The organism is Microbispora sp. H10885, assembly GCF_014161415.1.
Taxonomy (GTDB): Bacteria; Actinomycetota; Actinomycetes; order Streptosporangiales; family Streptosporangiaceae; genus Microbispora; species Microbispora triticiradicis.
The window spans coordinates 1-229,572 of sequence record NZ_JABBWY010000001.1 but is presented as its reverse complement, the minus strand read 5'-3'; the positions used below and the strand labels follow the sequence as shown (position 1 = coordinate 229,572).

Genomic DNA, 229,572 nt, shown 5'->3' with positions numbered 1-229,572 from the left:
GCGCTCCCGGTCGTCGAGATGGAGCGGTACGAAACGCGTCGTGTCTACCCCGTTGGGCACCACGGTGACGTCGTCCTCCGGAACGCCGAGCAGGCGGTTGACCTCGGCGCGATCGCTCGTCGAGACCACGACGAGCCGACCCGCCTGCCGCACGTAGCGCTTCATCTGGAGGCACCACAGGTCGGCGTACCGCCACAGCCGCCAGTCGATCGCCCTTGCTCGTTGGCGAGCTTCGTCGTCGAGCGGCAGCCCCTGCAAGAGGTGGTCGAGTGCGGCTGGCCTGTTCTCCGGGTCCTCGGAAGCGTCGGCCAGCGTGGTGAGCGGAATCCCGAGGGCGGCGGCGAAGCGGCTGATCTGCCGAGCCTGGTCGAGAAGCTTGAGATCCGTACCGTGGAAGGTCGTGACCACGGGGACGCCGGGGTAGGCGCGACGAACCGCGGCCTGCAGGTGGCTCAGGTGGTGGGCGTGAACGACACTCGGGCGATCGCTCCGGTGGCGCTGTAGGAACGACTGCCAGGCTTCGATGAGGTGCTCGATGGTGTTCGGGGCCACGGCGGTGAACATGCGATCCGGTGCGTCGTGCCCTCTGTCCTCGTATGAGGGGTGGAAGGGCGCGGCTTGCCCGTCCATGCTGCTCGCGCCGACGGCGTACGCCGCGGCGGCCGGGTTGTAGTCCATGGCGGCGACCGGAAGGCCGGAGTAGAAGGAGGGCGCGTGGCTGAAGTCGCCGCTGGAACCCAGCGAGCCGCAGAGGATGCGGATGGGGTGGCCCCGCCCGGTGAGCTGCTGCCCAAGGTAGCGAATCACCTGGGCTGAGCCCCCACGCGGGAAGAACTGGACGACGGTGTCCACAGTGAGCATTCGATGTCCCGAAGAAGGAGGAAGTTACCTGCGTGTGAGGAGGTGGTCGGTCGGCGTCACGCATGCACCCGTGTGGGCCGCGCTGAGAATCGCCTCGGTTGCCGCGACAGCGGCAGCGCCCTCTCGCAACGTCACGATGTCGTTGGGAAGGCCGAGCAGCGCGTCGCGGAACGCTTCGTGTTGGCTCTGATAGGGCTCGGCGCCCGGCACCTCGTAGCTCGTCACCTTCCCCGGCGCGGAGACCGTCGGCTCGCCATGTGCGTAGTGAGTGAGGGTGCGCGTCAGAGCGTCGGCCGTCACCCAGCCCTGAGCGGTGTGCACGGCGACCATCCGCTCCTTGTACGGCGAGATGCGGCTGACCTGGAGGTTGGCGATCTCACCCCCACTGAGGCGCATGGCGGCTATGGCCAGATCTTCGTGGGCACGTCCCTCGAGACAGCGGACGTTGCCGGCGACGGAGGTGATCTGGCTTCCGGTGAGCCACATCGTCAGGTCCACGTCGTGAATGGCGATGTCGGTGACGACGCCGACATCACGAACCCTGCCGGGGAAGGGACTGTGGCGGCGAGTCACGACCTGGTAGACCGCGCCGAACTCTCCCGCGCGTAGGCGTAGGCCCAGCTCTCTGACCGCCGGATTGCGCCGTTCGGTGTGCCCGACGGCAGCGATCAGGCCTGCGTCTTCGAAGGCTTTGACCAGCCGCATCGCCGCCGGCAAAGATGCGCCCAGAGGCTTCTCGATGAGCGCAGGGACCCCGGCCTCCGCAAGGGCCAGTCCCATCGGCTCGTGCTCCGCCGTCGGCGTCGCGACGACGCAGTAGTCGAGCTCCAGCTCAAGCAGTTCCTCAAGGCTGGACACCGCGGGTACGCCGTCGAACGCCGCCCGGCGCGCCGGATCGATGTCGGCGACCGCGACGAGAGTGACGCCCTCCAGCGAGCGAAGCACTCTCGTGTGCACGCTGCCGGCCCATCCGAGGCCGACTACCGCTACCCGCAGGGGTCTCGTCATCTGTCTTCCGCCGCTGAGCGTGGAACGGGGGCACCGTTCCAACTCGCGATTCGGTCGCGCTCGCTGCGGAGCCAGTCGGGGATGGCTGCCGGTACGGCTCGGAGCCACTCGACATAGCGGGCGATGCCGTTCTCCACCGTGATCTGCGGTTCCCAACCCAGAACCTCGGTCATGCAGGCGATGTCCGCACAACCACCGAGCGGGTCCTGAGCGGGCCGGGGAGCGTCCTGGAACTGCGCATCCGGAAAGTGGGCACGGACCAGCTCGGCGACCCGCCGTACGGGGGTGACGCGGCCGGTGCCGAGATTGATGGTCTTTCCACTGGCGGTGTCCGCGGTCAGGGCCCGGCAGATGGCAGTCGCGACGTCCTCCACGTGAAGGAAGTCGCGCACCTGGCGCCCGCCGTTGTTCAGCGGCAGGCGCTGGCCGATCGTGGCGTACATCGCGAACTGGGCGATCACCCACGAGTAGGCGCCGGGCTTGGGGATCTGGCCCTCGCCGTAGACGCTGAAGGGGCGCAGTACGACATGGTCGACCTGGGCGGACCCCAGGAGGAAGCGCGTCTGCCACTCCCCCCAGGCCTTCGCGGCGGCGTACAGGTTGAGCGGACTGTACGGCTGGTCCTCGCTGAAAACCTGGACAGCGTCGCTTCCCGCGGTCCCGTGGCCATAGACCTGGGCAGAGGAGATGAACGCGAAGCGACGCACGTGCCGAGAGCGGGCCACGGCGCGCAGCACCGTCTCGGTGCCCGCGATGTTGGAGTGGAAGGCGGTCGCGGGATCGCGGGTGCAGCCGGCGACCGTCGAGTACGCGGCTGCATGGATGACGTAGTCGCTCTCGTCCACCAGGACTCGGACGAGGTCTTCGTCGCAGATGTCGCCGACCTTTAGTGAGGGGTCGTGGTCGTCGACGCCGAGCAGAGCGAGGGTCGCCCTGTCGTAGCCGCTCAGGTTGTCCAGGACGGTGACACTCGCCGCAGCGGTCTCCAGCGTGCGGCGCAGTGCCGAACCGATCAGGCCGGCACCGCCGGTGACCAGCACGCGTGACCCTTTGAGGGCAGTGAGCCAGTGATCCATGTGATCTCGTTTTCTCCGAACAGGTCAGGAGCAGACGAAGGAACCGGTGAACTTGGTGAGCGCGAAGTAGCCGTTGCTGTCGATGACGGCCTGGACTCTCGCCCGCGCCCGCTCTCGCAGCTCCTCGAAGAAGTCCTCGCCGAGATCTCCCGGCTCCGACGCCGCACAGCAGTAGTTGTGGGCGGAGTAGAACGCCATGAACGCTTCGGCTCTGGCGAAGCGCAGCTGGTCCTGCCAGACGCGCAGTTCCACGTGCGGGAAGTGCGGGCGCAGGTACTCCTCGCCGTTGGTCAGGGAGATCCGGGCCTTCGGCGTGGCCTTGAAGAGCCGCTTCGGCGCGTCCATCTCCCGCAGGACGGCGAAGTGCAGCTCGTACATCTCGACCATGGAGTCCGTGCGGTCGGTGGTGAGCACGAACTTGCCGCCTTGGCGCAGGACGCGTCTCACCTCGCCGAGGCAGCGGTCGATGTCGGGGACGTAGTGCATCATGTACGTCGCGATGACCCGGTCGAACGAGTCGTCGTCGAAGCACGACAGGTCGTCAGCGCTCCTCTCCACCCATTCACATGGAGTGGCGACACCGGCCAGCCGCGCTTCGGCGGCCCGCAGGACGCCAGGTGCGATATCGAGTCCCGCGATGCGGCCGTCGGCCAGGCGGGGGCGTAGCTGCTCCAGGACGAACCCGTTACCGCACCCGATGTCGAGCAGAGCCTCGGAGCCGGAGAGCTCCAGCTGCTCAGCGAGGTGGTCGATCAGTGACAGGGGATTGGTGCGGTAGCGGTTGTGCGCGAGCTGCTTGCCGTCCAGCATCCGGGTGTCCGCGAAGAACACGTCCCGAGCGTCCTTGGCGGAGAGCTCGAAGAACTCCTCAGGGATGACCTCGGCGGCGAGCTTGTCGACCTCCGGCGTACGGAAATCCATGGCGCTCCCTTTCAGGGACGGTGGGTTGGGATGTGCCGGCCACTTCGTGCCGACGTATTTGTGGGGCAGCAGGCCGGCCAGCGGGATGCACCTGCCGGCACCTGCGACGGGGACCACTGCCTTCAGGTCGGGCGCGTGGTCGAGCAGGAGTTCCCGACACAACCCGCAGGGAGGGACGATGCGAGCCGGCCCTTCCTCGGTGGGCTTCGGGAAGCGGACCGCGGCGACCGCCACCAGAGCTGCTCGGGTGGCCATGCGCGCGGTCCCGAGGGCGACGGCTTCTGCGCAGACGGCTGCCCGGCCGACCATGGCGTCGAGGTGCAGGCCGAGGTGTACGCCGCCGTCGGCGTCCAGGATCGCGGCGGCGATTTGATGGCGGGCGAGGACGTAGCGCGTCGCGATCAGTTCGTACGCGGCGCTCACCAGGCGGCGGCCGGTCTCGTCCTGGCAGGTGCCGCTCGGGTCGGCGCTCACCACGGCCGTCACGCCGCCGCTCCGGAAGCCAGGAAGTCCTGATGGATCCGTGACTCCTGCGGGCCTCTCGTCCCCTGGTACTTGCCGTTGTAGAGGATGACCTCGCCCTGGGTCGTCCAGAAGGTGACCTGGCCGATCAGAAGGCCAGCGTAGATGCGGACGGGCTGCACGGCGTGTAGCTGCAGTGTCCACTGGTTGACCGAGCCGATGTCGATCAGGTCGGCCGTGACGTGGACGAACAGGCCGAGGCGGGCGATCCCCGAGCGTGCTCGGATGATGGGGACGTAGCTGTCGCTGCCCATCACCTCGACCGTGCTGCCGAGGTAGATCCGGTCAGGCCTGAGAACCAACCCCGTCTCCGGGATGGTCAGCTCCTGCGCAGGGTTGGGACGGCGGACGTCCAGCATCTCGTCCGCGTACACCTTCAGCACGGGCCCGAGCCGGAAGTTGTAGCTGTTCGGATTGACCTGGTCGGGGGAGAAGGGCTCGATCGTGATGCGCCCGGCGTCACGCTGGCGGGCGATCTCCGGCCCGGTCAAGATCATGATTATGGCTCCTTTGATCACTTCATCAACCTGAGACCAGCAAGCGGGGATAGGGAGTGACCGCCTCGGAGAATCGGCCGAAGTGGCCGTCATAGGGACGCTTCTCGCCGGAGGCAGCCCAGAAGGAGACCTGGCCGACGACCATGCCCGCGTAGACCCGAATCGGCTGGCAGGCGACGATCTCCAGCGTCCAGTGGTGAACCGCGCCGAGATTCCCCAGGTCGGCGGAGACCTGCAGATAGACACCGAGCCTGCCCAGGGAGGACCGGCCGATCAGCGACGGCACGTAATCAGGGCTGCCGATGCGCTCGGCTGTGGTGCCGAGGTACACGCTCCCGGGCCGGAGCAGGAACCCATCGTCAGGTATGGGCAACTCGCGCAGCGAGTGCTCACCCAGGGCGTCGATGACCGGGCTCTCGTGAATCCGCAGAGCCGGCCCGAGACGGTAGTTGTAGCTGTTGGGGTTGACCTGGTCGGGTGAGAAGGGCTCGATCGTGATGCGCCCGGCCTCGCGCTGCTTCACGATCTCGGAGCCGGTGAGGATCAACGCAGCACCTCGCGTGCCAGTTCAGCAGCACGACGGCGCAGCAGGTGCACGTCGCCGTCATTGATCACCCGATGGTGTGGCTCGCAGGTCGGTACAGCCTCGGTCGGATGGTCGTCGTTGCCCGGCGACAGGTCGTTGCGGGCGGCCTTGCGGGTGCGGCGCAGCTCCTCCGGTGCCGAGACTTCGACGAGAGTGAAGTGCAGAGCACGCAGCGCCTCGACGTCCGCTGCCCGCATGTCATCGCACAGCGCCACCCCGTCCGGATGCAGGGCGGCGGCCTGGGCCAGGCGCCGGGCGAACGGTTCGGTCAGCGCCGCGGGGTTGATCCGGCGCAGGTGAGCCGCCAGGTCGTTGAGCAGCAGCCCATCCTGTTGGCTCCCGTCCGTCATCGGCCGCCCAGCGAAGGTGTGGATGACGGCCTGAAGCGTGTACAGCGGGGCGGCGAGCTTGAGGGTCACCACCGGCCTGCCCATGGCCGAGAACTCCCTGTTGAGGAGTTCGGCGAGCGTCGACTTCCCGGCGCCGGGCTTTCCGTACAGAGCAACCTTGATCACAGCAGGGTCCTGAGCAGCGAAGGGATTGGTAGGGCGCGACGGCGGAGGGCCAGGCGGGGGCCCTGGCCCCACGCCGTCGCACCGGTTCATCGGCCGGCCTCGGCGAGCACACGCTCGACGCGGTCGACTGCCACAGCGAGATCGCGTACGGGGGCGATGCGCTCCGGCCAGGGGAAGTAGAAGCACCACTCACCATCACCGTCGGCGGCGACCATCACGCTCTCGCTCATCACGGGTGCCGCGACGTTGATGACGCGCAGGGAGGGTGCCCGGTCCGTGCCGCTGAGCAATCGGGCGGAGAAGCCCCGGCTCTCCAGTTCGGCGCCCAGCTTCTCCAGCCAGGAGACGGCCTCTTGGGGATCGATCGTCATGACGAGTCTCCCGAGAAGCAGGGGACCGCGATCTGACCGCGCCTGGGAATGGCGAACCAGACGGACTTGCCGTACACGCCATCCCTCGTCGGGAACGGAACGTCATGTCGGCAGCCGCAGCGGGCTCCCGACACCTCACACACGATGGCGAGCCCGCGGCCGTGTTCCTCTTCGGGGCCGGCCACGCGCATGACCGGGTTGATGGTGCCGCCGTCGAGCACTTCGACATGAAGCTCGTCCTGCTCGGGCCGCAGCACCAGCTCAAAGGGCGCATCTCCGTACAGCACCGCGTTGCCTACAAGCTCGCTCACCATGAGAACGGCGTCGTCCACCAGGTCCGACTGGAGGCCCAGGGCGGTGAGCGCACCTCGGATCAGCTGACGCGCCTGAGCCGCTGCCCGGGCGTCCTCTCGCAGCGGCCAGGCGGCAATGATGGCCGACCATTCCCGGACTAGAGTCACCAAATCCGCCTCCCTCTGCTGAGCGTGTGGTGCCCCAAAGGTGTCGCGACACGGTCACTCGCGGTAGCGAGAGGCGACCGCGCCGAAGGGTGGTGAGTCCGCATCAGAGGTGCGGCGGATTCACACATGGATGGAGCCACTACGGCTAGGATTTCTGATTTACCTTCGGCATATGCCTGGTCACGACCTGGAATGCGCCAGGAGGATCCGGACGGGGAACGCGCACAAACCCCCAAATGGGATCGCGCAGGACATACGCGCCTGCTGCGGCCATTCAGCCCTGAAAGCACATCGACTGGCCAGGGGCTGGACGATTGAGAAGGCGGTCGAGTCCTTCCACGAGATGTGCGCGCGTGAAGGGCTCGGTGCTCGAGGTCTCACGGTCCGTTCCTGGATCGAGTGGGAGGGCGAGCATCTGCCGAGCGCCGACTATCAGGATCTGCTCTGCCGGCTGTTCCTCACCAATCCCGTGCAGCTGGGGTTCGTGCGGTCGTACGCCCCATCGGACGAGTCGGCGCGACCACCGTTGAGCCGGCGGGCCCTCATCACAGAGGTGGCGCGCGAGTCACTCACGCACGCCAGTGAGGCGCAGCTCAGCGACATCAGCGCGATCACCCTAGAGCACCTCGAAGACGAGATCCGCCGGCTCGCGAGCGAGTACGTCTACGGCGACCCGCTACCGCTCTTCCACCGGATGCTTCACCTGCGCGGCGAGGTCTTCCGGCTCCTCGATGCGCGGGTCCGCCCTGGTCAGGCCGCCCAGCTCATGCTGCTGGCCGGTCAGGTGTGCGGGTTGCTCGCCAACGCGAGCCTCGACCTCGGGGACCAAGCGGCCGCGACGTCTCAGGCGAAGGCCGCATGGACCTATGCCGCGGTCATCGATCACCAGGCGCTGCGGGCGTGGGTTCGCGGGCTGCAAGCGATGATCGCTTACTGGAGCGGCTCCGCCGACGTGGCCGTACGCCTCGCTCAGGATGGCCAGCGTTACGCCCCCAGCCGTTCGGCCTTCGCGCGCCTGGCCAGTATCGAGGCCTTGGCGTCCGCGGCAATGGGCGCGGAGGCGGAGGCTGTCCGCGCGATCGGAGGTGCGTGGGATCACAAGGGCGACTACGACGAGATCCACGACGGCGTCGGCGGAGAGTTCCGCTTCGACCTGGCCAAGCACTCCTACCTCGCTGCGGGCGCCCACGTGCACCTGCGCCACGCCGACGCAGCCATCACCTACGCGGACCAGGCCGTCTCCCTCTACCAAACGGGGCCACCCCATCTTCGGGCGTACGGGAACGAGGCGATCGCCTACTCGGACCTCACATTGGGGCATCTTCTGAAGGGGGATCTGGAGGCGGCGACGGCTGTCGTGACCAACGTCCTGGCCCTGCCAGAGCACCAGCACATCGACGGCCTCGCCCAGCGCCTGCAGGGAGTACGCCGCTGGGTGAGCACCGAGCCGCAGTTCCGCGGGTGTTCGTACGCGCGCGCATTGGCCGAGCGCATCGAGGACTTCCATGCTTTTGGGTCGAGAGGAGAGCTGGCACGATGACGGCCGTGCTCACGGAGACCGGCATCGTGTCCGCGCTCTGCCACGCGGCCGGAGTCGACCCTCGCGGGGCGAGCCTCGTACGAATCTGCGCGAATGTCGTCTACTACCTGCCCCGGGTGAACGCCGTCGTCCGCATCGCCTCGGTGGACATGGCGGCCAAGGCCCGACGGGCGATCCGCATGGCGCACTGGCTCGAAGACATCGGGTTTCCGGCGGTGCGTGTCCATGGGGATGTCCCCGAGGCCGTCGTCGTGGATGGTGCCGTCGCCACCTTCTGGCAGTACCTTCCGCAACCCCGCCAGGCTCCGTCCGTCGTACGGCTCGCACCGCTACTGCGCCGACTGCACAAGGAGCTGCCTCCCTTCCGGCTGGCATCGTGGGATCCGGTATCGGATGCGCGGGCCAATCTTCAGCTGGCTGTCGGCACGCTCGCTGATCGCGATCGCGACTTCCTCCTGCGGTGGTGCGACCGCCTGGATGTGGAGTTGCCCTCCAACCCCTACCGGCTGCCGAACGGCCTGATTCACGGCGACGCATGGGCGGGCAACCTGCTGTGGGATGGTGAGGAGGTCGTGCTGTGCGATCTCGACCAGATGTGCCATGGGCCGCTCGAATGGGACCTGGTGCCCACGGTGGTGAACGGCCTGCGTTTCGGCCATCCCGGCGCTGAGGAGTTCCTGGGTTCGTACGGGTTCGACGTCATGGCCTCGGAGTCCTTCTCGCTGCTCCGGCAGGCCAGGGAGCTGACCATGCTGACGGGGGCGCTGCCAGCTCTGTCGAGCCGGCCGTCCATCGCACACGAGATCAGCAGAAGGATCGCCAATCTGCGCGATGCCGGCCCGCGCCGATGGACCCCGTACGAGTAGCTGCGCGCTCTCGAACGGTGACGTACCGTTGAAGCCGACCCTGCTTGGGAGGGCCCCGAGATGGCCAGGCATGGACACGACGTCGAGTGCGCCCAGCGCATCCGCATGCTCCGGCTTCTTCAGGCGCCTGATCCTCCGCCGCTCGCATTGCTGAACGCGATCGCCGCCGAGATCGGCCAGTGCTGCGGACATCACCCGCTCAAATGCTTTCGATTGGCACATGGATGGAGCAGCGCGGAGAAGGCCGTCCAGGCGCTGCACCGGATGTGCGAAGGACAGGGGCTTGGCACGCGGGGCCTGACCAAGCGATCCTGGCTTGACTGGGAGAGCGGGCACCGGCCGGGCGCGGACTACCTCGACCTGCTATGTCGGCTCTTCCGGACCGGCCCGGTGGAGCTCGGCTTCGCCACCGACTACACACCGGGTGTGAAGATGTCGGTGCCCGCGACGGAACGAGACGTGTTTATGAGCGCCGCCAGCGAATCCAGCGACCACGCAGCGGAGATCGAGGCCGCGGCCGTCGGACCGAACGCCTTGGAGCAACTCGGCGACGACACCCTCCGCCTGGCCCGGGCGTACGTGTACGAACCACTGCTTCCGCTCTTCGGTGAGCTGACCCGGGTCCGCAACCGCGCGTATCGGCTGCTGGATCGTACGCGGAACCCCAGGCAGCAACAGGACCTGTACCTCGCGGCCGGGCAGCTCTGCGGGCTGCTGGGCAGCGCGAGCTTCGATCTCGGCTACCCGTACGCCGCGGCGGAGCAGGCCAGGGCCGCCCGTGTCTACGGAGAGGTCATCGGCCACAACGAACTGTCGGCGTGGGCCGACGGACTGCTGGCCTGCGTGGAGTTCTGGGCTGGCCGCCCGACTCAGGCGCTCCGGTTGGTGGAGCGAGGACTGGCTATCGCTCCCCCCGGTACGACTCGCGTGAGACTGCTCAGCATCGCCGCGCGAGCGTCCGCCCTTCTTGGCGACGCTTCCGGCACTCGTGAGGCAATCCTTGCCGCCCAGGACGCCCGTGGGCCGCGGGGAGAACTCCACGACGAAGTGGGTGGAGAGTTCGGCTTCGACGAGGCGCGGCAAGCCTTCTGCGCGGGCTCCGCATACCTGAGCGCGGGGTTGGCGCCAGAGGCAGAGGCCGAGTGCCAGCGAGCGCTTAACCTTTACCGGTCGGCTCCGGAAGAGCAGCGCTGGTATGCCGCCGAGGCGAGCGCATCCGTCGACCTAGCCGCCGCCCGCCTCCTCGCCGGCGACATCGACGGAGTCGCCGACGCTCTGGCCCCTGTCTTCGCCTTGCAGCCAGACAAACGGGTTGAGGGCCTGGTCAAGCGCATGGGGCAGGTCCGTGCCTCTCTCGCTTCCATCGCGTCTCGCGAGGCAGGTGCCTTGGCGGAGAGGATCGAGGTCTTCTCGGCGGAGACCGCCATCCTGGCCCTACCGGCGATTTGATGCATGCACGTTTCCCGAAGGGTGACAGTCGCAATCCCTGCTCACCATGGCACGGCAACCGATCCATGCGTTTCCAACCCAAACCGCAGCAGGTCTGCCTCCGGCCACCGCCTTCCTCCTCCATTCACCGCTTGGCTATGTCCAGCAGCCCAAAGGTGTCACCAACATAAGCGGCGGCCTGGTACAAGCGTTCGACTCCGAGACGGTCGCCATCCTCCTCCCATATCGTGGCCAGGATCTGCAGGGCGAAGGTGTCGCCGGCCTCGGCGGCGGCTCTGCAATCCGGCTCCGTCTCCTGCTCCCAGATCCTGATGACTAGCCAGGCGCGACGCCAGCGAGTAACTCTTGGCGCCGCTGCGGTCGGACGTTCGGCGCTCATGCGTCCTGACGAGTGGAAATCCGCCGTTCCGCCTTCGGCTGCCCGTTCTTGCGCCCCTGCCGCTGCTCTGGGTCGGGTTCTGGCCCCGGTTCCTGTGCGATTTTCACAACGCTGAGGCTGGCGGCGCGGGCCCGCATGGACTGGCTCGTGTCGTAGGTAATGAGCATCACCCGGCGTCCGGCCAGGGACTCGATGCGCAGCGCCGCGTCCACAATTTCGTCGTCAGGGACGGGTAGCCGGGTGTGGCCGGGCGGGTCGAAGACGATCTCCACGGTCACCCGGCCGCGCGGTATCCCGCCGTTGTTCAGCGGCGTGTAGTCCTCCGGGCGAAGTTCGCCGGGCTCGCTGGGGTTGCGGAGCCGGGCGTCGAGCACCTGAAGGGTGTGCCGGGCCCGCCATCGTTCATGCTCATTCTTGGACTTCTTCAGGCTGTCGAGTTCGTCGATCACGATGATCGGTAGCAGCAGATGGATCGGCTCCTCGCGGATGCCAAGCTGACCCCGCAAGTCCATATCGGCGATCTTGTCTGGGTGCTGGATGAACATCGAGGTGTCAGGCACGACGAACACGCCGTCGCGGGACCAGCGGATGATCTGGTGTTTCAGGGCTTTGACAGCCGCTTCGAGGTCAGACACCCGCTCGCTGAGTTCGGTGTTGATCACCCGCTGCATGGTGCCCTGAACGAGATGAGGCGTGGTCAAGGGCTGAAGCATCCAATAGCGGCGGGTGAGGACCATCTGGTCGAGGTCAGCGGAACTGATCCTCTCCCGCAGGGTATAGACGGCGTCATCAACCCACCTCAGATAAGCGTCATGCTGCAGGATCACGTCGCCGCCTGCGCCCCTCGCGTTGATCGCCCCTGTGAGGACGCTGGTGAGGGCTTCGACAAGGGTGTCCCGATCCACTCCAGGACGTGGCGTGATCAGCATTCCCGAATCGTCCCAGAATATGGCTGAGCTATCAGCTGATTTGGGTGGCCTGGGTCGGGCGTCGGCGGCACTCGTGCCGAGCAAGCCAGCATGCCATCCCAACCGCCACTGATCTTGGCCTAGGAAATCCGGAATTTGTCACCCCAGGGCGGGGCGCCTCTGGGAGAATTCCCCCGAGTCGGTCGAAGTGCTGGAGGCCGGTTCTTCGATGTCTGGCATTCGCCCTTCCTGATGGGGCGTTATGCCCCCCTTTGGGTGTGATGGGGGCCGTGTCAGTCGGACATCACCGCAAGTAGTACCCATAACCGAATACGCAGGGCACGCTTTGTGAGGCGTTCAGGCACGTGACCTTGCCCGTGTTGATCAGGACAACCGGGAGTCTAGGTCGTTGTGTTTGAGCGCTTCTTCTGTGTTCGGGGGAGAAAGGAAGAAATGATCGTCAATGCTCAACGGGCAAGACCAACCGGAGGCAGCTGAACCGGAACTGGCTGAGCAGGCCGGGCGGACGGTCCGGGCAGCGTTGGGAAGCTGGCCCGCGACCATCCGCCTGGGCGTTCTGGGCCTGTTCGCCGCAGGCTCGTTCGCCGTGTACTACCTGGTGGCTCATGCGTCCTCGCAAGAGCCGCCGCAGTGTCAGGTTGACGTCGTCGTCCACGAACCCGCCAAGGTTGGAGGCCAACAACGTGCGTAACTGACCTACGAACTGTACGCGGATGAAATTGCGTCGGCCCCGGCTTTCCCTGAGGAAGCCGGGGCTTTCGCTATCACGGGAAGTGCACCTGTTCGCCCGCGGGTGGGACGAGTACGGCGCGGACGCGCGGGATGAGACGTCGGTGACGTTGGCCAGCCTGCTGCCCTGGCAGGGAGGGAGGTGAACACCGGCCTCGCATCTGGCCATGCGTGGGCGATCGCGCCGACGGCCAGGCGCACGTCGCGGCGGACCCGGGCGCGATCGAGGCCTCTCCGGAGGACTTCCACTCCCGGAAAGGAGCGTCCCGAAAACGGTGGTTTCCGGGACGGCTCTGCAGGGTCGCACGTCCTGTCCTGGGTAACGGGTTCGTGACGGTGTGGTGGGGTATCGCGCGTAGGCGGCAATCTTGGGAGCGTGTCCTCCTCCCCCTCCTCATCGCCGCCGCCAAACTTGTCCCCTCGTGGTGGGACTGGTCGCCGTGGGCCGGGTTGGTGGCTGGCGGGACTGATCGTCTCGGTGCTGTTGGTGGCGGCCGGGGTGGTGGAACTGGTCGCCGACCCCTTGCACATCGACGCGGGCGTGTTGGACGTGCTGGACAAGCGGGCCAGTTTCCTCGGCATGCTGCTGGGTGCGGCCGGGCTGGTGGTCAGCGTCTGGGGGCTGCGTCCCGGCGGGGATCCGGCCCCGCCGTCGGCGGGCGGCCCGTCGTCGACGGGGGCGGGTTCGCCTGTGGTGGGCGGGGCGATGTCGGGCGGGATGATCGTGGGGCAGGTCACGGGCGGCCAGGTGATCGGCCCCGGCGGGGTGTCCGGGAGTGGGGACCGCGCGGTCGTGGTCGGCGGTGACGCCAGAGGGCCGGTGCTGACGGGCGACATCGCCTCGTTGACCATGACCACGGTCTCCCCGCCTGCACCGGCGCCGGCGCTGCCGAGTGTGTCCGCGGTAGGGGTGCCTTCCGGTGGGCTGATGGGCATGCCCAGGGTGCCGTCGCGGGTGTTCATCGGCCGTGATGACCAGCTCGCTGAGCTGGGCGAGGCGTTGCGGTCGGGGCCGGGGGTGATCGCGCAGGCGGTGGTCGGCCTGGGCGGGGTCGGCAAAAGCGAGCTGGCGCTGCATTACGCCCACACCCGCCGGGCGGACTACGAGCTGGTGTGGTGGGTGAGCGCCGACACCGTGGAGGGAATCCAGGCCGGGCTGGCCGAGCTGTGCCGCGCCCTGTGCGTCGCGGTGGGCGGTCAGGCGGGCCAGGCGGCGCGTCAGGCGCCGGAGCAGGAGGCCGCCGCCTGGGCGCTGGCCTGGCTGACCGGCATGTCGGCCCGGTGGCTGATGATTTTCGACAACGTTGAGGACATCGATCACCTGCAGCCCCTGCTCGGACGGCTGACCCGCGGGCATGTGCTGGTCACCACCCGGCGCGACGTGGGCTGGGAGGACCTGGCGACGGTGATCCGCCTGGACGTGCTGCCCCGGCCGGCCGCGGTCGACCTGCTGGCCGAACTCATGGGCCCCGCCGTTGCTGGCGACCGTGAGGCATTGGAGGAGCTGGCCGGCGAGCTGGATGGGTTGCCGCTGGCGCTCAAGCAGGCCGGCGCCTACATCGCCCACACCCCCGGCATCACGGTCGCGGCCTACCTGGAGTTGCTGCGTACCGCCCCGGCCCGGGCGCTGACCGCGCACGTGCGCCCACGGTCAGGGCCCGGCTCTGACGCCCAGGAGGTCGTCGCGCGGGTGTGGGCGGTCACGGGACAGCGCATCGGCCAACAAAGCCCGCTTGCGGCGCGGGTGTTGCGGGTGCTGGCCTGCTACGCCCCCGACGAGCTGCCCTGGACCGTCCTTCACGGACTGGATGGCGCGGGCCCGGCCGAGGTGGCCGAGGCACTGGGGGTGCTGGCCTCTTACAGCATGATCACCCGCTCCCCGGACGGGCAGTTGGTCAGCGTGCACCGCCTGGTTCAGGTCGTCACCCTCGCCGGCCTGTCCAGCCACGAGGGCGCCGAGGCCCGAAGCACCTCGGCCAACCTACTGCAGGCCGCCCTCCCCGAGGACCCGGAGCGCACCTCCTCCTGGCCCGTCTACGCGAGGTTGTTGCCACACGCCCGCGTCGCCCTACCGGCCGAATCTCCTGGCATGCGCACTGTCGTCAACTACCTGCTCACCAGCGGTGACTACCGCAACGCCAAAACCCTCCAACACCGCCACGCAAGCGCTTTGCAAGACGCCCTCGGCTCTGACCATCCGTCCACGTTGATCGCCCGGGCGGACCTGGCCTATCTGACGGGTGAGGCAGGGGAAGCGGCGGCCGCGCGGGATCTGTTGGCGGAACTGGTGCCGGTGATGGAGCGGGTGCTGGGTGCCGAGCACCCGGACACGTTGACCGCCCAGGCGAACCTGGCCGCGTGGACGGGGGCGGCGGGGGATACGGCGGCCGCGCGGGATCTGTTGGCGGAACTGGTGCCGGTGATGGAGCGGGTGCTGGGTGCCGAGCACCCGTCCACGTTGATCGCCCGGGGCAACCTGGCCCGGTGGACGGGTGAGGCGGGGGATGCGGCGGCCGCGCGGGATCTGTTGGCGGAACTGGTGCCGGTGATGGAGCGGGTGCTGGGTGCCGAGCACCCGTCCATGTTGATCGCCCGGGGCAACGTGGCCTACGTGACGGGGACGGCGGGGGAAGCGGCGGCCGCGCGGGATCTGTTGGCGGAACTGGTGCCGGTGATGGAGCGGGTGCTGGGTGCCGAGCACCCGTCCACGTTGATCGCCCAGGCGAACCTGGCCCGGTGGACGGGTGAGGCGGGGGATGCGGCGGCCGCGCGGGACCTGTTCGCGGAACTGGTGCCGGTGCAGGAGCGGGCATCAGGACCGGAGCACCCGGACACGTTGACCGCCCAGGCGAACCTCGCCACATGGACGGGGATGGCGGGGGATGCGGCGGCCGCGCGGGACCTGTTCGCGGAACTGGTGCCGGTGCAGGAGCGGGCATCAGGGCCGGAGCACCCGTCCACGTTGACCGCCCAGGCGAACCTGGCTACATGGACGGGGGTGGCGGGGGATGCGGCGGCCGCGCGGGGCCTGTTCGCGGCGCTGGTGCCGGTGCGGGAGCGGGTGCTGGGTGCCGAGCACCCGTCCACGTTGACCGCCCGGGGCAACCTGGCCTGGTGGACGGGGATGGCGGGGGATGCGGCGGCCGCGCGGGACCTGTTCGCGGAACTGGTGCCGGTGCGCGAGCGAGTGTCAGGACCGGAGCACCCGGACACGTTGACCGCCCAGGCGAACCTCGCCACATGGACGGGGATGGCGGGGGATGCGGCGGCCGCGCGGGACCTGTTCGCGGAACTGGTGCCGGTGCGCGAGCGAGTGTCAGGACCGGAGCACCCGGACACGTTGACCGCCCGGACCAACTTGGACTACTTGAGGAAACAGGCGAGAGGGTACCGGTGGCTGCGTCGCTATCGCTAAGCGGGCGTGTTCGTGGGCTGGTGGCCGGCCCGTAGCTCGCGCAGGTCGGGGATGTGGTTGTACAGCGTCCCCGGGCTCACCCCCAGCAGCTTGGCGATCGACGTAAACGAGTGCTCGGGGTTGGGCAGCAGGTCGCGGGCGGCGCGGATGAGGTCCGGGGTGACGACCGGAACCGACAGACCTGCCCGTACCTCAGACCTTCTTCTGGGGACACGAGCCGCGCGCATCCGGGCGGACAGACCCCGAGTTCAATACCGCGTACATGTACAACACCATTGCCGAGCCGGGAGTGCAGTGGCGAGTTCCCGACGTGCCGTACATCGTCGAGACGTTCTGCACGGCCGACCACGCCATCGTGTCTGGCTACCGGAGTACAGCGTCAGGTCAGATCGAGGCGATGCTGGAGAGCATCAACCCCCCGGTCTCCGCGTGGGGATTCGATGTCTACCGCGCCGCGATCTATGCCTTCTGCTCCGCGCTTTCCCTGACTCACGCGGGTGACGACATCCGTCCGGTGCTCTCGTCCTTGCTGTACGACTTCTGGATCACTCCAACTGAGGAGGAAGCCGCAGCGTGGGGGGCATACCCCTACGACTCCGACCCCCTCGGCAGGGCGACGCTGCCACTGGCCCGCGCTTTCACCGAACAAGAACTAGAACCCCTGCTCGGCGGTAGTGGCACCTTCGACCAAGGGGACCGGGCGTGGCTGCAGGGGTCCCTCGCGCTGAGCGGTCCGGCTGGCAGACAGGCGGCAACCGTACTGTTTCCTCACTACAGCACGCTCGGCAGCCCCGCGACCGACTGACTTACTCAGCAGCGGTCCCATGCCTCCAGAAGTTCGTGTTCCCGTTGGAGGGACAGTCCGTGATGCGCTTGGCGGCCGTAGGCCAGCGGCCCGTTGGTCTCGGTGAGCCACAGGTACGTGTCACGAACGGTAGCCGCGATCGGTCGGCACGTCAGGCCGGCGGCTGCGGCTGCCGCAGCGCCCACCTCCCACGTTCCCCGAGGAGTACGCCACAGGGGAATCTCGGTCCACTGCCTCACGCCGTGCTCGACGAGGAACGCGTCGTCCACCCACGCAAACTCCGCCTGCGAACCCGTCACCGTACGGCACGCCTCGAGCATCTCGCCGAAGGTGGCGTGCCCCCGGGGTGCGGTGACGTTGAACACCCCCGTCGTTCCGCGCTGCAGGCACCTGAGCGTGAAGGCCGTCAGGTCCCGGATGTCGACAGGCTGGATCTGCTTGGCCGGCTGGCCCGGGGCCAAGACCCGGCCGTCCTGAGCTATCCGTCGCAGCCACCAGGTCAACCGGCCGACGTTCTCCTGCGGCCCCAGGATCACCCCCGGCCGCAGGACGGTAACAGGGCCCTCGAACGCCTCCTGGACGGCGCGTTCACAGCCGGCCTTGAAGGCGCCGTACTGGGCGGCGGACCAGTTCGCCTCATCCTCAGCGGTGCCGGCGGCATCCGGTGGACAATCGTAGACAGCGCTGTCCTCGTCGACGGGCTCGGCCGGCCAGCCCGGATACACCGAGATGGTGGAGAGGAAAACGTACGCGCCCGCCCTGTCAGATAGGAGACGCGCGGCGTTTCCCACAACCTGTGGAACATAGCCGCTGGTGTCGACTACCCAGTCCCATTCCCGTCCCTGGACCAGGGACAGCAGGTCGGACCCGTTCTCCCTGTCTCCGCGAACGACCTCGGCTCCGGGTACGGCCTTCCCCGTCCGGCCCCGGTTGAAGGTGGTCACCCGATGCCCCTGGGCGAGGGCCTCCTCGACGAACACCCTGCCCACAAAGCGCGTACCGCCGAGCACCAGAACCCTCATGCCCCCGATCATCACGCAGGTAGGCAGTGGCGTCGACAGGATCACCACTCCCAGAGACGGCCAGCAGCCTTCCGAGCACCCCTCCTGATAGCCCACCGGTTGGCCATCCTGCTTAACCCGGCGCCTCTAGGGGCGTATTTCCCCTGGTAGAGCTGCTGGCGCCAAGGCCGGACCTCACCCCGACTCAAGAGCTGCCAAGGCACTTACAGATGTTCTCGGGGGGAGCCCGCGAGACCCCAAGCGACTACTTGAAATGGGATTCAGAATGCCTATTGCGAACCCACTTATAAAATACCCATCGCCATTCAAGCGCAGCAATCGGCCCCACTCTCCTTGCATTCTTCCCATATGCGCCTACCAGCTCCGACCAGGTAAAACATAGTAAGAATGGCCGCAGCCTCATTGATTCGATCTCCGTTTCGCGGTTCAATTGGATTGACCAAGAAAACGGTGACACACGCAATCGTGTGTCGCGGACCAATCGGAGATCGATCATGGCGAACGGAGTTCCCGGGAAATGCGTTCCCGCTAACGTCCCCGGTGCCAGCCTCAACCCTGAGGATATGGCGCGCGTAGCGGCGGACGACTGGGCAGAGATTCAAAGGCTCGCGCGCGGCTACTGCCGCACCGTCGATGCCACTCGTTCGCGTAAGCGAATGGACGGAAGCGCAACCATCGTCAAGGGCGGGCACGCGCCGTACGGAACCGACGATGTATCGGACGACGTCACACAGGACGCCGTTCTTCTCTTCGCTCAGCGCCTGCGTGACGTGCTCGCGTCCTGCGCCCCTACCCCGGACAGCGGCTCTACCCGGGAGGCTCAGGCATGGGTCTACGTGCGCCGGGACGGCGCGGAAATTACGATCACGCGGACGACTCTGCAGCGGTGGGCAGTGCGCGATGCCGCTGCGCGGAACGGCTATCGGGTCGACGTTCCGGCTGATGAAATCGACACGACGCCGGGGGCTCAGCTCATGCGCGGCGTTCCGCGCACGGAGACGGTTACGGGGGCAGCTGTCGCGTTCTGCGTGTCTCAGCACAGCGCAGAGATGTTCCGCACCGCGTTCGGGGACGGCACAGACTTCCCCGTCCTGCGTCGGGCTCTCAGTATCGCGGCTCAGGCTGATGACCTGGGACGTGCGGGCGTTCTCGCCAAAACTGCGCAGTCCCAGCACGGCGGAGCGTACGGGTCCCGTCGTGCCGTGATCCGGGTACGGGACGCCGGACGGGCCGAGTGGCGAGAGCTGTCGTCCCGTTTGGACGACGCCAGAGGCGCCATGGTGCTCGGAGGCACCGAACCCACAGAGAACTAGCCACAAAGCTGCTAAAGGGCTCCAGAGGACCGCTCTGGAGCCCTTTAGTTATCGGCGCGATGTGACGGTGCCCCGGTAGGGCTGGAATCGAGAATCTTGGGAACGGCGGACGGTCGGGACTTCACAGGAACCGTATTTAAGTGAGAGCGGAAATCGTCGGTGCGCGTCTAACGCGCCCCCGGCGTGATGTTCGCCCTCGCGCCCATTCTACGGTTCACGTAGCTATTACCGCAGGACGGGCGACGGCCGGAACGATCGGGCTGTCGGTGCGGCGCGCGCGGCAATGCTGCGCAATTGTTGCCACGCGCGGACGGTCGGGTCGTTCCGGCCACCGTATTTAAGTGAGAGCGAAACGCGCCGCGAGAGCACCGGGAAAGTCCGGACCGCGATACGCGGAGATTCGCCGTCCTGAAAGTGCCGTCTACCTGGTTCACGAGCGTGACCACCAGCAGCGCAAACGGGGTGATCGTGTGGAGGTGGATTCTGCCGCCCGGGCCAGCTGGTCCGTGGGAGACCTGACGGTGTGCGGCGGGGGCCGCGTGATGCGGGTGGCCGCGTTGGGTGAGGTTCGTCCGGATACCGCGACGTTGGTGTCTGCCGCCGATTCTGGCGGCGTGTGTGAGTACGTGGTGACGGTGGCGCTCACGCGAATGCCCACGGCCGCCGAGGTCATCACTTGTCTCGGTTGCCTGGCCAAGACCCATCTGTGGATCGACGCCACGCACACCAACCGGGCGTCGGGGGCGCGTGTGCGGTTGATCCGCTGCTCGCGCTGCTTCGCCGATGCCCTTGAGGTCCGGGACTGCGAGATCCACGCGGTCAGCGCGACTGTACGGCCGCATCACCTGGCCCGCCGTCGCCGGTGCTGACGGCCGCCATTCCACGTTTCTGAAGCCTTTGGAGTCGCCATGGCGATGACGCATGCCCTGACCCTGCCACTCGGGTGGGTCATCAGCTCCCGGCTGGTGCCCGCCTGGCAGATCGACACCGATCACCTGCTGGAGCTGGAGGCGGCCGGGCGGACCGATGACGGCCGGATCCGCTGGCGGTACCGGCTGTCGCGTCGCCGCCGCACGATCTTCTCCGCGTCCGACGTCTGCTCGGGTGTCGGCGCGGTGCTGACGCCCGGTGAGCTGATCAGCGCGGCCCGGACGGTCCTGCACTACCTCACGCTGCGGCCGGGCGACACCGACACCGACTACTTCGACACCTACACCCGGCCGCAGCTGGAGTGGCGCGACCGGTACGCCGAAGAGCTGTCGATCTACGCCATGGACGAATGGTGCGGCTACTGCGGCGGCGACCACGCCTCGCCCGGCTGCCCCTCCCGTTGCGGGGGCTGAGCATGGGCCGGTGGTACGGGCTCTGGCACGGCGGCAACGGATACAGCCCACCACAGCCCGATGACCTGGAGGAGTTCACCAGCCTGGCCGAGGCCCGAAGCAAGCTGACCGACCGGCACCGGTACGGCTACTGGCAACCCTCGCACTTCGCCTTCACCCATCGGGAGGCGGCCGACGTGCTCACCCCGTGCGTGGGGGAGGACTGCGAAATCACCTTGTACGGCTCCGCCGACGGGCTCGACTACCCCGATCGGCGGATCTTCCTTGGCCCGCGCGGCGGCGTCCGCGTCGAGCGCTGCTGACCCTGCCGTTTCTCGTTCCGACTGCCCTCGGCTGACCGCGCCGGGGGTTTCTTCATGTTCAGGAGGACAACCGATGACCTCTGGTCTGGATCACACCGTTCGGCTGAGCCGCCCGGTCGACTTCATCGCGATCGTGCCCTACATGCTGGGGTTCCACCCGCAGCGCAGCATCGTCGCGATGGCGTTCGAACCCGGCGCCGACCCCGACAGCACCACGCGGGGGCTGCGGTTCAGCGTGCGGTTCGACCTGCCCGGCAACTCCGAGGACACCCCGGAACTGGCCCGGCACCTGGCCGAACTGCTCACCCGCAACGGCACCGAGCGGGCGATGCTGATCGGGTACGGCCCCGGCTGGCACGTCACCCCCGTGATCGACGCGGTACGCGGCACCCTGGCGGAGGCGGGCATCGACACGATCGACGCCCTGCGGGTCGACGACGGCCGCTACTGGTCCTACACCTGCCCCGACCCCACCTGCTGCCCACCCGACGGCGTCCCCTACGACACGGGCACCAACCCGGCCGCCGCGGCGGCGGTGTTCGCCGGGTACGTCGCCCGGCCCGACCGGGCAGCCCTCACCGCCATGCTCGCCCCCACCGGCGGCCACGACAGGCAACAGGTACGGGCTGCCACCCGGCAGGCCTGCGCCCGGGCGCGCACCCTGCTCACCTCGGGGGACGGTCACGACTGGTATCACGAGGGCCTCGACCACATCACCGCTGCGCTGGACCGCACCCAGGCCGGGCAGGAGTTGTCCCCCGGTGAGGTCGCCGAGCTGAGCGTGCGGCTCACCGCGATCCTGGTCCGCGACGCCGCCATGACCGTGATCGGCCGCTACGACGACGGCACCCACACCCGGTTGTGGACCCAGCTCACCCGTAGGGCCGAACCGGACTTCGCCGCCCCGCCTGCCGCGCTGCTGGCGTTCCTCGCCCTGCGCATCGGAGACGGGCCGTTGGCGCGCGTCGCGGTGGAACGGGCGCTTGAGGCCGACCCGCGCTACAGCCTGGCGGGCCTGATCCGCACCGCGCTGGACTGCGGGCTGTCACCGGAAACCATCTGCGGCCTGGACTTCGCGGGCATGGCCGACGAGATCGCCGACAAGGCCGCCCAGTGCCCGGACGGGACCCGCCCGGTGCTGCCGGAGGGCTGGTGACCGGCATGGGCAACGCCTCCACCCGGTCGGTCACCCTGACCGGTCTGTCCGCGCACCTCATCGACATCGACGCCGACAACCACGCCGGTGCCGGTGCTGCGCCCGGTGATGCGGGGTTGCATGTGGTCGGCCTGCCCGAGCTGTCGGTCTGGCCCGCCCGCGCTAGGATCCGCGCGGCGATCCTGAACAGTGGGACGTCTTGGCCGGACGTGAGGATCACGGTGAGCGTGACACCGGCGCTCCCGGTCTATAACGCGGCGGCCGATCTCGCCCTGGCCGTCGCGGCGCTGGCCGCCGCAGGCTTCATCCCACCCGAACGGATCGCCGGGCGGGTGTTCCTCGGTGAGCTGGCGCTGGACGGCCAGATACGCCCCATCAGGGGCGTCCTGTCCATGGTGGCCGCCGCGGTCCGGGCCGGAATCAGCACAGTCGTCGTCCCCGCCGCATGCGCGCGGGAGGCGGCACAGGTGCCCGGCGCCGTGGTGATCCCCGCAACCCGCCTGACCGACGTCGTCGATGACCTCCGCCACGGAACCCTACGCAACCCCCCTGACCACGGGTCGGAGGTCGCACCATCGTCGCCGTTCACCGTCGACCTGGCCGACGTGCCTGGCAACCCGACAGCCCGCCGCGCGCTGGAGGTCTGCGCGGCAGGCGGGCACCACCTGTTCCTGTCCGGCGACGGCCCGTCCACGATGCTCGCCGAACGCCTCCCGGGCATCCTGCCGCCCCTGACGGATGAGACCGCCCGGGAGGTCGCCGAAATCTACTCGCTGGCCGGACACGCCCACAGGGCGCCGGGGATCACGCCGCCGCTGTCGGCGCCGCATCACACGTCCACGGCGGCGGCGATCTTCGGCAGCGTGGCGGGCAACCGCCCCGGCGCGGTCTCACTCGCCCACCGCGGCGTACTGCATCTGGCCGACGCGCCGGAGTTCGCCCGCCCGGTGCTGGAGGGCCTGTGCCGGCCACTGGACAGCGGACAGGTCCACCTCGCCGGGCTGGGCTGCAGCGTCCGCTACCCGGCGCGCTTCACCCTGATTCTCGATGCTCGTCACTGCCCATGCCCGGAAGGGCAGGACTGTGCCTGCATCCCGGAGGTCAAGCGCCGCTACTGGGCACGTCTCGCTCTGCTCATGTCGCGCGTCGCCGTACGCGCACCCGTCGAGCAGGGGGACACCAGCGCGCGGAGAGGTGAGCCGAGCGCGACGGTGGCCGCGCGGGTGCTCGCCGCCAGAATACGGGCGGCCCACCGGCTGGCCGACACACCATGGCAGACCAACGCCGAGATACCCGCACCAGACCTGCGCACCCGCTTTCCCGTCACGCCGAAGGCCGCCGAGCTCCTGCGAGCCGCGGTCAATGCCGGGCTCGTGACCGCTGACGGGCTATCAAGGCTGCTGCGCGTGGCCTGGACATTGGCCGACCTGCGCGGCGCTGACCGCCCTCACGCCGACGACGCGGCGGGAGCCCTCGACCTGTGGAAGGGGGCAGACAGCGATGCAGCCCGGTGACCGCGTCCTGGTCCGCCCCTCCTTCCACATCCCGGTACGCCCGTGGTGGACGGAGTCGTACCAATCGCCGTTCTACTACCCGGGCACCGTGACCCAGGTCAACCCACAGCGCGGACGCGCCCACGTCGAACTGGACGAGTCGCTCTACCCCACACCTTGGCGAGACCACATCCAGCTCTTCCACCTCAACGAGATCCACAGGCACGTATGCCGCTGCCAGGAATGCGCGAAACCCGGCCGAGACATCTACCGATACCGCGCCGAGCAAGAAGACCTACGCAAAAAAGACCAGCCGTGAGCATTCCGGCTCGACGGGCGATGCCCTGAATCAAATCAGCCACTAAACCCGTTACACCTGCGCCGTAGACGCAGATCAACACGGGTAGCGGCCTTGACGGCGGACGTTCGGACCTCGCCGCCGCCCGCATTTATTTGTAAGCCGGAACGGGCTAGCGGCGGTATCCCCGCCCGTCGATACTCCACGCCCTTTTCCCGGGCGAGACATCCACCTTGAACTAATCCAACGCCTTGAAAGGAGCGTGCCCATGAACGCTTGGGAGATCGAGGAATTGGTGATCGAAGTCGCGGAACATCTCGACGGCTTCACACCGCTCGTGCGGTCGGGACACCCCGCTTACCTGGTAGGTCCCGCCGGTGCCCGGCTCGTCGTCCACCCGCTGTGGAACCGACAGGGCCGCATCCGCGTACTCGGCGTCTACCCCGACGGAAGCAGGAGCGTGCTGCCCGACCAGAAGCGACACGAGATCACCGTGACCGCGGCCCGAGGTGCCGTATTTATCGCCAAGAAGATCGAGCGGCGCCTCCTGCCCGGCTACCGGACCGACCTGGCCGCTTGCCGCGAACGCCTGGCCGCCAGAGCCACGCAGGACGGCACCCGAGCCCAACTCGCCGGAACCCTCATTACGTTGCTGCCGGGCGCGAGGTTGATCGACAACGAGCGCGCGACCGTCATTTCGTGGCGGCTGGGCACTGCCTCCGGCACCTTCACCATCCACGGCGATGTCACCGCCACGATCCAGATCGCCGCCGCCGACCGCGAGCTCACTGAACGCATCGCTGACGCCGTACGCCACCGCGCGAGCTAACCGGCGCACCACTGCTGCCGCCCTTCTCATACACACCGAACGGAGATCGAGCATGTCCAAGGAGACGCTGGAGTGGCTGAACGCCAACACCCTGATCGGGTACACCGCCGCACGCGGGACCGCCTGGCACTACCGCGCCAGCATGCAGGGCGAGGAAGCCAACCACTACCCCGGGCCGGTTCCCGTCGACGACGTCAGACGCCGCCTGTTCAGCTGGGAGGCCCTGTCCCGACCGATCTACGTCGAAGACCCCGTCACCGGCGGCTTGGCCACCGTCCCCGAACGTCAGGCCATCGTCCGCAGCGACACCGGCCACGTCATGGGCATCTTCTCCGACGCCTACGAGCCGCACCCGTACGTCGAATGGCTGGTCAACACCATCTCCCGGCTTCTGGACGACGACCTGTCCATCGGCTCGGCCGGGCTTCTCAAGGGGGGAGCGGTCGCCTGGGTCTCGGTGGAGGTACCCGAGAACATCACCACCCCTGAAGGCGTCGAGTTCCGGCCACACCTCATCGGGGCGACCTCATTCGACGGCTCTTTGGCGACCACCTTCAAGAGAGTCGTCACAAACGTGGTGTGCGACAACACGATGGCCGCCGGCCTCGCCGAGCACGGCCAGCAGGTGAAGATCAAGCATTCGAAACACTCCAAGCTGCGCCTCAACCAGGCCCGGGACGCGCTCAACATCGTCTACCAGGCCGCCGACGACTTCGCCGAGCAGGTCAAGCGGCTGTGCGAGATGAGCGTGAGCGATCGCCAGTGGGCCGCCTTCCTGGACGAGTTCGCGCCCATGCCCGACGAGCGGGGACGTTCCCGGAGCCTCGCCGAGAACAAGCGCCAGGTCCTCAACCGGATGTGGCACCACGACGACCGGGTCTCACCCTGGGCCGGCTCGGGCTGGGGTGTCATGCAGGCCGTCAACACCTACGTGCACCACGAGCAGACCGTCCGCGGCGCCTGCCGCGCGGAGCGCAATGCGCTTCGAACGGTCACCGGCGGCGTCGACGACCTCGACCGCGAGACCACCCGGATGCTGGAGAAGGTGCTCGGGCGCCCCGTCCTGTCCCCCTCCGCCTGACCGCCCACCTCGTGCGGCCCGCCAACTCGCGTGCGGGCCGTACGAGACATTGCGCATCCGAGCGAGACCTCATCGGGCAGGATCAGAGATGGCGACTGCCCGGGGGTGGAGATGAACGACAAGACAGCGGCTCTGCTCGACGACGTTGTCTCTCGGTTGGAGAAGAGCATCGTCGCTCGCGACTGCCCCGCCATCGTCGTCCTGGACGGGGATCGCCGGCTTGTGCTCAGCGACTATGACTACCTGCGCGACGAGACGACGGCCGCAGCCTTCGAGACGCGATCCGCCGCCAAGGCCCACGAGATCGGCGCAACGCGGTGGGTGCTCGCCGTACCGCAAGTGTGGATGTTCATCCCCCCGAGCACGGTGGCCATGCGCGCGGTGTCGAACCATCCCCTGCGTGAAGGGGAGCAAGAAGCCATCACGTGGATGAGCTGCGACAAGGACGATGGCGTCGACTACGGCCGCGTCCCGTACGCCCGACGCCCCAGCGGGGAACCCGTCTTCGACGACCCAGAAGTGTTCACTGTAGGCGTCCGCCCACATGACACTATGCCGGGCTTCAACTTGCTACAGGCTTACCTGCATGATGAGGCGGGTCATCCTGACTCGTCAGCGTAACGACTCGCCATACCAGTATCACCCGCATAGATAAGTCAGGCTTCGAATCTGCCGACGCCTTCGCTGACGGCATCTCGCATGCAAGGGCCTGCTTATTTCGGGCGTAAGCAGTTGCTGTAGCAGAGGTGGCACGAAGCGGTGCATCATCCCCGGTCGGCCACTGAGTTCATGAGCAGGCGTGATCCCCTCAACCACAGGGTCGCATGTCTGGGGGTAAGTCACTGTCACTGCCGATGCCCTCAGGCCACCGCAGGCCGTACCTATCTCCTTCCATCCTAATGACGCGTTGAGCCCGGCGGAAGAGCAGCGGATCGGTCCGTTTGATCATCAGAAGGTGTTCCACCGTCGGCTGTGACAGCGGATGGAAATCCCCGAGACCGAGTTCAAGGAGTCCAACGGTCCATCGCACCTTCGACACGCTTGCTCCCGCTAAAAGCAGGGAGGACAGATAGCTCACGGTTTCCGGATGACGGGCGACGACTTCGAGCATGCAGCAGATGAAGAGATCGTCCTCATCGGGCTGAGACGTGAGCCGCCTCAAGGAGCTGAGCAGCAACGTCGCCGAGTCGGGCGGCATCCTGACGATGTCAGTCCTGAGTAGTTGAAGCGTCCTAGAAAGGTGACGCGACTTGTCAGGGAGATGGGCTGTGGCCTTGCCTGCCAGATCATAACTGTAGGCGTCGACATTCCTACCTGTCCATAATCCGCTGACCAAGCTCATTACCGAACTATCCGCTTCAATGAAGACCGCTGGTTCCAGCCCTTGAGCACCGTGCATAAGGATGTCAAGCGCTACCATGCACAGGAAGTTCGCCTCCACGCCCAGGTTGACCGTTGATACCTCCTCGATCGCGGGCGGGGCCAGTGGCTCACTGGCGTTCGTTATCCAGGTCTCCGGACCGGCCAGATACAAGGTCATGTCACGATGCCTGTAGCCCTGGCTGCGCTTTACCACCAGGTTCCTGGTCAGGTCTCGCCATTCCTCAATCAGCAGCGATGATTTCCAGAGCAAGGCCAACGCCCGCCAGTCTGGCAATGGGTCCGAGCCGTTCTCCAAGCCGAAGAGCTCGCGTCCAGCGACGCTCTCAGAGACGGCAGCGCACAACAGAACCAGATTGACCCCATAGTAGGCGTCCCGGCGGACCGGCGTCTGAGTCTGGGGCTCATAACGTTCGTGGTTCTCATCGGTGCGATGATCTCTCCCACGGAAGAGTCTAAGCAGCAGCTCGCGATACCCATCCTTACCAGAGGTCAACTCGCGCACGAAGTCCAGCACTGGGCGGCGAGCGCTGAGGACGGTGAATGACGTCAGCGCATAAAGCAGCCCATCTTGAAGCCGACCGCCCCCCAACGGCCCCGCAGCTGTTCCTGCCTGCGTCCGGAGCTGCTCGAGTACACGGTGGAGAAGGAAGGCAACGAGATACTCCCCGAAAGTAGCGTGAAGGAATTCATAAGTTTTCAGGACCTTGTTGTCCTGCTCGGCCTGTGCCTGATGAACAAAGAAAAAGCGTCCGATCACCTCCTCCGCGTGAGTAAGACTTGCGGCAAACCCAGTATCCATTCTTGAGCGTTCCAGAAACAGGGCCGCCAAGTCTCGGTCCAATTCCTCGGCTGTCACCCACTGCCGCCCTCGATTGAGCATCGCAAACGCCACAATGGCCAGGCGGAGAAGCTCCTGATCGACTGCCTCGCCGAATGCTCGATTCGAGTGGCTGGACCAACGCTTCGCCACCTCCCGGGATGCAAAGCGGGTCAGCAGTCTCTGGTAAAGCTCTGCGCGAGCCAGTATTCCGCCGTCTTTCTGAAGGGCGTTCGCATCGGCATCGTATAGCGCCAACATAAACAGCAGTAGCGGCTGTACCGCGAGTTCATGCTGGGCGATGGCGCTTTCGGTTGTCATCGGCCGAAGTCCTCGGCGGGCGAAGTACGTCTCGTTAACGGCGTTCCATTCATCAAGCCACCGTCCGATCTGCTCACCGCTGAACGGCTCCAGGCGAAGGGCAAGCACGCCCTCCGGCAGACGGCAGCGATCCGCGACAGCTGTGCGAGTGGTGATCACAACCGCCAAGGCGCGGTTCTGGGCTAACTCCTCTCGCTGAAAGCGAGCAACCTGGTAAAGGTAGTCTGCTCGATGGGTTCCCGTGGCCTGCAGCAATTCGTCCAAGCCGTCGAGAAGCACCACCGGAAGCACGCCGTCGTCACTGGCGGAGCGCGCGAGATCCGCCCAGTAAACGCGCTCATGGGTCCTCGCGTGAATTGCGTGCTCTATCTGCTCCTGCACGGATGCATCCGCTGGGACGTGGCGAAGCGGTACCCGAATCGGCAGGAACTGCCCGGCCGGAAGCCTGGCAGCCAGGATCTTCGTCAGAACGGACTTTCCCGCGCCAGGCTGACCCAAGACGACCAGTGGCGCATAAGTCGCCTGCGGCGAGGTCAAGTGACTTGCCAGGAAGGCTGGCAGATCCGCCCACAGGCGCGCGTTCTTCCACCAGGACTCGGCGCTGAGGTCCGATGCCGTAGCCGGCACCGCCACTCGACAGAGCGGGTCCACATAAGCGGCGGCGAGTCTCGGAAGTCTGAGCCCATCCGGAAGGTCAGCGCCTTCATAAATCGGCTCGTCGAGGGGCGCCTGATTCGCCCTCACGATGCTCTCAACCTGATGAGCCGCCGCACGACCCGGAAGTAGGGCGAGAAGCTTGCCCTCCAGATCTGCCAGGCCACGCTTCACCAGCACGCGCGTAGCCTCCTGCTGCCCTAGATCCACCCAAAGGGCGAATTCGGGAAAATCCAATGCCAATCTGCGGTACAGCTCGCGATAGTGCATAGTCGCAGCCCTCGGCAGGTCGGTCATCGCCCGCATGGCGCGGTCCTGCCGGGTCCTGTCCAAGCGCTCCCAAATCGCGAGCCCATCTACAAAATTAATCAGCGCCTTCGTGATCTGCGAGTAAACCTTCTGCTCAAGAACGTTACAGGTCGACTCGAAAGTTCGATGGACCTCGGGTACGTAAACCTCCGATCTGAGGACAGCATTGGTCATGGCGCCCCTTCGATCGGACATCTCACTGATGGAGATAACCTCATGCCTGGCCAGTTCCAGGTCCTCGACAGCGAACGGCAGGTCCAGTTCTTCGAGGGCTTCGAAGAAGGCAACGATGACAATGACCGAGTGAGCGGCTTCAAGCCGCTGCGTCCTGCTGTGTCGACCGAGTCCGTTGAGTTGGTCTCGTGCTGTCCCTAGGAGTTCACGACTCAACCGGATGATCTCGAGTTTCGCGTCTATCAGGCCCAGCGCGAGATCAGATCCTCCCGCTGTGGCAACACCCACTGTCCCCAGGAAGACCGCCTCAAGCGCCTTGGCGATCGGACCGTCGCCACCGAGCAGCTTGACCGCGTCCCGGTAGCTGATCACCTTCCGCACGGCCCCATAATGGCGCAACTTTTCCTGTTTGCCAGAAGAATGATGAGATCATCGCTCGCAGTGTGTGCTGGCGGAGGAGATGTCTTCCCGGTGCGAGTGGCAGCGAAGAGGGCCGGCCCCAAAGGGACCGGCCCCGACCTGTCCCACTGCAATCGACCAAGAAAACGGTGAGAGCGGTCGCTCACGAGCCTACGTCGGACTGCGGCGAGCGGCAGCCCAAACCTGGCGCTCGTCCACTCTCTCTGGCGTGGGAGGGCGCTTCGTCGCCACCCGGGCGGCGAGCATCGCGGACAACGCCTCGCAGTCGTCGAGAGTGAGCGGCGCGTGCGGGATCAGGTAGAGCAGGCCGGTGAGGCCATCGATGAGCTCGATGGGCAAAGGACGTGCGGAGTCCTTCGGTGGGGTGCACACGATGAGAGTCGTTCTTCCGAGACATGGTGGATAGATCGCGGACGTACGATGACTGGCGAGGACTCCTCTGAGGGTTTTCAACCACCGGACCGGCGAGGTTGCCATTCAGAGCCGCTCTCTGGAGCAGCTCCCCTCGCCGGTCCATCTCTTCCTCACCCGCTGTCAACAGATCAGCTAGCAGGACCGACCTGTAGCGGCTGCCTCAGCTACCGCTTGATCCAGACGGAGTTCTTGCAGTGGCGGCTGACGTGGTTGGTCTGGAAGCAGATCTTGAAGACGGTGATCGTCCCGAAGAAGACGCTGTCCTCGCCGCACTTGCGGTCCCCGCCCTTCTCGTCCTTCATGGTGTGCTTGAGCAGGTACGTGGTGGCGTACTCGGCGTAGACGGACGTGCTGTCGGCGTAGCTGTCGCAGACGGTGATGTGTTTGCGGTCGGCGCTCACCTCGACGTAGCCGTACCGGTTGTCGCCGTCGCTCCAGCCGGGGTTGTCGGCAACGGCAGGGGACGCGACCGTGACGACGGCGAGCAGGGCGGCCACGAGCGTGCTGATTTTGGACATGAGTAACCTCCGAACTGGTGTTGCAGGGAATGGGCGACCGCTGCTGGGCCGTGGTGGGGACGGCTCAGCAGTGGCGTAGTGGTGATGCGGGCTGATCACCGATGCCGCGAGTGGCACCTGCGAAGGGCTGTCAGCCCAGGTCGAGATAGGTATAGGCGTCAGCGAGGGCGGACCGCTCCGGCGAACTCCCGTTCCCGGTACGGGTCTCCCGCCCAGGTATCCACCCGGACGGTGCTGCCGGTGGACGGCGCGTGGACCATCCGCATGCCGCCAACGCGATCCCCACGTGGTGGATAGTCGATGGATCCGCCGGATTCGTCGCGAAGAAGAGCAGGTCACCAGGCGCGATCTGGGACCGCGGTACGCGAACGCCCGAGGTCCACTGGACCGAGGTATGACCGCCGATTCGAACGCCCGCCTTGCTCCAGGCGTACTCGGCGAGCCCCGAGCAGTCGAACCCCGAGGTGCCGGCGCCGCGACCGATGCCGTAGCTCGGCCCGTTCGGGCCGCCTCCGCCCCAGGAGTACGGAACTCCGCGCATGCCGAGTGCGGCTTGTACGGCTATTGCCCCTTCGCCGACTCCGAGGTCGATGCCGGCAGAGAGGTCACCCAGCTGGCCGCACAGCTCCAACTGAACCGCACTGATGATCTCCTCAGCCCTCCTCTCCGATTCCGTGCGGTCTCGGACGCCTTGCCCGAGATGAGATGCAAGATCGGCCACGATTGCCTCACGCGGAGCCCCGAGCGAAGCGGCAGCTTGCACGCTGATCCGGATGTCCTGTAGTTCGCGCGGTGACAGGCCAAGCTGCTGGGTGCTGCTGGTCGAGACCTCCCGCTGCTCCGACTGGGCCACGATCTTCTCGGCGAAGGGCTCCTGCTTTGCGTACTCGCCGCGCAGATCCTCCCGAGGCCGTTGGACGATCGCGGCCGCCTCGGTAAGCGGCAGCGACGACCAGTTGGGCACCTTGACCAGCCGTGAGAAGAACGCCCGTGCCGCGTAGCGGGGGTCGGTCACCTGGCCCTTGGTCCCCCACCCGCTGACAGGGCGCTGCTGGAAGAGGCCGAAGGACGTCCCGTGGTCCCCAACCACGTCGTTCTTCAGGCCCGACTCCTGCAGAGCCGTCGCAATCCCGATAACCGCGGCGCGGCGGGGGAGCTTCATGGAGTTCGCCGTGTCCAGGATGGTGCGCGCGTTCGTCGCCTGCTCCCTGGTCAGGTCGGCCTCTACCGTCGTGGTGCTCGGCTGGACCTGCGAGCAGAACGCTGTGGTGACGCCGGAGGTAGCCGCGACCTTGGCGCCGCCGGCCATTCCGGCCATCAACGCGATACCCGACACGATGCCTCCTCCAGCGATCACAGCTTTGGCCCCCAGCCCGGTCTCGACGATCACGCGTCGTCCTCCTGCGGCGGGTTGTCCGGCGGCGGGGCGGTCTTGTGCGGTCCCAAGCCGGGCCAGTGCAGTGCCAGGCCCGCCAGACGGAGCCGAGGCCCCTCGACGTCCGAGGGCAGCCACTTCTCTCCCGCCGGACCGTCGTTCACGGGCCCGACGAGCACGGACGGGTTACCGGTTGCGATCGGCACGTAGGTGTTCGCCGGGTGCTGCGCGAGCTTGCGCCGGAGATTCACCTCGCGCCGCTCCCCCTGGACCCAGACGAGGACGGGGGTGATGACACGAGTGGCCTTGCTCAGGGCCGCATATCCGTCGAGCTTGCGTACGACACGGTCCAGCGGTTCGCTGCCGGTGTCGTACTCGAGGAAGAAGTCGACGGTGTGCTCACCATGACGCCATCGGCCGTACGCGTCGGGCCGGACGGTGTCGCCCCAGAGGGAGGTGCAGCGGTCCTCCGGCCACCAGTCGAGCAGTTCGGCGTCCTCGTACCGCCGTGCGAAGGCCCGCAGTTCGGCCCCGAAGCCGTTGGTCCCGACGGTGTGCGCGAGACGCTGGCTGTAGGCGATGGACAGCACGCGCTCTCGGCGGTAGCCCGAGCTGCTCGGGTCCACGCCGTCCTCCGAAGCGAGCACGGCCGCTCCGGCAGGGCCGATGACGTAGTGGTACGGCGCCGTGCCCATGCCCGGCGGCAGGTTGGGCCGGAAGCGGTCGAGCACGCCCATGTGGGTCAGGGCGAGCAGGCGCTTCCGTGCGGCGTCGTCCGTGTCGAAGGCGATCTGGGCGATCTGCGTCGAAGTCAGGACGCGCTGGCTCCTGACCATCCGCAGCAACTCGCGGTCGCGCGACGTGAGCCGGGCAGCGAGCTGGGCCAGAACCGCCGGGGTGAATCGGGTGACGGACATCTGCTTCTCCTTCAGTGCTGGAGCCGGGGGTCGTCCCGGCGGACCGTGGGCGGTGTGGTCGAGGTGCGCCCGTGGGCCTTGGCAGCCGCGGCCCTGATGACGCGCTCGACCTCGCGTGAGGGTTCGGGCAGCGGCCGGGTGCGCAGCGTGAAAGGAGGCGCCTCCGAAGACCGCGACATCAGGCGGGCGGCGGCCTGATAGGCCCCGAGGTTGGCGAGGTCGTGTGCACGCAGGTAGGGAGTGAAGTGGTGCTCGACCTCCCGGGCGTCCTCCGGTGACAGCGAGAAGTAGATCTTGTTGCGCGCGTCGGAGGAGATGGCCTGGCGGAGCTCCCGCGGAAGCTGGGCCAGGTGCTGATGGGCGATCACCAGCGAGAGCCGGTATGCCCGGGCCTCTGCGAGCATGTCGCTGAGCGCGTGCGGCAGCGTGAGGAAGTTGTGCGCCTCGTCGACGTAGAGCGCGGCCGGCGAACGCTGCTTGCCGAGCTTGGCGCGGTGCGACGCGGCCTGCCAGATCTGCGCCAGCACCATGGAGCCGAGGAGCCGGGCGCTGTCGTCGCCGAGCACTCCCTTGGGAAGCCGCACGAGCAGGATCCCGCCGTCCAGCACGTCGCCGACGTCGAAGGTCGATCGGGCGGAGCCGAGGACATCGCGGACGAACGGCCGGAGCAGGAAGGCCCGCAGCTTGTTCATGATCGGGCTGGTGACGTGAGCCCGGGCGGAGTCGGACAGGCTCTCGTACCACTGCCAGAAGCCGAGAAGGAGCGGGTCACGCACGCCGGCCACGAGACGGCGCCGGAATTCGGCGTCGATGAGCAGTGTGGGAACGTCGGCGAGGGTGCCACCGTGCGCGGCCAGGGTCAGAGAGCAACCCCGCAGGATGTCGTCGGTGCGAGGCCCCCAGTAGTCGGCGTAGATCTTGTGGAAGATGCCGACGAGGTTGTCCACGCCCCGGTCCAGCTCGGCGCCGCCGAGGACGTTGAGCGACGGGCGGGCGTGCCGGTCATCGGGGTCGATCAGGACGACCTTGTCGGCGGCGGACTCGGGGATCAGTCCCAGCAGATCATTGATCAGGTCGCCCTTCGCCTCGATCACCGCGGTCCCACGTCCGGCCTCGATGTCGGAGAGGATCATCTGGGCGAGCAGCGTCGACTTCCCGGTGCCGTTCGGGCCGAGGACGTGCACGTGGTGGAAGGAATCGGCGACGCGCAGGGCGACCGGCCGTTCGTGCCCGGTGTTGGAGCGGCCGAGCACCTTCGCGTGCTCCCCGCCGTATGCGATCTGCGGTGAGGGCGGAACGCTGTTGGCGCCGGCCCGTTGGAGCCCCGGCACCGCGACGTCGAGCGGAAGGTGGGCGAGTCCCGCGAGCTCGGGCAGGGAGAGCAGGAATCCCCTGCCGAGGCGCCGTCCCGCGAGCTGCGCGGCCGCCAGGGGCAGGTGTTGCCGTTCGAGTCGGTTGTGCCCGGAGAACAGGGCGAACGCTGAAGCGATCGCGTGCGCTCGTCCTCGGATGGCGTTTCGTCTGGCTGCCCGCGCCGCTTTCCGCGCCGGCTCGTCGCCACTGGTCGGCAGATCGGCTTGTACGGCGTAGCGGACCGCGACGACGTAACGCGGCTGGAGCGCCTTGTCCCTGATGGCGCGATCCTCAGCTGACTCCTCCAGCTGGGCTGCCCGATCCTTCAGGTACTGGCGAAGATGCTGGGGGTGCAGCTGCTGGTGCGCCGGTCCGGGAGTCAGCAGGTCGAGAACGGCCCGCACCAGCCCGGCCGGTCCGCTGTTGATCGTGCTGGTGAGGCGACGGCCGGTCGCCGGCCGGGCGAGGATCTGCACCGCGGCGCGCTGCCATGTGGGCATGCCGACGGCCGCGCCGACGAGTGCCCGGATCGGGTCGGTGTTGTGGTCGTGCCGGATGGGGAGCCGCTCGGTGCGGGCGATCTTGAGCTGTCCGCCGTACGACAGGTCGGTGAGGGGCACCGGCGGCGTCGCTTCCCGCACTTCGGTACGCGCGGACGGCCAGGCGGCCTCGATGGCGTGCTCCACCAGGTGCTGGGGGATGACCCCCGGCACCCAGAGCCTGATGGTCACGCCGCCGACTCCGAAGACGTACTCGAAGGCCAGGTGCGGCTGCCCGAACAGCACACGCTTCCAGGCCGGGCGGAGCAGGCCGATGAGGTTGCCCCACAGGGCCTCGGCGCCCGGCATGTCGGCGACGGGCGGCGCGAGGATCTCGACGCAGCGGGAGCCGCGGGACCAGGGCCGGTGGCGGAGACGCACCAGGGCCTGTCCGACCAGGAGCTGCCCGACGTCCAGGCCGACCAGGAAGGCGATCACGTGCCAGATGTGCGTCTCCAGCCAGGCGTACGCCGTGCTCAGGAGGGCGGACGGGTCGGTGATGAGGTCTTCGATCACAGGTAGTTCTCCTCGTCGTAGTCGGTGCGGGACAGTTCCTGGGGTGATGAGGTCACGAGGTCGTGCTCGCGCTGGCTGGCGATCACCTGCAGGGGCACGCGCTGAGCACCGGCACCAGCGGTGAGCAGGCCGGTCCCGCGTTCAGCGGAAAGCAGGAGCTGCCGCTCTCCCTCGGAGAGCTGGAAGGCGGCGACGACCTTGTCGATCGCCTGGGGTGCCTGCTTGAGCAGTATCTGGGTGGTGGAGTTGGCGATGATCGCCTGGCCGATCTCCGAACTGAGGAGGTCGCCGGCGTCCTGGGTGACCACAGAAAGCCCGGCCCAGTGCTTGCGGGCGGCCTTGGCCATGCGCAGGAGGAACCGGGCCCCTTCGGGGTCGCGCATCAGCAGCCAGGCCTCGTCGACCACGACGAGGCGAGGCCGTCGGTCGTGGGGATCGGAGACGCGACGCCAGATGGCGTCCAGCGTCAGCAGGGTCCCTACCGCCTTCAGCTCCTCTGGGAGGTCGCGGAGGGAGAAGACGATCAGGTGGGAGTCGGGCCGGGTGCTGGTCGGGCCGTCGAAAAGCTGGCGGTGGCTTCCGGTGACGTACGGCGCCAGCCCTGCCGCCAACTCCTTCGCCTTGGGATCGGCATCATCGGTAAGCGCAGTTACCAGATCCCGCAGGAGCGGCGGGCGGCGGTTCCAGGTGCGCGGCTCGAAGGTGATCCCGGCCCTGCGGTAGGCGGCGAGGATGGCGCGGTCGAGCGCCGCCTTGCTCGCCTTGTCCAGCGGTTCACCGAGCATGAGGCTGATCAGGGTGTGCAGGAACAGCGCGCGCCGGGTGAGCGGGTCGCTGTCGCGCTGGCTTCTGAGCTGCAGGTCGAAGGGGTTCAGCCGCACCTTGGGAGCGCCGAGATGGATGTACGCGCCGCCGACGGCGGAGCACAGCCGGGCGTACTCGTCCTCGGGATCGATGACCGCGATTTCGACGCCTGTGTAGAGGGAGCGCAGGGCTTCCAGCTTGGCGAGGTACGACTTGCCCGCTCCGGATCGGGCGAGGATCACGGAGTTGTGGTTGTCCTGGGCGAATCGGTCCCAGGCGACCAGGGACGAGCTGGCGGTGTTGGCGCCGTACAGCACGGCCGTAGGACCGAGCTCTGCGGTGAGGTCCGGGCTCGTGAAGGGGAACGCCGCGGCGAGGGCCGGCGTGTCGAACGTCCGGCGCATGCTCACGTTGTCGTACGCGAACGGCAGGCTGCTGATCCAGCCCTGCATCTGCCGGAAGGTGGCCAGCCGGGCGTCCAGAAGGAGAGAGGCGGCCAGCGCACGAACCTGGGCGCATGCGTCGTCGAGCTCCTGCTCGCTTCCGGCGTGGACGGTCAGGTAGATGGCGGTGCGGAAGAGCTTGGCCTGACCGCGCGCGATCCTCGACGCCAGTTCCTGGGCGTCTTCAGCCGCAGCCTCCGTGCCGGGGTCCATGAGCCGTCCGTGCTCCTGGTCGGAGCGCAGTCCTGATTCCAGGCGGGCGAGCTGCTTTCGGAGCCGGTCGGCGGCGACCAGGGAGGGCAGCGGGTCGATGTGCACGGAGACGTCGAGCCGACCGGGGTATGCCAGCAGCGGCTCCAGCCATCCGGGGGCGACCTCGCGGGGGAATCCCGTGACGACGAACGTGGCGCAGAAGCCGTCAGCCAGGTGCAGGCAGCGAGGCCGGACCTGGATCGATTCCGGTCCGAGGCGCGAGGGCGGAGCAGGCGTACGGCGGAGGCGGAGCTTCATCGGCGGTCTCCCCTGCTGATCAGTTGGTCGGGGTGGGCGAGCAGGTCCGCGAGCAGGGGCGGGGCCATCGGGTCGAAGCAGGAGGCCAGCAGCGCGCCGACGGCTGCGGCGTCCAGCGGCCGTACGGTGAGCCCGCACGCGCCCAGAAGCCGGGCCGCCTCGGCCAGGCGGCGGTAGGCGCGAGCCGCGGCCGCGGTCGTGCCGTTGGCACCGACGGCGGGTTCACGGATCACCAGCAGGACCTGACGCCGCAGCAGCTCGTGACGGGTGGCCAGGTCCGTCAGGAACATGGCGTGCTCGCGGGCGGCATGAGCCAGCGCAGGGTGGGGGAGCTGGGGGATGCGCTCCTCAAGAGCGCCGATCGTCGTGGCGAGGTCGACGCGCTCGGCGCGGACCAGGATCTGCACTCGCTCGGACAGCGAGTGCAGCCAGCGTCCGAAGACGGCGACCAGCCCGTCCTGCTCGTCCGGGGTCCGTAGGGCGAAGCTGACCGTGGAGACCTCGGCGACCGCGACGATTCCGTCCGGCCCGAGGTCGATCAGGCCGTCTTCCGTCACTCCACGCGCCGGCAGTCTGAGCGGCGCCGGGACAGGGCCGCGACCGGCCGCGATCCAGGCGGGCGGCGGTGCGGCCACGCCGGGCGCCGCCACCAGGTGCTTCGCCGACCGGTGATACCGGAGGGCGGCGAGGAGGAACCGGTCGAGGCTGCCGCCGTCGTGGGTGGCAACTGCCAGCAGGATTCCCAGCACCGCCACCGGCAGGGCGATCGCCGCGAAGACGGCGAGGGGGAGCCGCTCACCGAGCATCGTGTAGCCGAAGTAGAGAGCCACACCGGTGACGGCGAGGATCGCCACCTGCCGAGCGGTGAGCCCCCAGACGATCCGGTCGGGCTGTTCCACATCGGCGGGGATACGGACGACTTCGCTCCAGCTCATCGTCCGTCACCCCCTCGCTGCCCGCGCGTACGGCGACGAGGTGGTGGCTTACGTCGTCCGGGGTTCTCGGGCCAGTCCACGGAGCCCGGGACGGGAGCATCCGGAGGCACGATCGGCTGCACCGGTCGTCTGGGTGCCGCCGGCGGGACGACCGTCTGACGTGGGGGAGGCGGTGAACTGGTTCCCGCGCTCCGCAGCCGGTACATCTGGTTGAGCCCGGCGGGCCCGGCGGCGTAGTAGTTGTCGCGCGGGTAGCCGAAGACGGGAGTGGACGGCGGAACCGGGCGTGAGGGCGCGGGCGTCGGACGGTACTTGCCCTGGACCGGTGGGGCACTGGGAGCGTGTTTGACGACCGACGGCTGCCAGTTGGCAGGGTTGACCGGGCGCCGGGCGAAGACCGGGGCATGCTTGGCCGGTCCGGCACCTCCGCAGGCTGCGGCAGCGGCGGTTGCCGCAGTGGCAGCGGACGCGGCAGCCGTACCGGCAGGGCCTGCCACCAGGGCGGGCAGGGCCCTCGTGGCTATTGCCGTGGTCGCCGCGCGACGTGCCGTGCCGGCCTTGGCGCCCTTCCTGAGGTGCAGGACGTTGAGGAGCGGGCTGGTGAGCTTGTAGGCCACGGCGTACTTGACGATGCGGACCAGGCCGAGCCCACGGCCGCCGGGCAGGAACATGGCGCGTGACACCCAGGTGGGGATGCGCACCAGGATGATCAGCAGGACGAGGGCGAGGAGCAGGTTGTAGAGCGGGCCCCGGCCGGTCAGCCCCATGACCTCGCGGCCGTCCTGGTTGAAGAAGACCCGTACAGCCGTGACGAGCGTGAGGGACTGGCAGATCTGGATGAGTAGCAGCCCGGTGAAGACCCGCCACCACAGCCGTGCCAGGCCATCGGTCTGCGGCAGGGCGTGGCACGCGAGGGCCAGCGGGGCCGCGACGACCAGCAGGGTGGTGAGGGCCACCCGCAGCACGAACGTGATGAGCAACACCACGAGCAGCACCACGGCCACGAGGGCGAGCAGGATGTAGAAGATCGGCGATGTGTCGGGCAGCAGGACGAGCAGGCGGATCGCGTTGGCCGCCCTGCGCGCGTCGAAGCCCTGACCGAGCAGTGCCTGGGCGATCGCGTTGCCGAGATCGATGGCTTTGCCGGCCAGCAAGAAGCTGGCGTTGGCGCTCAGGAAGGCCACGACGAGCCGGGGCAGGATCTCTTTGATCGCGTACCTGGTCTGGACGGACTCGTAGCTCATGGCCAGGATCCCGCCGACGGTGGCGAACAGGATGAAGGATCCGTTCGCGATGACCAGGGTCGCGTGCCACAGGTCCTCGATCCGCGTCTGACCGTCGATGCTGGGGGTGGCCAGGAGGGTGGCGGCCAGGGCGTCCAGCAGCGGCTTGATCGCGGATCCGACGAGATCGGCGAACCAGGCGTTGATCTGGTTGGTGATCCAGTCGCCGATGCCGAAGCTGATCCCGGTGGTGCCGCTCGGGAGCGGTGGCAGTTCAGGCGTCGTCTTCGGAGTGGGCGAGGGGCTTGTCCACAGGATGTGGATAAGAATCTCGATGGACATCGCCGTCACCCGCCGACGACGTGCTTGAGCACGTTGACGAACAACGGCGCCAGCACGGCCAGGGCGTAACCGAGCGCGGCGGCCTTGAAAGCGACCTTGGCTTTCTGGACCTCCCCGGGGTCCCCGCCGGCGACCAGGTAGCGCAGGCCGCCGATGGTGAACATGAGCGTCGCCAGCGTGGCGAGCAGCCCGACGATCCAGTTCCGCAGGTTGGTGAAGACCTTCTCGAGCTGGTCCGGCCGGGTCGGCGGAGCCGCGGCGTGAGTGACGGCAGTCGCGTTGCCGCCGTCGGCCAGAGCCGCGGCAACGAGAACGGCGACGATTGCCGCCGCGATGCCGACGACGACCAGGATCCGGACGACGTGCCGCCGCGGTTTCCGCGACGCCGGCAGGTGAGGGATCCGCGCGGAGCCGGTGAGGCTGCCCCGGCCTCCTTTCCTCGTGGTGGTCTCGGGTTGCGTATCCGAGCTCCGGCTCCGCGCGGAAATCATGGAGACGTCCTCCTCCACCCCTCTAGGAGCGGCGGAGGAGATCGTCAGGGGCGTGGCGGCCTCGACTTCGCCGCTCAGGACGGCGTCGACGAGGATCGGCTCGCAGAGCTGGCGGCGCTTCTTGGCGGCCTCGGTGGTCAGGCCGAGCTGCCGGGCGGCGTCGGCCAGGGTGCGCTTCTCCAGGCGGGTCATGCCGATCAGTTCGGCGTCGACCTCGCTGATGACGCCCTTGGCTACGGCGTCCAGGAGGACGAGGTCCGGATGCCCCCACGGGACGGCAGGGGGTGCGGATTCCTGGAGCGGAAAGCGCCGGGCGACTCCGGCCTCCGCGTTCTCCCGGGCGCGCTCGCCGGCCCGCTTGGCCACCGCGCACATGCGGGGGAAGATGTTCGGGGTGCCGAGGTTCACCGTACGGATCGCCTCGATGAACGCGGTCAGGACCTCGGTGTCGATGTCTTCGGGGTCTGCGGCGACGTAGCCGCGGCAGATCCTGCCGCTGATGCCGCGCAGTGCCGGTACGGCAACCCCGACGGCACTCACCATCCACTGCGGCCCGTTCTGCCGGGCCCGCGTCACCAGCAACCGCCAGACCGCGTCGCGGGCGGAGTTCGAGCAGGAGGGGTGGATCAGCACATCCCGCAGCTCGATCAGCAGCATTCGCCGGCGGGGCAGGCCGTGCCCGACCTGTCTGCCGTCGACGGCGAGGCTGCTGGGCGCGCAGGCGAGCATTCGGAAGGCGCGCTCGGCGATGTCCAAGGGTGACCGGTCCGGGCCGGCCAAGTCGGATGGGTTCGTAGGCATCGGGTTCTCCACGGCGAGAGGGATTTCGCTTCGTCGAACCCGGTTGTAGAAGGCGCCTCTGGCACGGCTCCGGCGCCAATCCCCGGCTGCTTCTGGCACGCCTCTGGCGTTTGGCGTTGCGGCATGTCGGCGGGCGTCCGCCGAAGCGGCGCCAGAGGCACGTAGGTGCTCTCACCAGGGCTAACGGCTCACGCCGAAGCGGTGCCGGAGGCCGCTGCTGCACTCGAAGCGCGTATCTGAGTTCCGCCCCGGAACAGAAATGAAGGTAACGAACACGACCTGGCGACAGGTCCCTCACCAGCCGGACCCGGCCGGTCCTCACATGAGGGCTCTCTCCGTGCAGGGGGAGGCGTGATGAGGGTCCCGTACTGGCGAGACGACCACGCGACCCTGCACCTCGGTGACGCCCGCGATGTGCTGTCTGAGATGCCCGACCGCTCCGTGGACTGCCTGGTGACCAGCCCGCCCTACTACGGGCTTCGGGACTACGGCCCCGGCCAGTACGGCCAGGAGCCCACGCCGGACGACTACGTGGACAACCTCCGCGCCACGTTCGCCGAGGCCCGGCGGGTGCTCGCCAACGACGGCACCTGCTGGCTCAACCTCGGCGACATGTACGCCGCCAGCTCCGACGGCTACGCCCGCGGCGACAGCTACAACCAGCGGCAGCCGGTCGTACGGCCCCGCGCCCGTCGCATGGTGCCGCCCAAGAACCTGCTCGGCATGCCCTGGCGGGTCGCCTTCGCCCTCCAGCGCGACGGCTGGATCCTGCGCAACGCGATCGTCTGGTCCAAGCCCAATGCCATGCCGCAGTCGGCCGTGGACCGGCTCTCCACCCGCTACGAGCTGATCTTCCTGCTCGTCAAGCAGCGCTTCTACTGGTTCGACCTCGACGCCATCCGCGAGCAGTACACCGGCGACCGATCCCTGTCCCGCCGGGCACGACGCGGCGGAATCAAGGCCAACGCCATCCAGACGACCTGGCCGCCGACCGGCACGTCGGAGTCAGCCGAGGCCCAGCCCGGCACCGCCAGCCGCTCGAACGGCCGTGCCACTGATGCGGCCAACCCGAGCGGCCGCAACCCCGGCGACGTCTGGACCATCTCGACCAGGCCCTACCGTGGCGCCCACTTCGCGCCGTTCCCGATCGACATCCCGCTCCGCGCCATTGCCGCCGGCTGCCGCCCTGGCGGCACCGTCCTGGACCCCTTTTCCGGAGCGGCAACAACGGCTCTTGCCGCCCGGCAACTCGGCCGGCAGTTCATCGGCATCGAACTCAACGCGGACTACTGCGCGCTCGCCAAGGCACGCCTGCTGGCTGCCGGAGCGGAGAGAGGAGGGGAGGACGAGTGACGCCCATGACCATCGAGGAGGTACGTGCCCTCCCGGCCGTCGTCCCTCTGCTGACCGCCGCCCGCGCCCTCGGCCTCAGCCGCAACACCGCCTACCGCCTCGTCAAACGCGGGGAGTTCCCCTGCCGAGTCATCCAGGCAGGCGATACCTACCGGGTTCCCACCATCGAAGTCCTTCGCATTCTTTCTCTCGACCTGAGCAACGTGGAGGAGCAGGTGGGATAAATCGCCTGGTGACAAATTAGCGTCAACGGGAGTGGTGTAGGGGTGACCTCCCCGTAGTAGTGGGACAGGTGAGATCCATGTGACAAGGGACGGCAACTTCGCAATCATCGATTAGCTCACTTATACACGAAGGGGACGAAGTGACCGTCAACAACACTGTGCCGTCTGTGGGTGCCTCCGTCGAGGAGACCCTGTCGGCGGTGCACCCGGACCTGCGGGCCGTCGCCCTCTCTCCGCGGGCGCCTTTGCGCCAAGGCGCCGCCGGGTGCCGGCGTTGTCGTCGGCCTGCTCGACTGGCGGCTCGGCGCCGGCGGAGCCCTGGCGCTCGCCGGGGCGGACATGGCGCGGGTCTACACACGCGCCGCCGCAGCGGCGACGCCCGCACGACCAGGCGCCGGGAACGCCCGAGGGTGCGCTCGGCTCAATAGCGGGCGCGGGCCGAGGCGCCGGCGGCTGCGACGCTGCCCTGCTCCATGTGCTCTAGGGCGGCGGTGCAGGGCGGTGATCCGGATGCGCTCATCCCCATGGCGCTCCCGCTCGACCTGGCCGTGGCCGATATGGCGCCGTCCTTCCGTCACGCCGGAACAAAACTGCCGGTCGCCGAGCGGCCACGAAGCGAAGCCGACGACCGTGGCTACCGGTCATTGCGACGGATGCGTTCCTGGCTGTAAGACGGATTGCGCGTTCTTGCTCACCCGGACAACGAGACGGGAAAACGACGATGACTGTTATCGGAACCTGGAACGTCGAGAATCTGTTCAGATTCACGCCGGGGGGCAAGTTCGGTCCGACCACCCAGGTGGCGTACGACGCCAAAATCGAGGGCCTGTCCGCGACCATCGCCCAGGCAGGCGTCGACGTCCTGGCCGTGGAGGAGGTCGGCGACCCCGACGCGCTCGCCGAGCTGGCGGCCCGTTTGGGAGATGGGTGGCAGCACGTCACCTCCGGAATCTTCGAGCCCGGGCACCCCATCCGGGTCGGGTTGTTGTCCCGACTTCCGTTCGAGGTTGTCACCGACCGAGCTACCTTCCCGCAGCAGCTGTCTACGATTCAGGTCGGCGATGACGGCACGACGGCCCACCAGATGGGCAGGGGCACTCTGGCCGTCCGCGTCACCGAACCCGACGGCCGGACCATCGACCTGATCGTCGCTCACCTGAAGAGCAAGCTGCTGTCGTTCCCGCCAGGGCCCAATGGACGGCCCCGCTTCCAGCCCCGGGACGAGGGCGAACGGGCCCGGGTAGCCGCCTACGCCCTGTATCGGCGGACCGCTGAGGCCGTTACCGTACGCGCCTTGGCCGACGAACTGCTCGCCGGTCAGGGCGAGGCGCGCCAGGTCATGGTGATGGGCGACTTCAACGACGAGTCGGAGGCCGCAACTACCCAGATCCTGCTGGGCCCGCCCGGCTCCGAATTGGGCACCCCGGGCGCCGGCCAACCCGACCGGGGCGACAAGGCACGGCTTTGGAACCTCGCCCCCCGTATCCCCGCTGCCGACCGGTTCTCCCGCGTCTTTCACGGTCGCGGCGAACTCATCGACCACCTGCTGGTTTCGCACGCCCTCCTCGCTCGCGCCGTCGAGGTCCATACGCTGCGCCCGGCGGGCGCGGCCAGCCCGCACGACGGGCTGCCCTCGATGACCGAAGACCCCACCAGCCGCCGCGACGCGCCGGCCTCCGACCACGCCATGGTCTTCACCCGGCTCAGCCCCTGACATTCACTGGCACTGGGAACGCCGCCGCTGGGGACGACGCGCCAGTCAAGCGCCTCATGGATCGATCCCGCGATGACTCGTGGCCATCGTGGGCTCTCTCGGCTCGCCGATACGACAGTCCACACCCTTCCGAGCAGGACAGTGGTATCGCTCACGGTGAGCAGGGAACTCCGGCTGCTCCCGGATTCCTGCTCATCATGACCGGCCAGAGCCTTCTAATGACGTAGCCACCCACCGCTGTCCGCGAGCGCGAACAGGCCGTCGAAACGCACCACACCGCCGAGCGGATGGTCCGCGACGCCGAGGAGGACCAGCGCGTGGAGACCGTTTCAGCGAGCGCGCGGTTCCCGCCCGGGTGGCGGGCCACGCAGGTGAGCAGATCGGTGAGCGGTCACAGCTGCTCACCCAGCGCCGCCGAGCAGCACTTGGGCCTGGGTGCCAGCCAGCACCCGCACACCGGCCGGATGGCGTTCCGCGTGATAGGTGCCGAGCAGGTGCGCGGGGGCCGTGCCGCGCACGGCCACCAGGAGACGATCATTAACTGAGCCGTACGAGCCCCAACGATGAGCTGTCTGCGGGCCAGCGCGCCGAGCGATTTGCGCTTACGACCCAGTTCTCGTCTGACCAAGATGCCGTCAGAAACTAACTTGAACGCGTCGGTGCCCGGTCGTGACGAACGGTGCGACGGTCAAATGACGGTCAAACGATCAAAAGGCCAGGTCCCGGATCTTGGGAACTGGCCTCTGAGCTGGTGCTTCGTGGTGGGGCTACCAGGACTTGAACCTGGGACCTCTTCCTTATCAGGGAAGCGCTCTAACCGTCTGAGCTATAGCCCCGCGATGCGCAACGAACGTTACCGCATCCGGTTTCCGGTGGCGAATCCGCTTCCGGACGAGGAAAAGCTTACCGTGTCCGGCCCGGTGGTCGTGCCGCGAAGCGCGGGTGCCCGCCTCGTACGGCCGGCCGCTCGGGGCGGCCCGCCGTACGGAGGGGTCACTCGGCTTCGCTGAAGGTGACCTCGACGCCGCCGACGAGGTCCGCGGAGATGTTGTAGATCACGGCGCCGAGGGTGGACAGCGCGGTGATGAGCACGACGTTCAACGCGCCGAGCAGTGCCGCGTATCCGAGGATGCGGACCGGCTCGAACCAGCCGCGGATGTCGATAGTGCCGACGCCCTTGCCCGCGACGCCGCCGCTCGTGGTCAGCTGCATGACGGTGTCGGTGATCGAGGAGAAGACGCCGAGCGCCGAGAGCACGCCGTACAGCACCGCGACGGCCACGAACAGCACGACGAAGCAGACCAGCGAGACGACGAAGCTGAACTTCATCGCCGACCACGGCTCGACCCGGCGCAGCACCAGGTGGGCCTTGCGCGGCGGGCGGACGCCGACGCCCGGCTTCTTGTCCTTGCCCTTGGCGGCCTCGGCGCGGTCCGTGCCTCCGGGGCCGAAGGTGAGCCCGCGTACGGAGCCGCCGTCCATCTTGGGAACACCGCTGTCCACAGGCGCCCGGGCGCCGTCCACAACGGGGGCGGCCGCGGCCACCCCGGCGGGTCGGGGATACTGCGCCGTGGCGCCGCCGTCGGACCCGCCGCCGTTGGGCCTGCCGTTCTCGGACCTGCCCTTGTCGGTGGCGCCGTCCGCGGTCGCCTGCCGCTTCCACGGCTGGTCGGCGCCCGTGGTCCGGATGCGCATGGTGTCTTCGGCCTTCGCCTTGTCGGCGGCGGTCACGTCATCTCCTTCGGAACCCACCCTGGGGACGCTACCGCCATCCTGTGCCCGCGCGGTAACGCCGTTGGAGGACGACGCCGGACGGGCGCCCGCGGGTTTCTGCCTGGCGCTGCCGGGGGTCCGTGCCCCGCCGCTGTCGCTCATGCCACACCCTCGCCTGACGGCTCGGGTCCGCATTCGCGAATCGCACTGTGCTCATCGATTCGCTCGCTGCGCTCGCTCATGCCTCGTCTCCTGCCCCGTTCTCCTCGGTCACCAACGCCTCGGCGTTGCGAGCGAGGGCGACGACGCTGTCACCCTCGGCCAGATTCATCAGGCGGACGCCCATCGTCTGGCGGCCCGACTGCTTGATCTCGCCTGCACTGGTACGGATCACCCCGCCGGCGGAGGTGATCGCGAAGACCTCGTCCTCGGGACGCACCATGACGGCACCGACCAGCTTGCCACGAGCACTGACGATCTTCGCCGTCAGGACGCCCTTGCCGCCCCGGCCCTGCACCGGGTACTGGTCGGCGGGTGTCCGCTTCGCATACCCGCCCTCGGTCGCGATCAACACGTCGTCGCCGTCGCCCATGACGTTCATCGCGAGAAGCTCGTCACCGTCCACGAACCGCATGCCGATCACACCGCTGGTCGCGCGGCCCATCGGGCGCAGCGCGTCGTCCGAGGCGGTGAACCTGATCGACTGCGCGTTCTTGGAGACGAGCAGCAGGTCGTCACCCTCGGACACGAGACGGGCGGCGATCACCTCGTCATCCTCGCGCAGGTTGATCGCGATCAGGCCACCGGAACGCGGCGAATCGTATTCGGAAAGGCGCGTTTTCTTCACCAAACCGCTGCGGGTCGCCAGCACCAGGTACGGCGCGACGTCGTAGTCCCGCAGGTCGAGGATCTCCATCACGTGCTCGTCGGGCTGCATGGCGAGCAGGTTGGCCAGGTGCTGGCCCCGCGCGTCCCGGCCCGACTCGGGCAGTTCGTACGCCTTGACCCGGTAGACCCGGCCCTTGTTCGTGAACGCCAGCAGCCAGTGATGCGTCGTGGTCACGAAGAAGTGCTCGACGATGTCGTCCTGGCGGAGCTGGGCTCCCCTGACGCCCTTGCCGCCGCGCTTCTGCGCCCGGTAGAGGTCGGTGCTCGTCCGCTTGGCGTACCCGCCGCGCGTGATCGTGACGACCACGTCCTCCTCGGCGATCAGGTCCTCGATGGACATGTCGCCCTCGTACGCGATGATCTCGGTCTTCCGCTCGTCGCCGTACTTGGCGACGATCTCCCCGAGCTCGTCCGACACGAGCCGGCGCTGCCGGGGCTCGGAGGCCAGGATGTCCTGGTAGTCGGCGATCTGCGCCATCAGGCCGTCGTACTCGTCCTGGATCTGCTGCCGCTCCAGCGCGGCCAGCTTGCGCAGCTGCATGTCCAGGATGGCCTGCGCCTGGACCTGGTCGATGTCCAGCAGCGTCATCAGGCCGCCCTGCGCCTCGGCCGCCGACGGCGACCGCCTGATCAGGGCGATGACGTCGTCGAGCCGGTCGAGGGCCTTGAGCAGGCCACGCAGGATGTGCGCCCGCTCCTCGGCCTTGCGCAGCAGGAACCGGGTCCGCCGGACGACGACCTCGATCTGGTGCGTGATGTAGTGCCGGACGAACTGGTCGAGCCGCAGCGTCCGCGGCACCCCGTCGACCAGCGCGATCATGTTCGCGCCGAACGTGGTCTGGAGCTGGGTGTGCTTGTAGAGGTTGTTCAGCACCACCTTGGCGACCGCGTCGCGCTTGAGCACGATCACCAGCCGCTGGCCGGTACGCGAGGAGGTCTCGTCACGGACGTCCGCGATACCGGTGACCTTCCCGTCGCGGACCAGCTCGGCGATCGTGAGCGCCAGGTTGTCCGGGTTCACCTGGTACGGCAGGGCCGTGACCACCAGGCACTGCCGTCCCTTGGGGTCCTCCTCGACCTCGACGACGGCCCGCATGATGATCGAGCCGCGGCCGGTGCGGTAGGCGTCCTCGATACCGCGGCGGCCGACGATCAGCGCGCCGGTGGGGAAGTCGGGGCCCTTGACCCGGGCGAGCAGCCCGTCGAGCAGTTCCTCGTCGGACGCCTCGGGGTTGTCGAGCGCCCAGACGACGGCGTTGCCGACCTCCCGGAGGTTGTGCGGCGGGATGTTGGTCGCCATGCCGACCGCGATTCCGGCCGACCCGTTCACCAGCAGGTTCGGGAACCGCGACGGAAGGACGATCGGCTCCTGCGACCGCCCGTCGTAGTTGGGCTGGAAGTCGACGGTCTCCTTGTCGATGTCCCGGAGCATCTCCATGGCGATCGGCGCGAGGCGGCACTCGGTGTACCGCATCGCGGCGGCCGGGTCGTTGCCCGGCGAGCCGAAGTTGCCCTGCCCGTCGACGAGCGGGTAGCGCAGCGACCACGGCTGCGCGAGTCGTACGACGGTGTCGTAGATCGACGTGTCGCCGTGGGGGTGGTAGGAGCCCATGACGTCGCCGACGACCCGGGAGCACTTGAAGTAGCCGCGGTCGGGCCGGTAGCCGCCGTCGAACATCGCGTACAGCACGCGGCGGTGCACGGGCTTGAGGCCGTCGCGGACGTCCGGCAGCGCGCGGGACACGATGACGGACATCGCGTAGTCCATGTAGCTGCGCTGCATCTCGGCCTGGATGTCGACCGGCTCGATCCGATCGGCGGGGGGCCCAGGCGGCGTGTTCACTTCCGTCACGAAAAGTCCTTCTGGTTAGCCGCGCTGCTCAGACGTCAAGGAAGCGGACGTCACGGGCATTGGTGATGATGAAGTTCCTGCGCGCCTCGACGTCCTCGCCCATCAGCACGCTGAACAGGTTGTCGGCCTGGGCGGCGTCGTCGAGGGTGACCTGGCGGAGCACCCGCGTGTCGGGGTTCATGGTGGTCTCCCACAGCTGGGAGGCGTTCATCTCGCCCAGACCCTTGAACCGCTGCACGCCGTCGTGAAGCCGGGGGTCGCGCCGGCCGCGGCCGACGCCCTCCTCGATGATCGCGTCCCGCTCCCGGTCGGAGTACGCGTACGACGCGTCCTCGCCCTTGCGGTCCCACTTGATCTTGTACAGCGGAGGCTGGGACAGGTAGACGTGGCCCGCCTCGATCAGCGGCCGCATGAAGCGGAACAGCAGCGTCAGCAGCAGCGTGGTGATGTGCTGGCCGTCCACGTCGGCGTCCGCCATGAGGATCAGCTTGTGGTAGCGCAGCTTCGAGATGTCGAACTCGTCGTGCACGCCGGTGCCGAGGGCGGTGATCAGCGCCTGGACCTCGTTGTTCTTGAGGACCTTGTCGATCCGGGCCTTCTCGACGTTCAGGATCTTGCCGCGCAGCGGGAGGATCGCCTGGAACTTGGGGTCGCGCCCGCCCTTGGCCGAGCCGCCGGCCGAGTCGCCCTCGACGATGAACAGCTCGCACTTCTCCGGCTCCGACCACTGGCAGTCGGCCAGCTTGCCGGGGAGCCCGCTGCCGCTCTCCAGCAGCGACTTGCGGCGGGTGAGGTCGCGCGCCTGGCGGGCCGCGATGCGGGCCCGGGAGGCCTGCAGCGACTTGTTGATGATCTCCTTGGCCTCGCCCGGGTTGCGCTCGAACCAGTCGCGCAGGTGGTCGTTGCAGGCCTTCTGGACGAACGACTTCGCCTCGGTGTTGCCCAGCTTGGTCTTGGTCTGGCCCTCGAACTGCGGGTCGGCCAGCTTCACCGAGATGATCGCGGCGAGCCCTTCGCGGACGTCGTCGCCGCTGAGGTTGTCGTCCTTGCCCTCCTTGAGGAACTTCTGCTCGCGCGCGTACCGGTTGACGATGGTCGTCAGCGCGGCGCGGAAGCCCTCCTCGTGGGTGCCGCCCTCGGCGGTGTTGATCGTGTTGGCGAACGTGTAGACCGACTCGCTGTAGGAGGCGTTCCACTGCATGGCGATCTCGACCGAGATGCCGTCGCCGTGCTCCTCGAAGTCGATGACCGAGTTGTGGATCGGGTCCTTCTTCGAGTTCAGGTGGGTGACGAAGTCGGACAGGCCGCCCTCGTAGTGGTACGTGACGACCTTGGATTCGCCCTCGATGATGTGGTCGGGCCGCTCGTCGGTGAGCCTGATCGTGAGACCCTTGTTGAGGAAGGCCATCTCCTGGAACCGGCGCGCCAGCGTCTCGAAGTTCCAGGTGACGGTCTCGAAGATCTCCGCGTCGGGCCAGAAGCTGATCGTCGTGCCGTGGTCCTCGGTGGGCTCGCCCTTCTGCAGCGGCCCGGTCGGCTTGGCCGTCACGTACTTCTGGCGCCACACGTGGCCGTCGGTCCGGACCTCGACCTCAAGGCGGGTCGACAGGGCGTTGACGACCGAGGCGCCGACACCGTGCAGGCCGCCCGAGACGGCGTACGACTTGCTGTCGAACTTGCCGCCGGCGTGCAGCACGGTGAAGACGACCTCGACGGCGGGCCTGCCCTCGGCGGCGACGATGCCCACGGGAATGCCGCGTCCGTGGTCCATCACGCGCACGCCGCCGTCGGCGAGCAGGGTGACCTCGATCAGGTCGTTGTAGCCGGCCAGCGCCTCGTCGACCGCGTTGTCGACGATCTCCTGCACCAGGTGGTGCAACCCACGCTCACCGGTCGAGCCGATGTACATGCCGGGCCGCTTGCGGACCGCTTCCAGCCCTTCGAGAACGGTGATAGAGCTAGCGTCGTAGGACAAGTGCGAAATCCTCCTGCCGCGGACACGCGGCGGGCGACACCGTGGATTGGCTGCCCCTGCCGTGCCCGTCACCGTCGTGAGTGCCCCGATGCGCCCGCCCAGGGAAACCGGCCCGCAGGACCGGGGGTGACGCAAACCGGACGTGTCCTTGAGTCCTCCTACATTCTACCGGTCCGACCGACAACCGGTGGCATCCACGGGGGCTGTGGTGCCCTGTCGCTTGATGATCATGTTTCCGAGCATCCCCTACGGGGGACGGGGGTCATGGCCTCAGACGCGATTTTGGGCCGGTTCGGGCTTCCGGAGACTCCCCCCTGCCCACTGGACGGGCCCTTTCACCCGTAGGTGTCCCCCGGCCCCCGGCTGCCGCGCACCCGGAGGCCGCCCTCGGGCCGCGGGCCCGCGCCCGGGCCGCGCACCTTCACCCTGGTCACCGTGCCGTCGCCGAGTTCCTCGTTCAACCGCTTGACCAGCGTGGCGGCGAGCAGGCGCACCTGGGTCGCCCAGGCGGTGGAGTCGGCGGCGACCAGCACCTCGCCGTCCTCGAAGCTCTCCGGCCGGGTGTGGGCGGCGAGGTCCGGCCCGACGATCTCCGGCCAGCGGCCGAAGACCCCGCCAACCGCGACCGGCTGCTCCCAGCCCCGGGCGGCGAGCAGGTCGCGGATCGCCCGGCCGAACGGCAGCGGATCGCCGGAGTCGCGCCGCGGGCCGCCCGAGCCGGAGCGGCGGCGGGGCTCGCTGCGCGGCAGCTGCCCCCGCTTGAGCGCGTCCGACTTGGCCTGGGCCAGCTTCTCCCGCGCCAGCGCGGCGCCCCGGGCGACCGAACCCTTCGGGGATTGTCCACCGCCTGTGGATATCTCATCGGACACGGGTCACGCTCCCTTCGGTCACGTCGAACCGGGCGCCGGTCAGCTCCGGCGGCACGTCGTCCGGCACCGCGGCGGTGATGAGCACCTGCTCGGCCGGGGCGACGATCTCGGTGAGCCGCCTGCGCCGCTGCCCGTCCAGCTCGGCGAAGACGTCGTCGAGGATCAGCACGGGGTCGCCGCCGTCGGTTCTCAGCAGGTCGTAGGCCGCGAGCCGCAGCGCGAGCGCGAACGACCACGACTCGCCGTGGCTGGCGTAGCCGCGGGCCGGCAGCTCGCCCAGCCGCAGCAGCAGGTCGTCGCGGTGCGGGCCGACGAGGGTCACGCCGCGTTCGAGCTCGGCCTGACGCGCCTCGGCGAGGCCCGCCCGCAGGCCTTCGGCGAGAAGTTCCCGGTTTGTCCCCAGGGTGGGGATATCTGTGGATAACCCCGACGCCCGGTACTCCAGATCGGCGAGCCCGGACGACGGGGCGAGCGTCGCGTACGCCTTGGCGGCGAGCGGGCGCAGCAGGTCCACCAGGTGCAGCCGGGCCGCCAGCAGTTCGGCGCCGAAGCGCACCAGGTGGGTGTCCCAGATCTCCAGGGTGCTCAGCACGTCCCCGGCGCCCGCGGCGGCGAACGCCGCGTCGTCGTCCTGCCTGCGGGGGCCGCGCCGCCGCCCCGCCCGGGACGCCGCGGCCGTACGCAGGAGGGTGTTGCGCTGCTTGAGCACGCGCTCGTAGTCGGCGCGTACGGCCGCGAACCTGGGGGCGCGGGCGACGAGCAGCTCGTCCATGAACCGGCGGCGCTCGGAGGGGTCGCCCTTGACGAGCGCGAGGTCCTCGGGGGCGAACAGGACGGTGCGCAGCAGGCCGAGCGCGTCGCGCGGACGCGGCACCGGCGAGCGGTTCACCCGGGCGCGGTTGGCCCGGCCCGGGTTGATCTCCACCTCGACGAGGGCGCGGCGGTCGTCCCTGACCACCACGGCCCGTACGACCGCCCGCTGCGCGCCGTGCCGTACGAGCGGGGCGTCGGTGGCCACCCGGTGGCTCGAATGGGTCGCGAGGTAGCCGAGCGCCTCGACGAGGTTGGTCTTGCCCTGCCCGTTCGGCCCCACGAAGGCCGTCGCGCCCGGTTCGAGCGTCAGCTCGACCTCCGGGTAGGACCGGAAGTCGGTGAGGGACAGGCTCGCCACGTGCACGCCCGCAAGGCTAGTGCCCACCGGCCGCCCGGGGTGGTCACCGGTCGGCTTCGGGGGGCGGAGCCACGTCGGCGCCGGGGGAGTCGGCGCCCCTGCCGGTCTGGCCCTCGGCCGACGCGACCGCGTGGCCGCCGAACTGGTTGCGCAGCGCCGCGACCATCTTCATCGCCGGGGAGTCGGCCTGGCGCGAGGCGAACCTGGCGTACAGCGCGGCCGTGATGGCCGGCAGGGGCACGGCGTGGTCGACGGCGGCCTGCACGGTCCACCGGCCCTCGCCGGAGTCCTCCGCGTAGCCCTTCAGGTCGGCGAGGTCGGGGTCCTCCCGCAGGGCCCGCACCAGCAGGTCGAGCAGCCAGGACTGGATGACCGTGCCGTGCCGCCAGCTCCGGAACGTGTCGGGGACGTTGGTGACGACATCGCTGGCCTCCAGCAGTTCCCAGCCCTCGGCGAAGGACTGCATCATGCCGTACTCGATGCCGTTGTGGACCATCTTCGCGAAGTGGCCCGCGCCGACGCCGCCCGCGTGCACGAAGCCGTCCTCACCCTCGGGCTTGAGCGTGTCGAAGGCGGGCATGAGCCGCCCGACGTGCTCGTCCTCGCCCCCGACCATCAGCGCGTAGCCGTTCTGCAGGCCCCACACGCCGCCGCTGACGCCCACGTCGACGAAGCCGATGCCGCGTGTGCCGAGGTCCGCCGCGTGCCGCTGGTCGTCCAGGTAGTGGGAGTTGCCGCCGTCGATCACGACGTCGCCCTCCGACAGCAGGTCGCGCAGTTGCTCGACGGTGGCCCGGGTCGGCGCTCCGGCGGGGACCATCACCCAGACCGCGCGCGGCGCCTGAAGCCTCTCGACGAGGTCCTTCAGGCTGCCGACGTCGCTGAGGGCGGGATCGCGGTCGTAGCCGACGACCTCATGGCCGCCGCGCCGCAGCCGCTCGGCCATGTTCCCGCCCATCCTGCCGAGCCCGATCATGCCGATCTGCATCTGAGCCACCCCTTGACGTCCGCGTCGTCCACCGAGGCACGCGTACCCATGCATCGGGTGTCCATGCCACGGCCAAAGCGTACGCCCGGGGCGTCACGGCGAGATCAGCTGGACAGGCGGATGGGCATGATCAGGTAGCGGTAGTCCTCGTTCGCGCCTTCGTCCACAGGCTTGCCCGCGGTGAGGATGGCCGGCTTGGTCGGCGTGGTGAACTGCAGCCGGGCGATGTCGGAGTCGATCGCCCCCAGGCCCTCCAGCAGGAACTGGTGGTTGAACGCGATGTTGATCTCGTCGCCGTCGAAGTCGACCGGGAGCGCCTCCACCGCCTGGGCCTCGTCGCCGCTGCCGGCCTCCAGGACGACCTCGCCACCGCGGAAGGCCAGCCGTACGGGGGTGTTGCGCTCGGCGACGAGCGCGACGCGCTTGACGGCCTCGACGAACGAGCCTGTGGACAAGTCGGCGCGGGCGGAGAACTCGGTGGGCAGCAGCGAGCGGTACTTGGGGAACTCGGGGTCGAGCAGCCGGGTCGTCGTCCGCCGCCCGGAGCTGGAGAAACCGATCATGCCCTCGCCGGTGCCGCCGGCGGAGCTGAGCGCGATCTCGACCTCCGCACCGCTGCCGCCGAGCGCCTTGGCCGTGTCGGCGAGCGTACGGCCGGGAATCATCGCCACGGCCTGGAAGCCGGGCTGCTCCGGCTGCCACTTCAGTTCGCGTACGGCGAGCCGGTAGCGGTCGGTCGCGGCGAGGGTCACCGTGTCGCCGTCGATCTCCATCCGGACGCCGGTGAGCATCGGGAGCGTGTCGTCCTTGCCCGCTGCCACGGCCACCTGGCCGACGGCGGAGGCGAACACGTCGCTGCCGACCCGTCCGGCGGCGGGCGGCATCGCCGGAAGGGACGGGTAGTCCTCCACAGGCATGGTGAGCAGGGTGAACCGCGCGCTTCCACAGGTGACGACGGCCTTCGCCCCGTCCACGACCAGTTCGACCGGCTGGGCGGGGAGGGCGCGCGTGATCTCGGCGAGCAGCTTGCCGGAGACGAGCACCACGCCCGCCTCCCCGGTCTGCAGGTCGAGGGTCACCTCGGCGGAGACCTCGTAGTCGAAGCCGGAGAGCTTCAGCCTCTGGTCGTCGGTCACCTCAAGCCGCATGCCGGCGAGCACCGGCACCGAGGGACGGGCCGGAAGGCTCCGTGCCGTCCACGCCACGGCCTCGGCGAGCACATCGCGATCGATCCGGAACATCACGTGGATCAGCCTCCTGGGTGTCGCTGCATCGTCAAGTCTTCACTCTCCCGCACCTGTGTGCCTCCAGAACCCCTTCTATGGTTCTTGAGTTCCTTAGAGAGAGATACAGGTCCTCGTATTAGGGAGTGTGGATATGTGGATGAGGAGCATTTTCGCAGCTCAGCGGAGATGCTTCATCCACTGGTGCTGTGGGGGAAAGGTGGACGGACCCCCTGTGGACTGTGGGTGGCCGCGCTGTCCCCACAGCCCGTCCCCAGGTTCGGGCACCTCTGTCCACGAGTAATCCACCAGGTTTCCACCGGTTGTCCACGGGGTAAAAGGGACAGCCGATGTGCCTGTGACGAGTACGCACAGGGCTTCCCCAGCCTGCCCACAGGTATTCCCCAAGCTGTCCCCAGCTTCTCCCCAAAGTTGTCCCCAAGTGGGGACGGCCTGCCGGCGGTCCGGAGAGGGTGGGGGTAACGCGATTCGGGCCGCGATGAGGCGGCATCCCTGATCCACAGAGTTATCCACAGCCTGTGCACTAAGAGTTGCGTGCGCGCTGCTTGATCCGGGTGGTCAGCTCGTTGACCTGGTTGTACATCGAGTGCCGCTCGGCCATGAGCGAGCGGATCTTACGCTCCGCGTGCATGACGGTGGTGTGGTCCCGGCCGCCGAACTGCTGGCCGATCTTCGGCAGCGACAGGTCCGTCAGCTCACGGGCCAGATACATCGCGATCTGCCGGGCGGTGACCAGAGCCCGCGACCGTGAGCTACCGCACAGGTCGTCGAGCGAGACGCCGAAGTACTCCGCGGTTGTGGACATGATGAGGGAGATGGTGATCTCCGGGCTCGCGTCCTCGCTGATCAGGTCCTTGAGGACGATCTCGGCGAGCTGGAGGTCCACGGACTGGCGGTTGAGGCTGGCGAACGCGGTGACCCGGATCAGCGCCCCCTCCAGCTCGCGGATGTTGGTGGCGATGCGGCTGGCGATGTACTCCAGGACGTCGGGCGGCGCGGCCAGGCCCTCCTGGATCGCCTTCTTCCGCAGGATCGCGATGCGGGTCTCCAGCTCCGGCGGCTGGACGTCGGTGATCAGGCCCCACTCGAACCGGTTGCGCAGCCGGTCCTCCAGCGTGACGAGCTGCTTGGGGGCCCGGTCGCTGGAGATGACGATCTGCTTGCTGGCGTTGTGGAGGGTGTTGAACGTGTGGAAGAACTCCTCCTGCGTCTGCTCCTTGCCCTCCAGGAACTGGATGTCGTCCACAAGGAGGATGTCGACCGCGCGGTAGCGGGCCCGGAACCCGTCCGCCTTGTGGTCGCGGATGGAGTTGATGAAGTCGTTGGTGAACTCCTCGGAGCTCACGTACCGGACCCGGGCGCCGTCGTAGAGGCTCTGCGCGTAGTGGCCGATCGCGTGCAGCAGGTGCGTCTTCCCCAGCCCGGAGTCGCCGTAGATGAACAGCGGGTTGTACGCCTTGGCGGGGGCCTCGGCGACCGCGACCGCGGCGGCGTGGGCGAAGCGGTTGCTCGCGCCGATGACGAACGTCTCGAACGTGTACTTGGCGTTCAGCCGGGCCGACTCGCCGCTCGGCCGGCCGGCCCGCGCGTCCCAGCGGTTCTGCGCCGGCACGGGCTCCGGCTTGGGAGCGGGAGGAGGCTCGGGCGAGTAGCCGCCCGGCCGCTGCGGGCGGTCGGGCGGGGAGACCTGCTGGGCGGGCTGTGGATACTGCGGGTCCTGTGGATACCGCGGCCCGCCGTGGACCTGCGGCGACCCCTGCGGGCGGCCGTGGGAGGGACCGTACGCCGGACCGTGTGCGGGGCTGTGGATACTCGGCGGGGCGTGCGGCTCGGGCTCGCGCCGGGACGGCCCGTCCTCACCTAAGGGGTAGCGCGGAGCCTGGTGGTGAGGCTGTGGATAATCTGTGGACGACTGCTGTGGATGACGGTCGGCCGGCCCCTGGCCCACGGGGTCCGGAGGAGCCTGGAGTCCCGCGCCGGGATCCACCATCACCGCGATCCGCACCGGCCTGCCGAGCTCCTGCGACAGCGCGTGCACGATCAGCGGGCGCAGCCGCACCTCGATGACCTCTTTGGCGAAGTCGTTCGGGGCGGCCAGGAGGATGGTGTCGTTGATGAGGCCGGAGGGCTGTGTCATCTGGAGGAACGCACGCTGCTGTCCGGAGACGCCCTCGTCGAGGAGGGTGCTGAGCGCCCGAGCCCATACAGCGTTGAGATCGACGCCTTCCATGGCTCGGCCCCTCCTCCCTTTGCGCGGCCCCGTCCGCCGCCGCGATCCGTGCCGTGTTCCCGTCCGGTACGCCTCACGGCACCGGCCCTCTTCCGAATGCCTGATCCACACGTGATCCACACGATGTGCACAGGCCGCGTATTCTTCCCGGGCACATCCACGCTGATGAGGGGAAGGGCCGGACGGCCGACAGTAGCGGTGTGCACATCCGCGTTCAAGGCGTTGTCCACAGCCTAGTGGGCCATGGTCGCCCGCCGTACTCGGTTGGCGGCACGGGCGTCGGTTTGACCTGACGTAGGGTGGCCCCGTAACGTGTCCCGGTCGGCTAATCACGCGACGGCTATTTCGCATGCCCGCGCATATGACAAGCCGCGTGACATTGGATTGTGCCGCGTCCGCAGCCCGCGGGCGTACCTGAAGCCTGGAGCCCACTCGTGAGCAAGCGTACTTACCAGCCGAACAACCGTCGCCGCGCGAAGACCCACGGCTTCCGGCTGCGCATGCGCACCCGGGCCGGCCGCGCCATCCTGGCCGCGCGCCGCCGCAAGGGCCGCGCCGAGCTGACGGTCTGACGACCAGTCGCCGCCCGCTCGCGCCCGGCGCCCCTCACGGCGCCGGTGGAGCGGGCGGCCGTACGTCGAGGAAGGCCCGGTGCTGCCGTCCGCGTCCCGCATGCGTCGGGGTGACGAGTTCGCCGACGCGATCCGCCGTGGGCGACGCGCCGGGCGTCCCGCCCTGGTCGCACATCTGAACCTGCGCGACGCCGACGAGCCACCGCTGGTCGGCTTCGTCGTGAGCAGGGCGGTCGGTGGCGCCGTGGTGCGGAACCAGGTCAGGCGCAGGTTGAGACACCTCATGCGGAGCCGCCTGCCGATGCTGCCGAGAGGTAGCCTCTTGGTGGTACGCGCCAATCCACCGGCCGCGTCCGCGCGCAGCGAGCACCTGGCCGCCGAACTCGACGTCGCGCTGAGTCGTTTACTCCGGCGGCGCGGGTCCGACGCCCGGACCCCGACGGATGGACGGTCATGACAGCGCAGCATCCAACCCCGGCCGAGGCGCCCGGGGAGGCCGACCGGCTCGCGGAAGGGCTGGTCGCCCGCGTGCTGCTCGCGCTCATCCGGTTCTACCGCGCATTCATCAGCCCGTTGCTGGGGCCGAGGTGCAGGTTCGAGCCGTCCTGTAGTGCCTATGGTCTCGAGGCCGTCGCCGTTCACGGAGCGGCGCGCGGGGTATGGCTGACCGTCAGGCGTATTGGACGGTGCCATCCGTTCCATCCTGGAGGTTTCGACCCGGTGCCCCCACGCCGAGTCCGGTCTCACGACGAAACGCAAGGGAGCTAGCTCGGTGGAGCTGCCATTCCTGAAATGGCTGTATACGGCGGTGGCCCAGGTGATCACCTGGATCCACGGCGGTTACAGCACCTTTATCCCCGCCAGTAGCGGTCTCAACTGGGCGCTGACCATCATCACCCTGACCGTGCTGATGCGCCTGCTGATCTTCCCGCTCTTCATGAAGCAGATGCGCTCGTCGCGGAAGATGCAGGAACTCGCGCCCAAGGTGCAGGAGCTGCGCAAGAAGTACAAGAACGACAAGCAGCGCATGAACCAAGAGGTCATGAAGCTGTACCAGGAGGCCGGCACCAACCCTCTGGGTGGCTGCCTCCCGATCGTCGCGCAGTTCCCGATCTTCATCTCGATGTTCACCGTGCTGCGGGCCATCGCCGAGGACCGGGCCGTCTTCGGGATGTCCAAGGAGCTCGTGGAGAGCGCCCGGCACGCGCACGTCTTCGGTGCTCCGCTGCCGGCGACCTTCTTCACGAGCGCGGCGGACATCGAGAAGTTCAGCGCCGATCCGGTGGTCACGAAGATCGTGCTCGGCCTCTTCGTCGCGGTCAGCTCGTGCACCACCTTCCTCACCGTCCGGCAGAGCGTGACGCGCTCGATGGCGCAGATGCCGGACAACCCCATGGCGCAGCAGCAGAAGATCCTCATGTACATCTCGCCGCTGTTCGCCGTCTTCAGCCTGAACTTCCAGCTCGGTCTGATCCTCTACTGGGTGACCACGAACCTGTGGACGCTCGGCCAGCAGCACTGGTTCTACAGCCGCCACCCCATGCCGGTCGTGGACGAGAAGGGCAACATCACCACCCCCGAGCCGTCGAACGGCGTCTTCACGAAGCTGGTGGGTAAGCCCAAGACCACGAAGGCCCCGGAGGCAGAGCCGGAACCCGCCCCCAAGATCGTCCGTCAGCAGCCGGCGCGCCAGCCCCGCAGCAAGCGCACCGGCAGCAAGAAGTCGTAGGAGAAGGAGAGTCCGGACGTGACCGAAGCTGGGGAGACCCTCAAGCCTGCTCCCGACGTCGACGCCCTGGAACAGGAGGGCGAGATCGCGGCGGACTACCTGGAGGGCCTGCTCGACATCGCCGACCTGGACGGCGACATCGACATGGACGTGGAGGGGGACCGCGCCGTGGTGTCGATCGTCGGGATCAAGGGTGACGATCTCGTGGGCTCCGGCGGGGAGGTGCTGGAGGCGCTGCAGGAGCTGACGCGTCTCGCCGTGCACCGCCAGACGGGGGAGCGTTCCCGGCTGATGCTCGACGTGGGCGGCTACCGGGAGCGGCGCCGCGCCGAGCTGACGAAGGTGGGCTCCTCGGCGGCCGCGGACGTCAAGCGCACGGGCGAGCCCAAGGCACTCACCCCGATGACGCCCTTCGAGCGGAAGATCGTGCACGACGCCGTCGCGGCGGCGGGCCTGCGCAGCGAGTCGGAGGGCGAGGAGCCCCGCCGTTTCGTGGTGGTCCTGCCCGCCTGACCGTTCCTCGCGGTTCCGGCTCCGCTCTCGAGCCCGTACGGCTCTCAGCTGTGGTGCCGGAAACGCCGGGGTGCCGCAAACGCCGGGGTGCCGCAAACTCCGACGTGGGAAGCCGTCGGTCCCGATCTCGGGGCCGGCGGCTTTTCCCGTCCTGGCGTCCTGCTGCGTCCTGCTGCGTCCTGCTGAAGTCCTGCCACACCGCGGGATGAGCGGCACGCCTCCCCGCACGGCCGGGGAAGTGCGGACCCGGCGCCCGTATCCACGGCTGACCATTCCCGGCCGGGGAATGACGACTACCCTTGGCCCCAGAGCGTTCCTGGATGAGTGAGTGATGACGGAGAGCAACGACCTGCCCGAGGCGCCCCCGGTGGCGCGTGAGATCTTCACCGGTGAGGCGCTGGAGCGGGCCCGGGTGTTCGCCGAGTTACTCGCCGGTCCCGGAGTGGTGCGAGGGCTGCTGGGCCCGAGAGAGGTCCCCCGGATCTGGGACCGCCATCTGCTCAACTGTGCCGTGGTGGAGGAGGCGATCCCGCCGGACTCGACCGTCGTCGACATCGGTTCCGGCGCCGGCCTGCCCGGCCTGGTGCTCGCGATCGTCCGGCCCGACGTGACGGTGACATTGCTGGAACCCCTGCTCCGCCGCACGGTCTTCCTCTCCGAGTGCGCCGAGGTGCTCAAGCTCGACAACGTGGAGGTGCTGCGCGGACGCGCCGAGGAGATCGCTCACAAGAGGCTCTTCGATGTCGCGACCGCACGGGCGGTGGCGCCGCTCGACCGCCTGCTCTCGTGGTCGATGCCGCTGCTACGGGAGGACGGCGAACTTCTGGCGATGAAGGGAGAGCGGGCACAGGAGGAACTGGAGGCCGCCCGCCCCCACCTCCAGTCGTACGGGGTGAGGCACGTCGAGCTCGTGACAGTGGGGCGCGGTAGGGTCGAGCCGCCCGCGACCCTTGTTCGCGTCGTCGCAGGACGACCCCCGCGAGCGGACACGCGGAGGCGACGGAAGAGGTGAGCCGCGTGGCGGACGCCGGATCAGGCGATGTGAAAGCGGGACTGGGTTGGCCGGAGACCCGGCTCCCCCTACCCTGGGAGATCGCGACAGCAGGCCGGTCCTCCGGGGTTGGCTGGCCTCGTCCCCCTGCTTCGCCGGTCGAAAGGACGACGACCGTGCCCCAGACCCCCCTAGGCCCTGGCGATTCGCCGCTGGTACGAGAGGCACTGAGTTCTGTGGTTTCACGTGAAACAGCCGCGCCTGCGCAGGCGGCTGCGCCTTCCGTCGGTTACTCGACGCGTGACGAGGGGAGCTGGCCCCGGCCTCCTCGCTGCCGGGTGATGACGGTGGCCAACCAGAAGGGCGGCGTGGGTAAGACCACCACGGCCGTCAACCTGGCGGCGGCACTGTCCATGCATGATCAGCGCGTTCTCGTGGTCGACCTGGACCCACAGGGAAACGCGTCGACCGCCCTCGCGACCGAGCACCGGTCGGGGATGCCGTCGGTCTACCAGGTCCTGGTGGACGACATGCCGCTGTCGCAGATCGTGAACCCCGTCCCCGACATGCCGAACCTCTACTGCGCCCCCGCCACCCTCGACCTCGCGGGGGCGGAGATCGAGCTCGTCCCGATGGTGGGCCGGGAGTCTCGTCTGCGGAGGGCGCTGGCGGCCTTTGACGCCATGGAGTTCGACTACATCCTCATCGATTGCCCGCCGTCGCTGGGCCTGCTGACCGTGAACGCCATGGCGGCGGCCCAGGAGGTCCTGATCCCCATTCAGTGCGAGTACTACGCGTTGGAGGGGCTCACCCAGCTCATGCAGAACGTCGAACTGGTCCGTGCACACCTCAACCAGACGCTCGCGGTCTCGACCATCCTCCTCACCATGTACGACGGCCGTACCCGTCTGGCGTCTCAGGTGGCGGAAGAAGTGCGGTCCCACTTCGGGGACACGGTGCTCGACGCGGTCATCCCCAGGAGCGTCCGTGTCTCCGAAGCGCCCAGCTACGGCCAGTCGGTCATGACGTACGACCCGGGATCGAGCGGCGCGCTCGCGTACATGGGGGCCGCCAAGGAGATCGCCTATCGCGCGGCTGCCCTCGCCGACGCCTGAGAACCGACCGCTGAGAACCGGCCACTGAGAATCAGCCACTGAGTGCCGACTGCCGAGAGCTGAAGCTGGACAGGCGTCGAGCGTTTCCTGCGCATGGGCGTTGGCGGCCCTCAGTGCCGGTGGGTTATGCACAGGTCGATGTCTGAGGACTCGTGCGCAGGCTTCGCAGCGGTACTCTCTCCTGGTGTGTGCGTGCCGGTGCCCAGTGACTCCGAGTCGCTGGGCACCGCCTTCTTTGCGGGTGCGGGTATGAAGGAGCAGCGGTGAGCCAGCAGCGTCGGGGACTTGGCAAGGGTCTTGGGGCTCTGATCCCCACAGGACCGATCGTCGATCCGTCGCCTCTGGCGAGCGTGCCGTCCACTGCCGGTCTGCCGGCATTCGCATCGAGTGGCGGCGTGGCAGGCGGTGGGGTTGCGGGTGACGGCGGAACGGGCCTGCGCCCGGTGGAAGGCGCGTACTTCCAGGAGATCGAGGTCGGGTCGATCTCTCCCAACCCCCGCCAGCCCCGGGAGGTGTTCGACGAGGATCGTCTCGAAGAACTGTCAGCCTCCATCAAGGAGGTCGGCCTGCTGCAGCCGGTCGTCGTACGGGCGCTGCCGGACGGCCGCTTCGAGCTCATCATGGGGGAGCGGAGGTGGCGGGCGTCCCAGCTCGCCGGGCTCGACCACATCCCCGCGATCGTCCGCAGCACGCAGGACGACGAGATGCTCCGCGAGGCGCTCATCGAGAACCTCCAGCGCGAGCAACTGAACGCACTGGAGGAGGCGGCGGCCTACCAGCAGCTCCTCGACGACTTTGGCGCCACCCATGAGGTGCTCGCGAAGAAGGTGGGGCGCTCCCGCTCGCACATCAGCAACACCTTGCGGCTGCTGAACCTCCCGCCGGAGGTGCAGCGCAGGCTGGCGGCCGGAGTCATCAGCGCCGGCCACGCGCGGGCGCTGCTGACGCTCAGCGACCCGGCCGCCCAGGAACGCCTGGCGAGCCGCATCGTGGCGGAAGGGCTGTCGGTCCGGACCGTCGAGGAAATCGTGGCGCTGGGGGAGGCGACCGCGGGTCCGGCTCCCCGCAAGCCGCGGGCGAAGAAGCCGACGGCTCCGGCACTGCGGGATCTGGCCGACCGGCTCTCCGATCATTTCGAGACGAAGGTGAAGGTCGATCTCGGCAGCAGGAAGGGCCGAATCGTGGTCGAGTTCTCCACCATCGACGACCTGGAGCGGATCATCGACACGATGGCTCCGGACGCCGCCAACGCGATGCGGAGCGCGGGGATCGCCACCGAATAGTCGCTGGGTAGTCGCTGGGTAGGCGCTGTTTCACGTGAAACATCGCCACCGCCGGCCACGCTGTCGCACTGGACGCCGCTTCTCGCACTGATGCATCGTGCTCAGGCGCGGTACTCAGGCACCGTGCTCAGACACTGCTCAGGCACGGTCGATGGGCGAGCGATGGAGGCGCGATGAACGACGAGGCTCCCTTTCGGGTAGGGCTTCGGGCCGCCGACGTGAGTGCGGCGGCCGCGTTCTACGAGGGGCTGGGATTCGAGCGGATCGGCAGGATCTCCAGTCCCGATGGCCGGACAGTCATGGCGATCCTGCGACGCGGCGATCTCCAACTACTCGTCGACGCCCTGACCGGCATGCCGTTTCCCGACAGCGAGCGTGAACGGGGCACGCTGGCCGGTCCGCGAGGGTTGGGCGTGGTCATCGGCATAGCGGTAGACGATGTCAGAGCGACCGTGGACTACTGCCGATCGGCCGGTTGCGAGGTCACCACTGAGACGGCCGACGCCCCGTGGGGAGAGCGGTACGCCGAGGTCCTCGACCCCTACGGCTACGCGTGGAAGTTCTTCAAGGTGCTCCCGGATCCGCCCCATGACACCTTGCGCAGCGCCTACGACAGCTGGTTCGGCTGACCTCGTCGCCCCACGCGGCATGCGTGCGCACAGGCACGCATGCCGCAGCGACGTTCTCTCCCCTGTTTCACGTGAAACAGGCGGGGCGGCTCAGCGAAACCGGAGTGCTCAGCGGCGAGCCGCGGCGAGCTCCAGGAGTCCCTTGCAGAGGGTGCCCAGGTCTCGGTGGGCCGCCTCAGCGGCCATCGGCAGCAGGGAGGTCTCCGTCATGCCGGGGGCGACGTTCACCTCAAGGAAGTACGGCTTGCCGGTGGCGTCGACGATGAGGTCGGTGCGGGAAACGTCACGCAGGCCCAGCGCCGTGTGAGCGGCCACGGCCATCCCCGCGCACGCCTCGGTGGCCTCCGGAGAGAGCCGGGCAGGTGCGAAGAACTCGGTCTGGCCGGCCGTGTACCGGGCGGCGTAGTCGTAGACGCCGCGGTCGGGCACGATCTCCACCGGAGGCAGGGCGACCGGTCCGTCACCCAGATCCACGACGGAGACGGCGACCTCCACGCCCTGCACGTACTGCTCGATCAACGCGGTGTCCCCGTACGCGAAGCAGCCGACCATCGCCGCGGGCAACTCCTCGGCGCTGTGGACGATCGACGCGCCGAGCGCGGACCCTCCACGTGAGGGCTTCACGAACAGCGGCAGTCCGAGGCGGTCGACGATACGGGCGAGCACCGCCGTGGCGCCGAGGTCGTGGAACGTCTCCTTGGGCAGCGCCACGGAGTCAGGGGTGTTGAGCCCCCAGGATCGGACGACCGCCTTGGCGGTGGGCTTGTCGAAGGCGACCCGGCAGGCGTCCGGCGTCGCACCGACGTAGGGCACGTCGAGCAGTTCCAGGACGGACCGGATCGCTCCGTCCTCCCCGGCGCCACCGTGCAGGGTGACGAACACCGCGTCCGGCGGGTCCGACAACACGGCGGGCACGAGGGTGGCGTCGGTGTCGCGCGTCTCCACGTCCACACCGGCCGCCCGCAGCACCTCCGCCACCCGGCGACCGGAGCGCAGGGAGACCTCACGCTCGTAGGAGAGCCCTCCGGCGAGGACGAGCACGTGACTCAGATCGCTCATGCCGTCTCACCACCGATGCGGGCGAACACGCCGCTGGGCTGGGTCAGGTCATTTCCCCGCGCACGCGGGCCGAGCCCTTCAGCACGGCCGGCCGTGGCCGCCGTGCGGCTCTCGGAGGTACGACCCCCGATCCACCGGTGATCGGCGTTGCCCGGCCCGGGGCGCGTTCCCCTCCGCGGAGGTGCGGGGGGCGATCCTGCGGTCATCGTTCGCTCGCTCACGAAGAGGGCCTTTCTCGCGTCGAGGAGTCGGTACGGCCAGCCTGAACAGGCTAGTGCCCCTCCCGCCTATCTTTGCCCCGTCGCGTCGCCCAGAGCGGCACCTCGCCGCGTTGTCGTCGTCGCCCATAGCTCCGCTATGGGCTCCTCCTCCGCCTTGCGATGCACCACTCTGGCCAACGCTCCGTCCGGGCAAATCTTGGCGGTCGCGGCACTCGTGCCCCTCCTGGCGGTCGTCGTCCAGGCCCGACCACGAGGGGAGGGGCGGGAGGCTGCGACGTCCCAGTAGGAGAGGCTACGCCGGTTCAGGCGTGGGCCGTACCCGCACCTGAGCGAGGCGGGCCAGACACTCCCTAGGCGAGGTCCGGGCCAGGGGTGTCCACGCCTCCCTGCCGCGGTATGGAACCGGTGCCGAACGTGTCCCGCATCCTGAGCTCCTGCTCGATGACCCCGGCGAGGCGGCGTACGCCCTCCTTGATGCGGTCCGGCTCCGGGTAGCAGAACGACAGCCGCATGTTCCGCGTGCCGCCGCCGTCGGAGTAGAAACCGGTGCCGGGCACGAAGGCGACCCGTTCGGCGATGGCCCGGGGGAGGAGAGCCTTCGAGTTGAGCCCCTCGGGCAGCGTCATCCAGACGAAGAACCCGCCGGCCGGGCGGGTCCACGTGCAACCGGGCGGCATGAACACCTCGAGCGCGTTGAGCATCGCGTCGCGCCGCTCGCGGTACAGCTCGCGGAACGTCTTGATCTGCTCCCGCCACGGCTGGGTCGTGAGGTACTGCCCCACGGCGAGCTGGGTGAACGTAGAGTGCGAGAGCACCGCCGACTCCATGGCGAGGACCAGCTTGTCGCGGATCGCGTGAGGCGCGACGGCCCAGCCGACGCGGAAGCCCGGGGCCAGGGTCTTGGAGAACGAGCCGAGGTAGACGACACCGTCGGGATCGTCGGCCCGCAGCGCCCGCATCGGCTCCCCGTCGAACCCGAGCAGGCCGTACGGGTTGTCCTCGACGACGAGCACGCCGGTCCGGCGGCAGATCTCCAGCACCTGGCGGCGGCGCACCTCGTTCAGCGTCACACCGGCGGGATTCTGGAAGGTCGGGATCGTGTAGAGGAACTTGATCCGGTTCCCCGCCGCCTGGAGGGCGTAGATGGTCTGCGCGAGCGCCTCGGGAATCAGCCCCTGGTCGTCCATGGCGATGTGGACGACCTTCGCCTGGTAGGCCGCGAACGTGCCAAGGGCCCCGGCGTAGGACGGCCCTTCGGCGAGCACGACGTCACCGGGGTCGATGAAGATGCGGGTGATGAGGTCGAGCGCCTGCTGGGAGCCGACGGTGACCATGATGTCATCGGGGCCGGCTTCGATGCCCTCGAGGCGCATGACCTCGCAGATCTGCTCCCGCAGGGCGGGGTCACCCTGACCGCCGCCGTACTGCAGAGCGACGGAACCGCGGGTGGCGACGAGATCGGCGACGAGATCGCCCACCACGTCGAGGGGAAGGGCCGTGATGTACGGCATGCCGCTGCCGAGCGAGACCACCTCGGGCCTCGAGGCGACGGCGAAGAGAGCTCGGATCTCGGAGGCGACCATCCCGGCGGCCCGGGCGGCGTACCTGTCGACGTAGGCGTCAATGCGCGACCCGTGGGCCGCGTTCGTCCGACCGTGATCAAGCTCATGCGTCACGGTCCACCTCCGATCACATAGCCGAGAAATCCAGAGTACGGTAACGCGCCACGCTGCTCACAACAGGGTATTGACCATCACAGACCCCTTTTCCTGCATTCCTGCCTCATTGGTTTCACCGTGAGGGCGACGTAAACGCTCGGCTGTGGCTCTTGTGGCGTACGCGCTCCGGCCCTGCCGCTGAGTTACGATGCGTGCAGTAGACGCCGTATTCGCGCGCTTTTCTGGCGGGACCGCTAGCGGGGATTGGGGCATCACGTGTCGCGTCGGCTGGTCAATGTCACCCTCGACAACCTTGACGACCTGCCGCGCCGGTGCCGGCGATGTGTGTTCTGGGAGCTCGACCCCGTGAGCGGGGAGCGAGCGGTGGAGGCGGGCGACCCGGGGCTGGAGAAGGAGGCGTGGATCTCCGCGACCCTCCTCGAATGGGGAAGCTGCGGGAAGATCGCCTACGTCGACGGCGTGGCGGCCGGCTTCGTGCTCTACGCCCCGCCGCTGTACGTCCCCCGATCGGTGGCGTTCCCGACCTCTCCGGTCAGCTCCGACGCGGTGCTGCTGATGACCGCGCACATCGTGCCGGAGTTCTCCGGAGGTGGGCTCGGCCGGATGCTCGTGCAGGGCGTCGCGAAGGACCTGACCCGCCGCGGCGTACGAGCCATAGAAGCCTTCGGCGACCTCAAGTGGGAGCAGCCCGGCTGCCTGCTGCCGGCGGATTATCTGCTGTCGGTCGGATTCAAGACCGTACGCCCGCACCTGCGCTTCCCCCGGCTCCGCCTGGAGCTCAAGACCGCCGTCTCGTGGCGTGAGGACGTCGAGGTGGCGCTGGAGCGCCTACTCGGCTCGATGTCCCCGGAGCGGGCGCTGCGGCCCGTCTGAGGCGATCTCAGGGCCCCACACGATCTCAGGCTCCACGCGATCTCAGGCTCCACGCGATCTCCTGAAGACCGCCAAGCGATCTCAGGACCGTCGAGGGAATCAGGCCCTGGCGGTCCCAAGACGCAGCGGAGCCCCCCGTGCGTTCGCGCGGGGGGCTCCTGTCCGGCTCGATCGGGGCGCGTCAGAGCACGCCCTCCAGCTCGCGCAGCAGCATGGCCTTCGGCTTGGCGCCGATGATCTGCTTGACGACCTCGCCGCCCTTGTAGACGTTCATCGTCGGGATCTGCAGCACGCCGTAGTCGCGCGGCGTGACCGGGTTCTCGTCGATGTTCAGCTTGACGATGGTCAACCTGTCCGCGTTCTCGGTGGCGATCTCCTCGAGGATGGGCCCGACCTGGCGGCACGGACCGCACCACTCGGCCCAGAAGTCGACGAGAACCGGCTTGTCGCTCTTGAGGACCTCGGCCTCGAAGCTCGCGTCCGTCACGCTCTTGATGGCGCCCAAGGTAACTCTCCCCTTGTGTCTGGTGTGGTGGGTGCAACCGCGGGAACGGTCACCGCATTCCCGCGGCCGCCCGGAAACGGTCTCAGGCGTTCAGCGTCAGCCAGCGCTCGGCGTCGAGCGCCGCGGCGCATCCGGTCCCGGAGGCCGTGATCGCCTGGCGGTAGATGTGGTCGACGACGTCGCCCGCCGCGAACACCCCGTCGAGGTTGGTCCTGGTCGTGGGCGACTGCACGAGGACGTAGCCCTCGTCGTCGAGATCGATCTGGCCCTTCAGCAGTTCCGTGCGCGGCTCGTGGCCAATGGCGATGAACAGCCCCCCGACCGGCAGATCGGTCTCCTCGCCGGTCTTGAGGTTGCGCACGCGCACGCCGGAGATCCGGTCCTCACCGAGTACGTCGACGACCTCGCTGTCCCAGACGAAGCGAATCTTGTCGTTGGCGAACGCCCGGTCCTGCATGATCTTGCTGGCGCGCAGCGTGTCCCTGCGGTGGATCACGGTGACGGTACGGGCGAACCGGGTCAGGAAGATGGCCTCCTCCATCGCCGTGTCGCCGCCGCCGACGACCACGATCTCCTGGTCGCGGAAGAAGAACCCGTCACAGGTCGCACACCAGGACACGCCTCGGCCGGACAGCCGCTTCTCGTTCTCCAGGCCCAGCTCGCGGTAGCGCGAGCCGGTGGCGATGATCACGGACTTGGCCAGGTAGGTGTCGGTGTAGGTCTTGACGACCTTGGGGTCGGCCTCCAGGTCGACCTCGACGACGTCGTCCGCCACCAGTTCGGCGCCGAAGCGCTCGGCCTGCTTGCGGAAGTTGTCCATCAGGTCCGGACCCATGATCCCGTCGGGGAACCCGGGGAAGTTCTCCACGTCGGTGGTGTTCATCAACGCACCACCCGCGGTGACCGAGCCCTCGAAGACGAGCGGCCGCAGGTCCGCCCGCGCGGCATACACGGCCGCCGTGTAGCCGGCGGGGCCCGATCCGATGATGATCACGTTACGGACGTCGCTCAACGGACTCGCCTTCCGATCCCGGTGTGATGTGCAGTCGCGTCAACAGATCCTAGGCCCCGGCGATTCCCGCGGCCGACCCCCGGCACCCGAGGACTCCTGACGCGTCTGGGGCACCCGGACATCGCGAAGCCCCCCGGAGGTCGCGGGGGGCTTCGTCACTGCCGATGGTACGGCTCGCGCCGCACTACGTACGCCGCCGGGTGAGCCCGGAGCGGCGTCAGGTCACCTCCAGCTGGCCAGACCCTCCGGCCGCAGGCGGCGGCACTCGGAGTCCACGACGACCACCCGTACGGCGTTGATGTTCTTGTCCTCCCAGAACGCCATGATCGTGGCCTCGTTGCCGTTGTACAGGGCCTTGTCGACCCCGATCGGCGTGCGGTCGAGCTCGGTGGAGAACTGCTTGACGCAGCTGTCGAGACCCTCGTCGCTCGTGGACGCGCCGTCCACGCCGGGACCGACGCCGAAGTAGCCCAGCAGCGGCCCGCGCAGCTCCCGGCTGGTGTAGTTGTGGCCGCTGGCGTAGGTCGAGTAGGTCAGCGCCTGCGCACGGGTCTTCTCCGGGGTCTGGCTCGCGTCGCCCTGGCTCAACGCCGATTGAGGCTGCGCGCCGCCGGACCAGAGCAGGCCGGTGGCGGCGACCCCGCTCCCGATGACCGCGATCGCCGCGGCGGCGGCCACCGCGGGCATCGCCCACGCGCGCCGTCTGGCGGACTTACGGCCCCCCGTACGTGTCCCGGTGCGGCGCCCGGCCGGCGTGATCGTCCCGTCGCCGGACACGACGCCCAGCGGACCCGTCGCCGCGGCGACCGGCGCGAGCTCGGGTTCCGGCTCCGGCGCGGGTACGAGCCCCGGCTGCGGCGCCCCGGCAGGGACGATGGATTCGACCGGAGTCTCGACGGTCTCCCACGGCGCGTTCTCCCAGGGGGAGTCCCGCATGACGCGGTCCCAGTCCGGGGCCTCGGCGGCGAGCGCGCGGTCGATGCGCTTGGCGACGCCCAGAGGCATCGCCGGCACCGGCACGGCCGCCAGGACCTCGCGGACCGCGGCCAGGTCGGCGAGGCTCTCCCCGCAGGGGTCGCAGACCGCGAGGTGCTCGCGGACCCGCCGTGCCGTGGTTTCGTCGAGGAGACCCTCCGCCAGTTCGGCGAGCATCTCCAGGTCGTAGTGCGTGTCACCCGTCACGAAGTTCTGCTCCCTTCCCGGATGAGACGCGAGTCAGGTCTGATCGGTTCCGTAGATGCGAAAGAATCGGGGCGAGTTTGGCGCGGCCCCGGGCGCAGCGGCTTTTCACCGTTCCGGGCGGGACGCCCAGGACCGCGGCGGCGTCGTCCACCGCGTAGCCCATCATGTCGACGAGCACGAGAGCGGCCCGCTGGTCGGCCGGCAGCAGCTTGAGCGCCGCCGTCACCTCCAGGGACACCTCCCGCTCGCCCGACTGGTCGGTGGCCGGAGACTCCCGCTCGGCGGCCTCGATGAGTTCGTCGTCGGCGACGGGCCGCACCGACTTGCGGCGCATGCGGTCGAGGCAGGCGTTCACCACGATACGGTGCAGCCACGTCGTGACCGCCGCCTCGCCGCGGAAGCTGTCCGCCTTCCGGTACGCCGAGACGAAGGCGTCCTGCACCGCGTCGGCGGCCTCGTCGGGATCACCCAGCGTACGCAGGGCGACCGCCCACATCCGGTCGCGGTGCCGCCTGACGATCTCACTGAACGCGTGCGGATCGCCGCCCAGATGGCGCGTCAGCAGATCGGCGTCGGACACGGCGCGTTGCGCGTGCTCAGCCGTCGGGGGTGTGTCTGGTGGGGAGTTCACAGGTCCCTGCTATGCCGGTCCGGGGGAGTGCACCGTTACTTCGTAGATGGTGCCACGATACTTCCCGGCATAGGGCGGAAGCCGGGTGAACCAGATCAAAACGTACTGACCTGTGGTGGCCTTGCTCGGCGTGAGCGTGACCGTGCCAGAGGCGCCCTTCGCCTCGGCGAGCGTCCTCAGCGAGCCGAGATCCGCCGCGTCGCCCACCTTGAGCTGCACGGTCGCGCCGGCGGCGTCGCCCAGCGAGACGGCCACGTCGGCGATCGGGACCGGCTTGCCCATGTCGAGGATGAGCCCCACCCCGTCCTTGAGCCCGCCCAGGTCCGCGCCGAGGTAGCTGTCGGTGTGCCACTCCGTGGACGGCTTGCCGTCGACGGCGAGCCCGGCTATCTCCGGCTTCTCCGCGCGGTCGGAGCCCAGGGGGTCGAACCCGGTCGCGCTCACCGGTTCGACGGCGACCGGCTTGGCCGTGGGCGACGGCGAATCGGCGACGTCCGGCTGCGTGACCCGCGGGGCGTTGCCGAGGTTCTTCCCCACCGTCCAGGCGCCGACCCCGACGGCCGCCATCACGAGCAGCACGATGACGGTCAGCAGGATCTTGCTCGCCGCGCCGGTCTGCGGACGCGGCGGCGGCGGATGCGCCATCGGCTTCTGCGGCGGCCTCGTGGTCACGCCCAGGCCCAGGCCGTCGGGCGCCTCGGAGCGCAGGTTCAGCGCGGGCGGGGCGGTGGTGACCGGGACGGGGGTGGGACGCGGCACCTCGGAGAGGGCCTCGGCCACCTCGGCCGGGGTGGCCAGCGGAGGCTGTCCCCGCCTCGGCTCCTGCAGCAGGGCGCGGCAGGTGATGGCGTCGAGATAACCGGGCACGCCGGCGGTGACCTGGCGGGGGGTGCAGACCTTGCCGTCGTCGAGGGGCGCGGAGGGCAGGCCGCAGTCGGAGTCGCCCGGCCAGTGCCCGGTCAGCGCGGCGTACAGCAGACGGCCCAGCCCTTCGGCGTCCTCCCGGGCGGGTTCCTCGCTGTGGAGGTCGAGGATCGCGGCGTCGACGGCGAGGCCCAGGAGCTTGACCGTTCCCCCGCTCGTCCAGACCAGGCGGCCGGGGGTGAGATGCAGGTGGGTGAGGCCCGCCGCGTGGGCGTGCGCCAGCGCCTCGGCGGCCTCGGCCACCAGGGCGGCGCCGCGCTCGGCCTCGACCGGGCCGCTCTCCAGCAGGTCGAGCAGCGAGTCGCCGCTGACCCACTCGCTCACGACGTACGCGGTGCCGTCCTCGTCGGCCGCGTCGAAGACCTGGGTGAGGCGCGGGTCGGTCAGCCGGCTCGCCAGGCGGGCGGCCGTGACGACCTCCGCGACCCGGGGGAAGTCCGGCGCGAACGTGTGGACGGCGACCGGGCGGGCGAGGATCTCGTCCAGCGCCTTCCACAGGGTCGCGCCCGCGGACTCGTGGACCCGGTCCTCCAGGCGGAACCGGTCCGCCAGCCGGGTCCCCGGTTCGACCGTGGACATGCTCATGCGGCCGCCCCGCTCCGCGGCCCGTCGGCATGCATCAGCCGATGCCGGGTGGTTCCGCCCACGCCTTCCCGCTTCCGCTCGCCGATCACAACTCCAGGTCGCGCCCCCGAGATCTCGTGCCTGCCGCGGCACCGGACGGAGCACCGCCGGGCCGGATTCCTCCGGTAGGGCAAGATCCGCGGGACGTTTCGCTGGAAGGTGTATCAAAAGTGATGCCCTGCCGCGCTGAATCCCACCGGATTCCCGCTCGCAACGGGCGCCGCTTCCTCAACACTCCCTGGCGCACCATGCTAGTGCCGTGCCGCTTGTGCCCGCCTTCCCGATGGAAGACGTCCGAATCGGACTTCTGGGTTACCTTCGAGTTGCCGCTTGGTCGTGAGAACTCCTACCGTCCTACCCTGCCCGCCACGAGTCCAATGATGGAGCGGACCTCGGGAACCCGCAGCCGGTGCGCGGCCAGCAGGTAGAGGATCAGGCCGGCCCCGCCGCCCACGGCGAGCACGACGGCCGAGCTCACCGGCGTGATCATGGTGAGCTCCCGGGCCAGCCACAGCACCGCCAGCGCGAGCGCGGCCGAGGGGATCGCCGCCGCGTACATCCGGCCCAGGCCGGCGGTGACCTCCCGGCCGGAGAGTCCGCCGATCTTCCGGCTGGCCAGCGACCACGCGACGCCGCAGAGCACGATGTACGTGGCCAGGTAGGCGAAGGCCATGCCGATGACCACGTACCGGTCGGGCAGCGTGAAGTACGCGACCAGGCTGAGCGTCGCGTTGATGGCCACGTTCACCGCCGCCATGATCGCGGGGGTGCGGGTGTCGCCGAAGCTGTAGAAGACCCGCAGCAGGAGCTGGAAGATCGAGAACGGCACGAGCGCGACGCCGAACACCTGCAGGACATGGCCGATGTAGATCGCGTTCGCCGCCGTCATGTGGCCCCACGAGAAGATCAGTGTGGTGACCGCCGGCCCGAGCACCATCAGCAGCAGGCCCGCCGGGACGATGACGGACGAGACCAGCCGCACCGCCGAGGCGAACTCCGTGCGCACCTCGTCCAGCCTGCCCTCGGCGACGGACCGGCTCATCTTCGGCAGCATCGCGGTGATCACCGACACCGCGATGATCCCGTACGGGAGCTGGAAGAGCTGGAAGGCGTACGCCCAGGCGCTGTTGCCGGCGCCCGGCGCCCGGTCGCCCGCGCCGGTGGCGAGCTTGGTGGTGACCCAGAACCCGATCTGGGTGATGCCGGTGTAGCCGAACGTCCACACGGCGGCCCTGGCCGCCTCCCCGAGCCCGGTGCCGCGCACGCCGAAGCGGGGGCGGAACCGGAACCCGGCCCGGTGCAACGCGATCACCAGAACGATCGCCTGGGCGACGATGCCGGCCGTGGTGCCGAGGCCGAGGAGCGTGAGGTCGCGCTCGCTCACCTTCTCGATGTCGGACGACCCGACGGCGTAGTAGGCGGCCAGGACGCCCATGACCACGATGTTGTTCAGCACCGGCGCCCACATCGGGGCGGCGAACCTGTCCCGCGTGTTGAGGATCGCCCCCGCCAGCGAGCCGACCCCGAAGAACGCGATCTGCGGCAGCATGTACCTGGCCAGCGTGGCGGCGACCTCCACCTTGTCCTCGGTCCAGTTCGAGGCGGTGTAGAGCTCCATGATCGGCTTGGCCAGCAGCACGCCGAGCAGCGCGACGGCCGTCAGCACCACCACCGCCAGCGTCATCAGCCGCTGTTCGAACGCCTGGCCCCCGTCCGGGTCGCGCTGCTGCGCCCGTACGATCACCGGCACGACCACGCTGCTCAGCACGCCCTGGAGCAACAGGTCGAGCAGGATGTAGGGGATCATGTAGGCCGCGTTGTAGGCGTCGCCGAGGGCGAAGGTGCCGATGGCCGCGGCGAGCATCGCCGTCCGCGCGAAGCCGGTGAGCCGCGAGACCATCGTCCCGGCCGCCATGATCGCGCTGGCTCGCAGCATCCTGCTCATGGGTGTCCTTCGGGTCACGACGGCCGCGTTCGCGGGGCCGCCTCGCTCGGGGTGGGCCGGGTCGGGGTCCGCCTACGGTGACTGCGTCCGCTCGGCCGGCACGGCGCCCGGCCGGTCCTCCGGCGGGCCCTCGCCGGCGGTCGTGCCGTCGAACGGGAACGCCCTCCTCGACCTGCGGCGCAGGACCCGCATCACCACGGCCGCGAGCATGATGACCAGGGCCGCCCCCACGATGACGACGGCGATGCCGGTGTAGCCGGTCGCGCGCACCACGACCCGTACGGCGTTGCCGTACTTCACGTCGCCGTCGGTGAGAAGCTGCACCGAGATGCTCGCCTCGCCGCCTCCGCCGCGTACGATCACCGGCACGTTGACGAGCTGGCTCCGGCCGGCGAGGACCCGGGTCGGCTGGGTCACGTAGGTCCCGTCGTCCGCGTCGATCGCGAGGCGGGACTTGCTGCCCGACGTGACCCGGATCCTGATCTCGATGTCCTGGTCCAGGTTGTTGGCCACGCTGACGGGCACCTGGCCGTTGCTCCCCGCCACCGAGCGCGGGCTGTCGAGCACGGACACGCCGGTGATGCGCTGGTCGATCGTCTCCTTGACCCGCTGCGCGAAGGAGGCGGCCCGCTTGGCGTCACCCCGCCAGGAGGCCGAGGTCAGCCGGAGTATCGCCGCGTGGAAGACGTCGGTGTGCTCCGCCGTGACGGTGGCCACGGCCTCGGCCTTGCGCTCCAGCTTCCGGACGGTCGCGAGGTGGGAGCGGCCCAGCTCCGACTCGCGGTCGCGCTCGGTGTAGGTCAGGTCGCCCCGCGGCGCCCCGTCCCGTCCCGGCTTCACCGAGTCGAGTGAGGTCATGCTCAGCCAGGGGGCGGAGGAGGCGGCCTGGAGGAGGCCGGAGACGAACGCGGGGTCGGGCGTCCACAGGTGCGAGCCGGGCACCGCGACCACGGTGGGCGACGGCGTCTTCGCCGATCCGTCCGGCCCGTCCTGTCCTGTCCTGTTCGGTTGGCCCGACCGGCCCGGCTGGGCGGGCTGCCCGTTCTGCCGCTCGAAGGCGATCATCGCGGTCTCGGCGAGGAACCGCTGCCGCGCCAGCAGCGCCGCGCCGGGAGCCGAGACGTTCCCGCCGAGGACCTCGCTCAGCGTGGGATCGGCGAGCAGCGCGGTCAGCGGCTTGTCCGCCACGGAGTAGAGCGTGGCCGCGCCGTCGGAAGTGAGCGGGGTGGGGGTGATCGCCGTCGGGTCGTCCTGCGCCGCGGCCCTGACCGGCAGCGCGTCCGCGGACAACAGGACGGACGTCACGCCCGAGATGGCCAGTTCGTCAAGGGTGTCCCGGTCGATCCGGCCACCGGCCGGCCAGGCCGTGGTGCCGTGGATCTCCCGGCCGAGCACCTCGCTCGCGAGCGCGGCCCCGCGCTGGACCGCCGCCGCGGCCTGCTTGTCGAGGCCGTGGTGGACCAGCGCGGTCATGTCCGGATCGGCGTACGGCGTGGCCACGACGGGTTTGCCGGTCAGCGCGCCGCGCAGGCCGTTCAGCCACTGGCCCGCGGCCCGGTCGGCCTCCTTGCGCACGCCGCGTACGATCCGCGCGCCGGAGGACAGGACGCGGACGTCGTCGAGCAGGGCGGGGTCGACGAACCAGGTGACCTTGTCCCCGGTGTCCTGGGCCGTCTGGAGCAGCGCCGCCAGGCGGCCGGACGCGAGCGACGCGGACAGGTCGTCGTCCATGAACGTCGCGTCGTCGGCGCGGTGCGGCCGGTCCACCAGGGGAAGGGCGAGCGCCAGCTTCACCTTGGGGATCTGCTCGCCCTTCGGGGCGTACGTCAGGAAGGTGCGCTCGATCGCGATCCGCTGACCGGTCGCCGCGTCGGTCACCTCGATCGCGAGCGGATAGACGCCCGGCCGGGACATCCCCAGCTCCTGGGGCGTCACGGTGAACCGGAAGGGCAGCTTGCCCGCCTGGTCGAGCGGCGTGGCCTGGACCCTCGTGCTCCAGTTGGAGGGGACGTATCCCTGCTCGGACAGGTAGGCCGCCATCTCGCCGCGCGAGGTCAGCGGCCGGTTCGGCGCGTAGCGGACCACCACCCGTACGGAGGTTCCCTGGGCGCCCACGGCGGTCCCCGAGATCGTCACGGGGGCGGCGGCGTCGCGTACGACCTCCGGCGTGATCTCGTTCACGACCAGCGGATCGGCGGGAGCGGCGGCGGCCGCGGCGCGACCCGCGGGTACGGCGGCAGCCGTACCGGCCATGCCCGCGGGGGACGCGAGCAGGGCGGTCAGCAGGGTCAGCAGTGCGGCCTTGCGAATCATGTGCGGGCCAGCGGTGAGGAACGGCGCACGCCCAGAATGCTATGGCCTAAGCGGTCCGCATAGGACTCGCGAGGCTCGCCGCGCCCCTCCGGGGGATCGTCCTGATGTCCACGGCCTTGGCCGCGACCAGGTCGAACAGGTGGATCGCGCGCAGCCGCAACGCGGTGCGGCGCTCGCCGGTCGCGGTGTGGACGACGTCGTCGGGATCGAGGCGGTCCCGCAGCCGCTGGTCCACCAGCACGGTCAGCTCGTCGGGCAGCAGCAGCGGGCAGACCAGCCCGTCGGCGTAGTCGGTCGCCGAGTTCACCGTGTTGGCGGAGGCGGGGCGTACCCTGGGGGTACGCAGGAGGGAGGCCACCGCCGCGGGCCCGGGAGACCGGCCGACCGTGCTCACCACGGCCACCGCCTGGGTGCCCGACCGCGCGGTCACCTCGAAAAGCGACACGCACAGGCAGGTCTCGGGGGCCACCCCGAGGACCTCGGGAAGCTCGTCGGAGCATGTCAACGGGCGCGGAAGACGTACGATCTCATGGTGGATCTGGTGGGCGAGGAGCCAGCGGTGAATCGCGAGAGCGTCTTTCATCTCTTGTGCTCCTTGCGTCGTCCAGCGCCCCCGAACCGTCCGTGGCCTGGTGATCGCTAGGCGTGTCTCCCCTGGGTGACACCCGACACCTGGGCCATCGGGGGAGAGTTTCTGTTCCGTGACCGAAGGACCTACCCAGCCTTGTCCGTTTCAAATCTGAGCGACAGCCAGCAGCACGCCGTGAACGAACTGTTCCGCCGCATCGCCCCTGTCGCCGACGAGCTCGGCGAGCTGTTCGCGGCCCGGGGACACGAGCTGGCCCTGGTCGGCGGATCCGTCCGCGACGTCTTCCTGGGCCGCGTGGGCAAGGACCTCGACCTGACGACGGACGCCAGGCCCGACCGGGTGCTGGAGATCGTCAAGGACTGGGCGGACGCCGTCTGGACGATCGGGATCGAGTTCGGCACGGTCGGCGTGCGCAAGGGCGGCTGGCTCCTGGAGATCACCACCTACCGCAGCGAGTCGTACGACCCGGCCTCCCGCAAGCCGGACGTGATGTACGGCGACTCCCTCGACGGCGACCTCGCCCGCCGCGACTTCGCGGTCAACGCGATGGCCGTCCGCCTGCCCGGCCACGAGTTCGCCGACCCGTACGGCGGGCTGCCCGACCTCGCCGCCAAGGTGCTGCGCACGCCCGGCCCCCCCGAGCGGTCGTTCGACGACGACCCGCTGCGGATGCTGCGCGCCGCGCGGTTCGCCGCGCAGCTGGGGTTCGCGGTCGCCCCCGAGGTGGTCGAGGCCATGACCGCGATGGCCGGCCGCATCGAGATCGTCTCGGCCGAGCGCATCCGCGACGAGCTCGACAAGCTGGTCTGCGGCACGCACCCGAGGGCCGGCCTCTCGCTGCTCGTGGACACCGGGCTGGCCGCCCACGTGCTGCCCGAGCTGCCGAAACTGCGGCTGGAGATCGACGAGCACCACCGGCACAAGGACGTCTACGAGCACACGCTGATCGTGCTGGAGCAGGCGATCGGGCTGGAGACCGCCGGGCCGGACCGGGTGCTGCGGTGGGCCGCCCTGCTGCACGACATCGGCAAGCCGAAGACCCGGCGCAACGAGCCGGGCGGCCGGGTGTCGTTCCACCACCACGAGGTGGTCGGGGCGCAGATGACGAAGAAGCGGCTGACCGAGCTCAGGTTCCCCAAGGACGTGGTGTCCGACGTGTCCAAGCTCGTGGAGCTGCACCTGCGTTTCCACGGCTACGGCACGGGAGAGTGGACCGACAGCGCCGTCCGCCGCTACGTCCGCGACGCCGGGCACCTGCTGAGCAGCCTGCACAAGCTGACCAGGGCCGACTGCACCACCCGCAACAGGCGCAAGGCGCAGGCCCTGTCGCGCACCTACGACCAGCTGGAGGAGCGCATCGCCCGGCTGGCCGAGGAGGAGGAGCTCGCCAAGATCCGGCCCGAGCTGGACGGCAACGAGATCCAGGAGATCCTCGGGGTGCCGCCCGGCCCGGTCGTCGGCCGGGCCTACAAGCACCTGCTGGAGATCCGCATGGACCACGGACTGATCGGCAAGGAGGCGGCCGGGGAGGCCCTGCGCACCTGGGCCCGCGACAACGGCCTGCTGTCGTAGGTGGACGCGGACGAGGTTCTCCGGCTGGACCGCGCGCACGTGTGGCATCCGTACTCGGCGGTGTCGTCCGGGGTGCCCGTCCACGTGGTCAGGCGTGCCGACGGCGTGCGGATCGTCCTCGACGACGGCCGTGCGCTGATCGACGGAATGGCCTCCTGGTGGGCGGCCGTACACGGCCACAACCACCCCCGGCTCAACCGGGCCGTACGCGAACAGATCGAGGACATGGCGCATGTCATGTTCGGCGGCCTCACCCACGCGCCCGCCGTGCGGCTCGCGGAGCGGCTGGCCGGGATGACCGGGCTCGGCCGGGTCTTCCTCGCCGACTCGGGCTCGGTGGCGGTCGAGGTCGCGATCAAGATGGCGATCCAGTACAGCGGGCGCTCGACGCTGATGACCGTGCGCGGCGGCTACCACGGCGACACGCTCGGCGCGATGTCGGTCTGCGACCCGGTGAGCGGCATGCACCACCTGTTCACCGGCATGCTGCCGCGGCACGTCTTCGCGCCCGCGCCGCCGGACGACTACGGCCGCCGCCCGGTCCGGACGGCTCCGGAACCCGACGAGGCGTACCTGAGGGAGCTCACCGATACCGTCGAGGCGCGTGCGGCGGAGCTGGCCGCGATCATCGTGGAGCCGGTCGTGCAGGGCGCCGGAGGCATGCGCTTCTACCACCCGGCCTACCTTCGGCGGCTGCGCGACCTCGCCGACGAGCATGGCGTCCTGCTGATCGCCGACGAGATCGCCACCGGCTTCGGCCGTACGGGGGAGATGTTCGGCTGCGACCACGCCGGGATCAGGCCGGACATCATGTGCGTCGGCAAGGCCCTGACCGGCGGATACGTGACGCTCGCGGCGACCCTGTGCACCGAGCGGGTGGCCGACCGCATCGGAGTGCTGATGCACGGCCCCACCTACATGGGCAACCCGCTCGCCTGCGCGGTGGCCGGCGCCTCGCTCGACCTGCTGGCCGAGCGCCCGTGGCGGGAGGAGGTCGCCCGCATCGAGGCCGGGCTGCTCGACGGCCTCGCCCCGGCCGTCCACGCCCCGGGCGTACGGGACGTGCGGGTACTGGGCGCCATCGGCGTGATCGAGACGGACGAACCCGTCGACGTCGCGAAGGTTCAGGACACGGTGATGAAGCACGGCGTCTGGCTGCGGCCCTTCGGCCGTCTCATCTACACCATGCCGCCGTACGCCTGCGCTCCGGAGGACGTCGCGACGATCACCGCCGCCATGAACGCCGCCGCCGAGGCACTGTGACCCTGCCCCGGCTCGCCGGTCAGCCGGGGCAGGGATCGTCCGGCCGCCTGCCGTCCCCGGCCGTCCGCAGGGCCTCGGCGAAGCTGCCGACGTCGATCTCCCGCGCCTCGATCTCGCCGGTCACCGCTTTTCTCGCGCAGGATCTGAACGTGTCGCTGAACGTGGCGTAGTGGGGCCAGACCGGACGTGACTCGGCCCGGCCCAGCGCGTCGTGGATCGCCGTCGCGAAGTCGCCGAGCTCGGGGGCCGTCATCTCCGATCCGGGTTCGGGGGACGGATCCTCCCGATCCTGGAGCTCGCTGCACGTTCGGGGGCCCTTCTCCTGTGACATGTAGAAGTCGTAGACCTCCTTGATGACGGGCGGGTAGCCGCCGCACGCGAACAGCTGCTTCTGGGCCTCGGCCGACGTGAGGAAGCGGATGAGCCGTACCGCGTCCGGACGTTCCTCCTCGGGCATGGTCGCGCTGATCGCGAGGGCGTAGCCCCCCGTGATCCCCTTGCCGGGCAGGTGGGACACCTCGAACAGCGGAGACCCGTCTCCGGCCCGCATCGACGGGTCGAGCGCCAGACGGGGGAAGGCGAACGGCCAGTTCCGCATGTACCCCACGTCCCCGTCCCGGAATGCCTGCAGGCTGCTCTCCTCCCGGTACCGGAACAGACAGCCGCGGCCGAGGCGGTCCTGGCACCGGGCCTCGGCGCCGGGGGAGGGCGCCGGGCTGGAGGAGGGGCCGCCCGAGCCGGGTGGCCGGCTCCCGTCCCCCGCGAGGCCGTCGAGGAGCCCGCGCAGGTGGGCGAGCGCGTTCTTCGTCTTCTCGGCGTACTGGTCGAGCACGACCTCGTCGCCCTCGGTGATCTCGGCGCCGGAGGAGAGCACCGCCTCCATGAGGTTGACGGTTCCCCCCTCGTAGTCGTCGAACTGCCCGACGTAGCCGTACGTGCCGGCGTAGCCGGTCCGGCTGCCGTCTCCGACGAGATCCGCCCATGTGGCGGGGAGCGGCAGGCCGGCCTTGCGGAACAACAGCGGCGCGTCTGTGGCCAGGGGCTCGGCGTACTGTCTGCGGTCCACCTGTGCCGCCCGCAGCACCTCCTTTGTGACGTGCGGCCACGCCGCGCCGAACTCCTTCGGGGTGAGCTCGCTCAGGTAGCCGTTCCTCGCGAACTCGGGGATGTAGACGACGTCCAGGAGGAAGATGTCGTAGGTGCAGCGGTGCGACTGGGCCGCGGCGGCCATCTCGGCCCTGGCCTCGTCGGTGGAGTCGGAGATCTCGACGAGATCGTCGGTGCGTTTCGACTTCGCGTTCCACTGCCGGACGAGGTCCCTGCGGAAGCCTCCGGCGCTGACGTCGCTGTTCGCCGCGATCGTGATCCGCCCGTCGGAGTGGCAGGCCGTGTCCCTCCCGGTGTGCAGGAGTTGCAGACTCCCGAGGAGGACGCCCACCGCGAACCCTCCGGCGGCGAGCCGCCTCCGGAAGGGGGGAAGCCGTGACCACCACAGCTCCGGTCGCCGGGTCATCAGGACCACTCCCGTAGTGTGAAGATCGCGTTACGCAGCACGCCCGCCACCGCCTGCGTCCCTGTCCGGGAGGGCTGCCCTCCTCCGATCTCGGCGCAGATCACGCGCTGCTCCGACCCCGGCTTCGCCCCCGGCCCGTGCACCCGCTCCGGCTGCGGGAACCTGCCCCCACACCCGTTGTGCCCGAGGACGAGGACGTAGAGGTTGCGTATCGAGGGGCTGCGGCTCAGGGCCCGTACGACGTCCTGCTCCGCAGGCCGAGGATCCCTTCCGGTCCCGAACGGTCCTCCGTCCGTGATGACCACCACCGAACGGGCCGGGGGGCCGAACTTCCTTCCCAGCTCCTCGATCGCCGTCCACAGCGGTGCGTCCCGTCCCCGGCTCCGCTCCAGCCGGAAACGCCCGACGAACCTGTCCAGACGGCTCGGCTCGTCCTTGTCGGTGGGATCGCTGACCCTTACGGGACCTTCGTCCTTCTCCCGCCAGAATGTGCTGAGCGACAGCCGGTCGGTCTCGACGAGCGCCTGCCTGATCTCGGGGAGCGCCTCACTCGCGGGAAGGAGCGATCGGGACATCGATCCGGAGACGTCGAGCAGGAACTGCAGGTCGACGGGGTGCAGCCGCCGGGAGATCTCCTTCTTCGCCTGGTCCAGCACGTCATCGCCGCTCTGCTTGGCAGGAGGTGCCGGGCGACCGAAGAGCGGGTGCTCGTGCGTGAGCCAGGCGGCGAAGCGATCGAGAGCGAGGCGGCTTTCGGCCGTCTCGTCCCGGGAGGCCGGGGCGCCCTCGTCCGGCCAGTCGACGGCGACGAACGGATAGTCGAGGAGGGGCAGACCGGGCGGCCGTTCCTCCGTGAGTCTGGGCTCGTCCTCGCCCATGCCCCGGCAGCCCTCGTCCGTGATCTCCCCGGCGTTGTACTCCCGCACACTGTGGGCCGGGATGAGCAGGGCATGCTCATTCTTCTCGGCCCTCGTCATCCGTTTGAAGCGGCACAGGAGCGCGTTGACGCTGTCGTCGGAGACCATGCTCCGCACGGTGTCCTCAGGGCGTTCCAGGCCGACCAGGCGTGCGGCCGCCAGCAGACCGGCCGAGGAGAGACCGGGTTGCGGGTAGACCAGGCGCATGCCCAGATCGGTGCGGACCGTCCGCATGACGTCCGCCAGCGCTCTGTCGCCTCTCCGCTCCGGAGGCAGTCTCTCCAGGTCGTCGGCGCGCTCGGCGAGCATCGCGACGACCAGCTGCTCGCCGGCCACACTCGGGCCCGGGCGCAGCGTCGCCGTTCCGCCGGCCATCCTGTCGCAGGGCTGTCCCGAAGGGCTGCTGGTGCTCTGGAGCCGGAGAACGTGCTCCACCTCGGCGGTGCTGGTGGCGATCCAGGCGTCAGGGCGTCTCCCGAAGAGCCTCGGGAACGACTCGTCTCCCCGGCACCAGCCGAGGGTGAAGCCCGTGGCGATATCGGCCGCCGACGGCGCGGGGCCGACCGAGATCCGGTACGGCGGGCAGTCGTCCGAATCGCCGGCATAGGCCGCGACGGCATCGCGCAGCTCGTCGACGTTCTCCGGCGCCGTGATCACGAACAACTCCCGCGGATCCGCGCAGGAGGGTGACGACGCCCACCGCACCAGCATCGACGCGCCCCAGACGCCCAGGACGACGACCACACCGGACGCCACGGACAGGTAGGCGATCACGAGCACGGGCAGGGCGCGGCGCAGCGTCCGCAGCGTCTTCGCCGTCCGCGTCCGCTGGGAGAGGGGGGCCAGGATCCAGTCCCGGATCCTCGCGGCGGGCGGGCCGAGCCATCCGGTCAGTCGGGCGAGCACACCCGCCGGCCCCCGGCCCGACAGGAAGAAACCGCCGAGCACGCCGGTCGCCAGCACTCCGACGTACGTCGGGACCGGCAGGTGCTCCAGGAAGGCGTGGTATTCCGTCCAGATGCTGTTCGCCGCGGCCGCGGCGAGCGTCGTGAGGAGCGTCTCCCGCGCCGCCGCCACCTTCGGGGGCCGCTCCGGGGGCGTCGCCTCCCCCGGTGCGTTCCCTGGCGGCCTGTCGGAGTCGTCTCCTGCGGTCGAGGGGGTCGGGGAGGACATCACAACGGCCTGTTCGGTGATGAGAGGACCGGGAACTGCCGGAATAGTAGCTCTCCGATGATCCGTCAGGGCGCCGTGACGGATATGTCAGGGGCACATCACCTGATCACGCCCGGCCCTTACTCGGGTCGATCGGAGGCGACGGCGGGGTGGCGCGTGGTGGGGGAGGGAAGGACCAGCCGGTAGACCACCGCGCCGAGCAGGTAGCCGACGGCGATCACGGCGAGCGCGGGGTAGGACCTGCCGTCGTGGGGCAGCAGAGCCGCCGCCAGCACCGCGCCGAGGACCGTCATGCCGTTGAACAGCATGTCGTACACGGAGAAGGCGCGGCCGAGATAGGCGTCCTCGACGTCGCGCTGCACGACGGTGTCGGCGCAGATCTTCACGCTCTGTCCCGCGACGCCGATCACGAGCCCGGCGCCGAGAAAGCCCCACTCGCGGAACGTCACGCACAGCGCGAACTCCAGAATCCCGCAGGTGATCAGCATGGCCGGGACCCAGGTCTCGATGCGGATCCGTTCGGTGGCCCACGGGGTGACCAGCACCGCGGCGAAGCTCCCGGCGCCGACGGCGCCCAGCACGAGCGCGATGCCCTTCAGCGCGTCGTCGGGGTCGCTGGTGAAGGAGTAGCGGTAGATGAGGACCACCGCCGCCGTCGAGATGCCGAACATGAGGCGGTGGGCGGCCATGCCGGTGAGGGCGGCCGCCGCCGAGCGCCGGTGCGCGACGTGCCGCGCGCCGTCCACCAGCCCGGTCAGCACGTGCCGTACGGCCTCGCGGGCCTGCGGGCGGTCCGGGTCGTACGCCGGGCCGAGCAGGGAGCGCTCCATCGTCCGGGCGATCAGCGCGCTCAGCCCGAAGACGACGCCGGAGCAGACCAGCAGCACCGCCACGCCCCGGTCGTCCGATCCGGCGATCGTGCGGAGCACCATGGCCGCGCCCATCCCGAGGAACGTCGCCACCGTGCCGGAGGTGGGGGTCACCGCGTTGGCCATCATCAGCTGGTCGCCCGGCACGACGTGGGGCAGCGACGCGCCCAGGGCCGCCAGGAAGAAGCGGTTGACCGCGAGCACGCCGAGCGCCGCCACGTAGAAGACGACGTCGGAGGTCCCCGCCAGGACGAGGCAGGCGGCCAGCACCAGCAGCGTCCCGCGCACGAACGGCGCGATCACGAGGATCTGCCGCCGCGACCAGCGGTCGATGAACACCCCGACGAAGGGCCCGAGCACGCTGTACGGCAGGAGCAGCACGGCGAGGCCCGCCGCGATGTCGGCGGCGCTGGCCTGCCGTTCCGGGCTGAAGAACGCGTACCCGCCGACGGCGAGCTGGAAGATCCCGTCCGAGAACTGCGAGACGAGCCTCGTGGCGAAGAGCCGCCGGAAGTTGCGACCCCGCAGGACCACCCGCAGATCGGAGACGTAGGACACGGCGACAGCCTACGCGGACGATCTCCGAGAGGCATCAGGATCAACCCCGATAAAACCCCCCGCCACTGACCGGCGACGGCGTGACACCGTAGTCTCTGACGGTGACCTCACCGGAACATGTCGTGCTGGTCGACGTCGAGGGCAACCCGATCGGCACCGCTCCCAAGTCCACCGTCCACGGCGCGGACACTCCGCTGCACCTGGCGTTCTCCAGTTATGTCTTCGACCGGCAGGGCCGGGTGCTGCTGTCGCGGCGGGCGGGTCACAAGCTGACCTGGCCCGACGCGTGGACCAACAGCTGCTGCGGCCATCCGCTGCCCGGGGAGCCGCTGTCGGCGGCGGTGGTCCGCCGCCTGGCGTTCGAGCTCGGACTGATCGTCGAGTCCGTCGACCTGATCCTGCCGCGCTTCGCCTACCGCGCGGTCATGGACAACGGGATGGTCGAGCACGAGCTGTGCCCGGTCTACCGGGCGGTGGTGACGGGAGAGGAGGCCGCGCCCAACGCCGAGGAGGTCGGCGAGGTCCGCTGGGAGCCCTGGGCGAGCTTCGCCGCCGGGGTGACGAGCGGAGAGCTGGACATCTCGCCCTGGGCGCGGGAGCAGGTGCCGCAGCTCGTCGCGCTCGGGCCGGACCCGCTGGCCTGGCCGGTGGCCGACCCGGCCGCCCTGCCGCCGGCCGCGCTCCCTCTCGCCTGAGCCGCCGCCTCCGGGCCCGCCGCCACCCATGAGCATGTGAAACCGCCCCGGTCCGTCACGGAACCGGGGCGGGACACGCGGAGAAGAGTCCGTCAGCGCTCGTTCTCGCCCCGGATGAACTTCTCGACGGCCTCGCGGGCGACGTCGTCGGAGTACTGCTCCGGCGGCGACTTCATGAAGTACGACGAGGGCGACAGCAGCGGGCCGCCGATGCCCCGGTCCAGGGCGATCTTGGCCGCGCGGACCGCGTCGATGATGATGCCGGCCGAGTTGGGCGAGTCCCAGACCTCGAGCTTGTACTCCAGGTTCAGCGGGGTGTCGCCGAACGACCTGCCCTCCAGGCGGACGTAGGCCCACTTGCGGTCGTCCAGCCACGGCACGTGGTCCGACGGGCCGATGTGGACGTCGGCCTTCCCCATCTCGTGCGGGATCTGCGAGGTGACCGACTGGGTCTTGGAGATCTTCTTGGACTGGAGGCGGGTGCGCTCCAGCATGTTCATGAAGTCCATGTTCCCGCCGAAGTTGAGCTGGTAGGTGCGCAGCAGCTCCACTCCGCGGTCCTCGAACAGCTTGGCCAGCACGCGGTGCGTGATCGTGGCGCCGACCTGCGACTTGATGTCGTCGCCCACGATCGGCACGCCGGCCTCGGTGAACTTCGCGGCCCACTCGGGGTCGGAGGCGATGAAGACCGGAAGCGCGTTGACGAAGGCCACCTTGGCGTCGATCGCGCACTGCGCGTAGAAGCGGTCGGCCTCCTCCGAGCCCACCGGCAGGTAGGAGACGAGCACGTCCACCCGGGCGTCCTTGAGCGCCTGGACGACGTCGACCGGCTGCTCGTCGGACTCCTCGATGATCTCGCGGTAATACGTGCCCAGCCCGTCGAAGGTGGGACCACGCTGCACGGTGACGCCGAGCGGCGGCACGTCGCAGATCTTGATCGTGTTGTTCTCGGAGGCGACGATGGCCTCCGACAGGTCGCGGCCGACCTTCTTGGCGTCCACGTCGAAAGCCGCGACGAACTCCACGTCGCCGACGTGGTACTCACCGAACCGCACGTGCATGAGGCCCGGCACACGGCTGCCCGGATCCGCGTCCCTGTAGTAGTGGACGCCCTGCACCAGCGATGAGGCGCAGTTGCCCACACCGACGATGGCTACGCGCACCGAACCCATAGCACTCGCTCCTTTACCTATCTGCCTCGGGCGTGTCCGCCCTCTGGGTCTCTTCCTGTACGGCCTGCGCGGGACCCGGGGGGTGATCCCCCTCGCCGGGAGCCGACCGGCTCCGTCGTTCCGAGTCGATCAGCTCGTTCAGCCAGCGAACCTCGCGCTCGACCGACTCCAGCCCGTGGCGCTGGAGCTCCAGCGTGTAGCTGTCCAGTCGCTCCCTCGTGCGGGACAGAGCCTCACGGACGCGGTCGAGGCGTTCTTCCAGGCGGCTGCGGCGGCCCTCCAGGATGCGCAGCCGCACTTCGGCTTCCGTGTGGCGGAAGAAGGCGAAGCGGATGCCGAAGCTCTCGTCCTCCCAGGAGGACGGGCCCGATTGGTTGAGCAGCTCCTGCAACCGCTCCTTACCTTCCGCCGTGAGCCGATAGACGATCTTCGACCTGCGGCCGAGAACCGTGTCCTGCGGGGGCTCCTCCTCGACGATGAGCCCGTCGTTGAGCAGGCCCCTGAGGCAGGGATACAGCGAGCCATAGGAGAACGCACGGAACATGCCGAGCAGCGTGTTGAGCCGTTTGCGCAGCTCGTATCCGTGCAGAGGTGTTTCGTGCAGCGACCCCAGGACGGCGAGTTCCAGCACACCTCCACGAGAGCCCGTCACTGGAACCACCTCCTGTGTCCGACTGATGTATCGACTCGATACATCTGCAGGATACGTCGGGGTGTCATATCTGGCAACGGGTCAACAGTTGGGCAAGATTTGGCAAAGGGTCGTAATCTGGCCACATGTGCTCACAGCGATCGGTCGAGGCCCGCGGCTTCGCCAGGCGGGCGGCCGTACGGTCCTTCCGCGCCGATCGCACGCGGGCGCGGGACGTCTGGGACGCCCGCCCTCTCCTCCCACGTGCGGCCCGGCCTCACGCTGAGCCCACGTCTCGCATCTGCCCCACGCGCGGGCGAAGGAACGTGACCAACGTCACACCTGTGGACGGAGGCGAACGGGGACGAGCGGCGGAACGGACCAGGGGGAGGACGGAGCGCGCCGTGACGGTCCGGGAATACGGCGAATCCCGGGTCTGCGTGGTGGAGGTCTGCCAAGGTTGTACCTGGAACCACCTGGCGGTGTCGTTCGTCCACGGAACAGCCGATCCCCCGGGCCCTTCCCTGTAGGGCGACCCTCCACCTTCCCAGGAGGAACCCTCCCGGCCTGCCGGCCGACGTCGATCAGTTTCCCGAAGACATCTGACGAGGACGTGTGACTTACAGCAGCTACGGACCGGAATCGTCCGGCCGCCCCGAGGACGCCTCGGGCTCCGGTGGATCATCCCGCCCTGGGCGCCGTCGTCGCTCGCCCCGGGAGTCCGACGAGTACGACGCGTACGGCGACCCCGCTCCGCCGCGGCAACCCGGCCGGGGTCGCGCGCCGCAGCCGCCCCCTCCCGGACCGGACCCCCGCCGCCGTGAGGCGGCCTTCGAGGACACGGCGGCCATGGGCGCGGTGCCGCCAGGCGGCCCGATGCAGGGTCCGCCGCAGGGTCCGCCGCAGGGTCAGGCACATGGTCAGGCACCGGGCCCACGGGGTCCGATGGGCGGCGGCCGGCCACCAGGGGGGCACGACCCGCGCTACGGCCCGCAGGGCCCGGGCGGTCCCGGTGGTCCCGCCGGCCCCGGCGGTCCGGGACGGCCGGGGGTGCCGGGCGCCGACGAGCGCACGCAGGCGCTGGGCATGTCGGCGGGCGGCCCCCGCCGCGACGCCGAGGGGCAGCCCACCGAGTCGATGCAGACCGGCGGGCAGACCGGCGGTCGCCGCCGCAGGCCGACCGGCCGCGGCGGACGCGGCCCCGGCGGTCCGGGCGGTCCCGGTGGTCCGGGGGGACCGGGTGGGCCCGGTGGCCCGGGCGGGCGTGGTCCGCGTGACCCGCGCGACTTCGACGACGACGACTTCGAGGAGAACGCCAAGCCCCGCCGTACGGGCTGGAGGCGCTTCGTCCCGAGCTGGAAGATCGTGGTGGCGGCCTTCACCGTGCTGGCCGCCGGCACCTTCGGCATGATCGCGGTCGCCTACGCCAACACCCCGCTGCCCGCGACGACGCAGGCGGAGGCCGTGGCGCAGGGCAGCGCCATCTACTACAACGACGGCAAGACGCTGATCGCCAAGGTGGGCACCCCGCGCGTCATCCTGGACGACATCGACAAGGTGCCGCGGCACGTCCAGGACGCCGTCATCGCGATCGAGAACGACACCTTCCGCGACGACAGTGGCATCTCGATCCCCGGCATGGTCCGGTCGGTCTACATGACGGCGACCGGGCAGCAGCTCCAGGGCGCCTCGACCATCACCCAGCAGATGGCCCGCAACTACTACGACGGCCTCAGCCAGGAAGTGTCGATCAAGCGAAAGATCAAGGAGATCTTCGTCGCGGTCAAGCTCGACAAGTCGATGACCAAGGACCAGATCCTGCTGCAGTACCTCAACACGGTGCCCTTCGGCCGTGCCTACGGCATCGAGGCCGCCGCGCAGGCGTACTTCAAGAAGCACGTCGAACAGCTCACCCCGGAGCAGGGCGCCTATCTCGCCGCGCGCATCCAGACGCCCGCCCTGGACGCCGACTCCCCCCGGCTGCAGAGCCGGTTCAAGGACGTCGTCAACGCCATGGCCAAGCTCGACCCGGCCAAGTACGGCAAGCTGCCGAGCACGGCCAAGTTCCCCAAGACCGTCCCCGAGCGCAACAACAACGAACTGGGCGGTCTGAAGGGTTACATGGTCGTCCAGGTGCTGCAGGAGCTGAAGACCCGGATGAACCTGTCGCCAGACAATGTCAGGAGCGGCGGCTACAAGATCGTCTCGACCTTCGACAAGAAGCTCATGCAGGCCGCCAGGAAGGCGGTCATCGGCACCACAGCCAGCCTGCCGAAGGAGATCCACGCCGGCCTGGCCGCGGTGGACCCCAAGACGGGGCGGGTCCTCGCCTTCTACGGCGGCGAGGACTACGTCAAGGACAACTGGAACGAGCCGTTCGACTCCTACAAGCAGGCCGCCTCGGCCTTCAAGCCGTACGTGCTGGCCGCCTGGCTGGACGCCGGATACAGCCTCAACAGCTTCGTGCCCGGCAACAAGACGATGCCGGAGGAGCTCCCCGGCACCAAGCCCATCGGCAACAGCCACAACGTCGGGTCGGCGATCAACGTCACCACGGCTACCGCCGACTCGGTCAACACGGCGTTCGCCTCGATGGCGTACAAGCTGGACGAGGCGAACGGCACGATCGGGCAGCTCAGCGCGGTGAAGCAGATCGCGGAGGAGGCCGGGCTCGGCAAGCAGCGCATGGAGGACGACGTCAAGGAGCACAAGTACGCGTTCTCCATCGGCAGCGCCCTGGTCACCCCGGTCGAGCAGGCCGCCGGCTACTCGATCTTCGCCAACGAGGGCAAGCACGTCGACTACCACGTGGTCAAAGAGGTCCGGAAGGACAAGTCGGTCGTCTTCGCCGAGCGCCGTGAGGTCAAGCAGGTGATCACGCCCGAGGCGGCGGCCGACTCCGTGGCGGCCATGGAGGAGGTCCTCAAGTCGGGTACGGCGCAGGGCAAGGGCATCGGCCGCCCGGCCGCCGGCAAGACCGGCACGAACAACGACAACAAGGAAGCGTGGTTCGTCGGCTTCACCCCGCAGATCTCCACCGCGGTCGGGATGTACCGCGAGCAGTGCATCACCAAGACGGGCAAAATCGTCCAGCCTGTCGATGCGAACTGCCCGGAAAAGCCCAACCCCAAGAGCAAGAAGTACGGCCCGAACAACCCGTACTCCAAGCCTCGTGAGATATCGCTCGGCAGCGGCATCGAGGGCGCGACCTACCCGACCACCATCTGGCGGAACTTCATGATGGAGGCGCTCGCGGGTAAGCCGGTCGAGCAGTTCCCGCAGAAGGCCGGGCTGGGCAGTCCGGAGAACATCGTGCCGAGCCCGACGCCCACCCCGTCCCCCAGCCCGGAGGACGGCGGCGGCGGGTTCCCCAACGACATGCCGACCGACTTCCCGAACGGCGGCGGCGACGGCGGCGACGGTTCCTGTCTCCCCGGCGACCTGTCCTGTGACGGCAGCGTCGGCGGTGGCGACGACGGCGTGGGTCTCGATCTCGGCGACGACGGCCCCGGAGGACAGGGAGGCCCGGGCGGACAGGGGGGACCAGGGGGACAGAACGCCCCGGCGGACGGCACCGGCGCCCCCGCGTCGGCACCCGTCGCGAGGCAGTCCGGAACCAGTCCCTGAGCCCGGACCGAAACTTCGTGAGACCGTGACGAGAGGGCCCGCGGCGGCGCGCCGCGAGCCCTCTCGAACCGTCTGAGTCGCCAACTCACGGCGTTCGATGGTGCAATACCCACCATGACGACCCGGACCACGAACGACTCCGCCCCGCTGCCCGGGGTCGCCGCGCGGGCTGTGCCGTACCTGCCTCTCGGGCTTCTCGCGGGACTCGGCGCCGTCCTCGCCTACCTGTGGAAGTATCCCTGCCGGTTCGGCGGCGCCTGGGACGGCGGAATCGGGCAGTACACGCACTTCTGCTACACGGACATCTATCCGCTGTTCTGGGCGGAGAAGCTCAACGAGGGCAAGGTCCCGTACGTCGACCACCCGGTCGAGTATCCGGTCGGCATCGGCGGAATCATGGAGTTCGCCCGGCGCCTCGCCGGCGGTGACGGGGTCGTGTTCTACGACGTCACCGTGGTCCTGATGGGCATCGCGCTGGTCGTGGGCGTGCTGCTCACGGCCGCGCTCGCGGGCCGCCGCCCCTGGGACGCCCTCTGGTACGCCGTCGGCCCGGCCGTCATCCTCTGCGCGTACATCAACTGGGACCTCGCCGCGGGCGCGCTCGCGCTCGGCGGCCTGCTGGCCTGGGCCCGGCACCGGCCGTGGCTGGCCGGTGTGCTGCTGGCCCTGTCCGTGGCCACGAAGTTCTACCCGCTGATGTTCTTCGGCGCGTTGTTCCTGCTCACCCTGCGTACGGCCAAATGGATGCCGTTCCTGAAGACCGTCGCGGGGGCGGCCGGCGCCTGGCTGCTGGTCAACGTGCCGATCATGATGATCAACTTCGAGGGCTGGCAGCGGTTCTACGCCTTCAGCAGCGAGCGCGGCGCCGACTGGGGCGGCCTGTGGTTCTTCTTCCAGAAGACGCAGTGGTTCGGCCACGACAGGCCCGAGTTCCTGGCCTTCCTCGGCGACGGCGAGAAGCTGAACACGATGGCCATGGCGGCCCTGGCGGTGCTGCTGCTGGGCGTGGCCGTGCTCGCGCTCACCGCACCGCGCCGGCCTCGCCTGATGCAGCTGTGCTTCCTGGCCCTGGCCGCGTTCATGATCACCAACAAGGTCTGGTCGCCGCAGTACGTCCTGTGGCTGGTGCCGTTCGCGGTGCTGGCCAGGCCGAGGTGGGGGGCCCTCGCCGCCTGGCAGGTGGCCGAGTGCTGGTACTTCTTCTCGATCTGGCTCTACCTGATCACCCAGATCCCCGACCAGGCCTCGCTCGGCATCGGCGACGACCCGTACTTCCTGTCGGTCTGGGCCCGCCTGCTGACGATCGTCGTCCTCATGGCGCTGGTCGTCTGGGAGATCCTGCGCCCCGAGCACGACGTCGTCCGCCAGGGGGATGTGGACGACCCGTCCGGTGGCCCGTTCGACCAGGCCGAGGATCGTTTCGTGTTGCGCCGCGCGGTCCTCGCCCGGGGCGGCTCCGAGGAGCGTGACGGACCGGAGGAGCGGGGCGGACAGGAGCAGCCGGAACCGGTCTGAGGCATGAATCTTTCATCGGATTTCACGGCCCGCGCGCACCCTCGCCGGATGTTCCCGCGAGACGTGCGCGCGGGCTTCGCGTAACGTCGCTCGCAAGCGTGCGGCGAACGGGGAGGAGACGGTGATGCGCCGGAGGCCGCCATGGCTTCTGCTGCTCGTGTGGACGGTGACCAGGGCGGGGCTGTTCCTCGTCGCGACCCAGGCCATCCCGACCGGCCACGGCGACTCCTTCAGCAACGACGTCACCCTCTACCAGGGCTGGTCGGACGTCCTGGCGCGCGGGGAGTTCCCCGCCGGGGACGACAAGTGGCAGTATCCGCCGTTCGCGGCGCTGCCGATGCTCGTCCCCCGGCTGCTGCCGTTCGAGTATCACGTCGCCTTCTACCTGCTGTCCCTGCTGTGCGACCTCGTGATCCTGTTCCTGGTGTGGCGGTTCTCGCACTCCCCGCGCGGCGGAGGCCGCACCGGCCCGTGGGCGTGGACCATCGGCGCGGCCCTGCTCGGGCCGGTGCTCCTCGGCCGGTACGACCTGATGGTCACGCTGGTGGCGGTGCTGGCGCTGACGGCCTCGGCGAACCCGGTGGTGCGCGGAGCGCTGATCGGCGTCGGGCTCATCGTCAAGGTGTGGCCGGTCGCGCTGCTCACCGGCCTGCGGCGGTGGCGTGAACTGCTGACCGCCACGGGCTCCACGCTCGTCGTCGCGGTGGCCGGCTGCGGCATGGCCGCTCTGACCCTGCCGCACGCGCTCGACTTCCTGACCGCGCAGCAGGAGCGGGGGCTGCAGATCGAGTCGCTCGCCGCGACGCCGTTCGCGCTCGCCCGGGCCCTCGGGTGGTGGGACGGCTTCACCACCTACCAGCACGGCTCGATGGAGGCCGTGGGCGCCGGCGTGGACACCGCGATCGGGGTGAGCCTGGCGGCCACACCCGTGGCGCTCGTGCTGATCGGGGTGTGGTGGCTGCGCGCGGCCCCCAGCCCGCGGTCCTACTACGACGCCGCGCTCACCACCGTGCTGTTCCTGGTCGTCACCAGCCGGGTGCTGTCGCCGCAGTACTTCGTCTGGGTGATCGGCGTCGCCGCCGTCATCCTCGCGGTGCGGCGCGCGGAGCCGGGGCCGACGCAGCGGCCGGCCGCCTGGCTCGTCATGGTCGCCGCCCTGCTCACCGGGATCATGTACCCCTGGGTGGAGCAGGACTACAGCTGGGAGGGCGCGCTGCCCGGCACCGTGGTGCTGACCCTCCGGAACCTGGTCTTCCTGGCCGCGGCGGTCACGTCGTACGTGCAGCTGTGGCGGGCCACGCGCAGGCCGAAGAAGGCGAAGGACGAGCAGGACGTTCCAGAGGCCCTACCCGTTTTCTGAGGTTCGCAATCCGCAGATTTATCCACAGGCTGTGGACGGCCCTGCGTCACAGATGCTTGCGCAGGAACGCGATGTCCTCGGCCTGACCCTCGAACGGCGTCTCGACCACGATCGGCGCCCCGGCCGCGCGGCAGACCGCGAGGATCGACTCGGGGTCGATCTGGCCGGCGCCGAGGTTGGCGTGCCGGTCGGCGCCCGAGTCGAAGGCGTCCCGCGAGTCGTTGCAGTGCACGAGGTCGATCCGGCCGGTGATCGCCTTCACCCGCTCCACCAGCCCGGCGAGCTCCTCGCCGCCCGCGTGGAAGTGACAGGTGTCGAGGCAGAAGCCGACCATCGAGGGGTCCGGCGCGCCCGCCGTCGCGGCGTCCCACAGCCGGGCGATCCGCTCCAGCCTGCGCGCCATCGCGTTGCCGCCGCCCGCGGTGTTCTCGATCAGGACGGGAATCGGGCACTCGGTGCGCTCGAAGACCTTGCGCCAGTTGTCGAACCCGGTCTGCGGGTCGTCGCCCGCGTTGACGTGCCCGCCGTGGACGACCAGCCCCTTGGCGCCGATCGACGCCGCCGCCTTGAGGTGCGCGTCCAGGAGCTTGCGGCTCGGGATGCGGATGCGGTTGTTCGCGGTCGCCACGTTGATGACGTACGGCGCGTGCACGTAGACGTCGACGTCCGAGGCGCGCAGGGCGTCGGCCGTGGCCGGGAGCACCGGGCTCTTCCATCCCTGCGGGTCGCCGAGGAAGAACTGCACCACCTCGGCGTCGCGGGCCGCCGCGTGCGCCAGCGGGTCGTCCTGGTCGACGTGGGCCCCGATCCGCGGGCCGGCGCTGTGGCTGTCCATGGAGGTCCTCCAACACGTGCGTGCCTGGTGAGCGGCTGCCGGACACGGAGGGCGAACTGTAGGCGCTCTCCAAGAGCGTTTCAAGAGGGTGCGCTGTTTCAAAAGAGCGCACCAGGGAAGTCGCGTGTCACGCGCCCTGAGACCCGCGCGCCGATCCTACTTCGTCAGGGAGACGAGCATGAGATATCGCTTAGGCAGCTTCATCCTTCTCATCTACATCCTCGTCGGCCTCTACGTGGCCTGGATCCACCACTACATCACCCCCACCCTCATCAAGCAGGTCGCCCAGGCCCTGATCGCCGTCTTCCTGTGGTTCCTCGTGCTCCTCGGCGTCGACCTGCACATCGGCGGCTGAGCCACCTCCGGTCGGAGCGGCGCCGTGGACGAGTCAGTTGCGCAGGGTGAACCCGCGGGGGAAGAAGCCGCCGTGCGCGATCCCCAGCGCCGCGCCGACGAACGACCCCACGATCCCCACGATGATCAGTGCCCGTTGCCTGCTGGTCGACGAGACGAACTGTGCGTAGAGGCCGCCCCAGAACCCGATCGCGCCGACCCAGGACGCGACCATGTGCGCCTGCACGACGAACCCCGTGACGAACGCCACCAGACCGCACGCGAGCGTGGCGATCGTCAACGCGTTCTCCCGCGGGTGCGGACGCCCGTCGGTGTTCAGCGTCAGGTGACCGGGGCGCCTCCTTCTCCGGCCGATGACACGTGGCATCGTGCCTCCCCCCTCTCCGACCTCCAGTTTCGCTCTCCGTCCGGCGTACGGCCAAGGGGCTGGTAGCCTGGTTCGACTGCGTGTGACACAGCTGGGGCGGCTTGGCCGCCCGGCATCGCGCAGGTCCTCCTGTCACGGCAAGGCGTCGTGACCGCAAGAGTCCAGAGGAGGTTGGATAACACATGCGTCGCTACGAGATGATGGTCATCCTCGACCCGTCCCTCGACGAGCGCACCGTGCAGCCGTCGCTCGACCAGTTCCTCGCCGTCGTCCGCAACGACGGCGGAAGCGTGGAGAAGGTCGACGTCTGGGGCCGTCGCCGCCTGTCCTACGACATCGAGAAGAAGTCCGAGGGCATCTACGCGGTGGTCGACCTGACCGCCGAGCCCGCCACCGTGAAGGAGCTGGACCGCCAGCTCAACCTGAACGAGGGCATTCTCCGCACCAAGGTCATCCGCCCCGAGCTGCACTAGACGGCTCAGAAGCCCGGCGGTTTGTCGGGCCCGAGCCGTACTCTGAGCCCCTGACGGCTCAGCTGACGGGATAGGAAGGCGAAAGCGACCGATGGCAGCAGGCGACACACAGATCACCATTGTCGGCAATCTTGTCGACGACCCGGAGCTGCGCTTCACCCCGACGGGGCAGGCCGTGGCCCGGTTCCGCATCGCGTCCACTCCGAGGTTCCTGGACAAGCAGACCAACGAGTGGAAAGACGGCGAGGGCCTGTTCCTCACCTGCAACGTCTGGCGGCAGGCGGCGGAGAACGTCGCCGAGAGCCTCCAGCGCGGCATGCGGGTGATCGTGCAGGGACGGCTGCGCCAGCGTTCGTACGAGACCAAGGAAGGCGAGAAGCGCACGGTCTACGAGGTCGAGGTCGACGAGGTCGGCCCTTCGCTGCGCAACGCGACGGCGAAGGTCAACAAGACCTCGCGCCAGGGCGGAGGCGGCGGCTTCGGCGGCGGCCCGGCCAACGACCCGTGGGCGTCCGCGGCTCCCGCTCCGCAGGGTGGCTACGGCTCCGGCGGAGGGGGTGGCGGCGGCTTCGGCGGCGCTCCCCAGGGTGGTGGCGGCTTCGGCGGCGACTTCAGCGACGAACCGCCCTTCTAGGGAAACGACCTTCGGGCACGACCCGGTCCCGGGCCTTCCGGTCCCACTCACTGTAAACACAACCGAGCGACCATTCCCGCGAAACGCGGGGCTCTGAAAGGAGCACCACGATGGCGAAGCCGGCAGTGCGCAAGCCCAAGAAGAAGGTTTGCCTCTTCTGTCACGACAAGATCTCCTACGTCGACTACAAGGACACGGCGCTGCTGCGGAAGTTCATTTCCGACCGCGGCAAGATCCGTGCTCGCCGGGTGACGGGCAACTGCACCCAGCACCAGCGCGACGTGGCCACCGCTATCAAGAACGCTCGTGAGATGGCCCTGCTGCCGTACACGAGCACCGCGCGCTGAGAAGGGAGACCCAGGACATGAAGCTCATTCTCACCACTGAGGTCTCCGGGCTCGGCGCTCCCGGCGACGTTGTCGAGGTCAAGGACGGCTACGGCCGCAACTACCTCATTCCCCGTGGCTTCGCCATCCGCTGGACCCGCGGCGCCGAGTCGCAGGTCGCCTCGCTGAAGAAGGCCCGCGCCTCCCGCGAGATCCGCGACCTCGGCTCCGCCAAGGAGGTCGCCGGCCAGCTCGGCGCGCTCAAGGTCAAGCTGAAGACCCGCGCCGGCGAGTCCGGCCGGCTGTTCGGCTCGGTCACGACCGGTGACATCGCCGACGCCGTCAAGGCCGCCGGCGGTCCCCAGCTCGACCGCCGCCGGATCGAGATCGGCAACGCGATCAAGAGCGTCGGCACCCACAAGGTCAGCGTCCGGCTGCACCCGGAGGTCGCCGCCACCCTCGATGTCGAGGTGGTCGCGGGCTGACACCCGCCGCAGTCCGTCGAGGGCCCTTCTCCGTCCGCGGAGAGGGGCCCTTCGTCGTCCGAGCCGTGTCGACGAGCGTGAATTCCAGGATCTCCCCAGGTAAAGGGGGGTTCTACGGAACGCTAGTATCATCCCATCCGTTTTGACGGATTTCGTGGAAAGACCCCCTGATGGAGGCTGTGATGCGCCGTCCCTCTCTGCTGCTGGCGTCCGGTGCCCTCACGCTGGCGGCCGCCGCCTGCGCCCCGGCGAACGACGCCTCCACCACCGCGAGCTCCTCGGCGAGCACGTCGGCGGGCGCCTCCACGGGCGCCGACGCGTGTGCCAAGGAGAGCCTGAAGCTCACCACCCCCGGCAAGCTCACCGTCGGCACGGACAAACCGGCGTACGAGCCGTGGTTCAAGAACGACGACCCCTCCAGCGGCCAGGGGTTCGAGAGCGCCGTCGCCTACGCGGTGGCCGGGCAGCTGGGCTTCACCAGGGACGAGGTCGCCTGGACGGTCGTGCCGTTCGACTCGTCGTTCGCCCCCGGGCCCAAGCAGTTCGACTTCGACGTCAACCAGATCTCCATCACCCCCGAGCGGGCCAAGGCCGTCGACTTCAGCCAGGGCTACTACACCGTCAAGCAGGGCGTGGTCGCCCTGGAGGGCGGCAAGTACGCCTCCGCCACCAGCCTCGCCGATCTCAAGGACGCCAAGATCGGCGTGCAGGCGGCCACCACCGCGCTGCAGGCCGTACAGTCGGTCATCCAGCCGGTTAAGGACCCGAGCGTGTTCAACCAGCAGGTCGACGCGATCACCGCGCTGAAGAACAAGCAGATCGACGCCATCGTCGTCGACCTGCCCACCGCCTTCTACGTCACGGCCGCGCAGGTGAAGGGCTCGAAGATCGTCGGCCAGTTCGCCGCGACCGGCGGCGAGCCGGAGGAGTTCGGCCTGCTGTTCCAGAAGGGCAGCTCCCTGGTGAGCTGCGTCGACAAGGCGCTCGGCGAGCTGCGGAGCTCCGGTGAGCTGGCGAAGATCGAAGGCGAGTGGCTGACCGCCGCCGCGGGCGCGCCGGAGCTCAAGTGACCGACGGGCACGCGGCGGCGCCGTACGGGCCGTCCGGCCGGGAGGACGATCCCGATCGCGATCCGGACGGGCCGGGCGATCCGCCGGAGTGGGTGAAGAGCGAGCGGCAGCTTCGCCGGGAGGCGGAGCTGCGCGCCCGCGGGCGGCGGTCGGTGTCCATCGCCACCGCCTCCACCATCGTCGTGGTGGTCGCCCTGGTCGTCGGGATCACCAAGTCGCCGGGGTGGCCGCGCGTCCAGGAGACCTTCCTCAGCCCCGAGGCGTTCGTCGCCGCGCTGCCCGACGTGCTGCGCGGGTTCCTGCTCAACATCAAGATCTTCCTCATCGCCGAGGCGTTCATCCTGGTGGTGGGCCTTCTCGTCGCGCTGGTGCGCGGCCTGCGCTCGCCGGTGTTCTTCCCGCTGCGCGCGCTGGCCGTGCTCTACACCGACGTCTTCCGCGGCATCCCGACCATCCTGCTCATCTACCTGGTCGGGTTCGGCATCCCGGCGCTCCAGTTGCAGGGCGCGCCGAGCGACCCCGTCACGCTCGGCATCATCGCGCTCGTCCTGTCCTACGGAGCGTACGTCGCGGAGGTGTTCCGGGCGGGGATCGAGTCGGTGCACCCCAGCCAGCGGGCGGCAGCGCGGTCGCTGGCCCTGAGCCACGGCCAGACCATGCGCTACGTGGTGCTGCCCCAGGCCGTCCGCCGGGTGGTCCCGCCGCTGCTCAACGACTTCACCTCACTGCAGAAGGACACCGCCCTGGTCGCCGTGCTCGGGCCGCTGGAGGCGCTGCGGCAGGCGCAGATCCACGCCGCCATGTCCTTCAACTACACGCCCTATCTCGCCGCCGCGCTGCTGTTCATCGCGCTGACCGTGCCGATGGCGCGGCTCACCGACCATCTCGCCGCGCGGGTCGCCCGGCGCCAAGCGGGAGGCGGCACGGCATGAGCCTGCTCACGATCGAGGGCGTCTGGAAGCACTACCACGGGCAGAGCGTGCTGCGCGGAATCGACCTGGAGGTCGCCCCGCACGAGGTGGTCTGCTTGATCGGCGCGTCCGGCTCGGGCAAGTCGACGCTGCTGCGCTGCGTCAACCTGCTGGAGACGATCGACGACGGCGCGATCCACCTGGACGGCGCAGAGATCACCGACGTGCGGGCCGACGCCGACGACGTGCGTCGCCGCATCGGCATGGTGTTCCAGGCCTACAACCTGTTCCCGCACATGACCGTGCTGGACAACATCACGCTCGCGCCGCGCAAGGTGCACGGCGTACGGGCGGAGGAGGCCGAGGCGCGGGCGCGTGAGCTGCTGGACAGGTTCGGGCTGGCCGGCAAGGCGGACGAGTATCCCGACCGGCTGTCCGGCGGACAGCAGCAGCGCGTCGCCGTGATCCGCGCGGTCGCGACCAGGCCGCGCCTGCTGCTGCTCGACGAGGTGACCTCCGCGCTCGACCCGACGCTGGTCACCGAGGTGCTGGGGATCATCCGCGAGCTCAAGGACACCGGGATGACCATGATCCTGGCCACCCACGAGATGGGCTTCGCCCGTGACATCGCCGACCAGGTCTGCTTCCTCGAAGGCGGCGTGCTGCTGGAGAGCGGTCCACCCGGGCAGATCTTCTCCGAGCCCCGGCATCCCCGCACCCGCGCGTTCCTCCAGCGCGTGCTGGAGGCCCGCCGCATGTGAGTCAGGTCGCCGTCCGCGAGGTGCCGGTCACCATCCAGGCGGTGCCGTACGCGCGGACGCCGAGCGTGACCAGCCGGGCGGCCATCCACGCGCCGAGCGCGAGCCACAGGGCGACCAGGGTGCCCGCCACCGCGGCGAACGGCAGGAAGGCCAGCGTCGTCCACAGCCCGGCGTGGGCGAGATAGCGCTGGTCGCCGGCGCCGATGAGCACCCCGTCCAGCACGAACACCACACCCGCGACGGGCTGGAGGAGGGCCACCGGCCACAGCACGGCCAGCAGTTCGGCGGCGGCCTCGCCCCGCGCGTCGAACAGGGCCGGGACCAGTGGCCGGGCGGCCAGCACGAGTGCGCCGAACATCACACCGCAGGCGATGCCCCAGATCAGCATGCGCCGGGTCGCCGCGCGGGTGCCCGAGGTGTCTCCCGCGCCCAGCGCGCGGCCGGTGATGGCCTGACCGGCGATGGCGATCGCGTCGAGGGCGAAGGCGAGGAAGGTCCAGATCCGGGTGGCGATCGTGTGCGCGGCGATCTGCTCATCGCCCATGCGGGTGGCGATCCCCGCGGCGACGAGCAGCACCGCCTGCAGGCACGCCGTACGGACGACCAGGGCCAGCCCGGCCGCTCCGGCGGCGCGCAGCCCCGCGAGGTCGGGCAGCAGCGAGGCGCCGTGCGCGCGGGCGGCGCGCACGACCATCACGAGATAGGCCGCCGCCGCGAGGGCCTGGGCGAGGACCGTGCCCCAGGCCGACCCGGCGAGCCCCCAGCCGAGCCCGAGCACGAACCAGGCGTTGAGCAGCCCGTTCAGCGCGAACGACGCCACGGAGACCACGAGCGGCGTGCGCGTGTCCTGCATCCCCCGCAGCACGCCGGTGCCGGCGAGGACCAGCAGCATCGCGGGGATGCCGATGAGGCTGATGCGCAGGTAGGTGACGGCCTCCGTGGCGAGCTGGCCCACCGCTCCGAACAGGTGTACGATAAACGGAGCAAGAGGCCAGCACGCCACACCGACGGCCAGGCCGATGATCGCGGCCAGCCACAGGCCGTCCATCCCCTGGCGCATCGCCTGCCTGACGTCCCCCGCCCCAAGCCTCCGCGCGACCGCGGCCGTGGTGGCGTACGCGAGGAACACGCACAGCCCGACGAGAGCCGACAGGGCCGCGCTGGCCACACCGAGCGCGCCGAGCGCTGGATCGGGGAGGTGGCCGACGATGACCGAGTCGGTGAGCAGGAAGAGCGGCTCGGCCACGAGTGCCCCGAATGCCGGGATCGCGAGCCTCAGGATCTCCCTGTCGTGGGCGCGTCCGTGTCCTGTTCTGGAGGTAAGGGACATAAGCCTATTTTGCGGCTTACGAGGTCATGCTCGATCAGTATCGGGAATCCCTCTGCGACTTTCTTTCCTCCACAGGCGGTGGACAGTGAAACCGCAGGTGGCGATGGATTTCCCCGATGCGGCCGCTTGGCTGTCCACAGGCTCGTCCCCAGGCTTCCCACATGTCACGGGCGTGCCTGCACACGTTGTCCACAGGCTTGTCCACCGGCCGGGTTGCCGCCCCGCCCCGAGGTTGGGGAGACTGTCGCACCGGGTTGGGGATGCTGTGACCGCTGGGCAGGGGGTGTGAGGTGAGCGTGCTCGACTTCCCGGGAGGCCCGGGAGGCTCCGAATCGACGTTCGAGCGGACGCCGCCGCACAACATCGAGGCCGAGCAGTCGGTGCTGGGCGGCATGCTGCTGTCCAAGGACGCCATCGCCGACGTCATCGAGGTGCTGCGCGCCGACGACTTCTACCGGCCCGCCCACCAGATCGTCTTCGACGTGATCACCGATCTCTACGGCCGGGGCGAGCCCGCCGACTCGGTGACCGTCTTCGACGAACTGCAGAAGCGGGGCGAGGTCGCCCGCGTCGGCGGCGGCGCCTACCTGCACACCCTTACCGCGATCGTGCCCACCGCCGCGAACGCCGGCTACTACGCGAAGATCGTCCGGGAGCAGGCCGTCCTGCGGCGCCTCATCGAGGCGGGCACCCGCATCGTCTCCTACGGCTACGGCGGTCAGGGCGAGGAGGTCGACGACCTGGTCGACCGCGCCCAGGCCGAGATCTACAAGGTCACCGAGCGCCGCACCTCCGAGGACTACCTCCCGCTGTCGGACATCATGCCCGGCGCCCTGGACGAGATCGAGGCCATCGGCAGCCGCAGCGGCCAGATGGTCGGCGTCCCGACCGGCTTCCAGGACCTCGACGTCCTCACCAACGGCCTCCACCCCGGCCAGATGATCGTCGTGGCCGCCCGCCCCGCGATCGGAAAAAGCACCCTAGGTCTGGATTTCGCCCGTTCTGCAGCGATCAAGCATGGGATGACCACGGTCATCTTCTCGCTGGAGATGTCGCGCAACGAGATCACGATGCGCCTGCTGTCGGCGGAGGCGCGGGTCCCGCTGCACACGATGCGCTCGGGCACGATGAGCGACGACGACTGGACCCGGATGGCCCGCCGGATGGGGGAGGTCGCCGAGGCGCCGCTGTTCATCGACGACTCCCCGAACATGTCGATGATGGAGATCCGGGCCAAGTGCCGCCGCCTGAAGCAGCGGCACGACCTGCGCTTCGTGATCGTCGACTATCTGCAGCTCATGAGCTCGCCGAAGAAGACCGAGAGCCGCCAGCAGGAGGTCTCCGAGCTGTCCCGGGCGCTCAAGCTGCTGGCCAAGGAGCTCGAGGTGCCGGTCATCGCCATCTCCCAGCTCAACCGTGGTCCCGAGCAGAGAACGGACAAACGGCCTCAAGTGTCCGATCTTCGTGAATCGGGATCTATCGAGCAGGACGCCGACATGGTCATCCTGCTGCATCGGGAGGACGCGTACGAGCGGGAGTCGCCGCGCGCGGGCGAGGCGGACCTGATCGTGGCCAAGCACCGAAACGGCCCCACGGCCACGGTCACCGTCGCCTTCCAGGGCCACTACAGCCGTTTCGTCGACATGGCCACCCACTAGCGTGTCGCCCCGCGACGGGTGCCGAGTGTCTCAGCCGGTGGGGAACGACACCTTCGTCAGTTCTTCGGAGGCTCGCCAGACTCGCCGGGCGTCCTCGGTGCCGCGCAGGCGGGAGTAGAGCTTCTGTTCGGCGGGCGGGCCTCCGAGGTGGCCGAGTCCGCTCGGCCCGTAGAGGCCGCCGGGCCGGGCTTCGGGGGCCGTCGCGGCGTACAGGGCGGGGAGCGTGGCGGTCTCGACGGTCCCGAGGAGGATGCCCCGCCTGGACAGGGCGCCGATGATCTTCCTGCCTCCTGTCTCCGTGTCGCGGCCGACTTCGGGCCGCGCGGCGAGCAGGTTGGTCGGGGCGACCCCAGGGTGGGAGAGGTTGCTCGTGATGCCCCAGCCGTGGGTCCGGCTGAGCCGGTCGAGTTCGAGGCCGAAGAGCCCGAAGGCGATCTTCGACTGGCTGTACGCCTTCATGCCGTCGTAGGAGCGTTCCCAGTTCAGATCCCGCCAGTTGATGGCGCCCCGGCTCGCGGCGACGCTGATCTGCGAGGTGACGCGGGCCTGTCCGGCGCGCAGCAGCGGAAGCAGGTGGGCCACCAGGGCGAAGTGGCCGAGGTGGTTGGTGCCGAACTGAAGCTCGAACCCGTCGGTGGTCGTCTGGCGGTCGGGCGGGGTCATCACCCCGGCGTTGTTGATGAGGATGTGGATCGGGCGGCCCTCCTCGCGGAGGGTGTCGCCGAGGGTCGCGACGGAGGCGAGCGACGACAGGTCGAGGGCGTGAAGCGACACGTCGGCTCCGGGAGCCGCCTGCGAGATTCTGGCGACCGCCGCCTGGCCCTTGCGTGGGTTCCGTACCGGCAGGAGCACCTCGGCTCCGGCCGCGGCGAGCCTCGTCGCGATTCCGAGACCGATGCCGTCGCTCGCTCCGGTGACGAGGGCGCGCCGCCCCGTGAGGTCGGGCACGGTGATGTCGATGGGTTTGCGCGGCATGCGCTCCTCCTGGGGTCGTTTTCGTTGACCGTCTGCACTGGTTCTCCAATGTATGCAACAACTACATTGTATGCAATGCATACAATGTAGTTGATGTTCGGACTAGGCTGGCGGTATGAAGAAGCGCCCCTACCACCACGGCGACCTCCGCGCTGCCCTGCTAGAACGGGCCGAGCAGACGCTGCGCGAGCGGGGATCGGGTGCGCTGTCGCTCCGGGAACTGGCCCGCGACCTCGGGGTGAGCCCCGCAGCGCCGAGTCGTCACTTCAAGACCAAGCAGGCACTGCTGGACGCGCTGGCCCTGGACGGATTCGAACGGCTTGTGGAAACCATCGCAGCCGCCCAGGACGGCGCCGGCCAGACGTTCGGCGAGCGCCTGAACGTAATGGCCCGGGCCTACGTGGGCTTCTGCGTGGCGAACGCCGCCCTGCTCGACCTGATGTTCTCGGCCAAGCACAGCCCGGAGGCGTCACAGGCGCTGGGGGCGGCCGCACGCCGGTGGATGGAGCAGAGCCTGGAACTGGTCAGTACCGGGCAGCGCCGAGGCGAGGTCCGCGAAGGGCCGCTGGACCGTATCGCCCTGACGGTGTTCGCTCCGCTACACGGGTACGTCGGCCTCACGGTGAGCGGCGTGCCGCTGCCCGAGACGGACGAGCAGGGACTCGACGACGTCATCGCGTCCATCATCCGAGGATGCAGGCCGGAGTAGAGCCGTGCCGGCCGCGCTCGCGCTGCGCTGGAGTAGCTGCTGGAGGTGCCGGAGGGCGCGCGGGTCTTCGAGCTTGAGCGGCCGCGCGCGCCGCCGATGAGGACGACGGCGCCGCGATGTAGCGGGCCATGAGGCGGTTGGAGGACGCGGCGCCGGACGGCTCACGCGGGCCGTGGGCCGGGCTCGGAGCTCTCGTGCGGCCTCTGGTGGGGCAGGGCCGCGATCCGGGCGGCCGCCCACTCGGCCCAGTCGCGCTGGGCGGCGGTCAGGCGCAGACCCCACTCCAGCGCGAGGTCTCCGTACAGCCGCAGCGCGTCCTCGCCCTGGCCGATGATCTGTTCGCGCACGCCGCGGAGCGCGGCGTGCTCCTTGCGGGCCTGTACGGCCAGCCTCTCCAGGTAGCCGTGGGCCTGGTCCGGCGTGACCGTGTCGAGGAAGAACACCCGCAGCAGCATGTCGCTGCGCCGGCTCTGCGTCGGCGGCTCCTCCACCAGCCAGTGGCGCAGCTCGGCGAGGCCCTCTCCGGTGATCCGATACTCCTTGCGTCCGCGCGGGCCCTCGGCGGCGACCTCGATCAGACCCTCGCGATCCAGGCGCGTCAGCTCCGAGTAGAGCTGGCTCTGGGTGGCCGGCCAGACGTTGGCCAGCGATATCTCGAACGTCTTCAGCAGGTCGTACCCGCTGGCCGGGCCGGCCGACAGCAGCCCCAGCAGTGCGTGACGAAGACTCATGCGCCAGATCCTACATTCCTGTGTTGACATGTCATCTCCGGAGCTTCTACTTTTGACATGTCACAAATGGAACGTCGTCCGAAGGAACCCGCCGTGCTCCGTTACGTCCTCACCTTCCTCCCCTGGATCGTCTTCTCCGTGCTCAGCACCAACGGCGAGGCGAGGTACGGAGCCGGGGCCGGTCTCCTCGTGGCGATCGTTCTGCTGGCCGTCGACCGCCGCGCGGGGCGCGGCTGGGACGAGATCGTCCTGGAGCTCAGCTCGGGCGTCTTCTTCGCGGCCCTCGCGCTCGTCGCCTTCACGGTCACCCCGGCGCCGCTCGGCGAGTACGGACCGGCCGTGTCGGTCGGCTGGCTGGCGCTCACCGCCTGGGGGTCGCTGGCGGTCCGCAGGCCGTTCACGCTGGGCATGGCCCGCCGTTCCACGGCCCCCGAGGTGCACGCGACCGAGATCTTCTACCAGGTCAACGCCGTCATCACCACCGTCTGGGCCGCCGCGTTCACGCTCACCGCCGTCGCGCTCGCCCTGCTGCTCGCCTTCGAGCCGCAGGCCACCGCCGCCCTCGTCACCGTGAAGGTCTGCGGTCTCGCACTGCCCGCCCTGTTCACGGTCCGCTACCCCCGGATCGTCCGCGCCCGTTACAACGCCGCCTGAAGCCGCCCGAAAACCGTCTGAAAGCCGTCTGGAAAGCCGTTCTGAAAGGAGCCACGAGACATGACCGCCTCCTACCTCTCCGGCCGCCTCGCCCCCGTACCCGACGAGATCGACGCGCTCGACCTGCCCGTGGAAGGCACGCTGCCGCCCGAGCTGACCGGCCGTTACTTCCGCAACGGGCCCAACCCCCGCCCCGGCGAAGAGCCCGGCCACTGGTTCGTCGGCCACGGGATGATCCACGGCATCCGGTTACGCGAGGGGCGTGCCGAGTGGTACCGCAACCGGTGGGTGCGCACCACCCGCCTCGACGGCGCGCCCTACCTCGGCGACAAGGGCGTCGACCTGGCCGCCGTCCCCGCGAACACCCACGTCGTCTCGCACGCCGACAAGATCTTCGCGCTGGTCGAGAACGGCCTGCCGTACGAGATGACGCCGGAGCTCGACACGGTCGGCCCCTGCGACTTCGGCGGCCGGCTCGCCACCGCGATGACCGCGCACCCCAAGGAGGACCCGGTCACCGGGGAGCTGCACTTCTTCGGGTACGGCTGGGCGCCGCCCTACCTCACCTACCACCGCCTGTCCGCCGCCGGCGAGCTGGTGGAGACCCGTGAGGTCGAGGTCCCCGGGCCCACGATGGCGCACGACTTCGCGATCACCGCGAACCACGTCGTGTGGCTCGACCTGCCGGTCGTCTTCGACGTGAACCTGGTGGGCCGGAGCATGCCGTACCGGTGGGACGACCTGTACGGCGCCCGGCTCGGCGTGATGAGCCGGCGCACCGGGAAGGTCCGGTGGTTCGAGATCGACCCCTGCTACGTCTTCCACGTGGGGAACGCGAGCGAGGACGAGCAGGGGCGGATCGTCGTCGACGCCGTGCGTTACGCGCCGGGGGCGTTCCAGGCCTTCTGGCCGACCATCGGCGGCACGGCCAGCCCCGCCGCGCACACCGGCGGCGCGGCGCTGCACCGCTGGGTGCTCGACCCCGCGACCGGCGTGTCGAAGGACGAGGCCCTCGACGACCGGGACGTCGAGTTTCCCACCGTCAACGAGACGCTGACCGGCCTGCGCAGCCGCTACCTCTACGCGGTCACCAAGGACGCGATCGTGAAGTACGACACCGGCGCCGGCACGAGTCTGACCCACGAGACGGGAGACCGTACGCCCGGTGAGGCCGTGTTCGTCCCCGCCATTGGCACAGTCAGCGAGGGCGGGGAGGACGCGGGCTGGCTGCTGTCGATCGCCGGCACCGACGACGGCGCCGAGCTGCTCGTGCTCGACGCGTCGGACCTGACCCAGGTCGCGTCGGTACGGCTGCCGCGGCGGGTGCCCGCCGGGTTCCACGGCTCGTGGATCCCCGACGCCTGAGGCCGCCGTCGCCCGTACGGCCCACGCGGGAGGATCCGGCGCGGGCCGTACGGGCGAGTGGCGCCGCGGCCTACGGGACGGGCCGGAAGTGGGTGGTGACCCGGCCGTCGTCGAGCACGTGCAGGGCGACGGCAGGAGGCAGGTCGTGGTCGACCGGCGGGTGCGCGGAGGTCTCGGACGGCAGCAGCCCCGTGTTCACCACTCCCGGCGCGACCAGCAGCGGCAGCCCGGCGAACGTCGTGGCCGCCGCGGTGTGCGCGTGCCCGGCCAGCACCGCGATGGCGTGCGGGTGACGGCCGAGGACCTCCGCCAGCCCCTCCGGCCGCTCCAGACGGATGCCGTCCACGTACGGGATGCCGAGCGCGACCGGCGGGTGGTGCATGCCGACGAAGGCCGGAACCCCGGGGGTCGCGGCGAGCACCGAGTCGAGCCAGGCCAGCGTGTCGTCGCTCAGCTCACCCTCGGGCCGCCCGGGAACGCTGGAGTCGCACAGCGCGATCGTCGCGTGGTCGAGGTTGAGCGCCTGGTTCACCGGGTGGTCGCCGTCCTGCTCCAGCAGGACCTTGCGGAGGTGGGCGCGCGTGTCGTGGTTGCCCGGGCACAGCACGAGCGGCACGTCGTCACCGGAGACGAGCTCACGGACGATCTCGTACTCCTCCATCGCGCCGTGGTCCGCCAGGTCACCGGTGAGCACGATCGCGTCGGGCCGCAGCGATCTCGCGTAGGTGAGCGCGCGTGCGGCGCGCGAGGTGTTCCGCTCGCTTCCGTCGATGTGGATGTCGCTGACGTGCGCCAGCACGAGCATGTGATACCTCCGGCCATGGATGGGGGGCTACAGCTTCTCACGTGAGAGCGCGGCGGACATGATCACGAGGCGCCGCCCCGGAAGCCGCCGCCCGCGTGCACATCCCGCGAGCCGCCGCCGGTGGGCCACCGCTCGCGAGCGCCGCCCGCGACCGCACCGTACGCCGTGAAACCGGTTCCGTCAGGACATCCGGGCGGAACCCTCCGACAGCCGTTGGGCGAGGATACCGGCCCGGGCCAGCTGCACCTTCCGTGCCTGGCCCGCCGCGAAGCCCAGCAGGAACCAGGCCGCGCTCACGTCGAGCCGGTCGGCCACCCGGGTTCCGGGCCCCTCGGGGGACAGATCGAACCGGTAGCCGAGCCGGACTCCGCCGGGGCTGCGCACCTGTCCGCGTACGGACAGGCCCTCGGTGAGGAGCGTCACGGCGATGGGGTTGTCGTAGCTGAGACCGAGGAAGCGGAACCGCTCGACGGAGGTGTACCGCACCACGCCCGGCTCGGACCGGTCGACGTCGCGTACGGCGACCACGAGCGGTGACAGGCCGACGTAACTCTCGGGCGTCGTGAGATGCGCGAAGACCTTCTCCGGAGCGGCGTCCACGTGGAACGTGTTGACCAGTACTCGTGTGGGCATTCCCGCCTCCTTCTGCTCAGGCACGGCCAAGGCACGTGTCGATGCACGAAGTGTGACAGAACGCCGGACGCCGGATGATCTCCGGATGATCACGAAGACGTGTCGCGCAGGAAGGCGGCGGTCGCGGCGTCCGCCGGGTAGAACGACTCGATGGCCAGCTCGGAGACCGTGATGTCGAGCGGCGTGCCGAAGGTGGCCACGATGCTGAAGAACGACAGCTCCTGCCCGGCCCGCCGCACCCGGAGCGGCACCAGGATGTCTCCGGGCCCGGGCAGCTCCACCTCGGGCTCGGGCTGGTCGCAGGGGTAGTCGCGCAGTTCGGCGTACAGCTCGGTGAGCCGGGGGTCGGCGGTGTGCGTGATCTGCCGACGCAGCCGTCCGAGCAGGTGCGCCCGCCACTCGCCGAGGTTCAGGATGTGCGGCGCGAGACCCTCCGGATGCAGGCTCGCCCGCAGCACGTTGCCCATCAGGTCGGGATCGACGCCCTCGGCGAGCAGCGCGATCCCCCCGTTGGCGTCGACGAGGTCCCAGGCCCGGTCCACCACCACGGCCGGATAGGGGTCGTGGGCCGACAGCAGCCGGCGGATCGCCTCGCACACCGCCGCCATCCCCGGCGAGCTGAGCGGCGACTCCGCGTAGACCGGGGCGTACCCGGCGGCCAGCAGCAGGTGGTTGCGCTCGCGCAGCGGGAGATCCAGGTGCTCGGAGAGGTGGAGCACCATGTCGCGGCTCGGCGTGGAGCGGCCGGTCTCCAGGAAGCTGATGTGCCGAGTGGAGATCTCGGCGCGGTTGGAGAGGTCGAGCTGGCTGAGCCGCCGGTGCTCGCGCCACCGGCGCAGGAGCTCACCGAACGGCCGCTGGTGGATCTGGGCGACGGTCACGCCCCGACGCTATCCCCGTCCGCACGGCCCGGCGATTACCCCCGGCGTAACCACCGGGCCCCACGTGACCGGTCGCGGCCCGTCCCGTGCCCCCGCCCCCGCGACGGGCACGGAACGGGCCGCCTTCCACCGCACCGGTCTCACCGCACGGCTCTCACCGCACGGCTCTCACCGCACCGGTCTCATTGCCAGCGGAACATCCGGGCCGCGGCGAGCCCGGCGGCCAGCGCCCAGCCCGCCAGTACGGCGAGGTGGACGGCCTGGGGACCCCCGCCGCCCAGCGCGTCCGTGAGTGCCTGCCCGAAGGCCCCGGTGGGCGTGAAGTCGCTGATCCGGCGCAGCAGCTCCGGCATGAGCGGCCTGGGCAGCCACATCCCGGCCAGGAACAGCAGCGGGAACATGAGCGCGGCCCCCGCACCCTGGACGACCTTGGAGTTCGGCGCCACGGAGGCGAGGAGGAGCCCGATGGCGAGCATGGCGGTCGAGCCGAGGACGAAGACCCCCGCGAACGCCCAGGGCGAGCGGGGCGGCGGCACCCCGAGGAACAGGTGCCCCAGCCCCAGCGTCAGCGTCGTCGCGACCACGGCCACGCCCACGTTGATCAGCAGTTGCGCGGACAGCAGGGCCCCCGGCCGTACCGGCGTCGTGGACAGCCGCCGCAGCACGCCGCGCTCGCGGTAGGTCACCAGGACCGCCGGCAGCGCGCTGAGCCCGAGCGTCACGACCGACAGCAGCACCATCATCGAGGTGAAGGGCGCGTCCACGAAGCGCTGCCCGCCGAGGGACGGGTCCGCGTCGCGGAAGCCGGGAATCGTGGCGCCGAGGGTCAGCAGCAGCGCGACCGGCAGCACGACCGCGAAGAACACGGCGGCGGGCTCACGGAGGAAGAGCCGGGCCTCCACGGCCGCGATCCGGACGAGAACCCGTGTAGGGGCGGTGGTCATGACTCCTCCTGGGAGGGTGCGTGAGAGGGTCCGTACGAGGGGTCGGTGAGGGTGAGGAACGCGTCGTCGAGGGTGGTGCGCTCCATGCGGAGGCCGCGCATCAGGGACGCGGGCAGCACAGCCGTCACCGCGCTCAGCAGGTCGCCGGTGCCGGTGACGGTGACCTCCCCGGCGTCGCCCCCGCCGTTCGCCGCGCCCTCCACCGTGCCCCGCACCGAGCCCTCCACAGTGCCCTCCACAGTGGCCGACGTCACCTCGGGCAGCGCCCGCAGGCCCGTGACCTGCGCATGCGTCAGCGGCCTCTCCGTACGGAAGACCAGGCGCTGCTCGCCGCCGGCGCGGGCGACGAGCCCGGCGGGCGTGTCGACCGCGCGCACCCGGCCGCGCGAGATGACCGCGACCCGGTCGCACAACCGCTCCACCTCCTCCATGAAGTGGGTGACGAGCAGGACCGTCACGCCCCGGTCCCTGATCCGGGTGACCAGTTCCCAGGTCTCCCGCCGGGCCTGCGGATCGAGGCCGGTGGTGAGCTCGTCGAGGATCGCGACGCGCGGGCTGCCCACCAGCGCGAGCGCGACCGACAGCCGCTGGCGCTGCCCGCCGGAGAGGGTGGCGAACGACGCGCGGAGATCGAGCCCGGCGTCGGCGGCCAGCGCCCGCCAGTCGGCGGGACGGCGGTAGAACGACGCGTAGAGCGACAGCGCCTCCCCGACCCGGATCTTGTCGGGCAGCGAGCACTCCTGGAGCTGCACGCCGACCTGTTCCTTCAGGTCCGCGGCTACGCCGCCGTCCGGGCCGATGTCCAGATCGATCGTGCCCGCCGTGGGGGTGCGCAGCCCGGCGACGCACTCGACCGTCGTCGTCTTGCCGGCCCCGTTGCGGCCGACGATGCCGAAGACCTCGCCCTCCTCCACGGAGAACGACACGTCCTCGACCGCCACGCGTGCCCCGTACGTCTTGCGGAGGTGGTCCACGGTGATGATTGCCATGCCGACGACGTTAGAAATCAGGCGGGCCGCCCGGAATGCGGCTGCGGACCCGGCGGGGGTGTACTTTCCCCCACCCCCACCGGGGGTCCGGGGCCACTGTGCGGAACCGCCCGGAACTCGCAGACTGGACGCATGACCGCAGCTCGCCGTACCCTCGTCGCACTCGGCAGGGGCGCAGCCCTCGCCGGCCTCGCCCTGCTGGGCCTGGCCGCCGCCCTGGTGATGCTGACGGCGGCGCTGCTCACCTTCCTGCTCGGCCTGGTCTTCGCCCTGCCCCCGGCCGTACGGCTCACGCGGGCCGTGACCGGGCTGGCGCGCGATCTGTCCGGGCGCTGGTCGGGCGTGCCGGTGGACGATCCCTACCTGCCGGCGCCGTCCCCGCCGGTGCCGCAGGCGGACGGCTGGTACCGCGACGGCCGCACCCTGTACAAGAAGCCCACGATCCCCGCCTTCAACAAGCGGTGGAACTGGATGATCAAGGATCCGGCGACCTGGCGCGACCTCGCCTACCTGCTCGCCGCGCCGGTGACCTGCGGACTCGTGGCCGCCGCTCCGCTGCTCACGACCGCGTACGGCGTGCTGCGGCTGGCCGGGGGCGACCCCCTGGGTGTGGTGTGGATCCTGCTCGCGGCGGGCGTCGCGTACTGGTACGCGCCGTGGGCCCTGCGCGTCCACGGAGGCGTCGCCGCCGTGCTCCTCGGGCCCACGGAGAAGACGCGGCTGGCCCGGCGGGTCAGCCACCTGGACGCGGCGCGCACCGAGGTCGTCGACTCGCAGGCCGCCGAGCTGCGGCGGATCGAACGCGACCTGCACGACGGCGCCCAGGCCCGTCTCGTCGCGATCGGGATGACGATCGGAGCGGCCGAGCAGCTGCTGGAGACCGACCCGCGGGCCGCCCGGGCGCTGCTGGACAAGGCGCGGGACGCCTCGGCGGCCGCGCTGCAGGACATCCGGCGGCTGGTGCGAGGCATCCATCCCCCCGTGCTCGCCGAACGCGGCCTCGGCGACGCCGTACGCGCGCTGGCCCTGGACAGCCCGCTGCGCGTCCATGTGACCGTCGACGTGCCGGAGCGCGCGTCCGCGCCGCTGGAGTCCGCGGCGTACTTCGCGGTCAGCGAGCTGCTGGCGAACGCCGCCCGGCACGGCGACGCGACCGAGGCGTGGGTGGACGTGAGCGCGCGGGGTCCCGCGCTGCGGGTGACGGTGACCGACGACGGCCGCGGCGGCGCGGACCCCGGGCGTGGCACCGGCCTGCGCGGCATCGAGCGCAGGCTCGGGGCGTTCGACGGCGTGTTCGCGCTGAGCAGCCCGGCGGGCGGCCCGACCACGGCGGTCGTCGAGCTGCCGCGGGCCTTCCCGCTGCGGGTGGCGCCCCGGTCTCCGTGGCGCCTTCTCGGCGGCGTCTGCTGGGCGCTGTGGCCGATCGCGCTGTTCCCGCAGGGGCTGGTGGCGATGGTGCTCAAACTGGCCGGTTCGCCGGTGAGGTCCTGGTTCCTGGGGCTGTACATGCCCGAGCCCTTCCAGTGGCCGGTCATCGTCGGCATGATGCTGCTCGGCGGCGGCCTGCTGACCGTCGCGCTGACCACGACGGCACGGGCCATGCGGGAGAAGGAGAGCGGGTGCGGGTAGTCCTGGCGGAGGATCTGCACCTGCTGCGGGAGGGCCTGGTCCACCTGTTGCGCGCGCACGGCTTCGAGGTCGTCGCCGCGGTCGAGTCCGGCCCGGAGCTGCTCGCCGCGCTGGTCGGCGAGCGTCCGGACGTGGCCGTGGTCGACGTACGGCTGCCGCCGACGTTCACCGACGAGGGGCTGCAGGCCGCGCTCGCCGCGCGGCGGCGGGTGCCGGGGCTGCCGGTGCTCGTGCTCTCCCAGCATGTCGAGCAGCTGTACGCCAGGGAGCTGCTGGCCGACGGCTCGGGCGGGGTCGGCTACCTGCTGAAGGACCGGGTGTTCAACGGCGAGCAGTTCGTCGACGCCGTACGTCGCGTCGCGGCGGGCGGCACGGCGATGGACCCGGAGGTCATCGCGAGGCTCCTGGCCAGCAACTCGCGCAACGAGCCGCTCGGCCGGCTCACCCCCCGGGAGCGGGAGGTGCTGGAACTGATGGCGGAGGGCAGGTCGAACGCCGCCATCGGGCAGCGGCTGTTCCTCAGCGACAGCGCGGTGGGCAAGCACACCGCGAACATCTTCGCCAAGCTCGGCCTGGCGCCCTCCGACGACGACAACCGCCGGGTGCTCGCGGTGCTGGCCTTCCTCGGCAGCAGGCCCGGCTGAGCCGTGTGACCGGCCCCTGGAATGTCGGTGCTGGGCGCTACCTTGGGGAATCGAGTCGTGGCACAGGCAGGTGGCACAGGCAGGAGGTCGGGATGAAATTCCAGGTGAACCGCGACGTGCTCGCCGAAGCGGTGGCGTGGGCGGCCCGGGTGCTCCCGGCCAGGCCCGCGGTGCCCGTCCTCGCGGGGCTGCTGCTGGAGGCGGGGGACGACCTGCGGGTGTCCGCCTTCGACTACGACGTGTCGGCGCGGGCCGACGTCGAGGCCGAGGTGGCGGAGCCGGGGCGGGTGCTGATCCCGGGGAAGGTCCTGGCGGAGGTCACCCGCAGCCTTCCGGCGCGCCCCGTCGAGATCGCCACCAGCGGCTCGGAGGCCGTGCTCACCTGCGGCAGCGCCGAGTTCGGCCTGCTGACCATGCCGGACGAGGACTTCCCCGCGATGCCGCCGATGCCGCCGAGGGTCGGCGCCGTGGGCGGGGGCGTCTTCGCCACCGCCGTCAACCAGGTCGCGCCCGCCGCGAGCCGCGACGACACGCTCCCCATGCTCACGGGCATCCGGATGGACATCGAGGACGTCCGGGTCTCCCTGGCCGCCACCGACCGCTACCGCATCGCGGCGAGCGAGTTCCTGTGGCACCCGGAGCGGCAGGAGGAGCGGCACGGTGTGGTCGTGCCGGCGCGGGTGCTGGTCGAGGTGGCGCGCTCGCTGCGCGGGGGCGAGGTGGCGGTCGGGCTCGGCGACAACGTGGCCGGATTCGAGAGCCAGGGCCGCACCACCACCGTCCGGCTGCTCGACGAGCAGTTCATCGACTACCGGGCCCGGCTGACCGAGCAGTGGCCGATCCACGCCGACGTCCCGGTGGGGCCGTTCGTGGAGGCCGTCAAGCGGGTGACGCTGGTCGCCGAGCGCAACACCGCGGTCCGGCTGTCGTTCTCCCCGGGACAGGTGCTGATCCAGGCCGGCGGCGGCGACATCGGCAGGGGCGCGGAGGTCGTCGAGGCCGAGCTGGAAGGCCCGGACATCCAGATCGCCTTCCAGCCCCACTTCCTGCTCGACGGCCTCGCGGGCGTCGGGACCGAGCGGGCGCGCGTCCACCTGGACTCGCCGACCCGGCCCGCCCTGGTCACGGACGAGGGCGACGACCCCGGCTACCGCTACCTGGTGATGTCCCTGCGGCTCGGCTGACCTCGCGGTCCCGGTTCTGGGAGCCGGGGGCGGCTCAGGAGGTCAGCGTCGCCGACTCGGTGAGGGCGATGAGGATGTGCTCCATGCACGCGTGACCCGCCCGCTCCGCCGCGGTGGCGTCACCGGCGACGATCGCGCGGACGATGGCGTCGTGGGGGATGTAGTTCTGCTCCAGCGAGCCGCCGGCAGCGGCGATGCTCGCCCGGAGCGCCGCCGAGAAGTCGACGTACAGGTCGATCAGCACCGTGTTGTGCGTGGCTTCGACGACCGCGACGTGGAAGGCGAGGTCGGACTCGACGAACGCCTCCGCGTCGCCGTCCGCCCACGCCTTCTCCCGCGCGGCCAGCGCGGCCTCGATGGACGCGATGTCCTGGTCGGTGCGCCGCGTCGCGGCGAGCCGGGCCGCCTCGACCTCCAGGGCACGACGCACCTCGAGGATCTCCAGCTGCTCGGCCGCCCGCAGCCGCCGGGCCATCGCGCCCGAGAGCTCACTTGTGGCCCGAACATACGTGCCGTCGCCCTGGCGGCACTCCAGCAGCCCGGCGTGCGTCAGTGCCCGCACCGCTTCGCGGACGGTGTTCCGGCCGACTCCGAGATGCTCGGCGAGCACGGTCTCGGTGGGAATCTTGGCATGCATCTGCCAGGAGCCGGAGGTGATCTGCTCCTTGAGCTGGTCGATCACCTGGTCCACGAGAGACGCCCGCTGCGCCGTCCGCAGGCTCACAGTCAGCCTCCTTTGGGTAGCCAATCATCCGATGATGGAATGAGTGGTCGACCCTAATTATTCCAGAGCTTCCGGAACAAATCCGGAGCTCCAGGGAGGCTACCGAGCGAGCGCCGCCGCGGTGGTGGAGCCCGGTATGTTCACGCGGATCCCCACGGCTTCCAGGGCTCTACGATATGCCTCCGTCTGCTGGTTGAGAGCACCGGCCTGACCCCACAGGTCGCCGAGCGTCCGCCAGGCCCGGGCGGTGTCCCGGTCCGGCGTCTCGCCGCCCAGCAGGTCATGGGCCCGGGTGAGCGCGGGCGCCGGGTCTTCGGACCGTGCCAAAGCGATCTCGGCGAGCACCATGTTCGCGGTGGCCGCCGTGGTCCCCCGGGCGTCGCCCAGCCGAACCAGTGCCTCGTCGGCGAGTTCGAGTGCGGATTCCGTGTCTCCCGTCCGCAGCCGTACCGAACTCAGCACCACGAGACCCCTCGCGTGCTCCCGTCGCTCGGCCGGGAATCGGGCGAAAACCCCCACGGCGGACGCAGCCAGCTTGTTGGCTCGATCCAAATCCGCACCTTCGGGATCCGCCGCTGTGATCCGGGCCCAGTGCATCGCGATGCGGGCGCACCGGAGGGCGATCCGGGCCGGGCGGCCGGCCGCGAGGGCGTCCTCGGCGAGCTGCACGGCCAGCGCCGAGTCCTCGCCTTCGCCCGCCGTCACGCTCGCCTGCCACAACGCGAGGATCTCTCCGCTGCGGTCGGCGGCCTGCGGCAGTCCCGCGCTGTCCAGCACCCGCTCGACGTACGGCAGGCCGGTCTCGGCCTCCACGAGCGCCAGCGCGAGCTCGACGGCGAGGTCGCCCTCGATCACGCCGAGCCGGTCGACCTGGCCGAGCGCGTGGGCGCCGAGGTCGCGGGCGCGCAACCGGTCTCCGGCCCGCTGGTAGCAGCGGCACAGCGCGATGGTCAGCGGGAGGTCGGCGAGGCGCTCGGGATGCGCGGTGGCCTCACGGCGCAGCCGCTCGTACGCCTCGACGGCCCGGCCGACGCGGCCCTGGGCCTCCAGCGCCCGCGCCACGCCGAGCCGCGCGTGCGCGGCCAGCATCGCGTTGTCCTCGCCCGCCGCCTTGGCGATCTCGCCGAAGCGGTCGGCGGCCACGGCGGGGTCGCCGTGGTACAGCTCCAGCTCGGCGTGCCGGAGGCCGAGCTCGGTGTCGATGCGCTGCCGAGGCTCTATCCCGTGAAGCAGGAACTCGGTGGTGCAACCGAGACGCTCGGCGAGCAGCCGGGCGACGACCGGCGTTGGCGTCCGCTTTCCGGACTCGATGAGTGAGACATAACTGTCGGATAGGTCGGGTCCGGCCAACTGGGCCTGCGACATTCGCCTGCTCAACCGCAGTCCGCGGACGCGGTCACCGATGGTTCCCTGACTCGGCATCTGATCTCTCAGGGCGGGGGAAGGGTCAATAGTGTCGCCATAATGGCACGAAGCGACCGATTCGTGTAACCCTCCGTCAAGAATCACGACGGTGAAGGTTCGATCACGGTGTCGAGATAACGGACGGCCGAGGCCGTCAGTCGTCGTCCCCGTCCTTGCCGGGGAAGATCATCTGACAGACCTCTAGATACAGGGTCTCCGGATACGGGATGTGGGGGACGGTGCGGAAGGCCTGATCCTGGCCGGCCGACTCCAGTACGAACTCGCCGTAGCCGAGCATGCGGCCGAGGAGCGAGCGCTGGAAGCTCATGTCGGTGACCTTGCCCAGGGGCATCATCGCGACCTTGCGCGTGATGAGGCCGGTAGTGAGAAGCATGCGCTGGGAGGTGACGACGAAGTAGTCGACCGACCACTCCGCCACCTTCCATACGAAGCGGACGAGCAGCAGCAGCCAGGCCCACCAGACGATGGCCAGGGCCTGCGCGGCGCCGCCGTCGCTCAGGAACTTGCTGAGAACTCCGGCGAGGATGAGCCCTCCGAAGATCTCGGCGACGGGGCGCAGGAGCACGGCAGGGTGCCGCCGCACCATGATGACCTGTTGTTCGTGGGGGAGGAGGTAACGGTTGACCGACGACGGGGCGGAGTCCCCGTGGGTCACAAGTCTCATGTCAGGGAGGCGAAGAACTGCGCCATCGAGTCGGCCGCGTTGATCATTCCGTTGAGGGCTCCGTGGACCGTGTGGGCCGCGTCAGTCGGCCTCGTGAGCAAGTAGAAGGCCACCACGACAATGACCGTCCACTTGAGGATCTTCTTCCCCTGCACCGCCGTCACCACTCCCATGACCAATACATTACCCAGTCACCCCGTTTGGTAAAGCGGCGAACCGCGAACGGGATCAGTGATCGTGACGGTGTCAGCCCCGCCCCTCGGCGGCGGTCGCGAGCACCCGCAGGTGTTTGCGGGCGATCCGCTCCACGAGCCCGGCGGGCGCGTGGCCGATGACCTCGACGGCGCCGTGGTGGGCGGCCTGCACGCACCGGGTCACCGTCGCGGGGGGATGCACTCCCGCGAACTCGTCCCTGAGCAGGGCTTCGAGCTGCTCGTAGTGCTCGCCGCCCGGATGCTGGCTCAATCGCTCTCCCTGTGGCGCCCCGCTCGCGTGAGCGCGAGGTGACGTCGTCATCACACTGCGTACCCTAGCGGGAGCGGTGCGTAACCAGGGAGAGAAGGGCTGCGGAGCGTGCGGAAGGAGAGGGAAATCAGACCACGCCGTATAGGCGGTCGCCGGCGTCGCCGAGGCCGGGCACGATGTAGCCGTTCTCGTTGAGCCGCTCGTCGAGCGCGGCGGTCACCACCCTGATGGGCCGGTCGTCGCCCTGGAACGCCTCGTCCAGGTACGCGATGCCCTCGGGGGCGGCGAGCAGGCAGATCGCGGTGACGTCCCGCGCGCCGCGGGCGAACAGGAACTCGATCGCCGCGGCGAGCGTGCCGCCGGTCGCCAGCATCGGGTCCAGCACGTAGCACTGGCGCCCGGAGAGGTCCTCGGGCAACCGGGTGGCGTACGTCTGGGCCTTGAGCGTGGACTCGTCGCGGATCATCCCGAGGAAGCCGACCTCGGCGGTCGGCAGCAGCCGGGTCATCCCGTCGAGCATCCCCAGCCCGGCCCGCAGGATGGGCACGACGAGAGGCACGGGACGGGCGAGCCGTACGCCATGGGCGGGGGCGAGCGGCGTGGCGACGGTGACGTCGGTCACCCGCACGTCGCGGGTCGCCTCGTAGGCGAGGAGCGTGACCAGTTCGTCGGCCAGGCGGCGGAACGTCGGCGAGTCGGTCCGCACGTCGCGCAGCGTCGTGAGCTTGTGGGCGACGAGCGGGTGGTCGACGACGAGGGTCTGCATGGGAACAAAAGTTACCGTCTCCGGCCTCGTGCCTCGGCGCCGCCTGACTCTTTGATCACGATTTGGCGTGAGCACCGTACGGCGGGAGCCCGATTCTGCGACGATTCCGTGCGTGAGGACCGTGCGGTGGGGAAGACGATGACAGACGTGGACACTCTTGACTTCGCCATCGTTGTGTATCGGGAAGAGGACCGCTGGGAGGCCGAGATGCTTCCGGTGGCCCTCACCTCCGACCTGGACGGGCTCATTCACGCGCTGCGGCAGACGCCGAGCATGGGGACCACGATTGGCATGGTCGCCGTAGGGGATGACTTCTTCGTGGCGTTGCGGGTCTTCGGCGAGCAGGTCGACGTCTTCCTCTCGGATGTCACGGCCGCCTGGGAGTGGCCGCTGGCGCAGCAGGCCCTCGAGTACCTCGAGGTGCCGGTGCCCGAGGAGGAGGAGCTCGACAGCGTCCTTCCGGCCGGCGACCTGTCCATCTTCGCCGACCTCGGGCTCGACGAGATGGAGCTGGGCGCCCTGTCCGGCGACCTCGACCTGCTGCCCGACGAGGTGCTGTCGAGCATCGCCGCGCGGCTGGGCTTCTCCCAGCCCTTCGAACGCGCCGTCGACGCCGCCATCGGCTGACCTGGGGAGACGGCAATGCCCTCCAGATCCAACCTCTTCTCCGCCGGTTTCGCCCGCATCGACGGCCGCTGGGCCGGCGCCGAGGTCGACCTCGGCGAGGCCGAGATCGCCGACGACCTGGGCGACGCCCTGCAGGAGGCGCTCGGGCTCAACGGCGACGAGCTGGCCCTGCTCTGCGTGGAGGTCGAGGACGAGTGGTTCGCGATCATCCGCTATGAGGACGATCTCGATCCGCGCGTGTTCATCTCGGACGCGCACGCGGCGCAGCACGACCCGCTCGGGGAGATCTTCGCCGAGCTCGCCGGTGTGGTGGTGGACAAGGACACCCCCGATCTCGGCATCCGCCCGGTGGGCGACCTCGAACTGCTCGCCGACTTCTCGCTGAGCGCGGAGGAACTGCTGGAGCTCAGCATGGAGGAGGGCGTGCTGCCCGCCGACATCCTCTCGCTCATCGCCGAACGGCTCGGGTTCGCCGACGAGCTCGAACGCCTGCGGTGACCGGCTCGCCGCCGGGGCCGTACGAGGCCGCCATGCGGCTGGCGCTGGCGGAGGCCGTACGGGCGGGTGAGCGCGGGGAGGTGCCGGTCGGCGCCGTGCTGCTCGGTCCCGCGGCGGCCGGTGGTTCGGAGGCCGGTGGTTCAGAGGCCGGTGATCCGGAACTCGGTCGCGTGCTCGCGGCGGCGGGCAACGACCGCGAGGCGAGCGGGGACCCGACCGCGCACGCCGAGGTGCTCGCCCTCCGGGCCGCCGCGGCGGCCCGGGGCGACTGGCGGCTGACCGGCTGCACCCTGGTCGTCACGCTGGAGCCCTGCACGATGTGCGCCGGCGCCGCCGTCCTCGCCCGGGTCGACCGGGTCGTCTACGGCGCGGTGGACGAGAAGGCGGGCGCCGCCGGCTCCCTGTGGGACGTCCTGCGGGACCGCAGGCTCAACCACCGGCCCGAGGTCGTCATGGGCGTGCTGGCCGACGAGTGCGCGGCGGTGCTGAGCGGGTTCTTCTCCGGCCGCCGCGCCTGATCGCGGGGTGCGCGCCGGAAACGGGTGCGCGGGCAGTGGTGTTCGTCCGGTAAGCTGCTGCGCGGTGGAGTCGCCTAGTGGCCGAGGGCGCACGCCTCGAAAGCGTGTGTAGGGCAACCTACCGTGGGTTCAAATCCCACCTCCACCGCCACCAGAAAGAGCCGCTGACCTGCGATAAGGTCAGCGGCTCTTCTCGTATGCCGGTCCGGCGTCAGTCCTGCAGCTCCAGCACGCGGGCGTGCAGCACGGAGCGCTGGTGCAGCGCGGAGCGCAGCGCGCGGTGCAGGCCGTCCTCCAGGTACAGCTCACCCTGCCACTGCACCACGTGCGGGAACAGGTCGCCGTAGAAGGTCGAGTCCTTGCTGAGCAACGAGTGCAGGTCCAGCACCGCCTTCGTGGTGATCAGCGTGTCGAGCCGGACCTGCCGGGGCGGGATCCGGGCCCACTCTCGGGAGGACAGTCCGTGTTCCGGGTAGGGCCGTCCGTCGCCGACCAACTTAAAGATCACGCTATGTAGTTTAGGAGACGTGGCAAACGGCCGGTGTCCGGAGCCGCCGCACGCCGTCCGGCGGCCCTCACATCGGCCTCAGATGCTTCCGGAGAAGGTGTCGCAGCGTCCGGGGTCGCCCGAGCCATAGCCGTTCTTGAACCACTTGGTCCGCTGGGCCGACGTGCCGTGGGTGAACGCGTCCGGGTTGACCCGGCCCTGCGCCTGCTCCTGGATGTGGTCGTCGCCGACCGCCGCGGCGGCGTCGATCGCCTCCTTGATGTCGGCGTCGGTGAACTCCGATTCGTAGAAGCCCGTGCTCACCGCGTTCTTCGCCCAGACGCCCGCGTAGCAGTCCGCCTGCAGTTCGAGCCGTACGGAGCCGCTCTCCGCGCCCTGCTCCTGGCCGACCTTGTTCATCGTGCCGAGCAGGTCCTGCACGTGGTGGCCGTACTCGTGGGCGATCACGTACGCCTGCGCGAACGGGCCGCCCTTGGCCCCGAACCGTGACTGCAGTTCGTCGAAGAACGACAGGTCCAGATAGACGTGCTTGTCGTTCGGGCAGTAGAAGGGGCCGACGGAGGAGTCGGCCGCGCCGCACCCGGTCTGCACCCCGCCCGAGAACAGCGTGGTCTTCGCTTTGGTGTAGCCCTGGACCTGGTCGCCCCAGTACTTCTGGATGCTGTTGACCACGCCCACGACGCGGCACTTCTCCGACTGGTCGGCGTCGGCGCCGCTCTTGCACTGGGCGCTCAGGTCGCTGCTCGGCTGCACCCCGGTGGGCTCGTCTCCGCCGCCCGTGATGTTCCCGGGGTTGATGCCGAAGATCAGGGCCACGATGAGGGCGATGATGCCGGCGGCGCCGCCGCCGACGGCCAGGCCGCCGCCCCGGAATCCGCCACCTCCGCCGACGTCCTCGACCTGCGAGGTGTCGAGTTGCGCTCGATCATCGAAATCCATCTGCGACGCTCCCGATGGCGTTGCCGTCATTGCCGTCACTCATTGCCGCGTTGCTTGCCGGGCCTACTGCCCCGCATGTGAGTGATCATGCCTTACCCCGGGCGGGTTAGGATGCGCGCGTGCCTCGGAGCGCCGCACACCGGCTGGTGCCGCCGATGCCGGGCGGGCTCGGCTGGCTCGGCCCGCTGGCCGTGGCCGCGTTCGGGGGGTTCCTCCGGTTCGATCGTCTCGACGTCCCGCACGCCTTCGTCTTCGACGAGCTGTACTACGCCAAGGACGCCTACTCGCTGATCACGTACGGGGTCGAGCGGCAGTTCGCCGAAGGCGCGGAGCAGACGATCCTGCGCGGCGGCCGGGACGTCTTCCGCGCCTGCGCGCGGCCGGAGGACTGCGCCGCCTACGTCGCGCATCCCCCACTGGGCAAGTGGCTCATCGGCGCGGGGGAGTGGCTGTTCGGCCTGACGCCCTTCGGATGGCGCTTCGCCGCCGCGCTCGCCGGGACCCTGAGCGTGCTGGTCCTGGCGCGGGTCGCCCGCCGGATGACCCGTTCGACGCTGCTCGGCTGTCTCGCGGGCCTGCTGCTGGCGCTGGACGGCCTGCACCTCGTGCTGTCGCGGTCCGCGCTGCTCGACGTCTTCCTCATGTTCTGGGTGCTCGCGGGCTTCGCCTGCCTGGTCGCCGACCGAGACGCCGCCCGCGCCCGCCTGACGGAGTGGCACCGCGCCTCCGCCCTGGAGGAACCCGGACCCCGGCTCGGCCCCCGGCCCTGGCGGCTGGCCGCCGGGCTGTGCCTCGGGGCGGCGACGGCCACGAAGTGGACCGGCGTGCTCTTCGTCGTGGCGTTCGCGGTCATGGGGTTCGCCTGGGACCGCGGCGCGAGGCGGGCGGTCGGCCTGCGCCGCCCCGGACGGCAGGCGGTCCGCCTCGACCTGCCGCTCGTCCTCGCGTGGCTCTGCGCCGTCCCCGCCGTCACGTACGTCGCGTCGTTCGCGGGGTGGCTGGCCTCGGCCGGCGGCTACGGCCGCAACTGGGACCGCGCGAGCGCGAACGGCTGGGCCTACTTCGTCGTCGACTCGCTGCGGTCCCTGATCGACTACCAGAGCCAGGTGCTGGGCTTCCACCAGGGCCTGCGCGCCCACCACGACTACCAGTCGGACCCCTGGGGCTGGCCGCTGCTGGCACGCCCGGTCCTCTTCTACTACCGCTCGGCCACCGGCGCCTGCGGGGCGCGCTCCTGCAGCCAGGCGATCCTCGGGACCGGCACCCCGGTCGTCTGGTACGCCGGACTGCTCGCGCTGCTCGCGATGGTCGTGTGGCACCTGACGACGCGCGACTGGCGGGCGGGGGCCGCCGTGCTCGGCTACGCCGCGGGCTGGCTGCCGTGGTGCTACTTCGCGCTGGCCGACCAGCGCACGACGTTCCTGTTCTACCTGCTGCCCGCGCTGCCGTTCCTGGTCCTCGCGATCGTGCTCGCCTGCGGGCTCGTCCTCGGGCCGCCGGGCGCCTCGGCCGTGCGGCGCTCCACGGGCGCGGCGCTGGTGGGCGCGTTCGCCCTGCTGGCCCTGGCCGACTTCTGGTGGCTGTCCCCGGTCCTCACCGCGGTCCCCGTGCCGTACGACGCCTGGCTGAGCCGCATGCTGCTGCCCGGGTGGGTCTAGGCGGCTCCTACCGGCGGCGGAAGAGCCGGTCGGTCCACTCCCGCACCCGCGTGGCGATCGCCGGCAGCAGTGTGATGTGGTCGGCGCCCTCCACAGGAACGAACGTGACGTCGGTGCCCGCCCCGAGGAGCTGTCCGGCCGTGAGACGGCTGAGCGCGATCGGGACGACGTCGTCGGTGCCGTGGACGACGTAGACCGGCCGCGGATAGCGCGACACCGGGATCTCGTCGTCGGCCAGCGACCGGGCGAACACCGCGTTGGCTCCGGCCGGGTCCTTGAGCACGTCGCCGTTGGTGAGCCCGGCGACCGCCGCGACCATGTCGCCGATGCAGGCCCGCCCGGCCAGGTCGACCAGCTCCAGCCCCTTCGGGGTGAACCAGTCCGCCGCCCGGAAGCCGGGCGTCGTCAGCGGCATCGTCCGGCCGTTGTAGGGGACCGTGTGGTTGACGGGAAGCGCGGGGTCGTAGAAGGCGGGGTCCTTCGTCCACAGCCCCCACTGGGTGACCGGGGCCATCGCGATCGTGCCCCTGTGCCGCAGCGAAGGCGCGTACGAGGAGGTGAGGGCGGCGGCGAACAGGGCCGCGTGCCCGCCCATCGAGTAGCCGACCGACGCCCAGTCCCGCCCGACGGGAGCCACGCGCCGGGCGGCGCGGACGATGTCGATCACGTTGTACGCCTCGGACCTCCCGTCGATGCCCGGGCTGTCCCCGGGGGTGCCGAGCCCTTCGTAGTCGGTGACGGCCACGGCGTAGCCCGCGGCGAGCAGCGTCTCCTGCACCGCGCGCTCCCAGGGGCTCGGACCGGTGTGAGAGGGGGCGCAGGCGTCGGCGATGCCGCCGAAGCCGTGCCCGAAGCTCACCACCGGCCAGCCGCCCGCCGGAGGACGTCCGGACGGGACCGCCAGCGTCCCGCTGACCACGGCAGGACGTCCGTCGTGGCCGGTGGAGCGGTACCAGAGCAGCAGCGAGGTCCCCGCTCCGGCGAGCCGCAGCTCCTGCGCCAGCGGCTCGGTCCGCACCGGAGTGCCCACCCGCCCGTCCGCCGGTGGAGCGGCGGCCGCTGCCGCGGGTGCGGGCAGGGCGAGGGCGAACACCGCGGCGAGTGCCGCCGTCGTACGGGAGATCACCATGCGTTTTCCTGACTCGTCGGCCGGTCGTTGCGGGCTGCGGTGTCCGCGAATCCGGAATCTCCCGAGGGGCCAGGCCGTGTCAACCGCCGCGCCCGCCCTCCGGCGGCGGCCTGCCGAGACGTCACACCGGGGCTGAAATTTTCGCGGCTCAGCGGACGTGGACGATGAAATCGGGATAGACGTGGACGCCGGGCCGGCCCCCGATCTCGGTCACCGCGTGGCGGATCTCCCGCAGGTGCCCGGCCGTCATCTGCAGCGGCGGTTCGTCCGGCTGATAGGTGGTGCGGATCGGGTAGTCCTCGCCCGGCACGCCGGTCATCTCGATGTGGCAGCCGAGCACATGGGTGACGGGCCGGTCCGCGGCGAACCTCACCAGGCGGTCGATGGTCCGCCCGAACTCCGGCCAGTCCTCGACGTACAGTCGTCCGCGGTAGACCGTGTCGCCCGTCAGTAGCAGGCCCGTGGACCGGTCGTAGAAGGTCACCGCCGCCCTGTGGTGCCCGGGGCTCGCCAGCACGTCCAGGACGCGGCCGCCGAGATCGAGGGGAGCGGGCACGTCCAGGTCGTCGCCGAGCCCGAAGAACTCGCGCACGCGCTCCGGCGCGGGGTCCACGACCACCGTGTCCGGGCGGCCGGCGAACTGGCCGTCCCCGGCGATGTGGTCGCCGTGGCCGTGGGTGTGGGCGACGAGAAGCCCGTAGCGCTCGCGCGAGTGCTCGCCCAGCCAGTCCCGTACGAGGGCGTCCACCGTCCGGCGTAGCGGGAAGTACGCGGGCGACGCGGTCGCGCCGGTGTCGAGCAGGAGGGCCCGGTCGTTCCCGAACAGCAGGAACATGAACGGCGCCTCGTAGTTGATCGCCTTGTTCTGCCGCAGGATGACGGTGTGCTCGTCGTACCGGTGGACCTGGATGTCCGGATCGGTGTTGTGCTTGGCCGACTCGGACCCGTGGATCCAGCGGACGCCGAGGTCTCCCGGACGGGGAGAGCCGGAGAAGTCGATGAGGTCCATCCCGTCAACCAACCACCCGCCGGCGGAGGTCGTCCACGCCATGGCAGTTCCGTGGGAGTGGCAGATCGCGAAGCGGGGCCGGGCGGCCCGAAGGCGGCCCGGCCCCGCAGGAGTCACGCCGTCCTCAGCCGCCACCCTTCGAGGTTGGTCGGAGCGATGGTGTTCTGCGGGTACCAGCCCCACTCCTCGCACCGGTCGCCGGGTGAGGGCGTCCCGCTGCCGGTACGCCTCACCCGCCAGGCCTCGATGGCGTAGGACACGTTGTACCCCTCCACGCCGTATTCGGCGATCAGGCGGGTGTGCGGATCCATGCCTTGGGTTTCTGCGAGGACGCCCAGACTCCATGCGTCCCTTCCAAGTGATGTTGTCGGAGCGGACACGTATGACCTGTAGTCCGACATGTTGATGCGGACGGGTTCGGGTGGAGTCGTTCAGGTCGTGTTGTCGGTGAACTGATGATCGGCGTCTCTTCCCCTTCAAGCCACTTCCGCTGATCGTCCACTACGGTGCTTTTGTGATGGTGCCTGTAGACAGTCACGTGCACAGCGAGTGGTCCTGGGACGCCCCGAATGCCTCGATGGAGCGCGCCTGCGCACGGGCGGTGGAGCTCGGGCTCCCGGCGATCGCCTTCACCGAACACCTCGACCACACGTCGTTGAACATCGGTTCCGCGGATGATGCCCATCTGCTGTCGCTGAGCTCGCCGGAGGGGGTGTTGAGCCCTCCGGCGTTCGACGTGGACGGGTATCTGGACTCGATCGAGCGGTGCCGCGAGCGCTTCCCCGGGCTACGGATCCTGAGTGGGCTGGAGGTCGGGGAGCCGCACTGGCACGCCGAGGCCGTGGCGAAGGTACTCGCGGCCGGGCGGTTTGACAGGATCCTGGGCTCTCTGCACTGCCTGCCCGACGGCGACGGGTTCGCGGAACCGTGGGGGCTATACGACCACCGGGTTGCGGCCGAGGTCATTCGGGAGTACCTGGCCGAGGTTGCCGGACTGGTGTCGGGGAGCGATGTGTTCTCCGTGCTTGCCCACATCGACTACCCAGTGCGGTCCTGGCCTACGGAGGCTGGGCCTTTCGATCCGCTGACCTTCGAGGAGGAGTTCCGGCATGCGCTGCGGGCGACCGCCTCCTCTGGGCGGGCCCTGGAGATCAACACGAGGTTGCCGCTGTCACCGGTGATCCTGCGGTGGTGGCACCAGGAGGGTGGGTCGGCGGTCAGCTTCGGCAGCGACGCCCACGACCCATCGCTCGTCGGTCACAGGTTCCGGGAGGCGGCAGACATGGCAGAGGCGCATGGATTCCGCCCCAGGCAGGACCCGTACGATCTCTGGGCGCGTGTGGACTGACGGTAAGTTCCTGGAACCTAGGCACAGTCTCGGCCGCCGCGTGGCGTCGTCAGGTCTTATTGTCGGTGAACCGGCTGGGGTGCGTTGGCTTTGCCAGATCGCGCCGGCCGACAACTCAAGCTGAACACCGACACGAGCACCGACAACAACACGCGGACACCGACAGCTTCATCTGCAACCGACACCATGCGGAAGATGCGCGGACGAAACCGAGTGATCAGTGAGTCAAAGGCTGCTGTAACACTTTTGGGTTGATCATGATGGCCGTCATCGTGATCCCGACCGGGCCCTCAAGGTCCAGTACTTGCCCTTGCTCACACCGCCCCGCTCGGACCACACTCGTTCTCCGTTGAACAGAATGGTCAGCCCTTGTCCCCATCGGAGGACAAGTTCGCCAACTCCAAGTTGGCCCATGAGCCGCTTGGCCACGAGCAAGTCACCCCTGGCGTCACGACTGCCGGCGTAACCCTTCAGGGCTGACACTGCTCCTAATCCTGGGAGTCCCCGAACGGGCTGTGATGGCCATCATGGGGTGGTCGAGTACGGGCATGGCCCGCCGCTACCTGCACGTCACCGACACCATCCGGCACACCGTGGCGAACCAGGTTGACGGGCTGCTGTGGGAGTCCGCAGACGGCCCAGAGGAGGCCTCTCCAGAGGGCAACTGAGACCCTGGACGCGCGAAAGGCCCGGTTGGATGGACCGGGCCTTTCGCGTTCTGCTGCTCAACCAAGCGCGGAGGATAGGAGATTCGAACTCCTGAGGGGTTGCCCCCAACACGCTTTCCAAGCGTGCGCCCTAGGCCAACTAGGCGAATCCTCCGTCGGACAGCTTAGCTCACTTCGGGTGTGGTTTCGACGGTGATGGCGAGGTGTGGTCAAGCGTCCCGCGCACCCCCGCCTAGTGGCTAGACTGTCCAGCGGACCCCTCGCGCGGCGTCATCCTGTGAACCTCCCCAGGGCCGGAAGGCAGCAAGGATAAGCGGGCTCTGGCGGGTGTGCGAGGGGTCTCTCAGTTAGCGGGTACGCCGGCCGGGTCGACCCCCCGAGGAGGCGGCATGAGTCTTGCGCTGTACCGCAAGTACAGGCCCGGGACGTTCGCCGAGGTCAAGGGGCAGGAACACGTCACCGACCCGCTGCGCCAGGCGTTGCGCAGCGGCCGGATCCACCACGCCTATCTCTTCAGCGGTCCGCGCGGCTGCGGCAAGACCTCCAGCGCCCGCATCCTCGCCCGCTCCCTGAACTGCGAGAAGGGCCCGACGCCGGACCCCTGCGGGGAGTGCGAGTCCTGCGTGGCGCTGGCGCCCACCGGGCCCGGCCACCTCGACGTGATCGAGATCGACGCGGCCTCCCACGGCGGTGTGGACGACGCGCGTGACCTGCGCGAGCGGGCGTTCTTCGCCCCCGTCTCGGCGAGATACAAGATCTACATCATCGACGAGGCCCACATGGTCACCCGTGAGGGCTTCAACGCGCTGCTGAAGCTGGTGGAGGAGCCGCCGCCGCACCTCAAGTTCGTCTTCGCCACCACCGAGCCGGAGAAGGTCATCGGGACGATCAAGTCCCGCACCCACCACTACCCGTTCCGGCTGATGCCGCCCGCCACGCTGCGCCGGCTCATGGAGGAGATCCTCGAATCCGAGTCGGTGCCGTACGAGCCGGCCGCGTTACCGCTCGTCGTCCGGGCGGGCGCCGGGTCGGCCCGCGACACGCTGTCGATCCTCGACCAGCTTCTCGCGGGCGCGGACGAGGCCGGCATCACCTATCCGCGGGCCGTGTCCCTGCTCGGCTACACGGACGGCGACCTGCTGGACGAGGTGGTCGACGCGTTCGCCAAGAGGGACGGCGCGGCCGTGTTCCACGCGGTGCACCGGGTGATCGAGGGCGGCCACGACCCCCGCCGCTTCGCCACCGACCTGCTCGAACGCTTCCGCGACCTGGTGATCCTCTCGAACGTCCCCGAGGCCGCGGGCAGCGGCCTGCTCGACCGGCCGGCCGACGAGCTGGAGCGCCTCCAGGCGCAGGCGGCGTCCATGGGTCCCGCCGAGCTGACCCGGGCGGCGGAGGTCTTCAACGCCGGGCTGACCGAGATGCGCGGCGCCACCTCTCCCCGCCTGCTGCTGGAACTCGTGTGCGCCCGCGTGCTGCTCCCGGGGGCCGACCAGGGCGAGGCGGCGCTGCTGACCCGGCTCGAACGGCTGGAGCGCGGCGTCGTGGCCGGGACACACGCCGTCGCCGCCGCCCCGCCACCGGCCGCGCCTCCTACGGCACCGTCGGCGGCCCCATCAGCCGCGCCGCCAGCCGTGCCTCCTGCGGCGCCGCCGGCGGAGAGCGCGCCGGCTCCGGCCGCGCGGCCCCCGGCGAGGACCGGCGACGCCGACGACTGGCCCACGCCCGTACGGCCCGGCGCCGGGGCCGCTCCGCCGCCCGCGCAGGCCCAGGCGCCCGCGACGGGCGTCGGCCAGGGAGTGGTTCAGAGCGGCGGGCCGGTGCACCAGGCCTGGCCGCGGGTGCTGGAGGCGATCAGGAACCGGCAGAAGGTGGCCTGGATCATCCTCAACGCCCAGGGCAGGCTGCTCGGCGTCGAGGGCAACGTGGTGACCATCGGCTTCGAGAAGCCGGGCGACGTGCAGGGCTTCCTCAAGGGCAAGCGCGACGAGCTGGTGGCCGCCGCCCTCGGCGAGGTGCTCGGCGGCGTCTGGCGCGTCGAGGTGGTCGTCGGCGGCTCGGGCCCGGGCCCGTCCGGCTCCGCCGCGCGCGGCCCGTCCGGCCCCCCCGCACCCGCGGCGCCGCCCGCGCCGGTCGCGCCGACAGGGTCGTCACCGGCCACGGTGCCCACTTCACCCGGCGTGCCTGCCGCGTCCACGCCGTCACCGCCGGCGTCCGCCGCACCGGCCGCTCCGCCCGCCGTGAGCAACGGGGCGGGAAGCGGTGGAGCGGGTCCCAGCGGGACGACCGACGAGACCTGGCCGGACGCGCCGTCGGACGACTTCGACAGCCCGTCGCCCGGCCCGCCGTCGGGAGCGTCGTCCGCGTTCGCCACCGCGCGGCCGGCCGGGCGGCCCGCCGCGCCGGCGGGATCACGCCAGGCCTGGCCGGAGACGGTTCCGGGCCGTGGCGACGCGGGCGCGGACGTGAGCGAGCTGACCGGCATGGCCCTGATCCAGCGCGAGCTCGGCGGCCGGATCATCGAGGAGATCGACCACTCCTGAACGCCTCACCCGCGCGGGAGACGGACGCCGCATGGACGGAGACTGGTGGGGTAACCGGTGTCCGTCCGCCGACCACCCCGGGTGGAACACGCGTACCGGCTCCGGTGCGGAAACGGGGACGGACGCCGTAGGCTCGTCGCGACGAACACGTCGCTGGACGCTGAGGAGCGCACCATCGTGAATCCAGGAGATGTCAATCTCCAGCAGTTGCTGGAGCAGGCTCAGCTGATGCAGCAGCAGCTCGTCACCGCGCAGCAGGAGCTCAGCGACGCCGAGGTCGACGGGACCGCCGGCGGCGGGCTCGTCCGCGCCACCGTGAACGGCAGCGGCGAGCTGCTGGAACTCGAGATCAGCCCGGTCGCCATCGACACGAGCGACCCGGAGGAGACCGCGCAGACGATCGCGGACCTGGTCCTCGCCGCCGTGCGGGACGCCGTACGCGCCGCGGCCGAGCTGCAGCAGGAGAAGCTGGGCCCGCTCGCGCAGGGTCTGGGGGGCGGTTTCGGCGGCGGTCAGCTGCCGGGGTTCTAGAGCATGTACGAAGGGGTCGTCCAGAATCTGATCGACGAGCTCGGGCTGCTGCCCGGCGTCGGTCCCAAGAGCGCGCAGCGGATCGCGTTCCACCTCCTCGCCGCCGACCCGGCCGACGTCAAGCGGCTGGCGCACGCGCTGCTGGAGGTCAAGGAGAAGGTGCGTTTCTGCCGGGTTTGCGGCAACGTCGCAGCGGAAGAGGAATGCCGCATCTGCCGCGACCAGCGGCGTGACCCGCAGGTGATCTGCGTGGTCGAGGAACCGAAGGACGTGGTGGCGATCGAGAGGACCCGCGAGTTCCGCGGCCGCTACCACGTGCTCGGAGGAGCGATCAGCCCGATCGACGGTGTCGGGCCGGACGACCTGAAGATTCGCGAGTTGATGGTCCGGCTGGCCGACGGCCAGATCACCGAGCTGATCCTCGCTACCGACCCGAACCTCGAAGGTGAGGCGACGGCCACCTATCTGGCCCGGCTCGTCAAGCCTCTGGGGCTGAAGGTGACCCGACTTGCCAGCGGCCTGCCTGTGGGCGGTGATCTCGAGTACGCCGACGAGGTCACCTTGGGCCGCGCTTTCGAAGGACGGAGGCTGCTGGATGTCTGACGAGTGGAACGACCTGGCCGCACGCGTCGCCGGACACGCGCAGAACTACATCGACGGCCTGACCCGCCTGGCCGGCGGCGAGGGCGGCGACGCGACGCTGCCGCTGCTTCTGGTGGAGGTGGCCCAGGTCAGCCTCGCGGGCACCCAGCTGGGGGCCGCGCAGGACGTGATCCTGCAGGGGAACGTCGAGCCCGTGCTGAGCGAGGACCCCGACATCGATCCCCTCCGCACGGCGCTGGCCGCCCGGCTCGGGCCGGTGGACGACTACGCCGAGGTCTTCGACCCCTACAAGGACGACGCGGTCACGCCGTACCGGCTGTCCGACGACCTCGCGGCGGTGGCGGCCGACCTCATCCACGGGCTGCGGCACTACGGCGCGGGCCGTCCCCTTGAGGCGCTGTGGTGGTGGCAGTTCTCCTACTTCAACACCTGGGGTAACCACGCCGGCGCGGCGCTGCGGGCCCTGCAGTCGCTCGTCGCCCACGCCCGCCTCGACGTGGTCGAAGAGGGCACCACCGTCTGATCGCGGTCTGATCGCCGTCTGAGCGTGGGCTGACCGTCCACATACTGGTCGCGTACGGTGGGCGTTTGGGACGCACAAGTACACTGTGAGCTCCACGTCCTGATTCGTTGGAGATTCCAGTGGCGCTCGTTGTGCAAAAGTACGGTGGTTCCTCCGTAGCCGACGCGTCCTGCATCAAGCGGGTCGCCCAGCGGATCGTGGCGACGAAAAAAGCGGGCAACGACGTCGTGGTGGTGGTCTCCGCGATGGGCGACACCACCGACGAGCTGCTCGACCTGGCCCGGCAGGTGTCGCCGCTGCCGCCCGGCCGCGAGCTCGACATGCTGCTCACCTCGGGTGAGCGGATCTCGATGGCGCTGCTCGCGATGGCGATCGCCAACCTCGGCCACGAGGCGCGCAGCTTCACCGGTTCGCAGGCGGGCGTGATCACCGACTCGACGCACGGCAAGGCGCGCATCATCGACGTCACGCCGAGCCGAATCAGGGAGGCGGTCGACGCCGGTCAGATCGCGATCGTGGCCGGGTTCCAGGGCGTCTCCCAGGACAGCAAGGACATCACGACGCTGGGCCGGGGCGGCTCCGACACCACGGCCGTCGCTCTCGCGGCGGCGCTCGGCGCGGACGTCTGCGAGATCTACACCGACGTGGACGGCATCTACACCGCCGATCCCCGCATCGTCCGCTCGGCACGGCAGATTCCGCGGATCTCCTACGACGAGGCCATGGAGATGGCGGCGTGCGGGGCGAAGATCCTGCACCTGCGCTGCGTGGAGTACGCCCGCAGGTTCGGCCTGCCCATCCACGTCAGAAGCTCGTTCAGCACGAGGGAAGGCACCTGGGTCGTCTCCGACCCCAACAGCGAAGGGACCGAAGTGGAGCAGCCCATCATCTCCGGGGTCGCGCACGACCGGAGCGAGGCCAAGATCACTGTGGTCGGGGTGCCCGACAAGGTCGGCGAGGCCGCCGCCATCTTCCGCACGCTGGCGGACGCGGAGATCAACATCGACATGATCGTGCAGAACGTGTCGGCCGCCGCGACCGGGCGTACGGACATCTCCTTCACGCTGCCGGTGAACGACAGCCAGACGGCCCTCACCGCGCTGAAGAAGATCCAGAGCCAGGTCGCGTTCGAGTCGCTGCTGTACGACGACCAGATCGGCAAGGTGTCGCTCGTCGGCGCGGGCATGCGCTCGCACCCCGGCGTCACCGCCACGTTCTTCGGCGCGCTGGCCGACGCCGGAGTGAACATCGAGATGATCTCGACCTCGGAGATCCGAATCTCCGTCGTCGTGGGGCAGAACGAGGTGGACACCGCGGTCGCCGCCGCCCACCGCGCGTTCGACCTCGACTCCGACCAGGTCGAGGCCGTTGTGTATGGAGGTACCGGACGATGAGCCGCAAGCCCGTTTTGGCCGTCGTCGGCGCGACCGGCGCCGTCGGCACGGTCATGCTCGACATCCTGACCAACCGCCGCGACCTGTCCGACGCGTACGGCGAGATCCGGCTCATCGCCTCTCCGCGTTCGGCGGGCAAGGTGCTGAGCGTGCGCGGCGAGGACGTCGTGGTCCAGGCGTTGTCGCCGGAGGCCTTCGACGGCGTCGACATCGCGATGTTCGACGTGCCGGACGAGGTGTCCGCCGAGTGGGCGCCGATCGCCGCCGAGCGCGGCGCGGTGGCCGTGGACAACTCCGGCGCCTTCCGGATGGACCCGGACGTGCCGCTCGTGGTGCCCGAGTGCAACCCCGAGCAGGCCCGCAACCGGCCCAAGGGGATCATCTCCAACCCCAACTGCACGACGCTGTCGATGATGGCCGCGATGGGCGCGCTGCACCGCGAGTACCGCCTGCGTGAGCTGGTCGTCGCCTCCTACCAGGCCGTCTCCGGCGCCGGGGTGGCCGGCCCCGAGCGGTTGTACGCCGAGATCGAGGCCGTCGCGGGCGACCGGACGATGGGCACGGCCGCCGGTGACGTGCGCAAGACCGTGCCCGACCTGGCCGACTCGCCGTTCCCCGCTCCGCTGGCGCTCAACGTGGTGCCGCTGGCGGGCTCGATCAGGGGCGGCGGCTGGACGTCGGAGGAGCTGAAGGTCCGCAACGAGTCCCGCAAGATCCTCGGCATCCCGGACCTGCGGGTCTCCGCGACCTGCGTGCGCGTCCCCGTGGTGACCACCCACTCGCTCGCCGTCCACGCGACGTTCGAGCGGGAGGTGACCGTCGAGGGCGCCCGGGAGATCCTGGACGCGGCGCCGACCGTCGTGGTGCTCGACGACCCGGCCAACGGCGTGTTCCCCACGCCGGCGGACGTCGTGGGCACCGACCCGACCTACGTCGGCCGGATCCGCCAAGCGCTCGACTTCCCCAACACGCTCGACCTGTTCGTCTGCGGCGACAACCTCCGCAAGGGCGCCGCGCTGAACACCGCCGAGATCGCCGCGCTCGTCGCCACCGAGTTCGCCTGAGTCCTGCTGAGTTCTCCTGACCCCCGCTCCCTGCCCGGCCGCGCCGTACAGTGACGATCGTGGCCGAGAAGACACGGGAGCTCATCGTCGAGACGGCCCTCCGGCTGTTCCGGGAGCGGGGGTACGAGGCGACCACGATGCGTGCCATCGCCGCGGAGGCGGGCGTGTCGGTGGGCAACGCCTACTACTACTTCACGTCCAAGGAACAGCTGGTCCAGGCGTACTACGACCGGGCGCAGGCGTCGCACGAGGCGGCCTGCCGCGAGGTGTTCGCCGCAGAGAGGTCCTTCGCCGGACGGCTCGGCGGCGTGCTGCGGGAGTGGGTGCGGATCTCCGAGCCGTACCACGAGTTCGCGGTGAAGTTCTTCAAGCACGCCGCCGAGCCCAGCAATCCGCTCAGCCCGTTCAGCGCGGAGTCGGCGCCCGCGCGGGAGTCGGCCATCGCGCTCTACCGGGAGGTCGTCGACGGGTCGGCCGGGCGCATGGACGACGAACTGCGCGAGGAGCTGCCCGAGCTGCTGTGGATGCTGTGGATGGGCGTCGTGCTGTTCTGGGTGCACGACGCCTCGCCCGGCTGTGCGCGCACCCACCGTCTGATCGACCGGGTCGTCCCGCTCGTCGACCGGCTGGTCGCCCTGTCGCACCTGCCCGGCATCAAGGGTGTGGCCAGGGAGGTCATCGAGGTGGTGCACGAGCTGCGGGCGTGACAGGAACCGGGCGGGCGCGGCCGTACGTTAACGGGAGGACAGGGCGGGCAGTGTTGTCCCCCGGGAGGTGTCCTCATGGTGAAGGCAGGACGTGCGGCGGCTACCTGGCGGGCCTACCGCGAGGTGTCCCGGCCGGGCTCGCCCGGCGTGGGCTCGCGCCTCAAGGCCGTGCCCCGGATGATCCGCGCCGCCGTCAAGGGCGAGTATCACGGCCTGACGAAGGGCAAGCTGGCCATGCTCGGCATGGCCGTGGCGTACATCGTGTCCCCCATCGACGTGGTTCCCGACTTCCTCCTGGGCATCGGGATCGTCGACGACTTCGGCGTCCTGCTGTGGCTGGCGACCGCGCTGCTCGGCGAGAGCGGCCAGTTCGTCGAGTGGGAGAACGGCGCCCGGCCGGCGCACGCGCAGGCGCACACGCACACAGGGCGGACGCGGCGTTAGAGCTGTTCCATCCGCAGCCAGGCCCGTGACGGCAGGGGGTGGCCGAACAGCCGGGCGGCGTTGCCGTACGAGACCCGGGCGATGTCGGCCGGGGGCAGGCTGCCGAGGTTGCGGGCCACCGTGCGCTGGGTGTCCGGCCAGGTCGACTCGGCGCGCGGATAGCCGGTCTCCAGCAGGACGTGCTCCATGCCGACGGCCAGCCGCACCGAACTGAGCGCGCTGTCGTCGAGGGTGCCGAAGAAGAAGTTGCGCCTGAGCACCTCGCTGGGCTTCAGGCCGCCCTCCCACGCCGGCTCGCCCGCGACCGGGTGGTCGAGCGCGTAGTCGGCCCGCTCAGCCAGCATGGGCAGCCAGCCCACGCCGCCCTCCACGATGAGGACGCGCAGCTTGGGGTAGCGCAGCGCGACCCCGGACCAGAGCCAGTCGGCGCAGGCGAACATCGCGCTGGCCGGGATCAGCGTGGTGATCGCCTCCACCGGGGTGTCGGGCGAGGGCACCGGCGCCCAGGAGGACGCCCCGGTGTGCAGGCAGACGACCGTCCCGGTCTCCTCGCACGCGGCGAAGAACGGGTCCCAGTGGCGGCTGTGGATGGACGGCAGCCGCAGCCGGGTGGGGAACTCGGGGAACACGACGGCCTTGAAGCCGCGGGCGGCGTTCTCCCTGATCTCCTTGGCCGCGACCTCGGGGTCGGGCAGCCAGGGCAGCTGGAGCGCGATCATGCGCTCGGGGTAGCTGCCCGCCCACACGTCGACGTGCCAGTCGTTCCACGCCCGAACCAGTGCGAGCCCGAGGTCCCGGTCACGGGTGCGGCCGAAGGCCACGCCCGCCTGGCTCGCCAGCATCCCGGGGAAGCAGAGGGCCGCCCAGATCCCGGCACGGTCCATGTCGCCGATGCGGGCCTCGATGTCGTGGCAGCCCGGCCGCATGTCGTCGAAGCGTACGGGGTCGAGGGTCCACTGCTCCTTGGGCAGGCCCGCGCCCACGTCGACCCCGGCACAGGGATAGGTGGCGCCGCCGTACCGCCACACCTGGTGACCCGCGTCGGTCTCCACGACCTTGGGCGCGAGGTCCTTGTACTTCTCCGGGAGACGGCCCTCGAAGAGGTCGGCCGGCTCGATCAGATGATCGTCGACCGAAATGATCACGTAGTCCCGCCGCCTCGGCTCTGGGTCGGGATGCAGCGGCGTCGTCACGAGAGTAAACGGTAAAGCCAAGGGATAACACGGTACAAGCTGCAAGGTCTCCGGTTGGTATCCGTTCGCTCACCTTGCGGTGTCCCGGTCACTGGGTGTGATCACGACGCGTGGCGCGTCCTCGGGGACGGCGTCCCCGGCCTCCCGCAGATCGCGGGCCTCCCGGCGGACGAGCAGGACCCAGCCGCCCACCGCGATGCCGATGAACAACCACCACTGCACGGCGTACGCCAGGTTGAGCCCGCCGCCGGCGCCCACGTCCGGCGGCGGCAGGAGTTCGGGGGAGGCGCCGGCCGGCGGCCGCTGATCGGTCAGCTCGACGAAGCCGCCGTAGACCGGGTACGGCAGGCCTCCGGCGACCGCGGGCGTGTCGATCAGCAGGATCTGCCCGGGCGGCAGCCCGGCCCGGACCCTGATCCCGCTGTTCTCCCGCGTCTCGGCCGGGCGCAGCCGCCCGGTGACCGTCACCTCTCCGGCGGGCGGCGCGGGCACCCGTGGCGGCGCGTCCGCGGTCGCGCCCGCCGGGACCCACCCCCGGTTCACCAGCACGGCGCCACCTGGGGTGACGAGCGGGGTGACCACGTAGAACCCGACGCGGGAGTGGAGGGTGCGCCGGCGCACCACGAGTTCGTGCGCGGGGTCGTACCGCCCGGTCGCGGTGACGAGGCGATGCCCGTCCTTCTCGGGTACGGCCCCACCGGGCCGGTCGAGCCGGTCGATCGGCACGGGCGCGGCGGCGAGGTTGGCGGTGATCCTGGTGCTTCTGGCCGAGTTCTCCTCGAACCGCCCCCACTGCCACTTCCCCAGGAAGAAGAAGGCGGGGATCAGCGCGAGCACGAGCAGGTGCAGGCCGACCCAGCGGCGTGAGAGGAGGAACCGGTACACGTGACCAGCCTAGGCAGCCCCACGGGTGGTCCGTATTTCAGGCACGCGATATCAGGCACGGGATATCAGGCACGCGATATCAGGCACGGGTCAGGCCGAGCCGGGCGCCGGGACCGGGGCGGGGGGTCGCCTCCCGTGGGCCGCCGACCTCGTGGCCGTCGGCGCACAGCAGGCGCAGCGCGACCGCCGCGCCGCAGTCGCGGTGGGTCACCACGACGGGCGGCCCCGCGGAGTCGGCAAGGTAGCGGTCGCCCCAGTGCATCAGGGCCATCATGATCGGGTAGAGGTCGAGCCCCTTCTGGGTGAGCCGGTACTCGTCGCGCTGGCGCTGGCCGGGCTCCCGGTAGGGCACCTTGCGGAGCAGCCCCTCGTCCACGAGGCGGGACAGCCGGGCGCTGAGCACCTGCCGCGGCGCACCCGTACGCGCCTGGAGATCGGCGAACCGCCGGACGCCGTTGAACGCCTCGCGCAGCACCAGGAGCGTCCACTTCTCGCCGAGCACGGCGAGGGTTCGCTCGATGGAGCAGTTGTCCACCCGATAACGCCGCATGTCACGCATCGTATGCACAAACCCCTTCCGCTCTGTCACAATTGAACGAAGCCACCCCCGCGTTTGCAGAACAAGGTTCTGTTGGTTCACCATTGACTTTGTGAACAACGTGAGAAGCGGGCGGGACGGCAGGGCCAGGATCATCGAGGGGGCCCTGCGCAGGTTCAGCCAGAGCGGCGTGTCCGCCACCACGCTCGCCAGTCTCCGTCAGGAGAGCGGCGTCAGCGTCGGCAGCTTCTACCACCACTTCACCAGCAAGGAACACGTCTACGGGGTGCTCTACGCCGAGATCCTGGAGGCGTACCAGGACGCCTTCGTCGACGAGCTCATCCGCCACGAGGACGCCCGCGGCGGGATCGAGGCCATCGTCGCCCTGCACATGGCGTGGTGCGGCGAGCACCCGGAACGCGCCCGCCTGCTGATCAGCGAGCGCCCGCCCCGCCGCAACGAGCCCGGCGGCCCGGAGGTCGCCGAGTCGCGGCGCGACTTCTTCCGCCAGGTCGCCGACTGGTGGCGGCCGCACGTGAAGAACGGCGAGCTCCGGGCGGTCCCCGCCACCATGTGCTACGTGCTGTGGCTCGGCCCGGCGCAGGAGATGTGCCGCCTGTGGTTCAGCGGCGCCCACCAGCCCACCGCGGAGGAGATCCGCGGGCTGGGCGAGGCCGCCTGGCACAGCCTCAAGACGCCGTAGCGCCCACGCCGGGGGACGGCAGCTCCCGGCTGAGCACCCGCCACACCCGGCCGTCGAGACAGATCTCCAGCCGCAGCTCGTAGCGGTGGCGCCGCAGCCCCGGCACCGGGACGCGGTCCTGTACGTCGAACCGCCTGCCGCGGGCGTACCCGAAGCCCAGCTCTCCCGGGAAGACGCGGATCTCGTCCCGGTTGCCGCAGCGGGGACAGGTCCACATGACGACGTCCCTGGCCCGGTTGTAGTCGTGGCAGGCGTCGAAGTACTCGTCGGGGCGCAGGCGGCAGTCGCACGCCAGACAGGGCAGCAGCATCGGGGTCCTCGGTCGGGGGGTTCCCCATATGAATAAGGCCTGCTGCTTGAGTTTCACTTATCAACGGCTTACCGCCGAAGTCCGCGTGCCGTCCGGCGGCGCCGCGATACATTCGATCTGTGGACGCCCCTTCTGACCTGGTCCGACGGCTTCGCGACAGATTCGTGGAGACCGGCTACTCGATCGACGGCGTACGTGAGCGGCTGGGCGACATGGCGGCCTCGGCCCTGGCCCGCGAGGAGATCGTGCCCGCGCTGCGCGCCACCAGGGACGCCGACCCCCTCGCCGCGCTGATCCGCCTCTGGTGGCTGGGTGTGCCGGTCAGCATGGCCGCCGCCGACCTGCCCCTCCAGGACCTCATCGAGACCGGCCTGCTGGTGCGGCTGGGCGACACCGTCCAGGCCACCGTGCATCTCCAGCCGTGGGACGCGGGGGCGGCCGGTCCGGCGTACGTGGTCTCCGACCGCAAGGTGCGGCCCGGGGACCCCTCTCTGCGCCCCGATCACGTCGTGGGGGCGGGCGGCGCGTCGGCGAACCTCGCCCAGCTCGGCTGGGCCGCCCCGGCCGGCCGGGCGCTCGACCTCGGCACCGGCTGCGGGGTGCAGGTGCTGCACCTCGCTCCCCGGGCCGGCCAGGTCGTCGCGACCGACGTGAACCGCCGCGCGCTGCGGCTCGCCCGCCTCAGCTGGGAGCTGTCCGGCGTGCACGGCGTCGAGGCGCGCGAGGGGTCGATGTACGACCCGGTGGACGGCGAGCGGTTCGACCTCGTGGTGTCCAACCCGCCGTTCGTCATCGCGCCGGAGGCCAGGTACACCTACCGGGAGACCGGGCGGCACGGTGACGACTTCTGCCGCGAACTCGTCCGGCGCACGCCCCGCCATCTCGCCCAGGGCGGGCACGCCCGCTTCCTCGCCAACTGGCTGCACGTCAAGGGCGAGGACTGGCAGGACAGGGTGGGCGGCTGGCTCACCGAGACCGGCTGCGACGGCTGGGCCGTGCAACGCGACGTGCAGGACCCCGCCGAGTACGTCGAACTGTGGCTGCGCGACTCCGCCGAGCACGGCACCTCGGCCTACCGGGAGCGCTACGACGAGTGGCTCGCGTGGTTCGAGTCGATGGACGTGACCGGCGTCGGCTTCGGCTGGATCAGCCTGCACGACTCCGGCTCGCTCAGCCCGCTGGTGCGGGTGGAGGAGCTGACGCAGCCGGTGGAGCCGCCGGCCGGCGCGCTGGTCGAGGAGGTCCTGCGGGCGGCCCGCGCCGCGCACGAACTGTCCGACGAGGACCTGCTCGACGCGCGCCTCCGGGTGGCAGACGGAGTCGTGGAGGAGCGCGTCGGCCCGCCCGGCGCCGACGACCCCTCCCGCATCGTGCTCCGGCAGACCCGGGGCGCACGCCGTACGGCCACCGTGGGGACGGTGGAGGCGGCGCTGGCAGGGGTGTGCGACGGAGATCTGCCCACGCGGCCGCTGCTCGCCGCGATCGCGGAACTCACCGGGGAGGACCCGGACGCCGTGCTCGGCCGGGCCCCCGCGGCGCTCCGCCCGCTGGTCGCCGAGGGCTTTCTGTCGGTCGCGAGCCCGGCTGCAAGCCCGCGTTGATCGAAAGTTGAACGCCCGGGGCGACTCTGGTCATGTGCGGGCTCCGGGGGGGTTCGGAGCCCGCACCGAAGCCTGGCCGGTCGTTCATGTGAGGCGGCGAGCCGCCACGGGGCGCACCGGTAAGGACCGGGCCCCCTGCGCGCCCCAAGGCGGCGGGCGGCCGGCCGGGCCGATCTCTCCGGGATACTAGAAGGGGCGAGCGCGTGATCAACCACGTCCGGATGAGCCGGTTGGACGACGACCTACGAGTCGACCTGGGTCTGGGTCTGTTCGGCCAGGAGCGCGGCGATGTCGGCGGCCTCGGGCGAGCCGAGCCGGGTGAAGATCTCCAGCGCCTTGTCCAGGGCGTCCCCGCCCCGCGCGGCCTCTCCGACGCCCATGAGGGCCTTGCCGAGCGCGGCCAGTGACTGCGCCTCGCCGTACGGGTGGGTGATCTCACGGCTGACCGTGAGGGCCTCCTCGGCGTGCCGGGCGGCCTCGGCGAATCTGCCGGCGGCGATGAAGGTAGCGGCGAGCCGGTAGCACACCCGCTGCTCCCAGACCCGCTGGTTGCTCGCGCGGAAGAAGGCCAGGCACTCGGCGTGGTGGACGACGGCCTCGTTGAGCCGCCCGACGTGTGACAACACGTTGCCGAGGTGATAGCGCGCCCGGGCCGTCCCGGCGCCGCTGCCGATCTCGGAGAAGACCGCCAGCCCCCGCTCGGCCGCGGCGATGGCGTCGTCGGGCCGGCCGAGACCCAGGTGGTCGCGGGCCGAGTAGCACGACGCCAGCGCCTCGCCCGCGGGGTTGCCGACCTCACGGTAGATCGCCGTGGCCCGGTCGAACCAGTCGAGCGCCTCGGTGTGACGGCGCTGCCGTCCCGCTACCACCGCGAGCGCGTTGCACGTCTCGCCGAGCACGACGTGGTCGCCGGTCTCCTCGCCCAGGGCCCGGGCCGACAGGAAGTGCGACTCCGCCTCGGCCAGCCGGTTCGCGCCGAACAGCACCCGGCCGAGCATGTACCGGCAGCGCATCTCCGCGCGCTGCTCGCCCGCGTTCCGCGCGGCCGTCAGCAGCGCGGACACCCGCTGCTCGAACTCGCGCTGGCTGGTGCCCGACTCCAGCAGCGGCTCCAGCGCCAGCAGCAGGTCGGCCGCCGGGAGCAGGTCCTCTCCCGACCCGTACGCCCTGGCCACCGCCGCGAACAGGTTCTCGGCCTCCGCCGACAGCCACGCCACCGCCTCGTCGGCGGAGCCGAAGGAGTGGCCGCGCATGCCCAGGTCGACCAGGTTGTCGGCGACCGCGCTGCCCTCGTACGCGAGCCGGTGCGCCGCGCCCGCCGACGCCAGTGAGAAGCCCAGCAGGCGGCGCAGCGCGAGCGCCCGGGCCCCGGGCTCCTCGGCCGCCTCCGCCTGCCGCCGGGCGAACAGCTTGAGCAGGTCGTGGAACCGGTAGCGGCCCTGCGCGGGCGCCTCCAGCAGGCTGGCGTCCACCAGCGACTCCAGCACGTCCTCGGTCTCGGAGAGGGTGAGGTCGAGCAGCGCCGCCGCCGCGGAGAGCGAGATGTCCGAGCCCTCCGGCAGCGACAGCAGCCGGAACGCCCGGGCCTGCCGGGCGTCGAGCTGGCCGTACCCGAGGGCGAACGTGGCCGAGACCGCCAGGTTCCCGATCTTCATCTCGTCCAGGCGGCGGCGTTCGTCGGCGAGCCGGGGGACGAGCGAGGCCACCGTCCACGACGGGCGGGAGGCGAGCCTGGCGGCGACGATCCGCACGGCCAGCGGCAGGAAGCCGCAGGCGGCCACCACGTCCATCGCGGCCGCGCGCTCGGCCGCCACCCGCTCCGGCCCCGCGACCGCGGCCAGCAGCGACAGCGCCTCGTCGGGCTCCAGCACGTCGAGGTCGACGAGCCGCGCCGCGGGCAGGTCGGCGAGCTTGCCCCGGCTGGTGATGATCGCGGCGCAGCCGGCCGAGCCGGGCAGCAGGTGCTCCACCTGGTCGGCGTCGCGGGCGTTGTCGAGCAGCACCAGCATCCTGCGGTCGGCGAGCAGCGACCGGAACAACGCCGAGCGCTCGGCCAGGCCGTCGGGGATCACGTCCATCGGGATGCCGAGCGCCCGCAGGAACGCGACCAGAGCGGTCTCCGGCGCGGTGGGCTCGACGCCGTACCCGCGCAGGTCGGCGTAGAGCTGGCCGTCGGGGAACAGGTCCTCCGCGAGATGGGCCACGTGGACGGCCAGGGTCGTCTTGCCGACGCCGCCGATGCCCGACATCGCCGCGATCGGCACCCCCTCGGCCGTGCCGCCGGCCAGGCCCTCGCCGCGCAGCAGCGCGAGCAGCCGGTGCACCAGGCGCGTGCGCCCGGTGAAGTCGGTGATCGCCGCGGGAAGCTGCGCCGGTCTCGGCATCTCGACCATCGGGCCGTGACCCGGGCCGGTCTCCCCGTCCCCGTTCTCGTCCCAGGCGTCGTCGTGCTGCGACAGCCGTACGGGAGGGGACGCGGGGGCGAGCGAGGGATCGGCGGCGAGGATGCGCCGGTGCATTTCGCTCAGCTCGGCGCCCGGCTCGATGCCGAGCTCGTCCACCAGCGCCTGCCGGGTCTCGGTGAACACCGCCAACGCCTCGGCCTGCCTGCCGCACCGGTAGTAGGCCAGCATGAGCTGGACGCGGATCCGCTCGCGCAGCGGGTGCTCGGCTGCGAGCGCGACCAGCTCAGAGATGATCTCCGCGTGCCGGCCGAGCTCCAGGTCGACCTCCATGAGGGCCTCGACGGCCCCGATGCGGCGCTCGGCCAGCCGGTCGCGCTGGTGCTCGGCGTACGGCCCGACCGCGCCGGCGAGCGGCTCGCCCGACCACAGCCCCAGGGCGCCGCGGAGCCGCCGGGCGGCCTGCTCCACCCGGCCCGCACGGCGGTCCGACTCGGCGGCGGCGCACTCCCGGTCGAATACGGCGAGGTCGAACCGGGCGGGGCCGAGCCGCAGCGCGTACCCCCGGCCCACCGAGGTCAGCAGTTGCGGCGGCGTCCTGGGCGAGCGGCCGGGCTCAAGGACGGTGCGCAGGCGGGAGACGTAGGTGCGCAGCGCGCCCAACGCACGCGGTGGGGCGTCCTCCCCCCAGACGCCGTCGATCATCTCGGTCGGCGAGACCGCGTGCCCCTCCCGCAGCAGCAACATCGCCAGAATGGAGCGTTGCAGGGGCGTGCCGAGATCGAGTTCGACACCGTCGCGCCACGCCAGGACGGGTCCCAGTACGGCGAAGCGCAGGTCGTCCGAGGTGGCGTGGTCAGGCATGTGGAACCTGTCTCCTGAACGGCAAGATTCGTGAGCAAATGATAGATCGTGCGGCGAGGCGCCCGTATAACGCTCCCGCCGATTTACCAGGGTTCAGCGTGCGTTCAGGTGCTTGAAAGCGGCCTGCAAACCGCCGTCCGGGCGGTGAAAGCGATTTGCAGGCGGAGCGGCTTATCACTGAGACGCAACCCCGACAGCACCCCGCATCGGGGGATCGTCCTCGAACAGGAGAACCGAAATGCGTCGCTCCATCATCCTCGGCCTCGCCGCTGCCACCGCCGTCACCGCCCTCGGGCTGCCGGCCCTCACGACCGCCGCCAGCGCCGCCCCGGCGTCCGCGGCCTCCGCCTCCCACCACGACGACGACTGGGACTACTCCGAGTGGTGGGGCACCTACTGGTCCTCCAACCACCTCGCCAAGGCCAAGGGCCACATCGACGTGAACTACGACGACGAGGAGTCGAACCGGGTCCACGTCACCGGCAAGCTCTACGACCAGGACAACCGCACCTACCGGCACGGCGGCAAGTGCGCCTACATCCGGTTCCGCGTCCAGGACTGGGACGACAGCGAGGACGACTGGTCCTCCAGCTTCAAGTCGTACAAGTACTGCGGCGCCGGCGGCTACAAGCAGATCAACTTCTGGCGCTACGACGTCGCGCAGGTCCAGGCGCAGGTCTGCCAGATCGGTCTGTACAGCAAGTTCCCGGTCAAGTGCGGTGGCTGGCACGAGATCTACAACGCCTACGACGACGAGTACGGCTACGACGTCTGATCGTCCGCCGGCATGACGCGGCCCGTCCCTTCCCGGGACGGGCCGCTCCCTTTTATGGGTTTTGGATCTGTCTATGGGGGCTTGTCAGGCTGCTTCCGACGCCGGTTCCAGAAGGCCCAGCCTCGCGCGGAGACGCTCGCGTACGGCGGGCCATTCGGGACTCAGAATCGAGTAGTACGCGGTATCTCGGACCGTGTCGTCGGCGCCTCGGCTGTCCGCCCGTCGCACACCGTCCAGGTGTGCGCCGAGGGCCTCGATGGCGGCCCGGGATCGGGTGTTGCGTACGTCTGCCTTGAGGGTGATCCGGTGAACCTGCCAGGTCTCGAAGGCCAGGGAGAGCAACAGGTACTTGCTCTCCCGGTTGACACCGGTGCCCTGGGCCGACGCGGCGAGCCAGGTGTACCCGATGTCCGCGACGGACGGGACCTCGCCCACCGCGCCCTTGGCACCCGGAGGCCAGGGCATCGGGCCCTGCCAGTACTCCAGGTTCATCAGACGGGTGGCACCGACCACGCGGTCGGTGTGCAGCCACCGGATGGCGAAGGGCATCGTGCGGCCCTCCGCCTGCTCAGCCAAGGCGGCCTCCACATAGGAGGCCATCTCGTCCCGTCCAACGGGAACGCGAGTGAAGGCGTACGTAGAACGGTCTTCACTCGCCGCGGCGACAAGATCGTCGAGCACCGCGAAGCTGAGCGGTTCCAGGCGCACGGAGCGCCCGGACAGGGTGACAAAAGCGGGCATGAGCACATGATGGGGGCTGCTGGGCACGCCTGATGCCAAATGGCACAAGACATCTTGGCGGGGCGTGGGTTAAGGACCGAGCCCGGTCGAGAATCCGCAGGTCAGACGGCTGATCGCCGTTCCTGTTCGCGGGTGCCCAGGGTAAAGTTTCAGCCAAAGATCCGCCGGTCCGCCGAGGAGCGTTCGGCACGATTGGGAGGACACCTTCTGCGGGGTGTCAAGACCCCCGCCGACAGCACCCGCGACGCCCTTTTCCTGGAGTCCCGTCCCCGGGGTTGCGCCCGGTCGTCACCCGGGTTACGCCGGGCCGTCACCCGGGTTACGCCGGGTCGTGTCAGCACGTTGCGCCCCCGTCCCGCCACCGAATTGCGGCCGGGTTCGCCCCACTGGGCTGTGCCCCCGGTCCCGTCACAGGGTTTCCGGGGGCCTGCCGATGGTGCGGAGAGTTTGTCGATCGTAGGGGCGAGCCCGTCCTCGGCCTCCTACTTACCTGCACCCGCAAACACGGCCCCCGGCCGGTTTCCGAGGTTCCTTTCCGCTGAAGCCGTGATGACGACAGAGATATGGAATGCGAATGCGTCTTATGGCTCTGGTATCCGAGTTGTGCCGAAATCACCACCTGGCCAGTGGCTCCAACTAACGTATTCGGCTGGTTGCTGTCCGTGACGGCACATGAAAGAATACAGACAGATTTTCGAATGCATCGAGGGGGTGTGATGGACCTGTTCGACGATGGTTCTGACCACCCTCATCGTTCGATTGGTGAGGACGCCGACTGGTGGGACCAGTTGACGGCCGGTTCGCCGCTGTGGTCTTCCGAGGGTTCAGCCGCCCGTGAATTCATCCCGATCGTCGTTCCTGGGGCGCGAGAGCGCGCGAGTCGTAACGACAGCCAGGCGAAGGTGGGCGCTCCCGACGGTGCTCCGGGTAGCGCTTGTGGCGATGTACCCGGCGATGCCCCCGACGGTGTGTCTGATGGTGCTCTTGGTGGTTGCTCTGGCGCTGGCTTTGATGACGCGGGCCGGGGTCGGAATGCGGGCCGTGATCGGGATGCCGAGGGTGCGCCCAATGGCGCGACGGACGGTGCGCAGAGTGGTGCGCCGGATGGTGCCTTCGACGGTGTCTTCGAGGGTGATCGTGGTGTGGGGTCGTCGTGGGTGGCGGTGGCGGCGGTTGGTGAGGCGGCCCGGGTGGTGGCGCTCGTGCCGGCACCCGACTCGGCGGAGGTGTGTCTAGCCGAGGCCGAGGAGTTGCTGGCGGCCCGCGACCGCATCACCAGCGCGCTGGCTGCCCGGGTCGGGCGCGTTCACCGGGCTGGGGAGGCGAGGAACCATGGGCACGCCTCGACCAGGTTGTGGTTGCGCTCTGTCGGGGGGATGACGATCCCGGGTGCGGGCCGGTTGGTGACGATGGGCATGGAGTTGGGTCGTCTGTCGCGGGTGCGTGAGCGGTTCACCGAGGGCAGCCTGGCCGAGGGGATTGTGGAGGCGATCTGCACCGCCACCGCCGGGTTGACCGATGAGCAGGCGACCACCGCTGAGCGGATTTTGCTGGAGTTGGCAGGTTCGGCGGGTGCGGCGGAGGTGGCCAAGGCGGGGCGGTATCTGCGGGCGGTGCTGGACCCCGACGGCCACGAAAGCGATGAGCAGGCCGACTTCGACCGCCGCTTCTTCCGGGTGCGGCGGCGCAGGAACGGCGGGCTGGAGGGAGAGTTCTACCTCCCGGTGGAAGCCGCGGCCCGGTTGCAGCACCTGCTGGACGTCTACGCAAAGCCGAAGGCCGAGGGCGACGACCGCACCCCGAGCGTGCGGAACGCCGATGCGGTCATCGCGTTCCTGGACAACAAGATCGCGACCGAGCTTCTGGTGCTGGTCACCGCCGAATCCCTCCCCGACGACCCCCCAGCCGACAACCCCGGAGCCGACAACCCCGCAGGCACCACCCCCTCAGGTGATCCCACAGCCGGCCCCTCAGACGACCCCTCTGCCGACCACCCCACCAGCGACCCACCTGCCGACCACCTCACCAGCGACCCCTCAGACGCCGACCCGAGCGACGGCCCTGGCCCCGCCCCTTCGGGCATCGGCCCTTCAGACCCAGGCTTCTCAGACCCAGCCCCGAGCGATGGCCCTGGCCCTGGGCCTGACGTCTGGACTGCTGAGGACTTCGACATCGACGCCTGCGCGACCTGCGCCACCGCCACCGCCACCGCCACCGCCACCGGCGCCGACGCAACGGACGCCGACAGCGAGCGCTCTGCCGCCGACTCCGCTGAGCAGTGGCCTGATTGCCCGGCCCGCGACTGCCCGGCGGAGGACCACCGCCATGCCTCCGAGCCGGGTGAGGCGCCGCACGGGATGCCGAGGGAAGGAGTCGACACTCCGCCGCAAGCGGGAGCCGATGCCTGGCTGGGAGCGGAACGCAACCACCCACCGGTCGGGCGTGACCAAAGCCCGCCGAAGGCCGGCTCCGATGCCCCACCGTGGGCAGAAGGCCACGCCCGACCGGAAGGCGGTGCCTGGCGGGGAGGCCGGGCATGGCCGGGAGGCAGCGCCTGGCCGGGAGGCAGCGCCTGGCCGGGTGTGGAACGCGACGATTGCGCGTGGGCAGGGGTGGGGGTGAACAGTCCGCCGCCGGGGGTGTGGTTGCGGGGGTTGCCGGGGTTGATCCTGGCGACCGGGCATCTGCTGCCCGTCTCCCGCGTGCATCGCCTGGCCCGTACCAGCACTTTGGTGCGGATCGTGATGGACGCCGGTGGGCAGGTGCTGGACATGGGCCGCAAGGTCCGTCTCGCGACCCCGGCGCAGCGGCGGGCGGTCTTCGCCCGGTATGCGACCTGCTGGGTGGACGGCTGCCCGCTGCCGGCCACGATGTGCCAGATCGACCACGCCGAGGACTGGTGCAGCGGCGGGCTGACCGACCTCAAGCTGCTGGGGCCGGCGTGCCAGTTCCACAACCGCGACCGCTACCGCCACCCCACCCGCTACACCCGCCGCAAGATCGGCGACGACCGCTGGGCCTTCACCTACCGAAACCCTCGTACCACCCGACTGCGGATATAGAGGCGGGTAGGCGCGTGGGGCTGGACGCGGACAGGTGCGCCCGGAGAAGGTGAGCCAGGCGGATGAGCGGTGGCGCGTCTGTGTTGAAGCCCGCCTGTGTTGAAGCGCGCCTGTGGGGGAGCGCTAAGTAAGTTGCTGTGATCGGGCACGGGCGCGGAGGTTGGCGATGGAGCGGTTCGTTGGGAAGTACGCCGTGGTCACCGGTGCGGCGCGGGGGATCGGTGCGGCCACGGCCCGCCGTCTCGCGGCGGAGGGTGCGGTGGTGGCGTGCGTGGACCTCACGGCGGAACGCTGCGCCACGATCGTGGACGAGATCGCGGTCACCGGGGGCAGAGCGGTCGCCTTCGGCGGTGACGTTTCCGACGGCGCCCAGGTGGAGAGCCTCGTGTCGGGGGTGATGGCCGAGTTCGGGCGTATCGATGTGCTGGTCAACAACGCCGGTCTGACGCGGGACAACCTGGTGTTCCGGATGTCGGAGGACGACTGGGACAAGGTGCTCGACGTGAATCTGAAGGGCGCGTTCCTGATGAGCCGGGCGGTGCAGAAACACATGGTGGACCGGAGATCGGGGGCCATCGTCAACCTGTCGAGCCGGTCGGCGCTGGGCAACCGTGGGCAGGCCAACTACTCGGCGGCGAAAGCGGGGATCCAGGGGCTGACCGCGACCCTCGCGATCGAGCTCGGCCAGTTCGGGGTCCGCGTGAACGCGGTCGCGCCTGGTTACGTGGCGACCCCGATGACCGAGGCGACGGCGGTGCGGCTCGGCATGTCGCCGGAGGAGCACCAGGCCGTCGCCTCGCAGTTCGTGCCGTTGCGGCGGGTCGCCCAGCCGACCGAGATCGCGTCGGTGGTGGCGTTCTTCGCCTCCGACGACGCGTCGTACGTCACGGGGCAGACCCTCTATGTCAACGGCGGATCGCAGTAGGGCGTGTTCAGCAGTCGACCAGGCCGGGGCTCTGGTTCAGGATCTGCGCGCGGGGGGTGACGAACTCCCCGTAGGCCTCGGTCGCCGCCGGATCGAAGACCGCGACCCGGTGGCAGTTCTGGAAGGCGAGCCGTACGCCGAAGTGCCTTTCGAGGGCGCCGCGCATCGCGTCGCTGGCCAGGCAGCGGAGCAACTGTCCGCGGGAGGCCTCGTCGGGCGGCGGCACCTGGTTGTCGGCGAAGTCGGCTCCGGATCGGTCCCGTTGTTCGATCAGCGCGGTGATGGTCGTCCAGGCGTACGGCAGCGAGTCGCGGACGCAGGCCACGAAGGCCTCGTCGTCCACCTCGCCGGCACGGGCCTGGGCGAGCAGGTTGTCGGGCACGGACAGCGACATGGCTGTTCTCCTCTCGATGTCTTTCGACGAGTTCGGGGTCAGGTTCAGGGGGTGGTGACGGCGGGGCCGTACACGAATTCGGGGTCGATCTGCGCGACCAGGTCTTCGCCGGTGGCGCGGTTCGCCCACGCGCGGGCGTTGCGGGTGTGGAACTCGGCCGCCTGCCTGCCGAACTTCGCCCAGTCCTTGGGCTGCGCGTCGAGCCGGTCGAGCATGGTGGCGAGTGCATGGTGGCCTGTGGGCTCCAGGTCGCCGAGAGTGAACGGCCGGCCCTGCTCCATCGCGCGGACGGCGGGGGAGTGACCGAACCAGGTCAGCAGGTCGTCGCCCACCTGCTCGCGGAGGAAGTCGGCGTCCTCCGGAGAGTGGATCTTGTTGCCCACGACGGCCAGCGGGATGTCGAATCCGGCCGCGTGGTCGCGGTACTGCCGGTAGACGCCGACGCCCTGCCGGGTGGGTTCGGCGACCAGGAAGGTGAGGTCGAACCGGGTGAAGAGCCCAGAGGCGAAGGAGTCGGCCCCGGCGGTCATGTCCACCACGACGTACTCGCCGGGCCCGTCGACCAGGTGATTGAGGTAGAGCTCCACCGCGCCGACTTTGGAGTGGTAGCAGGCGACCCCGAGGTCGTCCTCGCCGAACGGGCCGGTGACCATGAGCGAGACGCCGTCAACGTGGCTGTACGGGAAGAACGGGTCGTCCAGCCGGACCAGGCGGGAGCCGCGCCCGGGGGGAGTCGTCTTCACCATGGACGCCGCGTCACGGATGCGGGGATTGTCGCCCCGCAGGTAGTCCTTGATCTCGGTCAGCATCCCGCCCAGCGGGTGAGGCTGCCCGGGAGCGCCGAGGGCCAGACCGAGATGCTGGTTGATGTCCGCGTCGATCGCGACGACCGGTCCCCGCCGCGTCGCATACCTCGCGAACAGCGACGACAGGGTCGTCTTCCCGCTTCCGCCCTTGCCCACGAACGCCACTCTCATGGCGTCACCCCCCGCTCGGTAACCACACTAGGAAATGAAAACCGTTGTCACTTTCGGTCGTGGCTCATCATGGCACATCCGCGAGGGCGGGGAGGGGATTTTCAGCTCGCGGCGGGCGGCTGGAAGAGTGAGAGCACTTTGACCAGGGTCGGGCGCAGGGTGTCCCAGTCGGAGGCCCGGGTGGTCCAGGTCAGCACGCTGGTCGTCGTGCCCGTCGAGATCACGCGGCGGTACTGGTGGTATCCGACTCCCTTGACCAGGTGGTCACCCGCCGGCGCCTTCCGCGGCTTCCAGGTGAACTCCCAGTCGGCGGTGGGCCCGTACGGGCTGGTCACGGGCTTGAGCCGGAGCTTGCGGTAGCTCTTGGCGGTCGGCAGGAAGATGGCCTCGGCCTCGCCGAGCGCCGCGAGGGGATCGGTGCCGCTCTGCGCGGTCACCTCGACGACGAGCGCCGCCGCGTCGTCCGGGGCACGCCAGGCGATGGTGTACGGCTGGTCCTCGCGGGTCCAGTCGCGGGGCACACCGGCCCGCCAGCCGGCGTCCGAGCGGTACCACTTCAACTTGAGCCGCGGCGCGGGAGCAGCGGAGGCCGAGCCGGAGACGGGCACGGCGTCCGGTCCGGTGGCAGAGGCCGTGACAGAGGCCGGGACAGTGGCCGGGGCAGTGGCAGGGGCAGCAGGCGTCGTGACAGGGGTGGCGGCCGGAGGGGCGGCGGCCCGGCCTTCGACGCCGGGGCGCAGCACCGCCCAGCCGCCCACCGCACAGGCGACCAGCACGGCCGCCGTGACGCCCGCGACCAGCCGGGCCCGGCCGAGGCTCCGCCGTACGGGGGGAGCGGGAGCCGGTGGCTCGGCCTCGGCGAGCAGCCGGTCGGCGGTCTCCGCGTCGATCCGCCGCCGCGGGTCCCGGGCGAGGAGCCCGGTCAGTACGGCGCGAAGCTCCTCGGGGACCTCTCCCAGCGGATGCGACGGCGGCCGGCCGGTGACCGCGAGATGGAGGGTGGCGCCCAGCGACCACAGGTCGGCGGCGATCGTGCGGGGGTCGTCCGCGGAACGTTCCGGAGCGAGGAAGTCCTCCGGATCCCGGCCGGCAGTCACAGCAGTGGGGAAAGCAGTGGGAACAGCAGCGGGGTCGCGGCGGGTGCGGGCGAAGGCCGGGTCGGTGGTGAACATGGAGACGCCGAAGTCGGCGAGCAGCACCCGGCCGTCATGACCGACGAGGACGTTGGCCGGCCGGACGTCGCCGTGCCGTACGCCGGCCGCGTGGGCGTGGGCCAGCGCGGACAGGACCTTTCGGGCGATCGGCGCGGCCTGCGCGGGCGTGAGCGGGCCGTCGCCCGCGACCATCCCGTCGAGCGAGCGGGACCGGACCAGCTCCATCACGATGTACGGAGCGCCGTCCTCCTCGGCCACGTCGTGGACGGCGGCGATGTGCGGATGGCGCAGCCCTTCGGCCTGCCGGGCCTCCCGGGCGATCTTGTGGACGAGCCGCAGTCGCGCGGTCTCGCCCAGGCCCGGGGGCAGCAGCACCTCCCGGACCGCCACGGGCCGGTCGAGCAGGGTGTCGTGCCCCTCCCAGACGACCCCGGTGCGGCCACGGCCGAGAGCGCGGACCAACCGGTATCGCTTGACGATGAGCCGCCCAGCAGCACCCATCTCGCCCGCCCTCTACGCCTGGCACGTTTCACCTTGAATGCGGAGTCTTGCACAACTAACCGGGCGAATAGCGGTGATTAGAGGGGCGGAAGTGAACCGGCCGCGATGTGGGCGAGGGTGACCTCCGTGAGCGTCGCCTGCTCGTGGTCGCGCAGCGCCGTCCAGACGTCGGCGAGCGGCCCGGCGACGCCGTGGAAATCCTCGTTGTCCTGCGGCGCTCCCTCGACGATGAGCACGACGTCGGCGAGCGTGATCTCCGTGGCGGGCCGGGCCAGCCAGTAGCCGCCCTCCGGTCCCCGCTGGCTGTGGATGAGACCGGCCCGCCGCATCTGCAACAGGATGTTGTCGAGGAAACGCCGGGGAATGCCCTGGGCCGACGCGATCCGCTCGGCCGGGACAGGCCCCGGCGCCGCCGCGGCCAGTTCGGCGGCGGCGCGCAGGGCGTACTGGGTCCTGACGGAAAGCCGCATTTCTCACACGGCACTGAGGACCAGGGACCGGGCCCCGGGAGAGGGCTTGAGGTGCACCGTGTCGCCGGGCGACAGCGCGAGCCGGTCGGCCTGCTCACGTGTCACCTGGACCCACGCCTCCTCCGTGCCGATCTTCACCTCCACGCGTACCTCGAAGCCGAGCCGTACGACGCGGGAGACCACGGCGGGGGACCCGCCCTCGACCGGGCCGGAGCTGATCTCGATGTCGTGCGGGCGGACCAGGCTGCCCCCGATCTCGGTGACCGGGCCGAGGAAGCGCATCACGAATGGGTTGGCGGGGTTGTCGTACACCTCGCCCGGGCTGCCGGCCTGCACGACCTCTCCGTTGGCCAGCACCACGATCGTGTCGGCGACCTCGATGGCCTCCTCCTGGTCGTGGGTGACGAAGACGGTGGTGACGTGCACCTCGTCGTGCAGCCGGCGCAGCCAGGCCCGCAACTCCTTGCGCACCTGCGCGTCGAGGGCGCCGAACGGCTCGTCGAGCAGCAGCACCTCCGGTTCCACCGCGAGCGCCCGGGCCAGGGCCATGCGCTGACGCTGGCCGCCGGAGAGCTGCGACGGGTAACGGTCGGCCAGCTTCTCCAGGTGGACCAGCTCCAGCAGTTCCATGACCCGCTTGCGGATCTCGTCCTTGGGCCGCTTGCGGATCTCCAGGCCGAAGGCCACGTTGCGGAAGACCGACAGGTGCTTGAAGGCGGCGTAGTGCTGGAACACGAAGCCGACGTTGCGGCGCTGGGGCGACAGGCGGGTGGCGTCGACGCCGGAGATCCGGACGGTGCCGGTGTCGGGCCGTTCGAGTCCGGCGATCACCCGCAGCAGCGTCGACTTCCCCCCGCCGCTCGGGCCGAGCAGGGCGGTGAGCGACCCCGACTCGACGTCCACGGACACGTCGCGCAGGACCGGGGTGGCCCCGAACGACTTGTTCACGTCGCGTACCTCAATTGCCATCGGACAGATCCTTCGGGCGCAGGAGCTTGGTGAGCAGCAGGGTGACCACGGCGATCAGGGCGAGGGCCGTGGCGGCGGCGAACGCGGCCGGCTGGTCGAAGTTCTGGAACCGCTCCTCCACGAACAGCGTCAGCGTCTGGGTCTGGTCCACGAGGCGGCCCGAGACCACCGCGACCGCGCCGTACTCGCCGAGCGAACGGGCCAGGCAGAGCACGACGCCGTAGCCGAGGGCCCAGCGGATGCCGGGGAGCGTGATGCGGACGAACGACTGGAGGCGGCTCGCGCCCAGCGTGTGCGCGGCCTGCTCCTGCTCGTCGCCGAGCTCCTCCAGCACCGGCACGATGGCCCGTACGACCAGGGGCAGCGCCACGAACACCGTGGCCAGCACCATGCCGGGAGTGGAGAAGATCACTTGGATGCCCCAGCTCTCCAGCAGGCCGCCCGCGGGGGAGAACCGGCCGTACACGAGGATGAGCGCGAGCCCGACGACGACCGGCGAGACGGCCATCGGCAGGTCGATGAACGCTCCGAGCAGCCGTTTGCCGGGGAACTCGTGCCGCACGAGCAGGAGCGCGGCGCCGACGCCGAAGACCGTGTTGGCCACGACCGCCCAGGCGGCGACCGTGATCGTCACCTTGAAGGCGTGTACGGCCGACGGCGAGGTCAGGGCTTCGACGAACGGGCCGAGCCCGTCCCCGAAGGTCCGCCAGATGATCAGTCCGACCGGCAGGACCAGCAGGAACAGGATGTAGACGACGGCGGTCAGGCGCAGGACGTGCTTAGCCACGGCGGCTCCCCCATCGCTGCAGGACGTCGAGTGCGATCAGCGCGACCAGGGCCACCACGAGCAGGACCGTCGCGATCGCCGCCGCGCCCGTCATGTTGTCGCCCTCGATCTGACTGAAGAGGTTCACCGCCGCGACCTGCGTCTTGAACGGCAGGTTGCCGGAGATCAGCACGGTCGAGCCGAACTCCGCGATCGCCCGGGTGAAGGCGAGCGCGGTGCCTGACAGCATCGCGGGAAGCAGGTTCGGCAGGATGATCCGGCGGAAGGTCTGGAACGGCCGGGCGCCGAGGGACGCCGCGGCCTGCTCCATCTCCCCGTCCAGTTCCAGCAGGACCGGCTGCACCGTACGGACGACGAACGGCAGCGTGACGAACATCAGCGCCAGCACGACGCCGGCCCTGCTGTAGGCCAGGTTGATCCCGAGCGGGGACTGCGGGCCGTACAACGCGAGCAGGACGAGACCGGCCACGATCGTCGGCAGCGCGAACGGCAGGTCGATGATCGTGTCGAGGACCGCCCTGCCCGGGAAGCGGTCGCGGACCAGCACCCAGGCGATGAGCGTGCCCATGACCAGGTTGACCACGGCCACGAGGGCGGACGCGCCGATCGTCAGGGTGAGCGCCGCCCAGGCGTCGGGGGTGGTGACCGAGCGCCAAAAGTAGCCGGGGCCCTCGTCGGCCGACCGCCACACCACGGCGGCCAGCGGGATCAGCACGATCAGGCTCAGGTAGAGCACCGCGGTCCCGAGGCCGGCGGCGGTGCCGCCGGCCAGACGCCGGGACGGCCGCACTCCTACAGCGGCGTCGACGCTCATTTCCCAGTGCTCACTTTCGCTGCACTCACTTCACGGTGCTCACTTCTCGGTGGCCACGCCGAGCTTGCGCTCGATGTCCGCGACCTTGCCGGTCTTGGAGTCGAAGAACTCGGTGGTGATCTTGTCCCAGCCGCCGAGGTCCTGGATGGTGAACAGCTGCGGCGGGGTGGGCCAGTCGAAGCCGGTCACCCCGTCGGCGACCGGGCGGTAGCCGTTCTTCGCGAAGATCGTCTGCGCCTCGACCGAGTAGAGGTACTTGAGGAAGGCCGCGGCCTCCGCGGGGTGCGCGCTGTTCTTCGTCACGGCGACCGGGTTCTCGATGAGGAGCGTGGCGTCGGGAACCGTGTAGTCGAGCTCCTGGCCGTTCTGCCGGGCGAAGATCGCCTCGTTCTCGTACGTGAGGATCGCGTCGCCCTTGCCGCCGGTGAAGGTCTGCAGCGACTTGCGGCCGCTGTCGTCCTGGACCGGCACGTTCTTGAGCAGCGAGTCGAGATAGGTGAGCCCGGCGGCCTGGTCGGCGCCCTTGTCCGACTTCGCGCCGTAGCCCGCGAGCAGGTTCCAGCGGGCTCCGCCGGAGGTGAAGGGGTTCGGGGTGATGACCTCGACTCCCGGCTTGATCAGGTCGTCCCAGGTCTTCAGACCCTTCGGGTTGCCCTTGCGGGTGCCGATCACGACGACGGACCTGGTCAGGATGCCCTTGCTGGGTCCGGCGGTGGGGCCGGAGTTCCAGTCCGCCGCGACGATGCCGGCCTTCACGAGCCGGGTGATGTCGGTCTCCAGGGAGAACTCGACGATGTCCGCCTTGAGGCCGTTGGCCACGGCCCGGCTCTGGTCGCCGGACGCGCCGAACGACTGGGTGAAGGTGATGTTCTTGCCCTCGGGCGTCTTCTGGAACGCCGCGATGATGTCCTTGAACGCCGCCTGGGGGGTGGAGTAGGCGACCAGCGCCAACTGGACCTTGCCTCCGCCGTCGCCCCCGCCGGCGTTGTCGCCTCCCCCGCAGGCGGTGACCAGGGTGGACGTCGCCACGACGGCGGCTGCGATGGCCCCGAGCCTGCGCACTTTCATGCCTTGCCCTCTATTCCTACCATGTCAGTCGGTTTAGTCGATATTAAAGACCGTTCCAGAGATTCCGTCAACTCCGATGGGTTTGCTGGGTTTGGAGTTGGAGTGACGGCAGAGATTCCAGTGATTGCTGTGAAATTTCCGGACAAGTGGTGTCGAGAGGTGCTAGGAACGTTCGCTGGGGGACAGGACCTGATCCCCTCAGCTCACCTATGACGTACGGAAGGACCCTCATGCACGACCCGGCCGAGGGCGAGGACGCCCACGAGCAGACCGGCCCGCTGGTACGGCCGTACATCGCGGGCGAGGCCCGGCACGACGCCGAGGGAGACCGGTTCTGGTCGGAGGAGCACGACGAAGCGGCCCTCGCCGCCGCACAGGGGCAGACACAGGGGCAGACACGGGGGCGGACAGAGGGACAGACCGCACAGGGCGAACAGGCCGATCACGGCGACGTGCTGGCGGAGGGCTGGCGTCCGGAGACCGAAAAGCCCGCGGAAAGGCCCGCGACCGTCGTCCTGGAGTCCTCGGGCAGCGAGCCCCGCGGCTTCCTGGGCTCGGGCTGGCGCAGCGCGCCCGATCCCGAGGACTCCGAGGAGGACGCCTATGGGAACGAGGAGGAGTCGCGGCGCGGCGGCATGCTGCTGCGGGCCGGCCTGATCGGTGTCGGCGTCGTCGCCGCGATCTGGGCCCTCGCCCTGTGGGTGGGCAGCCCGGCCGACCCGCCCTGTAGTGCGGGAGGCGCGGGCTGCGCGGCCGGCGCACCCGCGACGTCCCCGACGCCGGCTCCGGACAGTGCCTCCGGCGACGACGCGGCGCTCGCCGAGCCCGGGCCGGGTGACGGCGATCCCTCGTCCGGCGGGCCGACGACCGCACCCACCACCGCGCCCACCCCCGGACCGGCCACCGCGGCGCCGTCCCGTGACACATCGGCCCGCGACCAGGATTCCGGGCGCCGAGCCACCACCTCTCCGCGTCCGGCCCGGTCGCGCGGCCCGGTGCGGTCACAGGCTCCGGTGCCGGTGGACGAGCCGACCGAGGCGCCGACGACCGTCGCACCCACGACAGAGCCGACGGCCGAGCCCACCACCGCTCCCGCGCCCGCCCCCACCCAGGAGGCGCCCCGCCGCGGCGGAGGCCTGCTGGACATATTGTTCTAGCTCAGGACGCCGTTGGATCAGGACGCCGTGCAGCTGTCCTGGGTCGCGTCGAAGCCCTCCACGTCGTCGAGCGTCTTGGGGGGCTTCATCCCCTGCCAGTCGGCGCCGATCCCCAGCACGAGGGCCTGCGTGGTGGACGTGCGGACCAGGTGGGACCGCGTCTTCTTGAGTTCGCGGTACAACCGCGACGCCCGGCCCTCGCCGTTGGCGGAGTAGGCCACGGTGGTCTTCGCGTACGGCCTGGGCGCCTGCTCGACCTTCACGATGTGGTAGCCGCGCTGCTCCAGTTCGGCGGCCACCTCGGTGCCGAGGCCCTGCCTGCCGCTGCCGTTGCGCACCAGGATGTGGATCTGCGACTTGGGGATCTTCTGCTCGCCGCTGCGCACGTTCTTGGCGATCTGGTCGGCGGCGACCATGGTGAACAGGCGCCTGGCCTGGGGCTGCACCCACTCGACCCGGCCGGGGCTGGTGACCGAGTAGCGCCAGGGGGTGGTGACGAAGCGGATCTGCCCGGCCGTCAGGCCCTTCGCGCTCACCGCGAGGTCCTTCATCACGCCGATCGTGAGGTCGGGGTCGGTGGTGATCGCCTTGGTCACGGCGTCGAGGAACCCGAACAGCGTCGCGGGGTCGATCAGCGTCTCGCCGCTCATCGCCTTCTTGGCCATCGAGGCGAGGAACATCTGCTGCCGCTGGATCCGGCCGATGTCGGAGCCGTCGCCGAGCGAGTAGCGGGCGCGGACGTACCCGAGGGCCTGCTCGCCCTTGAGCACCTGCCTGCCGGCGGGCAGGGTGAGCAGCGCCTTCTTGTCGTGGACGGGCTGCGGCAGGCAGACCGGCACGCCGCCCAGCGCGTTCACCATCGCCTTGAAGCCGGTGAAGTCGACCTTCACGAAGTGGTCGATGCGGATCCGGGTCAGCTGTTCGATCGTCCTCCAGGTGCAGCCGATGCCGCCGGAGTTGAACGACTCGTTGATCATCCCGACGTGTGGCCGCTGGCCCGGGAGCCGGTCGCCCTTGGCGGGACACGCCGGTAACTGGACGAGCGAGTCGCGGGGGAAGCTGATCAGGACCGCGCCGTCCCGGTTCGGGGAGATGTGCGCCAGGATGATCGTGTCCGTGCGCTCGCCCGGGAACCGGCCGTATCTGGCGTTCGCGCCGTCACGCTGGTCGGAGCCGACGATCAGCACGTTGAGCGCTTTGCTGATCTTCTGGGGTCGCGCGTCGCCGAGGTCCTGCTTGGTCACCGCCTCGTGCCGGACGTTGCCGGTCAGCTTGACGTACTGACCGGCGGTGGCCGTGACGGCGCCGATCAGCACGCCCAGCACGCCCGAAAGGCCCACCCACAGCCAGGCCCGCCACTTCGGCGGCGTCCGGGGAGGTGGCGCCGGGAGGTCCTCCGCCGGGGGGGCGGGACGGACGTCGACGTGACCCACTGTCGTGCTCCTGGGGGTCGGACCAGGGCTTCCCGCCTGGTCGAGAGCCGGCTACGGCAAACGGGGCCAAGTGTAGCGATCTTCCCTGAACGCCACCTTCCAAATGCGTGAACCGTCAGGCGGGCGGGGCCGTGCTGCCCCGGGTGGTGAGGCGCGGGGGCTCGTCCTCCAGCTGCCTGGTGTCCGCGCCGTCGATCAGCGACAGCAGCCGCTGCGCCGCGTGCCCGCCGTACGCCGGGATGTCGCGGGCGACCACGGTCAGCGGCGGCCGGACGACCTGGCAGAGCGGGGAGTCGTCCCAGGCGACGATGGACAGGTCGGCGGGCACGTCGAGCCGCATCTCCTGGGAGACGGACAGACCGGCCACGGCCATGATGTCGTTGTCGTAGACGATCGCGGTGGGGCGGTCGGGCGAGCTGAGCAGCCGGCGGGTCGCCCGGGCCCCCTCCTCGCCGGTGTAGTCGGTGTGCACGGTGGGGCAGACGTCGAGGCCGAGGCCCGCGCAGACGTCGGTGAACGCGCGGTCGCGGATGACGGTGTGGACGAGCCGCGGCAGACCGGCGACGCGGGCGATGCGCCGGTGCCCGAGCGCGGCGAGATACTCCACCGTCTCCCGTACGGCCGCGCCGTCGTCGGCCCAGACCGGCAGGAGCGACCCGGCGGCCGAGGGGTGCCCGATCACGACGACGGGCATGCCCATCTCCTCGATCTCCGGCACCCGGGGGTCGTCGAGGTGGAGGTCGACGAGGATCGCGCCGTCCACCCGGCCCTCTCCCCACCAGCGGCGGTAGACGCCCATCTCCGTCTCGTGGTCGCCGACCACCTGGAGCAGTAACGCGTACGAACGGGCCGAGAGCTCGGCCTCGATGCCGCTGATCAGCTCCATGAAGAACGGCTCGACGCCGAGGAAGCGGGCGGGCCGGCACAGGGCGAGGCCCACCGCGTGCGCGCGGGCGCCGTTGAGCGCGCGGGCGGCGATGTTCGGCCGCCAGCCGATCTCGTCGGCGATGGCCAGGATGCGCGCCCTGGTGGCCTCCGACACGCCCGGCTGGCCGTTCAGGGCGTACGAGACCGCCCCCTTGGAGACTCCCGCCTGGCGTGCGATGTCCGCGATGGTCGGTCTTCTCACGTGTCCCCTCGGGCTGAACCGGTCCAGTGGCTGTCAGCTTACTACCGTTACTTTGCCTCCATCTTCTTCCTATTGACACCACCGACGCCCGGATTTTACGGTTTCGGCACTTATCCGGTTCAGCAGTAACGAGCCGTAGCAACATCGGGGCCTGGATGCAGACCCCGCGCGGCGTCGCGTGGGGGAAGGAGAGACACCATGCGAAACCGAGCGCGGTTTCTTGTACCGGTGCTGGTGACCGGCTTATTAGGCGCGGCCTGCTCGAGCGGCGGGTCGACGGCCCCGGGCGGCGCGACGGGAGGGGCCGCGGGAGGAGCGGCCGCCCCGGCGGCGGGCGGCAGCGGTGGTGGAGCCTTCCCCCGCAACCAGACCCTCTACACCAGCGGCACCCAGTGGGGTCCTCCGGCGAACTGGAACCCCCTGCGCGAGTGGGACTTCGCCACCGGCACCAAGGGCCTGGTCTACGAGACGCTGTTCATGTACGACCCGAACACCGACAAGTTCTCGCCCTGGCTGGCCGAGAGCGGCGACTGGACCGGCGGCCTGGAGTACACGCTCAAGCTGCGTAAGGGCATCACCTGGTCGGACGGCAAGCCCTTCACCGCCGACGACGTCATCTTCACCTTCGAGCTCGGCAAGTTCGAGACCGTTCCCTACCACCCGCTGTGGTCGTGGATGAAGTCCGCCGACAAGGTCGACGACTACACGGTGAAGTTCACCTTCACCACGGCCAACCACCAGGAGTGGGCCAACCACCTCTACAGCCGGGCCATCGTCCCCAAGCACCTGTGGGAGAGCAGGTCGGAGGACGAGGTGATGAACGGGATCAACGAGAAGCCCATCGGCACCGGGCCGTACGCCTACCAGTCGCACGACCAGGACCGCATGGTCTGGGTCAAGCGCGACGGATGGTGGGCGACCAAGGCGCTGAACAAGGACGTCAAGCCGAAGTACGTCGTCGACATCGTCAACTCCAGCAACGAGGTCGCGATGGGCCTGCTGCTGCAGAAGGGCCTCGACCTCAGCGTGAACTTCCTGCCGGGCATCGCGAATCTGGTCAAGGGCAACTTCGGCATCAAGACCTACTACGACCAGCCGCCGTACATGCTGTCGGCGAACACGGCGTGGCTGTGGTTCAACACCACCAAGAAGCCGATGGACGACAAGGAGTTCCGCAGGGCGGTCGCCTACTCGATCGACACCAAGAAGATCGTCGAGGGCGTCTACGGCAACCTGGTCAAGGCCTCCGACCCGACCGGCCTGCTGCCGCAGTGGGACAAGTACATCGACAAGAACGTCACCTCCCAGATGGGCTTCTCCTACAACCCCGACAAGGCCAAGCAGTTGCTGGCCGACGCCGGGTACAAGGACCGCAACGGCGACGGGCTGGTGGAGTCGCCGAACGGCGCCAAGATCTCGCTGAAGCTCATCGTGCCCGCCGGGTGGACCGACTGGATGGAGGCCGCCCGGGTCATCAGCTCCAGCGCCAAGGCGGCCGGCATCGACGTCGAGGCCGACTTCCCCGACTACAACGCGCTCGTCGACATTCGCAACTCCGGCAAGTACGACATGGTCATCAACAACGACAAGCAGCTCGCGAACACCCCCTGGCTGTACTACGACTATCTGTTCCGCCTGCCGGTGCAGAAGCTGCAGACCACGACGAACTACGGCCGGTACGAGAACAAGCGGGCGTGGGAGCTCACCCAGCAGCTCGACCAGGTCAAGCCCGAGGACCTGGAGGGCATGAAGAAGATCACCTCGGAGCTGCAGAAGATCCAGCTGGACGACATGCCCGTCATCCCCCTCTGGTACAACGGCCTGTGGTCGCAGACCACCAACTCGGTCTGGAAGAACTGGCCGACCAGTGCGCAGGGCACGCCGAAGTACCCGCCGACGGTGTGGCGCAACTGGCTGGAGATGGGCGGCACGCTCATGCTCACCGAACTCCAGCCGGCCTCCGGCGGCTGATCTTTTCGCGCCCCCTTCCCCCGCTGGGAGGGGGGCGCCGTTCCGCGACCGGGAGGTCGACGTGCGCCGCTACTTCGGCAGAAAGCTTCTCGTCTACGGCCTGACGTTCTTCGTGGCCGTGACCGTCAACTGGATGATCCCCCGGTTCATGCCGGGCGACCCCGTGCAGAGCATGCTCTCGCGGGCCAACGTCGCGCAGCCGGCGGCCGTCGAGGCCATGCGCGCCCACTACACCGCGATGTTCGGCTTCGACCTGCCGCTGTGGCGGCAGTACCTCAACTTCTGGGGCTCGCTGTTACGGGGTGACCTCGGCATCAGCATCTGGCTGTTCCCGACGCCGGTCACGGACGTGATCGTCCGGGCCGTGCCGTACACGCTGGGCCTGCTGATCCCGTCCATCCTGCTGAGCTGGGTCGCCGGCAACCGGTTCGGCGCGTTCGCGGCGCGGCGCAAGTGGCTGGACAACACGGTGCTGCCGCTCGGCTACGTGCTGACCGCCACGCCGTACATGTGGCTGGCGATCCTGCTGGCCTGGGCGTTCGGCATCATCGCGGGGATCTTCCCGGTCGCCGGGGCGTACGGCTACGACCTCCAGCCGTCCTGGTCGGGGGAGTTTCTGGGCAGCCTCGCCCAGCACTGGTTCCTCCCGTTCGCCTCGCTGTTCCTGGTCGCGTTCGGCGGCTGGGCGATCGGCATGCGCAACATGATCATCTATGAGCTGGAGGCGGACTACGTCAACTACCTGCGGGCGCTCGGCGCGCCGATGCGGCTGGTGCGGCGCTACGCCTTCAGGAACGCGATCCTGCCCCAGGTGACCGGCCTCGCCCTGCAACTCGGCGTGCTCGTGGCGGGCGCGCTGGTGACCGAGATCGTCTTCAGCTATCCCGGGCTCGGCCACCTGATCCTCCAGGCGATCCAGAACCAGGACTTCTTCCTGCTGCAGGGGACCTTCCTGTTCGTCGTCGTCGGCGTGCTGATCGCCAACTTCGTCATCGACATCGCGTACGTCCTGGTGGATCCGCGTACCCGCACGGGGATGGGAGGAGCGGCGTGAGAAACGAGGCGCTGCACTTCGCGCTGCGCAACCGCAAGCTGGTCGTCGGCACGGTCGTCGTCGCCGTCTTCCTCGTGGCCGGGGTGGTCGGGCCGATGACGATCGACCACAAGCCCGCCGACTACGTCGGGCCCGCCATGGCGCCGCCGTCGGGGGAGTTCTGGTTCGGCACCACGACGTTCGGCCAGGACGTCTTCGCCCAGTTCCTGTACGGCCTGCGGTCGACGTTCCTGGTGGGCGTGCTCGGCGGCGTGCTGGCGTCGGTCGTCGGCATGGTCGTGGGTTTCGTCGCGGGCTACCGCGGCGGGTGGGTCGACGAACTGCTCACCATGGTCACCAACATCGTGCTCGTGCTGCCCGCGCTGGTGGTGCTGCTGATCGTCAACGCGTACCTCGGGGTGCGCAGCGTCGGCGTGCAGGCGCTCTTCATCGGGCTGACCTCCTGGCCGTGGGCCGCGCGGGCGATCAGGGCGCAGACGTTCTCGCTGCGCTCGCGCGACTTCGTGGACCTGGCCCGGCTGAGCGGGGTGCGCACCCCGAAGATCATTCTTCGGGAGATCGCGCCGAACATGAGCTCGTACCTGTTCCTGACGTTCATCCTGCTGTTCGGCAGCGCGATCCTGATCGCGGCCTCGCTCGACTTCATCGGGCTCGGCCCGACCGACTCGGTCTCCCTCGGGCTGATGCTCAACAACGCGGCCCGGTGGAGCGCCCTCCAGCTCGGCATGTGGTGGTGGTTCGTCCCGCCGGGGGCCGGCATCACGGCGATCGTCGGCGCGCTCTACGTCATGAACGTCGGGCTGGACGAGGTGTTCAACCCGAAGCTGAGGGAGATGTGACGTGGCGCTGAGTGTCACCGACCTCCGGGTCTACTACCGGACGCTGCGCGGCGAGGTGAAGGCGCTCGACGGCGTCACGTTCTCCGTCGCGGACGGCGAGATCATGGGCCTCGCCGGGGAGTCGGGCTCGGGAAAGTCCACGCTCGCCAAGAGCCTGATCCGGCTGGACGGCCGCATGCGCCACGCCGGCGGCACGGTCGAGCTGGACGGCAGGACGCTGCCGATCGCCGACGACCGGGCGATGGACGAGTTCCGCTTCCGTGAGGTGTCGCTCATCCCGCAGTACTCGATGAGCGCGCTCAACCCGACCAGGAAGATCGGGAAGATGGTCGGCGAGCTGCTGGCGGCGCGGGGCGTGCCCGGCGGCACCGCCGAGCTGGAGCGCCGGCTGGAGCTGGTCGGCCTGTCGAAGGACGTGCTCGGGCGCTACCCGATCGAGCTGTCCGGCGGCATGAAGCAGCGGGTGGTCATGGTGGTCTCCACGCTGCTGAACCCCTCGCTGCTGATCGCCGACGAGGTCACCTCCGCGCTCGACGTGTCGAGTCAGAAGGCCGTGGCCACGACGCTGCTCGGGTTCCGCGACCACGGGCTGGTGACCAGCATGATGGTCGTCACCCACGACATCTCGCTCGTGTACCAGATCGCCGACACGATCCTCGTGATGTACGCGGGGCGGCTGGCCGAGAAGGCTCCGGCCGAGGTGCTCGTCACCGCGCCGAGGCATCCGTACACCCGGCAGCTCATCTCCGCGCTGCCGGAGGTGGGGGTGCGCTACGAGGACCGGCGGCTGGCCGGGATCCCCGGCAACCCGCCGTCCCTGCTGAACCCGCCCGGGGGATGCCGGTTCCGGGACCGCTGCCCGGTGGCGTTCGAGCAGTGCGCCGAGCAGCCGCCGTTCGCGGAGGTGGCCCCCGGCCACCTCGTCGCCTGCTGGAAGGCCGAGTGAATGCTGAAACTGGATGGCGTCTCCAAGGTCTACCGCGTCGGCGCGTTCGGCGGGCGCGCGCTGACGGCCGTCTCCGGCGTCGGCTTCGAGGTCGGCGAGGGAGAGGTGGTCTCGCTCATCGGCGAGAGCGGCAGCGGCAAGAGCACGATCGGCCGGATGGTCCTGCGCCTCACCCAGGTCAGCGGCGGCACGATCAGCCTGGACGGCCGGGACATCTCCTCGATCAGGGACCGCAAGGAGTACTACCGGCAGGTGCAGGGCGTCTTCCAGGACCCCTTCAGCTGCTTCAACCCCATCTTCCGGGCCGACCGGGTCTTCGCCTTGATCAAGGAGCAGTACTTCCCCGGGGTGGGCGCCCGTGAGTGGCGGGGGCGGGTGGAGGACGCGCTGGAGAGCGTGCGGCTCGATCCCGGCAACGTCCTCGGCAAGTATCCCCACCAGCTCAGCGGCGGCCAGCTCCAGCGCATGCTGATCGCCCGGGCCGTGCTGCTCGACATCCGGCTGCTGGTCGCCGACGAGATCATCAGCATGCTCGACGCGTCCACCCGGATCGACGTGCTCAACCTGCTCGCCGACCTGCGGGCACGGGGCCTCGGCATCCTGTTCGTCACGCACGACCTGTCGCTCGGCAACTACGTCAGCGACCGGACCGTGGTGCTGCGGGACGGGAGGATCGCCGAGATGGGCCCGACCCCCCTCGTGTTCGGGGACCCGAGGCATCCGTACACGCGCTCGCTGCTGGCCGCGGTCCCGCGCCTGCACACCAAGTGGACGGACGCCCCAGTAGACGGCACGGCGGAGGACCTGCCGTGCGCGTATCACGAGGCGGCGCAGGGGAGCCGGACCCGTCCCGGGCTGGCCGAGGTGGCGGACGGGCACTTCGTGGCCTGCTCCGGCTGCGCGGGAGCCGCGCCTGAGGAGAAGAAGACGAAGGAGAGAGCGTGAGCTCGTACCGTCCCCTGCGCGACGGGTGGACCGTCACCGCCGTGTCGTCGACCGGGCAGCTCCGGCCCGTGGTCGCGGGACTGCCCGCGTCCGTTCCCGGCTGCGTCCACACCGATCTCCTCGCCGCCGGGCTGATCGAGGACCCCTACCTGGACGACAACGAGGAAGGGCTCACCTGGATCGGCCGTACGGCGTGGGCCTACGAGACCACCTTCACCTGGGAGCCAGCCGAGGACGGCACCGGCGACGACCGGGCCGACCTGGTCTGCGCCGGGCTCGACACGGTCGCCACGCTCGTGCTCAACGGTGTCGAGATCGGCCGGACGGCCAACATGCACCGGTCGTACCGCTTCCCGGTGCGGCACCTCCTGCAGGCGGGCGACAACACGCTGCGGATCCTGTTCGACCCGCCGTACGGGTACGCGGAGGCGCAGAAGGCGGCGCTCGGCGACCGGCCCGGCGCGTACGACGAGCCGTACCAGTTCATCCGCAAGATGGCCTGCAACTTCGGCTGGGACTGGGGACCGACGCTGGTCACCGCCGGGATCTGGCGGCCCATCGGCATCGAGACCTGGAGCACCGCCCGCCTGGCCGAGGTGCGTCCCCTGGTGTCCGGGGACGGCACCGTCGAGGTGCACGTGACGGTCGAGCGCGCCGCCGAGCGCCCGCTCACCCTCACGGCCACGGTGGGAGGGGTCACCGAGACCGTGACCGTCGCGGCCGGGGCGCGCCGGTCCGTCGTCACGCTGACCGTGCCGGACCCCGGCCTCTGGTGGCCGCGCGGGTACGGCGAGCAGCCCCTGTACGACCTGGTCGTACGCCTGGAGGACGGCGAACGGGAGCACGAGTGGAGGGGCCGGATCGGATTCCGGTCGGTCGAGCTCGACCGCACCGGCGACGCGTTCACGGTCGTGGTCAACGGTGTGCCGGTCTTCGTGAAGGGGTTCAACTGGATCCCCGACGACTGCTTCCCCAGCCGGATCACCCGTGACCGCCTGGCCGAGCGGTTCGCCCAGGCGGCCGGAGCGGGCGCCAACTGCCTGCGGGTGTGGGGCGGCGGGATGTACGAGAGCGACGACTTCTACAACCTCGCCGACGAGATGGGCCTGCTGGTCTGGCAGGACTTCCCGTTCGCCTGCGCGGCCTACCCCGAGGAGGGGCCGTTCGCGGCGGAGGTCGAGGCCGAGGCCCGGGAGCACGTCGCCCGCCTGACCCGCCACCCGAGCCTCGTGCTGTGGTGCGGCAACAACGAGAACATCGAGGGCCACGCCGACTGGGGATGGCAGGAGAAGCTGGAGGGCCGAGGCTGGGGCGGCGGCTTCTACTACGACCTGCTGCCCCGGATCGTCGCCGAGCTCGACCCGGACCGGCCGTACTGGCCGGGCAGCCCCTACTCCGGCTCCCCCGACCTGCCGCCCAACGACCCGTCCCGGGGCACCGTCCACATCTGGACCGTCTGGAACACCCACGACTACCACCACTACGCGACCTACACGCCGAGGTTCGTGGCAGAGTTCGGCTTCCAGGGCCCGCCGGCGTACGCCACGCTGCGCGCCGCGGTCTCCGACGACCCGCTGACGCCGTCGTCCCCGGGGGTCGCGCACCACCAGAAGGCCGTCGACGGCGGCCTCAAGCTGCTGCGCGGCCTCGGCGAGCACCTGCCCCGGCCGGACGGCTTCGACGACTGGCACTACTACACCCAGCTCAACCAGGCCAGGGCGATGGCCTTCGGGATCGAGCGGTTCCGGGCGCTCGCGCCGTACTGCATGGGCACGATCGTGTGGCAGCTCAACGACTGCTGGCCGGTCACCTCCTGGGCCGCCGTGGACGGCGGCGGGCGGCGCAAGCCGCTGTGGTACGCGCTGCGCCGGGCCTTCGCCGACCGGCTGCTCACCTTCCAGGGGGACGCGCTGGCGGTGGTGAACGACGCCGGCGAGGCGTGGTCGGGTGAGCTCGCCGTCGAACGGCTCAGCCTGGCGGGCGAGATCCTGGCCAAGGAACGCTTCGACGTCTCGGTCCCGGCGCGCGGCACGGCGTCCGTGGACCTGCCCGAGGCGGTGGCGCGGGCCGGGAACCCGGCGGGGGAGGTGCTGGTGGCGACCCTCGGCGACGCCCGCGCGCTGTGGTTCCCGCGCGAGGACCCGGCGATGGACTATCCCCCGGCCAAGATGGACACGGTGGTCGAGGAGACCGAGGGCGGCCTGCGGGTGATCGTGACCGCGCGGACGCTGGTGCGCGAGCTCGCGATCTTCCCCGACCGGCTCGATCCCCGGGCGACGGTGGACGACCAGCTCGTCACGCTGCTGCCGGGCGAGACGGCGGTCTTCCACGTCACCGGCGGCGCTCCCGACCCCGGCGCGCTGGTCCGGCACCCGGTGCTCCGGTGTGTCAACGAATCCCGTTAGTCTCGGACCGCGCTCGCTCTTCCCCCGCCGCATGCGAGAGGACGCACGTGGACCTGCTCACCAACCCCATCAAGGACTACCCCTGGGGTTCCAGGACGGCCATCGCCGCCCTCACCGGCCGCACTGCCGCCGGACCCGAGGCGGAGATGTGGCTCGGCGCCCACCCCGCCGCCCCCTCCCGGCTGACCAGGGACGGAGCCGAGACGACGCTCACCGACGTGATCGCCGCAGACCCGGCCGGGACGCTCGGCGAGACGGTCGCGGAGCGGTTCGGCGGGCGGCTGCCGTACCTGCTGAAGCTGATCGCGGTGGAGCGGCCGCTGTCGCTGCAGGTGCATCCGGACGCCGAGCAGGCCGCGGCCGGCCACGCGCGGGGCGACGCGAACTACACCGACCCGTGGCACAAGCCCGAGCTGGTCTGCGCGCTCACGCCGTTCACCGGGCTGGCTGGGTTCCGGCCCGCCGAGCAGTCGGCGATGCTGATCGACCGGCTGCACGTCGAGCCGCTGCGGCCGGTGGTGCAGGCTCTGGGCGACGGCGACGTGCTCGGCGCGCTGCGCACGCTGCTGGAGTGGCCGGGCTCCCGCCGGAAGCTGGTCGAGTCGGTGGTGTGGGCGGCCTCGTCGGTCCACGCGCCCGACTACGCGCTCGTCACGCGGCTGGCCCGGCGGTATCCGGAGGACCCGGCCGTGCTGGCGCCGCTGCTGATGCGGCGGCACACGCTGGCCCCCGGGGAGGCGTTGTTCCTCGGGGCCGGGGTGCCGCACTGCTATCTCGACGGCTTCGCCGTGGAGGTCATGGCGTGCTCCGACAACGTGCTGCGGGCGGGCCTCACCGGAAAGCACATCGACGTGGAGGAACTGCTGCGGATCACCGACCCCGTGGCGCAGCCCGTGGTGGTGGAACCGGACGACGGCGCGTACGTGCCGCCGGTGCCGGAGTTCCTGCTCCGCAGGATCGCGCCCGGCGCGGCCGGAGCGCTCGTCGACGCGGCCCCCCGGATCGTGCTGTGCGTCGAAGGCGTCGTGAACGTGGGCACGACCGGGGGCGCCACTGGGGGTGGCGAGGTCAAGCTGCGTCCCGGGGAGTCCGTCTTCGTCCCCGCCTCCGAGGGGCGGGTGCACATCGGCGGGGACGGCGTGGCCTTCTGCGCCGAGCCGCACATGTCTCTCACTTAGCGTGATGTTTGTCCTACGCGCCGTGAAGTGATCGCATCCGGCGGGTAGGAGCCCCTCATCGTCAAGCGCGGCCCGATGAGGGGGATCCATGGGGCGCTTCAGGATTGCCGGCGTCGTCGCGGCGCTGGTGGGTGTGGCCGGGGCCTCCGCCACGCTCTCCGGCTGCGCGGCCGGCGGCGGCAAACACGCCACGCAGGCGGGCCAGGCCGGTCACCAGCGGAACAAGGTGGCCAACGAGGCGGCGCTGCGCAAGTCCGAGATGGCCGCCGCCGCCCAGGTGAAGGCCAACGAGCTGGGACAGATCCCGGTGATCATGTATCACCGGATCGTGCAGAACCCGCCGCCCGGCGACGACCGCAGCCCGAAGGACTTCCGGGACGAGCTGGAGCGGCTGGCGGCCGAGGACTACGTGCCGATCACCGCGGCCGAGTACGTCACCGGAAAGATCGACATTCCGGCGGGCAAGCATCCGGTGGTGCTGACGTTCGACGACTCCTCGCCAGCCCAGCTCACGCTGGACGGCATGGGCAACCCGGCGCCGGACTGCGCGATCGGCATCCTCATGGACGTCGCGAAGAAGCACCCGGGCTTCCGGCCGGTGGCGACCATGTATGTGATCAAGGACTTGTTCGGCAAGGCCCGTCCGGAGGAGCAGATCCAGGTCCTGCAGTGGCTCAAGGACCACAACTTCGACATCGGCAACCACACCCGCGATCACCTCAACCTGCTCGGCAAGCCGAAGGACGAGGTGGAGAAGCAGATCGCGGCGGGGCAGACGCTGATCACGTCGCTCATCAAGACGCCGCCGGTCACGCTCGCCCTGCCGTACGGCAACCAGCCGCACGAGAAGAAGTGGGCGCTGCAGGGGGCGTCCGGCGGGGTGCGCTACGACTACAAGGGCGTGTTCCTGGCCGGGTACACCCCCGCGCCGTCGCCGTTCACCAAGGACTTCGACCCTCTCAGCATCCCGCGGATCAGGTCGAAGGAGAACAAGGTCGGCGACTGCAAGAAGTTCTGCTCGATGGCCTGGCTCGACTGGCTGAAGGCCAACCCCACCGACCGGTACACCTCGGACGGCAACGCGAAGACCGTGGCCTTCCCGAAGTTCAAGGCGGCGTTCGTGGCACCGGCTTTCAAGACCAGTGTGCTGCCGTACTGAGCGGGCTGAACGGGTTGCGCGGGCGGACGGCCGTGTCCCGGGGGCGGCTACCCTGCCAGCATGGAGGACGTTCCCGGACGGCCGGTCGCCGCCGTGCCCGATGAGCAGGGGCCCGCTGAGCAGGTGCCCGCCGAGCAGGACGGCCTGCGTGGTCTCACCCCGCGGCTGATCGGCCCGGAGATCATCGCGGTCTTCGCGGTGTCGCTCGGCGCCAGCGCGCTGCTGTCGCTCATCCGCCTGGTCGGCGCGCTGACCGCGCCGAAGGAACTGGGCGACCAGCACGCCGTGCTCGTCGGCTCGCTGGCCCCCGGCCGTCCGTGGCTGGACCTCACGCTGCACCTCGCGGGGATCGCGGTGAACGTGGCCCCGGTGGGGCTCGTCGCGTACCTGCTGGCGCGGTCGGGCGAGTCGATGCGGACGATCGGGGCCGACTGGCGGGAGCCGGGCCGCGACACGCTGCGCGGCGCCGCGCTGGCGGCCGTGATCGGCGGCACGGGGCTGGTGTTCTACCTGTTCGCCTTCAGGTCCGGGATCAACCTCAACGTCGTCCCGGACAGCCTGCCGGACGCCTGGTGGCGGGTTCCCGTCCTGATCGCCGAGGCCGCCCAGAACGGTGTGCTGGAGGAGGTGCTGGTCAGCGGGTATCTGCTGCACCGGCTGCGGCAGCGCGGCTGGTCGCCGTGGCGGTCGGTGGGCGCGTCGGCCGTCCTGCGCGGCTCCTACCACCTCTACCAGGGCTTCGGCGGCTTCGTCGGCAACATCGCGATGGGCGTGGTCTTCGGCCGGCTGTACCAGCGCTGGGGGCGCACGATGCCGCTGATCGTCGCGCACACGGTGATCGACGTGGTCGCCTTCGTCGGGTACGGCCTGCTGCGCGGCCGCGTCTCCTGGCTGCCCTGACCTGCCTTTCGTCCGCTGTCCGATCGGGTGGCTAATCGGGCCGAATGCGTTCTGTATGGCGCGCCTGATTGCTTTGGGCCCGATCCCGGTGCATCGTTGACGCGCCGCCGCACGTCTGGATCCCCCCGGGCAAACCGGCCAGTCCTGGCCGCATCTTCTTTCGGGGACTTCGCATTGAGACGTTCAACGGCTGACATCACATATCCGACATCTAGTTCATGTCGCGCTACGCGCAGGCCGGGCGGCCTGACCCGGCCGCCCGGCCGCGTACGTCCCGTCCACCCACCGCGGCGGCGCCGGCTCCGCGCGCACGGCGCTCCCTGTGGCAGTCCGTCTGGCAGGGCGTCCGGGCCTGTCACGGGCAGCGCCGGGTCTCCCGCCGCGGGTTCCGCTGTACGTCCCGCTGTCCGCCCTGCCGGCCGTCCGTGCCGGGCACTCAGGCGTACGGGACCACGGCCCGCGCGGACGCCGGCCCGGCGGACCACGCGGGTCTTATTACCGCCGGTGCCGAGGCCGCGGTCGGACCCGTTACGCCAGGCAGCACTGTTACGCGAGGCAACGCAGTGAGCTGCGGACGCGGGGGTCGAGCAGGTGGTCGGCGGGCAGGCGGCCGACCGTCGCCTCCACGAACTCCTCGGGGGCGAGATCGGCGGTGAGGCCGTCCACCTGCACCTCGATCCGGCCGCAGACGGGTACGACCTGCGCCTTCGACCCGCGCTCCGCCAGCGCGAACAGGCCGACGGGGACCCGCCACCCGAGGCGGTCCCCGGCCTCGTCGGGCGTCACCGGCGCCCCCACGTCGTCGGCGTGCGTGGCGTACTCCGAGTCGTAGTGGAAGGTCTGCAGGCCCACCGGGTACGGCCCGGCCGACGTGTGCAGGGTGCCGTCGCGGCCCAGGACCCGCATCCGCCGGCGCGTCTCCGCGTTCTTCGTCCGCCACTCGTCGAGCACCTGCTCCACCGGCAGCCCGCGGCGCCTGCGCACGCACCATTCGTTGAAACCGTCGAAGCCGCCGCGCACGCCCTCGTGTTCGAGCATCTCGAAGAACCCGTCGATGTCGCCGTCGAGGCACGCGTGGTTGTACAGCTCCTCACCCGCGAGGTGGGCCAGCACGTCGCGGGTCGTCCAGCCCTCGCATCTGGACGGGCGGTTCCAGCCGTCGTCGTCGAGCGAGGAGAAGTAGCCGTCGAGCCGGGCGGCCTCGGTGTCGAAGATGTCGAAGGGGTCGAGCCCCGTCAGTTCGTCCCGTGCTGAGGTCGTCATGGGGAAGCCGTACCCGGCGCTCGCCCGGCATCACGCGTCCCTGCGGGTCAGCAGGACGGCGGCCACCCCGTACGGCACGGCCACCCAGGCGATCATGACCACGAGCGCGGCGGCGGGAGAGAGCAGCGACCCGGCGACCGAGCCGGGGTTGCCGGTGCCGGCCAGCTCGCCCGCCAGGGCGCCGGGGAGCACGGAGCCGAGGCGGTCGCCCCACGGGGCCGGGAGGTTGAAGGCCACGAGGGGAACGACGTACCAGACGGCCACCAGGACGGCGATGGCGGCGACGGCGGACCGCGTGATCGTGGCCAAGCCCAGCCCGAGCAGCGCGAACATCACGATGGCCAGGCTCATCGCGAGGAAGAACGGGAGTTGCCGGGCGAGCGGCTCGGCCGACTGCCCTCGGATGGCACGGTCACCGATGATCAGCCGCCCCAGCGCGTGTGTCGCGAGGATGGCCGCGAGCCCGGCGCAGAACGCCACGACCGCGAGGACGGCCGCCTTGGCGGCCAGCACCCGCCCGCGCGACGGCATGACGGTGAACGTGCTCCTGATCATGCCGGTGGCGTACTCACCGGAGACGGCGAGCACGCCCAGCACGGCCAGGCACAGTGAGCCGACCATGCCGGTCATGTCCGGCAGCGACGACACGGCGAGGTGGTCCCGCTGGTCGGGTGGCAGGCCGTCCCAGAGGCCCGCGGCGTACCAAGCCAGCAGGGCCGTGAGGCCGACGACGACCACCACCACCCCGAGGACGACGGAGGTGGACCTTAGGGTGCGGAGCTTGAGCCACTCGGCGGCGAGCGCGTCGATCACCGGTCCGTCCTCTCACTCAGGGGATTGGCGCTCACGTGGTCCGTCACGGCTTCGGTGAGCCGCAGGTAGGTCTCCTCCAGCGAGGTGGCGCGCGGCGTGATCTCGTGCACCGGGATCGCGTGCCGGGCGGCGAGGTCGCCGATCTCGACCGGGTCGAGCCCGCGCACCGACAGGCCCTCCCCCTCCGGGGCGACCGTCCCGCCCACGGCCGGCACCGCGGCCGACAGCGCGGCGGCGAGATCCGCGGCGCGCGTGCTGCGGACGAACACGTCCCGTACGCCCGTCAGGTCGCGCATGGCGGTGTCGGCGAGGAGCCGCCCGCGGCCGATGATCACAAGGTGGTCGGCGGTGAGCTCCATCTCGCTCATCAGGTGGCTCGACAGCAGCACCGTGCGCCCCTCGGCGGCGAGACCGCGCATCAGCTCGCGGATCCAGCGCACGCCGTCCGGGTCGAGGCCGTTGACCGGCTCGTCGAACAGCAGCACACCGGGATCGCCGAGCAGCGCGGCGGCGATGCCGAGGCGCTGCCGCATGCCGAGGGAGAACCCGGCGATCCGCTTGCGCGCCACCCCCGCGAGGCCCACCTGCTCGATCACGGAGACGACCCGATCCCGGCCGAGGCGGTTGCTGCGGGCGATCCAGCCCAGGTGGCCGAGCGGTGTGCGACCCCCCTGGACCGCCCCGGCGTCCAGGAGCGCGCCCACCTCCCGCATGGGGTGGCGGATGCGGGAGTAGAGGCGGCCCCCGACAAGCGCCTCACCGCCCGCCGGGTGGTCGAGGCCGAGGATCACCCGCATGGTCGTCGACTTGCCGGCGCCGTTCGGCCCCAGGAACCCGGTGACCCGGCCTGGTTTCACGTGGAACGTCAGTCCGTCCACGGCGACCGTGCGGCCGAACCGTTTGGTCAGTTCTCTGACTTCGATCATGCCTCGACGGTCCCGCGCGGCGGCCCCTGTCGGCGTCGGGCCCGGGGGCGATCTTCTCGCCGTTTCTCCGACCACGGGATGACCGACCCCGGCGGGAGGCGGCCGGGGCTCCGCGCGGTCTACCGTGGGCGGGTGGACGATCCGGACGTGCGGCCGTTGTTTCCCCGGCCGCTGCGCCGTGGTGAGCTGGTCGCGCTGGACACCCTGGCCGGCCTGGGATACGCGTTCGCGCTGTCCCTCCAGGCGGGCGTCCCGGCCGCGTGGACCACGCACGCCCTGATCGTGGCGATGACGCTGCCGGTCGCGGTCAGACGGCGGTGGCCGCTGCCGGTCTTCGGCGTCGTGCTCGCCGCGTCCGTGGCCGCGATGGCGCTCGGCGTCGTCCGCGAGCCGCTGGCCGCCGCGGCGTACGCGCTCTATCCGGTCGCGCTGACGACGCCGCGGCGCAGGTGGGAGCCGACGACGGCGATCGGTGCGCTGAGCCTGGGGGCGCTGCTGTTCACCGCGGTCGGCGGCGTGTCGGCGGACCCGGCGTCCAGACGGGTCGTGACCAGCCTGGTGCTCGGCGTGCTCGCGCTGGGCGGCGCCTGGACGATCGGCCGGGCGGTGCGGGAACGGCGGGCGTACGCCGCGCGCGGCGCCGAACTGGGGGCCGAGCGGGCGGCCGAGCGCGCGGTCGCCGAGGAACGGCTGCGCATCGCCCGCGAACTGCACGACGTGGTCTCCCACACGCTGAGCCTCATCGGGGTGAAGGCCGGGGTGGCGGCGCACGTGGCCGACCGGCATCCGGAGGAGGCGAGGGAGGCGCTGCGGGTCATCGAGGACACCAGCAGGCGTGCCCTCGCGGAGATGCGGCAGGCGCTCGGCGTGTTGCGGGAGGACTTCCCCGGCCGGTCCCCGGTTCCCGGTCTCGCGGCGCTGCCGGAACTGGCGGAGCGGGCGGCCGCCGCGGGCGTGGAGGTCGACCTGGACGTGCGCGTGGCGGGCGCCCTGCCGGAGACGCTGGAACTCGCCGTCCACCGGATCGCGCAGGAGGCCCTCACCAACGTCGTGCGGCACGCGGCTCCCGCCCGGTGCCGGGTCCTCGTCGAGCGGGACGCGGCCGAGGTGCGGGTCGAGGTGACCGACGACGGCCCGGGCCGCCGTACGCTGCCCCCGGGACCGCCCGGGCACGGGCTGATCGGCATGCGGGAGCGCGCCCTGCTGTTCGGCGGCGAGTTCACGGCCGGGCCGCGCCCGGAGGGCGGCTTCCGGGTGTCCGCCCGCCTGCCCGCTCCGTCCGCGGCGGAGCCCGCCGGAGACCCTGCCGCCGAGGTGGAGGACCTGTGACCGCACCCGAGCCGATCCGCGTGCTGCTCGCCGACGACCAGGACCTGCTGCGCGGCAGCCTGCGCCTGCTGGTCGACAGCACGCCCGGGCTGGTCGCGGTCGGCGAGGCCGGAACCGGGACGGAGGCCGTCGAACTGGCCCGGCGGGAGCGTCCCGACGTCGTCCTGATGGACGTGCGCATGCCCGGCCTGGACGGCATCGAGGCGACCCGGCGGATCTGCGCCGAGTCCTCCACGGTGAAGGTCCTGATCCTCACCACGTTCGACCTGGACGAGTACGTCTACGCGGGGCTGCGCGCGGGGGCCGGCGGCTTCCTGCTGAAGAACACCCCGCCCGCCGACCTGCTCGCGGCGATCCGCGTCATCGCGGCGGGGGAGGGACTGCTGGCGCCGAGCGTCACCCGGCGGCTGATCGCCGAGTTCGCCCGGACCACCCCGGCCGCCCCGTCCGGCCCGCGGTGGTCCATGTCGCTGGACGGCCTCACCGGGCGGGAGCGCGAGGTGCTCACCCTCGTCGCGCGCGGCCTGTCCAACCAGGAGATCGCCGCCGCGCTGCACGTGAGCACGGCCACGGTGAAGACCCACATCGGCCACCTGATCGCCAAGCTCGGCGCGCGGGACCGGGCCCAGCTCGTCATAGCGGCCTACGAGGGCGGACTCGTCTCCGCGGCCCCCCGGCGCCCGTGACAGGGTGGACTCCGGTACGAGAGGAAGGGTGACCATGCCGGAAGTCTTCGATGTGATCGTGGTGGGTGCGGGACCCGCGGGGGAGGTCGTCGCCGGGCGGGTCGCGGCGGCCGGGCTGAGCACCGTCATCGTCGAACGTGAACTGGCCGGTGGGGAGTGTTCCTACTGGGCCTGCATGCCGAGCAAGGCGCTGCTGCGGCCGGTCGACCTCGCGGGTGAGGTGAGCCGGGTCCAGGGGCTGCGGCTCGACGGCCCGATCGACGCCGGCGCCGTGCTGGCCCACCGTGACACCGTGGTCTCGAACTATGACGACTCCGGGCAGGCCAGGTGGCTCGACTCCGCGAAGGTGACGCTCGTACGCGGGGCCGGGCGGCTCACCGGCGCCCGGAGCGTGGAGGTCGCGACGGCCGACGGCGGCACGCGCACGCTCACCGCGAACCACGCCGTCGTGCTGGCGACCGGCAGCGTCCCGGTCATCCCCCCGATCGCCGGACTGGCCGCCGCACAGCCGTGGACGAACCGCGAGGCGACCGCCGCGCGCGCCGTACCGGACCGGCTCGTGGTGATCGGCGGCGGAGTGGTCGCGTGCGAGATGGCGCAGGCCATGCGCGGGCTCGGGTCACGGGAGGTGACCATGCTGGTCCGGGGCGGCGGGCTGCTCGACCGGGTGGAGCCCTTCGCCGGGGAGGCGGTGGCGCGGTCGCTGACCGAGCAGGGGGTCGACGTCCGCCTGCGTGAGAGCGCCGAGAAGGTCGAGCGGCCGGAGCCGGGCGGGGCGGTGACGGTTCGGCTGACGGGCGGAGACACGATCACGGCCGACGAGATCCTGGTCGCCACCGGACGCCGCCCCGCCATCGGCGATCTCGGCCTGGCGTCGGTGGGCCTGCCGGAGTCGCGTCCGGTGGGCGTGGACGACAGCATGCGGGCCACCGGCGTGGCCGACGGCTGGCTCTACGCCGTGGGGGACGTCAACGGCCTGGCGCCGCTCACGCACATGGGCAAGTACCAGGCGCGGATCGCGTCGGACGTGATCGTCGCCCGGGCCCGGGGCGAGGCGGACGACCGGCCCTCGATGCGCGACCGCGCGGACGGGCTCGGCGCACCCCAGGTGATCTTCACCGATCCCCAGGTGTGCGCGGTGGGCCGCACCGAGGCGCAGGCCCGTGCCGAGGGCTTCGACGTACGTGCCGTCGAGTACGAGATGGGCCAGGTGGCCGGGGGCTACCTGCTCGGCGACGGTTACGGGGGCAGGGCCAAGGCGGTGGTCGACGAGAGCCGCCGCGTGCTGCTCGGCGTGACCTTCGTGGCTCCCGGCGCGGCCGAGCTGCTGCACGCCGCGACGGTCGCGGTCGCCGCCGGGGTCACCCTGGACGACCTGTGGCACGCCGTGCCCTCCTACCCCACCGTGAGCGAGGTGTGGCTGCGCCTGCTGGAGGAGTACGGACTGTGAGACAGGCGGTGTGAGGGCCGGGGCGTGTCCCCGGCCTTTTTCATTTCATCCCGGCGGTGATTGATTTGGGTTCTATGTCGGGATATCGAATAAGCGGCTCGATGCGACAGCGATGAATAATTCGGACTCCCTCATTCTGAGAGCGGCAAACACCTGGGAAAACATGGGGGCGGTCGTTTGTGTCGGCAGAACCGGGGAGATTTACCGGCTGGCAGGATGTTCCCACGGTGACACCGGGGAGGAACGTCCTCGCCGAGCTGCAATCTCGATTTCTCGAGCATCGCTGTTTGAAAGGTACGGAAATGCGTAAGCGCACGAATCTCGTCAAGGGGCTGATGGCCGGCGCGGTGCTGGCCGGAGGTGTGGTCGTGGCCGCGCCGGCGATGGCCGCGGTGGCCGCTCCGCAGGCCCAGCCGACGTGTACCACGATCACGGTCACGATCACCGACTGCCCGCCGACCGCGACGCCGACGCCGAAGGTGACGACCCTGGAGGAGCCGAGCCCGGACCCGACCTGTACGCCGACCTGCGTCGCCTGCCCGCCGATCCTCTGGAGGAGGCACCTTCTCGACGTGGCGCTCCTCGTCGACCTGGGCATCCGCATCGGCTGAGTGCGAATCGGCCGAGTGCGAATCGGCTGAATGGGAGACCGGGATCGGTGATTGCGCGGATGGCCCGTCGCGGCGCCGGTCCCGGTATCGGCCGCCGGAAGTCCGGCCGGCCACGTCGGCATTCGAGCTCCGCGTATCGGGACAAGCGGTAAGTGCGGGCGGTTGACCAGATCGCGCCGGTGTCACCTGACCAGCCAGGAAATGGCTCGGACATCGCTACTGCGAGGAAGAAGAGTTGAAGAACTGCATGGGCATGCGAGTGGCGGTCAGAGTGGGCGCCGTCGTCACCGGAGGGTTCGTGGCCCTCGGCGCGGTCGTCGCCGCACCGGCGCAGGCCGTACCGGGAGACGGAGTGCCGATCACGGTGCGGCGACCCGCCGTCAGCGTCCACCCGGCCGCCCGCCACCCCCGGCACGGCAAGCGTCCGCACAAGCAGCGGCAGCCGGAGCGGCAGCGTCCCCACCAGCGGGAGCCCCAGCCTCAGCGTCCGCGGCCGAACCGTCCCTCGGCGGCCGTCCCGCCCAGCACGACGGGGCCGCAGGCTCCGGGAATGCCGTCCGGCAACCAGGGCCCCGGCGGTCCGGGGATCGGCAACGGCCCCGGGTGGGCCATGCCGCCCGTGCAGAACCTGCCGGAGGGCGAGGACGTGCCGATCTTCACGACGCCGGAGCGGCTTCCGGCGCCCGACGTCCCGGAGATCGTCGTGCCTCCGGTGCAGAACGTCGTACACGTTCCCCACGTCTCGCAGACCCCCAGCCCGCCGGCGAATCCGCCGGTCACGCCGTCCGCGAAGCCACCGGTCACACCGCCGGTGAAGGTGTCCAGCCCGCCGTCCGCGAAGCCGCCGGTCACGCCGCCCGTGAAGGTGCCCTGCCCGCCGTCCGCGAAGCCGACCGACCCGCCGCCCGTGACGCGGTCCGGCCCGGCGCCCGGCCGACCGTGCACCTGCACACCTTGCGTGACGTGCTGCACCACCTGCACCTATGAGGACGACCCGCTCCTGCGGCTCGGGCTCGCCGTGGACGCGGGGCTGCAGGTGGGACTTCCCCTGCTGAGCCTGGGCGGCCTGTTGTAAGAGGCAGGCGTCCATCTCAGGCAAGACCTCACCCGGTCGCGGCCTCCGGTTCAGCCCGGCCGGGTGACCACGGCGGGCCGGCGCGGGTCCTCGACGCGGACGACCACGTCGGCGGCCCGCGCCGGGCCCGTCTCGCGTTCGTACCGTTCGTAGGCGGGCAGCGTCCAGTGCTCCTCGGGCGGCGTGCGGCGCGCCAGCGCGGCCGGCGACAGGGACAGGTGGATCGTCAGGTCGAACGGCAGGCCGCGGCCGAGCAGCAGCGCGCCGTCCACCAGAGCCACCCCGCCCGGCGGCAGCGTGACGTAGCCGGCCCGGGTCGCCCGGTCCCGCACGCTGTCCCACAGCGAGGGCAGCACCCGCCCGTCACCGCCCGGCTCCAGCGGCCCCAGCACCTCGCGGACGAGGCCGGCCGCGTCCAGCCACTCGTCGTGGAACACGTCGGGGTCGGTCCGGCCGAACTCCAGCCGCAGCGACGCGGGGCGCAGGAAGCCCGACGCGGGCGCCCGCAGGACCTCCCTGCCGCGCAGGCGCAGCGGGCCGGCCAGGGCGTCGGCCAGCGGTCCCGGCCCGGCGGCGGGAGCGCCGTCCACCGCGACGCGCACCCACGCGTCGCGCGGCCGGGCGGCGATCAGATCGGCCAGTTCCTCCACGAGCAGGGACGGGGACACGGGACGGGCGAGCACCCGTCCATCATCCGCCACCCCCGGCGGCCCGCGGACACCGGCGTCCTGCGCGGTGCGGCGCTCAGCGGTTGAGCCTGCGGCCGGAGATCTGCTCGGGGGCCATCACGATGAAGTGGTCGCGGGTCCCGGGCACCCAGGGCGACAGCGGCAGCGCCGACAGGCGGTCGATCTCCTCGGGTTCCGACACCGCGCGGGCGTGCCCCACCGCGGTCACCGACCAGCCCGTACGGAACGTCGCGTCGAACTCGTCGGCCTCGAAGGCGACGACGGCGTTCCGCGCCGCCGCGGCGAGCTTGGAACCCGCGGCGGTGCGGATGACGATGTTCCCGTCGAGCAGGCAGAAGTTGACCGGCTGGACGGCGGGGAGGGCCCGGTCGGTGAAGACGATCCTGCCGATGGGGGTGGAGGCCAGCAGGTTCAGACATTCCCCTCCCGGGAGAATCTCAAGGCCGGCCGAGTCGAGCTTCATGTCTGCAAGCCTGCGTGATCGGCCCGTCGGCGGGTTAGGGACGAAGGTCCCGTCATCGCCGTCGATCGGCCTCCCGCCGCGGTCACCCCCGGGGATGGAGGCGGCGGAGGGCGTCGCGGATCCTGCCGCCGAGCGGCACTCGTCGCCGGGGCTGGGCCTCCCGGGCGTCACGCAGTTCGGCGAGGGCCGTGACCGCGTCCGGACGCTTGGCGGGGGTGAGGTCGCGCATCCGCCGTACGAGGTCCATGACCTCCGGGGCGACCCCCGCGGCGGCCGGCTCGGCGTCCATGCCGGGCATGGGGAGTTCGCCCGTCAGCAGCTGGAAGGCGATGACCCCGGCCGAGTAGACGTCCGAGGCGGGGGTCATCCGGTCGGGCCGTGCCCGGCACTCGGGGGCGACGTAGTGGACGTCGAGGATGTTGGGGAGCTCGTTGGCGACGGTGTGCTTGCGCGGGCCGGGCTTCGCGTAGTCGAAGCCGGTCAGCATGGCGTTGCCGTCGTCCGCCACGAGCACGCAGGCGGGGGTGAGCGCCCGGTGGATGACCTTGTTGGCGTGGACGTGGGCGAGGCCGTCCAGCATGTCCTCCAGCACGGCGAGCTTGGCGCCGATGTCCAGCCCGCGCCCGGTCAGATGCAGGTGCAGGGCCTGCCCGTGGACGTCGTCGAGCACGAGCACGAACCGGCTCTCGTCGTCGATGGCGAAGAAGTCCCGCGAGCGTACGACACAGGGATGCGGCGGGATCTTGGCGAGCGCCTGGTAGGCGTTGGCGATGCGGCGCTGTTCGGCGACCCGCCGCTGCTGCTCGGCCATCGGGTCGGCGCGGTAGACGCGCAGCAGCACGGTCCCGCTGGTCGGCGCGGTGGCGTTGACGGCGCGATACTCGGTGACGCGGCTGTCGCCGCCGAGTTGCTCCTCCACCTCCCAGTTGCCGAACCGCGGCGGGGCGGTGGGCCGGCGCACGGTCCCGTTCAGCGCCTCGATGATCGCGGTCCGGTAGGGCGTGGCGTCCCGGCTGCACCCGTGCCTGACCCGGGACACGTCGCTGAGCATGGGGACGAGCCCGGCGATCGTCGTGACGTGCCGGGCGTCGCGCCCGCTGGGATCGACGAGGACGGCTCCCGGGGCGGTCAGCACCACGACGTTGTCGACGTACAGTCGTTCGAGTTCGCGGTGCTCGTCGATCAGCAGGCCCTTCAGCGCCCGCGCGGTGCCGCGCAGCTTGGCCACCGGCGAGCCGAACGCCTCGCGGTGCTGGGGGAACCACCGGTTGCCCGACACCTCGAACCGGCCCCGGGCGCCCTTCACGTCGATCACGACGAGCGAGTGGCCGGTCAGCACGACCACGTCCACCTCGAACAGGTCGGCGCCGCGCGGCACCTCGATGTTGTGCAGCAGCAGCCAGTCGTCAGGCGCGTTGTCCCGCAGGTGGGCGATGACCCGTCGCTCGGCGTCATTGACGGGGCGTCCGCCACCGACGATCTGAGCCATCTCTGCTGTTCCGCCTCTCTGACCACTATGAGAACTTAATCCTCCTAGGTAGCGGTATTCCCGCGCCACCACTGATTCCCCCGCATTGTCCCAGGGGAAATCTGGAGCTCCCGCATCCTCTCGCTCGCCCTGGTGCATGATCACGCCTCCGCCGGGGATGGGGCTATCGCGACCTTTGTGGCGGTTTGTCGCGAAGGGTGTCAGGAAACGGAGAGCTTCATGCGAGTTGTCGTGGTTGGCGCGAGCGGAAACGTCGGGACCAGCGTGCTCACCGCCCTGGAGTCCGAGCCGAGCGTGACCTCGATCGTCGGAGTGGCCCGGCGGATGCCGGACTGGTGCCCGGCGAAGACCGAGTGGCGGACGGCCGACGTCTTCCGGGACGACCTCGGCCCGATCATGACCGGGGCCGACGCCGTGGTGCACCTCGCCTGGCTGTTCCAGCCCACCCACGATCCCGTCACCACCTGGAACGCCAATGTGATCGGCAGCATGCGCGTCTTCGCCGCGGCCGCCCGGGCCGGGGTGTCGGTCCTCGTCCACTCGTCGTCCGTGGGGGCGTACTCGCCGGGGCCGAAGGATCCGCCCGTCGACGAGTCCTGGCCGACCCACGGCTGGCCGAACGCCGCCTACGCCCGGGAGAAGGCGTACGTCGAGCGGGTGCTCGACGTCTTCGAGCGCGACCACCCGGACATCCGGGTCGTGCGGATGCGCCCCGGCTTCATCTTCAAGGAGGAGGCCGCGACCGAGCAGCGGCGGCTGTTCGCCGGTCCGTTCCTGCCGCAGCGGCTGGTGCGGCCGGGGACGATCCCGTTCGTGCCGGACATGCCCCGCCTGCGGTTCCAGGCGCTGCACTCGCTGGACGCCGGCGAGGCGTTCCGCCTGGCGCTCACCCGCGACGTGCGGGGCGCGTTCAACCTCGCCGCCGACCCGGTCGTCGACCCCGCCGTGCTCGCGGACCTTCTCGGCGCCCGGCGGGTGCCGGTCCCGGCCACGCTGGTGCGTACGGCGGTCGCGGCGGGCTGGCACCTGCGGCTGATCCCGGCCTCGCCGGGCCTGGTGGAGATGGCCCTGCAGATCCCGATCATGGACATCACCCGGGCCCGTGAGGAGCTGGGCTGGCAGCCCCGCCACACCGCGGTGGATGCCCTGCGCGCCGTACTGGAGGGCATGCGGCGCGGGGCGGGCATGGGCACCCCGCCGCTCGCCCCGGACTCGGGCCGGAAACGGATCAAGGAAGTGACGACGGGTGTGGGCATCCGGCCCTGAACCCGCCCTGAACCCGTTCTGCCGATCCCGGCACGGGAGGAGTCGCGATGGCGCTGCTCGACCCCGACTGCGTACGACGGCTGCTGGAGTCGGCCGACCCGGACGTCGCGCTGGTCTTCGTCCGGGGCGAGTGCCTGGTGCTGCCGCTCGACCAGATCGACGAGCGGCACCGGGCCCTGGTGATCACGAGGCGCGCGGACCTGCCCGAGGCCACCGGTGACCAGCCCGTCACCGAGGAGCGGGTCGAGACGCTGACCCGGTGCCTGGAGAACGTCGTCCGCGACCTCGGCGGCTGACCGATGGCGGCCCGCCGCGCGCCCGGGTGTGCGTGACCGCTCCGTCACGTTCGGTAACATCATCTGTGGAAGCCTTCTTGTGCTCTCCGAGGAGCCTCCGCGGTCGCTGCGTGCTGTCCCGGATACGCCCGCCGGCCGCCGCCCTCGGAGACAAATGACGGCGTGTCGCGAGCTGGTCCAAATTTCCGGAAAGGGCCGCGGACAAATCAGACAGCGAAGCACGCTTTCCGGGACGTATCAGGGCGAAAATACCTCGCAAGTTGTGACACGATCGTCACTCTCCGCATGGAACCCCGAATGCCCTCCGTGTGCGTTGCGTGCACGCTGGGTCACCTGTGACCATCTGGGAAAGGTCCGGGGAATCGCCGCCCGGACAGCGCATATGGGGGAGGGTGCCCCGATGAGTGCCATCAGACCCCGCGGAAGCGGGGAACGCCGTCAGGAAGTCCGGTTCCACGACCCGGAAATCGGCTCGTGGGTTGGCGAGGTGGCCAGAGCGGTCCGGGACGTCGTCGACAGCACGCCCCGGACCATTCGCCTCTGCGTCCTGATCGCGGTTGCCGCCGCGTCATGGACGTTTCTCAGGTAGCCGTGCGGCAGCCCTGGAGGAGGTGGTGGCGGGACCCAGGTTATGGCGCTCGGTCCGTCGTGTCGGCCCGATTTACGGGATCGAGAGGATAACCAGGGTCAACGCGGGACCGGCCGAAGGCCCGGCCGCCGGTTCAGATCGGGTGGATGCTCCCTCGTACGGGAGCGGCGCCCGCTCCGGCGGCCGGGCCGCCGGTGTCGAGGTGCATGGACAGCCGGATCGTCGACCGGCCGGGCACCTGCTCGATCGTCACCGAGTCGCACAACTCGCCCATGAGCCAGAGGCCGAAGCCCCGGACGCTCCGGCCGGAGGGCCGCTGTCCGGGCACGGCGCCGGGGCGCAGCGTGCCCAGCTCGTCGGCCACCTCGACGGCGAGCACGGCGCCGTCGGAGGACATCACCAGCGTGCCCACTCCGCCGCCGTGTTCGAGCACGTTGATCGCGGCCTCGTTGGCGGCGATGACGAGATCGTCCAGCCGGGCGCCGGTGAGTCCCGCCGCAAGGGCGAACCGCTGGATGTCGTCACGTAACGTCGCGAGGTCCTCCGTTATCGGCCACTGCCGGTGGTGGTCCACCACCTGTCCTCCTCGCCGCCGCCCTGCCACGCCCTCACCGGGTTCTGCCGTTCATCTCACCTCGGCGTCACCGAGGCTACCTTCTTGTGACCCTTCCGATGCCCCTACCTGCCCTACTCGGGCCCCGGCCGGGCGTTCAGCGCGCCGACGGCCTCCGTGAGGTCCGGTTCGACGGTGAACGCGTGGATGAGCCCGGTGGTCCGGAATATCCGCGCCAGCCGGGGGTTCATCCCCGCCAGGGTCACCCCGCCGTCCCGCTCCTGCAGCAGCTTGCGTACGGACAGCAGGATCCGGATCCCGGTGGAGTCGCAGAAGTTCAGCGCGCTCAGGTCGAGCAGCAACTCGCGGTGGCCCTCGCCGACGGCCGTCGTGAGCTCCTCACGCAGCCGGTCGGCGTTGGTGTAGTCCAGCGCGCCGTCAAGTGCCATGACCAGGACGTGGTCGGGGACGTGCGCGGGCACGGGGGTCACTACGACGGCGGCGGTCACTGGCACACCTCGGCGGGACACGGGCGATCGGACACGGGCATTGGGACACGGGCACGGCCGGGCAGGCCCCGGTCAGGCGGTCAGTCTAGTGGGGCGGCACGCCCGGGCAGGGCCGTACGGACCCGCGTCAAGAAATGCCATTTGTGGTTTTTCGCGGCATCGTCCGGGGGAATGGGGGACTGATTCACTGGACCCTCCTCCGAGAAAGACCACCGATGCCAGACGTGACAAGGGAGGGCCGGTTCGACACCGTCCACGGCTCTTCCCTCGTCACCCGGGCACCCGTGGACCCGGCGGCGCTCACGCTCGGCGTCGAGGAGGAGTTCCTTCTTCTGGACCCCGGCACCGGTCGGGTCGTCCCGGCGGCCGAGGACGTGTACGCACGGCTGGCCGGGCCGGCGGCGGACCGGCTGGTGTTCGAACTGACGCGGTTCCAACTGGAGAGCAACAGCGCCGTGCACACCGATCTGCGTGCGCTGCACGGGGACCTGGTGGAGTCGCGCCGGGCCGCCGCCCGCGCCGCCGCGGACGCGGGCCTCGGGCTGGCCGCGTGCGGCACGGCCCTGGACGGCAACCTCGGGGTGCCGCCCCTCTCGTCGTGCCCCCGCTACCACGCCATGCTCCGCGAGTTCGGGGCCGTGATGGACGGGCAGGGCGTCTGCGGCTGCCACGTCCACGTCGGACTCGGGGACCGCGAGGAGGCGCTGCGGGTCAGCAACCACCTGCGGCCCTGGCTCCCCGTCCTGCAGGCCCTGACGGCCAACTCGCCGATCGCGGACGGCAGGGACACCGGCCACGCGAGCTGGCGGGCGATGGTCATGGGCCGGTGGCCGAGCGCGGAGCCGCCGCCGTACTTCCGCTCGCGCCGGCACTACGAGAACCTCGTCGCCGGGATGCTGACCGGCGGCACGATCCTCGACCGGGGGATGATCTACTGGCTGGCCCGCCTCTCCGACCACGTGCCGACGCTGGAGATCCGTGCGGCGGACGTGTGCCCGACCGCCGCCGAGACCGCGATGCTGGCCGGGCTCGTGCGGGGCCTGGCCGCCACCGCGCTCCGGGACGTACGGGCCGGCGTGCCCGCCCCCGAGGTGGAGGACACGCTTCTGCGCGCGGCCTACTGGCGCGCGGCGCACGACGGGGTGGAGGGCGAGGCGTACGACCTGCTCGCCGGCGCCCGAGTGCCCGGCTGGCACCTGGTCGACCGCATGCTGGAGCACGTGCGGCCGATGCTGGAGGAGAACGGCGACTGGGCCGCGCTGACCCTCCAGCTCGACCACATGCGGCGGTACGGCTCGGGCGCCGCGCGGCAGCGGGCCGCCTACGCCCGCGGCGGCCGTCCGCGCGAGGTCGCCGAGATGCTCCTGGCGGAGACCGTCAGCGCCCGCTGGGCCTAGCCCCCGTCGAGGTCGTCACTCCGCCACCACCCGGAGCGTCTTCAGCGTGGGGTCGCTCGCGTCCGGGATGTCCATGCCGCCGTCGAGCCCGGTGGTCAGGTAGCTCAGCACCGGCTCGGTGATGATCTCGCCGGGGCACAGGGCGGGCGCGCCCGGCGGGTACGGCGTGACCAGTTCGGCCGCGATCCGCCCCACCGCCTGGCCGGTGGGCACGATCTCGACCCGCCCGAAGAACGCGTCCCTGGGCAGCATGGCGACCTCCAGTTCCAGCTCACCCGGCTCGGGCACGTCGATCCTGGCGGCGGGCGGCAGGTCACGGGCCGACGACAGGGCGCGCAGCGCGTCGAGCAGCACGCCGGCCGTCTCCTCGCCGTCGGCGACGGTGATCTCGGCGCTCACCCTGCGGTGGTCGCTCAGCGACATGTTGACGTGGCAGTGCTCGCGCAGCCAGTCAGAGGCGTGGTAGCCGTCGACGCCGAGGCCCGACACGTCGACCACGAGCTTCAGCGGGTCGAGGTCGAACGCGCCGGTGTTCTCCTTGTCCAGTACCCAGAGCCCGTGCATCTTGCCGATCTCGGCGCGGACCGACGCCGCGAGCTCCAGCGTGTGGTCGAGCAGGTCCTTGCCGTTTTCCACCATCTGCCGGCGCCAGCCGTCGAGCGCGGCGTAGATCAGGGTGGAGGGGCTGGTCGTGCCGAGCAGGTCCTCGCGGGCCTTGAGGACGGCCGGGTCCACGCGGTTGCCCTGCAGGTGGAACACCGAGCTCTGCTCCAGCCCGTTGCCCATCTTGTGGACGCTCGTCACGCACAGGTCCGCCCCGACGTTCATCCCCCACTCGGGCAGGTCGTCGTGGAACGGCAGGTGGGCGCCCCAGGCCTCGTCCACGATGAACGTGCGGCCGTACCTGCGGCACACCTCGTTGATGCCGGCCAGGTCGGCGCACGTGCCGTAGTCGACCGGGCTGGCGACGAGCACGCCCTTGGCGTCGGGGGCGGCCCGGAACGCCTCCTCCACCGCCTGGGGAGTGGGCGGGTACGACATATGGAGGTCGCCGTCCCAGTCTCCGTGGACCCACACCGGTTCGACGCCGCTCAGGATCAGCGCCGAGATGACCGACTTGTGGGCGTTGCGCGCGACCAGCAGGCGCTCGCCCGGACCGGCCACGGAGAGCATGGCGCTCTTGATCGACAGGGAGCTTCCGCAGGTGGAGAAGAACGCCTGCTCGGCGTTGACCGCCTCCGCCATGAGTTGCTGGGCCTCTTCGAGCACCCCGTTGGTCTGCAGCCGGTCGTCCAGACCGTTCATGACCATAACGTCGTCGCGGAAGACGTCGACTCCCATGATCTCCAGGACCCGCGGATCCACCCCCCGGCCCTGCTTGTGGCCCGGAGGCGTGAAGCTGAGATCTCCTCGCTTCCGGTAGGCGGCCAAAGCCTCCAGCACGGGCACACGGGACTGATCCATGGTGCCTCCCCCTGAACGGTCCGGTCTTTCCCTCGTCCGCGCGTACCCCGGCCCGACCGGTGCAAACGACCGCCGGCGCGCTGCGGGCAGGAGGGGTTCTGTACGAGAGCCCCCGCCCTCGGCGTGAGGGCGGGGGCCGGATGATCAGAGGTCAGACTCCGGTGATCAGACCATGGACACGTCGTGCGAGTCCGTCACCACCATGGCGGCGACGGCCTCGACGGGCGTGCCGTCGATCGAGAACGTGCCGCGCAGCCTGGTCGCCTCAAGGACGATCTTCAAGATGCCGTGAACTCCGGTGAGCCGCAGACAACCGGCGGCCTTCTCGATGTCGTCCCGGGCGTCCAGCAGCGCTTCCAGGCCGCAGGAGTCGCAGAACCGCAGGTTCGACGCGTCCACCACGATCTTCGCGCGACCCTGGTGGACGAGCTTCCTGATCGCGTTCCGGAGGCTGTCTCCGGTGGCGATGTCGAGTTCACCCCGCAGCACGACCACGACGGCCGGCTGGTGATCGCTCACACTGATCTCAAGCTGCTGCGTTGTCATATACGCGCCTTCATCCATATTTTTCGGGCGTACTGTCTTGAACGACGCTACCCGGAGGAGTGTCAGGTCCCAGTAATGTCCGGCAGTCGATGGCATGGGAGTCCGTCCGGCAACCCCAGTTGTGTGCCATATAGGGGCAAATAAGTAAAGAACAGGGGACTTATCCTGGTTGCTCCGGGGGGTCTCCCGCGCTACGGGGATCATGCAAAACCCCTGTTCCGTAAGGGTTTCCGGGACGTGAGCCGGTCGTCCGAGCCAGTGGCGCGGCACAGCTTGGGGTCGGCGGGCCGATGCCTCGCCGCCGCCCGCTCTACCGGGGACTTGAGTCATTCAAACATACCAGCTAGCCAGATAAGCGGGCTATCCCTAATATCCCCCTTAACCAGTATTACTTTCTGGGCGTGCTCTTGGCGTGGGCATTACCGGCCGTCGGGAGCCGGGCTCCCGGCGCCACGTCTCACAGGCCGTGCTCACATGGCCGTGCTTGGCCCGCCCGTAACTGGGTAGAGGGGCGCTCCCCGGAGACACGGCGAGCGGGAGGATCGGTATGACGAGCGAGAGCACCGCGGGCAGGAGCGCGGCGCGGGCCCTGGCGGCGAAGACGCCCGGATGGATGGTCTGGTACGGCGAGCGCACCGGCAGCTTCTGGGCCGTCCCCCGAGCGGCGACGCGGATCGTGGCCCGTCTGCTGGAGGCGCCCACGCCCGGCGACCTCGAAGAGGAGATCATGAAGGCCGAGGGCCGGCCGTCACGTCAGGCGGCGCCCGAGCAGCCGGGACGTGAGCAGCCGGGACGTGAGCAGGCGGCGCGTGAGCAGGACGGCCGAGGCGGCGGGGACGCGCCGCGCCATCGGAGGGCCAACGCCGACCCCCAGGCTCCCCGAATTCCCGTCAATCACTGACCCGCGCCCGGTGAAAATGCGCTCAGGGGTGCCCCCTTGGTCGCTCGGCCCCCGCGTCCCTCTCGAACGCCGGCACACGGGCTCGTCGACAAGGCGGTTCGTGTGGCGACGAGCCCCGCGAACGGTGGTGAGCGAGAACCGTCAGTGCTCGAAGAGCAGTGACCCGGGCCGCCTGCCCAGGAGGTCACTGACGACGAGTCCGCCCCGCCGGCGACCCGAGTGCCCGTTTGCCAGCAGAACACCCCTCTCGTCTTGCGCCGACAGCAACTGATTGAAGTGCGGGCTCATGTCCTGAACGGCATAGCAATAGCTCCCATTCGGCGACATATTCCTGCCGGGCTCTTTCATCCAGATTCTGGCGATCAGTTGACACTTGTGTGCCTCCACGATGTCCAGGAGGCCGGACCGGGTCATGCCCGCTTGCCTGCGTTTTTTGCGGGATGCGCTGCGGGCCATCTGCAGGACTTCGCTGTCTTGACCCCCATCAGCGTGTGTTCGCGAGCGCGGCTGTCAGTGAAACGGCCGGAAATGTCTCTTGAGCGCGAGGAAATCTCGTGTGAGCGCCGGCGAGTGGTACGTGTCGATCGTCGGGGTGCGGCCCGGCCGGGTGCCGCTCTCTTCCGAGCTGACCGCGCGCGTGGCGAAGACATTGGCCGGTTGTCCGAAGGGTCGACCGGGGGCGCCCGGGATGAGGACGGCGCCGGGCAGGACAGAGCGCGGCGCGGTCGGCGCGCGGCGCCGTCAGGGCGCGGTGCCGTAAGTCCGCGCCGCGGCATTGCGTCCGGGTGGACGGCCGCTCCTCGGGATAAGGACCGGTCCAAAATTGACATGCGTCCGCAAACGCGGTTGACAATGTCCGTAACGCGAGGGAATGGCGAACGGTGGCGCAACATTCAACTACTCGCGAGTACGACTTCGTCGTACTGACCCCGTCTGACCTGGGAAGACGCCCGAAAATATCCGGCTCTGTCGCCCAATACTCACTATTGAGGACGAATTTCCGGATGGGAATGACATAATGCGTGGGAGCGCTCCCGCGCTCGCGGCTGCATTCTTCGCAGCGCCCATACGGCACGCCTGCCCCAGTGGCACGTTGGAAGGAAGGTGCCGCGTCCTCATGACGGCATTCGGCGAAAGTCCTCCGTCCCGGCCCCGTCTCGACGGAAATTTTCCGGCGGACGTCGTCCGTGCCGGTTCCCGCCCGTGGGCGCCCCACGTGTGGTGGATGGCCCTGGTCGTCGGCGCCGCCGGCACCGGTTTCGTGTGGCTGGCCACGCCGCACACCAGGGAGATCCAGTCGCCCTGGCAGATGGTGGCCAAGCTCCTCGCGTTCGCCTGCCTGTGCGTGGCGATCGCGGTCTTCCCCTGGGTGTCGCCCCGGCTGAACTGGCTGCTCTACGTCCCGTTCGTGCTCTTCACGGGCTACCTGATCCCGAGGATCAGCTGGTTCTACTACGGCGACGGCGCGCGGGCCCAGGGCGACAGCTTCTACACGCATCTCTATCTGCTGCTCTATCCGGGCATCGTGCTCACGGTCGCCGCCGCGTACCGGATCGGCGGGGGGACGCCGGGCCGCTGTCTGAAGATCATGGCGACCGGTGTCCTCATCGTCTTCTCCGGCTTCCTCGACATCATGTGGTTCGTCGCCAACCCCGTCGAGATCCCCGAGACCATCGACGCGCCGCACATCAACCTGTTCACCGGGGGGCCGATCTCGTTCGGCGCGACGATCGTGTTCGCCCTCGTGCACGTCCCGATCATCGTCGGGATCAATCTGCTTCCCCTGGACCGCTGGATCGGCCGTCTGCTCGGCGCGGACGACCGCTGATCCTCTCCCTCGTTTCCCCGCAACCCGATACCTCCCGAGGAGGTGACTTTGCCGTACACGCATCCCGTGACGCGTCCCGAGGACGGTTCCCCGGGCGGCTCCCTGGACGGCCGGATGGACAGTGCTGTCGACATCTCCGTAGCCGCGCCCGCGTACAACGAGGCGGAGACCATCGCGGCGACGGTCAGCGAGTGGCAGGAGTATCTGGAGAACAACCCGGCCGTCGGCGACTGGGAGATCGTCGTCTGCGACGACGGCAGCGGTGACGCGACCGGTGAGATCCTCGCCGGTCTGCGGGCCCGGTGCCCGCGGCTCGTCGTCGTCACGCATCACCGCAACCAGGGCGCGGGCGCGGCCATCGCCACCGCCATCGCCCACACCCGGCTCGACTGGGTCGTGCTGCTCGACTCCGACGGCCAGTTCCCGATCGCCAACCTCGATCGGGTCATCCCGCGGATCCGGGCCGGGGAGGCCATGGCGTTCTCCGGCGCCCGGATCAGGAAGGCCGACGGCGCGGCGTACCGCTGGGGGTCGGCGGCCAGCGGCGCGGTCAGCAACCTGTTGCACGGCACCCGCTACCGCGACTTCAACTCGATCTTCAAGGTGGTGTACGGCCCGCTGTTCCGGGCCCTGCCCCTGGAGTCGGGCGGCATGAACTGCTCGACCGAGATCACCGCCCGGGTCGCCGAGATCGGCCACGAGTGGGTGGAGGTGCCCATCGAGCACCGCGAGCGCGGCGGGGGCCGGCGCGGCTGGCGGTTCTGGCGCGGTGCGCGCGACCGCGCCCTGTTCGTCGTCTATCTCGGTTTCCGTCACTGGCTGCTGCGCCGGGGGGTCCTGCGGCCTCCCACCCCCGGCGCCGTCGCGCCCGCGCCGGTCGCCGAGGAGGCCCGATGAACGTCGCGGTCACCATGTTCAACGGCGGCCGCGGAGCGGCCAGCATCGCGAGGGGCATGCTGGTCACTCCCGGGGTCGATCTGTCGCTGGTGGTGAACGGTTACGACAACGGCCACTCCACCGGCGCGCTGCGGCGCTACCTGCCCGGGATGCTCGGGCCGTCGGACTTCCGCAAGAACCTGCTGCTCCACCTCGATCCCGCCGACCCGGCGCAGGCCGCGCTGGCGACGGTGCTCGAACACCGCCTGCCGGCCGGGACCACGCCCGCCGGGCTGACCGAGGTCATCGAGGCCGTCGCCGCGCGGCGCGGCCGGTTCGCCGCGCTGCCTGAGGAGGCGTCCGCGCTCGTCGCGGCGCACCTGCGCGCCTTCGCCCGGCGGCTCGCCGCCGCTCCCCAGGGGTTCGACCTCGCCGACTGCGCGCTCGGCAACCTCGTGTTCGCCGGGGCGTACCTGCGGCTCGGCCGGGACTTCAACGCCGCCGTCGACGCCTGCGCCCGGGCGTTCGGCTCGCCCGTACGGCTGCTCAACGTGACCAACGGGGAGAACGCGTTCCTCGTCGCGCTGAGGCGGGACGGCACGCTGCTGGCCGACGAGGCCGACATCGTCGCGCCGCGGGACCAGCGGCGGCCGCAGGCGACGATCACCGATCTGTTCCTGCTGCGTGAGCCGGTCGGCGGGCGGCGGCGGGCCGAACTGGAGGCGTCGCCCCCCGAGTGGGCGAGGGATGATCTGCTCGAGGAGCGCGCCGAGGTCACGCCGAACCCGCGGGCGCTGGAGGCGATCAGGAACGCCGACCTCATCGTGTACGGCCCGGGAACGCCGCACTCCTCGCTGCTGCCCAGTTATCTCACGCCGGGCGTGGCGGACGCCGTGGCGCGGAGCCGGGCGGCGGCGAAGGTCTTCGTCGTGAACACCCGCGACGACCACGACAGCCGGGGGCTGAGCGCGCCGGACCTCGTGGACCGCACGCTGGCCTACCTCGGCGACCCCGGCAACCGGCGGCGCCTGGTGACCCACGTCCTCAGCCATCAGGGGCCGGACGCGGACGCGGGAGCCGAAGCCACGCCGGGCGTTCCGACGGTGCCGCACGGGGTGCTCGGGCGGGGCGAGTGGGCGGGGGCCCGCTGGCTCACCGCCGACCTGGAGGACCCGGGTCACCCCGGCGCGCATCACGGGAGGCGTACGGCCGAGGCGCTGCTCGCCATCAGGCACGAGGCGGCGCTGGCGGGGGCCCGGTGACCGATCTCCTGGCGGACGCCTGTGCCCGCCGCGTCTGGCTCTTCGATCTCGACGGCACCCTCGTCGACTCCTGCCCGGCCCACGAGGCGGCCTTCCGGCAGGCCATCGCCGAGGTCGCGCCCGGCCTGCTCGCCTCCTTCCGGTACGCGGACCACACCGGCGCGAGCACCCGTGAGGTGGCGGTGCGCCTGCTGGGCGACACCGAGGAGGCGGCCCGGCTGGCCCGGCTCAAGCAGCGGCTGTACCGCGAGAACCTTGGAACGGTGGCCGTGTTCCCCGGCGCGCGGCGGCTGCTCGCCCGCCTGACCACCGCCGGCCGGTCGGCGTACCTGGTCACCGGCGGGAGCCGCGCCTCGGTCGAGCGGACGCTCGCGGAGCGGTCCCTCGACGCGTACTTCATCGACGTGCTCACCGGCGACGACCTCCCGGTGAGCAAGCCCGACCCGGCCTGCTACGCGTACGCCTGCGAGCACTGGGGTCTCGACCCCGGCGCGGTGGTGGTGCTGGAGGACTCCGCGCACGGCGTCGCGTCGGCGGTCGGCGCGGGCCTGGCGACCATCCACGCGCACGTCGTCGAGCCGGCCCCGGGGGCGGTCGCGGCCCGCGACCTGGAGGAGATCGCCACCCTGCTGGACAAGGACGTGGAGGTGAGCGGTGCGGGCTGAGCGGATCTGCGCGGTGATCCCGGCCGCCGGGCGGGGTACCCGCCTGGGGCTCGGCATCCCGAAGATCATGGTGGAGGTCGCCGACGGCGTCACCGTGTGGCACGTGCTCCACCAGCGGCTCCGGCCGCACGTGGAACACGTCCACGTCGTGATGTCGCCTGAGGGGGAGGGGCCGTTCCGCGCGCTCGCGGCGGCGGAGATCGCGGCGGGATCGGTCTCGGTGAGCGTGCAGAAGTCGCCCACCGGTATGGGCGGGGCGATCTTCGGCGCGGCCCCGCACTGGAGCGGCCACGACGTGATCCTGGTGGTCTGGGGCGACCAGGCGAACCTGTCGCCGTCGACCGTCCGCGAGGTGGCCGAGACCCACGAGAAGGGCCTCACGCTGCCGCTCGTGCCGATGCCGGACCCGTACGTGGAGTACGAACTGGACGACCGGGGCGTGCTGACGCGGGTGCGGCAGACCAGGGAGGGCGACGAGTGCCGCCCCGGCGGGCTCGGCGACGTGGGCGTCTTCTGCCTCGACGTCGCCGGGCTGCACGAGGAGTGGACGCGCTACCTGGCAGAGGCGGCGGTGGGGGCGGCGGTGGGGGCGCGCACCGGAGAGGTCAACTTCCTGCCGTTCCTGCCGCACCTGTCGCGCGAGCGGGGCTGGCCGCTGACCGTGGTGCCGGTCGCCGATCCCGGCGAGGCGCGCGGCGTCAACACGGCCGACGACCTCGAGTTCGCCCGGAGGGCGTACCTGCGGTGGGCGCGCTGACGGAGCGGGCGGCCGCGCTGCTGGCCGCCCACCGCTGGGCGGCCGGGCCCACGCTGGTCAGCACCGTCGCCAGCGGCACGGCCGCCGCGACCACGCTCGTCATCGCCCGGGGCGCCGGAGCCGCGGCGTTCGGCCACTTCACCGTCGTCCTGTCGATCGCACTGATCGTCACGGTCGGCATGCTGATGAGCCTCAACCTCGTCATGTTCCAGGAGCTGCCGCGGGCCGAGCCCGGCGCGCGGCCGGCCCTGGTGACCACGGCGCTGCTGTCGACGCTCGTGCTGGGCGCGGCGGTGTTCGCCGCCGGGCTGCTGGCCGCCGGGCCGCTGACCGCCGCGCTCGGCGTGGACGTCCGCACGCTGGCCTTCGCGCTCGCGCTGGCGTTGTCGATGACGCTCAACCAGCTCACCGAGAGCTTCCTGCGGGGGCTGAAGCGGTTCCGCCTCGTCGCGTGGCTCAAGCTCGCCGTCGCGGTCGCCTATCTGGGCACCGCCGCGTTCTGCCTGCTCGCCCTCGACGTGCGCGACGCGGAGCCGTACCTCATCGCGCTGATCGGCACGAACCTCGTGTTCGCCGCGCTCTCCTTCGCCGGGTTCGAGGTCAGGCCGAGGCTCTGGTCGCGGGCGCTGGCCCGCTCGACGTACCGGCACGGCGCGTACGTCACCGCCATCGGCGCGCTCACCGCCGTGGCGTTCGGGGTCGACGTGATCTTCCTGAATCATTGGGCGCCCCCGGCCGACGTCGGCGTCTACTCCGTCTACAACGGCTTCCCCAAGCGGCTGCTGGGCGTGGTGTTCACCGACGGCGTCGGCCTGGTGCTGCTGCCCACGCTGGCGACCCTGGACAAGCCCGCGGTGATGCGGCGCATCGCCCGGCTCGGCCCGGCCGTCTTCGGCGCGACCGCCGTGTTCTCGTTCGCCGCGAGCACGGTCTTCTTCCTGCTGATGGGCGGGGAGTATCCGTACTCGCTCGGGCTGATGGCCCTGTCGGCGCTGGGGATCGGCGCGCACACGGTCTTCAACCTCTACCAGGTCGCCCTGACGATGGACGGGGTGCGGGGGGCCCGGGTGCTCATCGGCTGCCTGCTGGCCGGCACGCCGCTCGCGCTCGGCGGCCAGGCGGCGCTCATCGCCTGGCAGGGACTGACCGGCGGGCTGGTCGCCTTCGCCCTGACCAATCTCATCCTCGTGGCCGTCGTGGTGGCCGCCTGCGCCCGGTTGTACCGGCCCGGCGGCCCTCCCGCGGCCGTGACCGGCGTACGGGAGGCACGGCGATGAGGATCGCCTTCGTCATCAACCAGTTTCCGCCCAACATCACGGCGGGGCTCGGCCGGTACGCCGAGATGATCGCGCCGCACCTGTCGAGCGGCCACGACCTCGCCGTCCTCACCCTGAACGACGGTGGGCTGCCGGTGTGGGACCGGGCCGGCGGCGTCACGGCGTACCGGCCGCGCGGGCGCGTGCTCGGGTGGGTGCTCGGCGCGGTCGCCCGCGGGCGGCGGCTCAACCGCACGCGCGGCGCGGAGTTCCTCCTGCTCGCGCTGACCGTCGTGGTGAGCAACTGGCGTTACTTCCTGCTGCTGCGGCGGCTGCCTCCCGCCCGGCGGCCGGACGTCGTCGCCGTCCACGACTCGACGAACTTCCTGTGCGGCCTGCTGAGCCACTACGTGCTGCGGCTCCCGGTGGTCTTCCACGTCCACACGACCGAGTACGGCGTGGCGCGCCAGCGCAGCATCACCGACCCGCTCGGCCTGTTCGCCGCGCTGGAGCGGTGGCTGGCGCGGATCTCCCGCCGGGTCGTGGTGGCCACCCCCGAGGTGCGTGAGCAACTGCTCGCGGCGGGGTGGGACCGGACGCCGATCGACGTCGTCCGGCTGGGCGGCACGTACGAACGGGTGGTCGCCGACCCCGGCTTCGACCGGGAGAAGCTGCGGCTGGGGGCGGCCGACCTGCGCGCCCGGCTCGGCATCGGCGCGGAAGACCCGGTGCTGCTGTTCGTCGGCCGGATCGAACGGCAGAAGGGCGTCTACGAACTGCTGGAGGCGATGCCCGCGATCGCCGCGGCCGTGCCCGGCCTCCGCCTGGTGATCGTGGGCGAGGGCGACGAGGACGGCGTGCGGCGCATCGCCGCCGGGTCGGGGCTCGGCGACCGGGTGCTGACCTCGGGCGGCTTCGTGGACGGCCAGGCCCTGCTGGAGCACTACGCGATGGCCGACGCCTGCGTCTTCCCCTCGCTGTTCGAGCCGTTCGGGCTGGTGGCGACCGAGGCGATGGCGCTGGCCCGCCCGGTGATCCTGGGCGACGGCTTCTCCCGGATCTTCCTCGGCGACCCCGCCGAGCCCGCCGTGCGGTTCGTACGGGCGGACGAGCCGGGTGACATCGCCGAGGGGGTCGCCGAGGTCATGAACGACCCGGACCTGCGCCGGGCGCTCGCCGAGCGGGGGGAGCGGCTGGTGCGCGAGACGCTGAGCTGGCGCCGCGCCGCCCACGAGACGCTGGCCGTGTACGCCGCATCCGCGGGAAAGGCGGGCAGCCGGTGATCTCCCTGGTGGTGCCCTGCTACAACGCCGCCAAGACCCTGCGGCTGTGCCTGGAGTCGGTGCTCGCGCAGACGCGGCGGCCCGGCGAGGTCGTCGTGGTGGACGACGCCTCCACCGACGGTTCGGCGGCGATCGCCGAGGAGCTGGGCTGCCGGGTCGTGCGCCTGCCGGAGAACCGAGGTGTCTCGGCCGCCCGCAACGCCGGGATCGACGCCACCACCGGCGAGGTGATCTTCTTCCTCGACGCCGACGTGGCGCTGCGGCCCGACGCCGTGGCAGGCGCGATGGAGATCCTGGAGCGCGACCCGGAGGTCGGCTGCGTGCACGGCGTCTACGACGTCGAGCCGCTGATCGACGACGGCCCGGTCGAGTGGTACCGCATCCTGCACGCGGTCCACTGGCGGCGCCGTCACCTCGGAGAGGTCAACAGCGTCGTCTTCGCCCTCGCCGCGATCCGCCGCGACGTGCTGCTCGCCGCCGGCCGGTTCGACGAGCGGCTGCGCGACTGCGAGGACGTCGAGTACAGCAGCAGGCTCGCCGTGCGCAGCCGCATCGTGCTGACCGACACGGTCGTGGGCCGCCACGACGACGGCAGCCGCCTGCTGCCGATCCTCACCGAGCAGTGGCGGCGGGCCCTGCCGTTGATCCCGCTCGCCCTGGCCACCGCCCGGCGCGGCGCGGCCAAGCCCGAGCACGCCAACAGCCCGGTCGGCATCCTCTCCTGCGCGCTCGCCCTGGCGTGCCTCGCGCTGGTGCTGCTGAGCGTGCCGTTCGGGCTGTTCCACCCCCTCGCGTCCGCGCTGCCCGCGGCGTTCGTCGCCGGGTTCGCGGTCGCCGATCCGGTGCTGGTCGGGTTCGTACGCCGGCAGCGCGGGGTGGCGTTCACGGCCTACTTCATGGCCGTCCACCTCGCCGTACACGTCGTGCTGGTCACCGGCCTGGCGGCCGGCTCCCTGCGCCTGCTGTGCGGGAGCCGGACCGAGGCGGCGTGAGGTCAGTCGTCCGGGATCAGGCGCAGCCGACGCGGCCGGTGCTCAGCGTGATGTCGTCCATCCAGAGGTCGTACGCCGAGGGAGCGGGGTTCGGCTGGTAGAGCTGCCAGCCGAGCTTCACCGTGTCGAACCTGGGGAAGACGAAGTCGGTGTCGTTGCCGCCGTGGGCGCGGGTGGAGACGGTCAGATCGGGCTGGGGGACGCCGTCGAACCACACCGAGATCCGGTTGTCGGCGGGGTCCATCCGCCACTCGACGCACTGCCAGACGCCGGCCCGGGAGGGCGCTGACTCGCGCCAGTTGGTCCAGTCGCCGGTGGGGCCGCCGTCCGCGCCGACGCCCCACAGGTCCTTGCCCAGCGTGGGAACGTACTGCCCGCCGAGCGGCCGGACGATCTCCGGGCCCGCGCCGGTGGCCTCGACGAGCGTGTAGTGCGCCCAGTCGGGCGCGGTGGGGAACGCCTTCACGCGCAGCCGGACGCGGCCGTAGAAGCCGTTGCCGGGCGGGGCGAAGTCGTCCACCTTCAGGAAGGCCCGGCCGTTGCCCTCGGTGTGGACGTGCAGCACCTTCTGGCCGCCCCCCGCGGGTTCGACGGTGAGCGTGCCGTGCTTGGTGTCGACGCCCCACTTGAGGCTGGCCGCGCCGCCGACGGGCAGGGACTGGAAGTCCTCGCAGAACAGCGCGGCCTTCTTCGCGCAGGTCCCCGGCCCGTGCCCGCCGTGACCTCCTGAGGCGGAGGCGACCGAGGTCGCCGTCAGCGGCAGCAGCAGGGCCAGACCGGCCGCGGATAACACTCGTCTCACAACACGCTCCCTTTCCCGGTGACAAGGCAGAAGAAAGGTACGTCATTTGGGAGCGCTCCCATAGATGTCTGCCGAAGATCGATGAAAGCGGCGGATCGCGCGGATAATCTACGCGTGAAGGGACCTTCCCGGCGATTATTTCTCCAGTTCAGCGGCCTCGCCGTCCTCCTGACGGCCTGTGACCCCCAGACCGGACCCGGCACCGAGGCCGGTGTCGAGGATCTGGCCGTGCTGGGCCGCCGCTGGCGGGAGGTCACGCTGGGCGCGGGCCTGTTCGATCCGGCGCGGGAGCCGTACCGGGGCCGGCTGGCGCGGCTGGGTGCGGAGGCCCGCCTGCACCGCGACGCCATGACCCCCACCGGCCGGTCGCTCTGGCCGGACCTGCCCTTCCCGTCCCTCGGCGCCACCCCGGCGCGGCTGCGTGCCATGGCCCGCGCGTACGCGCTGCCGGGCACCGGGCTGACGGCCGAGCCGGGCCTCGGCTCGGCCGTGGCCACCGGGATCGAGCACTACGTGCGCCACGTGTACGCCGCGGACGCCGGCCAGACCGGCAACTGGTGGGACTGGCAGATCGGAGCGCCGAGGGCACTCCTCGACGCGGCTTTGCTGGCCAAGCCACACCTGACGGGCGGTCAGACCGGTGCGCTGTGTGAGGCTGTGGACAACTTCGTCCCCCCGGGCCGCCTCGACGACTACGCGGGCAACAGCACCGGGGCCAACCGGGTGGACCTGTGCACGGTCACGCTGCTGCGGGCGATCGCCGGAGCGGACCCCGGCCGGGCCGCGCTCGCCGTCTCCGCGCTCTCGCCGGTCTTCCGGTACGTCACCGAGGGCGACGGGTTCTACCGCGACGGCTCGTTCATCCAGCACGGCTCGGTCCCCTACCAGGGAGGGTATGGCGTGGTGGCGCTGACCGGCCTCGCGACGCTGTCCGCGGTGCTGCGCGGCACGCCGTGGGAGATCGCCGACCCGGCCTTCCGCAACCTCCTCGACGCGGTCGACAGGTCGTTCGCGCCGTTCGTCCACGACGGCGCGTTCATGGACCTCGTACGGGGACGCGGCGTCGCCAGACGGCCGTACGGCGACCACGCGCGCGGCAGGGAGATCGCCGCCGCGATCCTGCTGCTGGCGGAGACGGCCCCGGCCGCCGACCGGGCCCGCTGGCGGGGCATGGTCAAGGGCTGGGCGGCGCGCGACACCGCGAAGCCCATGCTCCGGGCCGCCGAGGGAGGCGATCCGGCGTTCCACGCGCGGCTCGCGGCCGTGCTGCGCGACGAGACGACACCGGCGGCACCCGAGCCCCCCGGGCACCGCCTGTTCCCTGTGAGCGCCCGCGCCGTACACCGCCGGCCCGGCTGGTGCGCGGCGCTCAGCATGGCCTCCTCACGGGTGGCCCACTACGAGCACGGCAACGGGGAGAACCCGCGCGGCTGGCACACGGGCGCCGGAATGCTCTACTGGTGGGGCCGGGAGCACGGCGACCAGTACTCCGACTCCTTCTGGCCCACCGTTGATCCGTACCGGCTGCCGGGCACCACCGTCTCCACGCTTAGCCTGCCCGACGGTGCGGGCGGCGCGTGGGGCGACACCCGCCCGCCGGCCGAATGGGTGGGCGGCGTCACCGACGGCGCGTACGCGGCCGTGGGCCAGCACCTGTACGGCCTGAAAAGCACCCTTGAGGCCTTCAAGTCGTGGTTCTTCCTCGACGACACGGTCGTCTGCCTCGGCGCCGGGATCACGGGCCGGGACGGCGTGCCGGTCGAGACCGTTGTGGACAACCGCAGGACCGGCGCCGCCCTCGCCGTGGACGCCGTGGCGGGGTGGGCGCATCTGGACGGCCACGGCGGCTATGTCCTGCCCCCCGGGCAGCCTCTGCGGACGCTGCGCGAAACCCGTACGGCGGGTGGGGTCAGCCGGTCGTACGCCACGATCTGGCTGGACCACGGCGTGGACCCTGATGCGGCCGGCTACGTCTACCACCTCATGCCGGGGGCGGGCCCGGCCGCGACGCGGGCCCGTGCCGCCGACCCCGGCTGGGCCCGCGTGCTCGCCAACACCTCCGCGCAGCAGGGGATCGCGGTGCCGTCGCTCGGGATCACCGCGGTCGCCTTCTGGGCCGGGGGACGGGCGGGCGGCCTGGCCGCCTCCGATCCGTGCGCGGTCCTCGTGCGGGACCTGGGCGACGGCACGGCGACGGTGACGGTGGCCGATCCCCGGGCCGATACACCGCGTGAGCTCGACGGGCTGACGGTGACGTGGGACCACCCGGTGGCCGGGGTCGTGGACCCGCATCCGCTCCTGGACAGCGCCCGGACGGGGGCCCGGCTCACGCTCGTCTTCGGCCGGCTGGCGGATCGGGCCGGCGCCTCCCACACGGTCACCGTACGGCTCGCGGGAGGCGTCGTTTCGACAGCGTGAGCGGGGGCGGGGCATCATGAACGGCGTGTCCGCCCTTCCCGATGCCCTCGACGACGCGCTGGAAGAGTCGCTCGGCCGCTTTCCCGTGCCCGAACTGACGCGAAACGTATCGGCGCTCATCCGGCAGTACCGGGAGGGTTTCGACCGGAGCGTCCCCGCGCTGGGCTCCGAGGCCGCCGTCGCCGCGTACGCCGGCTACCGCATGCCGGCGACCTACAGCGCGGTGGCCGCGGCGCTGCGCCAGGTCGCCATGCTCGCGCCCGGCTTCGCGCCGCGGACGCACGCCGACGTGGGGGGCGGGACGGGCAGCGCGGTGTGGGCCGCGAACGCGGTCTGGCCCGGGCTGACGGACGTCACCGTGCTCGAACAGTCCGCCTCCGCCATCGCCTTCGGCCGGCGGCTGGCCGCCCGCTCTCCCGCGGCGGCCGTACGGGAGGCCCGCTGGCGGCAGACGGTGCTCGACCGGGGGACGGCCGCGCCCGCGGCCGACCTGGTCACCATGTCGTACGTGCTCGGGGAGTTGTCGCCCGCGGTCCGGGACGACGTGGTGCGGTCCCTGGCGCTGGAGTCGGCGCGGCACGGGGGCATGCTGGTGATCATCGAGCCCGGCACGCCCGCCGGGTACGCCGGGATCGCCGCGGCCCGGCGGCTGCTGGCCGGGGCGGGCCTGCACATCGTCGCGCCCTGCCCGCACGACGGCGAGTGCCCGATCCGGGAGGGCCAGGACTGGTGCCATTTCGCGGTCCGCCTCAACCGCAGCGCCCTGCACCGCCGGGTCAAGGACGGCACGCTGAGCTTCGAGGACGAGAAGTTCTCCTATGTCGCGGCGTCGGCCCGGCCGTGGCCGCGCGCCGAGAGCCGCGTCGTACGCCACCCGCTGAAGCGCAAGGGGCTGGTGACGCTGCGCCTGTGCACGACCGGTGACGGTCTCGCCGACCACCCCGTCTCGAAGCGGCAGGGCGAGGTCTACCGCGAGGCGCGCGACGTCGTCTGGGGCGACGCCTGGCCCCCGCCCGCCGTCTAGGACTCCATTCCGTGCACGGTGGTGACCTGCACGAGGCCGGAGATGGTGAGCACCGGGGCGAGCAGGTCGTTGGCGACGAGCTCGATGCGCGGGGCGTGCGCGAACAGCACGGTCAGCCCGGCGCTGTCGAGGTACTCGACCTCGCTGAGGTCGACCAGCAGGGCGTGGCCGTCGACGGAGGCACCGGACAGCGCGGCGTCGAGCTCGCCCGCGTTGCTCATGTCGATCTCGCCGCTGACGGTGAGGACCGGGGTGCCGTCGGGGCGGCGGGACGGAGCCATGGTCAGGGGAGTCGTCATCGGGGGATCCTCGTGTGCATGTCGACGGTGGTGCCGGCGGCACCGGGACGGATGGTGACGCGCTGCATCAGGGCGCGCATCAGGGCGACTCCGCGGCCGCGGTGTGTGTTGGCCTCCGGTCTGGGGGGTTTCCAGTTGCCGCTGTCGGCCACGGTCAGGTAGAGATCGCCCGCGGTGGCGACCGCCCGCAGCCGCACGGTGCGCCCGGGGGCGTCACGGTGGCCGTGCTCGATCGCGTTCGCGCAGGCCTCGCCCGCCGCGACCAGGATGTTCTGGATCATCGTGGGATTCAGCTCGCACCGGTTCAGCCAGTTGCGCAGGGCCGTACGGACCGGGGCGAGCTGGCTCGACTCGGCGGGGAAGGCCACCTCGAACGGCGCGGGCTGGCGGTACAGCAACAGCGCGACGTCGTCGCTGTAACCGGTGTCCGGCGCCATCCGGCGCATGACCTGCGTCGCGAGGTCCTCGATGGGGGCCGAGCGGCCGTCCTGCACGGCGGCGCTCGCCTGGTCGATGCCCCTGGTCAGCGGGCTGCGGCGGCGCTCGACGAGGCCGTCGGTGTAGAGCAGCAGCGTCGACCGCGCCGGCATCGTGCGGACGTCCTCGGGCCGGGGATGGCCGGGCCGCACCGCGAGCGGTGTGGAGCGCCCGCCCTCCAGCAGTTCGGTCCCGCCGTCGGGATGGGCCAGGATGCCCGGCAGGTGCCCGGCGCTGGAGTAGACGAGACGGCCGGTCGTTGTTTCGAGGACGCCGCAGAAGACGGTCGTGCACCGGGCGCCGGGCACCAGGGCGGCGAACTTGTCGAGGGCGGTCAGCACCTGCGCCGGCCCCGCCTCCTGCAGCAGCAGGGCCCGGCAGGCGCTGCGCAGCTGACCCATGACGGCCGCGGCCTCCAGGCCGCGCCCCACGCAGTCGCCCACCACGATGCCGATGCGCTCGTCCGGCAGCGGCACGATGTCGTACCAGTCGCCGCCCACCTCCAGCGGACGGGTGGCCGGCTCGTACCGTACGGCGAAGCCGGCGGGCAGGTGGGAGGGGCCGAGGATGGCCCGCTGCAGGGCGACCGCGGCCTCACGCTGCTGGTCGAGCTGGTGCACCCGGTGCAGGCCCTGGCCCAGATGACCGGTCAGCAGCGCGAGCAGCGTCTGGTCCTCGGCCGTGAAGGGCCGGTTCTGGCCGAGATCGATCCACAGGGTGAGGATGCCCGCCGGATGCTCCAGGCTGATGCCCGCGCCGTCCGCCTCGCTCGCGACCGGGCGCAGGGGCGGGTAGTCGCGCAGCTCGGCGAGCCTGTCCCGCAACTCCGCGGGCAGGTCGAGCCAGCCGGTCCCGGTCCCGATCTCGGTCTCGGTCGCGAGGCAGGCGCGGAACAGCGCGGGCTCCGCCTCGCCGTGCCACAGCGCGGCCGTCACGTCCCGGGCCCGCCAGACCTCGCGCAGCTCCTCCAGCGCCCCCGTCAGCGCGTCGGACACGCTGCCCGCCTCGGAGACGCGCACGCTGAGCGCGGCGAGGGCCGTCTCCCGCTGGACGAGATAGTGCTCGGCGGTGACGTCGCGCAGGGTGCCGACAAGCCGGCGCTCACCGGTGCCGGGGTCCGCGACGGCGACGAAGGTGGCCGCCACCCAGATCTGGTGCCCGTCGCTGTGGCGGAGCGGCACCACGCAGCCTCCGCTGCCGTGGCTCGTCACCCGTTCGTACGCCTCCGCGAGCCTCCGGTACGTCACCGGGTCGTCGGCCTCGGCCGGCAGCCAGGGATGACGCGGGAGATAGGGGAGCCCCTCGGGGCCGTACCCGACGATGTCGGCGAACGCCGAGTTGACCTCGATGACGGCGCCGTTCTCGTCGGCGACGAAGAACGCCTCCTGCAACGACTCGATCATGGCGGCGTGCCACCGGAGGTGGTGGGCGCGCAGCCGCGCCCGATCCACGGTGGCCCGCACCCGGGCCAGCAGTTCGTCGGCGGAGAACGGCTTGACGAGGTAGTCGTCCGCGCCCGCGTCCAGCCCCTCGATTCCGGCCTCCTGTCCCGCGCGGGCCGACAGCAGCAGGACCGGGACCGCGGCGGTGCGGGGGTCGGCCCGCAGCGCCGCCACCAGCCGCAGGCCGTCCAGGCGGGGCATCATCACGTCGCTGACGACGAGGTCGGGAGCGTCGGCGCGGACGGCCTCCAGCGCGGCCTGGCCGTCGGTGACGACGTCGACCTCGTACGCGGGCCGCAGCAGGCGCCGCAGATAGTCCCGCATGTCGGCGTTGTCGTCGGCGACCAGGATCCGTGGCCGCGGCCCGTCCGCGGACGGCGAAGCGGCCGCGGAGGTCTCGGCCTCGTCCTCCCGCGACTCCGGGCTCTCGGGGAGCCAGCGCAGCGCCTCCTCCACGTACGGAGCGGCGGCGGTCGTCGGCTCACTTTCCGTGGGCCGCACCGGGACCAGACCGTCGGGCGGCAGATGCGCCGAGCCGAAGGGCAGGCGGATGGTGAACGCGGTGCCCGCGCCCTCCGCGCTCTCGGCGGTGATCGTGCCGCCGTGGAGGCCCACCAGCTCCTTGACCAGCGCCAGCCCGATGCCGCTGCCCTCGTTCGAGCGCGATCGCGCGCTGTCGACCCGGTGGAAGCGCTCGAACAGCCGGGGCAGCTCGTGCCGGGAGATCCCGATGCCGGTGTCGGCGACGGTGACCACCGCGTGGCCGTCCTCCGCGCGCAGCGTGACCCGGATGGAGCCGTCGAAGGTGAACTTCAGGGCGTTGCTCAGCAGGTTGAGCACGACCTTCTCCCACATGCCCCGGTCGACGTACACCGGTTCGTCCAGGGGAGGGCAGTCCACCTCGAAGGCGAGCCCGGCCTTCTCGACGGCCGAGCGGAAGACCCCGGCGAGGTCGGTGGTGACGGCGGCGAGGTCCACCGGTTCGTAGCGGGCCCGCATGCGGCCGGCCTCGATGCGGGAGAAGTCCAGCAGGGTGTTGACGAGCTTGCCCAGCCGCAGGCCGTTGCGGTGGACGACGTCGAGCTCCGCGCGCAGCCGGTCCTCGCCCACCCGCGCGCCGTCCCCGGCCAGCGCGGTGCGCAGCTCCTCCACCGGTCCCATGATCAGGGTCAGCGGGGTGCGGAACTCGTGGCTGATGTTGGAGAAGAACGCCGTCTTGGCCCGGTCGAGCTCGGCCAGCTCCTCGGCGCGGCGCTGCTGGAGCTGGTAGGCCACGGCCGCGTTGACGAGGGCGGCGGTCTGCCGCGCCACCAGGCCGAGGAACGACTCGTACGCCTCGTCGAGGGCCCGGCCCGCGCCGGCGGCGAGCACCATCACCCCGACCGTCCCGCCGCCGGTCTCACCGGCCAGCGGCAGCACCACGGCTTGCGTGGGAGGGGTCTGCCAGCCGCCCGAGGGCAACGCCCCGAACCGCTCCGTCACGTCGGTCACCACGACGGGCTCCCCGGTGCGCAGCACCTGGTCGACCGGCCAGTCGCCGGGGCCGCCGGGGAGCGGGGAGACGCTCGCGTCGCGCGGGCTCGTCGCGGCCGGCGTCAGGTCGTCCGTGCCGGGGCGGCGCAGGTAGATCGCCGAGAAGGGCACGTCGGCGCCCGACCGCTCCAGCGCCTCGGCGACGAGCCGGCACGCCTCGGCGACGCTGCGGGCCTGCCCGGCCTGGGCCCCGAGGTCCTGCAGCATCGCCAGGCGCCGCTCCCCGATGAACCGCTCCGTGGTGTCGCTGACCGCGGTGAAGACGCCCCGCACGACGCCGTCGTCGTCGTGCAGCGGGCTGTAGGAGTACGTCCAGTACGTCTCCTCCCAGTAGCCGTGCCGGTTCATCGGCAGCAGCAGGTCCTCCGACCAGGTCGCCTCGCCGGAGCTCATCACCGAGCGCAGCATCGGGCCGATCGTGTGCCAGATCTCCGTCCAGACCTCGTCGCCCGGCTTGGCCAGGGCGGGATGCTTGGACCCGAGCAGCGGCAGGTAGGCGTCGTTGTAGAGGAACCGCAGCTCCTCGCCCCACCACACGATCATGGGAAAACGAGAGGTGAGGCAGATCCGGCAGGCGGTGCGGAGGCTCGCCGGCCAGGTGTCCGGGTCTCCCATGGATGTCCCGGACCACGGATAGGCGCGCATCCGCCGCGCCATCTCGCTGCCGCCGGGGAACAGGAGCTCCACTGGCTGACCGTCCTCGGCGGACATCGGTTCCGTCGCTTGCTCGTCGCCCACGCGTCTTCTCCCTCGACGGCCGGGCCGCCGCGGGCCGGCCCGGGTGTCGTGCCGCCCTGTCGGGCGAGTCCGGCAGGTCAGGGAAGGAACAGTTCAATGGTTCCGTAGGATAGGGCAAACGTTTCACGGGTGACGCGGGCCCCCTAAGTACGCGCCCCGGTGGCAAGGAAGGAGCCCGAGGTCAGCACGGTCGAGGAAGCGCCCGGCAGGCCCACGGCGGCGGACTCCGACGAGGAGGCGCGCCGGCAGGAGGCCGTGCGTCGCTACGCGGCCCTGGAGACCGCGTCAGGCGGCGCGTTCGACCGGGTGGCCGCCCTGGCCGCGAGGATCTTCCACGCGCCCTTCGCCACGGTGACGATCGTCGGGGACGACCGCGTCCGGGTGATCGCCGCGCACGGCCCGCCCGCGCGCCCCGCGATCTTCCGGTCCCCGGTCGTGGAGTCCCCGGTCGTCGAGTCACTGTGCGCCGCGGCCGTACGGCACGACGGCCCGCACGCCGTCTCCGACGCCCGGCTGCACCCGGGGGCCGCCGGCGATCCGGCGGTGCGCGGCGAGCCGGGGATCAGGTTCCACGCGGCGGCGCCGATCGTGACGCCCGAAGGTGAGCCGCTGGGCAGCGTCAACGTCATGGACACCCGTCCGCGCGAGGCCGGCGAGGAGGAGCTCGCCTGCCTGCGGGACCTGGCCGGCCTCGTGATGGACGAGCTTCAGGTGCGGCTGGTCACGCAGCGCACGGTGGAGATCGAACGGCAGCTCCGCGCGGGCGCGGAACGGCTGGCCCGCACCTTGCAGCGGACCCTGCTGCCGCCCGCGCTGCCCCGGGTGCCGGGCCTGCGCGCGGCCGCCGCCTACCACCCCGTGTCCGCCGACGAGGTCGGCGGCGACTTCTACGACCTGTTCCCCCTCGACGGAGACCGGTGGGGGTTCTTCCTCGGCGACGTCTGCGGCAAGGGCGCCGGCGCGGCCTCCCTCACCTCACTGGTCCGCTACACCCTGCGCGCCGCGGCGGTGTACGACGCCGATCCGCACGCCGTGCTGGCCAATCTCGACGCGGTGCTGCAGCAGGAGCACGCGGGCGGCGACATGCCGGCGCCGTACTGCACCGCGGTCTTCGGGGTCCTGCAACCCGACGGCGACGGGTTCGGCGTCACGCTCGCCACCGGGGGCCATCCCCCGGCGCTCGCGGTGCGGGCCGACGGGGTGGTCGAACCCATCCACCCGGCCGGCGGGCAACTGATCGGCATCCTGCGCAACCCGCACTTCGCCCAGGTCAGCGCGCGTCTGAACGCCGGGGACGCGTTGCTCCTCTACACCGACGGCCTTACCGAGGCCCGCACCGAGACCGGCTCTATGCTCGACGAGGACGGCCTGACCGCCTACCTCGCCGCGGCCGGGCCGACGAGCGCCGACGCACTGCTGGACACGGTGCACGACCTGATCACCGACCTGGGCGAGGGAGTGTCCGACGACGCCGCGGTCCTCGCCCTGTCCGTCCCGCCCGCCACCCGATCATCGTTCTCCGGGAGCCAAGGTGCAGCATGATCACGGCTTGACCGTCACCCTTCAACCGGGCAGCGCGGAACCACGCGTGCTGGTCGTGGCCGGCGACCTGGACCACCACACCACCCCCCGGCTGCGCGCGGCCCTGGAGGAGGTGACCTTCGGCCCCGGCGCCGACCTGGTCATCGACCTGTCCAGCCTGACCTTCTGCGACTCGACGGGCATCGCCACGCTGGTGGCCGCCCACCAGCGCGCGCACGACGCCGGTGGCGCCCTGCTCCTGGCGGGCCTGGAGCAGGACATCGCCCGGGTCTTCCACATCATGGGCCTGGACCAGCTGCTCGCGTTCTACGACTCCCCGGAGGAGGCCGTACGCGCCGTGAAGGACCGGCGGGAGTCGACGACGTGACGTGGCGGTGACCACCGCGGTGTGGTCGGAGGCCCGCGTTCAGGAGGCGTCGGCGCCGATGACGACCGTGAGGCTCTGCCTGATGGAGCAGTTCGCGACCCGGCGGCAGAAGCCGTCCTCCACGTTGCTCGCGCCACCGGCGGTGCTGGCTCTGGTGTGCTGGTGACCACGAAGGTGGGAGGGGCTGTCCAGGAACACGACGTTCCGGTCGCGGGTGCCGTTCCCGATCGAGGACGGGCCTCGTCCTCCCGGAGGGTCCTCCGCGGCCCGGCCGGCCGCCGCCGCGGGGACGGCGAGGAGGGCCTGCGTGATGGCCGCACCGGAGAGCAGCCCCGCGAGGAGCGGGACGCGCCGGCGCCCGCCGCGCGCTCCGCGGTATGAAAGAGCCATTCGCCACCGTCCTGTACACGCCATCCCGATCCGGGTCGCGCACAGCGTATTCTCGGCGGTGGTCCGGCGGATTTCCCGGCGCGCCTCTTGTCATATTCTTGCCCACCGCGAACAGGCGGCTGATATTCACGGCGGGAACGGGCCGGAAACCGAGGCGGGCAAGGCCCGCTCAGTGCCCTCCCACATTCACGTTTCCCCGGGTGGTGGGGAAACTCGTGTTGCTGCCGTGGATGCGCTGCGGGATGCCGCAGCCGGGTCGGCGCCGGCAGTTGGCGGCCTGTGTGTTGACCGACGCGTCCACGCCCGCGACGACCTGCTGGACGCCGAAGGCGTTCCGCTGGCTGCCGGCCACCAGGTAGGCGCGGTTGTTCAGGCCGTTGTTGACCACCCAGCGCGTGCGCGAGGCGTTGGCGTCACCCCCGCCGCCGCCCCAGCCCCGGCCCGGCGCCGCGGCGGCGCTGCCCGGCGAGAGCGCGACGCCCGCGGTCGCGACCGCCAGCGCGCCCAGCGCCAGCAGGCGTGCCGCCGGGCCGATGAGCGCGTTTCGCGCCGTGTGACGAGCCATTGTCTTCTACGCCCTCTCGGTGTCCGCATCCGGGTGGAATACACCGGGCATCTACCCCGTGGGGCCGCGCGCGTCACCGCCGCCGGGAAATGATTACCGCCGCATCGACCGCATGGCGGTCCTTTTGGCGTCATGCCGCCTCTGGGGAGAAATGTCCCCGGAATCCTGCTGGTTCGACGCCCATATTCTCTGGGCCGCCTCACAGCGGCGGAACCATCGCCGGCAGGCCGTGCTCTGGGAGTTGGAGACGCCGCCGACGCTGATCGTCTGCTGCTGGATGCCGCTGTTCTTCGCGCTGCCCACCACCAAGTGGCTGGTGTTGTCGATGCCGTTGCCCACCCGGATCAGGGCGCGGTTGCCGTTGCGGTCGCCGCCGTCGGCAGGGAACGCCGCCGCGTCCGCGGCGGGCGGCGCGACGGACCAGGCCGTCGTGATCGCCAGAACCGTCGTGATCGCCAGGGTCAGGGGGACGAGAACCCGCACGGCCGGCCGGTCACGCACGGCGTTCACCCTGCCGGGAACGATCGTGACGACCGGAACGCGCGGCGTCCGGCGACACGGAGGCGGACGCGCGCACCTTCTGCGTCAGCACGCAGTGGCGGCCGTGCGGCCGGCACAGGCCGCCCTGCACGGTGCTCACGCCGCCGATCCCCGCGGAGAACAGGTACAGGACGCCGCTGATGCGGCTGCTGCCGATCGTCACCATGTTCCGGTTGCCCGAGCCGTTGCCCACACGTACGGCCGAGTCGTTTCCGTTGCCGTCACCGGTCCCCGCGAGGTGACCGGTGGGCGGGCGGGACCGGGCGGAGGCGCCGGCCGCACCTGCGTCCGCCACCAGGAGCGCCACCAGGGCGAACATCAGGGCCGTCATCAGGGCCGGCGCGAGCGCGATCGACGCCGCCGCCGCGGCGGGCTGTACTACGGCACGGCGCGAGGACGCGTGAAGGCTGTCGGAGGTGGGAGTGATCGGCATCGATATGCCTCTACCCCGCGGCCCGGTCTCCCTCCCGGCTCCCGCCGAACCCGGGCCCGATGATTGCCGCCCCTTGGCAGGACCTCCGAGCCCGAATTATAGCTGGGACTATGATAGTTACAGCTATCATTGTCAGCTATGCCATCGAGACGAGGGGGGTCCTTGCTCCGGAAGCCGGAACGCTTGTACGGCCGGGACGTCGAGTGGGAGAACCTCGTCGATTTCGTCGCATCTCCCGTAACCGGGGCGACTCTCGGGCTGGTCTACGGCCGCCGCCGTCAGGGCAAGACCCTCATGCTGGAGCTGCTGGCTCAGCAGACCGGAGGGTTCCTGTTCGGCGCGACGCAACAGACCGAGGCGCAGAACCTCGCCGACCTCGGGGCGGCCTATGCCGCGCATCGGGGTCTTCGCCAACCCGTCGTCTTCCGTACGTGGCGCGAGGCGCTCGACGAACTGCTCCGGCTCGGTGAGGACGCGGCCACTCCGCTGATCATCGACGAGTTTCCCTATCTGGTCTCCGCGACGCCCGCGCTGCCCTCCTATCTCCAGCAGGCGCTCAGCCCGTTGAGCCACGCCAAGCAGCACACCCGGACCCGGATGATTCTGTGCGGCAGCGCGTTGACGACCATGTCACAGTTGCTCGCGGGCGGTGCGCCCCTGCGTGGACGGGCGGGCATGGAGCTGGTGGTGCGCCCCTTCAGGTATCGCGAGGCCGCGGCCTTCTGGGGTGCCGATCATGATCCGGAATTGGCGTTCCGGCTGCACGCGCTGCTCGGGGGGACTCCCGCCTACCTGGAGATGAGCGGGGGGTCGGGGCCGGCGCGGACCGCCGAGTTCGACCACTGGGTTCAGCGGCGCCTGTTGAACCCCGCCTCCGCGATGTTCCGTGAGGGCGCCCTGCTCCTGCGGGAAGAGCCGGCGATCGCCGATCCGACCTCGTACGCGGCGACGCTGAGCGCGATCAGTGCCGGCAACCATCGGCGCTCGGAGATCGCGGCGGCGCTGGGACGTCCCAGCAGCTCTCTCGCCCATCTGCTGGCCGGCCTGCAGGACATCGGGCTGATCGAACAGATCGACGACGCCCTGCGCGGCAAGCGCAGCGTCTTCCGCATCAGCGAGCCGGTCGTGCGCCTGCACCAGCTTCTCATCCGGCGCCATGAGGCCGAACTGGTCGCGGGTCGTGCCGATCGTGTCTGGGAGGCCAACGCGGACACCGTCGCCTCCCGTATCTACGGCGCGCACTTCGAGGACCTCGCTCGGCAGTGGTGCTTCGAGCACGCCTCACGTGACACGCTCGGCGGCGTCGCGAGCATGGTGCGCCCGACGGAACTGCCGTGCCGCGAGCACCGCCGGGGGCACGAACTCGACGTCGTCGTCACGGAGACCACGTCGTTCGCCGCCGACCGGATCACCGCGATCGGGGAGGCCAAGAGCACCGAGGCGCCGGTCGACGTCCCTCAGCTGGAACGCCTGGAGCATCTGCGCGGGCTGCTGCCGGCGGGGAGGGTCGGGGCCCTCCCGAAGCTACTCCTCTTCGCCCGGTCCGGGTTCTCGGCGGAGCTGGTGCGCCTCGCCGGCAGACGGCCCGACGTGGAACTCGTCCACCTGGGCCGTCTGTACGGCGGAGACTGAGGGGCCCCGGGGCCTACTTGCCGAAACCGGCGGTCAGACCGCTGAGCAGCTGACGGCGCCCGACGGTGTAGAGGACCAGGATCGGCACGATGGTCAGCACCACGGAGGCGAGCACGGCGGGCACGTTCACGCCGTACGGCCCGCCCTGGAACGCCGCCAGTCCCAGCGGCAGGGTGCGCTTGTCGGGGCTCTGGGTGAGGATCAGCGGCAGCAGGAACCCGTTCCAGACGTTCAGCGCGTTGTAGATCGAGACCGTCACCACGGCCGGCCGGGTCAGCGGGAAGGCCAGGCGCCACAGTGTCATCCACTCGGTCGCGCCGTCCATCCTCATCGACTCGAAGAGCTCCTTGGGCACGTCCCGGATGAAGTTGGAGAGCACCAGCACCGACAGCGGGATCGCGAAGGCGATCGACGGCAGGACCAGCGCGGTCAGCGAGTCGTAGAGGCTCAGCTTGATGATCAATAGGTAGATCGGGATGACGGTCGCCTGCAGCGGGATGGCCAGGCCCATCAGGAAGAGCGAGTTCACCCCGCGGAGGAACCGGCTGGCGGTGCCGCTCCGGACGATCGCGTACGCCGCCATGAACGAGAACAGGACCGACGGGATCACCGTGCCGACGGCGACGAGGAGGCTGTTCAGGAAGTACAGCGGGAAGTCCATCTCGATGACGAGCCGGTAGTTGTCCAGCGTCGGATCGGAGGGCGGCAGCAGCGGGTTGGTCACGTAGTAGTTGCTCTGCGTCTTGAAACTGGTGATCACGATCCAGTAGATCGGGATGATCACCACGGCCAGCCACAGCCAGCCGATGAGCCCGCCCAGCCAGTTGGGGCGCTGGCTGGGCGTTGCGGGGCGGCGTCCGCGCGAGTGGGCCGCGGTGGGGCGCTTCGCCGCCGCCGGCGTGTGGGTCGCGGTCACGGTCAGGCCCCTTCGAGCTGGCTGGCGTTGGGGTCGCGGCCGCCGAGCCGGCGCAGCAGCAGCGCCAGGGCGAGGCCGACGAGAACGAGGATGACGCCGATCACGCAGGCCGCTCCCATGAGGTTGGCCTGGAAGCCGCGCTTGTACATGTCCAGGGCGAGCGCGCGGGTCGCGTCGGAGGGACCGCCCTCGGTCAGCACGAAGATCAGGTCGAAGAAGGTCAGCGAGCCGACGATCATCAACGTGGAGGACGTGATGATCGTGTACTTGAGCTGCGGCAGGGTGATGTTGAAGAACATGCGGACCCGTCCCGCGCCGTCCAGCTCCGCGGCCTCGTACAGCGAGCGCGGGATCTGCCGTACGCCGCCCTGGTAGAGCAGCGAGTGGAACGGGATGAACTGCCACGACACCACGAAGATCACGACGCCGAGGGCGAGGCCGGGCTCGCCGAGCCAGTCCTGGGTGAGCAGGTCGATGTGCAGCCCCGCGCCGAGCCCGAAGTTGGGGTCGAGCAGCGCCTTGTAGGTGATCGCGATGGCCGCCGAGCTGAGCAGCAGCGGGATGAAGTACAGCACCGCGAGCAGCTCGCGGTAGCGCTGGTGTCCCGCGAGGAACACCCCGATCAGGATGCTGGCCGGGGTCTGGACCGCCCAGGAGAGCGCCGTGATCAGGAACGTCACCCACAGCGCGTGCGGCAGGCCGGGGTCGGAGAGCACGGACTGCCAGCTCTCCAGCCCGGTCAGCTGGATCGTGCCGAGCGTGTCCCAGGACGTGAAGCTGAGCAGCAGCACCCCGATCAGCGGAATCACCGCGAAGGCCACGAAGGCCAGCAGGGCCGGAAGTGCCAGCCACGGCAGGACGCCGCCGCCGCGCGCCTTGGGCGCGACGGCGGACGACGTCCGTCCGGTGGTAGTCGCGGACATCGTCACTTGCCGATGACCGCGTTCATGTTCGTCGCGAACTGCTGCGGAGAGATCGACAGCTGGAACAGCTTGGCGATGTTGTCCAGCAGCACCTCGGCCGCGGTCGGGCTGAGCGCCTGGTCCCAGGACTGGGCGAACACCTTGGCCTTGCTCGCGACGCCGTAGATGAAGTTCAGGAACTCCGCGTCCTTGGAACCGGTGAACAGCTTGTCGGAGCCGTTGACGATCGGCACGCCGCCGGTGCCGACCCATTCCTTCTGCTCGGCTTCGTCGAGGACTCCGGAGGCGAAGAACTTCTTCGCGATCTCCTTCTGCTCGGGCGTCGCCTTGGAGGAGATCGACAGGTACTGGCCGGGGTTGCCGACGGTGTCGCTCGGGTCGCCCTTGCCGCCGTCGATCGGCGGGAAGTTCATGAAGCCGAGGCCGCCGCTGGGGACGAAGTCGCCGCCCTGCGCCTGCTGGATGCCGTACGACCAGCTGCCGTGCAGCATCATCGCGGCCTTGCCGGTGTAGAGCAGCGCCTGGTCGGCGTTGGAGTCGGCGGTGATCGAGGAGAAGCCCTTGATGAACCCGTTGGCCTTGATGAGCTCCTGCATCTTGGTCAGGGCCTCGATGGACGCGGGGTTGTTCCAGGCGTCCTTCTCGCCGTCGAAGACGGCCTGGAACACCTCGGAGCCGCCGGTGCGGTCGAAGAGGAACTCCAGCCACATCATGTTCGTCCAGCGGGACTGGCCGCCCAGCGAGAACGGCGCGATGCCCTGGGCGTTGAACTTCTTCACCAGGTCCAGGATGTCGCCGTACGACTGCGGCGGCTGCACCCCGACCTTCTCGAAGACCTTCTTGTTGTAGAACAGGACGATCGGCTGCACCGTCTCGCACGGCATCGCGTAGATCTTGCCGTCGATCGTCGCGGCGCCGAAGGCGCCGGGGAACAGCCGGTCCTTCACTGCGGCGTTCTGCTCGAACCACGGGGTGAGGTCCTCGACCTGGCCGGCCTGCACGTAGCTGCGCAGACCGCCGCCGCCCCAGCCCCAGATGATGGTGGGCGCCTGGCCCGCGCCGATCGCGGTCTTGATCTTCGTCTTGTACGCGTCGTTCTGGATGACGTTGAAATCGATCTGACCGTTGGGGTTGGCCTGGTTGAACCGCTTCACGGCCGCGGTCCGGGGCGCCTCACCGGGCGGGCCCGAGAGGAACCAGTAGCTGGCCTTGGCCCCGCCCCCGTTTCCGCCCGCGGCGGCGCCGCTCGCGGCACCGCCGCTCGGGGCCGGGCCGGACGTGCCGCAGGCCGCCAGCGCGGCGCCCAGGGGAAGGCCCATCGAGAGGGAAAGGAAGGCACGGCGAGATGTAGACCTGGACTCCACGCTGTTCTCCGTACGTCGCATGCCGAGGCTGAGCGCGGCTCGCCGAACATCGGATGCGGTGGCCGGCGAACTGGATCAACACCGTGATCAGCACCGTGGGCGCCTCCGCCCCATTCCTCCTTGAAGTCAGCCCGTCGAAACATTTCGACACAAGCCGCGTGGCACGCCAATTTAGATAGGCGGTACCAGCGTGTCAAGGCTCCTCTCACACGCTCGGCACAGCCGGGTTAGCCGTGTGTAGAGTACTTTCGCATGGGCGTCTAGCTGGTGATCTCGTGAAACATCTGTGTTTCAGGCGAATCCGCTGCCAGACCTCGAAATGTTTCGAAACTCTTTCTTGAGGAGAGCAGATGACGGCGCTCGATCGGACCCCCGCGACGGACCGGATCCTCCGGCCGTGGCAGGACCCCGCGCTTCCCGTGGCCGACCGGGTGGAGGCCCTCCTCGAGGAGATGACTCTGGAGGAGAAGATCGGCCAGCTCGGCAGCCGGTGGATCGGCAACGACATGCAGGACGAGCAGATCGCCGAGTCACAGGACGACACCGGCACGCACAACGTGGCGCCCATGCAGGACGTGTTCGCCGCCGCGGGGACGGTGCCGTTCGAGGAGTCGGTGCGCCACGGCCTCGGGCATCTGACCCGGGTGTTCGGCAGCACCCCGGTGAGCGCGGCGGAGGGAGCCGCGGAGGTGGTGCGGCTGCAGCACGAGGTGGTGAAGCACTCCCGGCTGGGCATTCCGGCGCTGGTGCACGAGGAGTGCCTGACCGGCTTCACCACCTACGGCGCGACGGTCTACCCGACGGCCATCGCCTGGGGCGCGACCTTCGACCCCGGCCTGGTGGAGCGGATGGCCGCGGCCATCGGGCGGGACATGCGCGCCGTGGGCGTCCACCAGGGCCTTTCGCCCGTGCTCGACGTGGTGCGCGACTACCGCTGGGGCCGGGTCGAGGAGACCCTGGGCGAGGACCCGTACCTCGTCGCGATGCTCGGCTCGGCGTACGTGCGCGGCCTGGAGAAGGCGGGGGTCATCGCCACACTCAAGCACTTCGCCGGATACTCCGCGTCCCGGGCGGCCCGCAACCACGGCCCGGTGCCGATGGGCCGGCGCGAGCTGATGGACATGATCCTGCCGACGTTCGAGACCGCGATCGCGGAGGGCGGCGCGCGCTCGGTCATGAACTCCTACTGCGACCTGGACGGCGTTCCCTCCGTCGCCGACCCGTGGCTGCTGACCGAGGTGCTGCGCGAGGAGTGGGGGTTCACCGGGACCGTCGTCTCCGACTACTGGTCGGTCGCGTTCCTGGCCACGATGCACCAGGTCGCGGCGGACGCGGAGGACGCCGGCGTGCAGGCGCTGACCGCCGGGATCGACGTCGAGCTGCCCGACACGCTCGGTTTCGGCCAGCACCTGGCCGACCGGGTGCGACGGGGCGAACTGCCCGAGGCCCTCATCGACCGGGCCGCGCGCCGGCTGCTCACCCAGAAGATCGAGCTCGGCCTGCTCGACCCCGACTGGACGCCGGAGCAGTCGGTGGCCGGGGCGGAGTCGGTGGACCTGGACTCGGCGCACAACCGGGAGCTGGCCAGGGAGCTGGCCGAGCGGTCCGTCGTCCTGCTCGACGCGGGCGAGGCGCTGCCGCTGCTCGGCGAGGGCCGCCCCGAGCTGAGGCGGGTGGCGGTGGTCGGCCCCTGCGCCGACGACCCGCGCACGTTCATGGGTTGCTACTCCTTCCCGAACCACGTGCTGCCCCGCTACCCCGGGCTCGGGCTCGGCATCGAGGCGCGCGGCCTGCTCGACGCGCTGCGGGCCGAGCTGCCGGACGCCGAGATCGTCCACGAGCGGGGCTGCGACTGGCGGGACGCGGACCGCTCCGGCTTCGCGGACGCGCTGCGGGCGGCCCGCGAGTCCGACCTGTGCGTGGCCGTCGTCGGCGACCTCGCCGGGCTGTTCGGGCAGGGGACCTCGGGCGAGGGCTGCGACGCCGACGACCTGCGGCTGCCCGGCGTGCAGGAGGACCTGCTGATCGAACTCGCCGCCACCGGCACGCCGGTCGTCGTGGTGGTCGTCTCGGGCCGGCCGTACGCGCTGGGGGACGTGCGCGACAAGGCCGCCGCGCTCGTCCAGGCGTTCATGCCCGGGCAGGAGGGCGGGGCGGCGGTCGCGGGCGTCCTGTCCGGACGGGTGCAGCCCTGCGGGAAGCTGCCGGTGCAGATCCCCCGCAGCCACGGAGGCCAGCCCGGCACCTACCTCCAGCCGCCGCTCGGCGCCGAAGACCACGGCATCAGCAACCTCGACCCGAGCCCCCTGTTCCCGTTCGGCTACGGCGCCTCCTACACCACCTTCGAGGTCGGCGACCTGGAGATCAGCGAGACCGAGGTGCCCACGGACGGCGAGTTCACCGTGTCGGTGCGCGTGCGCAACACCGGCCCGCGGGCGGGCGAGGAGGTCGTCCAGCTCTACCTGCACGACGTGCTCGCCCAGGTCACCCGTCCGGTGCGGCAGCTCACCGGGTTCGCCAGGGTCCGGCTGGAGCCCGGCGAGAGCGCGCGGGCGACCTTCACCGTCCACACCGACCGGACCGCCTTCACCGGACGCGACCTGCGGCGGGTGGTCGAGCCCGGGGACGTCGACGTCCTCGTCGGCACGTCGGCGTCGGACCTGCCCTGCCGGGGCCGCGTACGGCTGACCGGCCCGCTCCGCCACGTCGGCAGTGACCGCCGGTTGGTCACCCCCGTGGAAGTGAGCCCGGCGCCGGGGTCCGGCGCCACGCGACAGGGAGGATCAGATGGCGGCCGGTCGTAGACGGGCCACGCTGGCGACGGTCGCGGCCTCGGCGGGTGTGTCGGTCGCGACCGTGTCGAAGGTGCTGAACGGCCGCAGCGACGTCGCCCCGGCGACGCGTGCCCTGGTGCTGTCGCTGCTCGCGCAGCACGACTACGTCGCGCCGCCGCAGCGCCGGGGCGAGCCGGCCGCGTCCGACACGGTCGAGGTGGAGTTCGACGACGACCTCAACCCGTACTCGACCGAGATCGTCCAGGGGGCGGTGGAGGCTGGGGCCGAGCTCGACGCGTCGATCGTGGTGAGCATCCGGCGCTCCGCCGACCGCACCGGGGGGTGGGCGCGGGGGCTGGTCGCGGCCGGGCGGCGGGCGCTGGTCGCCGTCACCGGTGAGCTGACCGGGGGGCAGCTCGGCGCCCTGTCCCGGGCGCGGCTGCCCCTCGTGGTGATCGATCCGCTGAACCTCCCGAGGACCCGGGTGACCAGCGTCGGCTCCACGAACTTCGCCGGTGGCCTGGCCGCCACCCAGCACCTGCTCGGGCTGGGCCACCGGCGCGTCGCCCACCTCGGCGGCCCGGCCACCGCGGCCTGCACGCAGGCCAGGCTGCACGGCTACCGGGCCGCGATGGAGGCGGCGGGCGTCCCCGTACCTCCCGGGTACGTGCGGACGGCGCACTTCCACTACCAGGACGGGGTCGAGGGCGGCGCGGCGCTGTTCGATCTCCCCGAACCACCCACGGCGATCTTCGCCGGGTGCGACGAGATCGCGCTCGGGGTGCTGGAGGCCGCCAGGGCGCGCGGGCTGCGGGTGCCGGAAGACCTCAGCATCGTGGGATTCGACGACACCCAGATCGCCCGGATGGCCTCGCCGCCCCTTACGACCGTACGCCAGCCGCTCCGGGAGATGGGCGCCGTCGCGGTGCGTACGGCGCTCCGCCTGGCGGCGGGGGAGCGGATCGAGTCGCACCACGTCGAGCTCGCCACCGAACTGGTGGTGCGCGGCTCGACCGCCCCCGTCACGACCGGGGACCCCACGACGGATGCTTCGGCGGCCACCCGGGTGGACGCGGCCGCCCGCGGCTGAACCGGACGGCCGCGGGGCGCCGGGGGTACGGCAGGCGCTCCGGGACGGATCGTACGCGCCTCACCAGGGCGAACGTAGGCTGAGACAGAAGGCCCACCCGGGGGGATTGGGTCGCCCCTCGGGCCACGTGACCGCTGGGGGGAGGCGGACATGTCCGATCAGCGGATGCCGCTCGCCGCGCACTGGCGGCTGCACACGCACGACGCCGACGAGGCCCGGGTGCGGATCGGGGAGGTCGTCGGCGCGCACGAGCTGCGACCCATGAGGGCCGGCGCCCGGCTCGACGTCCGGTTGCAAGGAGTCCAGTTCGGCGATTTCGGGTTGTACGTCCTCGGCTACGGAGCGGAGGTTTCGATCACGCCGCCCGTCGCGGACGACTCCCTCTTCGTCGAGATCCCGTGTGCCGGAACGGCCGAGGTGTGCCACGGCCGGGAGACGATCCGATCCACGCCCGAGCTCGCCGCCGTGCTGTCGGCTCACCCCAGGTCCATGCGGTGGGGGGCCGGGAACACGCAGTGCATCGTGCACTTCGACCGGCCGGCGCTCGAAGCTCACCTCGGCAGGCTGATCGGGCGGCGTCCGGATCGGCCGCTCACCTTCTCCCTGGGGATGGACCTGACGCGGCCCCCGGCCCGTTCCTGGTGGTCGGTGGTCGAGCTCCTCCGCGACGAGGCCGAGGCCGGTGGCGCCATGCTGGAGGAGCCGCTCGTCGTCAGGCAGTTCGAGGGGCTGCTGATGACGCAGCTTCTGATGGCCCAGCCAAGCAACTACATCGACGAGTTGTGCGGTGGGCAGCGGAGGGTCGCGCCGCCCACGGTGAAGCGGGCAGTACGGCTGATCGAGGAGCACGCGGGCGAACCGCTCACGGTGGAGGACATCGCCGAGGCCGTGGGGGTGAGCGCGCGGGCGTTGCAGGAGGGGTTCCGGCGCCATCTGGACAAGACGCCGATGGGTTACCTGCGTGAGGTGCGCCTCGACCGGGTGCGGGCCGAGCTCACGGTCACCGATCGGGTCACCGTGACCGTCACCGACGTCGCGTACCGGTGGGGGTTCGCCCATCTCGGCCGGTTCTCGTCGGTTTACCGGCAGCGGTTCGGGGAGTCGCCCTCCGAGACCCTCCGGCGCTGACCCGGCCCGGGCGGGGCCGGGGGTACACGACCTGACCAGGGCGAACGTAGGCTGGGACGGACCGTCCGGGGGGACGCGCCACGTCCGCGCGTTCCGGTTCGCGTGACCGCTGGGGGAGGCGGAGATGTCCGATCGGCCGCTACCGTTCGCGGCGCATCAACGGGTGTGCACCCGGGACGTCGACGAGGCCGAGGCCAGAGTCGGGGAGGCCCTCGGCCGCTACGCGGTGCGTCCCGTGGAGTCCGGCGCTCACATCGACGCCTGCATGACCGGGATCGAGTTCGGCGAGGTCGGTCTGTACTGCCTCCACTACGGCACGGAGGTGTTGATCACCCCCCAGATGGTCGACACTCATCTCCTCGTCGAGGTGCCGCTCATCGGCACCGCCGCGATGTCCCACGGGCCCGAACGGATCGTGTCGACGCCAGGGCTCGCCTGCGTGCTGTCGCTCACCCGGCCCATGTCCGTGCGATGGTCGGCCGGCCACTGCGGGCTGTTCACCCGGTTCGACCGCAGGGCACTCGAAGACCAGCTCGGCAGGCTGATCGGGCGGCGGCCGGACCGTCCGCTCACTTTCTCCCTGGGGATGGACCTGACGCGGGCCCCAGCCCGTTCCTGGCGGTCCGTGGTCGAGCTCCTCCGCAGAGAGGCCGAGACCGGTGGCGGAATGCTGGAGCAGCCGCTCGTCGCCAGGCAGCTGGAGGGGCTGCTGATGACGCAGCTCCTGATGGCCCAGCCGAGCAACTACATCGACGAGTTGCGCAACGGGCATGGGAGGGTCGCGCCGCCCACCGTGAAACGGGCCGTACGGCTGATCGAGGAGCACGCGGCCGAGCCGCTCACCGTGGAGGACATCGCCGAGGCTGTGGGAGTGAGCGCGCGGGCGTTGCAGGAGGGGTTCCGGCGTCACCTGGAGAAGACGCCGATGGGTTACCTGCGGGAGGTGCGCCTCGACCGCGCGCGGGCCGAGCTGGCGGTCACCGATCCGGTCACCGCGACCGTCACCGATGTCGCGTATCGCTGGGGGTTCGCCCATCTCGGCCGGTTCTCGCTGGCCTACCGGCAGCGGTTCGGAGAGTCCCCCTCCGAGACCCTCCGGCGCTGACCCTGCCGCCCCCATCGGATCAGCAGGCGGGCAGTTCCGCCCAGTAGGTGGCGGAGTCAGGCCCGACGTCGGCGCCGTGACGGAGCGCCAGCGCCTCGACGACGTCGGTGCCGCGTCCGCGCTCGTCCGAAGCGGGCGCGCTGCCCGGCCACACGGGAGCCGCTCCCGAGTCGCCGACCTCGACGCGTACGACGCCTCCGTACAGAAAGAGCCGCAGCTCGGCCGGTGGCAGGGCGTGCAGCACCGCGTTCGTGACCAGCTCCGAGATCACGAGTACGGCCTCTTCCGCAATGGCCTCGGGCAGGCCCCACTCCGCCAGCACGTCGCGGGCCCGGCGGCGCACCACACCGACCACCTGGAAGGAGTGGGACACCGGATATGTGTAGACAGCCGTGGCCGCTGCGGCCCCGGCGACGTCGGCACGTTCCATAACCTGTACGTTCATCGTCTCGTGCTCCCTGATCACCAGTGGGCTGGACCCGTTCGGAGAGCCCTGCCGTGACCCCTTCCGATGAGGCGTCCAGCTGGTAAGAGCGTCCATATCCCCACGTTATGTGGGTGGGTCAACGTGTGCTATCCCAAAGACGAGGCATGACGTCCACATTACGAACCCCCTGTCCTCCACCAAGCCGCGTCAAGGCCGATCTTGCGCAATTGTGCCTTCTACCAGCGGGAACGTAGGCTGGATGGGTGTCCACGCAGAGGACGCGCCTCGCCCTGATCGCGTGACCGCCGACGGGAGGGGGACATGCCCGATCAGCCGCCGGCGCTCACCGCGTATCCACGGCTGCGCACACATGACGTGGAGGAGGCCCAGGCCAAGTTCACGGAGGTGCTCAGCGGGCACCAGGTGCGCATCATGAACACCGGTGCCCACGTCGACGCCTGGCTGAAAGGGTTCCGGCTGGAGAGCGTCGGCCTCCTCAGCTTCAGTTATGGGACGGAGGTGCTGGTCACCCCCGAACTGCTGGACACGCAGCTCTTCGTCGCAATCCCGCTCACCGGCCACCTGGAGGTGTCCCAGGGCCGGGAGCTGGTCGAATGCTCCCCCCGCGTCGCCGCCGTGGAGGCGATCAGGGAGCCCACGTCCATACTGTGGGCCGAGGGCTCGCAGTTGATCGTCAGGTTCGGCCGTCCGGCGATCGAGACCCACCTCGGCCGGCTGCTGGGGCGGCGACCAGAGGCGCCGCTCACCTTCTCTCTCGGCATGGACCTGACGCGGCCCCCCGTCCGTTCCTGGCGGTCGGTGGTCGAGTTCCTCCGCGACGAGGCCGAGGCCGGCGGTGGCATGCTGGAGCAGCCGCTCGTCGTCAGGCAGCTGGAAGGGCTGTTGATGACGCAGCTTCTGATGGCGCAGCCGAGCAACTACATCGACGAGTTACGCGGTGGGCATCGCAGGGTCGCGCCGCCGACCGTGAAGCGGGCCGTGAGCCTGATCGAGGAGCACGCGGCCGAGGCGCTCACGGTGGAGGACATCGCCGAGGCCGTGGGGGTGAGCGCGCGGGCGCTGCAGGAGGGGTTCCGGCGTCATCTGGAGAAGACGCCGACGAGTTTCCTGCGGGAGGTCCGCCTCGATCGGGTACACGCCGAGCTGGCGGCCCGCAACCCGTACACGGCCACGGTCACCGATGTCGCGTATCGCTGGGGGTTCGCCCATCTCGGCCGGTTCTCGTCGGTCTACCGGCAGCGGTTCGGGGAGTCGCCCTCCGAGACCCTGCAGCACTGAAGCCGGCTCGTGAGCCGCACCGAGGGCCGTGCCCGCAGCTCCACCCAGTGGGTGACGGACTTCGGCCGGACGTCGGCGCCGTACCCGACCGCGAGCGCTTCGATGACCACGCCGCCGTGTCCGCCCGCGGGCGTGCCGCCGGACCGCGCGGGTGCCGTCCCCGAGTCCGCGACCTCGATCCGTACGACGTCCTCCAGCAGGAGGAGCCGCAACTCGGCCGGGGGAAGAGCGTGGAGCACGGCGTTCGTGACCAGCTCGGAGACCACGAGCAGGGCCTCGTCCACGGTGTTCTCCGGCAGTCCCCATGCTCTGAGCAGGCCGTGCGCGCGGTGCCGTACGGCGGCGACCGCCTGCGGCATGTGGGGCACCGGACAGGTGTACACAGCCGTGGGCGCTGCGGCCCCGGCGGCGTAGGCACGGTTCATGAGCTGTGCGTTCATCGTGTCGTCGTGCTCCTCGGCCGGCGGCCGGCGGGACTCTTCACGGAGCGGACCCGCGGCCGGAGGTTCTGTGCGTCGTCACTGGTCGGTCGGGGTGCGCGGGGAAGTTTCCCCTCGCCCACCTCCGCGGCCGCCCCGCCGGGACGCCCCTGACGGGCGGTCATCGGGCTGGTGGAAGCGGCCATGTCTGAACGTTATGTGTGTCGGGCCGAGCGGGCTATCCCGAAGACGAGGCGTGGTATCCCCAGGACGAACCGCCGCTTCTCGCCTCACCGGCCGGGCCCGCGCTCGGCCGATCGGGCTCTGAGGGCTTAGCGTATGAGTCATGATTCGCGTGTTCCTGGTGGACGACCACGAGGTGGTACGGCGCGGCGTGGCGGCGCTTCTGGAGGCCGAGGACGACATCGAGGTCATCGGCGAGGCGGGGACGGCGGAGTCGGCCGTGGCCCGCATTCCGGCCCTGCGGCCCGACGTCGCGGTGCTGGACGTGCGCCTGCCTGATGGCAACGGCGTGGACGTCTGCCGGGAGGTGCGCTCGAAGGTGCCCGGCCTGGCCTGCCTGATGCTGACCTCCTTCGCCGACGACGAGGCGCTGTTCAACGCGGTGATGGCCGGCGCTGCCGGTTACGTGCTCAAGCAGATCCACGGCTCCGACCTGGTCGGCGCGGTGCGGACGGTGGCCGCCGGGCAGTCGCTGCTCGACCCGCAGACCACGGCCGCGATGCTGCACCGGCTGCGTGACCAGGCCACCAGGAAGGACCCGCTGGCCGCCCTGTCGGACCAGGAGCGCCAGATCCTGGAACTGATCGGCGAGGGCCTGACCAACCGGCAGATCGGCGAGCGGATGTTCCTGGCCGAGAAGACGGTCAAGAACTACGTGTCGAACCTGCTCGGCAAGCTCGACATGCAGCGCCGCACCCAGGCCGCCGCCCTGGCCGCCCGCCTCAAGGCCGAACACGACTAGATCGGCTCGGCCACCGCCGCCCGGCGCCGGTCATCAGCTCAGGGGAATGGTCCATTCCAGGCGGGTGCCGCCGCCGGGTGGCGCGGTGAGGGCGAAGGACCCGCCGAGCCGTTCGGCGCGGTCGGCGAGGTTGCGCAGGCCACTGCGGCGGCCCTCGGCGGAGACGCCGACGCCGTTGTCCTCCACCACGAGCGTCAGCCGCTCGCCGGTGGCGTCGAGGGTGACGTCGGCACGCGAGGCCCTGGCGTGGCGGACGATGTTCGACAGGGCCTCGCGCAGCACGGCGAGCAGGTGTTCGGCCGCCTGCGCAGGCACCCGGCTGTCGAGATGGCCCTCCAGGCTCAGGCCCGGCATGAAGCCCAGGTGCCCCCGGGCGCTCTCGACCAGGTCCACCACCTGGGCCCGCAGGCTGGGAGAGCTGTCCTCGCGCGGCGTCTGCAGGGCGAAGATGGTCGAGCGGATCTGCCGGATGGTGGTGTCCAGTTCGTCGATCGCGGTCTGGAGGCGGGAGGAGGCCTCGGGGCGTTCGACCAGCCGCACCGTGCTCATCAGCGTCATCGCGACGGCGAACAGCCGCTGGATGACCACGTCGTGCAGGTCCTTGGCGATGCGGTCGCGATCTTCCAGCAGGCCGAGCCGCTCGGCGTCCCTGCGGGTGTCGGCGAGCTCCAGCGCGACGGCCGCCTGCCCGGCGAAGGCGTGCAGCATGCGCAGCTCCGACCGGCTGAAGGGCATCCGCCCGGCGCGCTTCACCAGGGCGAGCACGCCGCGGACCGCGCCGGGCGCGCCGAGCGGCACCGCCGCCACCGGCCCCACGGGAGCGTCGATCTCCCAGGCGAGCGTCTCCTCGTCCGCGCCGTCGTCGTCGAGCATCAGCGGCTCGCCGCTGAGGAAGGCCCGCCCGGCCAGCGAGCCCGTGATCGGCACCCGCCCGTCGTACGCGGAGCCGGCCGGGCCGGCCTGGTCTCCCCGCTCCTTCCCGTCGGCGGGGTCGCGGGGATCGCCGTCGGGGTCGGCCGGGTCCGCGGAACCGGTGCGCTCCAGGGCCAGGTGCAGGGAGTCGCTGCCGGCGCGGGGCAGCAGGATCGCGACGCCGTCGGCGGCGCTCATCTGGTGGGCCCGGTGCGCGATGAGGGTGAGCACCTCCTGCGGCTCGGCGCCGGAGAGCAGACGGGTGGTGATCTCGGCGGACGCCTGCAGCCAGGTCTCCCGGCGGCGGCTCTCCTCGTACAGGCGGGCGTTCTCGATGGCCACTCCGGCGGCGGTGGCCAGGGCGACCACGATCGCCTCGTCGTCCTCGTCGAACTGCCCGCCGCCGCGCTTCTCGGTCAGGTAGAGGTTGCCGAACACCTCGTCGCGGACGCGGATCGGCACCCCGAGGAAGCCGCCCATCGGCGGATGGCCGGGTGGGAAGCCGTACGACTCGGGGTGCTGGGAGATGTCGGCCAGGCGCAGCGTCCGCGGTTGCTTGATCAACAGGCCGAGCAGGCCGAGACCGTGCGGCCAGTGCTCGATCCGGGCGATCTCCTCCTCGCTCAGCCCGACGGGGACGAACTGCACCAGGGTGTTGTCCTCGCCGATCACGCCCATCGCGCCGTAGGTGGCGTCCACAAGAGTGGCGGCGGTGGCCACGATGCGGCGCAGCACGATCTCCAGGTCGAGGTCGCTGCCGATCGAGACCACCGCCTCCAGCAGCGCGTGAACGCGGTCGCGGGTGGCCAGCACCGCTTCGAGGCGTGACTGCAACTCGGCCAGCAGGTCGTCCAGTCGCATGCTCGGAATCAGCGACCGGGACAGCTCGTGGTCGGTCATAGGGGGCAGTCTCGCATCGAGGACATGCCGATGCCCACTCCCAGGGGGCGGGGAGTGGGCACCGGAGCCGGAGAGTCTCACCTGAGGATCGGGAAGCGGCGCACGAGCGGGGTGGCGGCCCACCGTCCGCCGAGGCCGAACGTCTCGCCGGCCCGGGTCAGCGCCAGGCCCGCGAGGACGATCGCGTAGACGATGTGCTCGTCCATGAAGGGGTTGGTGGTCAGCGGGAGTTCGGCGGCCCACATCATCAGCAGGAGGAGCCCGCCGGTGGTGGCGGCGACGCGCATGCCCACGCCGAGGACGAGGGCGGTGCCGATGCCGGCGAGGCCGGTCATGAACAGCCAGTCGACCCAGGCCTGGCCGGCGAGGGCGCCGAACAGGCCGCCGAAGGTCCTGTCGGCGGTGCCCTTCAGGAAGCCGGTGGTCGGGCTGCCGCCGTTGATCCACGCCTTGGCGGCGGGGGTGGCGAAGCCCCAGCCGAACAGCTTGTCGAGGAAGGCCCACAGGAACACCCAGCCGACGGCGACGCGGGCGGCGGCCCAGACGTACCTGGCCGGGTCAGTGCCGGTCGTCGTGCCGGTCGTCTGGGGAGCGGGGGGAGCGGCGGGAAGGAGGGGGGCCTTCTGGTGCCGCGCTTCGGTGATGGCCATGACCGGCCCCTTTCGACTGCGGTGGTCGTGTTCTTTACGTTCCAAGAACACCGCATCACCGCATCGGCGGCGCAGAGCCGTACGGCACCCTCCGGTCACTCCGAAGTCCCGTGGTCGCGGGACCTTCGGCCCTCCCGGAACATGCGCAGGGCCGCGCGGGATCGGGGGGTGACCAATCCACCCCGGTCCCGCGCGGCCCCGCAGCGCACTCTCGACGTGCGTCTACCCAAGGGGTCCGACGTCATGCACGAGGGCGTTCTTCGTCATCTGCTCCAGGTCCACTTCTGGTTGGTGCCGCCGTGGCAGGAGTAGAGCTGGAGCTTGGTGCCGTTGGCGGTGGCGGCTCCGGCGGCGTCGATGCACAGGCCGGACTGGACGCCGGTGATGCTGCC

214 protein-coding genes, 3 tRNA genes and 1 other RNA gene (1 of these 218 only partly in view) are annotated in these 229,572 nt (G+C 70.5%); 109 read left to right on the top strand and 109 right to left on the bottom strand.

The features are described 5' to 3' along the window. The 9 genes from HHX37_RS01090 to HHX37_RS01050 form a co-directional block, all read right to left on the bottom strand. A protein-coding gene (locus HHX37_RS01090) for a glycosyltransferase (protein WP_182884203.1) crosses the window boundary here: on the bottom strand, positions 1-852 show its 5' portion. It extends 699 nt beyond the left edge of the window; only the first 852 of its 1,551 coding nucleotides appear in the window; its start codon is at positions 850-852; its stop codon lies beyond the left edge, outside the window. Positions 853-885: 33 nt separating this feature from the next. Next, positions 886-1,869 carry a Gfo/Idh/MocA family protein gene (locus HHX37_RS01085; RefSeq protein WP_182884202.1) on the bottom strand — a complete coding sequence of 328 codons (984 nt, stop codon included), beginning with the start codon at positions 1,867-1,869 and terminating at the stop codon, positions 886-888. Then, on the bottom strand, positions 1,866-2,945 hold the full coding sequence (locus tag HHX37_RS01080) for an NAD-dependent epimerase/dehydratase family protein (RefSeq protein ID WP_182884201.1): 1,080 nt from the start codon (positions 2,943-2,945) through the stop codon (positions 1,866-1,868). The genes HHX37_RS01085 and HHX37_RS01080 overlap by 4 nt, the downstream gene beginning before the upstream one ends. Before the next feature lie 24 nt (positions 2,946-2,969). Beyond that, positions 2,970-4,352 carry a methyltransferase domain-containing protein gene (locus tag HHX37_RS37470; RefSeq protein ID WP_220502525.1) on the bottom strand — a complete coding sequence of 461 codons (1,383 nt, stop codon included), beginning with the start codon at positions 4,350-4,352 and terminating at the stop codon, positions 2,970-2,972. Then, complete coding sequence (locus tag HHX37_RS01070) at positions 4,349-4,885, bottom strand: dCTP deaminase domain-containing protein (protein ID WP_182884200.1); 537 nt, start codon at positions 4,883-4,885, stop codon at positions 4,349-4,351. The genes HHX37_RS37470 and HHX37_RS01070 overlap by 4 nt, the downstream gene beginning before the upstream one ends. Before the next feature lie 25 nt (positions 4,886-4,910). Continuing rightward, positions 4,911-5,432: a 2'-deoxycytidine 5'-triphosphate deaminase domain-containing protein gene (locus HHX37_RS01065; protein WP_182884199.1), complete on the bottom strand. Its 522-nt coding sequence runs from the start codon at positions 5,430-5,432 to the stop codon at positions 4,911-4,913. Next, positions 5,429-5,986 (bottom strand): ATP-binding protein, encoded by a 558-nt coding sequence (locus tag HHX37_RS01060; RefSeq protein WP_182884198.1) that lies wholly within the window; start codon positions 5,984-5,986, stop codon positions 5,429-5,431. Before HHX37_RS01060 ends, HHX37_RS01065 begins: the two co-directional genes overlap by 4 nt. Before the next feature lie 86 nt (positions 5,987-6,072). Beyond that, positions 6,073-6,357, bottom strand: coding sequence for a hypothetical protein (locus tag HHX37_RS01055; protein ID WP_182884197.1), 285 nt, complete (start codon positions 6,355-6,357; stop codon positions 6,073-6,075). Then, on the bottom strand, positions 6,354-6,818 hold the full coding sequence (locus tag HHX37_RS01050) for an ATP-binding protein (protein WP_310740266.1): 465 nt from the start codon (positions 6,816-6,818) through the stop codon (positions 6,354-6,356). The genes HHX37_RS01055 and HHX37_RS01050 overlap by 4 nt, the downstream gene beginning before the upstream one ends. A gap of 172 nt (positions 6,819-6,990) precedes the next feature. On the opposite strand from HHX37_RS01050, the gene HHX37_RS01045 reads away from it, so the two are divergent. Genes HHX37_RS01045 through HHX37_RS01035 form a run of 3 tightly spaced genes read left to right on the top strand, consistent with a single transcriptional unit; the run spans position 6,991 to position 10,673 of the window. Continuing rightward, complete coding sequence (locus HHX37_RS01045) at positions 6,991-8,358, top strand: XRE family transcriptional regulator (protein WP_182884195.1); 1,368 nt, start codon at positions 6,991-6,993, stop codon at positions 8,356-8,358. Then, positions 8,355-9,224 (top strand): phosphotransferase, encoded by an 870-nt coding sequence (locus tag HHX37_RS01040; protein ID WP_182884194.1) that lies wholly within the window; start codon positions 8,355-8,357, stop codon positions 9,222-9,224. Before HHX37_RS01045 ends, HHX37_RS01040 begins: the two co-directional genes overlap by 4 nt. A gap of 60 nt (positions 9,225-9,284) precedes the next feature. Beyond that, positions 9,285-10,673, top strand: a complete 1,389-nt coding sequence (locus HHX37_RS01035) for an XRE family transcriptional regulator (RefSeq protein WP_182884193.1) — start codon at positions 9,285-9,287, stop codon at positions 10,671-10,673. Between the two features lie 124 nt (positions 10,674-10,797). On the opposite strand, the gene HHX37_RS01030 is transcribed toward HHX37_RS01035, so the two are convergent. Then, complete coding sequence (locus HHX37_RS01030; protein WP_182884192.1) at positions 10,798-11,052, bottom strand: hypothetical protein; 255 nt, start codon at positions 11,050-11,052, stop codon at positions 10,798-10,800. Continuing rightward, on the bottom strand, positions 11,049-11,981 hold the full coding sequence (locus tag HHX37_RS01025) for a PIN domain-containing protein (protein WP_182884191.1): 933 nt from the start codon (positions 11,979-11,981) through the stop codon (positions 11,049-11,051). Before HHX37_RS01025 ends, HHX37_RS01030 begins: the two co-directional genes overlap by 4 nt. A 1,207-nt stretch (positions 11,982-13,188) precedes the next feature. On the opposite strand from HHX37_RS01025, the gene fxsT reads away from it, so the two are divergent. Continuing rightward, positions 13,189-16,125, top strand: coding sequence for an FxSxx-COOH system tetratricopeptide repeat protein (fxsT, locus tag HHX37_RS01020; RefSeq protein ID WP_182884190.1), 2,937 nt, complete (start codon positions 13,189-13,191; stop codon positions 16,123-16,125). Here the strand turns inward: fxsT and HHX37_RS01015 are convergent. After that, positions 16,122-16,352: a hypothetical protein gene (locus HHX37_RS01015; protein WP_259406124.1), complete on the bottom strand. Its 231-nt coding sequence runs from the start codon at positions 16,350-16,352 to the stop codon at positions 16,122-16,124. The genes fxsT and HHX37_RS01015 overlap by 4 nt on opposite strands. Before the next feature lie 35 nt (positions 16,353-16,387). Here HHX37_RS01015 and HHX37_RS01010 point away from each other — a divergent pair, with 35 nt between their 5' ends. After that, entirely contained in the window at positions 16,388-16,930 is a 543-nt protein-coding gene (locus tag HHX37_RS01010; protein WP_182884189.1) for a hypothetical protein, read from the top strand. Between the two features lie 5 nt (positions 16,931-16,935). Here the strand turns inward: HHX37_RS01010 and HHX37_RS01005 are convergent, their stop codons facing one another. Next, a complete protein-coding gene (locus tag HHX37_RS01005; protein ID WP_220502524.1) occupies positions 16,936-17,952 on the bottom strand; it encodes an NAD-dependent epimerase/dehydratase family protein in 1,017 nt (338 codons plus the stop codon). A 563-nt stretch (positions 17,953-18,515) separates the two neighbouring features. Between HHX37_RS01005 and HHX37_RS01000 the strand changes: the two genes are divergently transcribed. The 9 genes from HHX37_RS01000 (at position 18,516) to HHX37_RS00960 (ending at position 26,388) form a co-directional block, all read left to right on the top strand. After that, complete coding sequence (locus HHX37_RS01000; RefSeq protein ID WP_220502523.1) at positions 18,516-19,265, top strand: hypothetical protein; 750 nt, start codon at positions 18,516-18,518, stop codon at positions 19,263-19,265. Between the two features lie 476 nt (positions 19,266-19,741). Beyond that, positions 19,742-20,134: a hypothetical protein gene (locus tag HHX37_RS00995; protein WP_182884187.1), complete on the top strand. Its 393-nt coding sequence runs from the start codon at positions 19,742-19,744 to the stop codon at positions 20,132-20,134. Positions 20,135-20,173: 39 nt separating this feature from the next. After that, positions 20,174-20,608, top strand: coding sequence for a hypothetical protein (locus HHX37_RS00990; RefSeq protein ID WP_182884186.1), 435 nt, complete (start codon positions 20,174-20,176; stop codon positions 20,606-20,608). Positions 20,609-20,610: 2 nt separating this feature from the next. Further along, complete coding sequence (locus HHX37_RS00985; protein WP_182884185.1) at positions 20,611-20,910, top strand: hypothetical protein; 300 nt, start codon at positions 20,611-20,613, stop codon at positions 20,908-20,910. Between the two features lie 73 nt (positions 20,911-20,983). Next, positions 20,984-22,066, top strand: coding sequence for a DUF4192 domain-containing protein (locus tag HHX37_RS00980; protein WP_182884184.1), 1,083 nt, complete (start codon positions 20,984-20,986; stop codon positions 22,064-22,066). Next, complete coding sequence (locus tag HHX37_RS00975; RefSeq protein WP_310740224.1) at positions 22,024-23,580, top strand: YifB family Mg chelatase-like AAA ATPase; 1,557 nt, start codon at positions 22,024-22,026, stop codon at positions 23,578-23,580. Before HHX37_RS00980 ends, HHX37_RS00975 begins: the two co-directional genes overlap by 43 nt. A gap of 545 nt (positions 23,581-24,125) precedes the next feature. After that, positions 24,126-24,686: a hypothetical protein gene (locus tag HHX37_RS00970; protein WP_182884183.1), complete on the top strand. Its 561-nt coding sequence runs from the start codon at positions 24,126-24,128 to the stop codon at positions 24,684-24,686. Between the two features lie 52 nt (positions 24,687-24,738). Further along, positions 24,739-25,767 carry a DUF932 domain-containing protein gene (locus tag HHX37_RS00965; protein WP_182884182.1) on the top strand — a complete coding sequence of 343 codons (1,029 nt, stop codon included), beginning with the start codon at positions 24,739-24,741 and terminating at the stop codon, positions 25,765-25,767. Between the two features lie 111 nt (positions 25,768-25,878). Beyond that, positions 25,879-26,388 (top strand): hypothetical protein, encoded by a 510-nt coding sequence (locus tag HHX37_RS00960; protein WP_182884181.1) that lies wholly within the window; start codon positions 25,879-25,881, stop codon positions 26,386-26,388. Positions 26,389-26,575: 187 nt separating this feature from the next. On the opposite strand, the gene HHX37_RS00955 is transcribed toward HHX37_RS00960, so the two are convergent. The 9 genes from HHX37_RS00955 to HHX37_RS36055 form a co-directional block, all read right to left on the bottom strand. Beyond that, on the bottom strand, positions 26,576-29,806 hold the full coding sequence (locus HHX37_RS00955; RefSeq protein ID WP_182884180.1) for an NACHT domain-containing protein: 3,231 nt from the start codon (positions 29,804-29,806) through the stop codon (positions 26,576-26,578). Positions 29,807-30,423: 617 nt separating this feature from the next. Continuing rightward, the gene (locus HHX37_RS00950; protein ID WP_182884179.1) at positions 30,424-30,777 is read right to left on the bottom strand and encodes a hypothetical protein; all 354 of its coding nucleotides are present in this window, start codon (positions 30,775-30,777) and stop codon (positions 30,424-30,426) included. Between the two features lie 130 nt (positions 30,778-30,907). Continuing rightward, the gene (locus HHX37_RS37465) at positions 30,908-32,167 is read right to left on the bottom strand and encodes a C40 family peptidase (protein WP_182884178.1); all 1,260 of its coding nucleotides are present in this window, start codon (positions 32,165-32,167) and stop codon (positions 30,908-30,910) included. Further along, the gene (locus HHX37_RS00940) at positions 32,164-33,069 is read right to left on the bottom strand and encodes a replication-relaxation family protein (RefSeq protein WP_182884177.1); all 906 of its coding nucleotides are present in this window, start codon (positions 33,067-33,069) and stop codon (positions 32,164-32,166) included. Before HHX37_RS00940 ends, HHX37_RS37465 begins: the two co-directional genes overlap by 4 nt. Positions 33,070-33,080: 11 nt before the next feature. After that, a complete protein-coding gene (locus tag HHX37_RS00935; RefSeq protein WP_182884176.1) occupies positions 33,081-35,477 on the bottom strand; it encodes a TraM recognition domain-containing protein in 2,397 nt (798 codons plus the stop codon). Continuing rightward, on the bottom strand, positions 35,474-37,234 hold the full coding sequence (locus tag HHX37_RS00930; protein WP_182884175.1) for a VirB4 family type IV secretion system protein: 1,761 nt from the start codon (positions 37,232-37,234) through the stop codon (positions 35,474-35,476). The genes HHX37_RS00935 and HHX37_RS00930 overlap by 4 nt, the downstream gene beginning before the upstream one ends. Then, positions 37,231-38,169 (bottom strand): PrgI family protein, encoded by a 939-nt coding sequence (locus HHX37_RS00925; RefSeq protein ID WP_182884174.1) that lies wholly within the window; start codon positions 38,167-38,169, stop codon positions 37,231-37,233. Before HHX37_RS00925 ends, HHX37_RS00930 begins: the two co-directional genes overlap by 4 nt. Next, positions 38,166-39,734 (bottom strand): conjugal transfer protein TrbL family protein, encoded by a 1,569-nt coding sequence (locus HHX37_RS00920; protein ID WP_182884173.1) that lies wholly within the window; start codon positions 39,732-39,734, stop codon positions 38,166-38,168. The genes HHX37_RS00925 and HHX37_RS00920 overlap by 4 nt, the downstream gene beginning before the upstream one ends. Positions 39,735-39,739: 5 nt before the next feature. Then, positions 39,740-41,026 (bottom strand): pilin, encoded by a 1,287-nt coding sequence (locus HHX37_RS36055; RefSeq protein ID WP_259406123.1) that lies wholly within the window; start codon positions 41,024-41,026, stop codon positions 39,740-39,742. 354 nt (positions 41,027-41,380) lie between these two features. On the opposite strand from HHX37_RS36055, the gene HHX37_RS00910 reads away from it, so the two are divergent. The 4 genes from HHX37_RS00910 (at position 41,381) to HHX37_RS00895 (ending at position 44,862) form a co-directional block, all read left to right on the top strand. Then, positions 41,381-42,379, top strand: a complete 999-nt coding sequence (locus HHX37_RS00910; RefSeq protein WP_182884172.1) for a DNA-methyltransferase — start codon at positions 41,381-41,383, stop codon at positions 42,377-42,379. 5 nt (positions 42,380-42,384) lie between these two features. Then, positions 42,385-42,603 (top strand): helix-turn-helix domain-containing protein, encoded by a 219-nt coding sequence (locus HHX37_RS00905; RefSeq protein ID WP_182884171.1) that lies wholly within the window; start codon positions 42,385-42,387, stop codon positions 42,601-42,603. 721 nt (positions 42,604-43,324) lie between these two features. Next, positions 43,325-44,317, top strand: coding sequence for an endonuclease/exonuclease/phosphatase family protein (locus tag HHX37_RS00900; protein ID WP_182884170.1), 993 nt, complete (start codon positions 43,325-43,327; stop codon positions 44,315-44,317). Between the two features lie 317 nt (positions 44,318-44,634). Further along, the gene (locus tag HHX37_RS00895) at positions 44,635-44,862 is read left to right on the top strand and encodes a hypothetical protein (RefSeq protein WP_182884169.1); all 228 of its coding nucleotides are present in this window, start codon (positions 44,635-44,637) and stop codon (positions 44,860-44,862) included. Between the two features lie 214 nt (positions 44,863-45,076). On the opposite strand, the gene HHX37_RS00890 is transcribed toward HHX37_RS00895, so the two are convergent. From HHX37_RS00890 to dnaA, 9 genes are all read right to left on the bottom strand, one after another. Next, a tRNA-Ile gene (locus HHX37_RS00890) sits at positions 45,077-45,153 on the bottom strand. Between the two features lie 157 nt (positions 45,154-45,310). Beyond that, positions 45,311-46,048 carry a DUF3566 domain-containing protein gene (locus HHX37_RS00885; protein WP_310740223.1) on the bottom strand — a complete coding sequence of 246 codons (738 nt, stop codon included), beginning with the start codon at positions 46,046-46,048 and terminating at the stop codon, positions 45,311-45,313. Between the two features lie 220 nt (positions 46,049-46,268). Continuing rightward, positions 46,269-48,770 (bottom strand): DNA gyrase subunit A, encoded by a 2,502-nt coding sequence (gene gyrA / locus HHX37_RS00880; protein ID WP_182882553.1) that lies wholly within the window; start codon positions 48,768-48,770, stop codon positions 46,269-46,271. A gap of 28 nt (positions 48,771-48,798) precedes the next feature. Continuing rightward, positions 48,799-50,724, bottom strand: a complete 1,926-nt coding sequence (gene gyrB, locus HHX37_RS00875; protein WP_396697362.1) for a DNA topoisomerase (ATP-hydrolyzing) subunit B — start codon at positions 50,722-50,724, stop codon at positions 48,799-48,801. Between the two features lie 356 nt (positions 50,725-51,080). Then, positions 51,081-51,614 (bottom strand): DUF721 domain-containing protein, encoded by a 534-nt coding sequence (locus HHX37_RS00870; protein ID WP_310740222.1) that lies wholly within the window; start codon positions 51,612-51,614, stop codon positions 51,081-51,083. Then, positions 51,604-52,791 carry a DNA replication/repair protein RecF gene (gene recF, locus HHX37_RS00865; protein WP_111700101.1) on the bottom strand — a complete coding sequence of 396 codons (1,188 nt, stop codon included), beginning with the start codon at positions 52,789-52,791 and terminating at the stop codon, positions 51,604-51,606. The genes HHX37_RS00870 and recF overlap by 11 nt, the downstream gene beginning before the upstream one ends. 37 nt (positions 52,792-52,828) lie before the next feature. Next, positions 52,829-53,827 (bottom strand): phosphogluconate dehydrogenase (NAD(+)-dependent, decarboxylating), encoded by a 999-nt coding sequence (gene gnd / locus HHX37_RS00860; RefSeq protein WP_396774401.1) that lies wholly within the window; start codon positions 53,825-53,827, stop codon positions 52,829-52,831. A gap of 50 nt (positions 53,828-53,877) precedes the next feature. After that, positions 53,878-55,017 carry a DNA polymerase III subunit beta gene (gene dnaN, locus HHX37_RS00855; RefSeq protein WP_111700099.1) on the bottom strand — a complete coding sequence of 380 codons (1,140 nt, stop codon included), beginning with the start codon at positions 55,015-55,017 and terminating at the stop codon, positions 53,878-53,880. 523 nt (positions 55,018-55,540) lie between these two features. Next, positions 55,541-57,247 (bottom strand): chromosomal replication initiator protein DnaA, encoded by a 1,707-nt coding sequence (gene dnaA / locus HHX37_RS00850; protein ID WP_182884168.1) that lies wholly within the window; start codon positions 57,245-57,247, stop codon positions 55,541-55,543. A 434-nt stretch (positions 57,248-57,681) separates the two neighbouring features. Between dnaA and rpmH the strand changes: the two genes are divergently transcribed. The 9 genes from rpmH (at position 57,682) to HHX37_RS00805 (ending at position 64,079) form a co-directional block, all read left to right on the top strand. Continuing rightward, positions 57,682-57,819 carry a 50S ribosomal protein L34 gene (rpmH, locus tag HHX37_RS00845; RefSeq protein WP_015772801.1) on the top strand — a complete coding sequence of 46 codons (138 nt, stop codon included), beginning with the start codon at positions 57,682-57,684 and terminating at the stop codon, positions 57,817-57,819. A gap of 79 nt (positions 57,820-57,898) precedes the next feature. After that, a complete protein-coding gene (gene rnpA / locus HHX37_RS00840; protein WP_111700097.1) occupies positions 57,899-58,276 on the top strand; it encodes a ribonuclease P protein component in 378 nt (125 codons plus the stop codon). Next, positions 58,273-58,587, top strand: coding sequence for a membrane protein insertion efficiency factor YidD (gene yidD / locus HHX37_RS00835; RefSeq protein WP_111700096.1), 315 nt, complete (start codon positions 58,273-58,275; stop codon positions 58,585-58,587). The genes rnpA and yidD overlap by 4 nt, the downstream gene beginning before the upstream one ends. Positions 58,588-58,591: 4 nt before the next feature. Beyond that, positions 58,592-59,548 (top strand): membrane protein insertase YidC, encoded by a 957-nt coding sequence (yidC, locus tag HHX37_RS00830; protein WP_182873252.1) that lies wholly within the window; start codon positions 58,592-58,594, stop codon positions 59,546-59,548. An 18-nt stretch (positions 59,549-59,566) separates the two neighbouring features. After that, positions 59,567-60,061 carry a protein jag gene (locus HHX37_RS00825; RefSeq protein ID WP_111700094.1) on the top strand — a complete coding sequence of 165 codons (495 nt, stop codon included), beginning with the start codon at positions 59,567-59,569 and terminating at the stop codon, positions 60,059-60,061. 331 nt (positions 60,062-60,392) lie between these two features. After that, complete coding sequence (gene rsmG, locus HHX37_RS00820) at positions 60,393-61,073, top strand: 16S rRNA (guanine(527)-N(7))-methyltransferase RsmG (protein ID WP_182884167.1); 681 nt, start codon at positions 60,393-60,395, stop codon at positions 61,071-61,073. Positions 61,074-61,393: 320 nt separating this feature from the next. Beyond that, positions 61,394-62,167 carry a ParA family protein gene (locus HHX37_RS00815; protein ID WP_111700173.1) on the top strand — a complete coding sequence of 258 codons (774 nt, stop codon included), beginning with the start codon at positions 61,394-61,396 and terminating at the stop codon, positions 62,165-62,167. 263 nt (positions 62,168-62,430) lie between these two features. Next, a complete protein-coding gene (locus HHX37_RS00810; protein WP_111700092.1) occupies positions 62,431-63,450 on the top strand; it encodes a ParB/RepB/Spo0J family partition protein in 1,020 nt (339 codons plus the stop codon). A 173-nt stretch (positions 63,451-63,623) separates the two neighbouring features. Beyond that, positions 63,624-64,079: a VOC family protein gene (locus tag HHX37_RS00805; protein ID WP_182884165.1), complete on the top strand. Its 456-nt coding sequence runs from the start codon at positions 63,624-63,626 to the stop codon at positions 64,077-64,079. Positions 64,080-64,187: 108 nt separating this feature from the next. Here HHX37_RS00805 and HHX37_RS00800 read toward each other — a convergent pair whose 3' ends face one another. Both HHX37_RS00800 and HHX37_RS00795 read right to left on the bottom strand, forming a co-directional pair. Beyond that, on the bottom strand, positions 64,188-65,138 hold the full coding sequence (locus tag HHX37_RS00800) for a D-alanine--D-alanine ligase family protein (protein WP_182884164.1): 951 nt from the start codon (positions 65,136-65,138) through the stop codon (positions 64,188-64,190). 571 nt (positions 65,139-65,709) lie between these two features. After that, complete coding sequence (locus tag HHX37_RS00795; RefSeq protein WP_111700172.1) at positions 65,710-66,942, bottom strand: PLP-dependent aminotransferase family protein; 1,233 nt, start codon at positions 66,940-66,942, stop codon at positions 65,710-65,712. Between the two features lie 351 nt (positions 66,943-67,293). Here HHX37_RS00795 and HHX37_RS00790 point away from each other — a divergent pair, with 351 nt between their 5' ends. Beyond that, entirely contained in the window at positions 67,294-67,911 is a 618-nt protein-coding gene (locus tag HHX37_RS00790) for a GNAT family N-acetyltransferase (RefSeq protein ID WP_111700089.1), read from the top strand. A 181-nt stretch (positions 67,912-68,092) separates the two neighbouring features. Here HHX37_RS00790 and trxA read toward each other — a convergent pair whose 3' ends face one another. From trxA to HHX37_RS00750, 8 genes are all read right to left on the bottom strand, one after another. Then, complete coding sequence (trxA, locus tag HHX37_RS00785) at positions 68,093-68,416, bottom strand: thioredoxin (RefSeq protein ID WP_111700088.1); 324 nt, start codon at positions 68,414-68,416, stop codon at positions 68,093-68,095. 82 nt (positions 68,417-68,498) lie between these two features. Next, a complete protein-coding gene (trxB, locus tag HHX37_RS00780) occupies positions 68,499-69,428 on the bottom strand; it encodes a thioredoxin-disulfide reductase (protein WP_111700087.1) in 930 nt (309 codons plus the stop codon). Between the two features lie 222 nt (positions 69,429-69,650). Continuing rightward, on the bottom strand, positions 69,651-70,610 hold the full coding sequence (locus HHX37_RS00775; protein ID WP_182884163.1) for a zf-HC2 domain-containing protein: 960 nt from the start codon (positions 70,608-70,610) through the stop codon (positions 69,651-69,653). After that, positions 70,600-71,241, bottom strand: coding sequence for an RNA polymerase sigma factor SigM (gene sigM, locus HHX37_RS00770; RefSeq protein ID WP_182882546.1), 642 nt, complete (start codon positions 71,239-71,241; stop codon positions 70,600-70,602). The genes HHX37_RS00775 and sigM overlap by 11 nt, the downstream gene beginning before the upstream one ends. 9 nt (positions 71,242-71,250) lie before the next feature. Beyond that, entirely contained in the window at positions 71,251-72,750 is a 1,500-nt protein-coding gene (locus HHX37_RS00765) for a protein kinase family protein (protein WP_182882545.1), read from the bottom strand. A gap of 385 nt (positions 72,751-73,135) precedes the next feature. Continuing rightward, the gene (gene murJ / locus HHX37_RS00760; protein WP_182882544.1) at positions 73,136-74,734 is read right to left on the bottom strand and encodes a murein biosynthesis integral membrane protein MurJ; all 1,599 of its coding nucleotides are present in this window, start codon (positions 74,732-74,734) and stop codon (positions 73,136-73,138) included. A gap of 72 nt (positions 74,735-74,806) precedes the next feature. Then, complete coding sequence (locus HHX37_RS00755) at positions 74,807-77,047, bottom strand: DUF6049 family protein (protein WP_182882543.1); 2,241 nt, start codon at positions 77,045-77,047, stop codon at positions 74,807-74,809. Positions 77,048-77,093: 46 nt separating this feature from the next. After that, entirely contained in the window at positions 77,094-77,630 is a 537-nt protein-coding gene (locus HHX37_RS00750; RefSeq protein WP_111700081.1) for an aminoacyl-tRNA deacylase, read from the bottom strand. Between the two features lie 180 nt (positions 77,631-77,810). On the opposite strand from HHX37_RS00750, the gene HHX37_RS00745 reads away from it, so the two are divergent. Next, on the top strand, positions 77,811-79,208 hold the full coding sequence (locus tag HHX37_RS00745) for a CCA tRNA nucleotidyltransferase (RefSeq protein WP_310740221.1): 1,398 nt from the start codon (positions 77,811-77,813) through the stop codon (positions 79,206-79,208). Further along, positions 79,209-80,471: an adenosylmethionine--8-amino-7-oxononanoate transaminase gene (locus HHX37_RS00740; RefSeq protein WP_182884161.1), complete on the top strand. Its 1,263-nt coding sequence runs from the start codon at positions 79,209-79,211 to the stop codon at positions 80,469-80,471. A 19-nt stretch (positions 80,472-80,490) separates the two neighbouring features. On the opposite strand, the gene HHX37_RS00735 is transcribed toward HHX37_RS00740, so the two are convergent. The 3 genes from HHX37_RS00735 to HHX37_RS00725 all read right to left on the bottom strand — a co-directional run bounded on the left by HHX37_RS00735 (position 80,491) and on the right by HHX37_RS00725 (position 85,501). Then, the gene (locus tag HHX37_RS00735) at positions 80,491-81,984 is read right to left on the bottom strand and encodes an extracellular solute-binding protein (protein ID WP_182884160.1); all 1,494 of its coding nucleotides are present in this window, start codon (positions 81,982-81,984) and stop codon (positions 80,491-80,493) included. Next, positions 81,984-84,074, bottom strand: coding sequence for a vWA domain-containing protein (locus HHX37_RS00730; protein WP_182884159.1), 2,091 nt, complete (start codon positions 84,072-84,074; stop codon positions 81,984-81,986). The genes HHX37_RS00735 and HHX37_RS00730 overlap by 1 nt, the downstream gene beginning before the upstream one ends. 119 nt (positions 84,075-84,193) lie before the next feature. Further along, a complete protein-coding gene (locus HHX37_RS00725) occupies positions 84,194-85,501 on the bottom strand; it encodes an MFS transporter (RefSeq protein ID WP_138459824.1) in 1,308 nt (435 codons plus the stop codon). A gap of 101 nt (positions 85,502-85,602) precedes the next feature. Between HHX37_RS00725 and idi the strand changes: the two genes are divergently transcribed. Further along, positions 85,603-86,196 carry an isopentenyl-diphosphate Delta-isomerase gene (gene idi / locus HHX37_RS00720; RefSeq protein ID WP_182882538.1) on the top strand — a complete coding sequence of 198 codons (594 nt, stop codon included), beginning with the start codon at positions 85,603-85,605 and terminating at the stop codon, positions 86,194-86,196. Positions 86,197-86,288: 92 nt separating this feature from the next. Here the strand turns inward: idi and HHX37_RS00715 are convergent, their stop codons facing one another. Both HHX37_RS00715 and HHX37_RS00710 read right to left on the bottom strand, forming a co-directional pair. Further along, the gene (locus HHX37_RS00715; protein ID WP_111700075.1) at positions 86,289-87,368 is read right to left on the bottom strand and encodes an inositol-3-phosphate synthase; all 1,080 of its coding nucleotides are present in this window, start codon (positions 87,366-87,368) and stop codon (positions 86,289-86,291) included. Positions 87,369-87,381: 13 nt separating this feature from the next. After that, positions 87,382-88,020 carry a PadR family transcriptional regulator gene (locus tag HHX37_RS00710; RefSeq protein WP_111700074.1) on the bottom strand — a complete coding sequence of 213 codons (639 nt, stop codon included), beginning with the start codon at positions 88,018-88,020 and terminating at the stop codon, positions 87,382-87,384. Between the two features lie 125 nt (positions 88,021-88,145). Here HHX37_RS00710 and HHX37_RS00705 point away from each other — a divergent pair, with 125 nt between their 5' ends. The 4 genes from HHX37_RS00705 (at position 88,146) to HHX37_RS00690 (ending at position 94,501) form a co-directional block, all read left to right on the top strand. Then, positions 88,146-88,529 carry a DUF5318 family protein gene (locus tag HHX37_RS00705; protein ID WP_182884158.1) on the top strand — a complete coding sequence of 128 codons (384 nt, stop codon included), beginning with the start codon at positions 88,146-88,148 and terminating at the stop codon, positions 88,527-88,529. 520 nt (positions 88,530-89,049) lie between these two features. Beyond that, complete coding sequence (locus HHX37_RS00700) at positions 89,050-91,626, top strand: transglycosylase domain-containing protein (RefSeq protein ID WP_182884157.1); 2,577 nt, start codon at positions 89,050-89,052, stop codon at positions 91,624-91,626. Positions 91,627-91,740: 114 nt separating this feature from the next. Further along, on the top strand, positions 91,741-93,141 hold the full coding sequence (locus HHX37_RS00695) for a glycosyltransferase family 87 protein (RefSeq protein WP_182884156.1): 1,401 nt from the start codon (positions 91,741-91,743) through the stop codon (positions 93,139-93,141). Positions 93,142-93,265: 124 nt separating this feature from the next. Then, the gene (locus HHX37_RS00690; protein WP_182884155.1) at positions 93,266-94,501 is read left to right on the top strand and encodes a glycosyltransferase family 87 protein; all 1,236 of its coding nucleotides are present in this window, start codon (positions 93,266-93,268) and stop codon (positions 94,499-94,501) included. Positions 94,502-94,547: 46 nt separating this feature from the next. Here the strand turns inward: HHX37_RS00690 and HHX37_RS00685 are convergent, their stop codons facing one another. Beyond that, a complete protein-coding gene (locus HHX37_RS00685) occupies positions 94,548-95,336 on the bottom strand; it encodes a deoxyribonuclease IV (RefSeq protein ID WP_117408413.1) in 789 nt (262 codons plus the stop codon). A gap of 178 nt (positions 95,337-95,514) precedes the next feature. Here HHX37_RS00685 and HHX37_RS00680 point away from each other — a divergent pair, with 178 nt between their 5' ends. Beyond that, a complete protein-coding gene (locus HHX37_RS00680; protein WP_165900793.1) occupies positions 95,515-95,691 on the top strand; it encodes a hypothetical protein in 177 nt (58 codons plus the stop codon). A 33-nt stretch (positions 95,692-95,724) separates the two neighbouring features. On the opposite strand, the gene HHX37_RS00675 is transcribed toward HHX37_RS00680, so the two are convergent. Next, positions 95,725-96,057 (bottom strand): hypothetical protein, encoded by a 333-nt coding sequence (locus HHX37_RS00675; RefSeq protein ID WP_117408412.1) that lies wholly within the window; start codon positions 96,055-96,057, stop codon positions 95,725-95,727. A 182-nt stretch (positions 96,058-96,239) separates the two neighbouring features. Between HHX37_RS00675 and rpsF the strand changes: the two genes are divergently transcribed. From rpsF to HHX37_RS00640, 7 genes are all read left to right on the top strand, one after another. After that, positions 96,240-96,530 carry a 30S ribosomal protein S6 gene (gene rpsF, locus HHX37_RS00670; protein WP_117408411.1) on the top strand — a complete coding sequence of 97 codons (291 nt, stop codon included), beginning with the start codon at positions 96,240-96,242 and terminating at the stop codon, positions 96,528-96,530. A gap of 91 nt (positions 96,531-96,621) precedes the next feature. After that, entirely contained in the window at positions 96,622-97,164 is a 543-nt protein-coding gene (locus tag HHX37_RS00665) for a single-stranded DNA-binding protein (RefSeq protein WP_117408410.1), read from the top strand. A 110-nt stretch (positions 97,165-97,274) separates the two neighbouring features. After that, complete coding sequence (gene rpsR / locus HHX37_RS00660) at positions 97,275-97,511, top strand: 30S ribosomal protein S18 (RefSeq protein ID WP_036324737.1); 237 nt, start codon at positions 97,275-97,277, stop codon at positions 97,509-97,511. Between the two features lie 17 nt (positions 97,512-97,528). Then, positions 97,529-97,975, top strand: a complete 447-nt coding sequence (gene rplI / locus HHX37_RS00655) for a 50S ribosomal protein L9 (protein ID WP_117408409.1) — start codon at positions 97,529-97,531, stop codon at positions 97,973-97,975. Between the two features lie 182 nt (positions 97,976-98,157). Then, positions 98,158-99,045, top strand: coding sequence for an ABC transporter substrate-binding protein (locus tag HHX37_RS00650; protein WP_182884154.1), 888 nt, complete (start codon positions 98,158-98,160; stop codon positions 99,043-99,045). After that, positions 99,042-99,977 carry an amino acid ABC transporter permease gene (locus HHX37_RS00645; protein WP_310740220.1) on the top strand — a complete coding sequence of 312 codons (936 nt, stop codon included), beginning with the start codon at positions 99,042-99,044 and terminating at the stop codon, positions 99,975-99,977. The genes HHX37_RS00650 and HHX37_RS00645 overlap by 4 nt, the downstream gene beginning before the upstream one ends. Then, positions 99,974-100,717: an amino acid ABC transporter ATP-binding protein gene (locus HHX37_RS00640; RefSeq protein ID WP_182884152.1), complete on the top strand. Its 744-nt coding sequence runs from the start codon at positions 99,974-99,976 to the stop codon at positions 100,715-100,717. Before HHX37_RS00645 ends, HHX37_RS00640 begins: the two co-directional genes overlap by 4 nt. A gap of 1 nt (position 100,718) precedes the next feature. Here the strand turns inward: HHX37_RS00640 and HHX37_RS00635 are convergent, their stop codons facing one another. Beyond that, entirely contained in the window at positions 100,719-102,047 is a 1,329-nt protein-coding gene (locus HHX37_RS00635; RefSeq protein WP_182884151.1) for an MATE family efflux transporter, read from the bottom strand. Positions 102,048-102,337: 290 nt separating this feature from the next. Here HHX37_RS00635 and dnaB point away from each other — a divergent pair, with 290 nt between their 5' ends. Beyond that, complete coding sequence (gene dnaB, locus HHX37_RS00630; protein WP_182873222.1) at positions 102,338-103,705, top strand: replicative DNA helicase; 1,368 nt, start codon at positions 102,338-102,340, stop codon at positions 103,703-103,705. Positions 103,706-103,735: 30 nt separating this feature from the next. Here the strand turns inward: dnaB and HHX37_RS00625 are convergent, their stop codons facing one another. Further along, entirely contained in the window at positions 103,736-104,680 is a 945-nt protein-coding gene (locus tag HHX37_RS00625; RefSeq protein ID WP_182884150.1) for an SDR family oxidoreductase, read from the bottom strand. Positions 104,681-104,795: 115 nt separating this feature from the next. On the opposite strand from HHX37_RS00625, the gene HHX37_RS00620 reads away from it, so the two are divergent. Beyond that, positions 104,796-105,389, top strand: a complete 594-nt coding sequence (locus HHX37_RS00620) for a TetR/AcrR family transcriptional regulator (protein ID WP_182882528.1) — start codon at positions 104,796-104,798, stop codon at positions 105,387-105,389. A gap of 161 nt (positions 105,390-105,550) precedes the next feature. Here HHX37_RS00620 and HHX37_RS00615 read toward each other — a convergent pair whose 3' ends face one another. Further along, entirely contained in the window at positions 105,551-106,120 is a 570-nt protein-coding gene (locus HHX37_RS00615) for a PadR family transcriptional regulator (RefSeq protein WP_182884149.1), read from the bottom strand. A 93-nt stretch (positions 106,121-106,213) separates the two neighbouring features. Between HHX37_RS00615 and HHX37_RS00610 the strand changes: the two genes are divergently transcribed. Both HHX37_RS00610 and HHX37_RS00605 read left to right on the top strand, forming a co-directional pair. Beyond that, on the top strand, positions 106,214-106,774 hold the full coding sequence (locus HHX37_RS00610) for a hypothetical protein (protein ID WP_259403892.1): 561 nt from the start codon (positions 106,214-106,216) through the stop codon (positions 106,772-106,774). A gap of 60 nt (positions 106,775-106,834) precedes the next feature. Continuing rightward, positions 106,835-108,139, top strand: coding sequence for a carotenoid oxygenase family protein (locus HHX37_RS00605; protein ID WP_182884148.1), 1,305 nt, complete (start codon positions 106,835-106,837; stop codon positions 108,137-108,139). 70 nt (positions 108,140-108,209) lie between these two features. Here the strand turns inward: HHX37_RS00605 and HHX37_RS00600 are convergent, their stop codons facing one another. From HHX37_RS00600 to HHX37_RS00580, 5 genes are all read right to left on the bottom strand, one after another. Next, positions 108,210-108,944, bottom strand: a complete 735-nt coding sequence (locus HHX37_RS00600; protein WP_182873218.1) for a metallophosphoesterase — start codon at positions 108,942-108,944, stop codon at positions 108,210-108,212. 180 nt (positions 108,945-109,124) lie between these two features. Further along, positions 109,125-109,577, bottom strand: coding sequence for an SRPBCC family protein (locus tag HHX37_RS00595; RefSeq protein ID WP_182884147.1), 453 nt, complete (start codon positions 109,575-109,577; stop codon positions 109,125-109,127). An 89-nt stretch (positions 109,578-109,666) separates the two neighbouring features. Beyond that, positions 109,667-110,458: a helix-turn-helix domain-containing protein gene (locus HHX37_RS00590; protein ID WP_182884146.1), complete on the bottom strand. Its 792-nt coding sequence runs from the start codon at positions 110,456-110,458 to the stop codon at positions 109,667-109,669. 182 nt (positions 110,459-110,640) lie between these two features. Continuing rightward, a complete protein-coding gene (locus tag HHX37_RS00585; RefSeq protein ID WP_182884145.1) occupies positions 110,641-111,402 on the bottom strand; it encodes an ABC transporter permease in 762 nt (253 codons plus the stop codon). After that, the gene (locus HHX37_RS00580; RefSeq protein WP_182884144.1) at positions 111,399-112,391 is read right to left on the bottom strand and encodes an ABC transporter ATP-binding protein; all 993 of its coding nucleotides are present in this window, start codon (positions 112,389-112,391) and stop codon (positions 111,399-111,401) included. The genes HHX37_RS00585 and HHX37_RS00580 overlap by 4 nt, the downstream gene beginning before the upstream one ends. A gap of 132 nt (positions 112,392-112,523) precedes the next feature. On the opposite strand from HHX37_RS00580, the gene HHX37_RS00575 reads away from it, so the two are divergent. The 3 genes from HHX37_RS00575 (at position 112,524) to dnaN (HHX37_RS00565) (ending at position 115,848) form a co-directional block, all read left to right on the top strand. Beyond that, positions 112,524-114,020, top strand: a complete 1,497-nt coding sequence (locus HHX37_RS00575) for a sensor histidine kinase (protein ID WP_182882519.1) — start codon at positions 112,524-112,526, stop codon at positions 114,018-114,020. Beyond that, entirely contained in the window at positions 114,011-114,664 is a 654-nt protein-coding gene (locus HHX37_RS00570) for a response regulator transcription factor (protein ID WP_182884143.1), read from the top strand. Before HHX37_RS00575 ends, HHX37_RS00570 begins: the two co-directional genes overlap by 10 nt. Before the next feature lie 92 nt (positions 114,665-114,756). After that, on the top strand, positions 114,757-115,848 hold the full coding sequence (gene dnaN / locus HHX37_RS00565; RefSeq protein ID WP_117408394.1) for a DNA polymerase III subunit beta: 1,092 nt from the start codon (positions 114,757-114,759) through the stop codon (positions 115,846-115,848). 34 nt (positions 115,849-115,882) lie between these two features. Here the strand turns inward: dnaN (HHX37_RS00565) and HHX37_RS00560 are convergent, their stop codons facing one another. From HHX37_RS00560 to upp, 6 genes are all read right to left on the bottom strand, one after another. Then, on the bottom strand, positions 115,883-116,572 hold the full coding sequence (locus HHX37_RS00560; protein WP_117408393.1) for a FadR/GntR family transcriptional regulator: 690 nt from the start codon (positions 116,570-116,572) through the stop codon (positions 115,883-115,885). A gap of 99 nt (positions 116,573-116,671) precedes the next feature. Next, positions 116,672-117,949: a helix-turn-helix domain-containing protein gene (locus tag HHX37_RS00555; protein WP_259403891.1), complete on the bottom strand. Its 1,278-nt coding sequence runs from the start codon at positions 117,947-117,949 to the stop codon at positions 116,672-116,674. Positions 117,950-118,130: 181 nt separating this feature from the next. Next, positions 118,131-118,661 (bottom strand): PH domain-containing protein, encoded by a 531-nt coding sequence (locus HHX37_RS00550; protein ID WP_117408391.1) that lies wholly within the window; start codon positions 118,659-118,661, stop codon positions 118,131-118,133. Then, positions 118,658-118,834, bottom strand: coding sequence for a hypothetical protein (locus tag HHX37_RS00545; RefSeq protein ID WP_165900791.1), 177 nt, complete (start codon positions 118,832-118,834; stop codon positions 118,658-118,660). Before HHX37_RS00545 ends, HHX37_RS00550 begins: the two co-directional genes overlap by 4 nt. Positions 118,835-118,907: 73 nt before the next feature. Next, a complete protein-coding gene (locus HHX37_RS00540; protein ID WP_117408390.1) occupies positions 118,908-119,126 on the bottom strand; it encodes a hypothetical protein in 219 nt (72 codons plus the stop codon). A gap of 127 nt (positions 119,127-119,253) precedes the next feature. After that, the gene (gene upp / locus HHX37_RS00535) at positions 119,254-119,892 is read right to left on the bottom strand and encodes a uracil phosphoribosyltransferase (RefSeq protein ID WP_182882517.1); all 639 of its coding nucleotides are present in this window, start codon (positions 119,890-119,892) and stop codon (positions 119,254-119,256) included. A 138-nt stretch (positions 119,893-120,030) separates the two neighbouring features. On the opposite strand from upp, the gene HHX37_RS00530 reads away from it, so the two are divergent. From HHX37_RS00530 to HHX37_RS00515, 4 genes are all read left to right on the top strand, one after another. Beyond that, positions 120,031-120,519, top strand: coding sequence for a tRNA adenosine deaminase-associated protein (locus HHX37_RS00530; protein ID WP_117408420.1), 489 nt, complete (start codon positions 120,031-120,033; stop codon positions 120,517-120,519). A gap of 15 nt (positions 120,520-120,534) precedes the next feature. Next, the gene (locus tag HHX37_RS00525; protein ID WP_117408388.1) at positions 120,535-121,017 is read left to right on the top strand and encodes a tRNA adenosine deaminase-associated protein; all 483 of its coding nucleotides are present in this window, start codon (positions 120,535-120,537) and stop codon (positions 121,015-121,017) included. Between the two features lie 32 nt (positions 121,018-121,049). Then, entirely contained in the window at positions 121,050-121,535 is a 486-nt protein-coding gene (locus HHX37_RS00520; protein ID WP_182884635.1) for a nucleoside deaminase, read from the top strand. 63 nt (positions 121,536-121,598) lie between these two features. Further along, positions 121,599-121,686 (top strand) — tRNA-Ser (locus HHX37_RS00515). A 60-nt stretch (positions 121,687-121,746) separates the two neighbouring features. Here HHX37_RS00515 and HHX37_RS00510 read toward each other — a convergent pair. After that, the gene (locus HHX37_RS00510; protein ID WP_182873208.1) at positions 121,747-122,043 is read right to left on the bottom strand and encodes a type II toxin-antitoxin system VapB family antitoxin; all 297 of its coding nucleotides are present in this window, start codon (positions 122,041-122,043) and stop codon (positions 121,747-121,749) included. Positions 122,044-122,121: 78 nt separating this feature from the next. Continuing rightward, entirely contained in the window at positions 122,122-122,982 is an 861-nt protein-coding gene (locus HHX37_RS00505) for a neutral zinc metallopeptidase (RefSeq protein ID WP_182884142.1), read from the bottom strand. A 119-nt stretch (positions 122,983-123,101) separates the two neighbouring features. On the opposite strand from HHX37_RS00505, the gene HHX37_RS00500 reads away from it, so the two are divergent. Then, a complete protein-coding gene (locus HHX37_RS00500; protein WP_310740219.1) occupies positions 123,102-124,640 on the top strand; it encodes a dolichyl-phosphate-mannose--protein mannosyltransferase in 1,539 nt (512 codons plus the stop codon). Positions 124,641-124,647: 7 nt separating this feature from the next. Here HHX37_RS00500 and HHX37_RS00495 read toward each other — a convergent pair whose 3' ends face one another. The 3 genes from HHX37_RS00495 to HHX37_RS00485 all read right to left on the bottom strand — a co-directional run bounded on the left by HHX37_RS00495 (position 124,648) and on the right by HHX37_RS00485 (position 127,089). Further along, positions 124,648-125,769: a lipase family protein gene (locus tag HHX37_RS00495; protein WP_182884141.1), complete on the bottom strand. Its 1,122-nt coding sequence runs from the start codon at positions 125,767-125,769 to the stop codon at positions 124,648-124,650. Between the two features lie 148 nt (positions 125,770-125,917). Further along, positions 125,918-126,820, bottom strand: a complete 903-nt coding sequence (locus tag HHX37_RS00490; protein ID WP_220502522.1) for an MBL fold metallo-hydrolase — start codon at positions 126,818-126,820, stop codon at positions 125,918-125,920. 71 nt (positions 126,821-126,891) lie between these two features. Further along, complete coding sequence (locus HHX37_RS00485) at positions 126,892-127,089, bottom strand: hypothetical protein (RefSeq protein WP_182882514.1); 198 nt, start codon at positions 127,087-127,089, stop codon at positions 126,892-126,894. Between the two features lie 206 nt (positions 127,090-127,295). Between HHX37_RS00485 and HHX37_RS00480 the strand changes: the two genes are divergently transcribed. Together HHX37_RS00480 and HHX37_RS00475 are read left to right on the top strand one after the other, a co-directional pair. After that, positions 127,296-128,126: a PHP domain-containing protein gene (locus tag HHX37_RS00480; protein WP_182882590.1), complete on the top strand. Its 831-nt coding sequence runs from the start codon at positions 127,296-127,298 to the stop codon at positions 128,124-128,126. Between the two features lie 527 nt (positions 128,127-128,653). Continuing rightward, on the top strand, positions 128,654-128,794 hold the full coding sequence (locus HHX37_RS00475) for a hypothetical protein (RefSeq protein WP_220502521.1): 141 nt from the start codon (positions 128,654-128,656) through the stop codon (positions 128,792-128,794). Between the two features lie 68 nt (positions 128,795-128,862). On the opposite strand, the gene HHX37_RS00470 is transcribed toward HHX37_RS00475, so the two are convergent. Next, positions 128,863-128,948 (bottom strand) — tRNA-Ser (locus HHX37_RS00470). Positions 128,949-129,045: 97 nt separating this feature from the next. Here HHX37_RS00470 and ffs point away from each other — a divergent pair. The 9 genes from ffs (at position 129,046) to HHX37_RS00425 (ending at position 136,603) form a co-directional block, all read left to right on the top strand. Next, an RNA gene (gene ffs / locus HHX37_RS00465) (signal recognition particle sRNA small type) lies at positions 129,046-129,141 on the top strand. A gap of 42 nt (positions 129,142-129,183) precedes the next feature. After that, positions 129,184-131,337: a DNA polymerase III subunit gamma and tau gene (locus HHX37_RS00460; RefSeq protein WP_182884140.1), complete on the top strand. Its 2,154-nt coding sequence runs from the start codon at positions 129,184-129,186 to the stop codon at positions 131,335-131,337. Positions 131,338-131,514: 177 nt separating this feature from the next. Then, positions 131,515-131,868 (top strand): YbaB/EbfC family nucleoid-associated protein, encoded by a 354-nt coding sequence (locus HHX37_RS00455; RefSeq protein ID WP_111697668.1) that lies wholly within the window; start codon positions 131,515-131,517, stop codon positions 131,866-131,868. Between the two features lie 3 nt (positions 131,869-131,871). Continuing rightward, positions 131,872-132,471 (top strand): recombination mediator RecR, encoded by a 600-nt coding sequence (gene recR / locus HHX37_RS00450; protein ID WP_111697604.1) that lies wholly within the window; start codon positions 131,872-131,874, stop codon positions 132,469-132,471. After that, on the top strand, positions 132,464-132,994 hold the full coding sequence (locus HHX37_RS00445) for a DUF5063 domain-containing protein (protein ID WP_111697605.1): 531 nt from the start codon (positions 132,464-132,466) through the stop codon (positions 132,992-132,994). The genes recR and HHX37_RS00445 overlap by 8 nt, the downstream gene beginning before the upstream one ends. A gap of 119 nt (positions 132,995-133,113) precedes the next feature. Next, entirely contained in the window at positions 133,114-134,388 is a 1,275-nt protein-coding gene (locus HHX37_RS00440) for an aspartate kinase (protein ID WP_182882511.1), read from the top strand. Beyond that, a complete protein-coding gene (locus HHX37_RS00435) occupies positions 134,385-135,452 on the top strand; it encodes an aspartate-semialdehyde dehydrogenase (RefSeq protein WP_111697607.1) in 1,068 nt (355 codons plus the stop codon). Before HHX37_RS00440 ends, HHX37_RS00435 begins: the two co-directional genes overlap by 4 nt. A gap of 59 nt (positions 135,453-135,511) precedes the next feature. Then, a complete protein-coding gene (locus HHX37_RS00430; protein WP_244301701.1) occupies positions 135,512-136,159 on the top strand; it encodes a TetR/AcrR family transcriptional regulator in 648 nt (215 codons plus the stop codon). Between the two features lie 75 nt (positions 136,160-136,234). After that, the gene (locus tag HHX37_RS00425) at positions 136,235-136,603 is read left to right on the top strand and encodes a YkvA family protein (protein ID WP_182873199.1); all 369 of its coding nucleotides are present in this window, start codon (positions 136,235-136,237) and stop codon (positions 136,601-136,603) included. Here HHX37_RS00425 and HHX37_RS00420 read toward each other — a convergent pair. From HHX37_RS00420 to HHX37_RS00410, 3 genes are all read right to left on the bottom strand, one after another. After that, positions 136,600-137,796 (bottom strand): amidohydrolase family protein, encoded by a 1,197-nt coding sequence (locus HHX37_RS00420; protein ID WP_182873198.1) that lies wholly within the window; start codon positions 137,794-137,796, stop codon positions 136,600-136,602. The two genes, HHX37_RS00425 and HHX37_RS00420, sit on opposite strands and share 4 nt — an antisense overlap. A 69-nt stretch (positions 137,797-137,865) precedes the next feature. Further along, entirely contained in the window at positions 137,866-138,681 is an 816-nt protein-coding gene (locus HHX37_RS00415) for an SURF1 family protein (RefSeq protein WP_111697611.1), read from the bottom strand. 79 nt (positions 138,682-138,760) lie between these two features. Next, positions 138,761-139,231, bottom strand: coding sequence for a winged helix-turn-helix transcriptional regulator (locus tag HHX37_RS00410; protein ID WP_220499510.1), 471 nt, complete (start codon positions 139,229-139,231; stop codon positions 138,761-138,763). Between the two features lie 100 nt (positions 139,232-139,331). Here HHX37_RS00410 and HHX37_RS00405 point away from each other — a divergent pair, with 100 nt between their 5' ends. Next, positions 139,332-139,922, top strand: a complete 591-nt coding sequence (locus HHX37_RS00405) for a TetR/AcrR family transcriptional regulator (RefSeq protein ID WP_111697613.1) — start codon at positions 139,332-139,334, stop codon at positions 139,920-139,922. On the opposite strand, the gene HHX37_RS00400 is transcribed toward HHX37_RS00405, so the two are convergent. After that, positions 139,909-140,232 carry a hypothetical protein gene (locus HHX37_RS00400; RefSeq protein WP_111697614.1) on the bottom strand — a complete coding sequence of 108 codons (324 nt, stop codon included), beginning with the start codon at positions 140,230-140,232 and terminating at the stop codon, positions 139,909-139,911. The genes HHX37_RS00405 and HHX37_RS00400 overlap by 14 nt on opposite strands. A gap of 110 nt (positions 140,233-140,342) precedes the next feature. On the opposite strand from HHX37_RS00400, the gene HHX37_RS00395 reads away from it, so the two are divergent. Then, positions 140,343-141,833: a methyltransferase gene (locus tag HHX37_RS00395; RefSeq protein WP_396774771.1), complete on the top strand. Its 1,491-nt coding sequence runs from the start codon at positions 140,343-140,345 to the stop codon at positions 141,831-141,833. A gap of 242 nt (positions 141,834-142,075) precedes the next feature. Here the strand turns inward: HHX37_RS00395 and HHX37_RS00390 are convergent, their stop codons facing one another. Continuing rightward, positions 142,076-145,099, bottom strand: a complete 3,024-nt coding sequence (locus HHX37_RS00390; RefSeq protein WP_182884139.1) for an AfsR/SARP family transcriptional regulator — start codon at positions 145,097-145,099, stop codon at positions 142,076-142,078. A gap of 238 nt (positions 145,100-145,337) precedes the next feature. On the opposite strand from HHX37_RS00390, the gene HHX37_RS00385 reads away from it, so the two are divergent. After that, the gene (locus HHX37_RS00385; RefSeq protein ID WP_182882507.1) at positions 145,338-145,874 is read left to right on the top strand and encodes a hypothetical protein; all 537 of its coding nucleotides are present in this window, start codon (positions 145,338-145,340) and stop codon (positions 145,872-145,874) included. Positions 145,875-145,958: 84 nt separating this feature from the next. On the opposite strand, the gene HHX37_RS00380 is transcribed toward HHX37_RS00385, so the two are convergent. Then, entirely contained in the window at positions 145,959-146,615 is a 657-nt protein-coding gene (locus HHX37_RS00380) for a GNAT family N-acetyltransferase (protein WP_182882506.1), read from the bottom strand. Positions 146,616-147,757: 1,142 nt separating this feature from the next. Between HHX37_RS00380 and HHX37_RS00375 the strand changes: the two genes are divergently transcribed. Together HHX37_RS00375 and fabG are read left to right on the top strand one after the other, a co-directional pair. After that, positions 147,758-149,677 (top strand): HNH endonuclease, encoded by a 1,920-nt coding sequence (locus HHX37_RS00375; RefSeq protein ID WP_182884138.1) that lies wholly within the window; start codon positions 147,758-147,760, stop codon positions 149,675-149,677. A gap of 166 nt (positions 149,678-149,843) precedes the next feature. Beyond that, a complete protein-coding gene (gene fabG / locus HHX37_RS00370) occupies positions 149,844-150,602 on the top strand; it encodes a 3-oxoacyl-ACP reductase FabG (RefSeq protein ID WP_182884137.1) in 759 nt (252 codons plus the stop codon). A gap of 7 nt (positions 150,603-150,609) precedes the next feature. Here fabG and HHX37_RS00365 read toward each other — a convergent pair whose 3' ends face one another. The 8 genes from HHX37_RS00365 to HHX37_RS00330 all read right to left on the bottom strand — a co-directional run bounded on the left by HHX37_RS00365 (position 150,610) and on the right by HHX37_RS00330 (position 157,736). Then, entirely contained in the window at positions 150,610-150,996 is a 387-nt protein-coding gene (locus tag HHX37_RS00365; protein WP_182882503.1) for an SCO5389 family protein, read from the bottom strand. Positions 150,997-151,040: 44 nt separating this feature from the next. Beyond that, positions 151,041-151,973 carry an ATP-binding protein gene (locus HHX37_RS00360; protein ID WP_182884136.1) on the bottom strand — a complete coding sequence of 311 codons (933 nt, stop codon included), beginning with the start codon at positions 151,971-151,973 and terminating at the stop codon, positions 151,041-151,043. A 101-nt stretch (positions 151,974-152,074) separates the two neighbouring features. Next, entirely contained in the window at positions 152,075-153,628 is a 1,554-nt protein-coding gene (locus HHX37_RS00355) for a serine/threonine-protein kinase (RefSeq protein WP_182884135.1), read from the bottom strand. A 77-nt stretch (positions 153,629-153,705) separates the two neighbouring features. Continuing rightward, positions 153,706-154,098 carry an RrF2 family transcriptional regulator gene (locus tag HHX37_RS00350; protein ID WP_111697623.1) on the bottom strand — a complete coding sequence of 131 codons (393 nt, stop codon included), beginning with the start codon at positions 154,096-154,098 and terminating at the stop codon, positions 153,706-153,708. A gap of 3 nt (positions 154,099-154,101) precedes the next feature. After that, positions 154,102-155,067, bottom strand: coding sequence for a sulfate/molybdate ABC transporter ATP-binding protein (locus tag HHX37_RS00345; RefSeq protein WP_182873180.1), 966 nt, complete (start codon positions 155,065-155,067; stop codon positions 154,102-154,104). Beyond that, positions 155,057-155,854, bottom strand: coding sequence for a sulfate ABC transporter permease (locus HHX37_RS00340; protein WP_111697625.1), 798 nt, complete (start codon positions 155,852-155,854; stop codon positions 155,057-155,059). Before HHX37_RS00340 ends, HHX37_RS00345 begins: the two co-directional genes overlap by 11 nt. Continuing rightward, positions 155,847-156,668 carry a sulfate ABC transporter permease subunit CysT gene (gene cysT / locus HHX37_RS00335; RefSeq protein ID WP_111697626.1) on the bottom strand — a complete coding sequence of 274 codons (822 nt, stop codon included), beginning with the start codon at positions 156,666-156,668 and terminating at the stop codon, positions 155,847-155,849. The genes HHX37_RS00340 and cysT overlap by 8 nt, the downstream gene beginning before the upstream one ends. A 39-nt stretch (positions 156,669-156,707) precedes the next feature. Continuing rightward, positions 156,708-157,736 (bottom strand): sulfate ABC transporter substrate-binding protein, encoded by a 1,029-nt coding sequence (locus HHX37_RS00330; protein ID WP_182873179.1) that lies wholly within the window; start codon positions 157,734-157,736, stop codon positions 156,708-156,710. A gap of 209 nt (positions 157,737-157,945) precedes the next feature. Here HHX37_RS00330 and HHX37_RS00325 point away from each other — a divergent pair, with 209 nt between their 5' ends. Then, a complete protein-coding gene (locus HHX37_RS00325) occupies positions 157,946-158,893 on the top strand; it encodes a hypothetical protein (protein ID WP_182884134.1) in 948 nt (315 codons plus the stop codon). 17 nt (positions 158,894-158,910) lie between these two features. Here HHX37_RS00325 and HHX37_RS00320 read toward each other — a convergent pair whose 3' ends face one another. Together HHX37_RS00320 and HHX37_RS00315 are read right to left on the bottom strand one after the other, a co-directional pair. Next, positions 158,911-160,326: an LCP family protein gene (locus HHX37_RS00320; protein WP_182882498.1), complete on the bottom strand. Its 1,416-nt coding sequence runs from the start codon at positions 160,324-160,326 to the stop codon at positions 158,911-158,913. A 115-nt stretch (positions 160,327-160,441) separates the two neighbouring features. Beyond that, positions 160,442-161,455: a LacI family DNA-binding transcriptional regulator gene (locus HHX37_RS00315; RefSeq protein WP_182884133.1), complete on the bottom strand. Its 1,014-nt coding sequence runs from the start codon at positions 161,453-161,455 to the stop codon at positions 160,442-160,444. Between the two features lie 234 nt (positions 161,456-161,689). Between HHX37_RS00315 and HHX37_RS00310 the strand changes: the two genes are divergently transcribed. From HHX37_RS00310 to HHX37_RS00270, 9 genes are all read left to right on the top strand, one after another. Next, the gene (locus HHX37_RS00310) at positions 161,690-163,426 is read left to right on the top strand and encodes an ABC transporter substrate-binding protein (protein WP_310740217.1); all 1,737 of its coding nucleotides are present in this window, start codon (positions 161,690-161,692) and stop codon (positions 163,424-163,426) included. 61 nt (positions 163,427-163,487) lie between these two features. Beyond that, complete coding sequence (locus tag HHX37_RS00305) at positions 163,488-164,480, top strand: ABC transporter permease (protein WP_182873171.1); 993 nt, start codon at positions 163,488-163,490, stop codon at positions 164,478-164,480. Further along, positions 164,477-165,319 carry an ABC transporter permease gene (locus HHX37_RS00300; protein ID WP_111697633.1) on the top strand — a complete coding sequence of 281 codons (843 nt, stop codon included), beginning with the start codon at positions 164,477-164,479 and terminating at the stop codon, positions 165,317-165,319. The genes HHX37_RS00305 and HHX37_RS00300 overlap by 4 nt, the downstream gene beginning before the upstream one ends. A 1-nt stretch (position 165,320) precedes the next feature. Then, entirely contained in the window at positions 165,321-166,265 is a 945-nt protein-coding gene (locus HHX37_RS00295) for an ABC transporter ATP-binding protein (protein ID WP_138459846.1), read from the top strand. After that, complete coding sequence (locus HHX37_RS00290; RefSeq protein ID WP_182884131.1) at positions 166,266-167,210, top strand: ABC transporter ATP-binding protein; 945 nt, start codon at positions 166,266-166,268, stop codon at positions 167,208-167,210. Then, on the top strand, positions 167,207-169,615 hold the full coding sequence (locus HHX37_RS00285) for a glycoside hydrolase family 2 protein (protein ID WP_182884130.1): 2,409 nt from the start codon (positions 167,207-167,209) through the stop codon (positions 169,613-169,615). The genes HHX37_RS00290 and HHX37_RS00285 overlap by 4 nt, the downstream gene beginning before the upstream one ends. Positions 169,616-169,662: 47 nt before the next feature. Beyond that, positions 169,663-170,793, top strand: a complete 1,131-nt coding sequence (manA, locus tag HHX37_RS00280; RefSeq protein WP_182884129.1) for a mannose-6-phosphate isomerase, class I — start codon at positions 169,663-169,665, stop codon at positions 170,791-170,793. Positions 170,794-170,881: 88 nt separating this feature from the next. Beyond that, the gene (locus HHX37_RS00275; protein WP_182882491.1) at positions 170,882-171,952 is read left to right on the top strand and encodes a polysaccharide deacetylase family protein; all 1,071 of its coding nucleotides are present in this window, start codon (positions 170,882-170,884) and stop codon (positions 171,950-171,952) included. Between the two features lie 60 nt (positions 171,953-172,012). After that, complete coding sequence (locus tag HHX37_RS00270) at positions 172,013-172,852, top strand: CPBP family intramembrane glutamic endopeptidase (RefSeq protein WP_182884128.1); 840 nt, start codon at positions 172,013-172,015, stop codon at positions 172,850-172,852. Between the two features lie 546 nt (positions 172,853-173,398). Here the strand turns inward: HHX37_RS00270 and HHX37_RS00265 are convergent. Genes HHX37_RS00265 through HHX37_RS00255 form a run of 3 tightly spaced genes read right to left on the bottom strand, consistent with a single transcriptional unit; the run spans position 173,399 to position 175,854 of the window. Next, complete coding sequence (locus HHX37_RS00265) at positions 173,399-174,115, bottom strand: maleylpyruvate isomerase family mycothiol-dependent enzyme (protein ID WP_182884127.1); 717 nt, start codon at positions 174,113-174,115, stop codon at positions 173,399-173,401. Between the two features lie 30 nt (positions 174,116-174,145). Then, on the bottom strand, positions 174,146-174,928 hold the full coding sequence (locus HHX37_RS00260; protein ID WP_182882489.1) for an ABC transporter permease subunit: 783 nt from the start codon (positions 174,926-174,928) through the stop codon (positions 174,146-174,148). Next, positions 174,925-175,854, bottom strand: a complete 930-nt coding sequence (locus tag HHX37_RS00255; RefSeq protein ID WP_182882488.1) for an ABC transporter ATP-binding protein — start codon at positions 175,852-175,854, stop codon at positions 174,925-174,927. The genes HHX37_RS00260 and HHX37_RS00255 overlap by 4 nt, the downstream gene beginning before the upstream one ends. A gap of 132 nt (positions 175,855-175,986) precedes the next feature. On the opposite strand from HHX37_RS00255, the gene HHX37_RS00250 reads away from it, so the two are divergent. The 5 genes from HHX37_RS00250 (at position 175,987) to HHX37_RS00230 (ending at position 181,005) form a co-directional block, all read left to right on the top strand. Next, the gene (locus tag HHX37_RS00250) at positions 175,987-177,183 is read left to right on the top strand and encodes a sensor histidine kinase (RefSeq protein WP_220499507.1); all 1,197 of its coding nucleotides are present in this window, start codon (positions 175,987-175,989) and stop codon (positions 177,181-177,183) included. Next, positions 177,180-177,869 (top strand): response regulator, encoded by a 690-nt coding sequence (locus HHX37_RS00245; RefSeq protein ID WP_182884126.1) that lies wholly within the window; start codon positions 177,180-177,182, stop codon positions 177,867-177,869. The genes HHX37_RS00250 and HHX37_RS00245 overlap by 4 nt, the downstream gene beginning before the upstream one ends. A 34-nt stretch (positions 177,870-177,903) precedes the next feature. After that, positions 177,904-179,319: a dihydrolipoyl dehydrogenase family protein gene (locus HHX37_RS00240; protein WP_182882485.1), complete on the top strand. Its 1,416-nt coding sequence runs from the start codon at positions 177,904-177,906 to the stop codon at positions 179,317-179,319. A 302-nt stretch (positions 179,320-179,621) separates the two neighbouring features. Beyond that, on the top strand, positions 179,622-179,930 hold the full coding sequence (locus HHX37_RS00235) for a hypothetical protein (protein WP_111697644.1): 309 nt from the start codon (positions 179,622-179,624) through the stop codon (positions 179,928-179,930). Between the two features lie 247 nt (positions 179,931-180,177). Continuing rightward, positions 180,178-181,005, top strand: coding sequence for a hypothetical protein (locus HHX37_RS00230; RefSeq protein ID WP_182884125.1), 828 nt, complete (start codon positions 180,178-180,180; stop codon positions 181,003-181,005). A 50-nt stretch (positions 181,006-181,055) separates the two neighbouring features. Here HHX37_RS00230 and HHX37_RS00225 read toward each other — a convergent pair whose 3' ends face one another. The 3 genes from HHX37_RS00225 to HHX37_RS00215 form a co-directional block, all read right to left on the bottom strand. Beyond that, positions 181,056-181,688, bottom strand: coding sequence for a uridine kinase (locus HHX37_RS00225; protein WP_182884124.1), 633 nt, complete (start codon positions 181,686-181,688; stop codon positions 181,056-181,058). 61 nt (positions 181,689-181,749) lie between these two features. Further along, entirely contained in the window at positions 181,750-182,157 is a 408-nt protein-coding gene (locus HHX37_RS00220) for a pyridoxamine 5'-phosphate oxidase family protein (RefSeq protein WP_111697647.1), read from the bottom strand. Between the two features lie 82 nt (positions 182,158-182,239). Then, positions 182,240-183,646: a methylation-associated defense system protein kinase MAD6 gene (locus tag HHX37_RS00215; RefSeq protein WP_182882482.1), complete on the bottom strand. Its 1,407-nt coding sequence runs from the start codon at positions 183,644-183,646 to the stop codon at positions 182,240-182,242. Between the two features lie 219 nt (positions 183,647-183,865). Here HHX37_RS00215 and HHX37_RS00210 point away from each other — a divergent pair, with 219 nt between their 5' ends. Together HHX37_RS00210 and HHX37_RS00205 are read left to right on the top strand one after the other, a co-directional pair. Next, entirely contained in the window at positions 183,866-184,912 is a 1,047-nt protein-coding gene (locus HHX37_RS00210) for an NAD-dependent epimerase/dehydratase family protein (protein WP_182884123.1), read from the top strand. A 47-nt stretch (positions 184,913-184,959) separates the two neighbouring features. After that, a complete protein-coding gene (locus HHX37_RS00205; RefSeq protein WP_182882480.1) occupies positions 184,960-185,208 on the top strand; it encodes a hypothetical protein in 249 nt (82 codons plus the stop codon). Positions 185,209-185,930: 722 nt separating this feature from the next. Here HHX37_RS00205 and HHX37_RS00200 read toward each other — a convergent pair. Both HHX37_RS00200 and HHX37_RS00195 read right to left on the bottom strand, forming a co-directional pair. Further along, positions 185,931-186,374, bottom strand: coding sequence for an ATP-binding protein (locus HHX37_RS00200; RefSeq protein WP_182882479.1), 444 nt, complete (start codon positions 186,372-186,374; stop codon positions 185,931-185,933). A gap of 110 nt (positions 186,375-186,484) precedes the next feature. Continuing rightward, the gene (locus HHX37_RS00195) at positions 186,485-186,859 is read right to left on the bottom strand and encodes an STAS domain-containing protein (protein ID WP_182882478.1); all 375 of its coding nucleotides are present in this window, start codon (positions 186,857-186,859) and stop codon (positions 186,485-186,487) included. Positions 186,860-187,074: 215 nt separating this feature from the next. Here HHX37_RS00195 and HHX37_RS00190 point away from each other — a divergent pair, with 215 nt between their 5' ends. Next, positions 187,075-188,256, top strand: coding sequence for a carboxylate-amine ligase (locus HHX37_RS00190; protein WP_182884122.1), 1,182 nt, complete (start codon positions 187,075-187,077; stop codon positions 188,254-188,256). A 15-nt stretch (positions 188,257-188,271) separates the two neighbouring features. Here the strand turns inward: HHX37_RS00190 and HHX37_RS00185 are convergent, their stop codons facing one another. Continuing rightward, a complete protein-coding gene (locus HHX37_RS00185; RefSeq protein ID WP_182884121.1) occupies positions 188,272-189,720 on the bottom strand; it encodes an aminotransferase class I/II-fold pyridoxal phosphate-dependent enzyme in 1,449 nt (482 codons plus the stop codon). 165 nt (positions 189,721-189,885) lie between these two features. After that, positions 189,886-190,266, bottom strand: a complete 381-nt coding sequence (locus tag HHX37_RS00180; RefSeq protein WP_182873148.1) for an STAS domain-containing protein — start codon at positions 190,264-190,266, stop codon at positions 189,886-189,888. Between the two features lie 547 nt (positions 190,267-190,813). Here HHX37_RS00180 and HHX37_RS00175 point away from each other — a divergent pair. The 9 genes from HHX37_RS00175 to HHX37_RS00135 all read left to right on the top strand — a co-directional run bounded on the left by HHX37_RS00175 (position 190,814) and on the right by HHX37_RS00135 (position 200,086). After that, entirely contained in the window at positions 190,814-191,167 is a 354-nt protein-coding gene (locus tag HHX37_RS00175; protein ID WP_182884120.1) for a hypothetical protein, read from the top strand. 1,225 nt (positions 191,168-192,392) lie between these two features. Further along, the gene (locus HHX37_RS00170) at positions 192,393-192,995 is read left to right on the top strand and encodes a hypothetical protein (protein WP_111697657.1); all 603 of its coding nucleotides are present in this window, start codon (positions 192,393-192,395) and stop codon (positions 192,993-192,995) included. A 66-nt stretch (positions 192,996-193,061) separates the two neighbouring features. After that, positions 193,062-193,892, top strand: coding sequence for a glycosyltransferase family 2 protein (locus HHX37_RS00165; RefSeq protein ID WP_310738260.1), 831 nt, complete (start codon positions 193,062-193,064; stop codon positions 193,890-193,892). Beyond that, on the top strand, positions 193,889-195,133 hold the full coding sequence (locus tag HHX37_RS00160; protein WP_182884119.1) for a 2-phospho-L-lactate transferase CofD family protein: 1,245 nt from the start codon (positions 193,889-193,891) through the stop codon (positions 195,131-195,133). Before HHX37_RS00165 ends, HHX37_RS00160 begins: the two co-directional genes overlap by 4 nt. Beyond that, complete coding sequence (locus tag HHX37_RS00155) at positions 195,130-195,798, top strand: HAD family phosphatase (protein ID WP_310740216.1); 669 nt, start codon at positions 195,130-195,132, stop codon at positions 195,796-195,798. Before HHX37_RS00160 ends, HHX37_RS00155 begins: the two co-directional genes overlap by 4 nt. Beyond that, positions 195,788-196,555, top strand: coding sequence for an NTP transferase domain-containing protein (locus HHX37_RS00150; RefSeq protein ID WP_310738258.1), 768 nt, complete (start codon positions 195,788-195,790; stop codon positions 196,553-196,555). Before HHX37_RS00155 ends, HHX37_RS00150 begins: the two co-directional genes overlap by 11 nt. Then, the gene (locus HHX37_RS00145) at positions 196,543-197,832 is read left to right on the top strand and encodes a lipopolysaccharide biosynthesis protein (protein WP_182882472.1); all 1,290 of its coding nucleotides are present in this window, start codon (positions 196,543-196,545) and stop codon (positions 197,830-197,832) included. Before HHX37_RS00150 ends, HHX37_RS00145 begins: the two co-directional genes overlap by 13 nt. Further along, positions 197,829-199,094 carry a glycosyltransferase family 4 protein gene (locus HHX37_RS00140; protein ID WP_182882471.1) on the top strand — a complete coding sequence of 422 codons (1,266 nt, stop codon included), beginning with the start codon at positions 197,829-197,831 and terminating at the stop codon, positions 199,092-199,094. The genes HHX37_RS00145 and HHX37_RS00140 overlap by 4 nt, the downstream gene beginning before the upstream one ends. After that, positions 199,091-200,086, top strand: coding sequence for a glycosyltransferase family 2 protein (locus HHX37_RS00135; RefSeq protein WP_310738257.1), 996 nt, complete (start codon positions 199,091-199,093; stop codon positions 200,084-200,086). The genes HHX37_RS00140 and HHX37_RS00135 overlap by 4 nt, the downstream gene beginning before the upstream one ends. 16 nt (positions 200,087-200,102) lie before the next feature. Here the strand turns inward: HHX37_RS00135 and HHX37_RS00130 are convergent, their stop codons facing one another. Next, positions 200,103-200,888: a hypothetical protein gene (locus tag HHX37_RS00130; RefSeq protein WP_182882470.1), complete on the bottom strand. Its 786-nt coding sequence runs from the start codon at positions 200,886-200,888 to the stop codon at positions 200,103-200,105. A gap of 114 nt (positions 200,889-201,002) precedes the next feature. Here HHX37_RS00130 and HHX37_RS00125 point away from each other — a divergent pair, with 114 nt between their 5' ends. Both HHX37_RS00125 and HHX37_RS00120 read left to right on the top strand, forming a co-directional pair. Further along, the gene (locus tag HHX37_RS00125; RefSeq protein WP_310740215.1) at positions 201,003-203,306 is read left to right on the top strand and encodes a polysaccharide lyase 8 family protein; all 2,304 of its coding nucleotides are present in this window, start codon (positions 201,003-201,005) and stop codon (positions 203,304-203,306) included. A gap of 25 nt (positions 203,307-203,331) precedes the next feature. Beyond that, entirely contained in the window at positions 203,332-204,330 is a 999-nt protein-coding gene (locus HHX37_RS00120) for a small ribosomal subunit Rsm22 family protein (protein ID WP_220502520.1), read from the top strand. On the opposite strand, the gene HHX37_RS00115 is transcribed toward HHX37_RS00120, so the two are convergent. Further along, the gene (locus HHX37_RS00115) at positions 204,327-204,629 is read right to left on the bottom strand and encodes an STAS domain-containing protein (protein ID WP_182884116.1); all 303 of its coding nucleotides are present in this window, start codon (positions 204,627-204,629) and stop codon (positions 204,327-204,329) included. The two genes, HHX37_RS00120 and HHX37_RS00115, sit on opposite strands and share 4 nt — an antisense overlap. Continuing rightward, positions 204,626-208,819, bottom strand: coding sequence for a SpoIIE family protein phosphatase (locus HHX37_RS00110; RefSeq protein WP_310740214.1), 4,194 nt, complete (start codon positions 208,817-208,819; stop codon positions 204,626-204,628). Before HHX37_RS00110 ends, HHX37_RS00115 begins: the two co-directional genes overlap by 4 nt. A 159-nt stretch (positions 208,820-208,978) precedes the next feature. On the opposite strand from HHX37_RS00110, the gene HHX37_RS00105 reads away from it, so the two are divergent. Continuing rightward, positions 208,979-210,361 (top strand): PP2C family protein-serine/threonine phosphatase, encoded by a 1,383-nt coding sequence (locus tag HHX37_RS00105; protein WP_182884115.1) that lies wholly within the window; start codon positions 208,979-208,981, stop codon positions 210,359-210,361. Positions 210,362-210,368: 7 nt separating this feature from the next. Further along, on the top strand, positions 210,369-210,728 hold the full coding sequence (locus HHX37_RS00100; protein WP_220499505.1) for an STAS domain-containing protein: 360 nt from the start codon (positions 210,369-210,371) through the stop codon (positions 210,726-210,728). A gap of 39 nt (positions 210,729-210,767) precedes the next feature. On the opposite strand, the gene HHX37_RS00095 is transcribed toward HHX37_RS00100, so the two are convergent. From HHX37_RS00095 to HHX37_RS00080, 4 genes are all read right to left on the bottom strand, one after another. Then, positions 210,768-211,118: a hypothetical protein gene (locus tag HHX37_RS00095; protein ID WP_111697667.1), complete on the bottom strand. Its 351-nt coding sequence runs from the start codon at positions 211,116-211,118 to the stop codon at positions 210,768-210,770. A 169-nt stretch (positions 211,119-211,287) separates the two neighbouring features. Continuing rightward, positions 211,288-211,683: a hypothetical protein gene (locus tag HHX37_RS00090; RefSeq protein ID WP_182882466.1), complete on the bottom strand. Its 396-nt coding sequence runs from the start codon at positions 211,681-211,683 to the stop codon at positions 211,288-211,290. Between the two features lie 93 nt (positions 211,684-211,776). Then, positions 211,777-212,184: a hypothetical protein gene (locus tag HHX37_RS00085; RefSeq protein ID WP_182884114.1), complete on the bottom strand. Its 408-nt coding sequence runs from the start codon at positions 212,182-212,184 to the stop codon at positions 211,777-211,779. Beyond that, on the bottom strand, positions 212,177-212,656 hold the full coding sequence (locus tag HHX37_RS00080) for a hypothetical protein (protein WP_182884113.1): 480 nt from the start codon (positions 212,654-212,656) through the stop codon (positions 212,177-212,179). Before HHX37_RS00080 ends, HHX37_RS00085 begins: the two co-directional genes overlap by 8 nt. A gap of 162 nt (positions 212,657-212,818) precedes the next feature. On the opposite strand from HHX37_RS00080, the gene HHX37_RS00075 reads away from it, so the two are divergent. Then, positions 212,819-214,288: an AAA family ATPase gene (locus HHX37_RS00075; protein ID WP_182884112.1), complete on the top strand. Its 1,470-nt coding sequence runs from the start codon at positions 212,819-212,821 to the stop codon at positions 214,286-214,288. Positions 214,289-214,301: 13 nt separating this feature from the next. Here the strand turns inward: HHX37_RS00075 and HHX37_RS00070 are convergent, their stop codons facing one another. Genes HHX37_RS00070 through HHX37_RS00060 form a run of 3 tightly spaced genes read right to left on the bottom strand, consistent with a single transcriptional unit; the run spans position 214,302 to position 217,446 of the window. Beyond that, positions 214,302-215,204 (bottom strand): carbohydrate ABC transporter permease, encoded by a 903-nt coding sequence (locus tag HHX37_RS00070; RefSeq protein ID WP_182873134.1) that lies wholly within the window; start codon positions 215,202-215,204, stop codon positions 214,302-214,304. Positions 215,205-215,206: 2 nt separating this feature from the next. Then, on the bottom strand, positions 215,207-216,127 hold the full coding sequence (locus HHX37_RS00065) for a carbohydrate ABC transporter permease (protein ID WP_111701151.1): 921 nt from the start codon (positions 216,125-216,127) through the stop codon (positions 215,207-215,209). 2 nt (positions 216,128-216,129) lie between these two features. Further along, complete coding sequence (locus HHX37_RS00060) at positions 216,130-217,446, bottom strand: extracellular solute-binding protein (protein ID WP_220499504.1); 1,317 nt, start codon at positions 217,444-217,446, stop codon at positions 216,130-216,132. 395 nt (positions 217,447-217,841) lie between these two features. Between HHX37_RS00060 and HHX37_RS00055 the strand changes: the two genes are divergently transcribed. From HHX37_RS00055 to HHX37_RS00040, 4 genes are all read left to right on the top strand, one after another. Continuing rightward, on the top strand, positions 217,842-220,295 hold the full coding sequence (locus tag HHX37_RS00055) for a glycoside hydrolase family 3 N-terminal domain-containing protein (RefSeq protein WP_182884111.1): 2,454 nt from the start codon (positions 217,842-217,844) through the stop codon (positions 220,293-220,295). After that, on the top strand, positions 220,279-221,355 hold the full coding sequence (locus HHX37_RS00050; protein WP_182873130.1) for a LacI family DNA-binding transcriptional regulator: 1,077 nt from the start codon (positions 220,279-220,281) through the stop codon (positions 221,353-221,355). The genes HHX37_RS00055 and HHX37_RS00050 overlap by 17 nt, the downstream gene beginning before the upstream one ends. A gap of 150 nt (positions 221,356-221,505) precedes the next feature. Further along, positions 221,506-222,483, top strand: coding sequence for an AraC family transcriptional regulator (locus HHX37_RS00045; RefSeq protein WP_182884110.1), 978 nt, complete (start codon positions 221,506-221,508; stop codon positions 222,481-222,483). Between the two features lie 124 nt (positions 222,484-222,607). Then, entirely contained in the window at positions 222,608-223,588 is a 981-nt protein-coding gene (locus HHX37_RS00040; RefSeq protein WP_182884109.1) for an AraC family transcriptional regulator, read from the top strand. Positions 223,589-223,607: 19 nt separating this feature from the next. Here the strand turns inward: HHX37_RS00040 and HHX37_RS00035 are convergent, their stop codons facing one another. Then, positions 223,608-224,033, bottom strand: a complete 426-nt coding sequence (locus HHX37_RS00035; RefSeq protein ID WP_220502519.1) for an ATP-binding protein — start codon at positions 224,031-224,033, stop codon at positions 223,608-223,610. Between the two features lie 303 nt (positions 224,034-224,336). Here HHX37_RS00035 and HHX37_RS00030 point away from each other — a divergent pair, with 303 nt between their 5' ends. Next, positions 224,337-225,314 (top strand): AraC family transcriptional regulator, encoded by a 978-nt coding sequence (locus HHX37_RS00030; protein WP_182882459.1) that lies wholly within the window; start codon positions 224,337-224,339, stop codon positions 225,312-225,314. Here HHX37_RS00030 and HHX37_RS00025 read toward each other — a convergent pair. Beyond that, the gene (locus tag HHX37_RS00025) at positions 225,266-225,754 is read right to left on the bottom strand and encodes an ATP-binding protein (protein ID WP_220499502.1); all 489 of its coding nucleotides are present in this window, start codon (positions 225,752-225,754) and stop codon (positions 225,266-225,268) included. The genes HHX37_RS00030 and HHX37_RS00025 overlap by 49 nt on opposite strands. A 325-nt stretch (positions 225,755-226,079) precedes the next feature. On the opposite strand from HHX37_RS00025, the gene HHX37_RS00020 reads away from it, so the two are divergent. Beyond that, positions 226,080-226,718: a response regulator gene (locus HHX37_RS00020; RefSeq protein WP_111701144.1), complete on the top strand. Its 639-nt coding sequence runs from the start codon at positions 226,080-226,082 to the stop codon at positions 226,716-226,718. 33 nt (positions 226,719-226,751) lie between these two features. On the opposite strand, the gene HHX37_RS00015 is transcribed toward HHX37_RS00020, so the two are convergent. The 3 genes from HHX37_RS00015 to HHX37_RS00005 all read right to left on the bottom strand — a co-directional run bounded on the left by HHX37_RS00015 (position 226,752) and on the right by HHX37_RS00005 (position 229,566). Beyond that, a complete protein-coding gene (locus HHX37_RS00015; RefSeq protein WP_182884108.1) occupies positions 226,752-228,530 on the bottom strand; it encodes a GAF domain-containing protein in 1,779 nt (592 codons plus the stop codon). A 77-nt stretch (positions 228,531-228,607) separates the two neighbouring features. Then, entirely contained in the window at positions 228,608-229,180 is a 573-nt protein-coding gene (locus HHX37_RS00010; protein ID WP_182884107.1) for a hypothetical protein, read from the bottom strand. Between the two features lie 263 nt (positions 229,181-229,443). Beyond that, positions 229,444-229,566, bottom strand: coding sequence for an RICIN domain-containing protein (locus tag HHX37_RS00005; protein ID WP_310740265.1), 123 nt, complete (start codon positions 229,564-229,566; stop codon positions 229,444-229,446). Between the last annotated feature and the right edge of the window lie 6 nt (positions 229,567-229,572).

Coding starts and splice junctions, on each gene's coding strand:
- HHX37_RS01085 (WP_182884202.1), bottom strand. CDS start 1,869: ATGACGAGACCCCTGCGGGTAGCGGTAGTCGGCCTCGGATGGGCCGGC.
- HHX37_RS01080 (WP_182884201.1), bottom strand. CDS start 2,945: ATGGATCACTGGCTCACTGCCCTCAAAGGGTCACGCGTGCTGGTCACC.
- HHX37_RS01070 (WP_182884200.1), bottom strand. CDS start 4,885: ATGATCTTGACCGGGCCGGAGATCGCCCGCCAGCGTGACGCCGGGCGC.
- HHX37_RS01055 (WP_182884197.1), bottom strand. CDS start 6,357: ATGACGATCGATCCCCAAGAGGCCGTCTCCTGGCTGGAGAAGCTGGGC.
- HHX37_RS01045 (WP_182884195.1), top strand. CDS start 6,991: ATGCCTGGTCACGACCTGGAATGCGCCAGGAGGATCCGGACGGGGAAC.
- HHX37_RS01040 (WP_182884194.1), top strand. CDS start 8,355: ATGACGGCCGTGCTCACGGAGACCGGCATCGTGTCCGCGCTCTGCCAC.
- HHX37_RS01035 (WP_182884193.1), top strand. CDS start 9,285: ATGGCCAGGCATGGACACGACGTCGAGTGCGCCCAGCGCATCCGCATG.
- HHX37_RS01030 (WP_182884192.1), bottom strand. CDS start 11,052: ATGAGCGCCGAACGTCCGACCGCAGCGGCGCCAAGAGTTACTCGCTGG.
- HHX37_RS01025 (WP_182884191.1), bottom strand. CDS start 11,981: ATGCTGATCACGCCACGTCCTGGAGTGGATCGGGACACCCTTGTCGAA.
- HHX37_RS01015 (WP_259406124.1), bottom strand. CDS start 16,352: ATGCGCGCGGCTCGTGTCCCCAGAAGAAGGTCTGAGGTACGGGCAGGT.
- HHX37_RS01010 (WP_182884189.1), top strand. CDS start 16,388: ATGTACAACACCATTGCCGAGCCGGGAGTGCAGTGGCGAGTTCCCGAC.
- HHX37_RS01005 (WP_220502524.1), bottom strand. CDS start 17,952: ATGAGGGTTCTGGTGCTCGGCGGTACGCGCTTTGTGGGCAGGGTGTTC.
- HHX37_RS01000 (WP_220502523.1), top strand. CDS start 18,516: ATGGCGCGCGTAGCGGCGGACGACTGGGCAGAGATTCAAAGGCTCGCG.
- HHX37_RS00990 (WP_182884186.1), top strand. CDS start 20,174: ATGGCGATGACGCATGCCCTGACCCTGCCACTCGGGTGGGTCATCAGC.
- HHX37_RS00985 (WP_182884185.1), top strand. CDS start 20,611: ATGGGCCGGTGGTACGGGCTCTGGCACGGCGGCAACGGATACAGCCCA.
- HHX37_RS00980 (WP_182884184.1), top strand. CDS start 20,984: ATGACCTCTGGTCTGGATCACACCGTTCGGCTGAGCCGCCCGGTCGAC.
- HHX37_RS00970 (WP_182884183.1), top strand. CDS start 24,126: ATGAACGCTTGGGAGATCGAGGAATTGGTGATCGAAGTCGCGGAACAT.
- HHX37_RS00965 (WP_182884182.1), top strand. CDS start 24,739: ATGTCCAAGGAGACGCTGGAGTGGCTGAACGCCAACACCCTGATCGGG.
- HHX37_RS00960 (WP_182884181.1), top strand. CDS start 25,879: ATGAACGACAAGACAGCGGCTCTGCTCGACGACGTTGTCTCTCGGTTG.
- HHX37_RS00950 (WP_182884179.1), bottom strand. CDS start 30,777: ATGTCCAAAATCAGCACGCTCGTGGCCGCCCTGCTCGCCGTCGTCACG.
- HHX37_RS00940 (WP_182884177.1), bottom strand. CDS start 33,069: ATGTCCGTCACCCGATTCACCCCGGCGGTTCTGGCCCAGCTCGCTGCC.
- HHX37_RS00930 (WP_182884175.1), bottom strand. CDS start 37,234: ATGAAGCTCCGCCTCCGCCGTACGCCTGCTCCGCCCTCGCGCCTCGGA.
- HHX37_RS00925 (WP_182884174.1), bottom strand. CDS start 38,169: ATGAGCTGGAGCGAAGTCGTCCGTATCCCCGCCGATGTGGAACAGCCC.
- HHX37_RS00920 (WP_182884173.1), bottom strand. CDS start 39,734: ATGTCCATCGAGATTCTTATCCACATCCTGTGGACAAGCCCCTCGCCC.
- HHX37_RS36055 (WP_259406123.1), bottom strand. CDS start 41,026: ATGCCTACGAACCCATCCGACTTGGCCGGCCCGGACCGGTCACCCTTG.
- HHX37_RS00910 (WP_182884172.1), top strand. CDS start 41,381: ATGAGGGTCCCGTACTGGCGAGACGACCACGCGACCCTGCACCTCGGT.
- HHX37_RS00905 (WP_182884171.1), top strand. CDS start 42,385: ATGACCATCGAGGAGGTACGTGCCCTCCCGGCCGTCGTCCCTCTGCTG.
- HHX37_RS00900 (WP_182884170.1), top strand. CDS start 43,325: ATGACTGTTATCGGAACCTGGAACGTCGAGAATCTGTTCAGATTCACG.
- gnd (WP_396774401.1), bottom strand. CDS start 53,827: ATGCATGGGTACGCGTGCCTCGGTGGACGACGCGGACGTCAAGGGGTG.
- dnaA (WP_182884168.1), bottom strand. CDS start 57,247: ATGGAAGGCGTCGATCTCAACGCTGTATGGGCTCGGGCGCTCAGCACC.
- yidD (WP_111700096.1), top strand. CDS start 58,273: ATGACAGCGCAGCATCCAACCCCGGCCGAGGCGCCCGGGGAGGCCGAC.
- rsmG (WP_182884167.1), top strand. CDS start 60,393: ATGACGGAGAGCAACGACCTGCCCGAGGCGCCCCCGGTGGCGCGTGAG.
- HHX37_RS00815 (WP_111700173.1), top strand. CDS start 61,394: ATGACGGTGGCCAACCAGAAGGGCGGCGTGGGTAAGACCACCACGGCC.
- HHX37_RS00805 (WP_182884165.1), top strand. CDS start 63,624: ATGAACGACGAGGCTCCCTTTCGGGTAGGGCTTCGGGCCGCCGACGTG.
- HHX37_RS00800 (WP_182884164.1), bottom strand. CDS start 65,138: ATGAGCGATCTGAGTCACGTGCTCGTCCTCGCCGGAGGGCTCTCCTAC.
- HHX37_RS00795 (WP_111700172.1), bottom strand. CDS start 66,942: ATGGTCGCCTCCGAGATCCGAGCTCTCTTCGCCGTCGCCTCGAGGCCC.
- HHX37_RS00765 (WP_182882545.1), bottom strand. CDS start 72,750: ATGAGCATGTCCACGGTCGAACCGGGGACCCGGCTGGCGGACCGGTTC.
- murJ (WP_182882544.1), bottom strand. CDS start 74,734: ATGAGCAGGATGCTGCGAGCCAGCGCGATCATGGCGGCCGGGACGATG.
- HHX37_RS00755 (WP_182882543.1), bottom strand. CDS start 77,047: ATGATTCGCAAGGCCGCACTGCTGACCCTGCTGACCGCCCTGCTCGCG.
- HHX37_RS00750 (WP_111700081.1), bottom strand. CDS start 77,630: ATGAAAGACGCTCTCGCGATTCACCGCTGGCTCCTCGCCCACCAGATC.
- HHX37_RS00735 (WP_182884160.1), bottom strand. CDS start 81,984: ATGACCCGGCGACCGGAGCTGTGGTGGTCACGGCTTCCCCCCTTCCGG.
- HHX37_RS00730 (WP_182884159.1), bottom strand. CDS start 84,074: ATGTCCTCCCCGACCCCCTCGACCGCAGGAGACGACTCCGACAGGCCG.
- HHX37_RS00715 (WP_111700075.1), bottom strand. CDS start 87,368: ATGGGTTCGGTGCGCGTAGCCATCGTCGGTGTGGGCAACTGCGCCTCA.
- HHX37_RS00705 (WP_182884158.1), top strand. CDS start 88,146: ATGTGCTCACAGCGATCGGTCGAGGCCCGCGGCTTCGCCAGGCGGGCG.
- HHX37_RS00695 (WP_182884156.1), top strand. CDS start 91,741: ATGACGACCCGGACCACGAACGACTCCGCCCCGCTGCCCGGGGTCGCC.
- HHX37_RS00690 (WP_182884155.1), top strand. CDS start 93,266: ATGCGCCGGAGGCCGCCATGGCTTCTGCTGCTCGTGTGGACGGTGACC.
- HHX37_RS00685 (WP_117408413.1), bottom strand. CDS start 95,336: ATGGACAGCCACAGCGCCGGCCCGCGGATCGGGGCCCACGTCGACCAG.
- HHX37_RS00680 (WP_165900793.1), top strand. CDS start 95,515: ATGAGATATCGCTTAGGCAGCTTCATCCTTCTCATCTACATCCTCGTC.
- HHX37_RS00675 (WP_117408412.1), bottom strand. CDS start 96,057: ATGCCACGTGTCATCGGCCGGAGAAGGAGGCGCCCCGGTCACCTGACG.
- rpsF (WP_117408411.1), top strand. CDS start 96,240: ATGCGTCGCTACGAGATGATGGTCATCCTCGACCCGTCCCTCGACGAG.
- HHX37_RS00665 (WP_117408410.1), top strand. CDS start 96,622: ATGGCAGCAGGCGACACACAGATCACCATTGTCGGCAATCTTGTCGAC.
- rpsR (WP_036324737.1), top strand. CDS start 97,275: ATGGCGAAGCCGGCAGTGCGCAAGCCCAAGAAGAAGGTTTGCCTCTTC.
- rplI (WP_117408409.1), top strand. CDS start 97,529: ATGAAGCTCATTCTCACCACTGAGGTCTCCGGGCTCGGCGCTCCCGGC.
- HHX37_RS00650 (WP_182884154.1), top strand. CDS start 98,158: ATGCGCCGTCCCTCTCTGCTGCTGGCGTCCGGTGCCCTCACGCTGGCG.
- HHX37_RS00640 (WP_182884152.1), top strand. CDS start 99,974: ATGAGCCTGCTCACGATCGAGGGCGTCTGGAAGCACTACCACGGGCAG.
- HHX37_RS00635 (WP_182884151.1), bottom strand. CDS start 102,047: ATGTCCCTTACCTCCAGAACAGGACACGGACGCGCCCACGACAGGGAG.
- HHX37_RS00625 (WP_182884150.1), bottom strand. CDS start 104,680: ATGCCGCGCAAACCCATCGACATCACCGTGCCCGACCTCACGGGGCGG.
- HHX37_RS00620 (WP_182882528.1), top strand. CDS start 104,796: ATGAAGAAGCGCCCCTACCACCACGGCGACCTCCGCGCTGCCCTGCTA.
- HHX37_RS00615 (WP_182884149.1), bottom strand. CDS start 106,120: ATGAGTCTTCGTCACGCACTGCTGGGGCTGCTGTCGGCCGGCCCGGCC.
- HHX37_RS00605 (WP_182884148.1), top strand. CDS start 106,835: ATGACCGCCTCCTACCTCTCCGGCCGCCTCGCCCCCGTACCCGACGAG.
- HHX37_RS00600 (WP_182873218.1), bottom strand. CDS start 108,944: ATGCTCGTGCTGGCGCACGTCAGCGACATCCACATCGACGGAAGCGAG.
- HHX37_RS00595 (WP_182884147.1), bottom strand. CDS start 109,577: ATGCCCACACGAGTACTGGTCAACACGTTCCACGTGGACGCCGCTCCG.
- HHX37_RS00585 (WP_182884145.1), bottom strand. CDS start 111,402: ATGACCACCGCCCCTACACGGGTTCTCGTCCGGATCGCGGCCGTGGAG.
- HHX37_RS00580 (WP_182884144.1), bottom strand. CDS start 112,391: ATGGCAATCATCACCGTGGACCACCTCCGCAAGACGTACGGGGCACGC.
- HHX37_RS00575 (WP_182882519.1), top strand. CDS start 112,524: ATGACCGCAGCTCGCCGTACCCTCGTCGCACTCGGCAGGGGCGCAGCC.
- dnaN (WP_117408394.1), top strand. CDS start 114,757: ATGAAATTCCAGGTGAACCGCGACGTGCTCGCCGAAGCGGTGGCGTGG.
- HHX37_RS00550 (WP_117408391.1), bottom strand. CDS start 118,661: ATGAGACTTGTGACCCACGGGGACTCCGCCCCGTCGTCGGTCAACCGT.
- HHX37_RS00545 (WP_165900791.1), bottom strand. CDS start 118,834: ATGGGAGTGGTGACGGCGGTGCAGGGGAAGAAGATCCTCAAGTGGACG.
- upp (WP_182882517.1), bottom strand. CDS start 119,892: ATGCAGACCCTCGTCGTCGACCACCCGCTCGTCGCCCACAAGCTCACG.
- HHX37_RS00530 (WP_117408420.1), top strand. CDS start 120,031: ATGACAGACGTGGACACTCTTGACTTCGCCATCGTTGTGTATCGGGAA.
- HHX37_RS00525 (WP_117408388.1), top strand. CDS start 120,535: ATGCCCTCCAGATCCAACCTCTTCTCCGCCGGTTTCGCCCGCATCGAC.
- HHX37_RS00520 (WP_182884635.1), top strand. CDS start 121,050: ATGCGGCTGGCGCTGGCGGAGGCCGTACGGGCGGGTGAGCGCGGGGAG.
- HHX37_RS00505 (WP_182884142.1), bottom strand. CDS start 122,982: ATGGATTTCGATGATCGAGCGCAACTCGACACCTCGCAGGTCGAGGAC.
- HHX37_RS00495 (WP_182884141.1), bottom strand. CDS start 125,769: ATGGTGATCTCCCGTACGACGGCGGCACTCGCCGCGGTGTTCGCCCTC.
- HHX37_RS00490 (WP_220502522.1), bottom strand. CDS start 126,820: ATGGCGTGGACGACCTCCGCCGGCGGGTGGTTGGTTGACGGGATGGAC.
- HHX37_RS00485 (WP_182882514.1), bottom strand. CDS start 127,089: ATGGATCCGCACACCCGCCTGATCGCCGAATACGGCGTGGAGGGGTAC.
- HHX37_RS00480 (WP_182882590.1), top strand. CDS start 127,296: ATGGTGCCTGTAGACAGTCACGTGCACAGCGAGTGGTCCTGGGACGCC.
- HHX37_RS00475 (WP_220502521.1), top strand. CDS start 128,654: ATGGGGTGGTCGAGTACGGGCATGGCCCGCCGCTACCTGCACGTCACC.
- HHX37_RS00460 (WP_182884140.1), top strand. CDS start 129,184: ATGAGTCTTGCGCTGTACCGCAAGTACAGGCCCGGGACGTTCGCCGAG.
- recR (WP_111697604.1), top strand. CDS start 131,872: ATGTACGAAGGGGTCGTCCAGAATCTGATCGACGAGCTCGGGCTGCTG.
- HHX37_RS00445 (WP_111697605.1), top strand. CDS start 132,464: ATGTCTGACGAGTGGAACGACCTGGCCGCACGCGTCGCCGGACACGCG.
- HHX37_RS00435 (WP_111697607.1), top strand. CDS start 134,385: ATGAGCCGCAAGCCCGTTTTGGCCGTCGTCGGCGCGACCGGCGCCGTC.
- HHX37_RS00425 (WP_182873199.1), top strand. CDS start 136,235: ATGGTGAAGGCAGGACGTGCGGCGGCTACCTGGCGGGCCTACCGCGAG.
- HHX37_RS00410 (WP_220499510.1), bottom strand. CDS start 139,231: ATGCGGCGTTATCGGGTGGACAACTGCTCCATCGAGCGAACCCTCGCC.
- HHX37_RS00400 (WP_111697614.1), bottom strand. CDS start 140,232: ATGCTGCTGCCCTGTCTGGCGTGCGACTGCCGCCTGCGCCCCGACGAG.
- HHX37_RS00390 (WP_182884139.1), bottom strand. CDS start 145,099: ATGCCTGACCACGCCACCTCGGACGACCTGCGCTTCGCCGTACTGGGA.
- HHX37_RS00385 (WP_182882507.1), top strand. CDS start 145,338: ATGCGTCGCTCCATCATCCTCGGCCTCGCCGCTGCCACCGCCGTCACC.
- HHX37_RS00380 (WP_182882506.1), bottom strand. CDS start 146,615: ATGCCCGCTTTTGTCACCCTGTCCGGGCGCTCCGTGCGCCTGGAACCG.
- fabG (WP_182884137.1), top strand. CDS start 149,844: ATGGAGCGGTTCGTTGGGAAGTACGCCGTGGTCACCGGTGCGGCGCGG.
- HHX37_RS00365 (WP_182882503.1), bottom strand. CDS start 150,996: ATGTCGCTGTCCGTGCCCGACAACCTGCTCGCCCAGGCCCGTGCCGGC.
- HHX37_RS00360 (WP_182884136.1), bottom strand. CDS start 151,973: ATGAGAGTGGCGTTCGTGGGCAAGGGCGGAAGCGGGAAGACGACCCTG.
- HHX37_RS00355 (WP_182884135.1), bottom strand. CDS start 153,628: ATGGGTGCTGCTGGGCGGCTCATCGTCAAGCGATACCGGTTGGTCCGC.
- HHX37_RS00350 (WP_111697623.1), bottom strand. CDS start 154,098: ATGCGGCTTTCCGTCAGGACCCAGTACGCCCTGCGCGCCGCCGCCGAA.
- HHX37_RS00345 (WP_182873180.1), bottom strand. CDS start 155,067: ATGGCAATTGAGGTACGCGACGTGAACAAGTCGTTCGGGGCCACCCCG.
- cysT (WP_111697626.1), bottom strand. CDS start 156,668: ATGAGCGTCGACGCCGCTGTAGGAGTGCGGCCGTCCCGGCGTCTGGCC.
- HHX37_RS00330 (WP_182873179.1), bottom strand. CDS start 157,736: ATGAAAGTGCGCAGGCTCGGGGCCATCGCAGCCGCCGTCGTGGCGACG.
- HHX37_RS00325 (WP_182884134.1), top strand. CDS start 157,946: ATGACGTACGGAAGGACCCTCATGCACGACCCGGCCGAGGGCGAGGAC.
- HHX37_RS00290 (WP_182884131.1), top strand. CDS start 166,266: ATGCTGAAACTGGATGGCGTCTCCAAGGTCTACCGCGTCGGCGCGTTC.
- HHX37_RS00275 (WP_182882491.1), top strand. CDS start 170,882: ATGGGGCGCTTCAGGATTGCCGGCGTCGTCGCGGCGCTGGTGGGTGTG.
- HHX37_RS00270 (WP_182884128.1), top strand. CDS start 172,013: ATGGAGGACGTTCCCGGACGGCCGGTCGCCGCCGTGCCCGATGAGCAG.
- HHX37_RS00265 (WP_182884127.1), bottom strand. CDS start 174,115: ATGACGACCTCAGCACGGGACGAACTGACGGGGCTCGACCCCTTCGAC.
- HHX37_RS00255 (WP_182882488.1), bottom strand. CDS start 175,854: ATGATCGAAGTCAGAGAACTGACCAAACGGTTCGGCCGCACGGTCGCC.
- HHX37_RS00240 (WP_182882485.1), top strand. CDS start 177,904: ATGCCGGAAGTCTTCGATGTGATCGTGGTGGGTGCGGGACCCGCGGGG.
- HHX37_RS00235 (WP_111697644.1), top strand. CDS start 179,622: ATGCGTAAGCGCACGAATCTCGTCAAGGGGCTGATGGCCGGCGCGGTG.
- HHX37_RS00230 (WP_182884125.1), top strand. CDS start 180,178: ATGGGCATGCGAGTGGCGGTCAGAGTGGGCGCCGTCGTCACCGGAGGG.
- HHX37_RS00220 (WP_111697647.1), bottom strand. CDS start 182,157: ATGAAGCTCGACTCGGCCGGCCTTGAGATTCTCCCGGGAGGGGAATGT.
- HHX37_RS00215 (WP_182882482.1), bottom strand. CDS start 183,646: ATGGCTCAGATCGTCGGTGGCGGACGCCCCGTCAATGACGCCGAGCGA.
- HHX37_RS00210 (WP_182884123.1), top strand. CDS start 183,866: ATGCGAGTTGTCGTGGTTGGCGCGAGCGGAAACGTCGGGACCAGCGTG.
- HHX37_RS00205 (WP_182882480.1), top strand. CDS start 184,960: ATGGCGCTGCTCGACCCCGACTGCGTACGACGGCTGCTGGAGTCGGCC.
- HHX37_RS00190 (WP_182884122.1), top strand. CDS start 187,075: ATGCCAGACGTGACAAGGGAGGGCCGGTTCGACACCGTCCACGGCTCT.
- HHX37_RS00185 (WP_182884121.1), bottom strand. CDS start 189,720: ATGGATCAGTCCCGTGTGCCCGTGCTGGAGGCTTTGGCCGCCTACCGG.
- HHX37_RS00180 (WP_182873148.1), bottom strand. CDS start 190,266: ATGACAACGCAGCAGCTTGAGATCAGTGTGAGCGATCACCAGCCGGCC.
- HHX37_RS00175 (WP_182884120.1), top strand. CDS start 190,814: ATGACGAGCGAGAGCACCGCGGGCAGGAGCGCGGCGCGGGCCCTGGCG.
- HHX37_RS00170 (WP_111697657.1), top strand. CDS start 192,393: ATGGCCCTGGTCGTCGGCGCCGCCGGCACCGGTTTCGTGTGGCTGGCC.
- HHX37_RS00160 (WP_182884119.1), top strand. CDS start 193,889: ATGAACGTCGCGGTCACCATGTTCAACGGCGGCCGCGGAGCGGCCAGC.
- HHX37_RS00140 (WP_182882471.1), top strand. CDS start 197,829: ATGAGGATCGCCTTCGTCATCAACCAGTTTCCGCCCAACATCACGGCG.
- HHX37_RS00115 (WP_182884116.1), bottom strand. CDS start 204,629: ATGACGACTCCCCTGACCATGGCTCCGTCCCGCCGCCCCGACGGCACC.
- HHX37_RS00095 (WP_111697667.1), bottom strand. CDS start 211,118: ATGGCTCTTTCATACCGCGGAGCGCGCGGCGGGCGCCGGCGCGTCCCG.
- HHX37_RS00090 (WP_182882466.1), bottom strand. CDS start 211,683: ATGGCTCGTCACACGGCGCGAAACGCGCTCATCGGCCCGGCGGCACGC.
- HHX37_RS00080 (WP_182884113.1), bottom strand. CDS start 212,656: ATGCCGATCACTCCCACCTCCGACAGCCTTCACGCGTCCTCGCGCCGT.
- HHX37_RS00065 (WP_111701151.1), bottom strand. CDS start 216,127: ATGTCCGCGACTACCACCGGACGGACGTCGTCCGCCGTCGCGCCCAAG.
- HHX37_RS00060 (WP_220499504.1), bottom strand. CDS start 217,446: ATGGGCCTTCCCCTGGGCGCCGCGCTGGCGGCCTGCGGCACGTCCGGC.
- HHX37_RS00055 (WP_182884111.1), top strand. CDS start 217,842: ATGACGGCGCTCGATCGGACCCCCGCGACGGACCGGATCCTCCGGCCG.
- HHX37_RS00050 (WP_182873130.1), top strand. CDS start 220,279: ATGGCGGCCGGTCGTAGACGGGCCACGCTGGCGACGGTCGCGGCCTCG.
- HHX37_RS00045 (WP_182884110.1), top strand. CDS start 221,506: ATGTCCGATCAGCGGATGCCGCTCGCCGCGCACTGGCGGCTGCACACG.
- HHX37_RS00040 (WP_182884109.1), top strand. CDS start 222,608: ATGTCCGATCGGCCGCTACCGTTCGCGGCGCATCAACGGGTGTGCACC.
- HHX37_RS00035 (WP_220502519.1), bottom strand. CDS start 224,033: ATGAACGTACAGGTTATGGAACGTGCCGACGTCGCCGGGGCCGCAGCG.
- HHX37_RS00030 (WP_182882459.1), top strand. CDS start 224,337: ATGCCCGATCAGCCGCCGGCGCTCACCGCGTATCCACGGCTGCGCACA.
- HHX37_RS00025 (WP_220499502.1), bottom strand. CDS start 225,754: ATGAACGCACAGCTCATGAACCGTGCCTACGCCGCCGGGGCCGCAGCG.
- HHX37_RS00020 (WP_111701144.1), top strand. CDS start 226,080: ATGATTCGCGTGTTCCTGGTGGACGACCACGAGGTGGTACGGCGCGGC.
- HHX37_RS00015 (WP_182884108.1), bottom strand. CDS start 228,530: ATGACCGACCACGAGCTGTCCCGGTCGCTGATTCCGAGCATGCGACTG.
- HHX37_RS00010 (WP_182884107.1), bottom strand. CDS start 229,180: ATGGCCATCACCGAAGCGCGGCACCAGAAGGCCCCCCTCCTTCCCGCC.